Below are 229,004 nucleotides of genomic sequence, written 5' to 3'. Positions count from 1 at the left end.
CTCGGATATCGTCATTCCGTTACACGATACGTTTTATTTAAAAGTGGACGATACGGTCAAACGTTGGCACGAACTCAATGAACGGACGAAGCACAATCGTTACCCGGTCATCGACGACCAGATGAAAGTCGTCGGCGTCATCACCGCCAAAGATCTCATCGATCGGCCACACGATACAGAAATCGAAAAAGTGATGACGAAAAGCCCGATCACGGCCGGCGTTCAGACAAGTGTCACGAATGCGGCCCACCAGATGGTATGGGAAGGGATCGAGATGTTGCCGGTCGTCGACAACTACGGTCGCCTGCTCGGCATCATCAGCCGTCAAGACGTCCTAAAGGCGCTTCAGCTCGCGAACCGGCAACCACAAGTCGGTGAGACGTTTGATAATATGATCACCAATCAGTTGAAAGAGGATCCGACTTCGAACGGGACGGCGTTCACGGTCGAAGTGGCACCTCAAATGACGAGCCACATGGGGACGGCGTCGTCCGGAGTCTTGACGACGCTTCTAGTCGAAGGGGCGACCCGGAGTTTGCGGCATATGAAAAAAGGCGACCTTGTCGTCGAGAATATCACGGTCTACTTCATGAAACCGATTCAAATCGAGAGCCAAATCCGCGTCTCGGCGAACGTGTTCGACCTCGGACGAAAGTTCGGGAAAGTCGACGTCGAGATGACACAAGGGACACAACTCGTCGCCAAAGCGCTCGTCACAGCGCAACTGATCGACCGGTAAAGAAAAACGAGCTGATGATGTCATCAGCTCGTTTTACATATTAAGATTGGTTGATTGGTTCTTCAGACGCCTTCGGGAAAATCTTGCGATAGCGAATGATCCCGACGATTGCGTTGCCAAGCCCGAGGACGAGCATGACGATGCTGACAATCCAGCCGATGGTCGAATTGAGGCCGAGGCCGCCGAGCATCTGGTTGATGGCGAACAGCGCCAAAAACAAGCTGAGCCAGATGAGCGCTTGCGTGTTGAACAACGCTTTTCGGTACGGCGTCTTCGTCAAGAAGGCCCGACGTTTATAGACCAAATACGCACCGAGTGAGAACAAGATGAGTCCGATCATGATTAATTGACTCAAGTGAGAAACCCCTTTCAAACGTATAATCTGTTATCATCATACCATAGAATGGACATCAAGAAAGCGAGGAACGACCATGGCACATTGGCCTGAAGCAACAACGATATTGAAGTTAATCGAGGCGGCGGACACGATTATGATCCATCGACACGTCCGTCCCGATCCGGATGCGCTCGGAAGTCAACTCGGCTTAAAGCGGATCATCGAGCGGGCTTACCCGGATAAACACGTTTACGTCGTCGGCGGGATTGCCCGCGACCTCGAATTTTTAGGGAAGATGCAACACGTGGAGCCGGAGATGTATGACGAGGCGCTCGTCCTCGTGCTTGATACAGCGAACCACGAACGAATCGATGGACCATACGCCTTGAAAGGGAAGACTGTCGTCAAGATCGACCACCATCCTGACGAAGACGAGTATGCGACACATCAGATCGTCGATACGACGGTCAGTTCGACGTCGGAGATTGTGGCCGAGCTCGCTCGGATATGGGGCTTGGCTATCGATGAGCAGTCGGCGTTCTTACTTTTCGCGGGCATCGTCGGTGATACGGGACGCTTCCAGTTCCGGAACGCGACGCCGCACACGTTTGAGATCGCTGCTGACTTGATCAGTTACGGCATCGACACGAACCGCTTGTACCGCCAAATGTATAAGACGAACTTGGCGACACTCCAACTGCAAGGTTACGTCCTGCAAAACGTTCAAGTGACAGAGGCGGGCGTCGGATATGTCAAAATCGACGCCGACGTGCTCCGGACGTTTCATGCGACGCCAGAAGCGGCGTCGTTGCTCGTCAACAGCTTCTCTGGACTGGAGGGGTTGAAATGTTGGGTCATGTTCGTCGAGAACAAAGATGAGATTCGTGTCCGTATCCGCTCGAAAGGCCCGGTCATCAATGAAGTCGCCAAACGTTACCGTGGCGGCGGGCATCCGATGGCAGCCGGTGCGACAATTGACACGTGGGAAGAAATGGACGATGTGATTGCCGCACTAGAAGAAGTGGCCGCACCGTTCGAATTTGAAAATGAAGAGAGCTGACCGCGGTCAGCTCTCTTCATTTTGTATCGTCGTCTTGTGGAATGAACCACGTGCCGCGATCGGTGACGTCTTCGACGACGTCAAGTTGGTACTCGGTAATGTATTTGCGCAGCCGTTCGATAATTTCAGGACTGTCGGCAAATACGGTCTGTCCGTTCTGTAAAAGTTCTAACTTGTCGCGCGCGATTTTACCCCGATTAATAATCATACGCTTTTACCCCCTTTTATCATTCGTTTTGTCTATAATTATTGTATCAGAGAAGCATCGAGATGAGTTTGACAATTAAGAAAAAAGAGAGGGGGGCGCTTGTGCTCCATTTAAATGTAAGATCAGCGTTTAGCTTGATGCATAGCACGATTCGCTTAGAGCAATATGTCGCCTCGATGGCGGAGCGGGGGAGTAAGTCGGTCGCGGTCGCAGATGACGCGTTTTATGGCGTTCCTCAATTTGTGAGACTATGCGAACGCTATGCTGTCAAGCCGGTCATCGGTCTACGGACGAGCCTTCATGTCGATGGGCTCGAGTTGGCCGTGCTCGTGTATGCGATGACCGACCTAGATATTCCAAAGCTGTATCGCATCGTCGAGGCAGGCGGATTGACCGAACCGACGGATTTATCGGTCGTCATCTTACCTGAGAATTGGAAAACGAGTGACCCGGTCCACCGACGTCGTTTGTTTAACCGTATACTCGGCTTTGTGGCAGAAGAACGGTTATGGCTCGGGTTGCCTGCTCCGCAGACGACCGAACAGACGCTCATCGTCAAACAGCTTCGGGGGATGCGCGAAGAACTCGGTGTTCGTTTAGTGCCGACGCCAGAGACATGCTATATGCGACCAGAAGATTTTGAAGCGTATCGTGCCATCGTCGCAATCGGGGAAGGCGAGGTCATCTCCCAAGAGGACGTTCATCAAAAAGGCAAGTATGTGCGGCTTCCGAGCGAGATGAACGACTGGTTCGAACCCTTGGAGCTCGAGGAACTCGCGCGATTCGAACAACTTACGTCGGTAACGCAGATTCCGGCCGCGACTGCCGCGATCCCGGAACTGCCTGATGCCGTCGATCGACTCAAACGTCTCGTCGCGGAGCGATTGAAAGCACTTGATTTGCTCACCGACACGTATATCGAGCGGGCCCGGTACGAGCTTGACGTCATCGCCGGTACGGGGTTCGCCTCATACTTTTTGATTGTCGAGGACATCGTTCGCTTCGCCAGGGAGCAGGGCATCGAAGTCGGTCCAGGTCGTGGTTCAGCGGCCGGGTCGCTCGTCAGTTTCGCGCTTCATATTACAGAAGTCGATCCTGTTCGCTTCGATTTGCTGTTTGAACGTTTCTTGAACCCGGAACGGATCAGTATGCCAGATATTGATTTAGACTTCGAAGACGAACGGAGAGACGAGGTCGTCCAGTACGTGCTTGACAAGTATGGGCTGCATCACGCCGCTCAAATCGGTACGTTAGCGACGTTCGGTGCGAAGGCGGCGCTGCGTGACGTGGCCCGCGCTCTCGGGATGACGCTTGAAGAAGGCCAGGCTGCCAGTAAACAAGTCAAGGACGACGGGATCGCGGGCATTACGAACAATCCGACTAAAATGAAGTGGTTTGCCGGAAGTCAAAAACGGTCGCACCTGTTGACGATCGCGTCTCAATTGGAAGGGTTGCCGAGGCAAGCGTCGATCCATGCGGCCGGGATCGTCTTGAGCCGAGATCCGCTTGACACGGTAACGCCGCTGCAACCGACGGACGGGGGCCAAGTGACACAATATAATATGAAGGATCTCGAGGCGCTAGGACTGCTAAAAATCGATTTGCTCGGTCTCCGGAACTTGACACGATTGCGCGAGATGGAGATGTTGATTCGTGACACCGATTCACTATTCTCGCTGAAATCGATCCCGCTCGATGACAATCGGACGTTACGTGTTCTCGCACGAGGCGATACAGACGGCGTCTTTCAGTTTGAGTCGGACGGGATGAAGCAGGCGCTGCGGCAAGTGAAACCGACCGAGTTTGAAGATATCGTCGTCACGATGTCGCTTTATCGCCCTGGACCGATGCAGTTCATCGAGACGTATGCCAAACGCAAGCACGGGATGCCGTACAAGCCGGTCCATCCGATCGTTGGCGAAGTGATGGAGACGACTAAAGGCGTGCTCGTCTACCAAGAACAAGTCATGAAGTTATTGCGCGAACTCGCCGGATATTCATACGCCGAGGCCGATTTGATTCGTCGAGCCATCGCTAAAAAGGATATGGCCGCCATCGAGGTCGAGAAAACCCGTTTTTTGGAGAAGACGGCGGAGTACGACACGGATTCGATGCGACAAGTGTTCTCATGGATTGAAAAATTCGCGGGCTACGGGTTCAACCGGTCGCACGCCGTCGCCTATAGTTTGATCAGTTATCGATTGGCGTATGTGAAAGCACACTTTGAACGCATTTTTTATCTCGTGACGTACGATAAGACGAATCAACTCGTACGTATGCTAAGGAAAGGGAAAATCCCCGTCTATCCTCCTGACGTCTTGCACGGGAAAGCGGGAGCGTCTCTAGAAGGTCCGGGAGTCCGTCTCGGCCTCAAGGCGATTCAAGGATTGACGAAGCGGGACGTAGAACGATTGGTTGAGCATCACGATCAGTTCACCGATGTGAAACGACTCGGGGAGCTGATGGACTGGGGAACGAAAGATCAGTTGAAATTGCGCCGTCTGCTCGGTTCCGGGGCGTTAGACCGCATGTACCACGGAGAGCGGAGCCGGGCTTTCCGGGCCGTGGAACGCTTGCGGGAAGAGGCGGGGACACATCTGCTCCCGGATGAACTGTCGGCCCTCGGTTTGAAACGGACCGAGACGCCGGAACCGAATTGGTCGGAAGAAGAACGCGAGGCGCTCGGGACGTGGATCGTCCACTCACCTTTGACAACGGTGGCACCCCTTCAAGTGGACACGGCCACGATCGAGGAAGTGTTGCGCGGCGACAGAGGATTCATCGTCGTCTACGTCGATGCGATCCGGACGTTCAAGACGAAGAAAAACGAGGAGATGGGTGTTGCCATGGTCGATGACGGGGTCTCGCAAGATGAGGTCGTCATCTTCCCACGCGTGTTCGCAAACTATGCACGCTCGCTCTATGTCGGGAACGTCCTGTTGCTCGAGGTTCATCCAAACGAGCGGGACGGGCGGAATCAACTCGTCGTGGAGCGGGTGCGGCCATTAAATGGTCAAGCGTTGTTCGTCCGGCTTCGCCGTGAATCGTTCGCCGAGCTCGAAGAACTCCTTCATACAGCAAGTGGGGACGTCCCGGTGATTTGTCGCTTCTCCGACTCAAAAGAGGTGAAGCAATTGGCGTCTGCTTACTCGGTCAATCCAACGGAATCCTTCATGACCGCTTTGAAGAGCCGGTTCGGGGAAGCGGACGTCGTCTTGAAGCGGGTCGATTCAAAAACGTCCGGCGCGGGAACTAGTACCAAGTCATAAAAAGTGGTATAATCTGTTTGATTGGTCTGACCACTTTAAAGAGAATGCCATCCGAAAAGGAGTTGAACGGTCAGATGCATGGAAAATACGCATCCTCATTTCACGAAAACATTTCTAAAATTAGATCGTTGATCGTTCAGGCATCGCTCGCGCCGGGCGACCGTCTTCCATCCGAACGTGAACTGGCCGAGACGCTTTCAATCAGCCGCGCTTCGGTCCGAGAGGCGCTTCGGGCCCTCAGCTTTCTTGGGATCGTGGAGACGCGTCACGGGGGCGGGACGTTTTTGTGCGAGCAAGATCGGCACCGCTACATCGAGATCTTGTCTGAGTTTATCGTCACGAAACAGACGAAAGCGTCCGACATCGTCGACATGTTGCGGTTGCTTGAGCGCCTTGCGTTCTCTGAAGTCGAGCCGACACCGGAGCGGGTCAAGCTGCTCGAAGCGAACTTAGCGAATGATCGCGAGTTCCGTCAACAGCTGATTCTAGGCCTAGACAACGAGCTCTTCATTCGAATTTGGAGTGAAGTGAACCGATTTTATGACGGGACGGACGCAGGTGAACTGTATACGATCGAAGAACGAACACAATTATTGGAGATGTGGCGCAAGGTGAGGATGCCGGAATGAACGAGGGGGAAGCGATGACTGCTTTTTTCAAGAAACCAAAACGATACATGCCGTTGCGTCAACGAGAACCGAAAATTGACGCACCACAAGGATTGATGACGAAATGTCCATCCTGTAAATATATGCATTACACGAAACAATTGAACGAACACCATAAAGTGTGCGATTGTGGCTACCATTTCCCGCTCAGTGCAGATGAGCGGATTCGATTGCTCACTGATGAGAACTCATTCGTGAAATTTGCTGGACCGCGCGTGAAAGAAAATCCGCTCGGTTTTCCAGATTATGAAGAAAAATTAAAAAAAGACAGGGAACGAACTGGGATTGAAGAGGCGATTGTCTGCGGCCGGGGAATGATCTCTGGCCGTCACGCCGTCATCTGTGTCATGGACGCGCGCTTCCGGATGGGGTCAATGGGAGCTTACGTCGGGGAAGCGATCGCTTCAGCCGTCCGGACTGCGACTGCGGAACGATTACCTGTCGTGTTGTTCACCGCTTCAGGCGGTGCGCGCATGCAAGAAGGGATGGTCAGCCTCATGCAGATGGCGAATACGTCCATCGCGCTCAAGCAACATGACGAGGCCGGATTGCTGTATATCGCCTACTTGACCCATCCGACGACAGGTGGCGTCTCGGCTAGTTTTGCCATGCTCGGTGACTTGAACGTCGCCGAACCGGGTGCGTTGATCGGCTTCGCCGGACGGCGGATCATCGAACAGACGATTCGTGAAAAATTACCAGACAACTTCCAAACTGCTGAGTTCTTGCTAGAGGCTGGTCAACTCGATGCCGTCGTTCATCGTGAACAGATGCGTTCGTTCTTAAAGAACATCATCGATTTACATGACGGGGGGGCACATCATGTTTGACTCAACGAAAGAATTGAACGAACAACTCGTGAAGTTGCGCGAGATGGCGGAAACGAAAGGGATCGACCTATCCCGGGAGATCCGCCATCTCGAGACGAAGCTCCACCGATTAGAAAAAGACAATTATGGGAATATGAAACCGTGGGATCGCGTGCAATTGGCACGGAACCCGAAACGGCCGACGACGCTCGACTATATCGATCAGCTGTTCCCAGATTTTATTGAACTGCATGGCGACCGACATGGATATGATGATGCGGCGATCGTCGCGGGGATTGCCACGCTCGACGGTGTCCCGGTGACAATCATCGGCCATCAACGCGGCCGCAATACGAAAGAGAACATGTTGCGAAACTTTGGCATGCCTCATCCGGAAGGGTATCGCAAAGCGTTACGGTTCATGAAGCAGGCCGAGAAGTTCAACCGGCCGGTCATCACGTTCATTGACACGAAAGGTGCTTACCCGGGTAAGGCGGCCGAAGAACGCGGACAAAGCGAGGCAATCGCACGCAACTTGTTTGAGATGGCGACGTTGAAAGTCCCGATCGTTTCTGTCGTCATCGGCGAGGGCGGTTCTGGAGGAGCGCTCGGCATCGGTGTCTGCGACCGGCTGCTCATGCTCGAGAACAGCACGTACTCGGTCATCTCGCCAGAAGGTGCGGCAGCACTGCTTTGGAAAGACGCTAAGCTGGCGGAACGGGCCGCTGAAACGATGAAGATTACAGCACAAGATTTGCTCGATTTAGGGATTGTCGATGAGATTGTGACGGAAGTGTTTGGCGGAGCCCACATCGATGTGTCACTACAGTCTTCGCTCTTGAAGCCTGTATTAACACAGCATGTCAGTGAGTTGGTGAAACGCTCGCGCGATGAGTTGCTGCAAGGGCGCGCTGCCAAATATCATCAAATTGGCACATTTGGCTCGTGAAAACGGTAACAACCGCTTGAGGTTCACGTTAAACCACTCACGAAATGACTGCTTCCGACGGTACCCCATGCATTTTTTTCACATACTTGTGTTGTAAAACAAAGGTCAGACATGGTATTTTTATTTCAGATTTCGTTAAAACACATAAGAGGTGAGTGACGTGAATTTAAGACGAATTGCGGTATTGACAAGTGGGGGAGACGCCCCTGGAATGAACGCTGCAGTCCGTGCAGTGACCCGAAAAGCAATTTTTGAAGGTCTAGAAGTGTACGGTGTGTATAACGGCTATCAAGGTTTGATTGAAGGCGATCTCGTTGAATTGAACCTAGGTTCAGTCGGCGATATCATTCAACGCGGAGGAACGTTCTTACGTTCTGCCCGTTGCCCAGAGTTTAGAACTGAAGAAGGCCGGGCGAAAGCGGTCAAACAGTTGAAGAAATTCAACATCGATGCGCTTGTTGTCGTAGGCGGAGACGGTTCTTACCGTGGAGCTCAGAAGTTGACGGAGCTTGGTTTCCCGACAATCGGGCTGCCTGGTACGATCGACAATGATATTCCGGGAACGGACGCGACGATCGGATTTGACACAGCGCTCAACACAGCGCTCGATGCGATCGACAAGATTCGTGACACGGCTTCTTCACATGAACGTACGTATGTCATTGAAGTGATGGGTCGCGACGCGGGTGACATCGCTCTTTACGCCGGTCTTGCCGGTGGAGCGGAGTCGATTCTCGTCCCAGAACGTCCTGAAGACTTGAGTGCGATTGTGGAGCGGATCAACCATGGTGTTGCCCGCGGCAAGAAACATTCGATTGTCGTCGTTGCTGAAGGAGCTGGCAGTGCCGAAGAGATTGGTAAACTCATTGCTGAGCAGACAAACTCGGAAACACGTGTCACGATCCTTGGACATATCCAACGTGGTGGTTCACCAACTGCCGCCGACCGCGTGCTTGCTAGCCGGATGGGCGCTTACGCCGTTGAAATCCTGTTAGAAGGCAAAGCTGGACGGGTCGTTGGAATCCGTGGCGGTAAAATGATGGACCTCGATATCGACGAGGCGCTCGACCATAACAAGCATACGCTTGACATGAAGTTGATCGACCTGTCGAACCAACTTTCGATTTAACGAGTGACAGTGAACTCCACAGAGACGGGATCAGGTCAATCGACCCCCCGTTTTCTGTGTGTAAATGTAATACATCCCCTAGGAGGTTTTTATTTATGCGTAGAACGAAAATTGTATGTACGATCGGACCAGCTTCAGAGAAGCTTCTCCCAGAAATGATTGAAGCTGGAATGAACGTGGCTCGTCTTAACTTCTCACACGGTGACTACGAAGAGCACGGAGCACGTATCCGCGACATCCGTGAAGCATCACGCGTCGCAGGCAAAATCGTGACTGTCCTTCTCGATACGAAAGGTCCTGAAATTCGGACGCATACGTTCGCAGACGGAAAGGCACTCCTTGAAAAAGGGAAAGAAGTGACAATCGTCTCAACAGAAGAAATCGTCGGAACGAAAGACCGTTTCTCGGTCACGTACGAAGGATTGTTCGATGACGTCGAAGTCGGTTCTAGCATCATGCTCGATGACGGACTCATCGGTCTCCGTGTCGTCGAAAAACTTCCGAACCGCGATCTTCGTTGCATCATCGAAAACGAAGGCGTCATCAAGACGAAGAAAGGTGTAAACTTGCCGAACGTCAAGGTTAACCTTCCTGCCTTAACAGACAAAGATATCGCGGACATCGAGTTCGGTATCTCGCAAGATATCGACGTGATCGCGGCTTCATTCGTACGTCGTGCGTCTGACGTCGTCGCCATTCGTCAACTTCTCGAGAAGCACGATGCGTCGCACATCAAGATTTACCCGAAAATTGAAAACCAAGAAGGTGTCGATAACATCGACGAAATCTTGTCTATCTCTGACGGTTTGATGGTTGCGCGTGGTGACCTCGGTATCGAGATCCCGACTGAAGAAGTCACACCAGTACAAAAAGAATTGATCAAGAAGTGTAACGACCTCGGTAAGCCGGTCATCACAGCGACACAAATGCTTGACTCGATGCAACGCAACCCGCGCCCGACACGTGCGGAAGCGTCTGACGTTGCCAACGCCATCCTCGATGGTACGGATGCGGTCATGCTCTCAGGTGAGACGGCTGCAGGGGACTACCCAATCGAGTCAGTTCAAATGCAAGCAGCGATCGCTGTTCGTACAGAGCGTATGCTCGACTACAAAAACTTGCTCAAAGATCGTCAAAAACGCAGTGAGCATACGGTAACGGATGCGATCTCACAAGCGGTTGCCCATACGGCAATCAACTTGAACGCGAAAGCGATCTTGACACCAACACAATCAGGTTACACGGCTGCCCGTACAGCGAAATATCGTCCGGAAGCAAACATCATCGCGGTGACTGAATCAGAGCGCGTCGCTCGTCAGTTGAACCTCGTTTGGGGCGTATACCCGATCGTTGCTGACACGATGCCGAACAACACGGATGAGATGTTGGTTCAAGCATCTGAAGCAGCTCGTCACGCTGGACTCGTCACAGACGGCGACCTCGTCGTCATCTCAGCAGGTATTCCGGCAGCGACTTCTGGTACGACGAACATGATGAAAATTCACATCGTCGGACACGCTCTTGCAAACGGACGCGGCATCGGTGAGCGCGGCCTCGTCGGAGAAGTCGTCGTTGCGAACAACGCGGACGAAGCGAACGCTAAAGCAAAAGACGGCATGATCCTCGTCGCACCGTTCACTGATAAAGAAATGATGCCAGCGATCGAAAAAGCAGCCGGCATCATCACAGAAGACGGTGGATTGACGAGCCATGCCGGCATCGTCGGACCATCGCTCCGTAAACCGGTCATCGTCGGTGTTGAATCTGCAACGTCTACGTTCCGTGACGGACAGATGATCTCGATCGACCCACTTACTGGAAAAATTTATAACGCGTAATCGAATGACAATCGAACCGACCTTCTCATGAGGTCGGTTCTTTTTCCATTCAGAAAGAGGGATGAATCATGGGTGCTTATTTATTTCTGCTATTACTCGTCTTGATCGGCGTGATTTCCCATAATCAATCGGTCATAATCGCGAGCAGTGTACTCTTAATCATTAAAGCAATCGGCTTCGGTGACCAGCTGTTCCCGACGCTCGCCGCAAAAGGGATCCATTGGGGTGTGACGATCATCACGATCGCCGTCCTCGTCCCGATCGCGACCGGAGACATAGGTTTTAGAGAATTGTGGAATAGTATTAAAGGACCGGTCGGCATCATTGCCTTTTCGTCCGGTATCTTCGTCGCCCTTGCCGCCGCCCAGGGCGTGCAACTGATGCGTGTCGACCCGGTCGTGACGACGGCCTTGCTCGCAGGCACCATTCTTGCGGTCGGATTCATGAAAGGCGTTCCGGTCGGTCCGCTCGTTGGTGCCGGGATTGCCGCGCTCATTTTAGGGGGATATAACCTTATCGAGAAGTGGGTTTGACATTTTTTTACGACTGGATACGCTTACATTTCTTTTTTTCAGTAAATTGTTTATACTAGACGGAGGACAGGGTGGCGCGAACTCGATACGTGCTGGGGAGATTTATCGAACCCCCACCCTTATTCCCTGCAAACAGACTGTATGATGCGGTCGACTACTTTCAAAGACTGAGGGGGAGTTATTAATGTCAACAACTAAAGGGTTAGAAGGAATTGTGGCGGCAGCCTCAAAAGTCAGTTCGATCATTGATGGACAATTGACTTATGGAGGATACACAATCGATGACTTGGCAGACCATGCCACGTTCGAAGAAGTCGTCTTTCTATTATGGAACGACCGCCTTCCGAAGGCAGATGAATTAACGAAACTCTCAGAAGCGCTCGTTCAAGAAGCGAAGTTGCCAGAAGACGTCCTCGCGACACTCGAGCGGGCACCAAAGTCTGCGAACGCGATGGCCACGATTCGTACGGCACTCTCTCAACTCGCGTTGTACGATGAAGAGGCTGAAGACATGAGCGAAGAGGCAAACATGCGTAAAGCGATTCGTCTTCAAGCACAAATCGCGACGATCGTGACTGCTTTCGCGCGGTTACGGAAAGGTAAGCAACCGATTGCGCCGAAGCAAGGCTTGTCGTATGCAGCCAATTTCTTATATATGTTGAACGGGGAAGAGCCGAATGAAGTCGCCGAGACGACGATCGACAAGGCGCTCATTCTTCACGCCGACCATGAGTTGAACGCTTCGACGTTCACAGCCCGTGTCTGCGTAGCGACGCTCTCAGATATGTATTCTGGTGTGACGGCAGCGATGGGCGCACTCAAAGGTCCACTTCACGGTGGCGCCAACGAGGCGGTCATGAAGATGCTTCACGAAATCGGTTCGGTCGACAAAGTCGAAGACTACGTGCGCGGCAAGTTCGAACGCCGTGAGAAGATCATGGGCTTCGGTCACCGTGTTTATAAGGACGGTGATCCGCGTGCGAAACACTTGAAAGAGATGAGTCGCCAACTGACGGCTCAAATCAATGAGCCACATTGGTACGAGATGTCTGAGAAGATCGATCACCTCGTCGAGACTGAAAAAGGGCTCAAACCGAACGTCGACTTCTACTCGGCTTCGACGTACTATGCGCTCGGCCTTGACGAAGAGCTGTTCACGCCGATCTTCGCGGTCTCGCGGATGTCAGGCTGGATCGCACACATCCTCGAGCAATACGCCGACAACCGTCTCATTCGTCCGCGTGCCGAGTACGTAGGCGAAACGAATCGTTCATACGTACCGGTAAACGAGCGTTAATTGACGCATCGTTCGAAGATTACGTCACAATTTAGACATAAACTTTGGTAAACTAACAGATGACGTAGGTCGGCGCTCGCGTCGGCCTACATAAATGTACTTAGGGGGATTCATATGTCAACACAAGGTCAAAAGATTACAGTAGAAAACGGTGCACTCAACGTACCAAACGTACCAACGATTCCATTCATCATCGGAGATGGAACAGGCCCAGACATCTGGAACGCTTCAGTCCGCGTCTTTGATGCAGCTGTCGAGAAAGCATACGGCGGCGAGAAGAAGATCGAATGGAAAGAAGTGTTCGCTGGCGAGAAGGCGTTCAACCAAACGGGTGAGTGGCTTCCTAACGAGACGCTCGACGAGATCCGTGAATATTTGATTGCCATCAAAGGACCGCTCACGACACCGGTCGGCGGCGGAATCCGTTCACTCAACGTTGCGCTCCGTCAAGAACTTGACTTGTACACGTGCTTGCGTCCTGTCCGTTACTTCACTGGCGTCCCGTCACCGGTCAAACGTCCTGAAGACACAGACATGGTCATCTTCCGTGAGAACACAGAAGATATTTATGCAGGGATCGAATACGCTTCAGGCAGCGACGAAGTGAAGAAGTTGATCACGTTCTTGAAAGAAGAGATGAACGTCAACAAGATCCGTTTCCCAGAAACATCGGGTATCGGCATCAAGCCGATCTCGTCAGAAGGAACAAAACGTCTCGTTCGGGCATCTCTCGAATACGCGATCGCGAACAACCGTAAATCGCTCACGCTCGTCCATAAAGGTAACATCATGAAGTTCACAGAAGGCGCCTTCAAAAACTGGGGGTATGAACTCGCAGAAGAAGAGTACGGCGACAAAGTGTTCACATGGGCCCAGTATGACCGCATCAAAGAAGAGTCAGGCGAAGCTGCTGCGAACGAAGCGCAATCGAAAGCGGAAGCGGAAGGCAAAATCATCGTGAAAGATTCAATCGCTGATATCTTCCTCCAACAAATCTTGACTCGTCCGCGTGAGTTCGACGTCGTCGCGACAATGAACTTGAACGGTGACTACATCTCGGACGCGCTCGCTGCTCAAGTCGGCGGAATCGGGATCGCACCAGGTGCGAACATCAACTACGTGACAGGACATGCCATCTTCGAAGCGACACACGGTACGGCACCGAAGTATGCCGGTCTTGACAAAGTCAACCCGTCATCTGTCATCTTGTCAGGTGAGATGATGCTCCGTCACATGAACTGGAACGAAGCGGCTGACCTCATCGTTCGTTCGATGGAGAATACAATCGCATCGAAAGTCGTCACATACGACTTTGCCCGTCTCATGGACGGCGCGACAGAAGTGAAATGTTCAGAGTTTGCGGATGAACTGATCAAAAACATGTAAGTAGCACTCAAGTTTGGACTAAACCAAGGGGGAGAGCACAATGATTCGTCGCAACAAGATTTCTGTTATCGGTAGCGGATTCACGGGGGCCACGACGGCACTATACTTGGCTCAAAAAGAGTTAGGAGACGTCGTCCTTCTCGACATGCCAGAGTTTGAGAACCCGACGAAAGGAAAAGCGCTCGATATGCAAGAAACGGCGCCGATTCAAGGATTTGATTCATTGATCACCGGGACCTCGGATTACGCCGACACGGCTGATTCGGACATCGTCGTCATCACGGCTGGTATCGCCCGCAAGCCGGGCATGAGCCGGGACGACCTCGTCACGACGAACGCTAGCGTCATGCGGTCGGTCACGAAAGAGATTGTCAAGTATTCACCTGACGCGATCTTGATCGTCTTGACGAACCCGGTCGATGCGATGACGTATACGGTGTTCAAAGAGTCGGGCTTCCCGAAAGAGCGCGTCATCGGCCAGTCCGGTGTGCTCGACACGGCGCGGTTCCGGACGTTCGTCGCTTCGGAGTTGAACGTCTCTGTGAAAGACGTGTCCGGGTTCGTCCTCGGCGGTCACGGCGACGACATGGTGCCGCTCATCCGCTATTCGTATGCAGGAGGCATCCCGCTCGAGAAGTTGTTGCCGAGTGAACGCATCGACGCGATCGTCGCGAGAACGCGTAAAGGTGGCGGTGAGATCGTCCAACTCCTTGGCAACGGTTCGGCGTACTACGCGCCGGCCGCGGCCATCGTCGAGATGGTGGAAGCGATTTTAAAAGATCAACGCCGCATTTTACCGGCCATCACGTATCTTGATGGAGAGTATGGCTTCCGTGACCTCTATCTTGGCGTGCCGACGGTTCTCGGTGCGAACGGGATCGAGCGTGTGCTCGAACTTGACCTGACGGACGAAGAACAAGCCGCGCTCAAGCGCTCGGCTGACTCGGTCCGTTCCGTCTTGAACGTCCTAACTTGAAAGCAAGTCTAGTCTGCGTCGCAGGCTAGACTTTTTTTGTTGGATTCGTTTTTCTTCCAAGCGTGCTAAACTGGAGATAGACAGTGGATTTGTTTTGTTTTTGTAAAGAATTGCTTTGAAGTTGGTCGCGAGTGGGATTGATTTGTAAAATAGGTAGTGTAAACGACTGAACAGATAGATTCGAGGAGGAACTAGTGTGGCCGATAAAGTAATTGTTGTTGATGACGAAGTATCGATTGCGACGTTATTAAAATTTAATTTAGAACAAGCCGGATTTGAGGTCGAGACGGCCCATGATGGAAAAGCGGGGCTTGAATTAGCCGAGAAACAAGACGCGGTGTTGATCATCCTCGACTTGATGTTGCCGGAAATGGACGGGCTTGAAGTATGTAAACGGCTGCGCCAACAAAAAGTGAACACGCCGATCTTAATGTTGACGGCGAAAGACGACGAGTTCGATAAAGTGCTCGGTCTCGAACTTGGCGCTGACGACTATTTGACGAAACCGTTCAGCCCGCGCGAAGTCGTGGCCCGGGTCAAAGCGATTTTGCGCCGGTCAGGTCCACAGGAAACGCCGACGGTCGACGCCGACGTCATCGAGATCGGAGACGTCAAAATCATCGCTTCGAACTATGAGGTTTTCAAAAAAGGCGAACGTCTCGAATTGACGCCGAAAGAGTTTGAACTGCTGGCTTATCTCGCCAAAAACAAAGGCCGTGTGTTGACGCGTGATCAACTGCTGTCAGCCATTTGGAACTATGATTTTGTCGGTGATACGCGTATCGTCGACGTTCATATTAGTCATTTGCGTGAAAAAATTGAGCCGGTGACGAAGAAACCGACGTACATCAAGACGATCCGAGGTCTCGGTTATAAGATGGAAGAACCGATGCCCGAATGAAGACGTATCGCTCGCGTTTTTTGACGACACTCATCCTGCTCGTGACGGGCGTGTTGCTGACACTCGGGATCGTGCTCGGTCAACTGTTCAAAGATTTCTATTTGGACTCGGAGCGCGACCGGTTGAAAGAAGACGCCCAACTCGCCGCCTTGTATTTGGACGGGGGTGAGCTTGAGGAGATTCGTGACTACGTTCGACAAATCGATGATGAGAGCAGTTTCGACATCTTGCTGTTGAACCGAAGGATGGAAGTGATTGCCGGCACGCCGTTCCGCGTCGGAGCGTTCGAATACCGGATTGACGCCGACACGATTCCGGTTAACGGTGCGTTTGGCAACGCGACACGCGACGATTTGATCCAGTTCACGAAACCGATTGAACTGTCGACCGGTGAAACGGTCTACCTTAGCTTCATCCGCTATATTTCTGACTTAGAAGGTGTCTACAACCGGATTTGGCTGACGGTCGCGCTCGCATTGTTCTTCTCATTCTTCCTCATTCTATTCGTCCTCCACAATCTGACGAACCAGTTCATCCGGCCAATCGATGAGGCGACGATCGTGTTACGCGAACTCGCCGACGGGAATTACCGGGCCCGTGTGTATGAACTACGCAACGATGAAGAGACGGGAAGTCTGGCCGGGTCGATTAACGTCCTCGCCCGTAACTTAGAGACGATCTCGCTCGGGGAGTCGGTGCAGCGGGCAAGGCTCGAGTCACTGATCGAGTATATGGGAGCCGGTCTGTTGCTCGTCGATGAACGCGGTATCGTCACGCTCGTCAACCGGTCGTACCGGGATATGTTCCAATACGACGATTTGATGATCGGCCAGTTTTACCATGGCATTTTACCGAGTCCGGACGTCGAGACGTTGATCGAGGACGTCTATTTGACAGAAGAGCCGCACCGTCGCCAGCTATCGATTCGAATCGGGTTCAACCAAAAGACGTATATGGTGTCAGCTGCCCCGATCTTTAGCGATACCGGCATGCTGCGCGGGACGACTCTATTGTTTAACGACATCTCCGAACTGAAACGGCTTGAGAAAATGCGGAAAGATTTCGTTGCGAACGTGAGCCATGAATTGAAGACGCCGCTCACTTCGATCAGAGGCTTCAGTGAGACGTTACTCGACGGGGCGAAAGAAGTGCCCGAGTTGCGCGATCAATTTTTGGATATCATCCAAAAAGAAGCGACTCGCATGCAAATGCTCGTCGAGGACTTGCTCGAACTGTCACGGCTCGAGCAGGAGAATTTCCATTTAGAGTTCACGCCTGTCCAACTCAATCAGCTCGTCGAAGAGGTGTGTCTCGTCTTAAGCCAGAAGGCGGAGCAAAAATCAATCCATCTTGAAGCGCATCACGACGGCGACGTCGTCTTGCAAGCGGACTTGAATCGGATCAAGCAAGTCATCTTGAACCTTGTCGCGAACGCGATCAACTATTCGCCAGAAGGCAGCCAGGTCGAGATTACGGTCGAGAAGCGGGAGACGACGGCGCGCTTGATCGTCAAAGACGACGGGATCGGCATCGCTCCAAAAGAAGTGAGCCGTATATTCGAACGGTTTTACCGGGTCGACAAGGCCCGGAGTCGAAATTCTGGAGGGACCGGCCTTGGCCTCGCCATCGTCAAGCACATCGTCGATCTTCATCATGCGACGATCCATGTCGACAGTGATGAAGGCGTTGGGACGACGTTCACAATCGAATTCCCGCTCGCTTAACAAGGAATTTATATCGCGTTCACACGAACTTTACAAACAGATGCTACTCTATTGATGAGACCTCTTCATCATCTCGTATCCCGGCCGGTGCTCATCTCCACTCGGTCGAGAAGGTTGACCCTTTTCTAGTACTTAGAAAAGGGTCTTTTTTTTCGAGCGCATGTGCCCGTATGATATGATGGATACAGAAGAGAATGGAGGTTGGACGATGAATAAATTACTGCTTCTCGATGGAAACTCACTGACGTATCGTGCGTTTTTCGCGTTGCCTCCGATGACGGATGCATCGGGACGAAACACGAACGCGGTATATGGGTTCACGATGATGCTTTTAAAATTGATGGAAGACGAGCAACCGACGCATTTCGCGGTCGCGTTCGATGCGTCGAAGAAGACGTTCCGCCACGATACATATGCGGACTATAAAGGTGGGCGGCAGAAAACACCAGGTGAGCTCCGCGAACAGTTCCCGATCGTTCGTGAACTGTGTGAGGCGTTCGGGATCAAAGTGCTCGAACTCGATCAATATGAGGCTGATGACATAATCGGGACACTTTCGAAAAACGAGGCGTTCGAACAAGTCACGGTCGTCACGGGTGATAAAGATTTACTTCAACTGATCAATCAGCGAGTCACCGTCTACTTAACGAAACGTGGCATAACTGACGTCGAGACGATGGACGAGGCGGCGTTCCACGAACGTTACGAGGGCTTGGTACCTCGCCAAATGATCGATCTCAAAGGGCTGATGGGCGATAAATCCGATAACATACCAGGAATTCCGGGTGTCGGCGAGAAGACGGCGCTCAAGTTGCTGTCAAATTACGGCTCGGTCGAAGGGCTGTATGAACATACACATGAGTTAAAAGGGAAGCAAAAAGAAAAAGTCGAGGCGAACGAGCAGGAAGCTCGAATGTCAAAACAACTCGCGACGATCCATACGGACGTCCCGATCGACGTCAGTGTGGATGACTTACAGTTCCATCCGTATGACGCGGCAAAAGTCAAACCGTTGTTCATGAGCCTTCAGTTCAAATCACTGGTCAGTAAGCTGAACACCGATGCGACGACGGAAGAGGCGGCAGAAGCGCGAGACGTGACGCACGTCGGCATCGAACAGCAAGATTTGTCGGAAGCCGTCCTGTTTATCGAACAGCTGCGGGACGACTATTTCGAAGACGACATCATCGGTGTGGCGATCGCATCGAAAGTCGGTGTGACCGTCGGTGATATGTCGTTGTTAGACGTACCGGACGTGAAGGCTTGGCTAGCGGACGAGACCCGGAAAACAATCTGTTTGGATGCCAAACAGACGATCATTCAATTGAAACGGAACGAATTGACACTTCGCGGCTACGAAGACTTGCTCGTCGCCGGCTATTTGCTCAACTTGTCGGGCGGAACGACGCTCGATTCGATCGCCGCGCACTTCGATTACGCGTTGCCTGAAGACGAGGCCGTCTACGGGAAAGGGGCGAAACTGCACGTGCCGGAACAAGCGGTGCTCGACCAACATCTTGGCGAGAAGGCGATGGCTATCTTCACGTTGTTCGCGAAAGTCATTCCGGAAATCGATGAAAACGAGCAGACGTCACTTTATCAAGATTTAGAACGTCCGCTCGCCTCGGTGCTCGCGGAAATGGAATGGGCCGGAATTCACGTCGACGTGGCGACGCTTCAAGCGATGGAAACCGATCTCAGGGACCGCCTTGATCAGCTCGAGACAGAAATTCACGGATTGGCCGGCGAGTCGTTCAATATCAATTCGCCGAAACAGCTTGGCGTCATCTTGTTTGAGAAGTTGGCACTCCCACCCGTGAAGAAGACGAAAACCGGATACTCGACGGCGGCCGACGTGTTAGAGAAGCTAGCGCCGCTCCATCCGATCGTCGAACATATCATGCATTACCGTGAGCTCGGAAAACTGCAGTCGACGTACGTCGAGGGCTTACAAAAAGTCATCAAAGCGGACGGGAAGATTCATACACGCTACACGCAGACGCTCACACAGACAGGGCGACTGTCATCGGTCAATCCGAACTTGCAAAACATCCCGATTCGGCTCGAGGAAGGACGCCGAATCCGTAAGGCGTTTACGGCAAGTGAGCCGGGCTGGGTGCTGTATGCGGTCGACTACTCGCAGATCGAGCTGCGGATCATGGCGCATATGTCGCAAGACGCGAAGATGCTCGAGGCGTTTTTAAATGACGAAGATATTCATACGTCGACGGCGGCGAACGTGTTCCGCGTCGCCAAAGAAGAAGTGACGTCGCTCATGCGGCGTCAAGCGAAGGCGGTCAACTTCGGGATCATTTATGGCATCAGTGATTATGGGTTGTCGCAAAACCTCGGCATCAGCCGTAAAGAAGCGCAGACGTTCATCGACACGTACTTCGAGCAGTTCCCTGGTGTGAAGCGCTTCATGGATGCCGCTATCGAGCGGGCGCGGGAACATGGGTATGTCGAGACGATGCTCAAACGTCGCCGTAACATCCCGGACATCCATTCACGTAACTTCAACTTGCGGGGCTTTGCCGAACGGACGGCTATCAACACGCCGATTCAAGGAACGGCGGCGGACATCATTAAAAAAGCGATGATCGACGTCGATACGGCGCTTCGAGCATCGGGTCTGCAATCGAAACTATTGCTTCAAGTCCACGATGAACTCATCTTTGAAGGACCGCTTGCTGAGACGTCCGCGCTTGAAAAACTTGTGAAACAAGCGATGGAACATACGATCACACTCGATGTCCCGCTTCGGGCGGACGGCTCGTTCGGTGAGACGTGGTTCGACACGAAATAAAGTAAAGGAAGGAAATCGATATGCCAGAATTACCAGAAGTAGAGACGGTCTGTCGCCGACTGCGACCGTTCGTCTCCGGAAAAACGATTCAAGACGTCAATGTACGCGACGCGAAAATCATTCGCGGACATGAGGCCGACGTGTGGGTACAACAGCTGATCGGCGAGACGATGGTCGACGTCGAGCGGCGCGGCAAGTTCATTTTATTTAAATTGACGAACGGCTACCTCGTCTCTCATTTACGGATGGAAGGGAAATTCTTTCCGCACAGCGAAGCCGTCGATCCGGTCAAGCATACGCACGTCGTCTTCACGTTCACCGACGGTACGAGCCTGCACTATAACGACGTCAGGAAGTTCGGCACGATGGAACTTCGGACGAACGACGAGTTGTTCGTGACGCCGCCGCTGTCGCTGCTCGCGCTCGAGCCGTTCGACCCTGAAGTGACGGCCGAAACGTTGCACGCCCGTCTGAAGCGCATGAACGTGAGAGCGATCAAGACGGCGTTACTCGATCAATCGATTTTTGTCGGTCTCGGCAATATTTATGTCGATGAGACGTTGTTCCGGGCACGGATTCATCCGACCCGGCCAGCAGCCTCGCTTTCACTCACTGAAGTTGAGACCGTCCGTCAAGAAGCGGTCGCTGTGTTATTAGAAGCGATCGAGCGGGGTGGAAGTACGATCCGCAGCTATACGAATCCGGACGGGGCGGCTGGAACGTTTCAAGAGACGCTTTACGTCTACGGGCAGACCGGTGAACCGTGTCACAATTGCGGTCGGCCGATTGAAAAGATGAAACTAGGCGGACGGGGGACGCATTACTGTCCGCACTGCCAACAGTAAGAGGTGGACACAATGTTGAAAATTGGTTTGACAGGCGGCATCGCGACAGGGAAGTCGACGGTGTCCCGCCTATTCCGACAACAAGGGATTCCGATTATCGATGCCGACAAGATTGCCCGTACCGTCGTCGACCCTGAAGGTAAAGCTTACTCTGCTGTCCGAGAAGCGTTTCCGCGCTGTTTTGAAGGTGAGCAGTTGAACCGGCCGGCGCTCGGGCGAGAGATCTTCCATGACGAAGCAAAAAGGAAATTGTTGAATCAGCTCATGCATCCGGCGATCCGGGAAGAAATGCAGGAGCAGATGCATTCCTTTGCGGCAGCAGGGGAATCTGTCGTCATCTTCGACATCCCGCTCTTGTTCGAAGGGACGATGCGTGACCTCGTCGATTATACGGTCGTCGTCTACTGCCGGGAAGAGATGCAGTTGATGCGTCTCATGGAGCGTAACGGCTTGACGAAAGAAGAAGCGCTCGCAAGGATCCACTCGCAAATGCCGATCGAAGAAAAGAAGCATCACGCTGACTTTTTAATCAACAACAACGGGGCACTCGGAGACTTGTTGCCTCAAGTGACGCGTCTCGTCGAACAATTTCAAGACATGAAAAAAGAAGGCGACTGACGCCTTCTTTTTTTGTTCAGTTGAGCGGATCTGCGTCCGGTCGCCCTTTTTTCCATGTGTCGAAAATAGCGCGCCCGTCACTTGGGTGTCCGTTCGAGTAATAGATCGGATAGAGCGAGAAGAACACATAATAAAACGAGAAATAGGCGAACTGATACGTGTAGAGTGTCGGTTCAATCTCCCGTGTCAGGATAAACCAGTTCACAATCAAGATACTCGATAGATTGAAGATCGACCCGCCCGCGTAGACGATACTCCTCGTCAAGCGATTACTGTATTTCAAGTCCGAGAATTGGCACCAGGCATCATAGAAGTAGACGCGGTTAAACTGCATGCGCCCGACCTTGAATAGCTTCTTCCCGGTCCCGATCTCCATATCGAGTGATCCCCCGAATAATTTCGCGAAAAAGAAATGCCCGAATTGATGGATAATTGTCACAATCGGTAAGATGACAAAAAACGAGATGACAAATTTGTCTAAGTCTGTCCAATCAAACATATAACGTAGCTCCTTTCCAAGCTCTACACCAAATTTCCCTCTTTTTCAAAAACGAAACTGTAAAAAAGTGATAAAAATGTGACGATACATAGTGAAAACGCTTCCATTTTTCCGTTATAATGGTGTCGTAACGCAGAAAAAAGGGGGAACTGGAATGGGGACGAAAGTTGCAATCAACGGGTTTGGACGAATCGGGAGAATGGTGTTTCGTAAATTGATGCTTGAAGGGCGTCACGACGTCGTGGCGATCAATGCGAGTTATCCGGCGGAGACGCTTGCTCACTTGATCAAGCACGATACGGTCCATGGGCCGTTTGAGCTCACTGTTCGAGCGCATGGGGATACGCTCGTTGTCGACGGGAAACAGATTCGGTTAATCGCAGAGCGTGACCCGGAACGATTACCATGGAAAGAACTTGATGTCGAGATCGTCGTCGAGGCGACGGGGAAATTCAATTCGGACGTCGGGGCGCGCAAGCATTTGATGGCCGGGGCGCAGAAAGTCATTTTGACGGCGCCGGGCAAAGGCGACTTACGGACGATCGTGATGGGGGTCAATGATCGCGAGTATATGCCGGAGCAAGACCATATCATCTCAAACGCCTCTTGTACGACGAACTGCCTCGCACCTGTCGTCAAAGTGCTCGATTCGACGTTCGGCATCGAGACAGGACTCGTCACGACGGTACACGCCTACACGAACGACCAGAACAATATCGACAATCCGCATAAAGATTTGCGCCGGGCCCGGGCTTGTGGTAGCTCCATTATACCGACTTCGACCGGGGCAGCCAAGGCGATCGGTCTTGTGCTTCCCGAGCTGCAAGGCAAGTTGAACGGGATGGCGCTCCGTGTCCCGACGCCGAACGTCTCGCTCGTCGATCTCGTCGTCGAGCTGCGTCGTGATGTCACGGCCGCCGAAGTGAACGATGCGTTCGAACGGGCCGCTTACGGAGAAATGACCGGGATTCTCGGTGTCTCGAACGAACCGCTCGTCTCAATCGACTTTAATGGAGACGAGCGCTCCTCGATTATCGATGCAGATTCGACGATGGTGCTCGGCGGCAACCACGTCAAAGTGCTCGCTTGGTATGACAACGAATGGGGCTATTCGTGCCGCGTCGTCGATCTTTTGGATATGGTAGCGAGCTACCTGCAAATCGGCCAACAAGAAACGCATGCTTGAGAAAATATATTTCGTCAAAAATATTTTAACGAATTCAAACAAATAGCTTGTATCGACGTCCTAAACAGGATACACTCAATCTCGTGAACTTCAATTGGTCTGACAAACGCAACTTAAAGGGTTAGGACCTCTCTGGACTAACTTGCCCCCGTGGTTGTGGGCGATTCAGGCACAAAGTGAGTGATCATCAACTACTTTGAGACCATTGATGTAAAGGGGGATCCACTTATATGGATACTATGGGACGTCACATTATTACAGAACTTTGGGAGTGCAATCCCGACAAATTGAACGATATCGACTACATCGAGCGCTTGTTCGTCGATGCAGCACTTCGCTCGGGCGCTGAAGTCCGCGAAGTCGCTTTCCACAAATTCGCGCCGCACGGTGTGAGTGGTGTCGTTATCATTTCAGAATCACATTTAACGATTCACAGTTTCCCAGAGCATGGTTACGCATCAGTAGATGTGTTCACATGTGGGGACCGGATCGATCCAGCGACAGCTTCACAATACATTGCTGAAGGCTTAGAAGCGAAAGTTCGCGAAGACGTCAAACTTGATCGCGGTATGGGACCGATTCGTGTTCCAGAAGCACAAGTGGCGATCAGCAAATAATCCGATTGACCTTTTGAGGCTGGCCGATTTTCGGTCAGCCCTTTTAATTGTTTTGTTAAGTCGTTAATTTTGATATGCTTAACGTATATAAATTAGGTGCCGAGGTGGACAATGGGATTACTAGACAAGTTTCAAACACATATCCAAACGGATGATACGCATAAAAATGAGGCGTTGCGCACGCGTTATTTCGCGACGTCGCCGAACGCAGTCCTGACATGGTTAGATGAACGAATTAAAACGGAGGGGCAGACGGTGCGCCGAATCGACGCCGAGCGAGGCGAGCTCGCCTTTTACGGTGACGGTTGGGACGCATTGGCCACAGTCGTTCAAGTGGACGGAGGGCGGACCGCCGTCGATTTCACGATGAATCGTGAACAAATGCTCGGTCCTGACCTGAAACAAGTTGTCGCTGCGTATTATGATGCTTTACAAAATAAGTTCCCACTCCGTGCCATCGGGAATCAATCTGTCGAACGATAAGGAGGGCTGAGCATGCGTTGTCCTAAATGTGATCATAACGGAACGAGGGTGCTCGACTCCCGACCAGTCCAAGATTATTATTCGATTCGACGCCGTCGCGAATGTGAAAAGTGCGGCTATCGCTTCACGACGTTTGAAACGGTTGAACAGACGCCGCTCATCATCGTCAAAAAGGACGGGAACCGCGAAGAGTTCAGTCGAGAGAAAGTTCTGCGCGGGATCATTCGCGCCTGTGAGAAACGACCGGTCACACTCGAGCAACTCGAGGGTGTGGTCACGAAAGTCGAACAACAGTTACGGGCGCTCGGCCAGTCCGAGATCCCGAGTGAACAAGTCGGCGAACTCGTCATGAACGAACTCGCCCGCGTCGATGAAGTGGCGTACGTCCGCTTCGCATCGGTCTATCGACAGTTTAAGGACATCTCTGTGTTCTTTAAAGAGTTAGAGGATTTAATGAAGCAAGAAAAATCGACCAACTAAAGGGGCGGCCTTCTGGTCGTCTTTTTTCAGGGGAGAAACGTTATGGAAAAAGAACGGATTCTTTACGGGACTGATGAGCTATTGATCATGAGCACTGGGCTCATTGATCGCGAGTCTTATCAGTCACTTTATCATTTATATCAACCCGTCATCGGCGTGAAGGCGCTCGCGTTGTATCAAACGCTTTGGAGTGAATTGAAGCCGGGTAAAATGAAGTCGAACTATATATCACATAGCGCCTTGTGTGAAATGCTTGATTATTCGATTAACGAACTGGCGGACAGTCTATTCCGGCTCGAAGCGATCGGCCTCGTCCGGACGTACAAGACGAAAGACGCACGGCTGACGCAATACGTCTATCAACTGAGAGTTCCGCTCGCGCCCCACACGTTCCTAAACGATGGGCTGTTATCGAGTTTTCTCTTCTATAAAGTAGGGGAGGTCCGATTCAAGCAGTTGCAAGGACGATTCACCATCGACCCGCTACCGGCAGGCATCGTCGAAGTGACAAAAGACTTCAATGAAGTGTTCGACGTCAAAGGGGTCAACCAGATGGCGTTCACTCAAAAAAATTATGAGAAGCCGGACCGCGCCAAGATCGAGATCAACTATACGTTCGATATGGATATCGTCAAAAAACTGACAAACTTCCCAATCGGCTTCTTCACGAAGAAGTTAGACGAGACGATCACAAAACTCGCGTACGTGTCGCAAATCGATGAAGAGACGATGGCCGAGATGCTAAAAGAGTATTTCGTTCACGAAGCGTACTTACCGCTCAGCGAACAAGAGAAGCGTGATGGTTGCAGGCAGATGGTATTACAATTGAAGAAAAAACAGACGAGACATCGAAAAGTGAAGTCAGACGAGACGGAGCAGGCGGAGGTCGGCGATTTGCATGACACAACGGTCATGGAGGAAGCACACCCGCATCAGTACGTATCGACGCTTCGGAAGACGCCACAACTTTCGAAAAGTGACGAACAGCTCATCATCGAGATGGTCGATACACTCGGTCTCGCACCAGGTGTGATCAACGCGCTGTTCTATTATTGTATCGAAGTGAAGAAACAGACGCGGCTCAGCGAGAATTACGTGATGCGCATCGCCACGAGTTGGAAGACGGCGGGCTATTTGCACGCAGGTGACGCATTAGAGCGTGAAGCGACGCAAGACGCGTTGATCGAGAAGAAGCAACAAAAACGTGAGAACGTCCAGCGTACGACGGTCGGCTCGCGTCGGAAAGACAAGACCGAGTTGCCGAAATGGCTCGAAGACGATGCGAAAGAGCAACGGTCTTACGATCAGAAGCGCAAAGAGGCGCTCGAATCATCGGTGCCAGATGACGCGGAACTCGTCAAATTGTTGAATGAACTGAAAGAGAAAGGATGAGCGACATGGAACGGATCAATCAGACGCTCGCCCAGATGATGAACCGTAAAGAAGTGCGGGAAGCGTACGAGTCGATTCGCAGACGAACTCTCGAGCACCCTGGTGTCATTACATTTTTAAAGGCGCATCCAGAACTCGACGAGACGGCGATCGAAGTCGGATTTACGAAATTGAGCGAATATGCCGAGCAGATGGACGGGAAGAAGCTTGTCGATGAACAAGCCGTTATCCCCGGGCATCAGCCGGTCCTTTATGTCGATCTCGGTCAAATTGCGATCCGCTATGAAGAGACGGTCGCTCACCGCCAAGCGAGACGTCAAAAAGAGATGGATCGAAAGTTCAAGAGCTTATTTTTACCGGAAGAAGTGCGGGAAGCGAGCTTTCAATCGTTTGATTATTCGGACGATGCCCGAAAGATCGCGCTCCGTGAGGCGATGCGATTCGTCTCGGGGATGAAGACGCGTCAAAAAGTGAACGGCCTTTACTTGTACGGCAGTTTCGGGGTCGGGAAGACGTACTTGCTCGCCGCGATCGCCAATGAACTCAAAGTCGCCGATATCGAGACGATTTTAGTTCACGCCCCGGGATTCGTCTCGGAAGCGAAACGTAAAATTCGTACCGATTCGTTCGATTCATTTTTGACCTCGTTCCAGCACGTGCCGATTTTGTTGATTGATGATATCGGCGCCGAGGCGATCAGCCCGTGGGTACGAGACGAACTGTTCGGGATTATTTTACAGTACCGCATGATGCATCGTCTGCCGACGCTCTACAGCTCAAACTTCAGCAGCGAAGAGCTCGAGACGCACTTCTCGATTGACGGCTCGCCGCAAAACAAGATGAAAGCACAGCGGCTCATGCAACGGATCTCGACGACGACGACACAGATCGAGCTGAAAGGCGAAAATCGTCGTCGGTAAAGGATTGTATTTCTCGAACGAGTTGACTATACTAATAACCATATAACTGATGCATAGAAGAGGATACGAGACATCGTCACGGGTTTCAAAGCGAAGGAAGAATGGTGAGAGCTTCCTAAACACGCCGATCGACTTACTCCCTCGGAGCACCGCTCGGGTCAATCGTGCGGCGATTCACACTCGTTATCGTGTGTTCGAGCCAAGCTTACAGCTTGGGAACGAGGGTGGTACCACGAGAATCAAAGCTCGTCCCTTTCATAGGGATGGGCTTTTTTTATTTTTTTTCAAATAGAGAGGGGAAGTTGACACATGATTCAATTGACATTTCCAGATGGGGCAGTCAAAGCGTTTGAAGCTGGTATCACAGCAGAAGAAGTAGCCGGTTCGATTAGCCCGGGACTTCGTAAGAAAGCCATCGCCGCAAAAATTGATGGTGAACTGATCGATTATCGTCGTCCGATCGAGCGCGACGGTAAAATCGAGCTCGTCATGCCGGACTCGGAGGCAGGCCTCGACTTGATGCGCCATTCATCCGCTCACTTGATGGCTCAAGCGATCAAACGGTTGTACGGCGAAGAAGGGACGATTCATTTCGGTATCGGACCGACGATTGAGAACGGGTTCTATTACGATATCGAGATGGACCGCCGCATCAATGAAGAGGATTTGCCGGAAATCGAGAAGATGATGAAACGGATCGTCGATGAAAACCTCGACATCACACGTGAAGTCGTCACGCGTGACGAAGCGCTCGAGCGTTACAAACAGCTCGGCGACCCGCTCAAAGTCGAGTTGATCGAAGATATCCCGGCAAGTGAGACACTTACAATTTACCATCAAGGTGACTTTTTTGACCTTTGCCGTGGACCGCACGTCCCGTCGACGTCGAAATTGAAAGTCTTTAAATTGATGAGTGTCGCCGGTGCTTACTGGCGCGGAGATTCTGACAACAAGATGTTGCAACGGATCTACGGTACGGCGTGGGCGACGAAAGAACAGCTCGCCGAGCATTTGCGTCTACTTGAAGAAGCAAAAGAACGCGACCATCGTAAACTCGGGAAAGAACTTGATTTGTTCTTCGTCTCGCAAGAAGTCGGCCAAGGATTGCCGATGTGGCTCCCGAAAGGTGCCTCGATTCGTCGTACGGTCGAGCGTTATATCGTCGACAAAGAGCTCGAACTCGGTTATCAGCACGTCTATACACCGGTGCTCGGTTCGGTTGACTTGTATAAGACGTCAGGTCACTGGGATCACTATCAAGACGACATGTTCCCGAAAATGGAGATGGATAACGAAGAGCTCGTCTTGCGCCCGATGAACTGTCCGCACCATATGACGATCTATAAGCATGAGCCACGCTCATACCGTGAGTTGCCGCTCCGTATCGCCGAACTTGGCGGCATGCACCGCTATGAGATGTCAGGTGCTTTGACAGGTCTTCAACGTGTCCGTTACATGGTATTGAACGATGGACACACGTTCGTGACACCAGAGCAGATGAAGCAAGAGTTTAAAGATATCGTTCACTTGATCCAAGAAGTGTATGCCGACTTCGGGATTAAAGATTACCGGTTCCGCCTGTCTTATCGCGACCCGGCCGATAAAGAGAAATACTTCGACAACGATGCGATCTGGGAATCGGCACAGCGTCAATTGAAAGAAACGATGGATGAACTCGGCCTGCCGTACTTCGAAGCGGATGGCGAAGCGGCGTTTTACGGACCGAAACTTGATGTCCAAGTCCGGACAGCGCTCGGGAAAGAAGAGACGTTGTCGACAGTCCAACTCGACTTCTTGCTTCCAGAACGTTTCGATTTGACGTATACAGGTCCTGACGGCAAAGATCATCGTCCAATCGTCCTCCACCGCGGTGTCGTGTCGACGATGGAACGGTTCGTCGCCTACTTGATCGAAGAGTACAAAGGTGCCTTCCCGACATGGCTCGCGCCGGTCCAAGTCAAATTGATCCCGGTGTCTCACGTCCATGATGCTTATGTGGCCGAAGTGAAAGCAGAACTGTTATCACGTGGTGTCCGTGTCGAGACAGACCTTCGGGATGAGAAGTTAGGCTATAAGATCCGTGAAGCACAGATGAAGAAGATCCCGATGACGCTCGTACTCGGTGATAAAGAACGTGATGAGCGTTCGGTCAACATCCGTCGCTACGGTCAACAAGAACAAGTATCGGCAACGCTTGATGAGTTCTTGACGTCCCTCACTGAAGAAATCGCGAATCGTTCACGGTAAAGGTAGGCCATCCTTCAACGGAAGGGTGGTCTTCTTTTCGGTCCAGAGACGGATGCGCAACCTATGAAAGAACACGTATGGTAGAAGAAAGGAGTGATTCAGTTTGAATTATATGAAACCAATTATCGCGCTGACGATCGGGACGATTGTCTCGACTAGCATGATTCCTAAAGTAAATGCCGAAGCGATCGTCGACGATACAATCGTCACCCTCGGGGAGACATTATCAGCAGAGCAGCGAGACTGGGTGCTCGAGCGTGTTGAAGCGCCGGCAGGAATCGAACCGATTATCACGACTGCAGCTGACGAAGAGAAGTATTTAGGTGACGCCGTACCCCAGGCACAACGTGGCGGCGGTATGTACTCATCGGCCCGCATCAAGCTGACTGACGGGACGGGTCTTGATATTCAAACCGAGAACGTCACGTGGGTGACGGAAGATATGTATGCGAACGCGCTCGTCACGGCCGGGGTCACTGACGCCGATATTTACATCACGTCTCCGATCCGTGTGACCGGGACGTCTGCGTTGACAGGTATTATGAAGGCGTACGACCAGACGGCTGACGAGACCGGGATCCAACTGACCGAGGAACGAAAAAATCTCGCGCAAGAAGAACTTGCGGTCACGTCAGAGATCGGGAAGACGGTCGGTCAAGAAGATGTGGCCGGGCTGATGAATGAGATCAAAGCGGAAATCGCGAATCAAATGCCCGAGACGAATATTGAAATTCGTGATATCGTCATTCAAGTATTGAATCAAAACAACGTTCAATTGTCCGATACGCAATTGAACCAGCTGACGACGTTGTTCGAGAACATGCAGCAAGCCAACTTGGATTGGACAGCGATCAGTGATGGATTAAAAGGAGCGGGCCAAGACGTGCAGGCGTTTCTAGAGACGAAAGAAGTACAAGGTTTCTTTGCGCGGCTGTTTGAGTCGCTCAGTAATTTCTTCAAGTCGTTGACGAACTAAACGAAAAAGCAGAGCGAAGGCTCTCAGGCTGTTGACGAACCAGGTCGCTAAAAGCAATCTGGTTCGTCTTTTTTTTATGTTCGAAGACCTCGAGGCGCTCTGACCGACATATAATTTAAGAAATGCTATGTAAACGGCCGCCAGATGGCGACCGTTTGCGTTGCTCGTCCGACGACGCCCCGACTCCCGCAGGAAAGCAATCCGACGGAGACCCAGCAGCGACGCGAGTCGCGATGCGGCTCCGGGATTGCCTGCGGAAAGCGTGGGCGCCGGAAGGACGAGCGATATCAATCAGGTTAGTCAACAAGCTGAGAGAGAAGGCTCTGCTTTTTAATACCAACGTTTATGGATATAGTCCCGAGCGGATTCATGATCATCGACGATCTTCAACGTGATGCGGTTCATCTCTTCAAGCAGATCGGTCAATACAGCTTCAAGTTTAGCGTCGTTCATTTCATGGTGACGCATCGTTTCTTGAACGATATGTTTGATTTGATCATGATAATCGTGATCTTGTTTCACGTCTTTTCTCCAGTTCATCCTCGCCGCCTCCTTTTTTATTTTATTCCCTTTGAAAAGGTATTGCGAAACGATGGAATGACTGTTATTATCATAAAAGTGCGAGCTATCAATTATTCATGCGCGAATTCTTGACATCTTTTTCTGCTAGTGTTAAGATGACTTAGTGAGTAAATACAACAAAGCAGAAGCGCCCGCTTCTCACCTCGTCCGAATCGGTTCGGTCAGGTCCATCATGTACGTAATTCAGTTTCGGTGTCTTGCCGTTCTGAGTACGCAATGATGTGTGGGCGGGAAACTGCCGACGCTTTTTTTGTTACTATTACTATGTTGTCTTATTTTAAAATCTAAAACTCGTGCAATCGCACGATGGAGGTGCTAACCATTAGCAAAGAGCTATTTATCAACGAAAACATTCGTGCCCGTGAACTTCGTCTTATTGGAGCGGACGGTGCACAACTCGGTGTACAATCGCGTAGTGAAGCATTACGCTTAGCCGAAGAAGCTGACCTTGACCTCGTCTTGGTCGCTGACAAAGCAAACCCACCGGTCGCTAAAATTATGGACTACGGTAAATACCGTTTCGAACTCCAGAAAAAGGAGAAAGAAGCGCGTAAAAACCAAAAAGTCATCCAATTGAAAGAAGTACGTCTCAGTCCTACAATCGAGGACAACGATTTCCAAACGAAATTGCGTAACGCTCGCAAGTTTCTTGAAAGTGGAAACAAAGTGAAGGCGTCGATCCGTTTCCGCGGACGTGCCATCACACACTCGGAAATCGGTAGACGTGTTATGGAAAAATTGGCGGCGGAATGTGCCGACTTGGCAACAGTTGAACAAAAGCCGAAGATGGAAGGACGCAGCATGTTCTTAGTGCTGGCTCCGAAGAAAGAAGATTAATCATCGAGTCATAGTGGGGAGGAAATACTCATGCCGAAAATGAAATCGCACCGCGGTGCTTCTAAACGTTTTAAACGTACAGGATCAGGTAAACTCAAACGTTCACACGCTTTCACAAGTCACTTGTTCGGTAACAAATCGACGAAAGCAAAACGTAAGCTCCGTAAGGGTGCTATCGTATCAGCTGGAGACTACAAACGTATTCGCAACATGATTGCGAAGTAATACAGAAGGAATTTAGGAGGGAAACTATATGCCACGCGTAAAAGGCGGTTATACGACTCGTCAACGTCGTAAAAAGCAAATCAAACTTGCCAAAGGTTATTATGGCTCGAAACATATTCTATTTAAAGTAGCAAAACAACAGGTCATGAAGTCACTCATGTACGCATACCGTGACCGTCGTCAAAAGAAACGTGATTTCCGTCGTATTTGGATCACACGTATCAACGCGGCAGCACGTATCAACGGTCTTTCATACAGCCGTATGATGCACGGACTCAAGCTTGCAGGGATCGACATCAACCGTAAGATGCTTGCTGAGCTTGCAGTATCGGATGCACAAGCGTTCGCTTCACTCGCTAACACAGCTAAATCAAAATTGAACGCGTAATCGTTCAATCGAAAGCGCCGAGACTCTATCTCGGCGCTTTCTTTTTTCTCGGAAATTTCTTAAGATGAAGATAAGGAGGACACGCTATGGATCAATCTATCTTGGCCATCGTTGCGTTGGCGCTCATCGCTTTAAACGTCTATACGTATTTCCAGGCGAAGCAGTATACGCACGGCGAAGGGAAGTTCAACGTGTTGTACGCCTATGCCGGAGGAGCCATTGGAGCGTTGTTTGGACTTCATTTGACACGCCAAAAAACGGTTCATGCCCCAAAAAGCATGCAAATACAAGTATTGATTTTAGCAGTGGGCTGGTCTTTAATGATTTTAGTACTGCTTTAAGTGGAGAATAGGAGGAGCAACCGGTGAACTGGACAACATTATTTGATCGGCAACGTGAATTAGATGAGCGGATCAAACAAGAACATCAACTATCCGGCAACCAATTCGATGAACGGTTACTCGCTTTACTCGTCGAACTCGGTGAACTCGCCAATGAGACCCGAAGTTTTAAATTTTGGTCAACGAAAGGCCCGTCGCCTCAAGACGTGATCTTAGAAGAGTACGTTGACGGTATCCATTTCTTACTGTCGCTCGGACTCGCCCTCGGATACGAACGGGAGACGTTCCCGGCAGGCAGCTCGTATCTTGACGCGACTGATGCTTTTTTAGATATCTTTCGAAAAGTGACGAATTTTGGTTTGTCGAAGACAGAAGCGATGTACGAGACGCTGATGGCGGCATATCTCGAACTAGGCTATACGCTAGGTTTCAATGAAGAATTGATTCTGATGGCGTATCTATCGAAGAATGAAGTCAACCATGAGCGACAAAATCAAGGCTACTAATGGAGTCGAAAGGGAGCGATACGAGATGAATGAAACTTTACATATGCTAAAACGACTGACGGATGCGACTGGCGTCCCGGGAAACGAAGGGGAAGTCCGTTCACTCATGCGCGAGTATCTCGAGCCCCACGTCGAATCGTTCGAACAGGATGGTCTTGGTAGTCTGTTCGGCCGTGTGACGGGGAACGGTGAAGGACCGCGTGTCATGATTGCCGGTCATATGGACGAAGTCGGCTTTATGGTCACACGCATCGAAGATAGTGGTTTCCTGCGCTTCCAAGCACTCGGTGGCTGGTGGAACCAAGTATTGCTCGCTCAACGCATGGACGTCGTCACACGCTCTGGAGAGAAAATCCCAGGCGTGATCGGTGCGAAGCCACCGCATGTCCTTCCAGTCGAAGCTCGTAAAAAACCGGTCGAGATCAAAGACATGTTCTTAGATATCGGAGCGACGTCAAAAGAACAAGTCGCCGAGTGGGGAATCCGTCCAGGTGACACGGTCGTGCCGCATTGCGAGTTCACGGTCATGAAAAATGAAGACTTCTTGATGGCGAAGGCATGGGATAACCGAATCGGATGTGCGATCGCGATTGAAGCGGCTAAACGTCTGAAAAATGATGCGCCAGGAACCGTCTTCTCGGGGGCCACGGTTCAAGAGGAAGTCGGATTGCGTGGAGCCGTCACAGCGGCAAACTTGATTAAACCGGACGTCGCGATTGCCGTGGATACGGGTATCCCAGGTGATACGCCAGGTATGACACCGGCAGAAGGCTTGTCAAAACTTGGTGAAGGCGTTCAAGTCATCTTCTTTGATGCGACGACTGTCACGAACCCACGCCTCATCGACTTGATCGTCGAAGTCGCGAAAGCAGAAGACATTAAGTATCAGTTAGATTTGACACCAGGCGGCGGCACCGACGCCGGACGGTTCCATTTATCAGGAGTCGGGATGCCGGCTGTCGCGCTCACGGTTCCAGTCCGTTATTTGCATACGAACGTGTCAATCATTCATAAAGCCGATTATGAAGCGGCCATCGGTCTGGTCGTGGCGCTCACAAAACGGTTAGATAACGAAACGGTTCAATGGTTGAAAGAGGGATAATATGACGAAAATCACGTCTACGAAAAGCGAGACGATTAAGCGTTTGAAGCGCTTGATGACGAAAAAAGGCAGACAAGAGTCTGGGCAATTTTTAGTTGAAGGTGAACACTTGGTCGACGAAGCGATCCGGGCCGGACGACTCGTCCAATTGATTATGGGCGAATCTTATCGTCCGAAAAGTTCATGGCGTCTAGACGAGATGCCGGTGCTCGAACTGTCCGACCATGTCGCCGATCTGTTATCAGAAACAGAGAAGACGCAAGGGGTGTTCGCTGTCGTCAAGATGACGCCAGTCGAACGCAAGATGAAGCATGTGCTCGTCCTTGACCGCATTCAAGATCCGGGTAACCTCGGGACAATGATTCGGACAGCAGACGCGGCCGGCTTTGATACCGTGTTTCTCGGTAAAGGTACGGTCGACCCGTTTAACGCCAAAGTCGTACGGGCGACGCAAGGATCGTTGTTCCATGTGAACATTCAATCGGTCGACTTGCTCGACACGTTGCCGGAACTGAAAAGTTTAGGGTTTCACGTCTATGGGACGGCACTTTCGAAAGCGAAGTCATACGACCAAGTCGCGTTCAACGATCAAGTCGCGCTTGTCATCGGGAATGAAGCGCAAGGCGTCCATGACGACGTGCTCGCCCTTTGTGACACACGTGTCCACATTCCTGTAATCGGAGAAGCCGAATCATTGAACGCGGCAGTCGCCGCCGGTATTCTCATGTATCGCATCGCGCTACAATAATCTTGTCACCGCTTGAGAATCGTGATAGTTTAGAAACATCGAACAATATAGGTAAGACGTTGAAAGAGCATAGTACGCGAACCCCCGAACGAGCACAGGGAGCATCGGCCTAGATTGAGAGCCGATGCCGAGGTCGGCGCTGAATTCACTCTGGAGTCGTGTTGGAGACAACACCGAACTGGCATCCCGATACCGATGCTCTCAAGTGGGCCTGATCGGCCAAGTAGGGTGGTACCGCGTTTATTCGTCCCTTCAGTCATCGACTGAAGGGACTTTTTTTGTAGAGGAGGAAACATTGATGAAAGAACAGTTAGAACAATTACAACGTGAGGCCCTTCAAGAAATTGAAACGGCGTCATCACAAAAAACGTTGAACGACGTCCGGATTAAGTATTTAGGTAAAAAAGGCCCGATGACCGAAGTATTGCGCGGGATGGGCAAGTTGTCCGCCGAAGAGCGCCCGGTCGTCGGTGAACTCGCCAACACGGTGCGAACGACGATTCAAGAGGTGTTAGAGGCACGGATCGAGGACGTGAAGGCGGTCGAGCTCGAAGCGAAACTCGCTGCCGAGACAATCGATGTCACGCTCCCTGGTCGAACGGCACTTCCGGGACATAGCCACTTGCTGCAACAAATCGTCGACGAGATGGAAGACTTGTTCGTCGGTCTCGGGTATACGATTGCCGAAGGCCCAGAAGTCGAAACCGATCTGTACAACTTTGAAATGTTGAACTTGCCGAAAGATCATCCGGCACGTGACATGCAGGACTCGTTCTACATCACGGACGAGACGCTGCTGCGGACGCATACGTCGCCGGTGCAAGCACGGACGATGCTCGAAGCGGACGGGAAACCGATTCGCATCATTTGTCCGGGCAAAGTGTACCGTCGTGACGAAGATGATGCGACCCATTCACACCAGTTCATGCAAATCGAGGGACTCGTCGTCGATGAGCATATCTCGATGGCCGACTTGAAAGGCACGCTTGAAGTGTTCGTCAAGCAACTGTTCGGCGAGACACGAGAAATCCGGCTTCGTCCAAGCTTCTTCCCATTCACAGAGCCGTCCGTTGAAGTCGATATCTCATGCTTCAAGTGTGGCGGCAAAGGCTGTAACGTCTGTAAAGGGACAGGGTGGATTGAAATTCTTGGAGGCGGGATGGTCCATCCGCGCGTCCTCGAGATGGCAGGCTATGACGCGACGAAAATGTCTGGCTTTGCTTTCGGGATCGGTGTCGAACGGATGGCGATGCTCAAACACGGTGTCGATGATATTCGTCACTTCTATACAAACGACTTACGTTTCATCGAGCAATTCTAAGGAGGATCATACATGTTATTATCGAAAAAATGGTTGAACCAATATATCGACGTCTCAGACTTGAGCGGGCAAGCGTTAGGCGATTTGATCACGAAAAACGGGATTGAAGTCGAGAGCGTGACAGACCGCTCTGAAGGATTGAAAGGTCTTGTCGTCGGACACGTCCTTTCATGCGCGAAACATCCAGAGGCTGACAAGTTGAACGTGACAACGGTCGACGTCGGTGACGACAGCCCTGTCCAAATCGTCTGTGGAGCACCGAACGTCGCGGCTGGACAACATGTCATCGTCGCAAAAGTCGGCGCAAGACTACCTGGCCTTAAAATCAAAAAAGCAAAACTTCGTGGCGTCGAGTCGCAAGGCATGATCTGTTCGCTCGAAGAACTCGGTTTCGAGAAAAAACAGATTCGCGAAGACGAACAGGACGGCATCCATACGTTCCGGGAAGAAGTTGAAGTCGGAGCGGATGTCATCAGCTTGCTCGATCTCGATGACGAAGTGATTGAACTCGGATTGACGCCGAACCGTTCGGACTGCCTTAGCCTATACGGCATCATTCATGAAGTCGCGGCGATTTTAGAACGCCCGTATACGTTGCCAGCAGCCGATGTCGAAACGGATACGCCGAACGACGTGTCTGTGCGACTCGAGACAGACAACTGCACGTACTACGCGACGCGTCGCGTCGACGGGGTAACGATTGGCGAGTCGCCACAGTGGTTGAAAAACGTCTTGATCGCGGAAGGTGTGCGCCCGATCAATAACGTGGTCGATGTGACGAACTACGTCATGCTCGAACTCGGTCAACCGCTCCATGCGTTTGACACGTCTAAGCTCGGCCGTACCATTTTGGTTCGCCAAGCCCAGGACGGAGAAGAAATCGTCACACTTGACGATGCGACGCGCACACTCGATTCGTCGATGATGGTCATTACCGATGGACAACATCCGGTCGCAATCGCTGGAGTGATGGGCGGAGCGAATACCGAAGTCGACGCGACGACGACGAGCATCATCCTGGAGTCGGCTTACTTCACGCCGGCCTCGGTCCGCAAGACGAGCCGCACGCTCGGTCTTCGTTCTGATTCAAGCGCCCGTTTCGAAAAAGGAGTCGATCCGGAACGTTTACTCCTCGCGCTTGACCGTGCCGCTGCATTGATCGTCAACGTAAGCGGCGGAACAATCAGTGAGCCGGTCATCGCCGGAAGCAAAGCGTCCGACGCCCGCACGATTGACGTGTCGATCGATTATATTAACCACCGACTCGGGATGGACCTCGACCAAACGACGATCAAACATATTCTAAAGCGGCTCGGGTTAGACGTGACAGGAGACGAAACGTTGACGGTTCACGTCCCGTCGCGGCGACCGGACCTAGAAGTGCCGGCTGATATTACGGAAGAAGTGGCGCGACTATACGGATACGACAGCCTTCCATCGACACTCCCGGCGTCGCAGTCGAAAGGCTACCTGCCAAAAGACAACGTACTCCGTCGTCAAGTGCGCCGCGTCCTTCAAGGAACGGGCTTGTCACAAGCGATCACGTACTCGCTCACGAGCGAGCTTCATGCATCACGGTTCGACGGTGAGGGAGCGACGACAGTCCGACTCGCCATGCCGATGAGCGAGGAGCGTTCGGTGTTACGGACATCACTCGTTCCGGGATTGCTTGAAGCGGCCCGTTATAACACGGCGCGTCAACAAGCGAACGTCCGTCTATTTGAGACAGGACGGGTGTACGTAGAGCACGGAGAAACGTTGCCACGCGAAACGGAACGCGTCGCGGGCGTAGTGACAGGACTTTGGTACGATCACCGTTCGCAAGGAACACGCATCCCGGTCGATTACTTCGTCGCGAAAGGCATCGTCGATACACTGATGCGTTCGCAACGCATCGACGTGACGTACGAAGCGGCCGTCATTTCAGACATGCACCCTGGCCGCACGGCGAACGTTCTCGTCGCGGGGAACGTCATCGGATACGTCGGGCAAGTCCATCCGGCCGTATCGAAAGACGTATACGGCTTGAAAGAAGTTTACGTCTTCGAGCTCGACCTTGGCGCATTGAAGTCTGAAGCGATGCTCGTCTATCAAGACGTACCACGTTACCCATCGATTTCGCGAGATCTTGCGCTCGTATTGAAGCGTGACATTCCGGCCGGTCAAGTCGAGGCGACGATCAGACAAGCGGCGGGTCCGCTCTTGATCGAGCTTGCTCTGTTCGACGTCTACACGGGCGATAACGTCGGTGAAGCGGAGAAGTCGATTGCCTTCTCGCTCAAATATCAAGATCCGACGCGGACACTTCTTGATGAAGAAGTGACAGCGTCGTATGATGCAATCATCGAAGCAGTCAAAACCAAATACGGCGCAGAAGTACGCGCTTAACAGACAACAGCGATTCCCTTTATTGTGGGAATCGCTGTTTTTAGAATTCATTGAACTTCAAGCGCCAAGTCACCGAACTTCGTCCAACCGACGAGGCAAGTCACTTTGTAAAGAAGGAACGTGATGACAGCCGGTAGGATGACGCCGGTGCCGACGAAGACGAGAAACGCTTCCATACCCTGTGCGGCAAGGATATTGAGCGGGGCGATCATTGAGTTCAAGCCGAGCCCGGCAATCTCATACGGCACCTCGAGTGAGAACCAAAGCGTCGCGATCGGAGCGCTGATCATGGCGGCGATGAACGGCGGCATGACGACCCGTGGATTTTTGACGACGTTCGGGAACTGGACTTTCGGTGTGACGAAAAACGATGCGACCAAGCCGCCGGGGTCGGTTTGGCGATAAGCCATGAGCGTGAAGCCGACGAATTGGGCGGTGCAGCCGATCAAGGCAGCAGCACTCGCGACCGGGTCGAGCTGAAGCGCGATCGCAAGCGCGGCTGATGAGGCAGGTGACATGAGCATGACGCTGAAGACGAGGGCGATGACGAGTGACGTTGCGATCGGTGATGTGTTGACCGACGAAGTGATGCTCGCGCTGATCGAGTTGATGAGCGGTGTCGTGACGGCAGCGGCACCGACACCGACGATGCCTCCGCCGAGCACGGCCGTGACCGGGACGACCATCATATCGAACTTCGTCTTACCGAGGACACGTTTGCCTAACCAGACGGCCGCAGCTGCAGCAATCAAGGCACTGATCGGTTGACCGGGGACGAGGACAAGCCCGCTCTCCGTCGCTTGAAGGGCCGCACCCCCGACGGTCGCCGCAATCATCGAACTGAATAAGATGAGGGTGTTGCCGCCGAGCTGATAGGCGACTCCGGCACCGAGCGCCGGGGCGAGCAGTGACTTCGCGACTTGTCCGATCAAGACGAGCGTCTCGATTCCGGCCATCTTACCGATCGTTTCAATCAAGAGTCCGACCCCGAGTGTGACGAGGACGGCGCTAGCCATCCCTGCTGATATTTTGATCATCCGATCCATTGCGTACTGTTTCACTTCCATCATCTCCTCTATATGTGTTACTCCAATAAAAAAACCTATCCTGATTGGATAGGCGCGTCGGTCATACCATGAGCGCCTCGTCCGAAACCATCGAAACAAGGGCCCAAAAATTCGTCTCGGTCAGCGAGTCGATTTTTCAGTCCCTCAGTCGAATAATAATCAGTAGGCCGTTATGTAATGGTGTACGCATCGTCGCCAGCTCCTCTGTTCAAGATTTTTCTAAGAGTAACACGATATTTTTCAATAATCAATATTTTCTGAAAACTTTCTGAAAAATATTTTTTCCACAGACGAAAACAGAGACCCGCTTCCGTTTAAGGAAGTGAGTCTCTGTTTAACGGTATAGACTTAAGACGTACTGGCTGCCAGTAAACCGACTTGTTGATCGATGAAGTCCATTGAAATGGAATTGAACGTATCGGGTTGATCGACGTTGACGACATGCCCCGAATCGTGGACGACTTGGACGTGTGCTGTCGGTTGATGCTTCGCCGTTCGTTCGACGGCCTCAAGGAACATGTAATCCTCGTCGCCCATAATGTAGAGGATGGGGACGGATGTTTGGATTGAAGTGAAGTGACGCAGCAGCGGATTCATGTTTTCCGTCATCTTGAACCAACGGATGAACTCGCGTTGGCACAAATTGGCCGCGTCGCGCACGAACATCATCCGCGATTTTTTATGCCGTTTCTTCGGCAACAAGATCCAAGCGAATAGTTGATACAGCCACATGTAAGGCACGAAACTTTGCATGAGGCTGCCGAGCCGGATGAGTAAGGTCGAGCGGACGTTGAACTTGACGATCGCACCACCTAAGACGACAGAGGCGATGCGGTCGGGGTGATGCTCGAACATCGCTTGGATGACGATCGTCCCGAGCGATAGCCCGACCATATGGCCTTTTTCAATATTTAAATAGTTCATCACTTCGACGACGTCTTCGACGACGACATCGAGCGTGTAGGCGTTGAGTGGTTGATTCAAAGATTGTTCTTCGTTATATGAGCCGCCATGACCGCGGAGGTCGAGCAGCAAGACGTTATATTTCTTTCGAAATGGACGAATTTGACGATACCAGTGAGATAGACTCCCGCCTGCGCCATGTATGAAGATGACCCAAGGATGGTCGTCGCTTAATGTGTACGTTTTATAATGCAACATGAACGCTATCCCCCAAAAGTTTTTAAGTTCATTGAACCATAAAATAAATATAACATATCTTTGAAGTGAGAACTATCGTTTCTGCTCGCATAAACGCATCGCTTTTTTCGTGTTCGCGAAGTGAACTTTAGCGATATCGTTCAAACGTTCTTGACCGTAGCGAAGGATCAAGGTCGCGGCCACTTGATCGACTTTCGCTCCGGCCCCTTTCGGTAACGTGACACCGAGTGTCGCGCTCAATTTGTCCATCTCTTTCAAGAAAAAAGCGCGGGCGAGGATCGAGGCCGCGGCGACGGCGACGTGGAGGCCTTCCGCTTTCGTCGAGAAGTAGACATCGTCTTTGACGATATCGGTCTCAGAACTCAAATGTCTGTAGTAGACGGCTTTTTCAGCGAACTGGTCGATTAGAATCGCTTCTGGCGTCTCGTCTAACTTTTTCAAGAGCGCCGACAACGCCGCGTTGTGGGCGATCGCAGTCATCTTCCCTTGCGTCATCGTCCGTTGCATTTTGTTGTACGTCGGGTTGTGCAGCGTCGCTTTTTGGTAGGGAATCGTGACGTGCAAATCTTTAGCGATGCGTAAAATATCTTTATCGGTAAGCAATTTAGAATCTTTGACGCCGAGTTCTTTGACGAGGGCAATCTTTTCCTTCGGGACGTAGGCGGCGACGACGACGAGCGGACCGAAATAATCGCCTTTCCCGACTTCATCGCTCCCGATGACGGACCAATCGGAAAAACCGGCCGGTAACGTATGTTTTGGAACGGACGTTTCCTTTTTGATGGAATCTCCCCATTTGGCCGCCTCTTCATCCGCAGCCCGACCTTGAAACATGACTTTTCCCGAATTGTACACGGTGATCACACATTGGGGCGTCTTGGCACTGAAGCGAGCGTGTGGTGGCGGATTGACCGCGTGAGCGCGATAGCTCTGGATTAATTGTTCTTGAGCCGCGGTCGATAGTTTGATGACTTGATTGCCCAAAGTGAGCACTTCCTTTCTTAACGTTCGCAAATTTATCTTACATTTTTTTCGCGCATTTTGAAACCAATGATTCAATTGATACGTATGAATGAGTGAGTAGAAAAGAAGTGAGGTGAGACGGAGATGTGGTGGCGCGATGACACGGACCAAGATGAGGCAGAGTTCCTCTATAAACATATTCTCGAGCTCGAGGCCAGGATCGCCAAACTGGTTGCCCATCAAGTCAGGGTGCGTCGCCTGCTGATGCAAGAGTCGTCGGAGGCGGCGACAGAGCAGATTATTACGTTACAGGGCGAAGTCGATCACTATTTAAAACTACTGCGTCAGGAACGGCTCGAAGAGGTTGACCGGTATGATCGGTTAAACCTTGAACGAACGCTTGGTCGCGTGCGGAAGGCGGTACAGTATCCGACCCGGCCGTTATCGGAATGGGATACGATTGAACAGGCGCTCGCACTTGAAGTCGAACATTTGCGACGTGTGCTCGCATATGAACAACAGCGCCGCACCGAGGAGGGATGGTAATGGAATCGTTAGATCAACTGTACTGGTGGGTACTCATCATTGCCGGTCTCGGTACATTTTTATACATGCTGTTCTCGGACGCGTTCGATTTCTTCGAAGGCTGGTTCAATCCGGCCGTCATCCTCTCTTTCCTGGCGCTCGGGGCAGGGATCGGGTTAATCTTGAACGCGCTCGCCCATGTGTCGCCGATGATCGGTCTCGCGGTGGCGCTCGCCGGCTCATTCGCGCTCACGACGTTACTATACTTGTTCGTCCTCCTACCGCTGTCAAATGCGGAAGAGTCGATTGGTATGACTGATGAGTCGCTCGTCGGACTGGTCGGGCGATTGACCGTCCCCGTCCCGGAAGGCGGTTACGGGGAAGTGCTCGTCGAGTCGGTCGTCGGTTCGATTTTGAAGACGGCGCAAAGTATTGACGGGAAAGCGATTCCGAGTGATCGTCGAGTCGTCATCATCGAAGTACAACGAAATATCGCGGTCGTCATGGAATATGACGAACCCACTATTCGAAAGGAGCAATAATGTATGGACACAACCATTTTAGTCAGTATTATCGTCGGGGTGATTTTGCTCGCCTTGATCTTCGTGTTTGTCTTGAAATATCGTACAGTCGGACCGGATGAGGCGCTCATCGTCACCGGGAGCTACTTAGGTAAAAAGAACGTCCACAGTGATGCTTCCGGTAACCGCGTCAAAATCATTCGCGGCGGCGGGGCGTTCGTCTTGCCAGTATTCCAACAAGCGGAACCGCTCAGTTTGCTCTCGAGCAAGCTCGAAGTAACGACGCCTGAAGTGTATACCGAGCAAGGAGTCCCGGTCATGGCTGACGGGACGGCCATCATTAAAATCGGTGGCTCAATCAGTGAGATTGCGACAGCGGCCGAACAATTCCTCGGCAAACCGAAAATCGAGCGTGAGAACGAGGCGAAAGAAGTGCTCGAGGGTCACCTTCGTTCAATCCTCGGTTCGATGACAGTCGAAGAGATTTATAAAAACCGCGACAAGTTCTCGCAAGAAGTGCAACGTGTCGCCTCGCAAGATTTAGCGAAGATGGGCCTCGTCATCGTCTCGTTCACGATTAAAGACGTACGGGATAAGAACGGATACCTCGAGTCGCTCGGGAAGCCACGGATCGCCCAAGTAAAACGTGACGCCGACATCGCCACGGCTGAAGCGGATAAAGAAACGCGCATCAAACAAGCGGAAGCGATGAAGGACGCGAGGAAAGCGGAGCTTGAACGAAACTCTGAAATCGCAGAAGCGGAAAAAGAGAACCAACTCCGCATCGCCGACTACCGCCGCGAGCAAGATGTCGCTAAAGCACGGGCTGACCAATCGTACGAGCTTGAAGAAGCCAAGGCCAAACAAGAAGTCACAGAGCAACAGATGCAAGTTCAAATCATCGAGCGTCAAAAGCAAATCGAGCTCGAAGAGAAAGAAATCATGCGTCGTGAAAAGCAATATGATTCAGAAGTGAAGAAAAAAGCCGACGCCGACCGCTATGCGATTGAACAGGCTGCGGAAGCTGATAAAGCGCGTCAAATCGCCGCAGCAGATGCCGGGAAGTACCGCATCGAGGCCGAGGCGAAAGCCGATGCCGAACGCGTCCGTCTCGCTGGTGTCGCCGAAGCCGATGCTGAACGGGCGAAAGGGGAAGCAGAGGCTGATATTATTCGTCTTACTGGTCTCGCCGAAGCCGAAGCGAAACAAAAGATCGCCGAGGCGTTCGAACAGTACGGTCAAGCCGCCATTCTCGACATGGTCGTCAAGATGCTTCCTGACTACGCGAAGCAAATTGCGGCACCGCTCGGTAACATCGACCAAATCACGGTCGTCGATACGGGTAGTGGTAAAGACGGGGGAGCCGGGAAAGTCACGGGTTACGCGACTGATTTGATGGCTTCACTGCAGCAGACGCTCAAAGCGTCGTCTGGCATCGATATGAAAGACTTGCTTGATAATTTTGCCGGAAAAGGCAATGTGCCGACCTCACCGACTGCTGAACGGAAGTTGACGGAAACGACCGTCGCGGCGTCAGAAGAATAAGTTGAATCAACAAGGCTGCAGGCAATCGTCTGCAGCCTTGTTTGTCGTGACGTCGTTCAAATTATTGCCCTAAGTTTTAAAAGGTTTGACTTCAAACCCGGTGTAAATCAGACGATACATGAGATGTCAGACCATTAGAGAGAGGAAGTACATGTTATGAACAAAACAATTATAATCGGCGCATTGACGACTTGTATCGTTTGGCTATCCGGGTGTCAGTCTGTCATCGATCAGCCCGAACAGACGGTCGAACCTCGCCAATCGATGGGTGTCGTCCTGTCTGACGTTGGTCTCGGGGACCAATCGTTCAGTGACGCTGCGATGCGTGGCATGGGGCAGTTACGAGAGACGGGAGATTGGTTCGTCGATTATCGAGAATTGGACGAGACTGAAACATACAAAGCAGGATTTGAGCAATTGGTCGAAGGTGGACACGATGTGGTCGTCGGTCTCGGTTTCGCGAGTCAAACCGATCTAGAAACGGTGGCTTCAAAGCACCCAGATCAACAATTTGCCTTAGTCGACGCGGTATCGACGTTACCAAACGTCATCTCGGTCACGTTCGAAGAGACAGAAGGCAGCGCGTTGGCCGGTGCGGTCGCGGGACTTGAAACCGAGTCCGATAAAATCGGATTCATCGGAGGAGTCGACAACGAGTTGATCCAGAAATTTGGAACCGGGTTCGAGTTAGGGGCGAAAAGCGTGAACGAGGACGTTGAAATGATCGTCGACTACGCGAATGATTTCGCCTCGCCTGAGATTGGACGGAAATTGGCGGAAAAACAGATTGCCGCAGGGGCCGACGTGCTTTACGCTGCGGCCGGTCTGACCGGTGTCGGTGTACTCGAGACGGCTGAAAGAAACGGGATCAAGGCGATCGGCGTCGACAGCGATCAATCGATGATCGCACCCGATGCGGTCATCACGTCGATGTTAAAGCAAGTCGACTTGGCCATCGTCAAGATCGCGGACAGTCTTCAAACAGAAGCAATCAACGACCATATCGAACTCGGAATCGAAGAGGGCGGTATCGGGCTAGCAGCGCTGCGCCGTGTGCAATGGACCGATGAAGAGACAGAGCAGTTTGAAGCGGTTCAGAAACGGTTGCTGGAGGGGACGTTACAATGACTTTACGCAAACGCTTTATCTTCTCGACCGTATTCACGGTCTTACTCATCGTCTTGATGATGAGTTATGTATTGACGACGTTGAACCGGTTGCAGACGTACAATGAGCAATACGGAACCCAGATGATCGAGTTATCTCAACTCGAGACGTCACTTTTGCAAGAACAATCCCTTTGGACGTCGCTCGGTGAACAGATGAGTCAATCGACACTGACGCAGCTCGAGCGGATTCGTGCCACGAACACGGAGACGTTCCAAGAGATGAATCAAACCTATTTGATCGATGAGTTTTCAACTCACCTTGACCGAGCCACAGCCAAATATGAGCGCATTGGAGCAAATATTGAAACGGCTCAAGCAGGCGGCATTGCTGCCCGGATTCAAGCGGCGAAACTAGAAGGGGTCTTGAACGACGTGAACACGTTGTTGTTAAAAAACGGAACGTTTTACGAGGCGTTGCAAAAAGAAGCGGCCGACGAGACGAAGCGCCTGTTCCTCGTCTCAATTTTGTTGACGGTGTTCGTCGTCACGGTGTTAAGCCTGTACAACTTCTTCTTCGCCCGCTCGATCACACTTCCGCTCGAACGGAACGTGAAAGCAGCCGAGGCGATCGCGGCCGGGCACTTGATCACGTTGCCGGATTCAACGCGACGCGATGAGATCGGCCGACTAGAACGCGCCATGCGAGATATGACGGCGTCGCTTCAAACCGTGATCGGCTCGATCCGGGTCACGTCGGTCAAAGTGAATGAGATGACAGAGACGGCCGCCGCTGAAAATGAAGCAGTCGCGAGTACGACGTCAAACATCACGAACGCGGTCGATGAGATGGCGAACGGGGCCCAATCGATCGCGACTGAACTTCAAGAGACGCTCGAGTCGGTCGGGATCATGGCGACATCGTTCGAGACGAGCTTGAACCAGACGAAACAAACGACCGAAGAGACGACCGAGATGACGCGCGAAGTGGCGGCCGGAATCGAGACGTTGACGGATCAAGAACATATTCTACGGCGCTCGAGCGAGCGGAATCAATCGCTCGTCGAACGGATGGACCAGTTCGCGAGAAAAACAGAAGAAATCGAGAAGATGGCAAAACTTGTCGAAGACGTTGCCGCCCAGACGAATTTACTTGCCTTGAACGCCGCGATTGAAGCCGCACGAGCCGGTGAGGCCGGGCGAGGTTTTGCTGTCGTCGCAAGTGAAGTGAAGAAATTGGCTGAGGAGAGTAATGTGGCGACGCGTTCGATCTTCGGGGTCGTCCAAACGATTCGAGACGAGGTCGGCAATTTGACAGACATGGTCGAAGAGTCGAGCCACGAGCAAACGGCGCAACTTCAAGCATTCGGACTGACGAAGCAAGCGTTCACACGCATCCATGATCGTACCGATCACGTGGCCTCGTTCGTGGGCACGATCGAACAAGAAATGGTCGCTTCGAGCCGTGAAGTCACGAACGTGTTGAAACGCGTCGAAGAAGTGAGCGGTGTGACCGAAGAATTAGCAGCCGGTAACGAAGAAGTCGCCGCCTCGATGAAAGAGCAACAGGCAAGCTTTGATCAAATCTTTGCCTTGATGCAAGAGCTAGAAGGACAAGCCGCCTCACTGGCGAGCCAAGTTCAACATTTTGAAGAGCAATGAGACAAGTTTCGGCTTGTCTCTTTTTTTGCGTTCCGATACGTCATCGATCCGTGGGTGAACGGTCAAGCATTGCGACCGCATCTAGCAACTAGGACTTGAGCGTGCGCCGGCTATTTCTCGCATACTAATGAAGAGACATTCGTTAATGTGGGAGGAACGATATGGAGAAGTGGAAACGGTATGTCGTCGCGTTGCTCGTCATCTTGTTCGTCGGTGTCGGCTTTATGTTCTATTCGAAAGAGCCGGAAACGACGATGGTCGAGGAGTTTACGACGGTGGAGGAAGCAGAGGCGGTCCCGGTGACAGAAGTTGTCGTCTACGTCACGGGAGCGGTCGAAGCGCCCGACACGTATACGATGCCGCAAGGGGCTAGAGTCGGGGACGTCTTGTCTCTCGCCGTGTTGACGGACGAAGCTGACCCTGAACAGCTTAATTTAGCCCAATTGCTCGTAGACGGCACTAAAATCACGGTACCGAAACAAGGAGAGGCCGTTGCAGTCCCGGAAACCGATACGACGAACGGCATTCACGTCAACAGTGCGACGAAAGAAGAGTTGATGACCGTCCCCGGGATCGGTCCGGCCAAAGCGGACGCTATTTTGAACTATTTGAAAGAAAACGGTCCATTTAAATCGTACGACGAGCTCGGGAACGTCAAAGGGTTCGGTGAGAAAACGCTCGAGAGCATGGAAGGCTATTTGTTGGTCCCGTGATATGCCGATCTATCCATTGATCCCGATTGGTCTATTCATTGCTTGGAAGTCCGGGGCTTTTGGTGTCGTGCTCTTGTTCGGGCTAGCCTTGTTCCTGACGTGGCGTCGGCAAACGATCTACACACATGTCGGTGCGATCTCACTCGTTTTCCTAGTCCTGTTACAAAGTTCTGACCCGGCGGTACATGAAGCCGGGGACTCAGTCTTTGCGATCGAGAGCCGACGCGACAACGGTCAATCGGTTCGACTCTATGGTGAATCGAACGGGATGTCTGGGGTCTTGATCGGGCGCGACGTCGAGCTCGGGCGGCCGGGTGAGACGTGTCTCGTCACGTTCGAACCAGTCCCTTTTTCACCGCTTCGAAATACAGGAGGTTTTGACGAGGCGAAATGGGCGCACGGGGCTGGATTGTCTTTTAAAGGGAAGGATGTCCATGTCGAGCGGTGTCGACCGAGTGACGGATTAAATGGGCGCATGCTGCGCTGGAAAGAACGTCAGCTCGAACGGATCGAAGCGTCGCACCGTCCGGACGTGGCGCTTTACATGGAGGCGTTACTGTTTGGCGAGAGCCGTCTGCTCGACGAGGAGACATCGTTCTCCTATCGCGTGACGGGTCTGCTTCATTTGCTCGTCATTTCCGGGTCCCACATCGCCTTGCTCGTGTTTGCGCTCAGATGGGTGTTTCGTCCGTTGCCGCTTCATCGGGAGACGAAACTTGGTCTCGTGATCGTCTGCGTGACCGCATTCGGTTGGCTGACCGGTTTTTCGCCGCCGGTGGCACGAGCCGTGCTTGTCGCTGATGTCGTGCTCGTCTTGTCGCTATTCGGTCAGACGATTCGCGACCCGGTTCGTATGCTCAGTTGGTGTGCGGCAGCCTTGTTAGCCGTTCAACCGTACTTGCTATGGAATCTCGGGTTTCAATTGACAGTCGGTATGACCTTGTTTTTGCTTTTGACACGGTCGATGTGGACAAATCTGTTCAGCGTAGCGCTTTATGCCCAATGGTTCGGTTTAATTTTTTTATGGCAAATCCAGCCGATTATCTCAATCTTTGCTCCGGTGTACAACGTGATTGCCGGATTGTTGATTTCCTGGGCGATCCTTCCGCTTGCACTCGTCACTTATGTGATGCCGCAGTTCGAACCGACGCTCTATCCGATTCTCGACGGGTTGAACGGGATGTTTCAGATGCATCATACGTATCGTCCGTGGGTCCCGTTGCACGACATCACATTTTGGCATGCGGTCTATTTGTTCGTGTTGCTCGGGATTGGATTGATTCTATTAGATAAGAGACGAGCGGTCGGATGGGTCATTGCGGCAGTTTCGCTGCTTGCGCTGCACGTCTGGTTAGAATGGTCGGAGGAGCCGCGGGTGACGTTTTTAGACGTCGGGCAAGGGGACGCCATCGTCGTCGAGCAAGCCGGCATCACCGGTGTCATCGATGTCGGCGGCGTGTTTCAACATCCGGATGAGCAGAAACGGTCGACGTTCGACCCGGGTGCCGATGTCGTCGTCCCTTACATATGGAAACGAGGCGAGACCCGACTTGATTTCATTTTGCTGACGCATGCCGACCATGACCATATCGGTGGGCTGACGGGCGTGCTTGATCTGATTCCGGTCGAGGAAGTATGGATCGCGGCGGAAGTGGCCGATGAAACGAAGCGGCGGGCGTTAGTCGACGAGCTCGAACCGTATGACGTGAACGTGCGGTTGTTAGAAGCAGGAGAGCGGCCTTATCCATGGATGTGGGTCGTCACACCGGTTGATGCGGGTGAGGACGAGAATGCGAATTCAGTGTCGGTTTTTATGAAAGTCGGAGACTTGTCCTATTTATTGACGGGTGACTTACCGGAGGCGAACGAGCGGTTGATCCCGACTGTCGACGTCGATGTGTTCAAACTAGGCCATCACGGGGCCGAAACGTCTTCCGGTGCTGACTTGATCGCTCGCATCGATCCAGAGTTTGTGGTCGTCAGCGTCGGCGCCAACAATCGATACGGTCATCCTCATCCAGACACGCTCGCCCGTATTCAGGGAAGGCGGTTGCTGCGGACGGATGAGGACGGGATGGTCGTCTGTGAGCGGGGACGGTGTCAGGGGAGCGTGAGAAGGGCAGTCAGGCCGTGAAAACTATGATAAACTAAAAAGCGATTGCTCCCCCGGGGCAATCGCTTTACGACTTAAAGACTTAAAAATTTGATAAGAACACCGATTGCGAAAATCGTGAAGAAAAAGCCGAACGGGACGATGAAGCCGATTGCTGAATCGATGGCATCGTTACGTTTGCACTGCACGTCGTTCTCAAACGGGTTTTCGCTTTGCGGGCGAACCGAGTTAATATGCATAGTGAGTCCCTCCTTAAAATGGTTCCGTTCTAAGTATAGCGAATCAAAGAAGGATAATCTATGTTTTAGATAAGAATAAATTGTGAAAGTGGTGTGTGTGTTGAATGAACCGTGGTTGCACAACGGCAAGTTGTCGAACGTATACGTCCTGTACGGGACAGAGAAGTACTTACTCGAGACGTGGGAACGAGAAATCGTCAAGGCGGCCAGTCCGTCTGGCGACAAATTTGACGTCATGCAGCTTGATTTACATGAAACGTCACTCGATACGGCGTTAGACGAAGCTGAAACGGTACCGTTCTTTAGTGACTACCGCACCGTCATCGTCAAACAGGCCCAATTTTTAACCGGCGCCAAAGAAAAACAAAAGCAAAATCTCGAGCGGTTGACCGAGTACGTGTTGCAGCCGGCGCCTTACTCGGTGCTCGTCTTCATCGTTGAAGCGGAAAAACTCGATGAGCGGAAGAAAGTCGTCAAGCGCTTGAAAGAGCGAGCCATCGTCCTCGAGGCGAAGAAGCCGAGCCAAAGCGAGCTCATGCGCTACGTCAATGACGAGCTGAACCGGCGCAGGCAGTCGATGGAGCGTACGACGGTCGAACGCTTGCTATTCCTTTGTCAAGACGACTGGGGCAAGCTCGTCCGGGAACTGGAGAAGCTCCAGCTCTATGCTGGCGACGGAGCCAACATCCCGCTTGAAATCGTCAACGATCTCGTGCCTCGGACGCTAGAAGATAACGTATTCCAACTGTCCGAGTATTTGGTGGGCCGACGGGCCGATTTGGCGTTGCGCCTCGTCCGTGATTTAGAAAAACAAGGCCAAGAACTGATCGGTCTCTTGGCGTTGCTCGCTCGTCAATATCGAAATATGTACCTCGCCAAGCAGTTGACCGAGAAAGGGTACGGCGAGAAGCAAATCGCCTCAAAAATTGGCGCCCACCCTTATACGGTGAAACTGGCGACGCAAGCGAGCCGTAACTTTTCAGAGGCGCAGCTCGCCAAGGCGCTCACGCTCATCGCCGATGCGGACGAAGCGATGAAGACAGGACGGGGCGACAAACAGATCGTGTTTGACACGCTCGTCTGTCAATTAACATTACTGTGAGGTGGTTGTATGTTGCAGCAAGTGTTGCTTGAAGAAGTGGTCCCGCTCCGGCATGAAGTACTGCGTCCAGGTTTAGCCGTTTCGACGTGTTATTTTGACGGGGATGACGCCGAGTCGACCCGTCACTACGCCTGGGCTGAAGACGGGCGCATCTTATCGATTGCGACGGTGATGCGACAAGACCGGGAGCTGTCTGGCGAACGAGTTTCGTTTCAACTGCGCGGCATGGCCACCGATCCGGCCGTCGCCGGGACAGGCGTCGGATCTCGTTTCTTACAGGCGGTCCATCGTGAATTGAACGCTTCTTGGTGGTGTAACGCCCGCGAGGTCGCGGTCCGGTTTTACGAACGCAACGGCCTCGTCATCGTCGGGGATCCGTTCGAAATTGAAGGCATCGGGACACATTACGTCATGCTATACAAAAAAACAGCCGGCTCCTGAACGGAGGCGGCTGTTTCGTTTGTTCTCTAATTAGAGAGCTGCGATACGAGCTGCGAGACGTGATTTGTCACGACCTGCTTTGTTTTGGTGGATGAGACCTTTTGCTGCAGCTTTGTCGATTTTCTTCGTAGCGAGGACGAAAGCTTCTTGAGCTGCTTCTTTGTTTCCTTCGACGACGAGAGTATCGACACGTTTTACTGCTGTACGCATTGCTGCTTTCTCTTGCGAGTTAGCGACGCGACGTTTTTCAGAAGTTTTTGCACGTTTGATTGCTGATTTGATATTTGCCATGTTATTTCACCTCCTGAAACAAGAAAGTGTATGTTCTCATTACTTCAAGTAATCATTCAACAGAACAAGCACAATTGTAGCAAACGGTTATTCGAAAAGCAACCACTTGATGATTATTCTGAAAACTATATGTGGTATTGTTGTAGTAGGTCGTACACATTAACTTAGGATTTTGATATAATGACACGGTATGCATGAGAAGGATAGGTGAACCCATATATGAATAAACAAGAATTAGAGAACCGTCAGAAGAAGATTCGCAACTTTTCCATCATCGCCCACATCGATCATGGCAAGTCGACGCTAGCTGACCGGATTCTCGAGAGAACTGGTGCGCTTACGGCGCGTGAAATGAAAGAACAGACGCTTGACGCGATGGATCTCGAACGGGAACGTGGCATCACGATCAAATTGAACGCTGTTAAATTGAACTATACCGCAAAAGATGGAGTTGAGTACATCCTTCATTTGATCGACACGCCTGGACACGTCGACTTCACGTATGAAGTCTCGCGCTCACTCGCAGCGTGTGAAGGTGCGGTCCTCGTCGTTGATGCCGCCCAAGGGATCGAGGCGCAGACGCTCGCAAACGTCTACCTCGCACTCGACAACGACCTCGAGATCATCCCGGTCATCAACAAGATCGACTTACCGTCGGCTGACGTCGAACGCGTCCGTCAAGAGATTGAGGACGTGATCGGACTGGACGCCAGTGATGCGGTGCCGGCTTCTGCCAAGGCAGGAATCGGGATTGAAGAAATTCTTGAACAAATCGTAGAGCTTGTGCCGCCGCCGACGGGAGATCCGTCAGCACCGCTTCAGGCTTTGATCTTCGACTCGTATTACGATGCGTATCGTGGCGTCGTCGCCTCGATCCGAGTCGTCAACGGTTCGGTCAAAGTCGGGGATAAAGTTCAAATGATGTCGACCGGTAAATCGTTCGAAGTGACGGATCTTGGTGTCTCGACACCTAAACCGTTATCTGTGAAAGAGTTGAATGTCGGAGACGTTGGTACGCTCTCGGCATCGATTAAAACGGTTGGCGACGTTCGTGTCGGTGATACGATCACGCTCGCTAAAAACCCATCGACCGAGCAACTTCCTGGTTACCGTAAGATGAACCCGATGGTATACTGCGGTCTTTATCCGATTGATGCGGCCAAGTATAACGATTTGCGTGAAGCGCTTGAGCGGCTCCAGTTATCTGATGCGGCACTCGAGTTCGAGCCCGAGACGTCACAAGCGCTCGGATTTGGTTTCCGTAGCGGATTCCTCGGCATGCTTCATATGGAAATCATTCAAGAGCGGATCGAGCGCGAGTTTGGAATCGACTTGATCACGACGGCACCGTCGGTTATCTATCACGTTACGACGACGTCAGGAGACGTCATCCACGTCGATAACCCGTCGAAGATGCCTGAGCAACAAAAAGTTGAATTGATCGAAGAGCCATACGTTAAAGCGGCGATCATGACACCGAACGATTACGTCGGCTCGATCATGGAACTTTGTCAGAAGAAACGTGGCAGTTTTATCGATATGGAGTACATCGATACGACCCGTGTTAAAATCACGTACGATATTCCGCTCAGTGAAATCGTCTACGACTTCTTTGATCAATTGAAATCAAGTACGAAAGGCTATGCCTCACTGGACTATGATTTGATCGGGTATCGTCCGTCACGCCTCGTCAAGATGGATATTCTCCTCAACAACGAGCTCGTCGATGCGCTCAGCTTTATCGTTCACCGCGACTTCGCCTACGAACGTGGGAAAGTCATCGTTGAAAAGTTAAAGGCGCTCATCCCACGGATGCAGTTCGAAGTGCCGATCCAAGCAGCGGTCAGCACGAAAATTGTCGCCCGGTCGACGATCAAGGCGTTACGTAAAAACGTCCTTGCCAAATGTTACGGCGGCGACATCTCGCGGAAACGTAAACTTCTCGAGAAACAAAAAGAAGGTAAAAAACGCATGAAGATGGTTGGATCCGTCGAAGTGCCGCAAGAAGCGTTCATGTCCGTCTTGTCGATGGACGAAGAATGAGTGGTCGCCCTTATCCATGGATAAGGGCGATTTTTTTCATTTGGCAGGATTCGTGACGTCCGGTACGGAATAGTACCCACTTACAGAAAAATAGAGGAGGAGTAGCGGTGACCGTCTATAATTTTTCAGCAGGGCCGAGCGTTTTGCCAAAATCGGTACTACAAGAAGTGCAAGACGAGTTTCTGTCTTATCAAAAAACGGGTGTCTCGATCGTCGAGATGAGCCACCGTTCGGAGCGCTTCATTGCGATTACCGAGGCGCTCGAAGCGAGGCTGCGGAGATTGATGGACATCTCAGACGATTACGCCGTCCTTTGGCTGCAAGGCGGGGCGACGCTCCAGTTCTCGATGATTCCGATGAACTTGCGTACGACAGGGCGTTTCGCTTATCTCGACAGCGGCACGTGGTCGAAAAAAGCGATCGCTGATGCCCGCCACTATGGGGACGTCGCCGTCGTCGGCAGTTCGGCGAGTTCGAACTATCGGGAACTGCCTGACTATGAAGGGGATGGCGAGACCGCCGATTATCTCCATTTGACGCTGAACAATACAATCGAAGGGACACGTTATACGATGCTTCCGGATACAGGCATCCCGCTCGTCGCGGACGTGTCCTCCAATATTTTGGCAGAATCGATCGACGTGAGCCGCTACGGTCTGCTGTACGCAGGCGCCCAAAAAAATATCGGACCGGCCGGGTTAAGCGTCGTCATCATTCGTCGCGACTTGATTGTCGACCGCGATTTGCCAAGTTATTTGAACTACGCCCGTCACACCGACACCGTTTTGAACACACCGGCGACGTTTAGCATGTATGTCGCCGAACGGGTTCTCGCCTGGGTCGAACGGACGGGTGGCGTCGCCGAGATGGAACGGCGCAACCGTGAGAAGAGCGCGCGATTGTATGCTTATTTAGACGGCTCAACGTTGTTCCGGTCGCTCGTCACAGGAGATATCCGTTCATTGACGAATATTCCGTTCACGACGGGACGGGACGAGACGGATCGAGCGTTTCAACAGTTCGCCGAGGAACGTGGATTGATCGAACTTGGTGGCCACCGCTCGGTCGGAGGGCTGCGGGCCAGTCTTTACAACGCGATGCCGCTCGAAGGAGTCGTTCGTCTAGTCGAAGTGATGCAAGCATTTGAACAGGAGGGATACGATGTTTCACATCAAAACATATAATCAAATCGCATCAGCCGGGCTAGAGCGTTTTGAGCCGAGAGAATACGCCGTCAACGCAGTGGAGCAGGCCGATGCCTGGGTCATTCGGAGCCATGACGTTCACGACGCCGAGATTCCCCCGTACTTGCTCGCGATCGCCCGGGCCGGGGCTGGGGTGAACAACATCCCGCTTGAGCGCTTGGCGCGTCAAGGCGTCGTCGTGTTCCATACACCAGGGGCGAACGCGAACGCGGTCAAAGAACTCGTACTCGCGAGCATGCTTTTATCGGTCCGGCCGATCCTTGAAGGCGCGCGTTGGGTGAACGAGCAAACGTTCCCAAGCCAAGCGTTACTTGAGCGGGCGATGGAAGACGAGAAGCGTCGCTTTGTCGGCTCTGAATTACGAGGCAAGAAGGTCGGCATCGTCGGCCTCGGCGCGATCGGGGCGTCGCTCGCGAACGACCTGCTTCAGCTCGGTGTCGACGTCGTCGGGTACGACCCGCATTTATCGGTCGATGGAGCGTGGAACGTATCAAAGCAAGTAAAACGAGCCAAGCATTTAGACGATTTGCTCAGAGACGTCGATTTGCTCTCGATCCATATGCCGCTCACGGACGACACACGCAACTTGATCGACGCTAGTTGGTTCAAACGGATGAAGCCTGGGGTGACGTTATTGAACTTCGCCCGTGGCGAGCTCGTGAACGATGCTGATTTGATTGAGGCGTTACAAGATAAAGTGGCGACGTACATTACAGACTTCCCGCAACAGGCGTTACTCGGCCATCCTCAAGTCGTCGCTTTTCCGCATCTTGGGGCTTCGACACGAGAATCCGAAGTGAATTGCGCGATTCAAGCCGTCGATACGCTGAAACTGTATTTAGAGACCGGAAACATCCGGAATTCCGCTAACTTTCCGGACACTGAACTTCCTTACGTCGGCAAGCGACGCTTGGCGGTGCTGCACTTGAACGTCCCGAACATGGTCGGTCAAATTGCGAGCCGGCTCGCCGAGAACGGGATCAACATCGATAACATGGTGAATCGCAGCCGGAACGATGTGGCCTACACGATGATCGACATCGATAACCATAAACAAGAAGAACTGTCCGTGCATGCTTTGTACGACATCGAGGGCGTCATGCGCGTCCGTGAATTTTAAGGAGGGATCAACATGGTCATATTTAAACCGTTTAAACCGTATATGCCGGCCCATCCTGAAGCTGTGGCGGCCGACCCGTACGACATCGTGAACGTCGAACAGGCACGAGGAGACGTCGAGCGACGTCCGAACTCATTTCTCTCGGTCGATAAGCCGGAACTGTTTGCCGCTGACCTGTCACTCGAAGCGTGGGGACGACGTGCGAGGACCGAGTTGGAACGGTTGTACGCGACTGAACTGACGGAACAGGCAAACGGCTTTTACGTCTATCGGCTGACGAATCAAGGGCGGCGTCAAACCGGTCTCGTGGCGACGTTTTCGGTCGCGGATTATGAGGCGGGCCGCATCAAGATCCATGAACATACACGAGAAGTGAAAGAGCGGGAACGGGTCGAACATGTGGCGGCGACGAAAGCGCACACCGGACCGATTTTACTGAGCCATGAGCCGGACGAGGCGTTACGGCGTATCCTTGAAGCCGCCACGAACGAACGACCTCTATTTTCCTTCACGGACAGTCAAGGTGTCTTGCACGAAGGCTATGCGGTGCCGCCGAAAGACCAGGCGCGTGTCATTATGATCGGGGCGACGATCCCGTCCATCTATATCGCCGACGGGCATCATCGGGCCAAAGCGGCGGCTGTCGTCGCGGCGCTAGAACTGCCTGAAGGTGAATCGAAACTAGAGCGCGATCACTTTTTAGGTGTGCTCTTCCCGAGCGACGAGTTGACGATCTTGCCGTACCATCGCCTGTTGACCGATGTTACGCCTGAAGAAGTCGCGGCTTTATTGGACGGGATTTCGTTCTCGTACGAAGTGGTGTCGACTGACGGCCTCGTCGTTCCGCAAGCGCGCGGTTCGTTCGGATTGTCTTACCGCGGCAAACAGTATGAGTTGACGAAACGACAGTCGACCGCGGCTCTCGACGTTGCCACGCTACAACGGGATATTCTCGAACCGTACTTCGGAGTGGACGATGTCCGGACCGATAAACGGATTGACTTCGTCGGCGGCTCAGACGCCGTCGAACAACTGGAACGGTTGGCCGAGCGACCGGATGTCGTCGTGTTGACATGTCACGCTACGGCGATGGGAGAGTTGATGCAGGTCGCCGATGAATCCGGACAGATGCCACCGAAATCGACTTGGTTCGATCCGAAACTGAAGAGCGGATTGTTCATCCATCGTTTCGATTGAATGCAGACAGTGGCGTGAAGACGTAAAAAGCGTTATAAATGGAAGGAGAAGAAAGGGGTGGCCGCCATGGCTAAAGCCGTATATCTTCACATTCCATTTTGTGAACATATTTGTTATTACTGCGATTTCAACAAGGTGTTCTTAAAGAACCAACCGGTTGATGACTATTTAGATGCGTTAGAACGAGAGATCGTCCTATCGCTTGAACAATATCCGACAGATGAGATCGAGACGATCTTTATCGGCGGAGGAACGCCGACCGCGCTCGATGAGGTGCAGATGAAACGTCTCATGGACATGGTCGAGCGGCACTTGCTCCCGCTCGCTACAAAGAATATAGAATACTCGGTCGAGGCGAATCCGAACTTTGTGAGCGCCGAAAAGCTCGATACGATGAAACGAGGCGGTGTCAACCGCGTCAGTTTCGGCGTCCAGACGTTCGACGACGGCGGGCTTGAACGGATCGGGCGGACGCATCGGGCGGATGACGTGTTCGCGACGGTGACGGAGGCGGCGAAACGGTTCGACAACATCTCGATCGACCTCATGTTCGGACTACCGGAGCAGACGCTCGAACAGATCGAACGGGACCTCGACTTGGCGTTCAAACTGCCGATCCAACACGTCTCGTCCTATTCCTTGATCCTCGAACCGCACACCGTCTTCGCGATCCAAGACCGCAAAGGCAAGCTTCGTCTGCCGGGTGAGGACATCGAAGTCGCCATGTACTTGAAAGTCATGGAGACGCTCGAACGCCGTGGGCTCAAGCAGTACGAGATCTCGAACTACAGTGTCGAGGGACGGGAGAGCCGTCACAACCAAGTGTATTGGCGGAACGAGGAGTATTACGGCTTCGGAGCCGGGGCTCACAGTTACTTGAACGGCGAGCGCCGGGCGAACGTCGCGCCGATCCCGCACTATATCAAGGCGGAAGGTTTACCGGTTCGAAGTACGACGACACTCGAGACGTTCGAGCGGATGGAAGAAGAGTTGTTTCTCGGACTCCGGATGCGCAGCGGTGTGTCGTTTGAGACGTTCGAAACGAAGTACGGTGTCTCGATGGAGTCGGTGTTCGGGCACGTCTTGTCCGAACTGAAAGCGAAACAGTTGATTGAAACGACGGACACGCACGTCCGGTTGACCGAGTCGGGACTCCCGCTCGCCAACGAGGCGTTCGCGGCATTCATCGGTGAGGCACGATTAAATGATGTGACAACGTAAAAACAGGCGAATCCGATGTCGGATTCGCCTGTTTTAGTTAGAGAACGAGCTCGCGGTAGATCGGCATGAGCCGTCCGAACGTGTCCTCGACAAGGGCGAGGAACGCCGCTTCGTTTTGGAGGATCGAGGCATCGGCCGAAAGTTGACGACCGATCAAGAAGTCGGCTTTTTTGACGGTCGCGAAGCGCTCGACGATGGCATCGATTGACGCAGAGGACGTCTCTTCGATCAAGAACGCCTCTTTTTTCATATGATCGCCGGCAAGATGGAAGTCGGGAAATTCATGTTTAAAGTCGATTGTCATGAGTCGTTTGCCGATTGCTTCTTTGTTCGGCATCTCATAGATGAAGGCAAGCCAGACGAAGACACGGTCGTCGAACAGACCGACTTGGAAATGCGGATGTTTCTTATAGCCACGTTTATCGTGACAGATCGCCATCCACGTATCTTTCGGCGGATTGACCGTCCGGCGGGCGTGCTTGGCGACGTGGAGATAGAGCGGGATGCCGACGTCGGCTTCAAGCTGCGGACCGACCTCGTCATAGATGCGATGGAACAGCGGTTGAATGTCCGCGCGAATACCTGACATGCGGGCGTCGAGCCCGTCTTGCGTAAACACGTTAAATTGTTTAGTTGTAAACATATGATCACCTCAATTCGTATCATACCGAAAGTGCGCGGAAGATGCATTTCGAATGACTTTCAATCGATGGAAAAAATGATGCATTTGAATTGACAAATAAGGAGAACATGATAATATTTGAAGTGTGATTAGCACTCAGTAAATATGAGTGCTAATAAAAGTGAGGCCAATCCTTCAGAGAGGAGTGATGTTGTGCTGACAGAGAGACAATTGCTCATTTTACGAGCAATCATTGATGATTACATTCAGACAGCCCAGCCCGTCGGTTCACGGACGCTTTCGAAACGGGATGACTTGTCGTTCAGTTCGGCGACGATCCGAAACGACATGGCGGATTTAGAAGACATGGGCTTGATCGAAAAACCGCACACTTCAGCAGGACGAATCCCGTCTGAAGTCGGGTATCGTTATTACGTCGATCACCTTGTCGAGACGAAACTCATCGACGAGCGGGAAACATATCGGCTCGGGGAACGCTTGCGAGCGTCCGCCCAAGAGTCAGAAGTCCTCATTCGTCAAGCCGCTGACCTACTCTCTGATTTGACCAATTATACGACGGTAGCGCTCGGTCCGAGCAGTCAGATGAACCGGCTGGCACGGATCGATTTGATGCCGCTCGATGAACGGCGCGGTGTCGTCTTGATCGTAACGGATCAAGGGCACGTCGAACATCGAACGGTCGTGTTCGAATCGCCGATGGCGCCGGATATGGTCGAACAAACAATCCGATTTTTAAACGATCGTCTAAAAGGAACTCCGCTCGGTCAACTGAAGTTCCGTATCGGAGAAGAAGTGTCAAACCTTCGCCTCGCTCATCAACAACAATATGAGTCGATGATGCAACTCATTCAAGCGACCGTCGGGGTACATCATCCGACCTCGCTGTATCTTGGTGGGAAGAAAAACATCTTCAACCAACCCGAGTTTCAAACGCTCGATACGTTACGTCCGTTCCTAGAGTGGATCGACGAGCAAGAACGGTTGACCGACTGGCTCGAATCGTTGCCAAATCGCGAGATTTATGTGAGCATTGGGAGCGAGAATGGGATCCTTGCGCTTCAAAATTGTAGCGTCATCACCTCGGACTATACGCTCGACGGCAAGACGTTCGGGACGATTGCGATGATTGGTCCGACCCGGATGGATTATCGGCACGGGGTGCGGATGATGGGACAAATCATTGAAGCGTTAAGGCGAACGAAACTAGAAGAGTGAACGAAAGGAGCCTCAATATGACTACTGAAAATCAAAACGGGCCAGACCAAGAAGAAGAAGTGCTCGAAGAGAAAGATTTCGACGCGTTGCAGTCAGAGACTGCGGACGCTGACGAGGTTTCAAATGCTGAAATAGTGGAAGAAAGTTCTGAGGGACCAGATTTGCAACAAGAAATCGAAGCGCTCAAAGCGAGCGAGCTTCGGATTCGTGCTGATTTTGACAACTTCCGCCGCCGAACGAACGAAGAGAACGCGAAACGCGTCAAGTTCGCTTCGCAAGCCGTCATCGAGAAACTGATTCCGCTCATCGATAACTTTGAGCGTGCGCTTCAAGTCGAAGCGTCATCGGATGACGCTAAACAGATTCAAGCGGGTGTCGACATGATCCACCGTCAATTGCTCGACGTGTTAAACGCCGAGAACGTTGAAGTGATCGAAGCAGTCGGTCAGCCGTTCGACCCGAATTATCATCAAGCGGTCATGCAAGAACCGAGTGATGAGTTCGAGTCTGGGATTGTAACGATGGAGCTTCAAAAAGGGTACACGTTGCACGGACGCGTCATTCGTCCAAGCATGGTAAAAGTTTCGGAATAAAATTACTTAACTAGATGGAGGAATAGACAATGGCTAAAATTATCGGAATTGACTTAGGAACAACGAACTCTTGTGTAGCAGTTATGGAAGGTGGCGAAGCGGTCGTCATCTCAAACGCAGAAGGGAACCGTACGACACCGTCTGTCGTCGCATTCAAAGGGGAAGAGCGTCAAGTCGGTGAAGTCGCGAAGCGTCAAGCGATCACGAACCCGAACACGATCCAATCGATCAAGCGTCATATGGGAACGTCACATACGGTCGAAGTCGACGGTAAGAAATTCACGCCACAAGAAATTTCGGCCATCATTTTGCAAAAACTTAAAAAAGATGCAGAAGACTACCTTGGTGAGTCCGTAACTGAAGCGGTCATCACAGTTCCTGCCTACTTTAACGACGCTGAGCGTCAAGCGACGAAAGACGCCGGGAAAATTGCCGGTCTCGATGTCAAACGGATCATCAACGAGCCGACAGCAGCGGCGCTCGCTTACGGCCTCGACAAAGGTGAAGATCACACGATCTTGATCTATGACCTCGGTGGCGGTACGTTCGACGTCTCGATTCTCGAGCTCGGAGACGGCGTGTTTGAAGTTGTCGCGACAGCAGGGGACAACCGACTCGGTGGAGACGACTTTGACCAAAAAGTCATCGATTACCTCGTGTCTGAATTCAAAAAAGAGAACGGTATCGACCTCGCGCAAGACAAGATGGCGCTCCAACGCTTGAAAGATGCGGCCGAGAAAGCGAAGAAAGACCTTTCAGGCGTGACAAGCGCGCACATCAGCCTCCCGTTCATCACAGCAGGAGCAGCTGGCCCGCTTCACCTTGAAACAACACTCACACGTGCGAAATTCGATGAATTGACAGCAGACCTCGTCGAGCGCACGATGGAACCGACTCGCCGCGCGTTGAAAGACTCAGGCCTCACGCCGTCTGATCTCGACAAGATCATTCTCGTCGGTGGTTCGACACGTATCCCTGCGGTCCAAAAAGCGATTCACGATTTCACGAAGAAAGAGCCGTTCAAAGGCGTTAACCCGGACGAAGTCGTTGCCCTCGGTGCAGCGATCCAAGGCGGTGTCCTTGCCGGTGACGTGAAAGACGTCGTCCTTCTCGACGTGACTCCGCTTTCGCTCGGTATCGAGACGATGGGTGGCGTGATGACGAAGTTGATCGATCGCAACACGACGATTCCGACATCGAAATCACAAGTCTTCTCGACAGCAGCAGACAACCAGCCAGCCGTTGACATCCACGTCTTGCAAGGGGAACGCCCGATGGCGCCTGACAACAAGACGCTCGGTCGTTTCCAATTGACGGACATCCCGCCGGCACCACGCGGTGTCCCACAAGTCGAAGTCAAGTTCGACATCGATGCGAACGGAATCGTTCACGTATCGGCGAAAGACCTCGGTACGAACAAAGAGCAGTCGATCACGATCCAGTCGTCTTCAGGTATCGACGAGGCTGAAATCGAGCGCATGGTGAAAGAAGCGGAAGCGAACGCGGAAGCAGACAAACAGCGTAAAGAAGAAGCAGAGCTCCGTAACGAAACGGACCAACTCGTCTTCGCGACGGACAAGGCGATCAAAGACCTTGGAGATAAAGTCGACGCAACAGATAAAGACAAAGCCGAAGCAGCGAAAGAAAAAGCAAAATCAGCACTTGAAGGTACAGACCTCGAAGCAATCCGTACGGCGAAAGATGAGCTATCTGAAGTCGTACAAGAATTGACGCAAAAAGTATATGCGAACATGGCTGAACAGCAAGGTGCTGAAGGCGCTGAGACACAAACAGAAGCGAAAGACGATAACGTCGTCGACGCGGAGTTTGAAGATCTCGACGATCGTAAATAAGGCAACCGATAGATTGGATGGCGCCAAAGCAGGTTTCTGCTTTGGCTCTTTCCATGTTAAGGTAGAATCGGTAAAATCGAACTTGAAACAGTAAAGAGGAGAGAGTAACGTGGCGAAACGAGATTATTATGAAGTGCTTGGCCTAGACAAATCGGCCTCGGCGCAAGACATCAAACGGGCCTATCGCAAATTGGCACGGGAATATCATCCAGACATCAACCAAGAGCCGGATGCGGCCGATAAATTTAAAGAGCTCGGTGAGGCGTATGAAGTGCTGTCAGACGAGCAGAAACGGGCTCAATATGACCGCTTCGGATTTGAAGGAGCGAGCCAGTTCGGAGGCGGCGGTGACTTCCAAGGCGGATTCGGCGACATCTTCGACATGTTCTTCGGCGGCGGCGGACGTCGTCAAGACCCGAACGCACCGCGACGCGGAGAAGATTATCAATACGTCGTCGACCTCGACTTCATGGAGAGCGTGACCGGTAAGACGGAAACGATCGACCTTGAGATCGAAGTCGAATGTGACACGTGTATGGGTAGCGGTGCCAAGCCGGGGACGAAACCAGAGACGTGCGGCCGTTGTGGCGGTAGCGGTGTCGAAACGGTCGAACAGAACACGGTGCTCGGTCGCATGGTCAATCAGCGGACGTGTAGCCAATGTCATGGAACAGGCAAGACGATCAAAGAGAAATGTACGACGTGCCATGGCTCTGGTCACGTCAAGAAGACACAGCAAGTCGAAGTCAAAATTCCTGCCGGTATCGATAACGGCCAACAGATCCGCATGTCCGGCAAAGGTGGTCCTGGCGCTAACGGTGGCCCGGCCGGCGATCTTTACATCGTCGTCCGCGTTCGGGCGCACGAAATCTTCGAGCGTGTCGACCAGCACATCTCGATGGAGATGCCGGTCACGTTCGCGCAAGCAGCACTCGGCGCCGAACTCGAAGTCCCGACCGTGCACGGCAAGGTCAGCTTGAAAGTGCCAGCCGGAACACAGACCGGATCGAAATTCCGTTTGCGTGGAAAAGGGATGCCGAGCGTTCGCGGCGGCGGCAACGGCGACCAGTACGTCAATATCGTCATCATGACACCGACGAACATGACAGATCGTCAAAAAGAATTGCTCCGCGAGTTTGAAGAGATCAGCGGAGAAGCGGGCGTGGAAGAACAGCACGGCCTCTTCCAAAAGATGAAAAAGTTTTTTAGCCAGTAAAAGGAGCGTGTACAAGCGATGAAATGGTCTGAAATTTGTGTCCACACGACACAGCAGGCAGTCGAAGCCGTATCAAATTTACTACATGAAGTGGGGGCACAAGGTGTCGTCATCGAGGACGTCGAAGACTACGACCGGATGATGGCAGAAGATCATTTCGGAGAGATTTGGGACGAATCCGGCCGCGATACGTATCCAACGTCGGGTGTCCACGTGAAAGCGTACGTTCCTGTCTCAGGCGACCTACCGGACACGCTCTCGACACTGAAAAAAGAAATTGAACGGCTGCGCAATATCTTTGAAGTCGGCGCTGGTACCGTGACGGCGCTCGAGATGGATGAGGAGGACTGGGCCCACTCGTGGAAGCAGTACTATAAACCGGTCAAGATCTCGCAACATCTCACGATCGTGCCGCTGTGGGAAGAATACGTGCCACAACCGGAAGAGAACGTGATCTTGCTCGACCCGGGTATGGCGTTCGGGACCGGGACGCACCCGACGACGATGCTGTGCATTCAAGCGATCGAGAACTATATCCAACCGGGTGACCGCTTGATCGATGTCGGGACGGGCTCAGGCGTACTTGCCATCGCGGCGGCGAAGCTTGGCGCGGAACGAGTCGAGGCGCTCGATTTGGATGCGGTCGCGGTCGAATCGGCCCGCCAAAACGTCGAGACGAACGGCGTTCTAGACGTCGTCGACGTCAAGACGGGTGATTTGTTGAAAGGGATGAGCGGTGAGTATGACTTGATCGTCGCCAACATTTTAGCTGACGTCATCATGCTGTTCGTTGACGATGCTTACGTGCGCGTCAAACCAGGCGGCTATTTCATCACGTCGGGCATCATCGGCCAAAAACGAGATGAAGTGACGGCAGCGCTCAAGGCGGCTGGATTCTCGATCGAAGAGACGCGAGTCATGGAAGACTGGGTCGCCATCATCGCGAAGAAGGGATAAGCCATGCAACGCTATTTCTTACAACGTGATGCGTTTAAAACAGACACGGTCGCATTGCCGCAAGACGTCGTCCATCATATCGGGACGGTGTTGCGGGCGGGACCGGGTTATCAGATGGTGTTGTTAGACGGTACAGGTGTCGAGTACGTCTGTGAGGTGATCGCGCTCGAAAAAAAATCGGGGACGGCAAAAGTACTCGAAGCGCGGCAGGCGACGACTGAACTGCCCGTTGATGTGACGCTCGCCTACGCACTGCCGAAAGGTGATAAAGTCGAGCTTGTCGCTCAAAAAGCGACCGAGCTCGGGTTGCATCACTTGAAGTTGTTCGAGTCGAAACGATCGGTCGCGAAATGGGACGCAAAAAAAGCCCCTAAGAAAGTTGAACGGCTACAGAAAATCATGCAAGAAGCGGCCGAACAGTCGTACCGGGCCGTCGTCCCGACGTGCGCGTACGTCTCGTCGCGTGACCTGCTAGACGACTTTTCTAATTACGATGCGGTCGTCATCGCTTATGAAGAGTCGGCGAAGCAAGGGGAACAAGCGGCACTCGCGGCTGTCTTCAAAGCGCTTGAACGCGGACAGCGTCTCCTGCTGATCGTCGGTCCTGAAGGCGGATTTGACGATCAGGAGATTGACGCCTGGACGAATCAAGGCGCGCGCCCGTGTGCGTTCGGCCCCCGGATTTTGCGCACCGAGACGGCGCCGCTCTACGCGTTAGCGGCGTTATCGTATGCGCTTGAATTGAATTGAACACGAAATCAGCTCCCGCAGTTTGCGGGAGCTGATTTTATGTTTAATGACCACATGACAAGAGCCCTCGCCTAGGCGAGGGCTCTTCTTCATGACAGATTATTTTTTGAACAACGTGATCGTCTTCGTCGTCACGTTGCCGGCGAGGTCGACCGCTTCGAACGTGAACGTATTCTCTCCTGACGTCACAGGAAGCGTGACTTTTTCAGTTCTTGAGAAAGCGCGCATCTCATAAGGTGCTTTTAGTGCCTGGCTGAATTTCAAATCACCGTTCACGAGGAGCTTCACTTCATCAAAATTATCTTTGACAGTCACGTTGACGTTGACCGTAGTTTGTTTTTTCCCGATTTGTTTCGGTAGTTTCCCGATCTCGATGACGGCTGGTGTCGCATCGACGAAAATTGTCCGTTGGAAGTTGGCGACGTTTCCAGCCGCATCCTCAGCGACGAAGCGGAGTTTGTGCACGCCGTCTGTAAATGTCCGATTCGTACTGAAGTCATATCGTTTCGTTGTTTCATTCCATGTGAGCGGGACATCAATCCCATCGACTTGGAATGAGTTGATGTTTGATGCGTCTTGAATCGATCCTTTGATGGGGACGATTGACGTCGCGTAAGGTGACAAAGCGAGCGGCGCGTCCAAGAAGACGCCAGGTTTTTCTGAATCCGTCGAATAGGCGACTGTTTTGGTCGTGCTATTTCCGGCATGGTCTGTGACGCGGACGCTGACTTCATCGGTCTCATTAAGTGGCGACGTGAAGGCATGACTGGCCGACCCGTTTGCAAGTTTGGCGACAGACTTACCGTTCAAGAAGTATTCGACAGAATGGATACCAGAGAAGTCGTCGTTCGCTTTTACGGACAAACTGTCATCTTGCCACTTCGCCGAGAACGTCGGATCTGTATAGTCGACTTTAACCGGGAAGCGGAGCGTCTGTGCCTCTTTTTTCATGTAATCGATGCTCGCTTCGATCTCATAGAAGTACTTGCCGGCCGGGGCCGGGTTACCGTTCAATTGTCCGTCCCATTTGTAGTCGGCTGAGTAGTAGTAAGGTGTATTGCGTCCGCCATCGAAGTAGTTTTTACGCAACTCGTCATCTTGCCGGAGCGTGCGGACGACATCGCCTGACTCGTCGACGATGCGATATTTGACGTCTTTGGCGTTACGAAGGAGCGAGAAGACCGGTGTCGCCACATCTTTTACGTTGTCCCCGTCAGGAGAGAACGCGATTGTGTCGGACGTGAACGACTCATCTAGGTTCATGCCCAAATAATTCCCTGTCTGATCGACCATTCCAGCCGTCTGATAGAACGATCCTGATTCATAGATGGAAGCGTCAAAGATCGGTGCTTTGCCCCAGTCGCCTTCGAAACCGACGAACGGTACGACGAGTCCTGGATTGCCTTCTGCCCCGTTCACATCGGTCAAGCGCACGAAACCGTCGACGAAATAGCCGTTTTCAAATACGTCTTTGGCCGAGACGAGACCGTTCAGCGTCTTTGGATTGAGAACCTGCGCTTTCGAGACGTCGAGCGCGATTTTGAGTTCGACTGTTTGCTTCGCTTTCAGTTTGACCGTATTTGCTTTCTTCCCGTTGATCGTCACGCTGGCGTTTTGGAGTGGTTGGGCCTCCATCGCATTTTGAATCGTCCCGGCCGTCCGTTCGATGGCGAGGTCGGTCTGAAGTGAAGACGAAACATCGTATGACACGGCTTTGTCGGATAAGTTCTCGACAACAAGCGTGAACGTCGCCTTGCTTCGGTTGAGTTCTTTTAAGGCAACTTTTGCTTCTTTTGTTGTCTTTTCATAGGCGACGGCTGGCGTTGAGACGGCCGCGTGCAATTGCATCAAACCGGCTCCTCCCCGACGCGGCGTGTATGGGAGGTTCTGATTCAACTGTTGGTTGTATGGACCGATATCAGTCACGGCTTTCGATGTGTTGATCAACAAATTCTTCGCCATCGTTACCCGAGCCGTACCGCTTAAAGCGAACTCGCGATCGACACGTTCGAGCACGAGGGCGGCGCCTCCTGCGACGTGTGGTGCAGCCATCGACGTTCCGCTCATCAATCCGTATTGATCGTCATTCAACGTCGAGAAGATTTGTCCGCCTGGCGCCGAGATTTCAGGTTTGAAATCGAGGTTTGGTGTCACGCCCCACGAAGTGAAGTTAGACAGTGAACCGGCTGCACGGTTAGCGACGCTAATGCGGTCACCTGCGAATTTAATGTTCATTTGTTCACCGGCAACGAGTCGCTGTTGAAGCTCATTTCCGTCTTTAATGCTGAGTGACGCCATCGGGATTTGTGGGTTCGCTAGCGCCATACTGACGTAATCACCATGACCGACGGCACCGCGGACGATGACACCGGCAGCCCCGTTCGCTTCGGCTGTCTTTTGAATGTTCGAGTAGAAATAGGCGCCGTCACGCACCGCGAAGACAATCTTCCCTTTCACGTCTTTCCCGACGTATTGACCAGGCTGTCCGTCACCGACATGGACGAGTTCATAGTCCCCATTCGTGAAAGCTGGGCCATCTTGTTTCTTCCATCCGATTTTATCGGTCTTGTCACCGGATTGAATCGAGAAAGCGTCCAATTGAATTTGGTCGTTCTCGAGTGAGGCGACTGAAGTCGAGGCCGAGCTCACGCTCGGAGCGCCGACGACGCCGGTATCCGGATTGTTCGCATAAGGGAGATCGTATCCGTTTCCGAAGTACGCCGAGTTACCAGCTGAGATCGACATGAAGACACCGTTATCGACAGCACGCTGTACCGCTTGTTGCTCGGGTGAGTCGGCATCGACGAAACCGGCCGTCGATCCGAGACTCATATTGATGACGTCGGCGCCGAGTTTGATGGCATCGTCGATCGCTTTAATATAGATATCGCCGTACGTCGAGGCGTAGTTCGGGTCGTTGCTGAATACTTTGAGACCGAGTACTTGCGATTCTGGAGCGACACCTTTCAAACCGCCAGTCGCCTCATCCCCGTTGGCCGCGACCGTACCCGATACGTGCATCCCGTGCATCGAGGCGCCAGGGGAATCATCGCGAATATCATCGTTCTCGTCGTAATAGTTATAAGCATAAGGAACTTTCTCGTTTATGTAGGCTCCCGGCAAACCGAACTCACTGACTGCCGACTCGACCTCACCTTGCGTGAGCTCTGCTTTTGTATCGTCGGTTAAGCGGAAGTCGCGATGGTCTGCATCGACACCCGTATCGATGACGGCGACGATCGTTCCTTCGCCGGTATACCCATAGTCGCCCCATGTCTGTTGCGATTGGACCATGCCGTTACTCGTTACCATATCCGGTTTGACCTCGGGGCGCTCGTATTCATTGACGACATGGACGTGAGCGACTTCAGGCAACGCTTCAACTTTCTGGACGTCTGTAGCCGAGAGCAACGTACTGAATCCGTTGAAGACGGTCGTGAACTCTTCAATCGTTTCTGCTTTCACACCTTTTTTTGAGATGGCGGCTTTCGCTTTTTTCTGTTCGGCTTTGACGAGTCCGTGAGCATTGTCTTTCTCGACCTTCGTCAATTCATTGAATTTTTTCCCTTTCTTTTTTGCTTGTTCGATGGCAGGTGCACCGACGAGTTCGACGACGACACGCAATTTTTCTTGCTTGTCGGCGATCTCAGCATTCGGCGTAACGGATCGTTTGGCAAGTACCGGATCTGTTCCGAGTCCGAGCAGCCCAGGTGTCAACGCCAGGCATGTAGCGAGGGAGACGTTTACATAAAATTTAAAGTTTGGCAATTTGAAAATCCTCCAATCGTTTAATTGAGAAGTATATGTATTTGTGGAAAATGATAGCTGAATGCAGGGCGATAATCGCTCGTTTTTTTCGAAAACAAGGTAATGAATTTGAACAAATTTAAAAATTCTGACAATTACTTTCGGCCTATCTTTTACTAAAATAGCTAGGTCTAAATTCACGCGTTCAACTCAAGTTTCAAAATTTGGGCGTGATATGCCCTCGAATAAAATGATTCGAACAATTCGCTTGAGATTTTTTTTGAAAATTGGTATGGTCTGAATAGATAAAACATATAAAACTTATCGACATAGTCGGAATAAAGCGATGGGGTGGAGCAATGGGATTACAGTTCATGGACATTTTTAAGGAATGGGCAACGCAATACGACACGACCGTGGCCGGACATGACGAGCAATATAAAGAAGTGTTCGCAGGTTATGAGGAGATGTTGAGCGAGGTCGTGGATCATCTCGAAGGGAAGGTCATGGAGTTCGGAGTCGGGACCGGGAACTTAAGTATGAAGATTTTAGAACGTCACGAGCTGGTTGCGGTCGAACCGTCCCCGGAGATGCGGGCTGTCGCCGCCGAAAAACTTGAGATTGATATTATCGACGGTGACTTTTTAAACTATCCGACGACAGAGCAGATCGATACGATCGTGTCGTCATACGCGTTTCACCATCTGACGGATGAAGAGAAACGGACAGCGATTCAAGGTTACGTCGAGCAGCTCGATTCACCGCGATTCGTCTTACTCGACACGATGTTCGCCTCGCAAAAGGCGAAGCGAGACATTCTCGACTGGGCGAGCGGTAACGGGTACGACGACTTGGTAGAAGATTTGAACCGCGAATTTTATCCGTATACGCAAACGATTCAAGCGATGCTCGAAGCGAACGGTTATACGGTCTCGATGACACAAAAAAATAAATTCGTCTGGCTCGTCGTGGCCACGAAACAATCAGGAGGAACTCAATCATGAAAAGTTATAAAGTCGAAAGTTTTAATTTGGACCATACAAAAGTACAAGCGCCTTACGTCCGTTTAGCAGGAGTGAAAAAAGGGACGGCCGATACGATCTATAAATACGACATTCGCTTCATCCAACCGAACGAGGGTCTCATGCCGATGCGGGCCGTCCATTCGCTCGAGCACTTGATCGCTGAGAACAGCCGCAGTCACTCGGACCAAATCATCGACGTCTCGCCGATGGGTTGCCAGACTGGTTTTTATTGGACGATGTTGAACGACGGCGATTACGAATCGATGCTCGACCTCGTCGAGGCGACACTCCGTGATGCAGCAAATGCGACGGAGTTGCCGGCGCAAAACCCAATCCAATGCGGAAGTGCCAACCACCACGACTTTGAGGGCGCAAAAAAATTAGCGGCCGACATGCTCGCGAAACGTGACGAGTGGCACATCATCTTTAAGGACGAGGCGTAATATGCTCGTCAATAACGTCTATGAACTGATCGGGGACACGCCGCTGCTCGAGTTACGGACGTTGCCTGTTCCGAAAGGCGTTAAAATATACGGCAAGCTCGAGATGATGAATCCAGGCGGGAGTGTGAAAGACCGGCTCGGGCTTCATTTAATCGAACAAGCGCTTGAACGCGGCCAACTCGAACGGGGTGGTACGGTCGTCGAGCCGACGGCAGGGAATACCGGCATCGGGCTCGCCCTCGCCTGTCAGCGGTACGGGGTGAACTTGATCACGGTCACGCCTGAAAAGTTTAGTCAAGAGAAGCAAGCGCTCATGTCATTGCTTGGCGCGACTGTCATTAACACGGAAACCGAGCTCGGGATGAAGGGTGCGATCGAGCGGGCCAAAGCGCTGGCGGTTGAACATAACGCCTATTTACCGGAACAGTTCTCGAATCCGGATAACCCGGATACGTATGTCGATTCACTCGCCCGAGAGTTATTGCAAGATATACCGAATATCGACGTCTTCATCGCCGGCGCGGGCTCGGGTGGCACGTTCACTGGGGTCGCCGCGGTTTTGAAAAACCACGGCACCCGCAACGTTGTCGTTGAGCCCGAAGGATCAATCCTAAACGGTGGGCAACCAGGGCCCCATAAAACAGAAGGAATCGGTGTCGAGAAGTGGCCTGTGTTTTTAGATCGCGAACTCGTCGATGGGATTTATACGATTTCTGATGATGACGCGTTTTATTACGTCGCCCATTTGGCGAAGCAAGAAGGACTGCTCGTCGGAAGTTCTTCCGGTGCGGCCATCGCCGCCTGTGTGCAAGAAGCAAACCGGATGACCGAAGGTGTGATCGTCACGATTTTACCAGACAGTGTCGAACGATATTTAAGTCAAGGAATAGTCAAGGAGGCAGAACATGCGTACAAAAACAGCGCTTATTCACGGCGGTAAGACGACGGACCCGTTGACGGGTGCCGTGACACCAGCCATCTATCAAACGAGTACTTATAAACAAGACGGAATCGGCAATTTGCGGGACGGGTATGAATATTCGCGGACGGCTAACCCGACGCGGACGGCGCTTGAGACGCTGATCGCCGACATCGAAGGCGGGGCGCGTGGTTTTGCGTTCGCTTCAGGGATGGCCGCCATCTCAACGATTCTCATGTTAATGAAATCAGGGGACCACGTCATCGTCGGTTCTGACGTATATGGGGGAACGTACCGTGTATTCAATCGAGTATTTCAATCACTTGGCTTGGAAGCATCTTTTGTCGATACGTCTGACGCGGCGGCAGTCCGCGAAGCCGTCCAACCGAACACGAAAATGATTTATGTCGAGACGCCGACGAATCCGCTCTTGAACGTCACGGACATGCGCAGTGTGCGTGACATTGCGACCGAGGCCGACGTCTTGTTCGTCGTCGACAATACGTTCATGACACCGTATTTCCAAAATCCGATTGAGTTCGGTGCGGACTACGTCTTGCACAGTGCCACGAAATATTTAGGTGGACATAGTGACGTCGTCGCCGGACTCGTCGTCGCCCGGACAGAAGAACTTGGGGAACGTTTGGCGTTCCTACAAAACTCGGTCGGAGCCGTGCTCGGACCGCAAGACAGCTTCCTCGTCGTGCGCGGCATCAAGACGCTCGCGGTCCGGATGGAAGAGATCGAGACGAACGCGCTCGCACTCGTCGAGTTCTTGACGTCTCACGAGGCGATCAGCCGGGTGTTGCACCCGAGCATTGCCAGCGAGACAGCGAAACAAATCCATCTGTCACAAGCCCGAGGCTTTGGCGGCATGATCGCTTTTGACGTCGGATCGGCCGAAGCGGCAGAGACGGTCGTTGCGAAAACGAACTACTTCACGCTCGCTGAAAGTCTCGGTGCGGTCGAGAGCTTGATTAGCGTGCCGGCACGGATGACACATGCCTCGATTCCGGCCGAACGTCGGGCAGAACTCGGCATCACGGACGGGCTCGTCCGTATCTCTGTCGGACTTGAAGATGTGAACGATTTGATTGAAGACTTGGAGCAAGCACTTGCGGCCTTGACGACAATCACGAGCTGAATGAACGTGTGACACGAGGTGCGCTCTCAGAGCGCTCCTCTTTTGTCGTGGGAAGGTTGGAAGAAATCGCTTGAATGTCCGAAACGCATCGACTAAACTGACGATAATTGATTAGGAGAGCGGGTGAACAGATTGAATAAAGGAGTCATGCCCACAATCGGTGCGTACGTCATGTGGGGCATCCTGCCGATCTATTGGAAGTTTCTACAGGAAATACCGAGCAGTCAAATCCTCGCCCACCGTATCGTCTGGTCGTTTCTATTCATTTTACTCGTCTTGAAATGGACGAAACAGTGGACTGAATTCAATTATGCGCTCAGACATCGGGCGACGCGGAACGCCTTTATGTTGAACGGCTTTATCGTCAGTGCGAACTGGTTTGTCTACATATGGGCGGTCAATCACGGCTATATCATCGAGGCATCGCTCGGATATTATATCAATCCGCTCGTCAGCATGGTGTTAGGTGTCCTCGTTTTTCGGGAATCATTAAATCGAGTCCAATGGCTCGCGGTCGGTGTCGCGACGGTCGGGGTGCTCGTCTTGACGTTCGGTTATGGGTCGTTCCCGTGGATCGCTTTCATATTGGCGAGTACGTTCGGGTTTTACGGGATGGTCAAAAAACGGCGGCCGCTTGCGTCGACGGTCAGTCTAGGCATCGAGACTCTCGCGGTCGTTCCGGTCGCGGTCATCTTCCTCGCTTTCGAAACGTCGCGCGGCGGGCTCACGATGACGGGCGAACCGATTGTTTGGGCCGCGCTCTTAGGCACGGGCGTCATGACGGCGTTGCCGCTCCTGTTGTTCGGTTACGGGGCGCAACATATCCCGTTCACGCTCGTCGGTTTTTTACAGTTCATCGCCCCGACGCTCAGTCTGGCGATCGGTGTCATCTTGTACGATGAACCGTTCACGACGTATCATGTTTTCGCGTTCACGTGCATCTGGATCGCCATCTTTTTCTTCAGTTGGAACAGCTGGGTCCAAACGCGAAAACGCCGTCAACTTGCATGAAGTGAAAGCTGTTACATTTCTCAAAAACATGATAATATGTTAGATGTCAGACCTATATGTCAGAGGAGGAATTTATTATGGAATTAGCACGTTATATCGACCACACGGCCTTGAAGGCAGAAACAACGAAAGATCAAGTCACAAAATTATGTGCAGAGGCACTTGAGTACAAATTCGCGAGCGTTTGTGTCAACCCGACATGGGTCGCTTACGCTGCCGAGCAACTTAAATTAGATGAGGACGTCAAAGTTTGTACGGTCATCGGATTCCCGCTCGGTGCGAACACACCTGAAGTGAAAGCGTTCGAAACGAAAGATGCGATTGCTAACGGCGCAGACGAAGTCGACATGGTCATCAACATCAGTGCGATGAAAGACGGCGATTTCGACCTCGTCGAACGCGACATCCGTGCCGTCGTCGAAGCAGCAAACGGTACGCTCGTCAAAGTCATCTTTGAAACGTGCCTGCTTACTAAAGAAGAAATCAAAAAAGCGGCTGAGCTGTCAGTCAAAGCGGGTGCAGACTTCGTGAAAACGTCGACTGGATTCTCAACTGGCGGCGCTACCGTCGAAGACATCCGACTCATGCGTGAGACGGTCGGACCGGATCTTGGCGTCAAAGCATCAGGCGGCGTCCGTGATTTCGCAGGCGCACAAGCGATGATCGATGCTGGTGCAACGCGCATTGGCGCTTCTGCCGGAATTGCCATCGTCACAGGCGGGCGTTCGGACAGCGATTATTAATTGAAGTAGTAGTTGACCACACGACTTAATTTCACTATAATGTGGTATGACGTGTGAAACACGTTTCCTTAGTCGTGTAATTCGGAGGGAGGGAAAACTAGTGGAAACTCGTGTCCGTAAAAACGAATCGCTTGAAGACGCTCTTCGTCGTTTCAAACGCGGTGTTGCGAAAGATGGCACTCTTGCCGAAGTTCGCAAACGTCGTCACTACGAAAAGCCAAGCGTAAAACGTAAATTGAAATCAGAAGCTGCTCGCAAGAACAAGAAATTCTGATTGAAGTTTCTTTTGTAGAGAGGGTGTTGGCTCATGAGTCTGCAAGAACGCTTGACGGACGACATGAAGCAAGCCATGCGCGCTAAACAGAAAGATCGTCTCACGACGATCCGAATGGTCAAAGCGTCGCTCCAGAACGAGGCCATCAAACTTGGTCGACAAGATCTTACTGAGGAAGAGGAGCTCACGGTGCTCAACCGAGAGATGAAACAGCGCAGAGACTCCCTCCGAGAATTCGAAAGCGCTGGTCGTGAAGACCTTGCTTCTAAAGTAGCTGATGAAATTGTCGTACTAGAGGTCTACATGCCTAAGCAACTCTCTGAAGACGAAGTCACAGCAATCGTCAAGGCGGCAATTGCCGAGACGAACGCTGCGGGTCCGTCCGATATGGGTAAGGTGATGGGCGTCGTCATGCCACAAGTTAAAGGCAAGGCTGACGGTGGTCTTGTGAACCGAATTGTCAAACAACAATTGACGAATTAATGATAAAAGGCAGGGAACTTTGGAGAAATCCAAAAGTTTCTGCCTTTTTTTGCGTATTATGAAACCACATTCAATCTTGTTTCGTATACACTAGAGATAAGAGGTAGCTTTGGATTTGGAAGGGGGTAGCAATACGATGACATTTGGTCTCGGAGTGATTCTGACGGTGTTTTTCGTCGGGATTGTCCTTCTTGGAATTGAAGTGTTCGTTGCCGGTTTTGGATTGTTCGGGGTCCTCGGGATAGGCGCCGTCGTGGCGAGTTTGATTATGGCAGGTGCCACGATCGGGCAGCTTTGGCTGTCACTTGGTTTAGCGACGGCGCTTGTTGCGGGACTCGGGTTTTGGGCGTACCGTCGACTGCAGTCGAATCGCTCGCTCATGTATAAAGGCTTGATTTTGACCGATTCGACGTCGACTGATAAGGGGTATTTGTCTCATGATGACCGGAAGCGGTTGCTTGGGAAAGTCGGTGTCACATTGACGCCACTTCGTCCAGCAGGTACTGCTGAGATTGAAGGCGAACGAATCGACGTCGTGGCAGAAGGTAGCTATCTCGATGAACAAACAAAAATTGAGGTGTATAAAGTCGACTCAGGACGCGTTGTCGTCCGACGCTTTGTAGAACCGAAGGAGGATGTAACAGAATGACACCAGAACTATTAAGCACGTTACTCATCACAGGTGGGGGATTGATCGCGCTCGCCGTGTTCTTCACGTTTGTACCGGTCGGCCTGTGGATCAGCTCGTTTGCTTCAGGCGTCCACGTCTCCATCTTCACATTGATCGGGATGCGACTTCGTCGCGTCGTCCCGTCTAAAATCATCAACCCGCTCATCAAAGCCGTCAAAGCGGGCATTGGTTTGAACACGAACCAGCTCGAGAGTCACTTTTTAGCCGGCGGTAACGTCGACCGTGTCGTCAACGCTTTGATCGCGGCGCACCGTGCCGATATCGAGTTATCGTTCGAACGTGCCGCCGCCATCGACCTTGCTGGCCGGAACGTGTTAGAAGCCGTTCAGATGTCGGTTAACCCGAAAGTCATCGAGACACCGTTCATCGCCGGTGTGGCGATGGATGGGATCGAAGTGAAAGCGAAAGCGCGGATCACGGTTCGTGCCAACATCGACCGCCTCGTCGGGGGTGCCGGTGAAGAAACGATCATCGCCCGTGTCGGTGAAGGGGTCGTCTCGACGATCGGTTCGCAACATAACCATAAGCACGTGCTTGAGAACCCGGACATGATTTCACGTACCGTATTGACGAAAGGTCTCGATTCAGGGACGGCGTTTGAAATCTTGTCGATCGACATCGCCGACATTGATATCGGTAAAAACATCGGCGCGGTGCTCCAAACCGACCAAGCCGAGGCAGATAAGAAAATTGCGCAGGCGAAAGCCGAGGAACGTCGTGCAATGGCGATTGCCCGCGAGCAAGAGATGAAGTCGTCGGTCGAAGAAATGCGCGCCAAAGTTGTCGCGGCCGAGGCGGAAGTACCGCTCGCGATGGCAGATGCGCTTCGTAACGGCAAGCTTGGGGTCATGGATTACGTCAACTACTTGAACGTCCAAGCGGATACGCAAATGCGTAATGCGATCGGTCATCCAGTCGAATCTGATAGAGAGTAATCGATATGGATGGATTATGGATCTTACTATTAGCCGCCTTCGGGGTCGCTTCAGCGGTCATGAAGCGACTTGAGAAGTCGTCATCTACAGGAGAAAAGCCACCGAGCACGGATCTGAAACGGTATTTGGATACGGTCGGCGACATGATGAAAGAAGTCGATGGACCACTCAACGATCCGCGAGACGAACGACAGAACAAAGTACCGCAAAAAGTTCGTCGTCGTGTCGCGATTCCGGTCGAAAATTCAGACCGGCACGAGTTTGATCCGAATCGGCACGCACCAAAGTCGCGTGAGTCGCTCCCGAAAGTGAGCGCTGCGTTCGAACAGGCAGTCAAAATCCCTCCGATAACGGAAGCGACCGATTCACGACAGACAGCGCAACCACGCATTTCGATGAAGCAAGCGCGTCAAGCCATCGTCTGGAGTGAGATTCTTCAGCCGCCGGTCTCGAAACGCCGCCGTCGGTAATTTTTTAGCAGTGACTCGATGTCGCTGCTTTTTTTGTGGCTCGAGCTAACGGTCTTTCTTTCACGAACGGCATGATAGTGCTAAAGTAAAGAAGGAACAATCTATAGATGAGGGGGAGAAACATCCATTGATTACGACAGATAAGATACCGTTCGTCATGGAACATGCGAGCGAAGCGCAGGCACTCCTCGGACCGAAAGACGAGGTGTTCCATGCGATCGAGGCCGAGCTTGCCGTCGCGCTTACGCCCCGTGGCGAAGAGCTGATCATCCAAGCCGATAGCGTGGAGACGCTCGAATTGACGAAAAGTGTGATCAAGACGCTGCAACAACTCGTTAAACAAGGTGCACGGTTGAACGAGGGCGATGCGATCAGTGTCATCCAACATATTAAGATCGGCAAAGGGGAAGAACTGCTCGAACATTATGGCCGCGTCGTTTTCACGACGAACAAAGGGAAACCGATCCGGGCGAAGACGGTCGGACAGAGCCGTTACGTCCGGGCCATCGAGAAACGCGACCTCGTATTCGGGATCGGGCCGGCCGGGACCGGGAAGACGTATTTGGCGGTCGTCCTTGCTGCGCGGGCGCTGAAAGAAGGTCAAGTGAAACGGATCATTTTGACGCGTCCTGCCGTCGAGGCGGGTGAGAACCTCGGTTTCTTGCCGGGCGACTTAAAAGAAAAAGTCGACCCTTACTTACGACCGCTCTATGACGCCTTGTTTGACGTCTATGGTGTCGAACACACGAACCGTCTGCTCGAGCGAGGCACAATCGAAGTCGCCCCGCTCGCTTACATGCGCGGACGGACGCTTGAAGATGCGTTCGTCATTTTGGATGAGGCGCAGAATACGACGAAAGAACAGATGAAAATGTTTTTGACACGGCTCGGGTTCGGGTCGAAGATGGTCGTCACCGGTGATTTGACGCAAGTCGACTTACCGAGAGGGAAAGCGTCGGGGCTTCAAGAAGCGCTCCATCTCCTCGAAGGGGTCGACGGGATTCACTTCGAACACTTTAGCGCCTCAGACGTCGTGCGGCATCCACTCGTCAAAAAAATCATCAACGCCTACAGTACAGATATTACATGACGAAAGGGGGGGCACTGATGCAGCAAGCACGTCATTGGACGGTCGCCACAATCTCCGTCCTCTTTTTTCTCATCCTTGGCGCGATCCTCTACTTTACGGTGCGCCCATCAATCATCAGCGTTGAGCCGCTTGGCATCGCCGCACAAGATATCCGCTCCCCGATCACGATCGAGGACAGGGTCGCGTCGGACCGTCTGAGACAAGACGCGACGAACGCCGTCGGGAGTCAGTTCTCATTACGCCGTGAATTCGCCGATCAACAGATTGCCAAAATTGAGCAATTGTTTGCGGCGTTCGAAGACACAGATGAGGACACTGAACTGTCTGATATCAAAAATCGATTGAACTCTACAGAAGTGAACGGGCTCCTTGCAGACGATGAGTTGAACTCACTCCTGGAGGCGACCGTGAACACGCGTCGTACCGTCGAAGACGTCGCCGTGACGGCGCTTCAAGAAGTCATGGCCAATCGGATCGAAACGAGTTCCGAGTCGATTGCCGAGGCGAGAGACCGGGCGTCGACGGTCATCGACCAATCACCGTTGTCGTTAGAATTCCGAGCGGTCGCGACGAGTTTAAGTGACCAACTGATCGTCCCGAACTATGTCTTCGATTCGGAAGCGACTCGTCAGAAAGAACAAGAAGCGATCGACGCCGTTGAACCGGTTATCATTCAAGAAGGGCAGCTCCTCGTCAACCAAGGGGAAGTCGTGACCCGTGAAATCTATCGGAAGCTCGAATTGACCGGTGCGATTGACCCGAACCGTTCGTTCGCGCCTTTGTTCGGTGCCTATTTGCTCAGCGGACTCTTGACGGTCGGATTTTTATTCATGCTGATCCGTTCAAAAATTCAAGAGCTTTTGCTCCGACCTAAAATTTTGATTACTGTCTATGGCCTACTATTGCTGCAACTAGGTATTTTCTTCGGCGTCGGTTATATCGGGATCGAGTTCACGACGTATGCGTACGTCATCGCCCCGACGGCGTTCGTCGTCTTATTGCTCCGTATCTTAGTCGATGAACGGGTCGCGTTGGCTTCGGCGCTCATCACGATGATTGCTGGTTCAATTGTTGCGAGCTTTGGCCAAAATACGAGCTTTATGACGGTCGTTTACTTTGCGACCGGGAGTTTCCTGGCTGTCTTTTTGGTCGAACCGAAGATTCAACGGAAACGCTTGTTCCTTTCAGGCGTCTTGCTCGGAATCATCAACATCATCATGGTGCTCGCGCTCCTGTTCTTGCGGAACACGCAAGTGACGTGGGAGATGGTCGCCTATTTATCCGGTTTCGCAATCACGAGCGCCTTGCTGTCGATCGTTCTCACGTTCGGCTTCCTGCCGTTTCTAGAGCCTTGGTTCGGCGTATTGTCGTCCGGACGCCTAGTCGAATTGATGAGCCCGACGCATCCGCTGCTGCGAAAACTGTTGATGGAGGCGCCGGGAACGTATCACCATAGCATGATGGTCGCCAATCTCGCCGAGTCGGCGTGTGAGGCGATCGGGGCCGATGGTCTGCTCGCCCGGGTCGCGAGTTATTATCACGACCTCGGCAAGACGGAACGGCCGCTCCACTTTATCGAGAATCAACAAAACGGGGTGAACCCGCACGACCGGCTCACACCGGAAGAGTCGGCCGACATCATTATGGCGCATCCTTACGACGGCTCTGATTTGTTGCGGCGCTATAAACTGCCGAAAGAGATTATCGACATCGCCGAGCAACATCACGGGACGTCGCTGCTCAAGTTCTTTTATGTGAAAGCGAAAGAGTCACGAGACGTGTCGGAGTCACGTTTCCGTTACCCGGGACCGAAACCGCAGTCGCGTGAGGCGGCGGTCGTCATGATCGTCGATTCGATCGAAGCAGCGGTTCGGTCGCAAAAACAGCCGACACCGGAGCGTATACGTCAGCTCGTCAGCTCGATCATTCGCGACAAGCTTCAAGACGGTCAGTTCGAAGAGTGTGACTTGACGACGAAAGAAGTGTGGCGTGTCGGCGAGAGTGCATGCGAGACGTTGACCGGCTTGTTCCATGAACGGATCGAATACCCAGAACTAAAGAAAGAAGGCGAATTACATGCAAATCATCTCGAACGATGAACAAGGGTTGTTGACCGAGTCTCAGCTCGAGTTAGTCGAATCGATTTTAGTTCACGCGGCCTTGGCTGAACAAATCGAAGAACCGAGTGAACTGTCAGTCACATTTTTAACGAATGACGAGATTCAAGTGATCAACCAGGAATGGCGCGGCAAAGACGCGCCGACGGACGTCATCAGCTTTGCTTTTGACGAGATGGGAGAAGAAGAGATGGACTTCATGCTTGATGAGGATGAACCCCGTCTATTGGGCGACATCGTCATCTCGGTGGAGCGGTGCCGCGAGCAAGCGGCGGACTACGGTCATTCGTTCGAACGTGAACTCGGTTTCTTGGCGATTCATGGCTTTCTCCATTTGCTCGGCTACGACCATATGACGCCAGAAGAAGAAGCCGAGATGACGGTGCGTCAGGAGCAAGTGCTCGCTCATTTTGAGTTGAAGCGAGGCGAGGTGTGAATCCGTTCTGGTTTGCGGTGCACGGGATCGTGCTCGCGGTGCGAACCGAACGGAACATGCTGATTCACCTCATTGCAAGCCTGCTCGTCGGATTGTTCTGTTGGTGGCTCCCGACGACAACGCTTGAAAACCTCATCTTGTTCGGGTGGGTCGTGCTTGTCATCGCTCTCGAATTGATGAACACGGCCGTCGAACGGACGGTCGATCTCGTGACGAAAGACATCGAGCCGCTCGCCAAACAAGCGAAAGACGTCGCGGCGGGATCGGTTCTCGTCGCTTCGGGCGGAGCAGCCGTAACAGCGCTCGTCATTTTCGGGCCGTATTTATTCGCTTTATAATCAATGTATTGGAAATTTAGAAAGCAGGTGCACTATGTATCAAGAAGGTTTTAAATCAGGTTTTGTTTCAATTATCGGACGTCCGAACGTCGGGAAATCGACGTTCTTGAACCGGGTCATCGGTCAAAAGATCGCCATCATGTCAGACAAGCCCCAGACGACACGTAACAAGGTCCAAGGTGTCTATACGACAGACGACACGCAAATCATCTTCATCGACACGCCAGGGATCCATAAACCGAAGCACCGTCTCGGCGACTTCATGATGAAAGTGGCGACGAACGCGTTGCGTGAAGTCGACGCGATTTTGTTCATGGTCAACGTCACAGAGCCGCGCGGTGCCGGTGACGAGTTCATCATCGAGAAGTTGAAAGGACTCGACACACCGATCATCCTTGTGATGAACAAAATCGATTTGATTCACCCGGACGAGATTCCCGCTGTCATCGAACAGTATACGAATCAACTTGATTTCGCGGCGTACGTTCCGATTTCAGCATTGCAAGGCAATAACGTCGAACCGCTCATCGGTGAGATCAAGAAGCTGCTGCCTGAAGGGCCGATGTACTATCCGGCCGATCAAGTGACGGATCACCCGGAGCGCTTCATCATCTCGGAACTGATTCGCGAGAAAGTGCTCCATAACACGCGCGATGAGATCCCGCATTCGATCGCGGTCAACATCGAATCGATTAAGAAACGAGACAACTCGGACATGGTCGACGTCGAAGCCGTCATCATGGTCGAGCGTGACTCGCAAAAAGGAATCGTCATCGGCAAGAAAGGTGCGATGCTCCGTCAGGTCGGGACGGAAGCGCGTCATGACATCGAGCTCTTGCTTGGTACGAAAGTGTATTTAAACTTATGGGTGAAAGTCCAAAAAGATTGGCGCAATAAGATGGGCCAACTCCGTGACCTCGGTTTCCGCGACGACGAGTATTGAGCCATGTTACAAAAAGTCACGGGCATCGTCATTCGGACCGTCAATTATGGTGAATCCAACAAAGTCGTGACAATCTTCACAGAAGAGCTCGGGAAAGTCGCCGTCATGGCACGTGGTGCGAAAAAGCCAGGGAGTCGGTTGCACGCATCGAGCCAACCGTTCGTCGAAGCCGTCTATATCTTCCCGTCGAGCCGCGGTCTCGGTCAACTCAAGTCGTCTGACGTGATCACGTCATACCCGGAAGTGCGAAAAGATGTCGAGCGGATGGCGTATGCCGTGTACTTGCTCGAACTCGTCGATAAAACTGTCGAAGATCGAGTCCCGAACCGGCCGTTATACCGAATTTTGAATGACGCGCTCCAAGCGCTGAACGCCGGAATGGACCCAGAGATCATCACCCATCATTTCGAGCTCAGAATTATGTATCTGCTCGGTGTCGCCCCGGTCTTGACCGGTTGTGTCCGGTGCAACGATGTGACCGACCCGATGTTCTTTTCCGTGACGTCGGGCGGGTTTCTCTGTTCGCGTCACCAAGAGGCAGGGTCGATTCAGATGAGTGAGCGGCTGGCGAAGTTACTTTACTTGTTGAGCCGGCATGAGCTGTCAGAGTTTAGTAACGTCCCGTTGACGAAGGAGACACGTCTCCTGTTACGGCAACTGTTTGACGCCTATATGGACTCTTACAGCGGATTGAACCTCAAGACGAAACGAGTCCTCGATCAGATGCAGCGACTTTACTTGAACGATGATTGACAATTCATGCAAGGTTCGATACCATAATCTACGATTAGACAAATGAAATAGCGTGCGCTGTGAAGGAAAATGAGTAGTTCTTAAATCATGGGTAAAGCGAGTTCGGGAAGGTGAGAGCCGAACGCCATGAAGAGAGCGAATGGCGATTCCGGAGCGCCCCAATCCAAAGAGTGGCCTCGATACCGAGGCAAGTAGGGTGGAACCGCGGGTAATCCCGTCCCTATGTGCATGGCACATAGGGGCGTTTTTTGTCGTTTCAATACTTTTGGAGGTGTCACATATGAAGCACAAAACGGTGCAAGAAATCATTCTCACGTTGCAAAATTTTTGGGCGTCGAAAAACTGCCTGACGATGCAAGCGTATGACGTAGAAAAAGGGGCCGGAACGATGAACCCGATGACGTTTTTACGGAGTCTCGGACCAGAGCCGTGGAACGTTTGTTATACGGAGCCGTCACGCCGTCCGGCTGACGGTCGATACGGGGAAAACCCGAACCGTCTGTATCAACATCACCAATTCCAAGTCATCATGAAGCCGTCCCCAAACAACATTCAAGAACTCTATTTGGAGAGTTTGGAGCTCATCGGCATCAACCCGCTCGAACACGATATTCGCTTCGTCGAGGACAACTGGGAAAACCCGACGTTCGGTGCGGCCGGACTCGGTTGGGAAGTGTGGTTGAACGGGATGGAAATCACCCAGTTCACATACTTCCAACAAGTCGGCGGGATCGAGTGCGACCCGATCGCCGTCGAGATCACGTACGGCCTCGAACGTCTCGCGTCATATATTCAAGAAGTCGAGAGCGTGTTCGACCTCGTCTGGACAGACGGTTTCAAGTATGGCGATATTTTCTATCAGCCAGAGTTTGAACACTCGAAGTACACGTTCGAGCTGTCAGACGTCGATATGTTGTTCACGTTGTTCGACACGTATGAGAAAGAAGCGAAGCGGGCGCTCGAGGAAAACCTCGTCTTCCCGGCGTACGATTACATCTTAAAATGCTCGCACACGTTCAATCTTCTCGATGCGAAAGGCGCGATCTCGGTGACGGAACGGACCGGTTTCATCCAACGTGTCCGCAACATGTCGCGGGCATGTGCGGCCAAATTTATCGAAGAACGGGAACGCCTCGGCTTCCCACTCCTTAATCAAGAGAAAGCAGGTGCCTTGGATGCGTGACCTTTTACTAGAAATCGGACTTGAAGAACTACCAGCCCAATACGTGCTCCGCTCGGAGAAACAGTTAGGAGAGCGCGTAGCGGCGTTCTTGTCGGACGCCCGCGTCAACTTCGGAGCTGTCACGGTCTATTCGACACCACGTCGTCTCGCTGTACTCGTCCGTGACGTCGAGGAGAGTCAACAAGATTTGACGGAGACGCTCCGGGGACCGGCTAAAAAGATTGCGCAAGATGCAGACGGAAACTGGTCGAAAGCGGCAGCAGGATTTGCGCGTGGACGCGGACTGTCAGTCGACGACCTTTACTTCGCGGAAGAAAAAGGGGTCGAATACGTCTTCGCAAATCGTCACGAGTCAGGTCAGCCGACGGCTTCATTACTTGGCGGCCTTGAAGACGTCGTCCGCGGCATGACGTTCCCGAAAAATATGAAATGGGGTACGAGCAGCCTCCGTTACATGCGTCCGATCCGCTGGTTAGTCGCCATGTTTGGGACAGAACAGATCGATTTCGAGATCGAGGGCGTCAAAACAGGTAATGTGACACGCGGACATCGCTTCTTAAGTAAAGGCGACGTGACGATCTCATCACCTGACCGCTATGCGGCCACGCTCGAACAAGAGTTTGTCGTCGCATCGTACGACGACCGTCGCGAACGCATCGAGCGTCAAATCGAACAATTGGCGAACGAGCAAGGATGGACGGTGACACTTGACGCATCGCTGCTTGAAGAAGTGACGAACCTCGTCGAGTGGCCGACAGCCCTGTTCGGTGAGTTTGATGCGAGCTACCTCGACCTTCCGGAAGAAGTGTTGATCACGACGATGAAAGAGCATCAGCGCTATTTCCCGGTCTATGTCGGTGACACGCTCCAACACTATTTTGTGACGGTTCGTAACGGTAACGCAGACCATCTGCAAAACGTTGCCAAAGGGAACGAGAAAGTCATCCGGGCACGACTCGCCGATGCCGTCTTCTTCTATGAGGAAGATAAAAAGACGAAGATCGACGACCAGCTCGACCGTCTCGACCGCATCGTCTTCCATGAGAAGCTCGGAACGACAGGCGCGAAAGTTCGTCGCGTCCAACAACTCGCGCTCACGCTCGCTCCACTGTTCAGTGCCGATGCTCAAAAAGTCGAACGCGCTGGAAAGATTCATAAATTCGACCTCGTTAGCCAGATGGTTTACGAATTTACCGAGCTTCAAGGCGTGATGGGAGAAAAGTATGCACTCCAGCAAGGTGAGGACAAAGAAGTTGCGGCCGCGATCCGTGAGCACTATATGCCACGCTTCGCCGGAGACGCATCACCGGCCACGCCGACGGGGGCCGCGCTCGCACTCGCGGATAAACTCGATTCGATTGCTGCGTTCTTCGGGGTCGGCATGATTCCAAGCGGTTCACAAGATCCGTTCGCCCTTCGCCGCCAAGCGCAAGGAGTCGTTCAAATTCTTGGAGATTGGCACGTCGATCTACCAGTCGACAAATTACTTTCACAAGTTGTCGAATCTCAGGTGGAAGCAGGACTTTACGATGCCGATAAAGAACAAGTCAAGGCGCAACTTAACGACTTCTTTATGCTCCGCTTGAAGTATCGTCTGCAAGAGAGACAAGTACGATACGATGTGATTGATGCCGTTCTCACGACTGGTCTGACTGTCGAACAGCTCGACGCTCGCGCGGAGGCGGTTCAAAATATGCTGTCAGACGAGGCGAAACAGTTGATCGAGCAGTTGACGCGCGTCGTCAATATCGCTAAAAAAGGCGAACCAGGACTAGTGGATCCGGCCTTGTTTGAGAATGCTGAAGAGAAAGCCCTTCACGCCGCGGTCGAATCAACATTGCCCGAGACACATGAAGCGGTCGAAGTGGGCGACTACACGCGTGCCATCACATCACTTCGAGCGCTTGAACAACCGATAAGTGCTTATTTTGAAAATACGATGGTCATGAGCGACGTAGAAACGATTCGCCATAATCGTCTCAGTGAGATGAAGCGACTCGCTACGACGATCGAGCGTGTTGCTGACTTCAGCGCGCTCGTACTCTGATCAAACTAGAGGGGGTTGGCTATGCAGCTGAATGAACGCCAACAGAAGATTGTTGAGATTGTGAGAGTGAACGGACCGATCACGGGAGAGCAGATTGCTCAAGAGTTATCGCTCACCCGTGCCACGCTCCGCCCTGATCTTGCTATTTTGACGATGACTGGAATATTAGAAGCAAGACCACGCGTCGGCTACACGTTCGTCGGCAAGCGAAATTCATCGCTGCTCCGCGAAAAACTCGATTCGCTGACCGTTGGTGATTTCATGTCGTCCGCGAAAGTCGTCAGCAATGAAATGACCGTGTATGATGCGGTCGTCACGTTGTTCTTAGAAGATGTCGGGTCGTTGTTCGTCGTCGGAAAAGACAATGAGCTTGTCGGGGTGTTGTCCCGCAAAGATTTACTGCGGGCCGCCATCGGCAATCAGGACCTCGACCAATTGCCTGTCAACGTCATTATGACGCGGATGCCGAATATTACCGTTTGTGAAAAAGGTGAGACGCTCATTCGGGCCGGGATGAAGTTGATTGAGAAACAGATTGACGCCATGCCAGTCGTCGAAGAGAAGGATGGTTCGCTCATCGTGCTCGGCCGAATGACAAAGACGAACATGACCAAGGTGTTGATTGCACTTGCCAACGATGAATCGTTCTGAGGAGGAAATTGGTTTGACAAACAAACAACTCGTATTTGTCGTGAGTGACTCTGTCGGAGAAACGTGTGAGCTCGTCGTCCGGGCGGCAAGCATCCAGTTCCATGAGAACGCGATCGAGACACTCCGGATTCCTTTCGTCGAAGACGAACAGACGATTCATGATGTCGTCACGCAGGCTAGAGCCCAAGGAGCGGTGATCGCCTTCACGCTCGTTAATGAAGAACATCGCTCACTGCTCGTGTCGCTCGGTAAAACGTATGACGTCAAAACGATCGACCTGCTCGGCGACCTCCTAGACGTGCTCTCGGGAAAACTCGGGGAGAGCCCGCGTGAGAAACCGGGTCTGATCTATCGTCTAGACGAGGATTACTTCCGTAAAATCGAGGCGATGGAGTTTGCCGTCAAATATGACGACGGACGTGATCCGCGTGGCTTGAAAAAGGCCGATATCGTCCTCGTCGGTGTGTCTCGCACATCGAAGACGCCGTTGTCACAATATTTGGCGCTAAAACGTTATAAAGTCGCTAACGTCCCGCTCGTGCCGGAGTCGCGTCCGCCGGAAGAACTGTTTGAGGTGTCACCGGATAAGTGCGTCGGCTTGATCATTTCTCCGGACAAGTTGATTTCGATTCGAATGGAGCGTTTGAAATCGCTCGGTCTAAAACCGGAAGCGGATTACGCTCAACTCGAGCGAATCAATCGGGAACTCGAGTACGCGCGAGGGATATACGAACGAATCGGTTGCGAGGTCATCGATGTGACGAATAAGGCGGTCGAAGAGACGGCAGGAATCATCTTACGTCAGCTTGAACTGTCAAAAGATGACTGAGCGCTCGCATTAGTAATCGACGCGTGTTAACGGTATAATAGAGTATTGACACGATAGTGAAACGGAACGTGGTGAGCGTTCCGTTTCGTTGCGAGATTGGATAGGGAGTGGTGGAGTTGCCACGTATACCGGATGAAGTCATTGCGGAAGTGAAACAAGCCACGGATATCGTGGACTTGATCAGTGAACGCGTTGAATTGAAAAAACAAGGCCACCGTCTTGTCGGACTTTGTCCGTTCCACTCGGAAAATAGTCCTTCTTTTTCCGTATCGCCTGAAAAAGGCATGTACCATTGTTTCGGTTGCGGTGCTGGCGGGAACGTCTTTACGTTCGTCATGGAAACGGAAGGGTTGTCCTTCCCGGAAACGATTGAGCGCTTAGCGACACGGGCAAACATCGCTGTAGAAGGGGTGGCCGGTGACGAAGAGTTGACACGCGATCAAGTCGTTCGCAAACAAATGCGTGATGCTCATCGGATCATCGCCGACCTGTATCACGAGGTATTGATGAAAACCGAGGCCGGAGAAGTCGGCTTGACGTATTTACGTGAACGCGGTTTGGCTGAGGCGACGATCGGGCAATACAAAATCGGATACGCCCCTGATCAACGCCGCTTCACCGTCGATTCACTCGAGCGAAGAGGGTTCGACCTAGAAGTCATGGTCGAAGCAGGACTTATTTCTAAATCTAGATCCGGTGAATATTTTGACCGGTTCGAAGGAAGAGTCGTCTTTCCGATTGCGGATCGAGACGGCACGATCGTCGGATTTAGCGGCCGTGCGATTGACGACAGACAGCCCAAGTATGTAAATACGGCGGAGACACCACTCTTTAACAAGAGTGAGTTGTTATTTGGATTTTCACAAGCACGTGCATCGATGCGGAAACAAAAACGGGTGCTCCTTGTCGAAGGGAACGTCGATGTCCTCCAAGTCGCCCAAGCCGGGACGGCCGAGGTCGTCGCTTCACTCGGGACGGCATTTTCATCGCAGCATGCCCGGGCGTTGTCACGGATGGTCGATGAAGTCGTGATTTGTTACGACGGAGACCATGCCGGACAAGAGGCGACGCTAAAAGTCGTTCGCATGCTCGAGGCGTATCCGCTCGACGTCCAAGTGCTCATGTTGCCGGAGAAGACGGACCCGGATGATTATATTCGGACGAACGGTCGGGAGCAATGGCAACGTTTTGTCGAATCGGAACGCTTATCCGTCCTCGATTTCATGAACCGGACGCTTCGGCGCGGGAAAAATATGAATCGTGAAGGAGAACGGATCCGGTTTATTGAAGCTATGCTTGGGGAAATCAGCAAGACGGACAACTCGATTCGCCGCGATTTATATTTAAAAAAATTGGCGAATGAGTTTGACATTCCTGTCGAAACGCTAGCGAATCGAATGCCGCGACCGGTGTCGAGCCAAGTGCAGGCATCACCAGCGGTTCGTGAACCAGAACCAATCCGTAAACGATCGAGTAAAGCGAATGAACCACGTTTTGTGAAGGCTGAAAAATTACTGTTACGGGCGATGCTCAGTGGGCCGGAACGGGTTCGCTTCGTTCGCGACCGACTCGGCCTAGCTTATCAAGATGAGATTCATCGCATGTTGGCGACGGCGTTTTATGAGATCGTTTCAGAAGACATGACGCTTGAAGAGTTTGAGCAGGTCATGCCGCCTTTTATGGAGCGTCACTGCGACCAACGTCCTGACTATGCCAACCGCTATGCAGAGATTCGCCTCATGTCAGCGCCTGATGATCTGACTGAAGAGGTTTTAGATGAATACATTAAGGTGATAAACAGTTATGAGGAACAGCGTCAAATCGAGCGAGCAAAAAGGGAAATCGGGCAGGATGCCGAAAGTATAGTAGACCAGGCATCGAAGCTACAAGAATTGATTACCCGGAGTCGCCGCTTACGTGAACGATGAACGCGAAGGAAGTTTGGAAGGAGTTGAACTGCTAGATGGCAGAGAAGAAAAAAGAGGATTTATTTAACGCCATAGACGAACTTGAAAAGTTGGGGAAAAAGAAGGGTGTCGTATCGATGCAAGCGATCCAGGATCGCCTCAGCCATTTTGAGGTCGATTCAGATTTTATCGATAACTTCATTGAAGATTTAGAAGGCAAAGACATCCGCGTCACAGAAGATGCGGCCGATGCCGAAGAGACTCCTACGAAAAAAGAAGACGAAGAGGTCGACTTGAATGATCTGGCTGTCCCGCCAGGAATTAAAATCAACGACCCGGTCCGGATGTACTTGAAAGAGATCGGCCGTGTCGATCTGTTGAGTGCCAAAGACGAGACCGAACTCGCGAAGCGAATCGAGCAAGGTGATGACGAGGCGAAGAAACGTCTCGCTGAAGCCAACCTTCGTCTCGTCGTCTCGATCGCGAAACGCTATGTCGGTCGCGGCATGTTGTTCCTTGACTTGATCCAAGAAGGGAACATGGGTTTGATCAAGGCAGTCGAGAAGTTCGACTACATGAAAGGGTTCAAATTCTCGACGTATGCGACGTGGTGGATTCGTCAAGCGATCACACGTGCCATCGCCGACCAAGCCCGGACGATCCGGATTCCGGTCCATATGGTCGAAACGATCAACAAATTGATCCGTGTTCAACGTCAATTGCTGCAAGACCTCGGGCGCGAGCCTGCTCCTGAAGAGATTGCCAAGGAGATGGAATTGACGCCTGAGAAAGTTCGTGAGATTTTAAAAATCGCTCAAGAACCGGTGTCGCTTGAAACACCAATTGGTGAAGAGGACGATTCGCACCTCGGTGACTTCATTGAAGACCAAGATGCGATGGCTCCTCAGGACGCAGCAGCCTATGAACTGCTCAAAGAACAACTCGAAGACGTGCTCGATACGTTGACAGACCGGGAAGAGAACGTACTCCGTCTCCGCTTCGGGCTTGATGACGGTCGGACGCGCACGCTCGAAGAAGTCGGTAAAGTGTTCGGGGTCACGCGTGAGCGGATCCGTCAAATCGAAGCGAAGGCGTTACGGAAGCTCCGTCATCCGAGCCGGTCGAAACGCTTGAAAGACTTCCTCGATTAATCGTGTTTTTGAATAAAATGTGAAGATTAAGAAGAAAGGAAGGAAAATGAGTGATTTTCCTTCCTTCTTTATTGTTTTTTGAGTAAAATAGTGAGGAATAGACATTTGGAAAGAACATGAGGGGGAAATACAATGCGTAATCCATTGTTACCGTTTGCAGCGATCGCGATCGTCGCAATCATCGCTATGGTCTCATTATCGTATTTTGGCGTAAACCAAGCGCAACAAGCCGCTGAAGGTCCAGCCGTCACCGAGATGAACCCGGAAGACTTGTACGCTGCTAAAGGCTGCACAGGTTGCCACGGCGGAAATCTTGAAGGTGGCGTCGGTCCGGCGTTGACTGGAGTCGGAGAACGTTTGTCTGCTGAAGAGATCGCGAACATCATCGTCAACGGTCAAGGTACAATGCCGGCCGGTCTCGCGTCTGCTGAAGAAGCCGACGTGCTCGCGACATGGTTGATTGAACAATAAGGGTGAGGCGTACTCCTTCTGGGGTACGTTTTTTGTTGTCCGGACAAGAATATTTCGTTACCCTAAAGAAGAAGAAGAAGTAGACAAAAGGAGTTGTCCCCATGCAAGAACAAGTCACGTTAGACCGGCGACTGAAGCGAGTCGTCGATTTTATACCAGCTGGAAGCATTTTAGCCGATATCGGTTCCGACCACGCTTACGTCCCGTGTTATCTCGTACAGCAAGGAATCATCGACCGAGCCATCGCCGGAGAAGTGAATCAAGGTCCGATGGAAGCGGCCAAAGCCCAAGTCGAATTGATCGGCGCATCGAGCAAGATTGACGTCCGGCTCGGTGACGGATTGGCGGTCCTGAATGAAGACGAGGCGACATGTATCTCGATCTGCGGGATGGGCGGAAGCTTGATCCGATCGATCTTAGAGAACGGACGGGATAAGTTAGGCGCGGTCGAACGACTCGTGCTGCAACCGAACGTCGATGGACAGCAAGTTCGGGAATGGTTGCTTGTATCAGGTTTTACGCTCGTCACGGAAACGATTGTCGAGGAGAATGATAAAATATATGAGATTCTTGTCGGGGAGCGGGGCACAGAAACGCGTTACAGTGCGGACGAGGCGGAGCGGACGTGGCAGCTTATGTTCGGGCCGGAGTTGCTGAAGACTCGTCCTGAACCGTTCAAATTGAAGTGGGGCCGGGAAGCGGACAAATTGGATTACGTGCTCGGTCAAATGGCCGAAGGCGCCCAGACCGAGGCGCTCGTCCGGAAGCAGGAGGAGTTCAAAACGTTACGCGACAAAATGAGAGAGGTGAGTCAGTGATGGCAAACGGAAATCATATCATCCAACTGTTTGAAGAGTTCGCACCGAAACATCTCGCGGTCGAAGGCGACAAGATCGGCCTACAGATCGGTACGCTGAATAAACAAGTGAATCGGGTCATGGTCACGCTCGACGTGCTCGAATCGGTCGTCGACGAAGCCATCGAGCAAGAGGTGGACTTGATTATCGCGCATCATCCGCCGATCTTTAGCGCGCTCACCCAAGTGACCGATCGCAACGCCGCCGGTCGAATCGTTACGAAATGTCTGAAAAACGATATCGCCGTCTACGTCGCCCATACGAATTTAGACGTTTGTGAGGGCGGGGTCAACGACTGGATGAGCGAGGCACTCGGATTGCGTGAGACCGAAGTGCTCGTCCCGACGTATGAAGAGCCGGTGTATAAATTGTCGGTCTTCGTCCCGGAGACACATCAGTCCGCCGTGTCTAAAGCGTTAGGCTCGGCCGGAGCCGGAAGGATCGGGAATTATGGCGATTGCCAATTCACGGTCACAGGGAAAGGGCAGTTCACCCCGCTCGACTTGGCCGACCCGTACCTCGGACAAATCGGGAAAACGGAGCAAGTCGATGAAGTGAAGATCGAGACAATCGTTACCGAAAGTAAGAAGAAGCGGGTGTTAAAAGCGATGTTTGACGCTCATCCTTACGAAGAGGTCGCTCATGACTTGATTCGGGATGAGATTACAGGGCCTGTCCTAGGTCTCGGCCGCATCGGTCGACTCGACAAGCCGCTGACGCTCGCTGAATTTTCGGAACATGTCAAAGCAAGCTTTGGTGTCGAAGCGGTGCGGGTCGTCGGCGACTTGGGCCGAACAATCAAAAAAGTGGCCGTGCTCGGTGGTGACGGCAACAAGTATGTCTCAGCCGCGCACTTCAAGGGAGCCGACGCCTACGTGACCGGTGACTTATATTTCCATGTCGCCCACGACGCGATGGCGCTCGGGCTCGCCGTAGTCGACCCGGGTCATCACGTCGAGAGCGTCATGAAACAAGGCGTCGTCGACGTCTTGCAACAGAAGTTCACGGCAGCAAAACTCGAGGTCGAGCTCCTCGTTTCCGCTACGGACACGAATCCTTTTAAGTTCCGCTGAAACTGAACACAACCCCCGCCCTCATGCATGAGGACGGGGGTTGCTTGTCATTTGCGAAGCGCCTTCACTCTCGGCAAAATGTTTCGCAGTTCGAGATAAGGTGTCTTGTCGTGTGTGCTCAAGTCATCACGGTCGTACTGCGTCAAAAAGTCGATGACTTTTTTCGTGATCGGCGTCGGTGTCGACGCGCCCGATGTGACCGCGACCGTTTCGACGTCTTGAAGCCAATTGAGATCGAGCTCACTCAAGTCACCGATGCGATAGGCATTCGTCCCGGCAATCTCTTTAGAGACTTGGGCGAGGCGGTTCGAGTTGTTCGATTTCGGATCACCGACGACGATGAGCAAGTCGCAGTCGCCGGCCTGTTCGGCCACGGCTTCCTGACGAACTTGTGTCGCGTTACAAATCTCGTTATGCACCTCGACGTGAGGATAGCGTTCTTGAATGAGTTCGATCAATGCCGAAACGTCCCATTGGCTCATTGTCGTCTGGTTCGTGACGAGAATGTTTGCGTCTAACAAATGATCTGGCAACGCCTCAAAATCGCTCTCGTACTGGACGAGATGGACTTTTCCAGGGGCGACTCCCATCGCGCCTTCAGGTTCGGGGTGACCGTGCTTGCCGATATAGATGACTTCGTAGCCGGCCGCTGTCTTCTCACGAATTAAATCGTGCGTGACGAGAACGTCAGGACAAGACGCATCGACAATCGTCAGTCCTTTTTCGATGGCACGCTTCCGAACGAGCGGGGAGATGCCGTGGGCCGTAAACACGACGGTCCCTTTGTCGATTGTTTCAACTGCTTGCATCCGATCCTCACCGTCTACGGTCTTGACGCCTAAGTCTTCAAACGCTTGGGTGACGTGACGGTTATGGACGATCATACCGAGTATATGGATAGGCCGTGGTAAATCTGGGTTGGCCACGGCTTCATTCGCTAATTTCATGGCATCGACGACGCCATAGCAGTATCCGCGTGGGCTAATTTTTTTAACTTTCATTTCGTGATGAACGCTCCTTTCGCGATGCTTTCCTACGTATTAGTCTAACATTGTTTCGAAAATACGAAAAGAATTGCGTGTATTCATGCTATAATCTTAAGGTTAGAAAGGAGGGACACCGTGGAACGCTTGAGAACATTGCTTGAAGTTCGAAAATCGTACTTCTTTCAAATCACATTTATTATCTTTATCATTCTTGGACTCGTCATCTCATCACTAGCTTTCTCTGCCGATCGCGTGACGGTGTCCCGCGCGGAAGAATTGGCGAAAGAACAATTTGACTATGCGATTGATGGGAGTATCGAGAACCTCGAGACAAGGCTTGGGAAATTGTATGAAGACCTCGTCTACCTTGGTGCTTATGTTGGAAACGAACCTTTGATTGAAGAGCGGATTCGGACGGGTTACTTGAACCAACGAACGAGTTTCACTTCGATCTTTTACTATGATTTACGAGAAGATGAATTCACTTGGTATTCGCAACGGCAAGTCCCCGCGATGACGTTAAAGGCTGATCCGAAATTTAAAGAAGTCATCACTTCGAACGGCGACGATTTATTCATGAGTGACCCTGTATCGATTTCTGGTGATGCGGGCACGTATCTTTACGTACCCGTCATCGAGGACAACCGACCGATTGGCATGTTTGGTGGAAGCATCAGTGTGCTTAACTCGGACCTCTATCGGCGCATGCTCGAATCCACGAACGATGATATGATTCTCTACCTCTTAAATGAGCGGGGAGAAGTGTTATCGACATCGTTTAACCTCGTCACGGATGCGGAGCGAAGGTTGTCACGCTCAATCGTCGAAACGACGGATGAGTATGACGTTCGGACGATTTTAAGTACCGAAGACGATGTCATCATGTTCGAACCGGACGCTCGAGTGAACGGATGGAGCGTATTGGCCAAGCATAGCACGGATTCGGTTTATGAGGCGGTCTATGATACACGTTGGCAATATTTGATGATTACGCTCGTCACTTTCTTCTTAAGTATTTTAGTCGGTCTCCTTCTCTCGAAGACATTGACGAGCCCGCTGCTCGAACTCGTTCAAAACATCAAGAAACAACAGTCACTCGAACCGATTTTACTCGAACGCACCGGTTCAAAGGAAGTCCAGACGCTCCTCGATACGTATAACGACTACTCGAATCGGATGGAGACGGCTCGACGTGAGCAGTTGAGCCAACAACAGCTCTTGCTCCAACAAGAGAAGCTCGCCTCGCTCGGTCAACTCGCGGCCGGGATCGCTCACGAGATCCGTAACCCGCTCACACCTGTCCAAATCACCTTGCAGATGGCGAAAGAAGGTCATGGTAGTGAAGAAATGCTCGACCTTGCACTGTCCGAGCTCAATCGGGCTAACCATTTGATTACGACGATGCTCACGCTCGCCAAACCAGATCAATCCAAGCTTCAAGAAGAGTGGCTCGACATGACTGAATTTGCGAGTCGGCTCGAGTTCTTACTCGACGCCGAATGTTATAAACGGGTGACGAAGTGGGAACTGATTGTTCCGAATGAGATGCCGCCGTTCTACTGTTCGAGCGACATGCTCGTTCAAACCATCTACAACTTGTTTAAAAACGCCGTCGAAGCCGTCGATTCAAAAGGGGCGGACGGTAGCGTCACGGTCACGGTCCTCTTCACGGAGCGGGATTATCGGTTCTTGATTGAGGATAACGGAATCGGGATGACGAAAGATCAAGTGAACACGGTCGGGTCGGCGTTCTATACGACGAAAGAGAACGGCAACGGGCTAGGGCTGTACATGATTCGAGAATCATTAAAAGCCGTAAACGGTCAAATGGAAATCGAGAGCGTTGAAGGAGAAGGTACGGCGATGATGATTAAAATCCCAAGGCGGACAAACGTATGAAGGGCTTCCGCTATTACTGGCTTTGGATTCCCGTCATCTGGGCCATGACGATTTTATTGATCACGTCGATCCAGTTGCCGGAACGCGCGACGACGAACAATGAGGTCGGCTTCGTGTTCGTCAGTGAAAAACACGAACACGCCAATAAGTTGTTAGCCGCATTTGTACGAACGGCCAATCAAAAAGGGTTCATTCCGATTCCGACGACAAGTGAGGATTCACGTGTCTTAGAAAAAGAGAAATTGGATTCTTTGATCGAGCGCGGTGTCAAAGCCATCTTCGTGACGACGCTTGACGAGACGTTCATTCAATCATCGCTCGAAAAGGCGAGAGACAAAGGGATTCCGATTATCGCGATCGACCGGATGATCGACCACGATAGCGTGCTCACGTCCGTCGTGTCCGATAACGTTGAAATCGGGCGGATGGCCGCCAACCATATTGCCGCCAAACATACCGCACTCGATCGGCCGATCCGTGTCGTCGAAGTGAGGGGAACGGCAAAAGTCCGCTCGACCATCGATCGTAGCCTCGGGTTGACCGAGTACGATAAAGCCCATGACGACCTCGAGGTCGTGGCCTCGCTCACGGGTAACTACGATCCGTTCCAAGCCGAGATCGAGATGTCGCGCTGGCTCGAGGAAGACATCCCGTTCGACGCCGTGTTTTCCCATAACGACGACAATACGTTCGGGGTCGTGAGGGCGCTCGAGAGCAAGAGACTAAATGACAAGACAATCGTGTCGGTAGACGGTGTGACAGAGATTTACCCGTTGATTCATAGCGGGAAAGTCGATGCGACGGTCGTGCAATCCCCGAACGAAATGATTGAAGTCGGGTTCAAAGCGCTCGAACAGCATTTGAGCAGTAAAAAAATCTCGGCGCACTACTATTCATCGAGTTACTTGTATGAAGGACTCGGTAAAGATTAATTGACAAATAACTAGATTCCGCTATGCTAGGAAAAGTGGAAAGAAACAGGAGGTGTATCGATTGAACAGCTTCCAACAGTTCAAATTGTTACCGTTTATCGTCGATGCCTTGACAGAAAAGCGCATCACTAACCCAACGGACATTCAGGCACGGATTATTCCAGCCGCGATGAATGGCCGTGACATCATTGGAAAATCACAAACCGGGACCGGGAAGACACTTGCGTTCCTCTTACCTATTTTAGAATCGATCGACCCGAGCGAACATGAAGTCCAAGCGATCGTTGTCGCACCGACACGCGAGCTTGCCTGGCAAATCCACGAAGAGTTGAAAACACTCCTCGTGAAGCAGCCTGACTATATTAAGACGAGTTTGATCGTCGGCGGAACTGACCGTGAACGTCAAATCGACAAGATGAAAAACCCACCACAGTTGATCATCGGGACGCCAGGCCGTCTGCTCGACTTGATGAAAGTTCAGGCGTTGTTCCCGCATAAAGTCAAACATTTCGTCGTCGATGAAGCCGATCAAATGCTTGATATGGGCTTCTTGCCAGAAGTGGACCGCATCGCGCAGTCGCTTCCGGAAAGACTGCAAACGATGGTCTTCTCAGCGACAATCCCAGAGAAGCTTGAGCCGTTCTTGAAGAAATATCTTCACGATCCGCGCTACGCTGAAGCAAGTGCCGAGCACCGCGTCGCACCGAAGATCAAGCACCACGTCATCCCGGTCCGTCACCGCGACCGCAAAGAATTGACGGTCGAAGTGGCCAAAGCGATCAATCCGTTCGTCTGCCTCGTGTTCACGAACACGAAACAAGACGCGGATGAGCTCGAGAAGTCGTTCCGTGAGGCAGGCCTCAACGTCGGGACGCTTCATGGCGACATGCAAGCCCGTCGACGCAAGCAAGCGATCAAAGACATCAACGATGCAAAATATCAATACGTGATCGCAACCGACTTGGCTGCCCGCGGGATTGATATTAAAGGTGTGTCGCACATCATCAACTTCGGTATTCCGAAAGATCTCGACTTCTACACACACCGTGTCGGCCGGACCGGTCGTGCCGGTGCCACCGGAGAAGCGTATACGCTGTATGAAGATCACGAGAACGGCCCGATCAATCGACTTGAAGAGCGTGGTTTCGCGTTCACACATGTCGATGTCAAAGGCGGGACGCTCCAAGAGATCAAGACTCGTAAACGCCGCGTGACCGACCGTAAGATGAAAGTATCGCACACGGCGCACAGCCGTATGGCCGGTGAGATCAAGAAGGCGAAGAAGAAAGTCAAACCAGGCTACAAGAAGAAGTTCAAGTATAAATTGAAAGAGACGGCTTCGCGCGAGCATATGCAACAACAGCGCACGGAACGTCGTGAGACCCGTAAGAAGAACAGACGGTAATCACTAAACAGAAGAATCGACTTCATGGAGTCGGTTCTTCTTTTTGTGTACACTAAAGGCAGAAGATTGCGAAGGAGAGTTGACTATGTTAAAAATTGGTTCACACGTTTCGGTTTCAGGTAAGAAGATGCTGCTCGCTGGCAGTGAGGAAGCCGTCTCGTACGGTGCGACGACGATGATGGTCTATACGGGCGCGCCTCAAAACACGCGTCGTAAACCGATCGAGGAGTTAAATATCGAAGCGGCGCTCGTCCACATGGCGGCGCATGACATCGAGGAGATAGTCGTCCACGCCCCATACATCATCAACCTGGGCAATACGACGAAACCCGAGACGTTCGAACTCGCGGTCTCGTTTTTGGCGGCTGAAATCAAGCGGGCCGAAGCGCTACAAGTCGCCCGCCATGTCGTCCTTCACCCAGGCGCCCATGTCGGTGCCGGCGAAGACGTCGGTCTCGCTCGCATCATCGAAGGCTTGAATGAAGTGCTGACCGGAGACGAGACGGTGAAGATCGCCCTCGAGACGATGGCAGGAAAAGGAAGCGAACTCGGGAAGACGTTTGAAGAACTCGCGACGATCATCGACGGAGTGACGCATAACGACCGGCTGTCGGTCTGTTTCGACACGTGCCACGTCCATGACGCCGGGTATGACCTCGTGGGGGACTTAGACGGCGTGATTGCCGAGTTTGACCGCATCGTCGGAATCGACCGACTCGGCGTCATCCACGTCAACGATTCGAAAAACGTGCGCGGGGCGAGAAAAGACCGCCACGAAAATATCGGCTACGGGGAAATCGGTTTTGACGCGTTGAACCGAATCATCCATCATGAGGCGTTCGCGCATTTGCCAAAAATTCTTGAAACACCTTACATTCCAATCAGCGAGAAGACGAAAGTCGCGCCGTATAAGCAAGAGATCGACATGTTCCGATTAGGCGCGTTCGACGCCGAATGGCGCGAACGATTCGCGCTCGCGCATCAATAAGCGATGAGCGTGCTAAAGATCGATCCAGAGACGTATGACGTATTTGCGGCGCTCCCGACATACTTTCGCGAGCAGAGCCCGTTTTACATTGAAGGAAGCATTGAGGGACGAGCCTTGATCGAAGTCGTTGGATATGGGATCGTCGCGGAAGTCGAGATTATGCTCGTCGAGACGACGACGCGCCCCGACGACCGGTATTGGCGAACGCGTCCCGACGATGAAGTTCGAGACTATTGTCTCGTCGATTTAGTCGGCCTTGATTTTCATCATCCGCTGCTCAAGAGTGGTATGTACGACGTGTCGACGTCATATGCGACGTTAAAAGATATGTGGGACCGCGGTTATCAAGTCCCGTCCCAACGCTGGACACGGCAAACGTACGAGACGCATCTAGCCCGGGAACGAATGATGATGCACCGTATCGCTTCCGTCACGGCTTGTACGAGCTGTGGAGTCGACTTGATAGACAGGTATGGGGCGATGGCCCATCGTCTGCTAGAGTACCATCTTGAAGGAGACAGCGGGATGTGGGTCTGTCCGACTTGTCATAAGGCGATCCATCATGCAGAGTAACAAAAAGAACGATGCCCGCGGGCATCGTTCTTTTTGTTTAAAATGGCCAGTTCGCAAGCGCGAATTGGTAAACTTTCATCCCGAGAAAGACGCCAAAGATTCCAATGACGCCAGGCAAGACCGGGGGGGCAGGCAACGGCAACTTCAAGGCAGTGAAAATCATGCCACAGATGAGGCCGGCGAGCAACGAGAGTAAGATTTCTTGCATAAATGATTCCTCCATATTCGAAAATGAAAGCGTTTCAACTAACTGAACGAACTAATTATACAATGTTCTTTCTCGTTTGAGAAGTCTAACATCAGTCATCAGTCATTTTCTCATTTTCGGCCCGGAGGCGAAGGACTTCACGTTCGGCCCAGTTTGACGGCTCCCGTTCGAAGACGCTCGGGATGTTGTTCCAACGGCCGCCTGTATATTGATGGATGATGATCTGCGATTGAATTTTCTCTTGGCCAGGTTCTTGCTTGATGTAGACGTAACTGCCATCGGCGCGTTGGATCCGCGCTTTGACGTTATCGACGAGCTGTAGCGCGAGCATGTCTTTAATGTATGACTTATGACCCGCATCTAGGATTGGGAACAAGATCTCGATGCGCTTTTTCATGTTTCGGGTCATCCAGTCCGCAGACGAGCAATACAAGTCTTCTTTCCCGTTTTGGTAGAAATAGAAGATGCGAGAATGTTCTAGATAGCGGTCGATGATCGAGACGACACGAATATTTTCCGAGACGCCTTTAATGCCCGGCCGCAGGCAACAGATGCCGCGAATGATCAAATCGATCTTGACCCCGGCCTGAGACGCGTCATACAGCTTCGTAATGATCGACTTGTCGGTGAGCGAGTTCATCTTGGCGACGATGCGACCGTTCCCATACTTCTCATGCAGTTTGATCTCGTCTTGAATCTTGTGAAGGAAGAAGTCGAGCATGTCGTCAGGCGACGTCTCGAACTCGTGCCAAGACGGTCGTTCACCGTAACCGGAGAGCCAGTTGAAGAAGTTGGTCGCATCTTCGGCCAAGTCCTCGTTCGTCGTCAACAAGCCGATGTCCGTATAAAGCTTCGCCGTCGAGTCGTTGTAGTTACCGGTACCGAGGTGGACGAAGCGTTGGAGGACACCTCCTTCTAGAATCCGTACGACAAGCGTGATCTTCGAGTGCGTTTTTAACTCTTTATAGCCGTAGATGACGTGGGCCCCGGCTTTTTCGAGCTGTTTCGCCCATTGAATGTTCTTCTCTTCATCGAACCGAGCCTTTAGTTCGACGAGGACGGTGACTTGTTTGCCGCTCTCAGCAGCGTCAGTGAGCGCTTTAATGATCGGTGAATCGCCAGACACACGGTAAAGCGTCTGCTTGATGGCCAAGACGTTCGGGTCTTTCGCGGCCTGGGCGATAAAGCGGACGACCGGGTCGAACGAATGGTATGGGTGATGGAGCAAGTAATCCTTTTTCAGGACGGCCTTGAACAAGTCCTTGCCGGGCTCGAGTCCTTCCGGGACGAACGGGATGAGCGTCTCGTTGATCATCTCATCATACTCGATTCCGATCTTATTATAGATGCCAAACAAGAACGTCAAATCGATCGGTCCGTCGACGACGAAAATGTCGCGGTCGTGCAGATCGAGGACGTCTTGCAGCATAAACAACAGTTCTTTACTGAGTGAACGTTGTTGGACCTCGAGGCGGATGCCGACGCCGTAACGGCGTTTCTTCAATTCTTTCTCGATCTGTTTCAACACATCGTGACTGCCTTCTTCATGGAACGGCATGTCAGCGTTACGGGTGATCCGGAACGGCATCGTCGACTCGACTTCAAAGCCTTTGAAGAGCGAATCGATGAATTGGATGATGACGTCTTCGAGCAACATCAAATCGGCATGTTCTTCGTCTTCTGTCGGCAGTTCGAGAAAACGCGGTAGGACGGCCGGTACTTGAACGAGGGCGAGTCGCTTTTTGCCTTCTGAGGTCGACGAGATTTCGACGGCGATATTGAGCGATTTTGACAACAGCATCGGGAACGGGCGATACGCATCGACCGCGATCGGTGTCAAGACCGGGAAGACGTGGGTCCGAAAATACAGTTTAACAAAATCAAGTTGCTCTTTGTTCAAGTGCTTCGGACGTAAAAAGCGGACGTTTTCTGTTCCGAGTTGTTTGACGATTTTTTTATACGTCGCATATTGGACTTCGACGAGTTCTTGGGCCTTGATTGAGATCGCTTTAATTTGCTGCTTCGGTGTCAGCCCGGCCTTGTCCTCCGGTTGGTTGAATCCGGCGAGCACCTCGTCTTTCAGTCCTCCAAAACGGACCATGTAGAACTCATCGAGGTTTGCACTGAAGATGCCGAGAAATTTGAGGCGTTCCATGAGCGGATTGCGGTCATCGATCGCTTCTTGGAGCACGCGCTCGTTAAAGCTGAGCCAGCTCAATTCGCGGTTGTTAAAATGTTCTGGTAAGTAAGTCGTCATAAAGTGATCCTCTCCTCTACGCGTAACTCGATCGTCGTTTCGATCGCGCGTTCTAAATGCTTTTTGTGACGGATGCCGCGCTGCAATTCAAAGCGCGGGGACGTCGATGTATGAAGGGTGAAGGCAAGCCCGTCGTCTGTTGTCTCGACGTCGATGTTCTCGACGACTTGACGCTCGGTCAAATCGAGCGCGTCGACAAGTTTGACGATTGATCCGATCAGCTCTAGACTCTTCAACATTTTCGAGTCGAACCATTCAGGAAAGCCCTCGATATGCTGTTCGAGCAGGCGCCGTGACTTGTAAGACGTGACGAGCGCCAGGGCGAGCCGGTCTTCGTTGTTCATGCCTTTAAAGTCATTGGTCGTGATCAAATGGAACGTGTGGTCGCTCTTGTTGTTATGGTCGATGTATTCACCGACGTAAGCGAGACGGCAAGCTGCTTCTAACAGTCCCGGTTCGAACGGTTTTGGTTTGATCGTCTTCGCCTCGATCAAGCCCATATAAATTTGACGGGCCAGATGGACGAGATGACGATGCCGGACCGGATCGACGTCGTATTGTTTCTCGAAGTGGCGGAAACTTTCTTCTTTGACATCGGCGAAACGGATCTCGTTGTTCTCTTTTAAATAGTATTCATAAAATAGCCCTTCCCGCAGACCGTTATTGCTCATCGTAAACTCAGGCACTTTTAAATAGCGGGCCAGTTCATCGATTGCGGTCACGGCCGGAGCGATGATGTCCATCCGATCTTTTGACAGGCCATCGAGTCGTCCGAGTTGTTTCGTCGACATGTCGATCAGTTCATCGACGACTTCGTGAAGCCGGTCGGCACCGAGCGTATATTGATGGATGCCTTCAAGCGGGAAGTGGGACAACGACTGTTCGACGCGGACGAGGTTTCGGGCGGTCCCGCCGACACCGACGAGCGGAACACCGTGAGGGACGAGCCAATCGATGTCTTTGAACGCCTTCTTCAAGAACGCGGTCAGTTGTTTCCGCTCATCTTTCGAGAGCGTGTCGCCTGACATAAAATCGTTCGTCAACGTGACGGCACCGAACGGGAAACTATGATAAAAGACGAGCTCGCGGTCTTTGAAGTAAGTCACTTCCATTGAGCCGCCGCCGATGTCGACCGAATAGCCGTCTTCGATATAAGTCGAGTTGACGATGGCCGAGTATCCGTAATACGCCTCTTCATAGTCACTTAACAAGCGGATCTCCATCCCGGTCGCGTCAAGGACCTCGTTTAAAATCGCTTCAGAATTGCTGGCGTTGCGGATGGCTGCGGTCGCGACCGGCAACATCTCTTTGACGCCATGATGCTTGTTCAGGCTAATGAAATGGTCGAGTGTCTCGATTAACGATTGGATGCCCATTTCGGACAGTTCGTTCGCATCGGTGATATGACTCGAGAGCCGAGCGACTTCCTTCACGTTCAACCGTTCAAAATATTGGCCGTGTCGATTCACTTCAAAAATGACGTTGCGAATCGAGTTTGACCCGATATCAATGACTGCTAATTTTTTTTCCACGGTAAATCCCCCTCTGCGATACCTCTAGTGTACAACGAACACTAGACAAACTCATCTTGATTTTGTGTGAAGACGTGACGACGAGCGCCTCGATCTTCTCAAACTTGAAGCATTTAATAATATTCTGTATAATACAGACGCTGAGCAAGTAGAAATGATTACGATTTATCAAACGAGAGAAGGGTAGCTCATGACGACATCTGTCGTAAAATTAGATCATGTTTCGTATTATTATGATGGCACGGCCGCACTTCGGGACGTGTCCATCGATATCAAGCAAGGTGATTTCGTCGCCATCGTCGGCGAGAACGGGTCAGGCAAGTCGACGTTGATTCGGACGATCCTTGGTCTATTGAGCCCGCAGGCGGGAACGGTCGAACTGTTCGGTCGCCCGCAAGGCCAATTCAAGGACAAGTCCCGTATCAGTTACGTTTCCCAAAAAGCGGCGTCATTTAACTCGGGGTTTCCGGTGACGGTCGAAGAAGTCGTCGCCATGGGCCGGTACGGACGGCTAGGCCTGTTCAAGCGATTGAACATGGAAGATAAGGCCGCCATTCAAAATGCACTCGAGACGGTCAACATGTGGCAGTATCGGAATCGCAAAATCGGAAGCCTGTCCGGTGGGCAGCAGCAGCGTGTGTTCATCGCCCGGGCCATCGTCAACCAACCCGATTTGCTCATCTTGGATGAGCCGACGGTCGGGGTCGACCAAAAGCATCTGCGGGACTTTTATGAAGTGCTCCACTTGTTGCGCGAGCAGACGTCGTGCACGTTCATCCTCGTCACGCACGACTTAAACGTCGTCACCGACCTCGTCACGAAAGTCGTCCATCTTGACCGGGGACGTATGGCCTGTAACTGTGGGTTGAAAGAGTATAGCGAACTAGGAGAACTTGCCGCCATCAAGCCGTATCCCGTCAAAGTCCTCGTTCATGAAGGTATGTCATGATTGCCGACTTGTTAACCTATAGTTTTTTACGTTATGCGTTCATAGCGGCCGTCGTCATCGGGTTTACGGCCCCGTTGATCGGTTCTTTCGTCGTCGTCAGACGGATGAGTCTGATTGCCGACGCTTTGTCACACGTGACACTCGCCGGCATCTCCTTCAGTTTGTTTCTCGGACAGTATGTCTTGTTCTTCTCTGACTTGAATCCGCTCTACCTCGGGACGCTCGTCTCGGTGCTCGCGGCGCTCGGTCTCGATTGGCTCCGCAATAAGTACGTCCATTTCCAAGAGCTGTCGATCCCGATCATGATGTCGGCGGGGATGGGGCTGAGCGCGATCTTCATTTCGTTGTCGCGAGGCTTCTCGGTCGATTTGTCGACGCTGTTGTTCGGTTCGATTTCAGCGGTCAGTCCGTCTGATATCGGTTTGATTCTAGCTGTCGCGCTCATCACGGTCATCGTCATCGTCGTGTTTTATAAACAGCTTTTGTTCTTGTCGTTCGATGAAGAACAAGCGAAAGTGTCCGGGTTGCCGAGCACGTTGTTACACATGTTGTTCATGTTCGTCGTCGCGCTCGTCATCGCTGTCAGTATGCGGATCGTCGGCACGTTGCTCGTCTCGAGCTTGATCACGTTACCGGTCGCGGCCGCACTCCGGTTCACGAACAGTTTCAAACAGACGATTGTTTGGGCAATCGTGTTCGGTGAGCTTGCGACGATTGGGGGACTTGTCCTCGCCTACGAACTAGACGTCGCCCCGGGCGGTGTCATCGTCTTGCTCGCCGTCTTGATTTTGGCTGCCGTCATGTTGTTTGAGAAGATCGGATCGTTACGGAAGAAGGAGGTACTCCATGAAACAGACTGAACAAATCGAACGGTTGCAATCGTCGTCATTGAAAGTGACGCCGAAACGGATTGAGATGTACGCTTATTTGGCGACCGAAGAACGCTACGTCAGTGCGAAAGACGTCCTGGATTATATGCGTTCGAAACATCCGACGATGAGCTTTGATACGGTCTACCGGAACTTGAAGTCGTTTGCGGAGGAAGGGTTGCTCGAAGCGACCGAGTTGAACGGTGAGAAAGCGTTCCGGGTCACGTGTGGCTCATCGCACCACCACCATCATTTGATCTGCCGCGGGTGCGGCAAGACGAAACTGCTCGAACTTTGCCCGATGCGTTACGTAGAGACGCTTGACCCTGATTTTGAGGTCATCGATCATAAATTTGAGATTTACGGGTATTGTAAACAATGTAAGTAAGGAGGTTGATTACTGCAACTTCCTTTTTTGTGTACATATAAGAAAGGAGTGAGTCGATGATTTATACGGCAAGCGACATCAAGCGAGCGGATGAACAGGCTTTTGCGCACGGGACGACGCCCGAAGCCTTGATGGAGCGGGCGGCGCTGGCCTTGACGAATCGTTTGGTGATTCGAGCAGAGGCGTCCGTCCTCGTCGTCTGTGGACGAGGGAATAACGGGGGCGACGGTTGGGTCATCGCCCGTGAACTGCACCGGCGTGGGTATGACGTCAGCGTCTGGGCACCACTCGGCGAGCCGAGATCGCCAGAAGCCTTGACGCACGCAGCGTTAGCGAAGCAAGTGGTCCCGGTCGTAGATGATCCGAGACGGACGGACTATATTATCGACGCCTTGTTCGGAGTCGGCCTTGACGGACCGGTCACAGGGAAAGCGAGAGACGTGATCACCTGGATGTGCGACCAAGCGGCGACGGTGATCGCGGTCGATGTCCCGTCCGGTGTGCCGAGCGACGAGACGAGCCGGTTCGACGGGCACGCGATCAAAGCCGATCAGACGTTGACGTTACATGGTTACAAGCGAAGTGCGTTCTTGAATCAAACTGCACCGTTTTACGGGAAAGTCGAACGAATCGACATCGGGTTGCCTGAGACGTCGAACTGGCGCGTGTTGACGGAGACCGATTTTGACCGCGGTCTGTTATCCCGTGATCCATATGGCCATAAATCGACTTACGGTCATGGCCAGCTCGTCGGCGGGAGCCGCCACTTGATCGGGGCACCGTTTCTAGCAGCTCAGGCCGCCCTTCGGAGCGGACTCGGACTACTCGATTTGGCGGTGCCGGCTGAGGCGATGGCACTGGCCGCAACGTTACCGGAGGCGATGTTTTACGAGATCGATGCCATACCGGATGCACGATACGCGGCGACGGCGATCGGTCCCGGCATGGTCGAGGATGAACGGTTGACGAACGCTTGGCAAGCGGTCAAGAAACGGACGACGCCAATCATCGTCGATGCCGGTGCGCTGACGCAGGAACACTTACAGGCGTCGGGCCCATTGACGCTCACCCCGCATCCCGGTGAACTTGCCCGGTTGACGGGACAGACGGTCGAGATGATCGAGGCAGACCGGTTCAAGGCCGCATCAGACTTTGCGAGGCAACATGGGGTTCATCTCATTCTAAAAGGGACGTACACGTTGATCGTTTCGCCAGACGGGACTGGTGCCGTCAACACGGTCGCAGCACCGGCACTCTCGAAAGGCGGGAGCGGTGACGTCCTGACCGGCATGCTGCTCGCGCTTTGGGCCCGGAGTGCGCGGATCGAGCCAGAGCAGCCCCCGAACGAACAAGCCGTCCTATGGCACGCGTTAGCCGCTAGGTCGGCGAGTGAACGGATCCATCCGGCAAGCGTTCTCGCGAGCGATGTCATCGAGGCGATCGGACTGGTATAAAAAAGAGGAATCCGGCGGCGGATTCCTCTTTTTTATAGGGTGATGATGGATTTTGTAGTCTCGAAGCTGTCGACGAGATGGAGTGCCTCGTTCCAAGACGTGATGCGTTTCACCCCGTCCGGTAACGGTCGACGATTATACGGGGCGTCGAACAAGAGCACCGGAATCAATGTCTGTTCATGGATCGAGATGGCATTCTCATAGCGATCCTCCATGAACAAGTCGAGCGCGAGATCTTTGACGACGCCGACTTTGTCGTGACTGCCTGTCATGATCAATGAGTCGAGCGGCAGTTCATGCTGTTTGATCCAGTCCTCGGTGACGGAGCGGACGGCCTCGCTGCGCGCCGTCACGTAGTGAAGTTGGTGCGTTTTCCGAATGTGCCAGAGCACTTCGTTCACTTCAGAGTGAGGGAGTGAACGCCGATAGATGGCTTCTTCATGACCGTGTTCGATCATGAACGTCCAAAAATCATGTTGCGTCATATTCGTGTACGTATGGAGCTCGTATTCGGTCGCCTGATGATAATCGATGGCGTAACCGAGCATGTCGTTCATATAGTGAAAGCAACTTTGCGGATCCGTGACGGTTCCGTCTAAATCTATCCCAATGTGCATCTTGATTCCTCCTTGCCATAACACTCATTGTATCAAAAGCCCGCTCGGTTGCAACCGAGCGGGCGAGAGATTAGTTAGATTGGTTGGCAAGTTGTTGTTCTTCAAGCTCACGCGCGGCAAGTTTCTCGGCGACGATGGCATCGATTTCTTTCTTCAACTCTTCGACCATCGTTGCTTCCGGTACTTTACGGATGATTTTCCCGTGACGGAAGAGCAGGCCTTCGTTACGGGCACCGGCGATGCCGATGTCCGCCTCACGTGCTTCACCCGGTCCGTTGACCGCGCAGCCGAGGACGGCGACTTTGATGTTGACGTTAATGTTTTGGATGTACTCTTCAACTTCTTTCGCAATCGAGATCAAATCGATTTCGATGCGGCCGCATGTCGGGCAAGAGATGAGCGTCGCGGCGTTAGCGGCTAGGCCGAACGACTTGAGCACTTCTTTGGCGACTTTGATCTCTTCGACAGGATCGTCAGACAGCGACACACGCACCGTCGAGCCGATCCCGAGTGAGAGGATCGCACCGAGTCCGGCCGCTGATTTGAGTGATCCTGAGAACAGCGGTCCTGATTCAGTGATCCCGACGTGGAGCGGGTAGTCGAACGTCTTCGCGGCGAGCGTGTACGCCTCGAGGGCAAGGTTCACGTCAGACGCTTTGAGCGAGATGATCGTGTTGTAAAAACCGAGGTCCTCTAAAATCTTGACGTGATGCATCGCACTTTCGACCATACCTTGAGCTGTCGGATATCCGTATTTTTCGAGGAACTGCTTCTCGAGCGAACCGGCGTTGACACCGATGCGGATCGGGATGCCTTTCGCTTTAGCGGCGTTAACGACCGCTTCGACTTTCTCACGGCGACCGATGTTACCGGGGTTGATCCGAATCTTATCGACACCGCTTTCGATGGCTTTCAACGCCAATTTGTAGTCGAAGTGAATATCGACGACGAGCGGGATGTTGATGCGACTCTTGATTTCAGCGAGCGCGTCGGCCGCTCGCTCATCTGGACAAGCGACGCGGACGATTTGGCAACCTGCTTCTTCAAGACGTAAAATTTCGGCGACAGTCGCTTCGACGTCGTGCGTTTTCGTCGTCGTCATCGACTGAATGACGACTTCATCAGACCCTCCGATGATGACGTTGCCGACACGAATCGGACGAGTTAATGAACGGTGTAAGATTTCTGACATATACGTAATCTCCTTCTTTTGGAAAGGTTCCAATCGATTTAGATGGTTGGTTTCTTTCTTATCATAACGAAATGCTTGTGAAAAAGCACCCGGCAAGCGCTCCTAAGATGTGCTCTTTACAAAGTCTAACGTTATCTTAACAGATGCTTCATAATTTTCCACCGTCTCAAGACCGATATATCGGACGAATAGCAAGTTGAGAAAGGTGAGGATTAGATGTGTTAACGCGATTGCAACAGCTGTGGAAGCAACGGCGTCCTGAAGGCGTCAAAATTGAACGGCGTCTCCAATGGACGCTGATGCCGCTTGTCGTCATCCTGTTTTTGACGACGTTCGGTTGGTTCGCGCTGAAAGCGGAACACCTGTTGACAGCTGAAGTCGAGAAGCGCTTACTCCGAGAAGCGACAGTCATGCGCGAGACAGTCAAAACGACGTATGGGGCATACCTATCAAATGAAAAAGGGTTGGTACGCTCGTTGAAGTCGACGTATATGCAACAGGCGTCAATTTTATCAGCGGACGGACTCGAGGCCGGTCAGTATTTGATACGAGACGAGCAAGTCGAGCAATTGACAGGAAAAAAAGCGAGCAAGCAGCTTGAAGACAAATTTAATGAAGTGACAGTGAACGAACTCGCAGTCATCGAACGAGGCGACTTCTTCTTAGCAACGGTTCCGATCCCAGAACTACAAGCTCATTACGTATTGGCTGTCACGAGACAATCGGTACTTGGGTCGATGTGGGAACTTCGACAGGCGCTTTTCGCTGTGATTGTCATAGCGATGGGAATCATTATCTATTTATTTTCTCGGATGATCCGTCGCGAAGTCAGACCGTTATCGCAGTTTGCGACGCGACTGCGTGAGGCGGTAGAGACGCGTGCTTTCAAAGAAGTAGACTTAGGAGCCAAGTCGTTCGAGATCCGTAGTTTAGAGCGTGAATACAATACGTTCATCGGGCTGTGGAAAAAGTCGTTGCTGACGATGGACGAGACGTCATCGGCGTTTGAGACGAGCTTGCCGACGTTCATGCGGCAACTTGCATCAAATGAACAACAAGTTGTCGCCTTTAAAGAAGTCGCAAGTACGGTCGAACAGACGAGTCGATCGTATCAGGCGTTCACGAGCGAATCGACGCATCGCTTTACGGACATTGCGGCCCATGTCGCGGCACTCAAACAAGATATTTCGGCTGTTGACTTGAGAGCGGTAGCGCTGCAACAAACGATTTCGAGCGAAATTGCCTCGTTTGCTTCGGTCAGAGGCGTGAGCGAGCAGTTCAAAGAGAAGGCGGGTAGTATCCAAGAACGTTTACGCGACAGCGCGAAAACGTCAGAACGAGCCGACGAAGCGCTTCAGACGATCTTATCGGTCGCGGCAGCCACGAAGATGTTGGCACTGAACGCCTCGATCGAAGCGGCTCGTGCCGGGGAACATGGAAAAGGGTTTGCTGTCGTCGCTCATGAAGTCGGTCAGCTAGCGAAAGTGACGAATGAATCTTCGATACTTGCCGTTGCGGCGATTGGGCAAATCAAATCCGAACGGGAAGAAATTTTTAGCGATATGATTCGCTTCGGCGACGATATCCTTCATCTAGGTGAGGCGTTGGACCGAGTTGAAGCAGGGATTGCGAAAATCAATTACGAAGTGCGTGACCAAATGCTTGAGTTCCAATCGATCACGGATCAGACGGCCGCAACGGGAAGGCAGTTGCTCCACATGGCGGAAGCGAACGAACAACTGAAAGAAATCGGCTTGGCGCTCGAGCGGAAGTTGAACGAATTGTATGAAGGGGTCGAAGTATGGACGGACGTTCAAGAAACGTTACAAGCAGCCGGGACAGACCTGGGTCACCAAAGTCGACGCCTGCAGGAAGTACTTACTGAACTTGCACCGAAGACGTGATAAAACTCGGGACAGCGCGAATTAGCGCCGTCCCGAGTTTTTTTGTTTAAGCGGGATTTGGAATAGTGGGACGGTCAAGTAGACGATCGTGACGACGAAACCGAGCCATAGAAGTGCGGACACGGCGTGATACAAGGCGACGAGCACGAGCGTCGGGACGAGTGTCATCGCGACCGCGTAAGGCCAAGCTTGCCGATACGGCCACGGTTTCTTCATTCGAAGTCTCGTCACGAGTTGAACGAACAAGGCGGCGACGGCGACCCACATCATATAGAAGAAGAAAATGGCGAAGCCGTGTAAAAACAGCCACATCGGTGCGAAAAAATCGGGCCGCAAGACGAGGTAATCTAAGACAGTCGCGACGATTGTAAAGACGAGGCTCGCCAACATATAAGCGTGTAGCGGAGCTAGACGGAGTCGTAGCGTTTGCTTCGTAGGTAGCAGGCTATGGCGGATAAACATTGATGTCGTTTTAAGCATACAGACAAAACCCCATTCTGTTATAGTACAAATTATCTAAAATACATAAAAATAAGACAGCTATTTAATAAAACCTTAACATTAAACGTGTTTACATCGACTCAGGGAAGAAGGCATAATGAGTAGGGCAACAAGAACCAATTAAACACAACCAATTCACAATCAAAAGGAGTACAAAAATCGTGGAATACAATTTGCAAGAAATGTTATTCATGTTTTTTGGAGGATTAGGGATCTTCCTATTCGGTATCAAATCGATGGGAGACGGCCTTCAAAAGTCTGCAGGAGATCGACTCCGCGACATCCTTGATAAGTATACATCGAATCCGTTCCTCGGAGTACTAGCCGGGATCATTGTTACGGTCTTACTTCAAACATCAAGTGGAACAACCGTCATTACGGTCGGTCTTGTCAGCGCCGGTTTCATGACGCTCCGTCAAGCGATCGGGGTCATCATGGGTGCGAACATCGGGACGACGGTAACGGCGTTCATCATCGGGATTGACATTGGTGCTTATGCACTTCCGATTATCGCAGTCGGTGCGATTCTTTTGTTCTTCTTTAAAAGAGAGAAATTCCAACACCTCGGACAAATCTTCTTCGGATTCGGGATGCTGTTCTACGGTCTCGAACTCATGGGAGACGGGATGCGCCCGCTTCGTTCGAGTGAATATTTCATTGATTTGACGCAATCGATGAGTGACAATCCGTTCCTAGGCGTCATCGTCGGTACGGTGTTCACGGTCATCGTTCAATCGTCTTCTGCGACGATCGGGATTTTGCAAGAACTGTACGCAGGTGGCTCGATCCAACTCGATGCAGCACTGCCTGTCTTGTTCGGTGACAACATCGGGACGACGATCACGGCGATTCTCGCTTCAATCGGTGCCTCGGTCGCGGCTCGTCGTGCGGCGGCAGCTCACGTTATCTTTAACTTGATCGGGACAGCCATGTTCTTGATTATTTTGCCGCTCTTCACGCGATATATTTTGTGGATCACAGACTTATTAGCTATCGAAGACAAGATGCAAATCGCCTTCGCGCACGGTACGTTCAACGTCGTCAACACGTTTGTCCAGTTCTGGTTCATCGGGACGATTGCTTGGCTCGTGACGAAACTCGTACCAGGTGAAGATTCAATCGTCGATACGAAAGCGCAACATCTAGACCCTGTCTTCATCCAACAGTCGCCTTCGATCGCGGTCGAGCAAGCAAAATATGAAGTCATCCGCATGGGTGATTTCGCGAAGCTCGGTCTTGACGAAGCGCGCAGCTATATGGCGTCAGGAGACAAGAAACACGCTGAGAAGTCGGCACATATCGAAGAAGCGTTAAACTCATTGAACTCTAAAATCACGGATTATCTCGTCAAATTGGCGGCCGTCGATTTGACGGAGCACGAATCACAACAGCATAAGACACTCATGCATGCCATCAACGACATCGAGCGAATCGGTGACCACGTTGAGAACATCATCGAGTTGATCGACTATAAGACGGCGACACGGATCACCCTCTCACCTGATGCTCAAAAAGAGTTGACGGAAATGTATGATCTGACACGGGCCACACTCGAGAAGTCACTTCAAACGCTTGCGAGCGGTGACATGGTCGAGGCGCGTCAAGTCATCGAGATGGAAGCGAAACTCGACATGCTCGAGCGTCAATTCCGTAAAAATCATGTCGTTCGTTTGAACACAGGTGAATGTGACGGCCAAGCTGGTATGTTCTTCGTCGATATGCTCTCGAACCTTGAGCGGATCGGTGACCATGCGATGAACATCACGGAAATCACACTTGAAGATGCAACGAACGAAATATCGGTCTAACGTTTCAAAAAGTCTTGCTACTTAAGTTATAAGTAGCAAGACTTTTTTGCGTACGTGTGACTTTTCATTGACAGTAGAGGCTTCCTTCAGTATATTATTACTGTATAACAACGTGGCGGTGTAGCTCAGCTGGCTAGAGCGTACGGTTCATACCCGTGAGGTCGTGGGTTCGACTCCCTCCGCCGCTACCAATAAGGACCCTTAGCTCAGCTGGTTAGAGCAGACGGCTCATAACCGTCCGGTCGTAGGTTCAAGTCCTACAGGGTCCATCGAGGGCAGCTTTCTAATGAAAGCTGCTTTTTTGTTTACATTGTTGTTTTCAAAAGTGAAGACGCGGGTAAATATCCGTTAGCATTTTGTTTTTGAAAAATATGAAACGAGGCGAAGCGAGATGGAACGAAATCATACGATGATGCAATTTTTTGAATGGCACGTCCCGGCTGACCAAAAGCATTGGAAGCGATTGAAAGAACGGGCTTCTAAATTAAAAAAAGCAGGAATCACCGCACTTTGGTTGCCACCGGTCACAAAAGGTCAAAGTGATGAGGATACGGGATATGGTGTCTATGACTTGTATGATTTAGGCGAGTTTGATCAAAAAGGAACCGTCGCCACAAAATACGGGACGAAGCAAGAGCTGCTTGAGGCGACGAAACACGCCCAAGAACTCGGGATGCAAGTATATATGGATGTCGTGTTGAACCATAAAGCCGGAGCCGACGCGACCGAGAAGTTCGACGTGTTAGAAGTCGACCCGGAAGACCGGACGAAAGTGTTGTCGGAAGAACCGTTTGAGATTGAAGGTTGGACGAAGTTTGATTATAAAGCGCGAAACGGTAAGTACTCGTCGTTCAAATGGAACTTCCATCATTTCAACGGCACGGACTATGACGCGGCGAGCGAGCATAGCGGTATCTTCTTCATTTTAGGCGATAACAAAAAATGGAATGACAACGTCGATAGTGAGTTCGGCGTTTATGACTATTTGATGTTTGCGAACATTGACTATCATCATCCGGAAGTCCGGGAAGAAGTGTTAAGTTGGGGCAAGTGGTTCATCGAAGAGACGAAATGTGATGGCTTCCGTCTCGATGCGATCAAACATATCAACTATGATTTCGTCAAAGAGTTCAGCCAAACGATGAAAGATGAAAAAGGCGAGAACTTTTACTTGGTCGGTGAGTTTTGGAAGTCGGAGCTCGAAGATTGCCGCGCCTTTTTAGACAACATCGACTACCACGTCGATCTGTTCGACGTGCCGCTCCATTACAATTTGCAGCGTGCCTCGATTGAAGGCGCATCGTTTGATTTGCGGACGATCTTTGACGACACACTCGTCCAGTCCCACCCGCTTCACTCGGTCACGTTCGTCGACAACCATGACTCACAGCCGGCCGAGGCGCTCGAGTCATGGGTCGAAGATTGGTTCAAACAGAGTGCTTACGGTTTGATTTTACTCCGCCAAGACGGTTATCCGTGTGTTTTCTACGGTGATTACTACGGCATCAACGGGCCCCACCCGGTCGAAGGGAAGAAGCTGGCCATCGATCCACTTCTGTACGCCCGTCGTGAAAAAGCGTATGGGCAACAAGACGACTACTTCGATAACGAGCACGTGATCGGCTGGGTCCGACACGGCAGCGAGGATATCGAGCGTTCAGGTTGTGCCGTCATCATCTCGAATAACGAAGAGGCGGAGAAACAGATGTACGTCGGGGAGCATCGTGCCGGTGAGAAATGGGTCGACTTGACGCAGACGATCGATGAAATCATCGAGATTGACGAAGATGGAAAAGGGGTATTTAAAGTAGCGGCAGGATCGATCTCGGTCTGGGCGTTGCCGGACGAAGATGTGGAATAAGCCTTTACAATTGAGTAAGCCGTCACAAATCTGTTACATTTAAAACGAACGTTGTTCAAACCAATTTTAAGGGGGATTTTAGTTATGGCTAAATTTGAATTACCACAACTTGATTACGCATACGATGCACTCGAACCACACATTGACGCACGCACGATGGAAATCCACCATTCGAAACACCACAACGCTTACGTCACGAACGTGAACAATGCACTCGAAGGAAAAGACGTAGAGTACTCTTCACTTGAAGACTTGCTCCAAAAACTCGATTCGCTTCCTGCTGACATTCAGACAGCTGTTCGTAACAACGGCGGCGGTCATTGGAACCACTCGTTCTTCTGGAAGTTGTTGAAGAAAAACGAGAACGGGACGCCAACGGGCGAACTCGCAACGGCGATCGACGAAGCGTTCGGCAGCTTTGACGCGTTCAAAGATGAGTTCACGAAAGCCGCTACAACTCGTTTCGGTTCAGGTTGGGCTTGGCTCGTCGTCAAAGGCGGCAAGCTCGAAGTCACGTCGACACCGAACCAAGATTCACCGATCATGGAAGGCATCACGCCGATCCTTGGACTCGATGTTTGGGAGCATGCGTACTACTTGAACTATCAAAACCGTCGCCCGGACTACATCCAAGCGTTCTTCCACGTCATCGACTGGGATTACGTCGCGAAGCTTTACGCTGACGCCAAATAATGACACGATCCCGAGATTCGGTTGAATCTCGGGATTTTTTCTACATTTCATTAATTTGTAAACAAATTATGATATAGTAAAAATCGAGTCTGAAAATAGAAATACAGAAAAGTATAATATAGAAGCAACTGAAAGTGGAAGGAGATAACTGAATTGGCTAGACACCGTGTGAAAGTGCCGAAAAAACGGCGTAACCACCTTCCGTTACGATTAAATTTATTGTTTTTTATCGTCTTCATTTTGTTTGCGACGTTGATCTTTCGGTTAGGCGTCGTCCAAATCGTCAACGGAGAGTTGATCGCCCGAGAGGTTCAAAAGACCGAGTCGAGCAAAATCAAGTACGAGGTGCCTCGCGGCAAAATCTACGATCGGAACGGTCAAGTGTTGGCCGACACAATCTCGAACTATTCGGTCATGTACCGTCGCTCCCAAGTGACGAAAACGGAGGAGCGTCTCGATGTTGCGGTCAAACTTGCTAAGATCGTCGACATTCCGGAGAAAGATCGCAAAGTGACCGAACGGGACCGCAAGGACTATTGGATCGCCATCGATCCTGAGCGCTCGCAAGAACGAGTCCAATCGCTTCTCGCCGAGCTGCCGGAAGAAGAGCGGGCCGCCTTGTCGAACCAAGCAGTCGATCAGTTGCTGCTTGATTCAATCACGCAAGCAGAGATCACGTTCGATGATGCGACCGAAGAGATCATCGCTATCAAACATAATATGGAGAGCGGGTACGCGTTAGACCCGCAAGTCATCAAAATCGGCGCGTCGCCGAAAGAGATGGCTTTGATCGAAGAAAACTTGGAGCTGTTGCCAGGCGTCAGCGTCGAACCGTATTACCAGCGGGCCTATCCGTTCGGTGAAACGTTCCAAAGCTTCCTCGGAAGCTATCGTCAAATCCCGGCCGAGCAACGGGCCTCGTATCAGGCGAAAGGCTACGGGTTGAACGATCGGGTCGGGACGTCTTATCTCGAGCAACAGTATGAAGATATTTTACGCGGAACCCCGGCTTATGACGTGTTCACGACGTATAAAGGCCAACCGGTCGGTGAGCCTACGCGCGTGAGCGGTAATCCCGGAAAAGATATCATCTTGTCGACGGACATCGAATTCCAAAAAGAAGTCGATGAGATCTTGAAGAAGGCGATCCGTGCCGGGCGTTCGGGGAGTCCGCACTTCGACCGGGCTTTCGTCGTCGTCATGAATCCGAAGACGGGCGAGCTGCTCGCTTTGTCTGGGCAAGAGTTAGATCTTGAGACGAACGAGTTTAAAGACGTCTCGACAGGAACCGTTCTCCGGGCGAGCCAAATCGGCTCGACGATCAAAGGGGCGACCGTCGCGTTCGGACTTGAAGAAGAAGTCATCAAGCCGGGCGAATACATTTACGACGCGCCGATCCGCATCGGGTCTTCGCTCAAATCGTCTTACCGGAACATGGGGAACATCAACGACCTCGATGCGCTTGCCATGTCGTCGAACATCTACATGTTCCAGATCGCGCTCAGGCTCGCCGATTATTATTCGACCGGCCAAATCGTCGGTGACAACGTCACCGAAGCGTTCAATACGATGGAGCACTACTATAAACAGTTCGGACTCGGGATCGAGACGGGCATCGATCTTCCTTACGAATCGATCGGTTTCCGGAGCGTGCCCGACCGCGTCACACTGTTGATGGATATGTCGATCGGTCAGTTCATCTCGTATACGCCGATCCAACTCGCGCAATATACGTCGACGCTTGCCAACGGCGGATATCGCGTGCAGCCGCATCTGTTAAAAGAGATCATTGAACCGGGCTCGCTCGATGAGATGAACAAACAAGTCGTCAGCACGTTCCAGCCGAAAGCGCTGAACAAAGTCGACATCCGCGACGAGTTCATCCAGCGTTCGCGTCAAGGCTTCCGTCAAGGGGTCGAGACCGGAACGTCACGGATTCTCCAACAGACGGGGATGACGGCGGCCGGTAAGACCGGGACTGCGCAAGCGATCGCGGAAGGGCCGGACGGCCAAGCGAAACGAAACGCGAACGGTGAGCCGATCAAGACGCTCAACTCGAACCACGTCGGCTGGGCTCCGTACGACGACCCAGAGATCGCGTGGGCGATCATCATGCCAGGTCTTGAGGCGGAAGGCGTCAACACGCGCGTCGCCCATGACATCATGAAAGTATATTTTGATTTAGAAGACGTCCAAGCACAGCTCCAGTAAAGAAGTCACTTCGGTGGCTTCTTTTTTTATCTTTACAATTCTTTTACGTTCCGTTTATTTATCGTTAATAGTAGTTTATTAGGATGTTAATTGTAGGACGAAACAACAGACCCGCAACACAAATCAAAGCAAACTCAAGGAGGACGTCAGAAATGTCTTGGATGAAAAAATCAGCTTTACTCGCTTCAATCACTTCGGTGGCCATCGTCGGTGCCGCGTGTGGAAACAATGAAGAAGGAAACGGCGGAGCCGAAGGGGACGCACTTTCAGGTAAAGTCGTCATGGACGGTTCGTCTACCGTATTCCCGATCATGGAAGCGGTCGCTGAAGAGTATTCAGCTGAACAGCCAGACGTTGAAGTAACGGTCGGTGTATCTGGAACGGGCGGCGGCTTCAAACGTTTCGTGACCGGTGAGACAGACTTCTCGAACGCATCGCGTGAAATCAAAGAAGAAGAAGCAGCCGAAGCTGAAGCGAACGGTGTCGAATACACAGAAATCGCGGTCGCACTTGACGGATTGGCGGTTGTCGTCAATCCAGAGAACGATTGGGCCGATGATATCACGATGGATGAGCTTAACAAGATGTGGACAGACAGCAACGTGAAGACATGGAAAGACGTCCGCTCGGACTGGCCGGATGAAGAGATCTCATTCTTCTCACCTGGTAAAGACTCAGGTACGTTCGATTACTTCAACGAAGCAGTTCTCGAAGATACAGACGTTCGCCAAGATGCACAGTTGTCAGAAGACGACAACGTCCTCGTGACGGGTGTTGCCGGAACGAAAGGCGCGATCGGCTTCTTCGGATACGCGTACTACATTGAAAACGAAGGAACGTTGAAAGCGTTGAAAGTAGACGGCGTCGAGCCGACAGCTGAGAACGTGACATCGTTCGAATATCCACTGTCACGTCCAATCTACACGTACGTGAACAACGCATCGATGCAAGAAAAGCCGCAAGTTGTAAACTTCGCACGCTTTATGAACGAAAATGCCGCAGCACTTGCTGAAGAAGTCGGCTACGTCGCGATGGAGCAAGCAAGTTACGATGAGAACGCTAAACTGATTGATGAACTCGCTGGTGAATAAATAGAGCAAATGGCAGAAGGTGAGAGACTCTCTCGCCTTCTCGCCATGCTTTCTAGTATGAAGAGGTAGGGAGCGATAAACGAGATGAACGAATCAAAAAATGAGTTCTCGATTCGAGAGATGATTAACGCGAATAAGCAAAAAAAATATAGTACGACGAACGTGTTTGATAAGGTCATGCCGTTCTTATTATTCTTGAGCGCATTTGTCTCGGTCGTCACGACGATCGGGATTGCTTTGACGCTCGGTTTCGAACTGTTCAAGTTCTTTGAAAAAGTCCCGGTACGCGACTTCCTCGGCTCGACCGAATGGTACCCGCTCAGTGCGGATCCGAGTTTCGGTGTTTGGGCGCTCGTCATGGGCACACTCCAAATCACGCTCATCGCGATGATCGTGGCGGTGCCGCTCGGACTCGCATCGGCCATTTATTTGAGCGAGTACGCGTCTGAACGGGCCCGGACGATTCTCAAGCCGATCCTTGAAGTCCTCGCCGGCGTTCCGACAATCGTCTTCGGGTTCTTCGCCTTGTCATTCGTCACACCGATCTTGCAGTCGCTCATTCCGGGGTTGAAGATTTATAACGCCCTCAGTCCAGGGATCGTCGTCGGCATCATGATCATCCCGATGATCGCTTCGATTTCGGAAGACGCGATGAGTGCCGTTCCGAAAAAGATTCGTGACGGGGCACTCGGCCTCGGTGCGACACGTCTAGAAGTCGCCCTCAAAGTCGTCATGCCGGCCGCGCTCTCAGGGATCATCGCTTCGATCGTCCTCGGGATGAGTCGAGCGATCGGTGAGACGATGATCGTCACGATCGCGGGTGGGTCGCAACCGAACTTCGAGTTCAACCCGCTCAACGCGATCCAAACGATGACGGCGTATATCGTCCAGATCGCCAAAGGTGACGCTGGTTACGGGACAATCGAATACTATAGTATCTATGCGGTCGGTGCGCTTCTATTCATCTTTACGCTCGTGATGAACTTGTTCGCGAACTGGGTGACGCGCCGCTTCAGAGAGGAGTACTAATATGGCTTTGCCGAACAGTGAGTTCAAGAATACGAAGAACTATATTGACCATGAGACCGTATCGCGACGGATTAAAAGTCGCCTACGATTGAACGAAGTATTTAAATACATCTTTTTAGCGGGGCTCGTCTTCGCCTTGCTTGTCTTATCGACGCTTATTTATGACGTGATCTCAAAAGGTGGCGGCTGGGTCAATCTCGACTTCCTCCGCAACTTCCCGTCACGCCGTGCCGAACAGGCCGGTCTTTATCCGGCTTTGATCGGGACGCTTTGGCTCATGATGCTAATCGTGCCGATGGTGTTTATCGTCGGTGTCGGTGCCGCGATTTATTTGGAAGAGTACGCACCGAAAAACCGGCTCACATCGTTTATCGAAGTGAACATCTCGAACTTGGCGGGTGTCCCGTCGATCGTGTTCGGTTTGCTCGGATTGACGTTCTTCGTTCGGACGGCCGGACTTGGCAGCTCGGTCATGACTGGGGCGCTGACGCTCGGTCTGATGAGTTTGCCGATCGTCATCGTCGCGTCACAAGAAGCGTTACGGTCCGTTAAGATGGAGTTACGTCACGCGTCGCTCGCTATGGGTGCCTCGAAATGGCAGACGACGTTCAACGTCGTTTTACCGTCAGCTATTCCAGGGATCATCACCGGGATCATCTTGGCCGTATCCCGGGCCATCGGCGAGACGGCACCGCTCATCATGATCGGAGCGGCGACGTTCATCTCGACGACACCGAACAATGTATTTTCAGACTTTACGGCGCTCCCAATCCAAATTTACAACTGGACGAGCCGTCCACAAGCAGAATTCCAAAACCTTGCCGCTGCCGGTATCATCGTCTTGATGACAGTGCTCATCACGATGAACTCGGTCGCAATCTATATCCGCAACAAGTATACAAATCGACATTAAGTCGCAGCAGTAAACGAGGAGGACTCTCGAGATGATGAAACAAACAGAGCTTAAAGGAGATCACAACGTGAATACAACGACGACCCAACCGAACGAGACCGCGATGCAAAAAGACAGCGCCTATGTCGTGAACAACTTGAACTTATGGTACGGCGACGATCAAGCATTGATCGACGTCAATCTCGACATTAAGAAAAACGAAGTGACGGCCATCATCGGTCCGTCTGGTTGTGGGAAGTCGACGTTCATCAAGACGTTGAACCGGATGGTCGAACTCGTCCCGACGGTGCGGACGAACGGGGAGATTCTTTACCACGGTCGCAACATCTTTGATCGTGACTATAGAGTTGAAGATCTCCGCACGTCAGTCGGGATGGTGTTCCAGCAGCCAAACCCGTTCCCGAAATCCGTGTACGACAACGTCGCGTACGGACCGCGCACGCACGGGATCAAAAATAAAAAAGTGCTCGACGAGATCGTCGAACGCTCACTACGCGGCGCCGCAATCTGGGAGGAAGTGAAAGATCGCTTGAACGAGAACGCTTACGGTCTCTCAGGTGGTCAGCAACAGCGCCTTTGTATCGCCCGGACACTTGCGATTGAACCAGACGTTATTCTTATGGACGAGCCGACGTCAGCGCTTGACCCGATCTCGACACTTAAAGTCGAAGAGCTCGTCCAAGAGTTGAAAGAACAATATTCGATCATCATCGTCACGCACAACATGCAACAGGCAGCACGTGTGTCTGACAAGACGGCGTTCTTCTTGAACGGGGAAGTCGTCGAGTTCGACGCAACCGATAAAATCTTCTCGAATCCAACTGACAAGCGGACTGAAGATTACATTTCTGGCCGGTTCGGTTAAGAGGGGGAGATTACTATGGCACAAAATCGCGCATTTTTTGATGTTAAATTAAACGAACTAGAAGAGAAAGTCGTTCGCCTGGCGAACTTGACGATGCGCCAAACGGCGACAGCAATCGAGGTGCTTGAGAAACGAGACCTCACGCTCGCCCAGACGGTAATCGACAATGATAACGAACTAGACGACCTCGAACTTGAAATCAACGACCAGGCGATTCTCTTGATTGCCAAACAACAACCGGTCGCGACCGATCTTCGTCGCTTGATCGTGACGATGAAGTCCGCGACCGACCTTGAACGGATCGCGGATTACGCGACGAACATCGCCAAAGCCGTGACGCGAATCGAGCACGTCCCGTACTTGCTTGACATTAAGCCGCTCAAGCAGATGGCCGAACAGTTGATCGATATGCTTGAACTCGCAACCCGTGCCTATCGTAAAGGTGAAGCCAGCCGGGTCCGTGAGTTGAATGAGATGGATAAAGTCATCGATGATCTCAACTTACAGGTGATCAAGCAATATATCGGAAGTCTACCGACGATGACGGTCGGAACGAACGATGTTTATGAGTTTGCAAACATCGCCCGCTATCTCGAACGGATGGGCGACCATGTGACCAATTTCGGGGAACATTTGATTTTTCTCGAAAAAGGGAAGCATTATGATTTAAATCAGTGATAAAAGTGGTAAAGAACAACAGGTCTGTTGTTCTTTACTTTTTTTTGTGCAGGAGTTCACTGAAAAAGAACGAATACGTAGAGCATATGGATTTTTTTTTGGAAGGGAGCCAGACATAAATGGAAGAAAAAATCGTATCCTTGAAACAACAAGGGCTTACGTTAAAACAGATTGCAGAACAATTAGACATGCCAGTCGGAAAAGTCCAGTACGCATGGCGTAAATGGCGTTCCCAGAACGGTGAGGTCACCAAGCCGACAACCGCTCCTAAAAAATCTTCTAATGAAGGGAAGGATAGAATGAAACGAAACGAGAAAGAAGCTCCAACAGTGGGGCAGGTCGCCTCGACACTCCATCACGAAGAGCCGAAGCAGTCACCGCTCCTTGAAACAGGTCCAGACGGTTTTTGGAAGCTTCCAGACCGCTACGATGTCGACCTCATGCACGCGGTCGTTCAATCCCCGAACGCGGTCTATGTTTTTTGGGAAGTGTCAGACGCTGTGAAAGAGACGCTGACGATGCAGTTCATGCGCCCGTGGGAAGATTTGCCGAAGGCGTTCCGCATCTTAGACATCACCCTGCTCGATTACACATCTGGTCATGCGAACCGGTCTTATACGTTCGAGTTGCCGGAAATGACGAACAGCTGGTTCGTCCGTCCGCTCGACCCGAACACGACGTACGTCTTCGAATTCGGGATTCGGACGATGGAAGGCGAATTTCTTCCGCTCGTCGCCTCGATGCCGATTGATACGCCGCGGAACGAACCGGCAGGAGTCGGACGTTTTGCCGAGCCGGTCAGACGTTGGCAATTCGGTGAAGTCGAGTCACCAGAACTACTCGATACGTTACCAAAATATTCTGCATACCGCTGCGTACGCTGAGGAGGACACACTATGAAACCAGGTTATTTTTCACTCGTCCTACATGCCCATCTTCCGTACGTGAGGCATGAAGAGAAACACCGGCTAGAAGAACGCTGGGTATATGAAGCCATCTCCGAGACATACATCCCGATTCTGTGGCAAGTCGATCGACTTCAACGGCCCCTGCATTGGACGGTCAGTATCTCTCCGCCCGTCATCGAAATGCTCGCCGACCCACTCGTCCAAGATCGCTATCTCGGGCATTTAGATGAGATGCTTGAACTGATCTCAATCGAACTGGCTGAGGGTCGGAGCGAACAAGAAGTCGAGACGCTTCATTTTTACGAACGCCGTTATCAAGACTTGAAGAACACGTTCCTCCATTGGGAGAAAAATTTGAACCATGCGTTCCGTACATATCGTGAGCAAGGCTTCATCGATATGGTCACATGTACGGCGACACACGGTTTCAACCCGCATCTGTTCACCGATCAGGCGGCACGGGCCGAGATTCGGACTGGATTGAACTGCTTCGAGCGGCATTACGGCTTCCGTCCGACCGGCATTTGGTTACCGGAATGTGCGTATACGCCAGGAGTCGACCGCATCCTCTATGAGGAAGGGATTCGCTACACGTTCGTCGATGAGCACGCGTTGCTCGAAGCCGACCCGACGCCGGACAAAGGCATCGGTGCGCCTGTCTATTCGCCGCACGGAGTCGCTTTATTCCCACGTGATCAAATCATCTCCGGGAAGATTTGGAGTTCGATGATCGGTTATCCGGGGCATCCGGACTATCGCGAGTTTTATCGCGATCTCGCCTACGACCGGGACTGGGAATACATTCAAGCGTTCATGCATCCAGAGGGCATCCGCTTCGACACAGGTCTGAAGATGCATCGCATCACGGGCGACAGCGACGAAAAAGACTTTTACGTCCGCGGATGGGCCGAACATCAAATCGATAATCACGCGACCGATTTCGCCGAGACGCTCGCGGCGCATTTAGAAGCGCACGGTGGACAAACGTTCCCGCCGTTCCTCGTCACGGCACCGTTTGACGCCGAACTGTTCGGCCATTGGTGGTTTGAGGGCCCTGAATTTTTAGGGCAAGTCGCAGAGCGACTAGAGGCATACGGGATTGAGACGATCACGCCGGCACTCTTCCTCGAGCGTCATTTCCAAGACCTGCAAACAGTACAAGTTTCGATGAACACGTGGGGCCGGAAAGGTTACGGCGATGTGTGGATCAACGAACGCAACGAATGGATGCTCAGACATTTGCACACGATGGAGACGCAACTCGTCAAAGACGTAGCCGACTATCGGAACACCTCGCCACTCGCCGACCGGGCTTTGAGACAGCTCATTCGTCATTATGTGCTCTCAGTCTCGAGTGATTGGGCGTTTATCTTGGACGGCCAGACGACGGCGCAATACGCCGCCGAACGTTTCCGCGAACATACCCGTCTGTTTGCCGAACTCGAGACGGCGCTCTACGAAGGCAAGCTATCGGATCGCTTGCTAGACGAGCACTACACGGTCTATCCGTTCTTAGACGACGTGGATATTGATATCGATACGTTCCTATCTCCACACGACTATTATGTGACGCAGGAGCGTGGCGAAGAAGGTGAGGTCATTCTCGTCCTCACGCCAGAATATACAGGCAATATAGTGGGCGACCTCGGTCACCGCGTCGTCGCTGAAGTCGAGGCACGAGCGGCTGACGGGGAGACCGTTTACGTCCTCACGCCGCACAGTGAAGGATTGCCTGAATATGAGCGCCACAATCGCGTGCACGTGTACCGGGTCCCACTCACGAGTCCGTTTCTAGAGCATGTCATGAACCAAATCGCTGCTCAGAACGTCGCCTACGTGAAACTCGTCCAACAGTTACAGACGATGGTCAACTTCAAAGCGGTCCATCATTTTGATTGGATGACGATTCCAGCGGCACGTTCACTTGCGAAGTCACTAGATGTTCCGTTATACTCAACTATGTTGTCATTTGAAACGACCCGCAACCCGCACGGGCACGGTGGCCTGTTCGATGCGATCCATCGCATTGAGAACGGCGTCCTCTCGGAAGCTGATACGGTTTATGTCGGTGAACAGCTCTCGATCGAGGAGCTCGCGACGCGGTATGTGATCGGCGATAACGTAAAAACGTGCCTACCGCTCGACGCGTCACCGTACGGGCAGAAACGTTTGAAAAAGAACGTGAAATAACCTTGCTTTTTCAAAAAAAACTTGGTAGGATAATTGAGTATGCTTAGACTGTAAAGCAAAAGCACTTGATACAACATTAGTAAGATGGGAGTGAAAGATATGCGCGTTAAAATCACACTAGCTTGCACAGAAACAGGCGATCGCACGTACATCACGAAGAAAAACAAACGTAACAACCCAGAGCGCCTCGAATTGCGCAAATACAACCCACGTCTCCGTCGTCACACGCTTTACCGCGAAGTGAAATAATTGAGACCGGCCGTCACTCATGTGGCGGCCTTTTTTTTCGATAGGAGGAATAACAAATGACAGCTAAACAAGAGCTCCGAAAAGCGGTTCATGTGAATATTCGCGTGCTCACCGATCGTGACGGGCGTGATGAAGCGATCCTACATACCGTGGCGTCGCTCCCTGAGTGGCAACAAGCGTATACGGTCGCACTCACATTGTCACTCGATCTTGAAGTGAATACGCGTCCGCTCATCGATACAGCTTTAAAAGCAGGAAAATCGGTGTTGGTGCCGAAAGTAACGAAACAGGGGCTCACGTTCCACGAAATCAGGACGTTCAGCGACCTCGAGCCGGGGGTAATGGGTATTCTCGAGCCGACGACCGCGGAAACCGACCTCGACATCGATGTCTGTATCGTCCCAGGCCGTGTCTTTGACCGTTCTGGATATCGGATCGGTTGGGGCGGGGGTTATTACGACCGTTTCTTAGCGACATATCGCGGTGCGACGATCGCGCTCGCCTACGACGTACAAGTGCTCGACGAAATACCGATCGAACCACACGACATACCTGTCGAACTGATCGTGACAGAAAGGGAAATGATTCGATGCTCTCAATCGTCCTCGTAACTTGTCTAGTTGCACTGGCCGGATATCGTCTCCGGTCGTTGACGTTCTCTGGGGCGATCTTGACGATCGTGACAGGGACGGTCATCGGGTTTGGTTTTGGCTGGTTCGGGCTGTACTTGCTCGGTGTGTTCTTTTCGACGTCCTCGCTCGCTTCAAAATATCGCGCCCGCGACAAGGCGTCGGTCGATGACATCGTCGAAAAATCCGGACCGCGTGACTTCGTGCAAGTGCTTGCGAACGGAGGAATCGCTATGCTCACCGCCGTCGGAATGGCGATGACTTCGAACGAGGCGTGGCTATTCGCTTACGTCGTTTCAATCGCGGCGGCGACGAGTGACACGTGGGGGTCCGAGTTCGGCGTCCTCGCATCGCGCCGACCGCGCTCTATTTTGACATTGCGTGAAGTTGAACCGGGGACGAGCGGTGGTGTGTCACCGTTCGGTACGCTCATGTCCGTCGCCGGCGCGACGATCATCGTCTTGTCATCGCTCCCGTTCTTAAACATAACGATGGGCACGCTATTTCTATTGATTGCGCTCGGTCTGAGCGGCAGCGTCGTCGATACGTTGCTCGGTGCGACCGTGCAACGTAAGTATCGCTGTCGGACGTGCCGAAAACTGACGGAGAAAAAGCTGCATCACGGTGAAGCGACCGACTATGTATCTGGATGGCGCTTTCTCGGCAACGACGCCGTTAATTTCTTGGCGATCGCCTCCGCGGCAGCGATTGGTTTTCTTGTTTTCGCCTAAGGGTAGTACAGAGAATGAGGATGTTTCAAACGAATGTGAATTTTGTCACAATATTGCCAAACTGAAAACGGTTTCTCTTGTATTGACTGTTTGTGAATGATGTTACAATCTAGGTGTAACAGACAAAACAAAAACATGAAACAGATTGTTTGAAGGGTGGAAAAACAACATGGAAACATTAAATCATGCAAAAGTAACACGGGTCGCTCTCGTCGGGGCCGGAGCGGTCGGTGCAAGCTTCGCGTATCAATTGACGACAGCGAGCCTATGTGAAGAACTCGTCATCATCGATATCAACAAGGCGAAGGCAGAAGGCGAAGCGATGGACTTGAACCACGGCGTCTCGTTCGCTTCGTCACCGATGCGCGTCTGGGCTGGAGATTACACGGACTGCGGTGCTGCAGATATCGTCGTCATCACGGCTGGCGCTCCTCAAAAACCAGGTGAGACACGTCTCGACCTCGTTGAGAAAAATGCGAAAATCATGAAATCGATGATCACTGAAATCATGGCTTCTGGCTTCGACGGTATCATCATCCTCGCATCAAACCCGGTCGATATCATGACACACTTGGCTTGGAAATACTCGGGTCTTCCGAAACATCGCGTCTTCGGTTCAGGGACTGTACTCGATACGTCACGCCTCCGCTACATGCTAGGTGATTACTTCAACGTCGATCCGCGCAACTGCCACGCTTACATCATGGGTGAGCATGGCGATACCGAGTTCGCGGCGTGGAGCAACGCCCGGATTTACGGCAAATCGGTCGAACAGTTGCTCGAAGAGAACGACGAGTATACGTGGGAAGACCTTGAAGACATCTACGTCAACGTTCGTGACGCTGCGTACCACATCATCGAACGTAAAGGCGCGACGTACTATGCGATCGGTCTCGGCTTGCTTCGTCTCGTCAAAGCGGTGCTCCGTAACGAGAACACGCTACTCACGGTCGGTGCCTACTTGGACGGAGAGTACGGCTTGAACGATATTCATATCGGTGTGCCGGCAATCATCAACCGCCAAGGCGTGCGTCAAGTCGTCGAAATCGAATTATCAGAAGAAGAGAAGCAGAAAATGCTCCATTCGGCAGACGTGTTGTTGAAAACGATGCAACCTGTTTTATAATATATTCGCGATATAGACGTAGTCGGCGTATGCCGGCTACGTTTTTTATGTGTTGGTACGGACGCCGGACAGATTCAGAAAGCGCCAACTTTTGTCGTCATGATCGAATTGGATTACAATTAAGACAGAAGGAAAGGAGGGGATTCAGTTGACGCAACCGGGATGTTTTTGGGAAGACATTTACCATGCGGTCGAGGCGGGCGGTCGGGTCGAAGGTATACTCGAGCCTTCGCGCGCGCTGGTATTGTTCGACACGAAAGCTGGAGACCTCTATCACCTGTACATAAAGACGGATAAGGCGTGGGCAAACCATGTCGCGATCGAGATCGAGGCGGTCATGAGCTCGTTCCGACTCGCACGACTCGGGCGTGCGAAGCTTCACGTTCATATATACGGCGACCCTCTCGTCGATGAGGAGCGACTTGAGACGTTGTCGTTCCAAGTCGCGGCCAAGGTGAGACTCGACAGGCACGCGTGTGGCGATGAACAAGATGAGACCCGGTTTCGGTCGCTCGCGCTCGCACTCGATAAACAGCGAAAAGCCGAACTGAAGAAGCGATTCTCATTCGGTGAACCGCAACTCGTCTATGCGCTCATGATGTTGACGTTTGTCGTCATGTGGCTCGCCGAATCGCTCGGCTCGACGCTCGATCCGAACACGCTCATCCGATTCGGCGCCAAAGTCAATCCGCTCATCGACGATGGCGAATGGTGGCGCCTCGTCACACCGATGTTCCTTCATATCGGCTGGTTTCATTTTGCGATCAACATGTTCGCGCTCTGGTCGCTCGGCCCGCTCGTCGAACGCATGTATGGGTCACCGAGGTTCTTGACGATCTATCTGTTGGCGGGCGTCATCGCGTCGACCGCCTCCTACGCGTTCAGTGAGGCGATTTCGGCCGGGGCGTCCGGCGCATTGTTCGGTCTCGTCGGCGCACTGCTCTATTTCGGACTGCGTGACCGCTCGCTGTTCATGAAGACGCTCGGCCCACCGCTGTTTATTATGTTAGGATTAAACGTAGGGCTCGCCTTCGTCCTCGGTGCCAGCTTGGACCACTCGGCCCATGCGGGGGGCCTCATCGGTGGATTTTTGATGGCGGGCGTGGTCGGATTACCTGATGAAACGACAAAAAAATGGCGCCTGTTGTTCACGGCGCTGGCAGTTTTATTGACCGGGACACTATACTGGCTCGGATATCATCGATGACAAAGGAGTAACAACATGATTGATACGTTAAAACGATTAGTAGAGATCCCGAGTCCTTCTGGAATGACGCACGAAGCAGTCAGTTACGTCGAACGTGAGCTCACGGACCTCGGGGTTGAGACGAGCCGGTTGAGAAAAGGTGCATTGTTGGCCAAGTTTCCTGGACAAAGCGGGCCGGCCCGTCTTTTGACCGCCCACGTCGATACGCTCGGTGCGATGGTGAAGGAAGTGTTGCCGAGCGGACGCTTGCGGCTGACACAAGTCGGCGGTTACGCTTGGACCGCGATCGAAGGTGAGAACTGTCTCGTCCATCGCGAAGCGGGCGAGGCAGTGGACGGGACGATCCTCGTCCATCAATCGAGTGTGCACGTCTATAAAGACACGAACAGTGCCGAGCGGACGGCGGCGAACATTGAAGTACGTCTCGATGCCGACGTTCATACGGCGGACGACGTCCGAGCGTTAGGAATCGAAGTCGGGGACTTCGTCTCGTTCGATCCCCGTTTCAAACAGACGGAGACGGGTTATATTAAATCGCGTCATCTTGACGACAAGGCGTCGGTCGCCATCCTGCTCGATTTGGCGCGTGACTTGGTCAAAGCGGACTTGCCACATACGGTCTACTATTTAATTTCGAACTATGAAGAGGTCGGTTTTGGCGGGAACGCCGGGATCCCGGACGAAGTTGACGAGTACATCGCAGTTGATATGGGGGCGCTCGGGGACGGGCAACACTCGGACGAGTACACTGTATCGATCTGTGCCAAAGATTCTTCAGGACCGTACGATCTCGAGTTGCGTCGTCAGTTCACAAAGCTTTGCCGCGACCACGACATTCCGTTCAAAGTCGACATTTATCCGTTCTACGGTTCGGACGCATCAGCTGCGATCCGGGCCGGCTATGACGTAAGACATGCGCTCATTGGTCCTGGGATCGAGTCGAGCCACAGCTATGAGCGGACGCACCAAACATCGCTCGAGGCGACACGAGCGTTGCTGTATCGCTACGTATTGACCGCGATGGGGGAATAATAATGAGAAACTTTTATGACGTGCAACAGTTTTTAAAATCGTTTGGCACGATTATTTACATCGGAGAGCGTGACGCCGAGATCGGTCTCATGATGATGGAGTTAGACGAATTGAACGCCGGTGGGATGATCGAACAGCGCGAGTATGACACGGCAAAGATTATTCTGACGCATGAACTAAAAAATTCAATAGATTGACAGAAAAACCTCTTGTGCAAATGTTTGCACAAGAGGTTTTATAGTGTAGACTATTGGATGAAAGCGATTTATTTGAGACGAGGAGTGGAATGCATGAAGTGGTTATTAGGAATCGACATCGGTGGGACGACGGTGAAAATGGCCGTCTTGGACATGAACGGGATCATTTCAGATAAGTGGGAGATCAAGACGGACATCCGTGATAATGGGGTACATATCCCGACTGATATCGCCGCCTCGTTTGAAGCGTACCTTCAGCAATCCGGAAAAGCGAAGCAAGATTTTGCGGGTGCGGGAATCGGAGCTCCAGGATTCATCAACTTCTCAGAAGGTGTCGTCGAATACTCGCCGAACATCGGATGGAAGAACTTTGAGCTCGTCGGCGAATTCGAGAAAGCAGTCGGATTGCCGGCCGTGCTCGAGAATGACGCGAACGCGGCCGCGCTCGGTGAGATGTGGAAAGGCGCCGGTGAAGGAGCGTCTGAACTGCTCGCGATCACACTCGGTACGGGTGTCGGCGGCGGTGTCATCACGAACGGGAACATCGTCCATGGGGCGTCCGGCATGGCTGGTGAGATCGGGCATATCACGGTCGAGCGCGACGAGGCGAAAGCGGTCATGTGTGGATGTGGGCGCAAAGGCTGCATCGAGACGATCGCCTCAGCAACCGGTATCGCCCGTCTCGCCTTACAAAAGCGTAAAGGGAGAACGACGTCATTGAACGAGTTAGGTGAAGTGACGGCTCGCGATGTGTTTGAGGCCTATAAAGCGAAAGACGAGGTCGCGACAGAAGTCGTTGAAGAGATGACGGAATATCTTGGGTTGACGATTTCAAACATCGCCAACACGTTGAACCCTAAAATGATCGTGATCGGCGGCGGCGTTTCAAAAGCGAGACAAGCTTTGCTCGAGCCGCTCGATGAACAATTTAAGCGGTTTGCCCTTGAACGGGTATATACGTCGACGACGTTCAAAATTGCCGAACTCGAGAATGACGCCGGGGTCATCGGCTGCGCTTGGCTGGCACGAAAACATTTTTTGCCGACTAGAGTCTAACCTGTAAAGCACACATGCGATCTCGCATGTGTGCTTTTGACGTACAAAGGGAATTGTAAAGGTGTGGTTGATTTTTTGTTAAAAAAGGGGTAAGATTTGGACTTGATACTGGACTGTTACCGTTAGTGAAATAGATAACAAGCCAACTACATGTTATTGAACTTATTCATGGCGCATCCTGCTTGAGGACGTCTTAAAACTGAAAAGAGGAGGAGGCCGTCAGATGAAGTCATCTCAAAGCTTATCGAAGCTGACTATGCGACTGAATGAAACGGTCCGCGCTTCGTTTCAAGAATATCGGTTATTTTGGATATTTAGTTTATTACTTTGGACGAAGACGTACGTAGTATACCAATTTTTCTTTAACATCCCGATTGAAAACACAGCTCAAGCATTCATCTTGTTGATCAGTCCGATCAGCTCGACCTTGTTCTTGTTCGCTTTTAGTTTCTTCTTTAAAGGAAATAAGCAAAAGTGGGTGCTGTACACCCTTTATGCGGTCGCCTCGTTCCTGTTGTTCGCGGACGCTGTCTACTACCGCGAGTTTACGGACTACTTGACGATGCCTGTCATTTTGCAACCGTCGAACATGGAGACGCTGTCGACTTCATTCATATCACTGCTTGAATGGAAAGACTTGATCATTCTTGGGGACGTGCTCGTCTTGCCGTTCGTACTATGGAAGATCAATACGTTGCAAACCACCGCGTCTCACCGCCGGGCGCTCATCACGTTCGTGGCAGCTGTCGCCGTGTTCTTGTTCAACTTGTCGCTTGCTGAGACGGAACGCCCTGAACTGTTGACGCGTTCGTTCGACCGTGAGCTGCTCGTCAAAAACATCGGGACGTTCAATTTCCACGTCTATGACGCGATGCTTCAAACGAAGACGTCCGCGCAGAAAGCGATGGCCGATGGGTCGGAGTTAGCCAAGATTGAAAAGTATACCCGCCAAAACTATGCGGCGCCGAATCCGGATTTGTTCGGAAAATATAAAGGTAAAAACGTGGTCGTCGTCTCGCTCGAGTCGACACAAAACTTCACGCACAATATGAAAGCCGCGAACGGCGAGTATATCACGCCGAACTTGAACAAGCTGATCGAAGAGTCCCATTACTGGCCAAACTATTACCATACGGTCGGGCAAGGGAAAACGTCAGACGCCGAGTTCGCCCTCGACAATTCGCTGTATGGCCTGCCACGTGGAGCCGTTTACTTCACGAACGCCGATAATGAGTACCAAGCTCTTCCTGAACTGATCAAAGAAGAGAACTATTATTCAGCCGTGTTCCATGCGAACAACAAATCGTTTTGGAACCGCGATTTGATGTACAAGAACACCGGCGTCGACATGTTCTATGATGAGAAGAGTTACGACCTTGGGAATCCTGAGGACATGACGGAGTGGGGCTTGTTGGACGATAGTTTCTTTGAACAATCGATTCCGATGCTCGAGGAACTCCCGCAACCGTTCTATGCGAAGTTCATCACGCTCACGAACCATTTCCCGTATACGATGCCGAGCGAGGATTACGAACTCGTGCCGAAATTCGAGACGAACTCGACGACGCTTAACAACTTCCCGCAGGCACTCGCTTACCAAGACTATGCGCTTGGCCTGTTCATCGACGAACTGAAACAGAACGGGATGTGGGAAGATACGATTTTCGTTGTGTACGGTGACCACTATGGCATTTCGACAAACCATAACGACGCGGTGGCCGGCTTGCTCGGTAAAGAAGAGTTGACGCCGTATGATGTGGCGAAACTTCAACAAGTACCGTTCGCCATCCATTTGCCGGGCCAAGAAACAGGCGAAGTCCATGAGACGATCGGAAGTCATATCGACATGAAGCCGACGCTCCTGCACTTGCTCGGCATCGATACGTCGGACTTGGTCGGGTTCGGGAACGACTTGTTCGCTGAAGACCGCAACAGTCGCGCCATCTTCCGAGACGGCACGGTCGTCACGGACGATTACGTGTGGACGCAATCGATGTGTTACGATGCGACGACTGGAGAAGCGGTTGAAGATACGACACTTTGCGGACCGGTCACGGAAGAAGCCGAAAAAATCCTGCAAATGAACGATGACTTGATCTATTCGGATTTGCTTCGCTTTAAAGAACAAACCGATTAATAATCAAGAGCTAGCGCTGACCGTTAAACGTCAGCGCTTTTTTTACGGAATAAAAAAAGACGACCGCAGTCGTCTTCGTGGTAAGTCAACATTAACCTGGGATTCCACCGAAAATCAATGTTGCGACGCCAAAGAATCCAAAGACGAGCGCGGTGATTCCGGCAAACGCAAGTGGAAAGAATTGGCGTTTTTTGAATGAACGGGCCATCCCCCAAAGTGCAACGAGTGCTACGATGAGTGAAATCCATCCAAATGGCTCATACAAATGCATGACGAGTTCCCCCTTTATTATACGTCATGAAATTCATAAAAATTTCACTGAAATATCACTATTATTTTATCCGAAATAACACACGCTGTCGAGCAAAGGTTGCCACCGCTACAATTTTGCCACAATATCGTTTAGAATGGTTGTGGAGGTGTTCTAGATGAATATTGTAAAAATCACATCGGGCCTTGCCCAAGAGAACGGATACGTGCTCGAACAAGACGGAACGGTCGTTATCGTCGACCCGGGCACGGACGACCCGAAATTCTTTGAGGCGGTGGAACGTTTCGGCGGATTGAACGCCATTTTGTTGACGCATGCCCACTTTGACCATATCGGCGGCATCGATGCGCTGCGCGATCGCTATCCGGTACCGGTCTATGTTCATGAAGCCGAGCGGTCATGGCTCGCCGACGGTGAAAAGAACGGGGCGGCAAAGTTCCATCTGCCCCACTCATCGATGCGACCGGCCGAACGAACTTATCAAGGTAAGAAGCTAGAGATTGGTGCGTTTACAATCGAGTTGCATCACACGCCGGGTCATTCACCGGGGAGTGTCACATTGCACATCCCGAGCGAACGTGTTGCCTTTTGCGGGGACTTGATCTTCAAACAATCGGTCGGCCGGACCGATCTATTCGGCGGCGACCAATCGACGCTCCTCGGATCGATCGATCGGATGCGTCAATTATTGCCGGCCGAGACGGTGCTCTATTCAGGTCACGGACCGAAGACGACACTCGAAGCTGAAATTCGTTCAAATCCATTTTTTGAACGGTGAACATAAAAAAAGATTGTCTCAACGAGAGACAATCTTTTTTTACATTTGGAAGTTACTCCAATACGTGAAGACGACGAAGAAAACAGTCAAGTAAGCGCCGAACACGTATACATACGTTTTTTCAGTCAGTTTCAAGTAGCCTAGTGCGACAAAGAAAATTGTTTGAGCTAAAAAGACAAGACCCATTACGACGAAGTCACCAGTATGTTCGCTACTGCTTTGATCTCCACCGAGTGCGCCCACGAAAGCCAGCGCCGCGATCAACCCAGTCCAAAAGCCTAGGACACGGAACATTCTCGCCATGTTAATCCCCCCATACGTACATTATTCCATTCTCATTCACTATTTTACCAACACATTCAGAAAAATGCTATGAAAACGTGTGAATTGAGCAAAATAATCGTGAAAAATATGTGAAATCGATATGTTATATAAAGTTGTACAAAAATTCAAAAAAGGTTGTACAAACTATGTACAAAAAGCGGAATAGGTTGTATAATCAACTTACAAACATTGAACGGAACAGGTTGTCAAATAAAAGGAGGCGCTGAAAGTGGCAAGTGAACTTATGTTTTATACGTATCCAAGCTGTACGTCGTGTCGAAAAACGAAAGCGTTTTTACAAGAGCAACAACTTGATGTGAACGAACGCCATATTTTCCGAGACGCTCCGACGGTAGACGAACTCTTGACGCTACTTGCACTTAGCGAAGACGGAGTCGATTCACTCCTAGCAACGAGAAGTCAAGCGTTCAAACAGCTCAACGTTGACGTCGATGAATTGAAACTGAGCGAATTGCTGAAGTTGATGAGCGAAAATCCGAAGCTGTTGAAACGCCCGATTTTGACAGACGGTAAAGAAGTCATTGTCGGCTACGACAAGGCATCAATCGAGACGTATGCCCGCCGCCATGATTTGACTTCGGTAAACGTTTCATAAGACAAGTCCACTTTCCTAAGAGTGGGCTTTTTTTTATGCTCATTTATGAGGTGGGGACAATGAAACTGGTGATTGATCGATTGATTAAAGCGGCGCGACGGCTCGAGGCGAGCGATGTCCATTTCATGCCAGGCAAAGACGCCGTTATCGCACAGGCGCGTCACGGGACGTCGATCACAAAGCTTGAGACGATACCACGTCCAGACTACGAACGGCTCACATTACATATGAAATATTGGTGTTCGCTCGCTGAAACGGATCATCGGGTTCCGCAATCCGGGATATATGATCGAAACGAAGAAATGATCAGGGTCACGTTTTTGCCGTCATTTACTGATGTGCTCATGTCATGGCGTCTGCCGAACGTCTCGTTCCAACTTCAAGAGTTGTTATCTGAAGTGGATGTGTTGCGTTTTCAAGGCATGGCTGAGCTGCGGCACGGCTTGTTTTTAATCGGTGGCGCGACGGGGGCCGGAAAAACGACAGTCCTCTATGCTTTTCTTGAAAGTTTGAAGAACCACCGGATCGTGACGATCGAAAACCCTCCCGAACAGCAATTGACGGGTGTGATCCAGCTCGAGGTGAATGTATTGGCAGGACTGGATCATAGACGTTTGTTGAAAGAAACGTTGCGAGCCGACCCGGATATCATCGTTGTCGGGGAGGTGCGGACGAGTGAAGAACTGCTTGTCGCGCATGATGCGGCACTGAGCGGACATTTGACGATCGCGACGTTTCATACGGCGAGTATCGAAGACGGTGAACGCCGTCTCGAACAGTTGATCGGCAAAGTAGAGGTGCCGCGCCATTGGTGTGTGTTGCAGCGGAGAGAGGAGGTGACTTGCTCATGGTCGATGTCCGTTCCAGTAGGGAGCTGAACACGATCCGGCGCTTCCTGCGACTGCAAGCACGAGGGGTCGGGTTGAAAAAGACGTTCGAGACGCTCGAGTTGCATGAGCGGGGGAAGCAAAAACAACTGATTCGTGTGATGCGGCAAAAGCTCGAGAGTGGTCTGGCACTCGCCGACGTATTCTCAGAACTCGTCACGGATGCGCGTATGCGAGACATGCTCGTCACGGCGGAACGGGGACATCATTTCATTGAAGGTCTAGAACAAGTACTTGCCTTATCGATGATGCGTCGAGGCCTGCAGCAAGAGTTAAAACAACTGGCGAGGTATCCGCTCGTCATCTTGACGATGCTTTTAGGGCTTGGTGCCATTTATGCGCTGTACATCTTTCCGAAATTGCTCTCGATGGTGCAGGTCGACGATTTAGACGGAATCAGCGCCATCCTCTTGTCACGAAGTTTTTTCCCGGGCTTGTTCGTCGCGCTCGTTTTGACAGGTGGCTGGGGCTATTGGGTCGTGAAGCGAGGCCGGTCCGTCCCGATCCGATTCGTCGAGCGGGGAAGACGACTGTATATCACGTATTTGTTTGTCAGCGAACTGTCCTTACTGAGTGAAGGGCAAATTTCGGTTCGTCACGTCATCGAGCGTCTCTCTCACGGGGACGGGGAAGTGGCGCAAATCGCCCGGCGCATCCATGACCGGATGTCTAGCGGGATCGAGTTGGAGGCGGCGGCCCGAGAGGAACGTCTGCTCGATCATGAAGTCGTCAGCTTGTTCGGGGTCGGGACGGTGAGTGGAGACCTCGGATTGATTATGGCGTTACATCGAGACTTGATCTTTGAAGAGATGGAACTGTATTGGAAGCAACTGATCGCCAAGACGGAGCCGCTTTTGTACGGTTTCTTGACCGTCATGGTGACGATGATGTTCTATACGATTTATTTGCCGGTCAAACTAATTATGGCCCAACTATGAGGAGGAGAATTATCGTGGCAAAACTCAAATCAGACTGTCAGGCAGAGCAAGGATTCACACTCGTTGAAATGGCGGCAGTGTTACTGATCATCTCGGTCTTGTTGCTGCTACTCGTCCCGTCTATGTCGGACGGGAAGTCACGGGCGGATAGCGTCAGCTGTGAAGGGAGCGTACGGATTGTCGAATCTGAAATCAATTTATACTATGCGGAACATAAGGCGTATCCAGAATCACTCGCCGTCATCAAACGTGCTTCGACCGAGAATCCGCTCGAATATAGCTGTCAGTCGATGACGTACACGTACACGCCGAGCACAGGTGCGTTGGCGCTGAAATGAGACAAGACGGCTATACGCTCGTCGAGATGGCTTGGGTACTCGTCGTCCTGTCGCTACTCCTTTTAGTGGCGACGCCTACCGTCCGTTCGATGGACCGGCTCGCGCTCATCGACTTCACGGAGGCGCTCGTCCAAGACATCGCCGAGGTCGGCCAGTATCCGTATGTGGCCGCCGATGAAAAATGTGTCCCGCGCTTGAGATGGTACATGAAAGAACGGCGGTATCACATCACGTGCGGGACGACGTCGATCACTTCAGGCGTCGTTCCCGACGGTGTCGAGATGAGCCTGCCGGCAACGAACGAAATCGTCTTTTCAAAGTCGGCGGCGACGTATGCCGGGCAGTGGAAATTTTACACGGGCCAAGTCGCGGTCACGTTGAAGTTCAGGATGGGCACGTATGAGCCGGAGGTGATCCGTAGTGGGGGAGGATGAGCAAGGCGTCACGTTTTGGGAAGTTTGTTTAAGTCTAGCCCTCCTGCTCGGATGGGTCGGTGTGATTGCGCCGTTCGTTACGGCGGGTACGGAGCGGGTGGAGCGTCTCGAGGCGACGGTTCGGACTTATGAACGGCTTCAAGGGGAGGTGTTGCTCGATGCGGCCGATCCAAGCGGTGAAGTCGAAATTTGTGAACAAGACATATGTCTGCCGACACTCTGAGGGTGGCTTCACGTTGCTCGAGATGACGTTCACATTATTGTTGCTCCCCTTGTTCATCGGGCTGCTCGTCCACTTTTTAGCGCTCGGGGAGGCGTTTTACGAACAACCGCGCGGTCAAGTGAACACGACACCACAACTCATCGTCCGCAAACTGTTCGACAGTCGTGACTGTCAGGTGCGAGAAGGTAGACTCGTCGGTACGTACGTTCGACCCGATGAGACGACGTGGACGTGGACGCTCAAGCAGATCAATCGGAACTTAGTCATGGTAGGCGAAGAAGGAGGGAACTTGTTATTTATAAGAGGAATCGATGGTTATCGCGTCGAACCGTTAGGAAACGGCTACCGGATTCAGTGGACCGACTCGATCGGCCCGCGGGAGAAGTCCGTGATGTGCATGCGCTCGGGTTCTTCGTCATCTCTACGTTAGTCCTCTTGACGTGGCTATTAGCTGCAGCTTTGTTTTGGTATACTGATATCGAACGAAGCACGGAACGTCTGACGCTCGAAATTTTGGCGATTCGCTTCGAATCCCATCTCATGGTCGCCAAACATTCGTGCCAGACAGAAGCAGAGATCATCGTCAAACCGACCGGTACGATTTTCTGCCGACCGCTCGGGCCAGGTACGACGGAGGTCGAGATCCGGTTGAAGACGGGAGAAAAGCATAAAGAGGTGATTTATTTCGATGACTAGACCGTTTTACATCATCGGGTTTATGGGTACAGGTAAATCAAGCTTAAAACGATATCTTGAAAAATCGAATCATGTCATCGATTTGGATGAAGCGCTCGAACGGCATCTTGGGATGGGTTTACCTGCTTATTTCGCCCGACACGGTGAGAGCGCGTTTCGGGCCGAAGAGACGGCGATGCTTCGAAACGTTCATGCGGACTATATCGTGACAGGTGGCGGAATCGTCGAGCGCTCAGAAAATATCGAATGGATGCGGCGTCATGGGCGCATCGTTGCCCTTGAGTTGCCGTTCGAACTGTGTTGGGGGCGCATTAAAGACTCGGACCGCCCGCTCGTGCAACTTGGTAAAAGGAGCGTCGAGGCGCTATACGAGCGCAGGCGTCCGCTTTACGCTTACGCCGATGTGACAATCGACGCCTCATTGAGCTCGGAAGCGATTGCTTGTGAACTAGATCGGTTGAAGGAGGAAGACAGATGATTTGGATTAATCTTGGTATTATCGTGCTCGCACTCGTCGGGCTAGGTGGATACGGATTTTTATTGTATCGGAACAAAATGAAGACCGATCTGCGCCGTGTGAAACGGTTGACAGAACGGTTTACGATTCGAATGAATGTGATTCAAGGCTTGGTCGGTGAGATCAAACAGCACATCGACACGGTCAACGCATCGGTGAAGCAAATGAAGGCTTATTCGGTTAAAGTGAAAGACGAATCGCTCGAAATGAAACAGGCAACGGTCGGCCTTACGAAGGAAATTAAGCGGACCGCTGGAATCGATCGTTCAGGCGTTTCCACTGAGACTGAAATATGAAATAATGAGGATGAAAACGTTTTCGTTTTCAATCCTCTTTATTTTTGCCCATTTTTGCTAGGCAGCGCGTCAAAAAATTGATAGAGTGGAATAGAAAACGAAATATTTCATCAAATGGATTAATTACGTTCGGGATTGGGGGATATTATGGAGAAGTTAACGTTGAAACGTACGCCTTTGTACGACCTGATTTCTACGAAGGCGAAGATGGTGGATTTTGCGGGGTTTGAGATGCCCATCATGTTCTCGTCAATCAAAGAAGAGCATCAAGCGGTTCGGGAGCGGGTTGGCATGTTCGATGTATCGCACATGGGGGAAATTCGGATTGAAGGTCCGGACGCGTTCGAAAACGTCCAACGTCTTGTGACGAATGACGTCTCGAAGCTGAATATCGGGCAAGCGCAATACAACTTGTTTTGTTTACCTGACGGCGGGGTCGTCGACGACCTGCTCGTCTATCGGCTCGATGAAGACGCGTATTGGCTCGTCGTCAACGCCTCGAATATTGAAAAAGACGTGGCCCACGTCCGTCGATACGTATCAGGGGACGTCACTGTGACCGATGAATCGGATGCGTACGGTCAAATCGCGATCCAAGGTCCGATTGCAGAAACAGTACTCGGACAAATCACGGACTTACCGCTACATGAGATCAAGTTCTTCCGGTTTTTGAGCGGCGACGTTGCCGGTGTGCCAGCAATCGTCTCGCGGAGTGGCTATACAGGTGAGGATGGGTTCGAAGTATACGCCCGGGCCGAAGATGTCGCGAAGATTTGGACTGCGCTCGAAGCAGAACAAGTGACGCCGTGCGGGCTCGGTTCACGTGACACGCTCCGTTTTGAAGCTTGTCTGCCGCTGTACGGGCATGAGTTAGACGAGACGGTGACGCCGTTCGAGGCCAACTTGAACTTTGCGGTCAAGCTCGATACCGACTTCGTCGGGAAAGATGCCCTCGTCAAACAAAAAGAAGATATTCCGCGCCGTCTGATCGGCTTGAAGCTGCTCGGCCGCGGGATTGCCCGACAAGGTGCGCCCGTCTTGTTTGACGGCGAGACGATCGGCGTCGTCACGACGGGAACGATGCCGCCGACCGTTAACGAATCGATCGCTTGGGCCCGGATTGATCGCCGGTTTGTCGAACAATCAAACTTCATCGTCGAAGTTCGGGGCAAACAAATAGAAGCCGAACGTGTGCCGACACCGTTCTATAAACGTAAATGATACAGGGGGATTCAGAATGAACAGAATGGAATTTCGTTATTTACCGATGACCGAGCAAGACGAACGCGATATGCTCCAGACGATCGGTGTCGAATCGATCGAAGATTTGCTTGAAGATATCCCGGCCACGCTCCGGGAGACGGCATCGTTATCTGCCATCGGCGCTCCGCTCCCAGAAGTCGATCTCGTCCGCCACATGACGAAGCTTGCCGAGAAGAACCTTCACACGAAATCACATCCGAGTTTTCTAGGAGCCGGCATGTACGATCACTTGTCGCCAAGCGTCATGAACCACATGTTGCTCCGTTCTGAGTTTTACACGGCGTATACGCCGTATCAACCTGAAATTTCACAAGGTGAACTGCAAGCGATGTTCGAGTTCCAGACGATGATTTGTGAACTGACGGGGATGGACGTCGCCAACTCGTCGATGTATGACGGCATTACCGCACTCGCGGAAGCGACTTACCTCGCGAGCGCTCATACGAAGAAGAAACGTGTCATCGTCTCCGGTGCTGTTCACCCGGAAGCGAAAGACGTCATCCGCACATACGCGGACGGACCGGGACTTTCAGTTGAATATACGCATGTTGCGGCCGGCGTGACGGATTTGACGGACGTCGATTTGACGGACGCCTCGTGTCTCGTCGTTCAGTACCCGAACTTCTACGGTCGCGTCGAGGACTTGGCGACGCTCGCGAAAGCGGCCCATGATGCCGGTGCGCTCTTTGTCGTATCGAGCAACCCGCTCGCACTCGGTATTTTAGAGTCTCCTGGTGCGCTCGGGGCCGATATCACGGTCGGCGATGCGCAACCGTTCGGGATCCCGCAAAGTTTCGGTGGTCCATCGTGTGGCTACTTCGCCGTCAAAAAGGCGCTCATGCGTAAACTGCCGGGTCGTCTCGTCGGTCAGACGGTCGACGAGGACGGGAAACGCGGCTTCGTCTTGACGCTACAGGCACGGGAACAGCATATCCGCCGCGATAAAGCGACATCGAACATCTGCTCGAACCAGGCGCTCAATGCGCTCGCCGCCTCGATCACGATGTCCGCGCTCGGGAAATATGGGATTCGTGACATGGCCGTCCGCAACATTCAAACGGCCCACTATATGAAAGAGGCGCTGAAGTCGGCCGGTTACCCGATCATCGACGAAGGACCGATGTTCAACGAGTTCGTCGTCGATTTCGGTACCGATGCCGAAACCGTGTCACGCCGCTTGCTTGACAATGGGATCATCGGTGGATTGCCTCTCGGAACGTATGATGCTGATCGTCAAACACAGATGTTGCTATGTGCGACCGAACTGCGCACGAAAGAAGAGATTGACGGATTTATTGAAGTGGTTGGGGGGACGAACTGATGCAACACGAACAAACGCTCATTTTTGAAGTGTCACGTGCCGGACGGACCGGTTATAACTTGCCGACACCGACCGTGCCAGAAGTTGATATCGAGGCGCTGTTACCGGCGTCGATGATTCGTCAAGAGGCGGCCGAACTGCCGGAAGTGTCGGAACTAGATGTCGTTCGTCACTATACGTCGCTGTCGACGCGGAACCATGGTGTCGATTCCGGCTTCTATCCGCTCGGATCATGTACGATGAAATACAACCCGAAAGTGAACGAAGATATGGCACGTCTGCCTGGGTTCGCCCACATCCACCCGCTCCAACCGATCGAATCGGTCCAAGGGGCGCTCGAGATGATGGTCGACCTTCAAGACCAGCTCGCTGAAATCACAGGGATGGACGAAGTGACGCTCCAACCGGCAGCCGGTGCCCACGGGGAATGGACCGGACTCATGTTGATCAAAGCGTTCCACCAGCATAACGGCGATATGAATCGGACGAAAGTACTCGTCCCGGACTCGGCGCACGGGACAAACCCGGCCTCGGCCGTCGTCGCCGGATTCGAGACGGTCACGGTCAAATCGGATGAGCGGGGACTTGTCGACCTCGCTGACTTAAAGGCGAAAGTTGGGGACGACACGGCAGCGCTCATGCTCACGAACCCGAACACGCTCGGTTTGTTCGAGGCGGACATCCTTGAAATTGCCAAAGTCGTCCATGAGGCAGGCGGTAAACTGTACTACGACGGGGCCAACTCGAACGCGATTCTAGGGATCGCCCGTCCTGGTGATATGGGCTTTGACGTCGTCCACTTGAACTTGCACAAGACGTTCACAGGACCGCACGGCGGCGGCGGCCCGGGCTCGGGACCGGTCGGCGTCAAGCGCGACTTGATCCCGTACTTGCCGACACCGATCGTAAAAAGAGCGGATTCAGGTTTTACGCTCGATTACGATCGCCCACAGTCGATCGGACGCATCAAACCGTTCTATGGAAACTTCGGCATCAACGTACGCGCCTACAGCTACATTAAGACGATGGGCGCCGAAGGACTGACGCGTGTCTCGCGCGAAGCAGTGTTGAACGCCAACTACATGTTCGCCCGTTTGAAGGACGCGTTCGATGTGCCGTACGACACGTACTGCAAGCACGAATTCGTCTTGTCGGGTAAACGTCAAAAAGCACTCGGTGTCCGTACGCTCGACATCGCCAAACGATTGCTCGACTTCGGATACCATCCGCCGACGATCTACTTCCCGCTCAACGTCGAGGAGTGCATCATGATCGAGCCGACCGAGACGGAATCGAAAGAGACGCTCGACGCGTTCTGTGACGCGATGCTCCAAATCGTCAAAGAGGCAGAAGAGAATCCGGAAATCGTTCAGACGGCGCCGCACACGACGGTCGTCAAACGACTCGACGAGACGCTCGCTGCCCGTAAGCCGGTATTGAAGTATGAGCGACGCCAACCATCGTCAATCAACTAAGCCAAAACCCGCTCGCAATTCGCGAGCGGGTTTTTGATTTGTGCCAAGATGAGTGGTTGTGACGATTGTATGAACTAAAAAATGTCTTAAATGTGAATAGTTGAACAAGTGTGTAGACTTGAAACTATATAACTAGCAAACTAGTTATATAAGAGGAGGTGATGAAGATGGAATGGACTTTGAAAACAGACGAAGAACTTCGCGAATCCTTACGTATCTGTCAATTTGATGAGGGAGAGCTCGAGCGACAAGCCGCCTTCCATAAAGGACTGGCAGATCCAACTCGGTTAAAGATCGTCCGCCTGTTAGGCATAGCCCCGATGTGCTTATGTGAACTGTCGAGCGCGCTCGAGGTGCCGAACTCTACGTTGACACATCACCTCCGTTTGCTAGAGCGTGGTGAAGTCATTCGCTCGACACGCTTGGGACGGAACACCGTTTTCCAATTGACAGAGAAAGAAGTGGGTGAACATGTTTGATCGGATTGGAGACTTTATCGCATACGACGTCCTTGATCTAAGTGGCCGTTTCGGTGAAGCTGTACAATTTTTCGTGATGGACGTCGTGAAAATAACCGTGCTGATGAGCATTATGATTTTTGTGATCGGATATATTCGCAGTTATTTCCCTGTAGAAAAAGTTCGCGACTATTTGAGTGGCAAGCGGAAAATTGGCGGATATATTGGTGCCGCTGGTCTAGGCGTCTTGTCACCATACTGTTCCTGCTCGACGATCCCCTTTTTCATCGGGTTCGTGGAAGCGGGTATTCCGCTCGGAATGACGTTCACGTTTCTCATCACGTCACCGATTGTGAATGAAATTTCCATCGTCCTTCTCATCTCGATGTTCGGTTGGAAGATCGCGTTCTTATATGTATTTGCAGGGGTGATGGTCGCATTGTTCGCTGGCCTGCTAATTGAAAAGTTACATCTTGAAAAGTATGTGCAAGACTACGTATATCAAATCAAAAGTCAACAAGTCGCGGTCACGGTTGAGTTATCACAAGCAGATCGTTTAGTGACAGCGTTCAATGGCGTCTATGAGACCGTGAAAAAAGTGGGACCTTATTTATTGATTGGGATTGCGATCGCGGCAGGGTTTCACGGGTTCATCCCGGCCGAGTTCATTATGCGTGTCGCAGGGGGAGATAACTGGTATGGCCCAATCGTTGGAACGTTGATCGGGGTCCCGCTCTATTCCAATGCGATCGGGACGTTGCCAGTCATCGAAGTGCTTGTAGGGAAAGGAATGGCGATCGGAACGGCTCTTGCGTTCATGATGTCGACCGTCGCTTTGTCTGTACCTGAAGGTCTACTGTTGAGCCGAGTGTTGAAGAAAGAGCTCGTCATCATTTTCTTTGTCATTGTGACGTTGGGGATCACGATAATTGGTTACTTATTCAACTTTATACTATGAGGAGGAGTCGAACATGAACATAAAAATTTTAGGGACCGGGTGTCGCAATTGCAAAACGCTGGAGCAAAATGTCGTAGAAGCGCTACGATTAACTGGGAAGACGGCGACGGTTGAAAAAGTGACGGACATCGAGCAAATCATGTCGTATGGAATTATGAGCACGCCTGGCCTCGTCGTCAATGAGGAAATCAAATCGGTAGGGAAAGTTTTAGCACCGAAATCAATCGCTAAATTCTTTTGAACGTTCAATCAAACAAGCGTTGCCCCAACGAATGTTGGAGCAACGCTTGTTTGTGAGGGTCAGTCTTTTTTGACTTTCCCTTTCCAGTTTTTAAATCCGCCTTCAAGCATATAGATGTCGGTGTAGCCATTTTTCATGAGCAGTTTGGCCGCCTGGTTCGTACGTGACTTGCCTTGGCAGTACATGAGGATCGGTTGATCTTTCCGTAGCTCTTTCATTCGAAGTTTCATCTGGCCGACCGGGATATTACGGGCCCCGATGATGTGGCCTCCCTTGTACTCGTTCGGTTCACGGACGTCGATCAATTGTCCTTTGCGGAGCGAAGCGCGAAATTCTTCTTGTTTCATTTTTTTCAAACCACGAGCCGGCATGAAGCGCCAGACGATATATGCGATGAGCGCAGCCCAGAGGATGATGACGAGGATTGTTTCGATTCCCATTGATGTTCTCCCTTTCTCTATTAAGTTTCACCAACATTCATTATAAAGAATTTAAGGTCATGAGACAATGATTGACTAGACGATTTGCCCGTTCTGCTTTCGGTTTTACACGGGTTACGCTAAAATGGAGATTGGAGAACGGAACATAAGGGGAGGCTACGCCCATGCCGACACCGAGTATGGAAGACTACTTAGAACGAATCTACTTACTGATGGTCGAGAAAGGATACGCTCGTGTATCTGATATCGCCGAACATTTAGGGGTGCATCCCTCCTCAGTCACGAAAATGGTGCAAAAGTTAGACCGGGAAGGTTATTTGGTATATGAAAAATACAGAGGCCTGATGTTGACGAATAAAGGGCAGAAAATCGGCAAGCGGCTCGTCGAGCGGCATACGATGCTCGAGTCGTTCCTACGGCTGATCGGGGTCGATGAAGCGCACGTCTATGAGGATGTTGAAGGCATCGAACATCATTTGAGCTCGAACACGCTCGACTGCATGACCCAATTCGTCGAATTCTTCGAAGACAAACCTGAGCTGATGGAGCAGTTTCGACAGTTTCAAGAACTGAATATGACACGGGATGAGTGAAATCGACCGCGATCCGATCGTTGAATCGGATGGTGGTCTTTTTTTAGGCATTCGAAGCGAAAGCCGAACATTAACATCGTTTTATTGAATTAAAGTCTATTTTTAGGGTGATTGTATGATAGAATGGTTGCTGGATAGATAAATGAGGGGGTGACGGCGAACAATCGCCGACAAATGAACATTCAAATCAAAGGGAAGTTATTTGATGAAGCACAGATTAAACAGCGCGTCGCTGAACTCGCGGAACAGATCGAACGTGATGCGGCCGGGACGCCGATCGTCCTCGTCCCCGTGTTAAAAGGTTCACTCGTGTTCGCCGCTGATTTGATGCGACAGATGAAAGGGAGCGTCCAACTGGACACGGTCGCGACTTCGTCTTACGGGAAAAAGTCGGTCTCGAGCGGGAACGTCCAACTTCGGAAAGACCTCGACCTCGACGTCGAAGGGAAATATGTCGTCATTATTGAGGACATCATCGATACCGGCCAGACGCTCAAGTTTTTGTGTCAGCATATGAAGTTGCATCAACCGGGAGAATTGAAAATTTGCACGTTGCTCGACAAACCGGCCCGTCGCCTCGTCCAACTTGACGCGGATTATGTCGGATTCGAGATTCCAGATGAGTTCGTCATCGGGTACGGCATCGACTACGCGGAACAATACCGCAACTTACCGTATATAGGATTTGTCGAGACAGACTAAAAGGAGCGCCTCGAGAGGCGCTCCTTTTACATGTTCGCTTTCTTTTTCTTCTTGCCTTTTTTCCCTTCGATGACGGTCAGGTGAGGGGCGTCGCTGCGATGGACGCTCGTGCGCTTCGACAGTTTGGTGACGTTCGAGCCTGGTTTGGTGTTCTTTTTCTTAGCGGCCGCTGCGGACGGTTTGACTTTGGGGCTATTGCCCGGTCGCGCCATCCGTTTTTTCGACGCTTGCGCGGTCTTCCGGTAACGCACGTCCTCGGCCGAAATTTTAGGAGCCATGAAGACCCGGTAAATCACGTAAAAGATTAACCCGAAAATACCGATGAAGAGTAGCTGTCTGAACAATCGACCAGGATCGGTCGCTAACATATGTCCGACTCCGATGAAGCCTAAGATGAACACGATGGTCGCCGCGGTCGAGCCGATTCTTTGTCTGATCATGGTGTTTTCCTCCTCTTTATCCCTCTCTTTGGACGTCCGGTTGACCGAGTTCGGAACGTTCCCACGTCTCGAACGCTTCGATGGCGACGCGGATCTGTTCGTCGTTCGGTTCTCGCGTCGTTAATAGTTGCAATGAAAGTCCTGGTTTACCGAGCACGGATAAAAACCGATGCTCCCGGAAGCGATTGGTGAATTGAAGCACCTCGAACGAGATGCCGATGACGACCGGCAACAGCGCGATCCGGCTGACGAGCCGGACCCAAAGTGGGTCGATCGGGACGACCATATAGACGCCGATGCCGACAAAAACGGTGAACAGGATGAAGCTTGAACCACACCGATAGTGGAGGCGTGAGCTTGAACGGACGTTATCAACGGTGATCGGTCGTCCGGATTCGTAGCAGTTGATAACTTTATGCTCGGCGCCATGATATTGGAAGACGCGTCTGATGAGCGGGGTCAATGAAATCAAGTATAGGTAGCTGAGCAGTAATACTAGTTTAATTCCCCCTTCGAGCAGGTTTTGAATCACGTGACCGGACAGTGCGGGCACGTTTTGGAACATAGCGGCAAGGAGCGCCGGGGTGACGTTGAAGATCAATTTGCCGAAGATGTAAGAAATGACACCGACGATGGCGATCATGATGACCATGAGGATGTTTTGCTTTTGCTCTGGCTTCTCCGTGACGTCTTCGCTCGGGTCGACGTCATAGCGATCGCTCGCGAAGTTCATGTGGGCTGAGCCGTTCTTTAACGACTCGTATAAAGCGACGATGCCACGAAGGAACGGGACTTTTTTCAACGATTGGACCCACGGGACGAGGAGTCGAGGCTGTTTGAACGTCTCGATCGATCCGTCTTTACGCCGGATGGCCGAGGCGCTCTCGGTGCGTCCTTGGAACATGACGCCTTCGACGAGTGCTTGACCGCCGACGGGGATCAACTTTTTATTTTTCATAGGTTCTCCTCGATTCTGACAAGTATATAGTTGAATTATAACGTGATTTGATCGAAAAACGAAACCTCAGGTGACGCGATTATCGCTCTTCGCATAAATTTGTTACAATAAGAAAGACTTGACGAATGAGGGGGAAGGCTTGTGCATATACTTGTCTTGAACGGACCGAATTTGAACTTGCTAGGTAGACGGGAACCGGATGTGTACGGGGATGTCTCGCTGAAAGGCTTGACGGCAGAACTGTTGCTCGAAGCACCGGGAGATGTTCGTCTCACGTTCATCCAGTCCAATCATGAAGGTGAGCTGATCGATGCGCTGCATGAGGCGTATGATTACGCGGGCGTCATCTTGAACGCCGGGGCGTATACGCATACGTCGATTGCATTGCGGGACGCGATTGCCGCTATTTCAGCCCCGGTCGTCGAAGTACATATCTCGAACGTGCATGCCCGTGAGTCGTTTCGTCACGAATCGAAACTTGCCGGTGTCTGCCTCGGCGTCATCAGCGGCTTCGGATTGACGAGCTATACGCTCGCGTTGCATGCACTCATCGAACATTGGAGGAATCGACATGATTGAACGCGTCAACAAGCTACAAGCTCAGTTAGAAATGAACGGGATCGATGGATTGCTCGTGACGAAACGAGAGAACATTCGTTACTTGTCTGGGTTTACCGGGTCGAGTGGGGTCATCTTGATCACAGCGAAGGCGGCGAGTTTCATCACGGACTTCCGCTATACCGAGCAGGCAGCTAGCCAAGTAACCGGTTATGACATCATCGAGCTCGAAACATCGCTCATCAAGTCGGTGTCTGACATCGCGAGCCGAGAAGGGGTGAAGCGTCTCGGGATCGAACAAGATGACATGACGGTCGGGACGTATCGGACGTATGAGAAAGAGGTAGCGGCTGAACTGGTCGAGACGTCAGGGATCGTGGAAAAGCTGCGCTTGATTAAGGACGAGGCAGAGATTAAGATAATGAAGGAAGCTGCGGCGATTGCTGATGCGGCGTTTGCCCACATCCAGACGTTCATTCGCCCGGGACGCACTGAGAAAGAAGTCGCCAATGAGTTGGAGATGTTCATGCGCGGCCAAGGTGCGGATTCGTCTTCATTCGATATGATCGTCGCCTCTGGTCATCGTTCGGCATTGCCGCACGGTGTGGCCAGTGACAAAGTCATCGAAGCCGGTGAACTCGTGACGCTCGACTTCGGAGCGTACTACAAAGGGTACTGTTCGGATATTACGCGTACGCTCGCAGTCGGCGAGATCTCAGACAAATTGCGCGAGATTTATGACACGGTGTTGCGTGCCCAACTGGCAGGCGTGGAAGGGACTCGGGCCGGTATCACTGGCATCGAGGCTGACGCGTTGACGCGTGACGTCATCAAAGAAGCCGGGTACGGCGAGTACTTCGGCCACTCAACCGGTCACGGACTCGGAATGGAAGTACATGAGGCGCCAGGGTTGTCGTTCCGGTCTGACACGGTGCTCGAACCTGGGATGGTCGTCACAATCGAGCCTGGGATCTACATCGCCGGCATCGGTGGCTGCCGTATCGAGGATGATGTCGTCATCACGAAGGATGGAAATGTCCGTCTCACGCAGTCGCCAAAAGAGTTAATCACGATCGAGGCTTGAGTCTCAGCTCATTTTTAGGAGGAAATCACTATGGTATCAGTAAACGATTTAAAGACAGGGTTAACAGTCAAAACATCAGATGGTTCGATTTGGCAAGTCATCGAGTTCCAACACGTCAAACCAGGTAAAGGCGCAGCGTTCGTTCGTACGAAAATGCGCAACTTACGTTCTGGCGCGATTCAAGAGACGACGTTCCGGGGCGGCGAGCGGGTCGAACGCGCTCACATCGAACGTAAAAAAATGCAGTATTTGTATCCGATGGGCGACACGTACGTCTTCATGGATACGGAGTCGTATGAGCAGCTCGAATTGACGGGCGAGCAAGTGAAAGCGGCGCTTCCGTTCATGCTCGAGAACATGGAAGTGAGCATCGCTGATTATAACGGTGAGATCCTCGGGATCGAACTTCCGACGACGGTCGTCTTGACGATCACAGAAGCTGACCCAGGTGTTAAAGGGGATACGGCGTCGAACGTCAAAAAGAACGCTACGGTCGAAACTGGCCATATCATTCAAGTCCCGCTCTTCATCGAGCCAGGTGAAAAAGTGACGGTCGACACACGTACCGGCGACTTCATGGGACGTTATAACGGGTAATACGAGCAGTGTCCATTCAAACGAATGGGCACTTTTTTTGTCGTTGCATTCACTGGTCTGACCAGTTATAGTAGAGTAGAGATTAGTACCAGGTATAAATAGGGGGTTTATTTCATGCAAATCGATCATATTAAAGAGCTGATTGAACTGCTCGACCAGACGTCTATCCATGAGATGGAGCTCGAGACGTCCGAGTTCAAACTGTCATTAAAAAAAGAAACGGCGCAGCAAATCGTCGCGAGCACACCGCTTGCTCAACCGATTACTGCTCCGTTATCTGCACCAGCCGTAGAAGAGAGCGAAGCGCCTCAAGCGGAAGTGAGCAACTTACGTACCATCACATCACCGATGGTCGGAACGTTTTATTCACGCCCGGCCCCGGATAAAGACTCGTACGTCAAAGTAGGCGACCGTGTCGAGACGGGTCAGGTCGTCTGTATATTAGAAGCGATGAAACTGTTCAACGATGTCGAGGCCGAAATCAGCGGGGAAGTCGTTGAAATCCTCGTCGCCGACGGCGATCTAGTCGAATATGGCCAAGCGCTCTTTAGCGTGAAGTGAGGGTGCTATGAAATTACTCATTGCAAACCGCGGCGAGATCGCGGTACGAATCATTCGGGCAGCCAAAGAAATGAATATCCCGACAGTCGCCGTCTTTTCGGAGGCAGATCGTGAGTCGTTGCACGTTCGTCTCGCGGACGAGGCGTATTGTATCGGGCCGAACCCGTCGAAAGACTCTTATTTGAATATCCCGAACATCTTGTCGGTCGCTTGTGCGGTCGATGCGACGATGATCCATCCTGGGTATGGATTTTTGGCAGAAAATGCCGAGTTCGCCGAGATGAGTGAAGCGTGCGGGATCCAGTTCGTCGGTCCGAGCAGCTATGCGATTCGGAAGATGGGCATTAAAGATGAAGCGAAGCGGACGATGATCGAGTCAGGTGTTCCTGTCGTCCCGGGATCGAGCGGTGTCGTGACGGATGATGAGGCGATTGAACTCGCTCGAGAAATCGGTTATCCGGTCATCATCAAGGCGACGGCCGGAGGCGGCGGACGCGGGATTCGTGTCGCTTTCGACGAAGAAGAGCTCATCAAAGGACTCGTCGCGACCCGTAAAGAAGCGAAACAAGCTTTTGGGAACGGCGACGTCTATTTAGAGAAATATATCGAATCGTTCCGTCACGTCGAGGTGCAAGTGCTCGCTGACCAGTATGGGAACGTCATTCATTTAGGAGAACGGGACTGCACGATCCAACGCCGGATGCAGAAACTGATCGAGGAGGCCCCGTCGCCTGCGATCGACGAGGCGACGCGCCAAGCGATGGGAGAAGCGGCCGTCAAAGCGGCGAAAGCGATCCAATACTCGAGCGCCGGGACGATCGAATTTATTTACGTCCCTGAATCGAACGAGTTTTACTTTATGGAAATGAACACGCGAATCCAAGTCGAGCATCCGGTCACGGAGATGATCACCGGCTTTGATCTCGTCCAAGCGCAACTTGAAGTCGCGCTCGGGCATCCGCTCGCCATCTCACAGGCCGATATCGTCTTTAGCGGCCACTCGATCGAATGCCGCATTAACGCCGAAGACCCGTTCACCGACTTCCGTCCGATGGCCGGCAAGATCGATCAATATATCGTTCCAGGAGGAATGGGTGTGCGGGTCGACAGCGGACTGTTCGCAGGTGCCGTCATCCCGCCGTTCTATGACTCGATGGTGGCGAAGTTGATCGTCCACGCCCCTACGCGCGAGGAAGCGATCGCGAAGATGCTCCGTGCCCTTGACGAGTTCACGGTGTCGGGTATTCATACGACGATTCCGTTCCATCAACAAGTCATGGCGCACGAACATTTCCGTAACGGTGCGTTCGACACGAAATTTGTCGAAAAAGAAATGATACTGACGAAATGAGTCGAACAAGGAAGCCCGAACATTATTTCGGGCTTCCTTGTTTTTTGTACTGAATTTGTGAGTGCTTTATGCTAAACTATCACAGTCAACAACCCGCCACTTAACGCCTTGACGGTCCGTTTGAGGTGGGGGCTTGCGTCCATCGAGGACTCGACGGCGCCTCTACCCTCGTAGAGTACGGTTACGCTCGTTCCTGCCCGGTAGTGCGGACGGCGCTCATGCGCCTCCTACCTTCGCGTGGCGGAACATCGGGACGGTTGACCTCGCCCCTTCCATGGGGGTCATGCTCCCGTGGCACCTGTACCGATGTGTTCGATGCCTTTCCGATGCAGGTTCATCGCGCCGACGCGGTCATCATTCGATCGGTACCGGCAGTTCTTGCATTGGAACGTGTGCAGCTTCTTGTCCCGGTTCGCCTTCTCGGTGTGCCCGCATGTCGGACAGGTCTGGGAGGTGTGTCTCGGGTCGACGACGATCACCTTCTGACCGTTCAGTGCGGCCTTGTACTCGAGCATGCGACGGAACTGGTAGAACGCCCACGACACGGAGACGTAGCGGTTTCTCGCCCGCACCTTCTCTGTGGCGGCATGGATGCCGGTCAGGTCCTCCAACACGAACAGCGTGCCCCTCGGGTATCGGTCGACGAGTGCCTTCGTGACCTGATGGTTCACATCGGTCACATAACGGTTTTCTCTCGAGCCGAGCTGTCTCAGCCGCTTGCAGGCCGATGGGGTCTGCCGTCGTTGGAGCTGTTCGCGGGTGGCTTTAAACGTGCCTCGCTTGTGCTTCACCATTCTTCCGTCGTAGAAGGTGGTCTCGCCCTGGCTGTCGTACGTGACCGCCAGGAAGTTGATGCCGAGGTCCACACCGACGATGTTTGTGACGCAAGCGTCGTCGAGTTCGGGGAACGCCTTCGTCACGGGGATGTGCAGGAACCATTTCTCGTGTTTGTGCACCAGTTTGGCTGTGCCGAACCGCCACGTCCCGTTGAAGTACTGCCTCATGCCCTTACGCGCATAGTCCAGCTTGATCCGTCCGTCCAGCGTGTTCACGCTGAACCGGTCCTGGGTGAGCGAGTAGTCGCGGTTCCAGACGAGGTCGTATTCGGGACGCTTGAACTCCACACGGGACCACGCGTGCCCGTTCGACTTCGCCGACTTGTACCGAGCGATCACCGTCTTCATGACCGACTGGGCCATCTGGCTCTTCAGGCCGAACCGTTGCCGGAGCTCGGCATAGTGCGAGTCGTTGAGGCTCGCCTGGTTCAGGTCCCTCGTCTCGAAGACGTGTCCCGACAGCCAGTCACAAGCCGACCGGTATGCGTCCATCGTTGCCCTCAGGATAGCCGCTTGAGGGGGCGGGACGAAGAGTTGGACCTTCGCAGTGATGGTGGACATTGGGTTCACCGCCTTTCACTAGAGATAATATTTTTTTCCCGTAGAGAACAGTTTACAAACGAACAACCGGAGAGGATGGGCAAGAGATGAGGCCGGTATCGATAGCGACGTTGTCTGCCAAAACGGACATGCGTGATTCAGTCCCGGCGGCAATTTCTCCCCCACTTATCGTCGGGCTGTGCCCGGAGCACGATTGAAGTAGGGGTATCCTTGCCGATTAAAGATGAAAGCAAGCAAAAGGAGAGTATCTGAATGAAACGTCATGAAGCACGGGAAAAAGCGATTCAAACGCTTTTTCAAATCGAAGTATCAAAACTTGAGGTAGACGAGGCTATCGAATTTGCCCTTGATGGCATGGACTCTGATCCATTCTACGAACAACTCGTCGTTGGAACGTTGGAGAAGAAAGATGAGATTGACGAATTGCTCATCGAAAACTTGAAAAACTGGAGACTCGACCGTCTCGGAAATGTCGAGCGGACGATTCTCCGCATGGCGACGTACGAGTTGCTCTACGTCGAGACGATTCCGGACAAAGTCACGATCAACGAGGCGGTCGAACTCGCCAAATCGTTCGCCGATGAAGAAGCGGCCAAGCTCGTCAACGGCGTGCTCGGTAACATCATTAAAGCGTAAGCGAAGACAAGCACACGGTCTGTTAAACAAATAGAGAAGACACCACACCAACTACAGAGAAACCTAAGACAATGGGGGATGAGAGAGATGGCAGTAGTGATCGACGGGAAACAAATCGCAGCATCGTATCGGGAAACGTTGAAAGATCAGGTGACAGCTCTTCGGGCGCGCGGCATCACCCCGAAATTAAAAGTCATTTTAATCGGGGACGACCCAGCGAGCCACAGTTACGTTCGCGGGAAAGAGCGAGCGGCCAAAGAGATTGGCATCGACTCGCAAATACTTCGATTTGATGATGACATGACCGAAGCGGATTTACTGAAGCTGATTGATTTATTGAATGAAGATCAAGCGGTACATGGGATTCTCGTCCAACTCCCGTTACCGAACCATATCGATGAATCTCGCGTCATCATGCGGATTTCGCCGGAGAAAGACGTCGATGGCTTCCATCCGGAGAACGTCGGGAAAATGATGCTCGGTCTTGACACGCTGTTGCCGTGCACGCCGCACGGGATTTTACACCTCGTCAAAACGCAGACCGACCTCGTCGGGAAGCATGTCGTCGTCGTCGGGAGAAGCCAGATCGTCGGCAAACCGGTCGGCATGCTGTTTTTGAACGAGTCGTCGACTGTCACGTATTGCCATTCGAAGACGGCTGACCTCGGAGCGATGACGAGACAGGCCGATATTTTGATCGTCGCGGTCGGACGGGCCGGACTCGTCACGGCCGACATGGTCAAACCAGGTGCGATCGTCATCGACGTCGGTGTCAACCGTGTCGACAATCGTCTCGTCGGGGATGTCGACTATGAAGGTGTCAAAGACGTGGCGAGCGCCATCACGCCTGTACCTGGCGGCGTCGGACCGATGACGATCACGATGCTCATGCATAACACGGTCGAGGTCGCTTCGCGTGGCTAATCCGATTCAAGTGTCCGAAGTCGTCCGTTACGTCAAACGACAGCTTGACGACGATCCGATTTTACAACAAATCGCGGTCGTCGGTGAGATCTCGAACTTTAAACGTTACGCTTCGGGTCATTGCTATTTCACGTTGAAAGATGAGGCGTCTCGTATGAAAGCCGTCATGTTTTCACGTGACGCCAGAACGCTCACGTTCGAACCGACAGACGGGATGAACGTCGTCGTCGTCGCGCGCGTGACGATGTACGAGGCGACGGGTGACGTTCAGCTGTACGTTGAACTGATGCGTCAAGACGGTGTCGGTCTATTGTTTGAACGTTACGAGGCGAGAAAACGCGAACTCGAAGCGAAGGGGTGGTTCGACGCGGAACGGAAGCGTTCGCTCCCGGCCTTCCCTGAACGAATCGGGATCATTACGTCCCCCAAAGGTGCTGCCTTGCACGACATCGCGACGACACTGCGGCGCAGGGCGCCACACGTAGCCATCACATTCGCCCCGGTTGCCGTCCAAGGTGACTTGGCGGCCCCGCAAGTGGCGAGTGCGATTCGCTGGATGAACGAACGGACGGACTGTGACGTCTTGATCGTCGGCCGGGGCGGCGGCTCGATCGAGGAACTGTGGGCGTTCAACGAAGATATCGTCGTTGAAGCGATTTACAACTCGACGATTCCGGTCATCTCGGCCGTCGGTCACGAAACCGACTTCACACTTGCCGATTTCGTCGCCGACTTACGTGCGGCCACACCGACGGCTGCGGCGGAACTCGCGACGGCGACGATCGATGCGCAGCGAAAAGACGTCGAGCGTTTGACGATGCAGTTGCAGCGTTCCGTCACGAATCAAATGACAGCTGTGCGCGACCGGCTCGAACGGGCGGCGAACAGCTACGGGTTGAAGTCGCCGCGGTTCACGCTCTCACAAAAGCGGGACCGGTTCGCTCAGGCTGAGATCCGTCTCGAGCAAGGTGTCACCAAACAACTGACGTTCGCCCGCCATCGTCTCGCTCAATCGCAGCAGCGGCTCGATGTCCGGAATTTGGCTCGGGCACTGCGGACGAACGATGAACGGTACCGTCAATTTGAAGGACGACTGAACCGGATTCGGCCGCTCGAACGGCCGACCGAACGCTTTGCCGCGCAGGTCGGCAGGTTGCATGCGGTCAGCCCGCTCGCGGTCCTATCCCGAGGCTATACGCTTACCGAGCAAGACGGGACGTACGTGAAAGATGTCAAACAACTACATGACGGAGTCGTGACGATCCGTTTCCGTGACGGTCATGCCGTCGCGGAAGTGAAGGAGAGACATTATGGCGAAGAAACAAGAAGAACAGACGTTTGAGACGGCGCTAGCCCGACTCGAAGACATCGTGGCGAAACTTGAGACTGGAGAAGTCGCGCTTGAAGAAGCGATGACGCTCTATGAGGAAGGTGTTCGTCTGTCGGCGCTTTGTCAGTCAAAATTGACGGCTGCCGAAAAGAAAATGGACGAAATTTTAGAACTGGACGGTACGCTCCGTGACAAAGGAGGCGCCGTATGAGTCAGTTGATGCTCGATGAGTGGAAACGTGCGGTCGAACAGGCGATGAGTCGTCTCGTTGACGACGCGGCCATGCCGAAGCGACTGTTCGAAGCGATGACCTATTCATTAGAGGCAGGTGGGAAACGGATTCGTCCGGCCCTCCTGTACGCCGTCCTCGATACATACGGCCGACCGATTGAACTCGGTCACGAAGCCGCCGTCGCACTCGAGATGGTACATACGTATTCACTCATTCATGACGATTTGCCGGCGATGGACGACGACGATGTCCGCAGAGGCCGCCCGACGAACCATCGTCAGTTTGATGAAGCGACCGCGATCCTTGCGGGCGATGCGCTCTTGACGGACGCATTTCAAGTGATCACCCGCACGCACGCCGCGCCTGAAAAACTAGTGAGTTTGATTTCACGGTTCAGCGAGGCGGCCGGTAGTGCCGGGATGGTAGGTGGACAGCTAGACGATATGCTAGCCGAGAAACGACAACACGTATCGTTAGAGACGCTTCAGTCGATTCATGCCCGCAAGACCGGGGCGCTGCTCGTCTATGCGCTCGAAGCAGGAGCGATTTTGGCCGATGCGTCCGCAAGCGACCAAGCGGCATTGAAGCGTTTCGGAGCGCATCTCGGTGTTGCGTTCCAAATCCAAGATGACATTTTAGACGTCGAAGGCGACGAGGCGTTGATTGGGAAGCGTGTCGGTTCGGATGAAGGGAACGATAAATCGACGTATCCGAAGCTGCTCGGTCTTGACGGTGCGAAACAAGCGCTCGCTCAAGAAGTCGCACAAGCTGAAGCTGCGCTCGCCGAACTGTCGGTCGCTTCACCTCGTTTGCATGAGCTACTTTACTTTGTCGTCAAACGCAATCATTGACTTTAGGTGACACGATGAGCACATCGTGTCACCTTTGTTTTTCTGTATGTATAGCATATATGGACACATTCTTGTAAAATGTAAGGTACGAATCAGTAATACGACAGGAGAAAGGATGGTCATCATGGACCTGACATCCATTCAAGACCCGTCATTTTTAAAGAAAATGTCGGTGACCGAGATCGAAGCGCTTGGCGCAGACATCAGACGGTTCTTGATTGAAAAATTGGCAGAAACGGGAGGGCATCTCGGGCCGAACCTCGGCGTTGTCGAGTTGACGCTTGCCTTGCACCGTGTATTTGACAGTCCGAAAGATCAACTCGTATGGGACGTGGGGCATCAAGCCTATGTCCACAAAATTTTAACGGGACGGACGAACCAGTTCGACACGCTTCGCCAGTATAATGGCTTATGTGGGTTTCCGAAGCGCTGTGAGAGCGAGCACGATGTATGGGAGACGGGGCACAGTTCGACCTCGTTGTCGGCGGCAATGGGGATTGCCATCGCCAACGAGCTAAAAGGACGAGCGAATGATCGCGCCATCGCCATCATCGGAGACGGTGCTCTCACGGGCGGAATGGCGCTCGAAGCACTCAATCACATCGGGGCCGAGAAACAAAACGTCATCGTCATTTTAAATGACAATGAAATGTCGATCGCACCAAACGTCGGGGCGATGCATAATATGCTCGGCCGGATGCGGGCGTCACGTAAACTGAAGCATGCCCGCGAGGAAGTCGAAGCGCTCATCAAGCACATCCCGATTGTCGGAAGTTCGCTCGAACGCAGTGGCGAACGAGTCAAGTATATGTTGAAGTCGGCACTCATACCGGGTACGTTCTTCGAAGAACTTGGCTTCACTTACTTCGGACCGACGGACGGTCATGATTTGAAAGATTTGCTTGAGACACTCGAGTATGCGAAAAAAATTGATGGACCGGTACTCGTCCATGTCATCACGAAAAAAGGCAAAGGCTATCGCCCGGCCGAACTAGACGGCATCGGGACGTGGCACGGTCTCGGACCGTACAAGATTGAATCTGGTGAAGTCATTAAAGGGAAAGTCAAAGGACCGAGTTATTCAAAAGTCGTTGCCGAAACGATTACGAAAGTCGCGGAGACGGATGAGCGTGTGACGTTGATCACGCCAGCGATGAGCGTCGGTTCGAAACTGGACTGTTTCAACAAGCAATTCCCGGAACGCATGTTTGACGTCGGCATCGCCGAGCAACATGCGGTCACGCTCGCCGGAGGTCAAGCGACACAAGGTCTCAAACCGGTCGTTTCAATCTATTCGACGTTCTTCCAGCGCGCCTATGATCAGCTCGTGCACGATATTTGCCGCCAAAACTTGAACGTCGTCTTCACGATTGACCGGTCGGGCCTTGTCGGCGCCGACGGGGAGACGCACCAAGGCGTGTTCGATATCGCCTTCATGCGCCATGTGCCAAACATTCGGATTTTGATGGCGAAAGATGAGGAAGAATTGCAACATCTCGTCTACACGGCGTTAAAATACGATGATGGACCGATCGCTGTGCGGTTCCCGCGTGGAGAAGGCATCGGTACCCCGATGAGTGAGACGTTGCGTGAACTTCCGCTCGATGAGTGGGAAGTCGTGGCTGACGGGACGGACGTGGCCATCTTGACGTTCGGGCCGCAAGTGCAAGATGCGCTAGAAGTGAGAACGCTCCTCGAAGGACAACGGAGCGTACGGGTCATCAACTGCCGTACGATCAAACCGCTCGACGATGCGATGCTTACCGCGCTCTATGAGGAAGGCATCCCGCTCGTCACGCTCGAAGAGGCCGTTCTTGCCGGAGGGTTCGGAAGCAGTGTGCTCGAGCATGCGAGTGATGCGAGACAGTTCCCGCGCGTCCTTCGTCTAGGGATTCCGGACCGTTATATTGAACATGGCGCGGTCAATCAACTGCTAGAAGAGATCGGGCTCAGACCGTCTCAAATTGCGGAATCGGTAGAGCAGTTCATTCAAATGACAAATCGACAGAATGTGTGAGGAATTATGGAAAAACGAAATAAAACAAGATTAGATGTATTGCTCGTCGATCGCGGATTAGCGGAGACGAGAGAGAAAGCGAAACGGGCCGTCATGGCCGGAATCGTATACAGCGGGACGGAGCGGCTCGATAAAGCCGGCGATAAAGTGTTTGACGACATCCCGCTCGAAGTCAAAGGGCAGACAATGCCTTACGTCGGCCGTGGCGGGCTAAAGCTTGAAAAAGCACTCCAAGTGTTCCCGCTCGACGTCTCCGGGCGTATCGGGATCGATATCGGCTCGTCGACGGGTGGTTTTACCGACTGTGCCCTTCAAAACGGGGCGACGCAAATGTATGCGGTCGACGTCGGTTACAATCAGTTGGCTTGGAAGCTTCGGAGCGACGAACGTGTTGTCGTCATGGAACGGATGAACTTTCGGCACGCAACGAACGAGCAGTTCCCGATTCAACCCGACTTTGCGACGATTGACGTCTCGTTCATCTCGCTTCGGCTGATGATTCCGCCGTTAAAACAAATTTTAAAACCGGACGGTGTCGTCATGGCGCTCATCAAGCCTCAATTTGAGGCCGGTAAAGCGGATGTCGGAAAAAAAGGCATCGTTCGGGACCGGTCGATTCATGAACGCGTCGTCAATGAGATGGTCCGCTACTTCGCATCTGAAGGGTTCTGGGTCGAAGGGCTCGACTTCTCGCCGATCACTGGCGGTGACGGCAATATCGAATTCTTGCTGTTCGCCCGTTACACGGGGATCGGTGGGGTCGAACCAGCTCTCGACGTGTCAGCGGTCATCGACAAGGCACATACTCAACTGAAGAAAACCGTATGAACAGCTGCAGACGATTTGTCTGCAGCTGTTTTTAAAGGTGGTTGCTCACCATATCTTTCCTTTTCAACCTTGGAATGGTAGACCTTTTTTCGTCAATACTTTAGAATGATACTGTATATGTGAAACGAAAAATGAGGTGTCAGGGCGTATGAACAAAGGACAACGATTGATTAAAATTCGAGAAATCGTTACGAATCGTGAAATTGAGACCCAAGATGAACTCGTGGACGAACTCCATCGGTCTGGTTACCCAGTGACGCAGGCGACAGTGTCGCGTGACATTAAAGAACTTCATCTCGTCAAGGTGCCGCTCAACGACGGCCGCTATAAGTATAGTCTGCCGGCCGACCAGCGCTTCAACCCGTATGGCAAGATGAAACGGATACTCGGAGACAGCTTCGTCTCAGTCGACTCGGCCCAAAACTTGGTCGTCATGAAAGTGTTGCCCGGTAATGCGGACGCGATCGGCGTCTTGATTGACCACTTGTCATGGGATGAATTAATCGGGACAGTGTGCGGGGATGATACGATCTTGATGATTGCGCGGGATGAGGACCAGGCGAAGCAGATCATCGAACGACTACTCGGAATGTTATGAGGTGAATTATCAGATGTTAGCAGAACTATCGATCAAACAATTTGCGATCATCGATGAATTGAACGTCACGTTCAAGCGCGGGATGACCGTATTGACCGGAGAGACCGGGGCGGGAAAATCAATTCTCTTGGATGCGATCGGACTGCTCGTCGGAGGACGAGGTTCGAGTGAATTCGTGCGTTACGGTCAAGATAAAGCGGAAATCGAAGGGCTGTTCGTAGTCGAACCCGATCACTTGATCATCGAGGCGGCGACGCAGTACGGAATCGAGATCGAGGAAGGGACCGTCATTTTGCGCCGTGATTTACATAGTAGCGGTAAGAGTGTGTGTCGTGTCAACGGCAAAATGATGCCGCTGTCGACGTTGCGTGAGTTGGGACGTCTCTTGGTCGATATTCATGGACAACACGAGCACCAACATTTGATGGATGCCGAGCATCATCTCGGCATATTGGACAGTTTCGGCGAAACGGATCTGGCCCCGTTGTTAGCGCGTTATCACGAGACGTACACCGATTGGAAACGTGTCGCTGATGAACTGAAACGACTCAGTCAGAGCGAGCAGGAATTGGCCCAACGAATGGACTTATTATCGTTTCAAACGAATGAAATCGACGCGGCCGAGCTCAAAGTCGGGGAAGAGCAGGCGTTGACTGAAGAACGGAACGAACTTGCAAACTTTGAACGGATTCATCAGCACGTCCGCTTGTCCTACGACGCCGTTGCGGACGAGGGGAAAGGGATTGATCAAATCGGCATCGCGATGCGGGAGATGGAAGAAGGTTCGGCGCTCACGGCATCACTTGCGCCGATGGCCGAGATGATCTCGAACGCATACTTCCTGCTTGAAGACGCCAAGTTCCAATTGCGCGACCAACTCGATTCGCTTGAATTTGATCCGATCCGGCTCGATGAGATTGAAACGCGCCTCGCGTTGTTCCAACAATTGAAACGGAAATACGGGGCGACGATTGACGACGTCATCACGTACGGAGAAAAAATCACAGAAGAGTTAAAAACGATGACAAATCGGGAAGAACATCTTCAAGAAATAACAGATCGTCTCGACAGGCTCGAACATTTGATGCGTTCGGCCGGCCTCGAGTTGTCGGCAGCAAGGAAACGAGCAGCCGGCGAGCTTGAGAAGGCAATTCAGCGTGAGTTGAAAGAGCTCTATATGGAGAAGACGAAGTTTGAGGTCCGATTCAAAGAAGTGTCGTGCAAGGCGGACGGGCTCGATCAAGTCGAATTCTATATGATGACGAACGTCGGAGAGCCGTTCAAGCCGCTAGCGAAAGTCGCCTCAGGCGGAGAGCTGTCACGGGTCATGCTCGCGTTAAAATCGATTTTCTCAAGGACGGTCGGTGTCGCGTCAATTATTTTTGACGAAGTCGATACGGGTGTCTCGGGACGGGTTGCCCAAGCGATGGGGGAGAAGATTTTCCGCTTGTCGGTCGGTTCACAAGTGCTTTGTATCACGCATTTGGCCCAAGTGGCCGCCATGGCGGATCATCACTTGTATATTACGAAGACCGAGACGGACGAACGGACGAAGACAAACGTCGCCGCGCTTAGCCATGAGGACCGCATCGATGAACTCGGAAGAATGATTGCCGGTGCGCAAATGACCGATCTGACGAAACAGCATGTGGAGGAGCTGCTTGATATGTCCCTCCAATTAAAACGGAAGTTTATCGAAGGAGTGTCTTAATTGATTACATTATGCATTGCGGACGACAATCGTGAAATTGTCGACTTGTTGACTCGACAACTTGAGTCCGAGTCCGACTTGAAAGTCGTAGGGACCGCTTTCGACGGCGAAGCATGCTTAGACGTCGTCAAGACACACCAGCCGGATGTGCTACTGCTAGATATCATCATGCCGCATCTTGACGGGATCGGTGTGCTAGAACGGCTTCAAGTAGACTTGCCAAACACGAAGCCGGAAGTCATCATGCTCAGCGCTTTCGGGAAAGATGAAGTCACGAAACAAGCCGTTCAACTGGGTGCTTCTTATTTCTTGGTCAAACCGTTCAACATTCAACAACTGATTTCTAAAATCCGCGAGCTGGCTGCGGGTTCAAGCCGCGAGTTCGAACCGATGTCGCCAGAAGAACTCGACATCTCGCTCTTGTTGCAACAGCTCGGCATCTCGCCGCGGATCAAAGGATTTAAGTATATCCGCCAAGCGGTCGTCTATGTGAGGGAGCGGCAAGAACTTTTAGGGTTGATCACAAAGGAATTGTATCCGATGATCGCCAAAGAACATGAGACGACGTCGTCTCGGGTCGAGCGGGCGATGCGTCACGCGATTAAGACGGCTTGGGAAAACGGGATGCGGGATCACGAGATGTTTGACGGTCGTCCTGAGCGAGAGCGCAGCCCGAAAAACTCAGAATTTATTTCGTATTTCGTAACGTACCAATCGTTCAAACAACAGTGAAGGAGTCAGGGGAATCCCCTGATTTCTTTTCTTTTTTATGGGCTCTGTTAAAGGTTAATGTTGTTTTTACTATATAAAAAAGGACTTCCGATTAATATAGAAGTCCCTTTGGTTGTTTCTATTGTCCTTATCAATTCACCCTTTTGTTGAGATTCTATATACCATCCTTTTTTTTCTTATTGGGAAATAAAAAGGAAACCAAAATCAAAATAATACCTATCGCAAAACCTGTCAAGGATATAGCATTAAGTGTGCTTAAAGATAAGTTCTGAGCTAAACCTGATATCTCCAACACTAGTCTTATAACTTGACCTAGTATTACTATCGCAAATGCAATCCACTGAATAATAGTTCGTTTACTGTTATCTTTACGTTTCATACGTCACAACCTTCCAATAAAGAAATATAATTATTTCGTGAATTTGGATAACCTAAGTGTATCATAGGTTTCCTTATTTGGAATAAAATTCCCTTTTATTATGAAGTCATTCATCGTGACTTCCTTTCGTTGGTGATGAATACTTCCTAGTAATTGAAACCAAGCAAGGTAATTGTTCAAATACTTGGTCGTAACGCCATTAAACCGTTGTATCCACCCTTTTAGCCTACGGTGGTAATTATTGACGTTTTGTATGTGATAAAGCCCCTTCGTACGAACCTTTCCATCAGATTTGAATTGGTAAATAGCCATCCCTTTTTTAGCAGCATATGTTTTAAAAGCACGCCAAGAATCCGTGCATAATACGTTCTTAAAAGAAAGCGCTTGCATTTTTGATGATTCTTGTTATAATAAAGGTGTACCAAGTTACTTGGACGAGCGTCAGATGAACGCTTTCTAACATGTTCCGGAACAGGTTAGAGCAAGAAATCATCTCGGCTCGCTATCCGTTAATAGCTCAGAGGTGCGAACGACATCTCAAATCGTTATTGTTCCGACGAGAGGTCGCGACATTCGCTCATTTGCGAGACGATTCCGACATCGGTTCGAAGCTAGGGACCCATGTCAGGGTAAAACGAATCGTTCAGTTGACCAAAAGGAGTGTTGTCAATCGTTGAACATCTCATGGCAAGCGTTCGACTTCACAATGGATGGTTGGACATGACCCGATGAATATTTGTTAGTAACTCGAATGAGTACGTTTCCGTTCACGCAAGACGGCAGTTACTAATTTCTTTCAAACTTCTTCATTAAGAAGACCATTGGATCTCATGTCAAAGCAGTATAGCAAGTCTGAAAGGAGATCATCCGTAGTGATCACAATTCAATATGAATAAAAAGGTTCCGCACTTGAAATGAAGTCAAGTTAGGGAACCTTTTTTTTGTGTGTTCAAGAATCTATTCGTGGGACTTTTCCTGTCTTCTTGTCGCGATTAAAGATATACCCTGCAACGAAACCGATACCGCCCATTGCCAGTAACAGACCGAACGTTCCTTGCAACATCGATGCTGCAGCAACCGACTCGATCCATGTGAATGGGGCACTCGTTTTTAAAAAGAAGCTGTCACGTAAAAGCTTGATGCCGTAAACGCCGAATAGGCCTGGGATGATTAGGATCAGAAGCGCGATCACACGCATAGTATCTCCTCCTTTTCCACTCATTATTTTAACAGAAAACGAGAGCGGAGACACTGCCTTTTTCGAAGAGTTGCGAAAAGGAAGGCGGTTGAGTAGCATGAATATAGATTAGGAAAATGGGGGATTTTAAAAATGAATAAACGATTGTTGATTGTCGGAGCGGGGAAAGGCGGGACCGAGGTGCTCAAGATGCTCCTTGATTCCCCACTCGTCACCGTCGCTGCCGTCATCGACTCGGACATAGCGGCAGAGGGATTGAAGCTAGCACGGAGTTGGGGCATCCAGACTTCGAGCGATTGGCGCGCGTGTGCCGACAAAAAAGTCGACTTTGTGATCGAGACGACCGGACAGAGCGAGACGTTCGTTGAACTGAAGGACCATTTTTCGGAGGCGGTCGTGCTGCCAGGCGAGTTTATCCGGATCGTCGTCGAGCGGCTGAAGCAGAACCAACAGATGCTCGAAGCGATCATCGACTGTACGAGCGAGGCGATCTCGGTCGCCGACCATAACGGGAATACGATTTTAATCAATCCGTCCTATACCCGCTTGACCGGATTTAAAAAAGAAGATGTCGTTGATAAACCGGCGACGGCCGACATTGGAATGCAGGAGAGCGTGCACTTGAAAGTTTTATCGACCGGTCAAGGCGTACGTGATATTCGGATGCAGATCGGGGCGACGCGCCGAGACATCCTCGTCAACGCCGAACCGATTGTGGTCGAAGGGAAGCTGCGCGGTTCCGTCGGCGTCATTCGCGACGTGTCCCAAATTCGGGCGTTGCGTGATGAGTTGAAGGAAGCGAAGACGCGGATTCGCAACTTGGAGGCGAAATATCAATTTACAGATATCATTGCGACGAGCGAAGCGATGCGCTTTGTCATCGAACAAGCCCGCCTAGCGGCACTCACGCCGGTCACCGTGCTCATACGCGGCGAGTCCGGCACCGGCAAAGAACTGTTCGCCCACGCCATCCACGGCGAATCGCCGCGGAAGTTTAAAAAGTTTGTCCGAGTCAACTGTGCAGCCATCTCGCCGACGCTGTTAGAGAGCGAACTGTTCGGGTATGAGGACGGTGCGTTCAGCGGGGCAAGGCGCGGCGGGAAAGTCGGCTATTTCGAGGAGGCGGACGGCGGATCTTTGTTTTTAGACGAGATTGGCGAACTCCCGGTCGACGTTCAAGTCAAGCTGCTCCGTGTCCTCCAAGAACATGAAATCGTTCGAGTCGGGGGCACGAACGCGATCCCGGTCGATGTCCGGATCATCGCGGCGACGAACGCGAACTTAGAACAGAAAGTGGCGGACGGGACGTTTCGTGAGGATTTATATTATCGGATCAACCGGATGCCAATCCACATCCCGCCGCTCCGTGACCGACTTGAAGAGATCGAGCCGCTTTGCGAGCGGATCATCCGTAAACTGAATCAAGAGTACGGTCGACTCGTCCACGGGGTCGATCAAGCTGCGATTGAACTATTAAAGAGTCAATACTGGAAAGGGAACGTCCGTGAGCTTGAGAATGTGATTGGCCGGGCGATGATTTATATGGCAAGTTCTGAGCAATGGATCGCTCCCCATCACCTTCAACTATCGACACGGACCGTCACGGCGCGATCAGTCGAAGCCGTATCGCTTCAAGACGCCGTCGCTCGCTATGAACGAGATTTGATCGACCGGGCGATCGCTGAAGCGGACGGGAACAAATCAGAAGCAGCGCGGCGGTTACACATCTCGATCCGGACGCTGTATAATAAACTTGAACGTCTGCAGTAATATGCATGCATAATTTTGCTTACTATGTAATATATTGCAGGGTGGCCCTTTGTTTAAAGCGCTTTCAAAAATGGAAACAAACTTGCATAATATAAAGTGTAGACAGGTTAGGGGGGACAACGATGAACTTTGACAGGATGCTCGAACGGGCAAAACGGTTAGATGGATGCACCGTGTCGATTGCCGGGGCGGCCGACGTGGAAGTGATCCGCGCCGTCAAGCTTGCGACCGACCATGGATTGTCACGATTTATCCTATTCGGTGACGCCCGGGAGATTAAACGCTTGTGTGATGAACATGACATTGCCGAGTCGACGATCGATATTTTGCACGTCAAGGGAGAAGTCGATATCGCCAAACGAGCGACACTTGCGGTTCGCAACGGCGAGGCTGATGTTCTCATGAAAGGAATGGTGTCGACCTCGGTCTTCATGAAGGCGGTGCTCAGCCGGGAGTCGGGACTCAGGACGAGCCGGACGCTAAGCCACGTCGCCTTGTTCCAAATTCCAAATCGGGAGCGGTTGATCGGTGTGACCGACGCGGCGATCCATATCGCTCCGACGCTCGAAGAAAAAGTCGATATCATTCATAACGCGGTCGGCGCGATGCGAGACATCGGTTACGAGTTGCCGCGTGTCGCTGCAATCGCGGCAGTTGAAGTGGTCAATCCGCAAATGACCGCGACGATGGACGCCGCACTCCTTGCCCAGATGAACCGGCGTGGTCAAATCAAGGGTTGCGTCGTCGACGGACCGCTCGCACTCGACAACGCCGTCGACATGATTGCCGCCAAACAAAAAGGAATCGCTAGTGAAGTGGCCGGACAAGCCGACTTATTGCTCGTTCCATACATAGAGGTCGGCAACGTCCTTTATAAATCGATCATGTACTTCGCCGGGGCCAGCGTCGCGGCGATCGTCGTCGGGGCCAGTGCCCCCGTCGTCTTGACAAGCCGGGCCGATACGGCCGAGGCGAAACTTTATTCGCTCGCGTTCGCCCTATTGCACGCTAAAAAATAACTGATGACTCAGGAGGAATAAAAAATGATGGAAACAAACATGGAACCACGCTTTCGAATTTTTGACGTATTGCAGGCTGAAGACTATGAGCAGATCGTATTTTGCCAAGATCAAGCATCAGGCTTGAAAGCGATCATCGCGATTCATGATACGACGCTCGGACCAGCCCTCGGCGGACTGCGGATGTGGAATTATACATCAGAAGAAGAGGCGCTTACAGACGTGCTACGTCTCGCCAAAGGGATGACGTACAAGAATGCGGCGGCGGGACTCAACCTCGGCGGCGGGAAAGCCGTCATCATCGGGAACGCGAAGACGGACAAATCGGAAGCATTGTTCCGTGCCTTTGGCCGCTACGTCCAGTCGCTCAGCGGCCGCTACATCACGGCTGAAGACGTCAACACGACCGTCGCCGATATGGACTTCATCCATATGGAGACCGACTACGTGACGGGCGTCAGCCCAGCGTTCGGCTCGAGCGGCAACCCGTCTCCTGTTACTGCGTACGGTGTCTATCGCGGCATGAAGGCGGCCGCGAAGTGGAAGTTCGGTTCCGACTCGCTCGCCGGCAAGACGGTCGCCGTCCAAGGTGTCGGGAACGTCGCCTATAATTTGTGCCGCCACTTGCATGAGGAAGGCGCGCATCTGATCGTCACGGACATTAACGAAGACGCGCTCAAACGTGCCGAGACGGACTTTGGGGCGACAGTCGTCAAACCGGATGAGATTTATGCGGTCGAGTGTGACATCTTCGCGCCATGTGCGCTCGGTGCGGTCATCAACGATGCGACGATCCCGCAACTGAAAGCTCAAATCGTGGCCGGTGCGGCCAACAACCAACTCGCTGAAGACCGTCACGGCGACGTGTTAGAGGAGCGAGGCATCTTGTACGCACCAGACTTCGTCATCAATGCCGGCGGTGTCATCAACGTGGCCGATGAGCTCGAAGGGTACAACCGCGAGCGGGCCATGAAGAAAGTCGACTTGATTTATGACAACATGCAGCGTGTGTTCGAAATCGCTGAACGGGACGGGGTACCGACTCACGTCGCGGCAGAGAAGATGGCCGAAGAGCGCATCGAGATGATGTCGCGTTCGCGCAGCCAGTTCTTGAAAGTCGAAAAGAGCCTGTTAGGTGGGCGCTAACATGACGAGACAACTCGTTCTAGCGATCAACCCGGGATCGACGTCAACGAAAGTCGGTTTATTTGAGGGCTCAGACGAAATTTTGTCGAAAACGGTCCGCCACGGAGAAGATGTCACAGGATTGTCACTCCCGGAACAATTGCCTCACCGGGAGCGAGAAGTACGGGACTTGTTAATTGAATCAGGCATCGCCGGCGAATCGTTGTCGGCGATCGTCGGTCGCGGCGGACTGCTCGCCCCAATGACTTCGGGGACATATGTTGTCAATGAACTCATGCGCGAAGATCTCACGAGCGGGCGCTACGGCGTGCACGCATCCAACTTGGGCGGCTTGATCGCCCATAAGCTCGGTGAATTATTTCAAGTACCGAATTTTATCGTCGACCCGGTAGTCGTTGACGAGATGCATGACCTCGCTCGAGCGACGGGCATGCCAGAAATCAATCGACGGAGCATCTTCCACGCCTTGAATCAAAAAGCCGTGGGCAAGCGCTTTGCCGCAGAAAATGGAAGCGATTACAATGAGCTCAACTTGATTATCGCGCATCTCGGGGGCGGCATCACGGTCGGGGCGCACGCGTCCGGGAACGTCATCGATGTGAACAATGGACTCGACGGGGACGGTCCGCTCGCACCGGAACGAGCCGGCTCGATTCCTGTTGGACAGGTAGTAGAACTATGTTATAGTACCAGGTATAATAAAAACGATATGAAACAGAAAATCGTCGGTCGTGGTGGACTGTATGCGCACCTCGGAACGGTCGACGCCATCGAAATCGAAGACCGGATGACGGCAGGTGACGATAAGGCCGCACTTCTCTATGAGACGATGGCGTACCGAGTCGCCCAAGAGATCTCCAAGCACGGGGCCACGCTGTCCGGGAACGTCGATGCCATCATCTTGACGGGCGGGATCGCCTACTCGGATTGGCTGACCGGGAAGATCAAAGACCGGGTCGGCTACTTGGCACCCGTCCACGTCTATCCGGGTGAGGATGAATTGAAGGCGCTCACGGAAGGGGCCCTTCGGATCATCCGGCAGGAAGAAGCTGTAAAAGCATATGAGGGGGATACACATGGCACGAGAATTTGATGTCATCGTCATCGGCGGCGGACCTGGTGGTTACGTCGCCGCGATCAAAGCGGCGCAGGCCGGTAAGCACGTCGCGATCGTCGAGGCGGAAAAACTAGGCGGGACATGTCTACATAAAGGCTGCATCCCGACAAAAGCGCTCTTGAAGGCAGCGCACGTCTATCAAACGGCGAAACATGGCGAAACGTATGGCGTAGAAGTCGGGACGGTCACGTTCAACATGGGACGGGCACAAACGTTCAAACGAGAGCTCGTCTCCGGCCTTGAGAAAGGCATCGAGCACTTGATGAAGCAAGGGAAAATCGAAGTATTCCGCGGCAAAGCCTCGATCTTGGGACCGAGCATCTTCTCGCCCCAACCGGGAACGGTCGCGGTCGAGGATGAAACCGGCGAGTCGGAGCTGTTGTTGCCGAACCAGTTGATCATCGCGACGGGATCGATCCCCCGGGAGCTCCCAGGGTTGCCGTTCGATCATGAGCGCATCCTCAATTCAGACGACTTGCTCCGGTTCGAGCAGTTGCCGACGTCCATCGCCATCATCGGAGGCGGCGTCATCGGCGTCGAATGGGCGTCGATGCTGATCGACCTCGATGTCGACGTGACGCTGATCGAGGTCGGCGAACGTCTGTTACCGCTCGAAGACAAGGCCGTCTCGCGAGAAGTCGAGCGACTGCTCAAGAAGCGCGGCGTGCGTGTGAAGAAAAATGTGACGGTCGACCCGGAACGGACGACCGTGTCAGCGGACGATGTCGCGCTCGCGGTCGGTGACGAACAACTTACGGTCGACTGTGTGCTCGTCTCGATCGGTCGGATCGCGAATACGGAAGACCTCGGGCTGCAGAACACGTCGATCATCGTCGAGAACGGCGTCATCCAAGTCGACTCGCAATATCGGACGAAAGAACGTCACATCTTTGCGATCGGTGACTGCATCGGTAAACTCCAGCTCGCCCACGTCGCGTCAGCTGAAGGTGTCAAAGCGGTCGAAGCGATTCTCGGTCAAGAACCGACACCGCTCGACTACAACGTCATCCCGCGCTGTGTGTACGGTGTACCCGAAGTCGCATCGGTCGGATTGACCGAAGAGGCGGCAAAAGTAGCGGGACACGTTGTCAAGACGGGGACGTACCGTTTCAACGGTCTCGGAAAAGCCCGGATCGAAGGACAAGCCGACGGATTCGTCAAGCTGATCTCAGATTCGGACACTGACGACCTGCTCGGAGTCCACATCGTCGGACCGAAAGCGACAGAACTGATCACGGAAGGCGGGCTCGCCCTCGTCTTGAACGCGACGGCTTGGGAGATGGGTCAGCTCGTCCACCCGCACCCGGCACTGAGCGAAGCATTCCAAGAAGCGGCGCTCGCCGTGGACGGGTTACCGATTCACGCCTAAGGAGGAAACAGGAAATGGAACAAATGACTGTGAATTCATATGAAGAGCTCGGCTTGTCGAAACAAGACCTCACCGCGATGTTTGAGACGATGGTCCGGGCCCGTAAAATCGATGAACGGATGTGGAAATTGAACCGAGCCGGAAAAATCCCGTTCGTCGTCTCGTGTCAAGGACAAGAAGCGGCCCAAGTCGGGGCGGCGTTCGCCCTCGAGAAAGGGACCGACTACATCCTCCCATACTACCGGGACGTCGCCGTCGTCTTGCATTTCGGTCAGACGGCGCGTGACTTGATGTTGTCGGCGTTCGCCAAAGCGGAAGACCCGAACTCGGGCGGCCGGCAAATGCCAGGTCACTTCGGCTCGAAACAACTTCGCATCGTGACGGGGTCGTCTCCGGTGACGACGCAAGTGCCGCACGCGGTCGGTGTCGCACTCGCGGCCAAACTGAAAAAAGAAGAGCTCGTCACGTTCGTATCGTTCGGTGAAGGCTCGTCGAACCAAGGGGACTTCCACGAAGGGGCAAACTTTGCCGGCGTGCATAAACTTCCGGTCATTTTGTTCTGTGAGAACAACAAGTACGCGATCTCGGTACCGCTGTCGAAGCAACTCGCCTGCGAGCGCGTCTCGGACCGGGCGAAAGGATACGGGATGCCAGGAGTGACGGTCGACGGGATAGACCCGATCGCCGTCTACGTCGCCGTGAAAGAGGCCCGCGCCCGCGCACTCCGCGGAGAAGGGCCGACGTTGATCGAGGCGGAAGTCGAACGGCTCGTGCCGCACTCGTCGGATGACGATGACAAGGCGTACCGCTCGTCAGAAGAACTCGCCGAACTGAAAAACCGCGACGGGATTCAGTTGTTCCGGAAGCGATTGCTCGAAGATGGCGTCGCAACCGAGGCCGAACTCACAGACATCGAGACGAAAGTCGACGTCGAAGTGAACGAAGCGACGACGTACGCCGACAAGGCGCCTTACGCGTCACCGGAATCGACGATGGACCACGTGTACGAGGGGGATAACTGATGAAAACGTTTATTGAAGCGATCAACGAAGCAATCCATGAAGAGATGGAACGCGATGAGAACGTGTTCGTGCTCGGTGAGGACGTCGGCGTCCGCGGTGGTGTCTTCCGGGCGACGCAAGGCTTGATTGAAAAGTATGGTGAGGACCGTGTCATCGATGCTCCGCTCGCTGAAAGTGCGATCGCAGGCGTTGGGATCGGTGCGGCCATGTATGGGATGCGGCCGATCGCCGAGATGCAGTTCGCCGACTTCATCATGCCGGCCGTCAACCAAATCGTGTCCGAGGCGGCGAAAATCCGTTATCGCTCGAACAATGACTGGACGTGTCCGATGGTCATCCGGGCGCCGTTCGGGGGCGGGATCCATGGCGCGCTCTATCATTCACAGTCGGTCGAGGGCATGTTCAACTCGACGCCTGGTTTGAAAGTCGTCATCCCGTCCGACCCGGTCGACGCCAAAGGACTGCTCAAGGCGGCGATCCGTTCGAACGATCCTGTCCTCTTCTTTGAGCATAAACGGGCGTACCGCTTGTTAAAGGCGGACTTACCGACTGACGACTATACGGTCGAGATCGGCAAGGCCGCCGTAAAACGCGAAGGCGACGACGTGACGATCATCACGTACGGCCTCTGTGTCCATATGGCCCAAGAAGCCGCGAAGACGCTCGAGGCGGAAGGGATCAGCACGCATATTTTGGATTTACGCACGGTCTATCCGCTCGATCAAGACGCGATCGTCGAAGCCGTCAAGAAGACGGGTAAAGTCCTGCTCGTGACCGAAGACAATAAAGAAGGCAGCATCATCGGGGAAGTTGCAGCCATCATCGCCGAGAAAGCGCTGTTTGAACTCGATGCGCCGATCGAACGCTTGGCAGGACCGGACGTGCCGGCGATGCCGTACGCGCCACCGATGGAGAAGTATTTCATCGTATCCCCTGAAAAAATTGCGGAGCGGGCCCGTCAGCTCGCTGCGTTTTAAGGAGGGGTCTTATGGAACAGACGATCAAGATGCCACAACTCGGGGAAAGTGTGACCGAAGGGACGATCACGACATTCCTCGTCAAGCCGGGCGACCGGGTCGAAGAGTATGAACCACTCGCTGAGGTCATGACCGATAAAGTGACGGCCGAGATCCCGGCGACGAGTGCTGGGATCATTAAAGAGCTGTTGATTGGTGAAGGCGATACCGTTAGCGTCGGCACGCCGGTCTTGACGATGGAAGTCGCAAGCGCTACCGATGAGCCCGCCGAATTGACAACTGAAGACACGAAGCAGCCGGAACAGGCTGCGGTCGTCGCGACCGTTCCTGTTTCCGCGCCGCCGCGTAATAGAAGCGCGAACGGGCGTTTCTCACCGGCCGTCATCCGTCTCGCGAGTGAGAATGATATCGATTTGGATCAACTCGACGGCTCAGGACTCGGTGGCCGGATCACGCGCAAAGACGTCCTTCGTTACTTATCGGAAGGTCGTCCGCGTCAACCGGAACCGGCGACGCAAGTACCGGTTCAAGAGACGATGACGCAAGTGAAGCTCGATGTGCCAGAAACCGTCACGAAGCCTGTCGTCGCGCCAATGACCGCTTCGACACCGAGTGAATCGTCAGACCGTATTGAGATGATCCCGACGGCGGGTGTCCGTCAAGCGATCGCGAGCAACATGGTCCGCTCGAAGCACGAGGCACCGCACGCGTGGCTCATGATCGAAGTCGACGTGACGAACCTCGTCGAGGCGCGCGCCAAATTGAAAGATGAGTTCTTCGAACGGGAAGGCGTCAAGTTGACGTTTATGCCGTTCTTCATGAAGGCGGCGGTCGAGGGTCTGAAGAAACATCCGATGATGAATTCGGAGTGGGCCGGGGACCATATCAAAGTCCATAAAGATATCCATCTATCGGTCGCCGTCGCGGCGAACGATGCGCTCTACGTCCCGGTCATCAAGCATGCGGACGAGAAGAACATCAAAGGGCTCGCCGTCGCGCTTCAAGACGTCGCCGGCCGTGCCCGCGCAAACCGCTTGAAAGCCGACGAGATGCGTGGCGGCACGTTCACGATCAACAATACGGGCGCTTTCGGATCGATCCAATCGGCCCCGATCTTGAACTACCCGCAAGCGGCGATTCTCTCGGTCGAATCGATCGTGAAACGTCCCGTCTGGGTGAACGGTATGTTCGCGGCACGCGACATGGTCAACTTGTGCATGTCGGTCGATCACCGCGTCCTCGACGGTCTCGTCGCCGGACAGTTTTTACAGGCGATTAAACAGTCGCTCGAATCAATCGACCCGAACACGTACACACTTTATTGATCCAAAAAGGAGCCATGGACGCATGTCCGTGGCTCCTTTCGTTAAATTGACCGTTCAATCAATGACTCGATGTCGCGGCGAATACGTTCGGGCGAAGATAAGTCGGCCTGTGAGTAACTGAGCCGATGTGTCGACTCATCGGTCCCGGTTAAGTCGGCGAATAGACTGCCTAAACTATGGACGCTCTTGTCGACTTGGATCAACAAGTCGAGGCTCGTCTCGTCTTGCAGTAAGATGACCTCGAGTTCGTCGAGCCGACGTCCGAAACTTGTGCCGTTCGGCGAATACTCGAGCTCTTGAGCGATTGGGAGTCGTCCCGAGCGATGTCTGGCCGGCAGCATCTCGGTGTCGGCTTTTTTTAGCCGGAAACCGATATCGTCGAGCACGTCGAGGATGACTTGCTGCTCGCGGTTCGGTTTGACGAGAATCGAGTCCTCGTCTTTCGGGTCGACCGCTTGGGCGATATCGAGGCCGGTCTCGATCCATGTCTTCGACTGGCTGACGGAGATCGGTGTGTTGAACGGCACTTCGATCGTGAACGGGATCTCTTTCACTTCGTCCGGTCCGATCATGAATGGTGCCTCGTTCAACAGGATTTTTTCGATCGTGAACGTCGAATAGGTCGTCTTGTCATTGACCTCGTGCTTGTAGAGCGTATTGAAGAAAATGTAGATACGGTCGACCGATTGTTCGACGTTGCCGCCTTTGATGTGGACGACCCCGTCGAGCGTACCGCCGGGAACACAACTGTTCTCCGCCAGGCGCGTATCGACAGTCGCAGCCCCGATTCCAATCGATGAAAGTAACTTTTTAAACATATGGTGATCCTCCTTTGACGTTTGCACGTGTTCGTGTAATAGTATGTACGGATGCACGTTTAAAAAGTTTCGCAACTACTTAAAAAAAGGATGAATCAAGTGGAATATACAGATTTGATGGAACGGCTCAACGGTCTGATCGAAGATGGGGAGCTTGTGACGGCGACAATCAGTCAACCACGTCAAAAATCGAGCGATTTACGCCGGGTGAAACTGAAGCCGGTATTGTTGAAAGATGAGTACCACATACAGTTTGAATACCAATTTGAGCGCGTCATGAAACATAAAAATTTACGTACGGAAGAAGCGATCGCAGAGCTTGGACAGCTGCTCGAAAACTTCCGGCAAGGACAGTTTCAGCTGAAAGCGACCGAGCTCCATTTCCAACTCTCGAAAAAGTTTAAAGTAACGTATAAAGAGCGGCCAACGGACGTGAAGCAAGTGAAACTGACGCACAACCGCGAAAAGCAGTACGTGTTGCCGGTCGATGAGCCGGTCCCGTTCCTGATTCGCCTCGGCGTCCAGTCGGTAGATGGGAAAGTGAAGCGTCAGAAGTACGATAAGTTTAAACAAATCAACCGGTTCCTCGAGTTCATCGAGGATTCGATCAAATACCTCCCGACCGACCGGACTGTCCGGATTCTCGATTTCGGTTCGGGCAAATCGTATCTGACGTTCGCCTTGTACCATTTCTTGCATGAGATGAAAGGGTATGACGTACACATCACCGGGCTCGATTTGAAGAAGGAAGTCATCGAGGAGTGCGCCGGGATCGCCCGCGACCTCGGCTACGAGCGGCTCGAGTTTCTCGTTGGGGACATCAATGAATTTGAAGGCGAGTCGGCGGTCGATATGGTCGTCACGCTCCATGCCTGCGACGTCGCGACCGACATGGCGCTCGCGCGAGCGGTCCGCTGGGGGGCGAAAGTCATCTTGAGCGTGCCGTGTTGCCAGAAAGAACTGAACCGGCAACTCGAGGCGCCGAGCCTCGACGTCATGCTTCAACACGGCCTCGTCAAGGAACGGTTCGCGGCGCTCGCCACCGATTCGATCCGGGCCGAACTGCTCGGTCTCGTCGGCTATGAAGCGCAGTTGCTCGAATTTATCGACATGGAACATACACCAAAAAATATTTTGATTCGCGCCTATTTGACGAACCGCGAAGCGACCGAAGAGCAGCGCGTCCGCTACAAAGCGTTCAAGTCGTTACTCGGTGCGGACCCGTTCCTTGAAGGTCAGTTGAGCGATAGACTTGTCCTAACCGATCCACAAGACGTAAAATAAGAAAGATAAGACGAAAGTCGAAAGGGGAAACAATATGGATTTTCAATTATACTTTCAAGATGTAGTCGAACAGGCACGCAATGAGGTACGGGCAGCAGGATACACCGAACTGACGACACCGGAAGAAGTCGATGCGGCACTGAAGAAAGAAGGCAAGACGCTCGTGCTCGTCAACTCGGTATGTGGTTGCGCCGGTGGGATCGCTCGTCCGGCCGCGGCCTATGTGAACAAGATGGAAGGCACGAAACCGGATCAGTTCGTCACCGTCTTCGCCGGACAAGACCGGGAAGCGACGGACCGGGCTCGTGAGTATTTCGAAGGGTACGCCCCGTCGTCACCATCGATCGCGCTACTCGAAGATGGAAACATCGTCACGATGGTCGAACGGAGCACGATTGAGTCGTCGACGGCTGAAGAGCTCGTCGAACAGTTACAGACGTTGTTCGATATTTATTACGCGTAATCAATGTGTGGGCGCAAAGGCTTTGCCTTTGCGCTTTTCCTTAAGAAGGGATCGATCGAATGGAACCAGTCGTTAAAATCATGAGTGAGGCGGAATATGCGATCGCCTTGTCGCGAGGTGAGATCAACGAAGAATCGCTCCAAACAGAAGGGTACGTTCGTTGCTGCACCCCGCAACAGATCAGTAAAGTCGCGAGGCGTCACTATCACGGGGAGCGGGTCGTGCTCGTCTCGTTCCATATTAAGCGCCTTGGTAGCTTGCTCCACTACGAGCTAGATGAGGACGGAGATCGCTATCCGCACGTATATAGCGCCATCCCGATCACGTCGGTGAAACGGGTGCAACCTTATGGGTCGACAGATAACGGTACGGTCACGTATTTCGCTTACGAGCGGATGTGACCGTAATTTTTTTGATTTTTATGCATGAATATACTTTACAATTAATAATTATGTGTATATAGTGGTTGAAGACAAGTCAGACATATGAAGAGCGAAAGAACTATTGAGACAGAAAAACAAATATGTCATAATTTTGTTAAAGTTCTGACAATTCCATCTTGTTGAAAAGGGGAAAATGAACATGAAAAAAAGTTTTCTAGCATTATGTATCGCAGCACTGGCTGCATTTTCGGTCGCCTGTGGCGCCGACGTCAATGAAGGCGGGTCATCGTCGACGAATGAGGAAGACGACAAAGTCCTCGTCATGGGGACGAGCGCGGATTACTTCCCTTATGAGTTCGTCGATACGGCGAGCGGTGACGAGATCGTCGGATTCGATATCGACATCGCCAAACAAGTGGCCGACAACATGGGCTATGAATTGAAAATAGAAGATATGGACTTCGGTAGCTTGCTCGGGGCCTTGAACGCCGGACGCGTCGATTTCGTCATGGCGGGCATGACGCCGACTGAAGAGCGGAAAGAGAACGCCGACTTCACAGATATTTACTTCACGGCGAAAAACTTGATTCTATCAAAAGGCGACGCGATTCAAACGCTTGAAGACCTAGACGGGAAACAAGTCGGCGTCCAGCTCGGTTCGATCCAAGAAGGGATTGCCAAAGACCAGATCCCCGGCGCGGAAATCGTCGCCTTGAACAAGATCCCTGAGATCATTCAAGAGATCAAGACAGGCCGCATCGACGCAATGGTCATCGAAGACACGGTCGCGAAGAAGTACCTCGACCAAGACAGCGAGCTAGCGACGTTTGAAATCGTTGACGAAGAAGAAGCCGGCTCGGCCGCGGCTTTCCGTAAAGACGATGAGCTCCGCGATCAGTTCAACGAAGAGTTGAACAAATTGATCGAATCAGGAGAAATCGAGAAGTTAGCTCAAAAATGGTTCGAAGAAGAGGCAGCACCAGCTGAATAATTATGGATTAAGGCTGACTGAAAACATCAGTCAGCCTTTTTTAGGAGGAACTTATAATGGATTTTAGTCGGATTTATGATTCTATGCCGTACATTCTTGAAGGGATCCCGGTCATGTTCCAAGTCGTGCTCGTCTCGGCGCTGTTCGGGATCACGTTCGGTGTCGTCGTGGCCACGTTCAAGATTGTGCCGAACCGTCTCGTCAACTTCATCGGACACGCCTACACGGCCGTGTTCCGGGGAACACCGCTCATCTTGCAACTCGCCATCATCCACTTCGGCTTGCCGCAGTTGACGGGCTTTATCACGACACCTTATCAATCGGCCGTCATCGCCTTCTCGCTCAACTCGGCGGCGTACATCTCGGAGATCATTCGGGCCGGGATTCAAGCGGTCGACAAAGGCCAGTGGGAAGCGTCTGACGCACTCGGTGTCCCTTATGTCAAACAGCTGCGCTCGATCATCTTGCCGCAGGCGTTTAAAAACATCTTGCCTGCACTCGTCAACGAGATGATCACGCTCACGAAAGAGTCGGCACTCGTCTCGACGGTCGGCGTCCTCGATATTATGCGCCGGGCCCAAATCGTCGGAGGACAGAAGGCGATCTACTTCGAACCGCTCCTGTTCGCCGGTGTGATATACTTTACGATAGTAATGGTGTTGACATACTTTGGTCAACGTCTTGAAAAACGGTTAAGAAAGAGTGATGGCAGATGATACAAGTAAAGGATTTATACAAACAGTTCGGTGACCTTGAAGTGTTGAAAGGGATTACGACTTCGATTGAAAAAGGAGAAGTCGTCGCTGTCATCGGTCCGTCGGGTTCCGGTAAGTCGACGTTCTTACGTTGCTTGAACATGCTCGAAGTGCCGACAAGCGGAACGGTCAGCGTCGCCGGATACGAGTTGACGAAAAAAGGGGCCAACGTCTCGAAGGCACGGCAAAATATCGGGATGGTGTTCCAACAGTTCAACTTGTTTCCGCATATGAACGTGCTCGACAACTTGACGTACGCACCGATCAACGTGTTGAAAGTCAGCAAGGCTGAAGCGATCGAACGAGCGAAGACGTTGCTCGAGCGTGTCGGATTATCGGAGAAGATCGATGCTTATCCGAGTCAGTTGTCAGGCGGACAAAAACAACGTGTCGCGATCGCCCGGGCGCTTGCCATGGAGCCGAACGTCATGCTGTTTGACGAGCCGACGTCGGCGCTCGACCCGGAGATGGTCAATGAAGTGCTCGACGTCATGAAAGGACTCGCCGATTCAGGGATGACGATGGTCGTCGTCACGCACGAGATGGGCTTTGCCCGTGAAGTGGCTGACCGTGTCCTGTTCCTTGATGAAGGCATCTTGATGGAGGAAGGCAAACCGGCCGACCTGCTCCTCAACCCGCAGACGGACCGAGCCAAACGGTTCTTAGAAAAAGTCTTGTGATGACACGTTCCATCTGACACCAGAAAGGGAGGATTCGAATGAAGATCACTTACTATGGCCATGCGACAGTCCAGCTCGATATCGACGGAATGAGCGTCTTGATCGATCCGTTTTTGACGAGTAACCCGCATACAGACGTCGACCCGGCGACATTGACAGCCGACTACATCTTGTTGACGCATGCGCATTTTGATCATATCGAGGACGTCGAACTGATCGCGAAAGAAACGGGCGCGACGATCGTCGCGACACATGAACTCGCGACCTATTACGAGAAAAAAGGCTATTCGGTCCACGGCATGAACATCGGGGGCGGGTATTCCTTCCCGTTCGGCCGTGTGACGATGACGCAGGCGTTCCACAGCTCGAGCCTTGACATGGGCGACGTCCCGGTCTATATGGGGATGCCGGGGGGCTTCATCATCGAGACGAACTCGCTGACGCTTTACCATGCGGGTGATACGGCATTGTTCTCGGACATGAAACTGTACGGTGAACGGTTCGAGATCGACGTCGCCTTCCTGCCGATTGGGGACAACTTCACGATGGGGCCGGTTGACGCGCTCGATGCCGCCCATTGGCTGCAGGCGAAACGAATCGTCCCGATTCATTTCGATACGTTCCCACCGATCAAACAAGATGCACGTGCCTTCTGTGACCAGTTACATCAGCGCGGTCTGTTGATCGAACCGAACACGACGATCGAGATTTGATGGCGCGTCAAGCGATTCAAGCGACCGAACGCTTCGTGACGAAGCTTCATACCGGGGATCATACCGGGCATGACATGAGTCATCTCGAACGGGTGCGTCGGCTCGCCGAACATCTCGCTGAAGGGATGGCGGTCGACCCGCTCGTCGTCACACTCGCGGCGCTGCTTCATGACGTCGAGGACGCGAAACTCGGTCGAGCCAAAGGGCTCGTCCGGCATCATCTCGAGACGATCGCCCTCAGTACAAGCCAGACGGATCACATACTCGCCGTCATCGCGGAGACGTCGTTCTCGCAAGGCAGACTGCCGACGACGCTCGAGAGTGCGATCATTCAAGACGCAGACCGGCTCGATGCGGTCGGTGCGATCGGCATCGCCAGGACGTTCCAGTATGCCGGATCACGTGGCACACCGCTCTATGATCCGGCCGACCCGTCGAGCGCCATCGCGCATTTTAGTGACAAACTGCTCTTGCTCGCAGACGGGATGCATACGGACCGGGCGAAAGCGATCGCCCGCGACCGTCACGCGTTCATGACGTCTTTCTTGAAGCAGTTCGAGGCGGAATGGGTTGGCGAAGATATGTAAAACGGCCGAGGAGGGATCCTCGGCCGTTTGGCGTTAAAATGGATGTTTATTGAGCCAATGCCCGCCGTCGAGCGAGATGCATTCACCGTTCAAGTAACGCATCTCATCCGACGTCATCCAGAAAGCGAGGTCAGCGATCTCTTCCGGTGTCCCGAAGCGGCCGAGCGGGACGTTGCGGCGGATGCGCTCGACTTCTTTGACGTGGACGGCGAGTTTGTCGGCCCCGCCAGTCCGTTCGATCGGTCCCGGGCTGATCGCATTCACGCGGGCCCCGAACTGATAGCCCCATTCGACGGCGAGCGTCCGGGTCAAATTCAGTACGCCTGCTTTAGCGGCGGCGCTTGGTGCGACACCAGCACCTGCCTGCCACGCGTACGACGCGACCATGTTGATGATCGAACCGTCACGGAGTTGTTCGCGCTCCCAGTGCTTTCCGAGGACGTGCGTACAGTTGAACGTGCCGTTCAAAACGATGTCGATGACACTCGTCCAACCGTTCGGTGTCAAATCGAGCATCGGGCAGACGAAATTGCCGGCGGCGTTATTGACGAGCGCATGCACCGGACCGAATCGTTCGACAATCTGATCGAGCGCTTGGGCGCACGCCTCGTAATCGCGGACGTCGTGTTGGACGGGTAACGCTTGACCCGCACCGATCGCCTCGAGTTCACCCATCGTTTCTTGCAGGCGCTCTTCGTTACGGCCGCTGATGGCAACGTTCCAGCCTTCGCTTTTAAATTTTAGCGCCATCGCTTTCCCCATGCCGGACGAACCGCCGGTAATCCAAATCGTTTTCAAATGAATCTCCCCCTTTGAATGAATGGTCGTTCATTTTTAGTATTCGGGTTTGACTCTAGGGATTCCTGCAAAAAAAAAGCGACGGCCGTTTGGCCGTCACTGGAGCTGTTCCAAATAGTTTAATCCGAGCTTGCGGTCGATGCGATACATCGTCCCGGCGACTTTCTCGCCCCAATACGGGTCCGAGGCGTAGAAGACGTTGACACCTTCTTGCTTGTTGCCGGGGAACGGGCCGCGGTCGTACGATCCGGTCACATACTTCTCGGCGAACAAGCGGGCCGCAGCATCGACACTCGCCTCGATTGAAGCGAACGTCGAGGCGTTGCCGCTCGGGTCGTCATCTGTCGCTTTGAACCCGAAGAGATTATTTTTATCGCGGGCGATCGCGGACGTCCCGTATCCCGACTCGTGACCGGCGACGGCGAGTAAGAACAGGGCGTTAATACCGAACTCGGCTTCGGCGTCCTTGAAGGCATCACCTTTTCCGGTGAGCGGACTGTCACCGAGCGTGGCGAGAAATTGATCGAGTTCGCGGGCCGAGTACGGCGATTTGGACTGAATCGAGGCGAATTGGTACGGTGAATCGAAGACGTCCCGGACGTTTTCGGTATAAAACCGGTCCGACGTTTCCTGCGGGGCGGGTCCGACCAAAAACGTCCCAGCCAAGTTCCCGTTCGCTTCAACGGTATGGAGCACTTGTCCGTCCCGCATCTCGTAATAGCCGCGTTTCTCGACGACGGCGTCCGGGTATAGCGTCATGTCGGCCAGCGGTACGTACACGTCGGCACCGGAGATGGTGACTCGCAAATGGTCAGAACCCTTTCCGACGAGCCTAAGCCGGGTGCCGCCGGCGACGTACGACTGCCGCTCCTTGAACGCGGCATCTTTATACAGGTTCGTGACCCGGTCAGTCGGCGTGACGGCGATGCCGGTGCCGGTAAAGTCGATGACTTCGCCGGACGGGCCAAGCAAGGCGCGATTGCCGCCGCGTTCCATATAGGTGCGGGCTTCAGCGAGCGACTCGAAGTGACGGGACGAGACGTCACCATCTGCGAACGTCTCGACGGTGTACGTCCCGTTGCCTCGCTCTTGTAACCAAAGAAAGCCGAAGATGGCAAGTGCTAAGCTGAGCAGGGCGGGCAAGAGCCGGCGTCGTTGTTTTTTCTTCAATAGGATCACTTCCAAACTTGAGGATTGCCAAACAGAGAAAACTAGTAAACAATTTTGTATGAGAGGAGGGAATGATATGAAAATTGGTACACGTACGTTAAAGACGGCGGTCGCGGCTGGGATCGCGATGCTCATCGCTGAGACGATCCATCTCGATTATTACGTCTTCGCGGCCATCATCGCCATCCTCAGTATCCAAGAGACGCGCAAGAAGTCATTTCGGGCCTCATATGAACGTGTCATGGCAAGCTTGCTCGCCATCGGGATGGGCGCGTTGATGTTCACGCTGCTCGGCTATTCGCCGGCGACGCTTACACTTTATTTTGTCATGTTCATCCCGCTCGTTCAACAGCTCAAACTGCAGGACGGCATGATCACGAGTGTCGTCATCTTGACCCATCTGTACACCGAAGGACGGTTCTCACTCGACTTGTTCTTGAACGAACTCCTGTTGATCGCGATCGGGGTTGGCGTCGGACTCGTCGTCAACATGTATATGCCGACGCTCGATAAAGACATCGAGCGCATTAAAGAGAGTATCAATCGGGCGCTCGCGGTCCACTTCTATGACGTCGCAGCCTGTGTCGAGACCGGTGTGTACAATAACCATTCGATGATGCTGTTGAAGACGCGTGACTATTTAAAGAACGGGAAAGACTTGGCCCTCCGCCGGATGGGAAACTCGATCGGGAAGCGCAACGAAGACATGGACTATCTATACTTCCGGATGCGCGAGCGCCAGTACGACATTTTGAAGCGGATTGCTGATAATGCGCGGGAGATCACGATGGTCGTCAATGAGGCGAAACCCGTCGCCACATTTTTACGCCGCGTCGGCGACAACGTCAACGAGCAGGCTGACGCCTCGGCGTTTCTTCGCGAGCTCGAGGAAATCATCGACCATTATCGAAAAAACGTACCTCTCCCCACATCGCGTGAGGAATTTGAGGTACGCTCGTCGCTGCTCAATATTTTGTCAGATGTGAAGAGTTACTTGATCTTGAAAGAACGGTACATTCTCCTGTTACAGGAACATGGCCATCCCCGACAAAAACGTGCTAAGCAAGAAGATTGATACGATGACGACGACGCCGATTTGAATGATGCGTTGTCGTTTTTGTTGTTTTTTTCTCATGAGGATCCTCCAAAACGTGTTTGACCTCATTGTACAGAATGGAAAAGGTTCGTGCAAACGACATGAGTTTGTTATAATAACCAAGAAATGTTTGGATGGAGGGATGTTTTTATGGTAAACGAGACACGTGTGCTGGACACATTTTTACAGTTGGTCAGCATCGATTCAGAGACAAAAGAAGAAGCGGTCATCTGTGAGCATTTAAAGTCGGTCTTCACAGAACTCGGATGTGACGTCTACGAAGACGACGCATCGACAAAAACTGCGCATTCAGGAAACAATCTTATCGTCACGTTGGCTGCGACGAAACAGGGCGTTGACCCGATTTACTTCACGGCCCACATGGATACGGTCACACCAGGTAAAGGCATCAAAACGAGTATTAAAGACGGTTATATCGTCACAGACGGGACGACGATTCTCGGTGCCGACGACAAGACGGGGCTTACAGCGATGATCGAACTCGTTCGGGTCTTGAAAGAGGAGGCAATTCCACACGGTCAGATCCAGTTCGTCATCACGGTCGGTGAAGAATCGGGTCTCGTCGGTGCGAAAGTGCTCGACCTCTCGAAAATCGATGCGAAATTCGGTTTCGCCCTCGACTCGGACGGACCGGTCGGCGATATTATCGTGGCAGCTCCAACCCAAGCAAAAGTGAACGCGAAAATTTACGGGAAGACGGCCCACGCCGGTGTCGCCCCAGAAAAAGGCGTCTCGGCGATTCAAATCGCAGCAAAAGCGATCGCAAAAATGAAGCTCGGCCGGATCGATGAAGAGACGACGGCTAACATCGGACGCTTCGAAGGCGGACGCGCGACGAATATCGTCTGTGATTACGTCGAAGTGCTCGCCGAGGCCCGTTCGCTTATCCACGATAAGATGGAAGCGCAAGCTGAAGCGATGAAGCAAGCGTATATCGAAGTTGCTGAGACGCACGGTGGTCGTGCTGAAGTCGAGATTGACATCATGTACCCGGGCTTCAAGTTCGAAGAAGGCGACGAGGTCGTCGAAGTGGCGAAGTCAGCGGCGACAGCGATTGGACGTCCGATTCGTATCCTTCATTCGGGCGGGGGCTCAGATGCGAACGTGATCGCCGGTGGAGGCATTCCGACGGTTAACCTTGCTGTCGGGTATGAAGAAATCCATACGACGAACGAACGCATGCCACTCGTCGAACTGTATAAGTTAATTGAACTCGTTGTTGAAATTGTCGAGCAAGTCGCAACACGGGAAACAAACTAAAAAAAGAGCCGACGCTAAGTCGGCTCTTCCTATGTGTTCGTGTGTTTATGCGGCGAACTCCAACGATTCTAAGACGAGTTCGTCTGAGCAGTGAAGTTCGGTCGCTATGTCGTGAATTCGGATCGAGGTGCCTGCATCTTGTTGGTGTTTGCGATTCATTGAAGTCGCTCGTTCCCGAATCACTTCATACAAAGCATCGGAATGTTCAACTTTATTCATCACGGATCACATCCTTTTCAACGAGTGACTCAAGTATAGCATGGATTAGGCTAGCAGAAAGGACAAATATATTTATGAAGTTACATTTTTTAGGAACTGGTTCAGGCATGCCTTCGAAACAACGGAACGTTTCCGGGCTCGCACTTACATTGCCTAAACAGACGTGGCTGATCGATTGCGGGGAGGCGACCCAGCACCAGATTCTCCATACCACGATCAAACCGCGAAAAGTATCGGCTGTTTGGATCACGCATCTACACGGGGACCATGTCTTCGGGTTGCCAGGTTTCTTATCGACGCGTTCCGCCCTCGACGGAAAGGATCCGCTCACGCTGTACGGGCCGCGTGGCATCAAGCAATGGCTCGAGCTGACGTTGAAACTGACCGGTTCATATTTAGGCTATGACCTGACGATTGTCGAATATGAGGACGGGGACACGTTCGAGCAAGACGGTCACCTCGTCACGGTGCGGAAGCTCGCGCATCGCTTTCCATCTTACGGGTTTCGCATCGAGGCACCGGCGCGTCCGGGGACGCTCCTCGTCGACAAAGTGAGAGCACTCGGTATTCCGAGCGGTCCAGTCTATCGGACAATCAAACAAGCAGACACGTTTGAATTTGCAGGGAAAACATACGCGTCTAAAGAATATGTCACAGAATCGGTCCGTGGAGCGATCGTCGCCATCTTAGGGGATACGACTCCGTGCGAGAATGCATTCGTGCTCGCACAAGCTGCCGACGTTCTTGTCCACGAGGCGACGTTTATGCAAGGGGAGTCAAAACTTGCGAGACAGTATGGTCACTCGACGACGGTCGAAGCCGCAAGGCTCGCGAACGAGGCGGGAGCGGGCCGGTTGATCGTCACCCATATCTCGGCCCGCTACCAAGGCCGGGAAGCAGAATTTGAGGCCGAGGTCGTGTCTGGGTTTGCGGATAGCCATGTGGCAACCGACTTTTCCGAGTTTATAGTGGGGGATTGATGTGACAATACAACTATACGTTTGGCTAGGTTTCATCGTCATCAGCCTGTTGCTAGGTGTAAGATTGAATCAGTTGAAAGAGCCAGAACCGAACTTTTTCGCCAAGTTCTTATTCTACTCGTTGCTCGGAATCGTTTCGTTTCCGATCGGCGGGTTTCATATCCCAATCGGATTTTTGATGTCATTCTTGTTCTTTCCAAAACGAAACAGCCGGTATAAATGGTACGGGGCACTCGTCGGCTTCTTCTTCTTCATCGTTTTACTGTTCGTACCTTTGTTCGACCAATCCGAATTCCGGGCCGAATCTCAACAAATCGGGCCGGTGTCGGTGCAAGACGAGTCGTTCGACCGGATGACAGATACGATTTTACGCCGGATCAACGGCGAGGTGATCAAGCTCGATCGTAGCAAGATAGTCGTCGACCGGGACGGTGAACTGCAGTCACTCGAGTATTTGCTCATGGTCGAACGCAGCAGCTCGTTCCAGCAAATCCGCATCAACTATGACGACTCAGGGGAACTTGAATATCGTCAAGTCGATGAGATGAACAAAAGTTCCGGTCGAGCCTTTTTCGAGAAGCTCGTTGACTTCGAACACGTGATCGAAGCCGTACGGGGGACAGCGTGGGAAGACTTTGCCAAACAAGTCGAGGCACCGCTCTTGCAGCTCTCATTTGACGGACTGTACGACATGTACACGTTCGAGAACGAAGCGATGCTCATGATCAACCGGGACGGACGAATCGTCAAATTCTGGCTCCAGCGCGAACCCGTGCTCGCCAACAGTATTCAATTGACCGGTTTGACCCGTGAAGGCAGAACGACAGGCGAAAAATATACGATTCTTTACAACTACTCCATCCACCAACGAGAGGATTTGACGGATCAATGAAAAAATTGCTCATCATGGGTATGATGATACCTTTATTGGCAGCTTGTGCTGGAGAAGAGACATCGAACGGACAAAGTGAGTCTTGTGACGTCGAACCGACAATTTCCGTTTACGACGCGTCGACAGAAGAGACGTTGTACCATGAGAAAAGTGTCTGCCTAGAGGATGGGTCGACGGTGCTCGATGCCCTCAAGGCGACAGAATTGCCGATTGATTCGGTCGGAAGCGGGGAGATGACCTACGTCACGGCAATCGACGGGATTCAAGAAAAATCGGCCGGTCAGTCATCTGGTTGGGTGTACGCCTTTAACGGCAGCCCTGGCGATGAAGGGGCGGCTGCAAAAGAAGTCGAGTCCACCGATATTATCCAATGGCGGTTTGAAGAAGATGCGATTTCTTTCTTCGAATGAGGCGGATTGGGAGCGTAGACATGCTGTCACGCTCCTTTTCTTTCTACTCGTCCATCTGTACGTCTTGATCCATGTGAACGGTTCGTTAAGTCTGCTCGCCGGGCTGGTCTTGTTGTTACTGTTGGAGCGGCGCTTTCCCGTCGCGATGCTCGGTCTGCTTGTCGCGTTCGCGCTGATCTCGCTCGCACCGATTTTGCTCCAGTGGGACGTCTCCATCCGTGCGCTCAGCGACCAAATTGTCCGCTTGGCGACGTTTTTATTCGGAATGGTTTGGGCGAGCCGTTTCATGCGATTAGAACGGCTATTGCCGCTCTTGCGACGCTTTCCGCAATCGACCCGGTTGCTGTACGGTGCTTGGGCGCTCGTCCCGTCGATGGAACGGGCCATCCGTTTGTCGCTCCGCAGTCACCAGCGACAAGATTGGCGAGAAGCGATCGTCGTCGGGATTGACAGCCAGCGCCGTGAACCCGTATACGCGTTGCCGCGCCTACGTTCATTCCAAGGCGATGATCTCGTTCATCTGTTCATCCTGTTTATTTGCTTTGTGGCGGCGCTTAAGTGGTCACCACTCATCTGGTTGCTTTACCCGTATTTGACGAAAGGAGGGGTGCGAGATGCATTGGTTATCCTCAGAGCACGGACGTCAGCAAATTGAGGAGTGGGTCGCTTCAGAGCGGGCCCATATCGTCAATCTCGATGACCCGCTCGCCGGTTCGGTCGCCTCACTGCTCGCCGGTGATGATGCGATGCGCGGCGCCGAACTGGCAGCTCTCTTGCAAATCGATCATCTGTCCAAAAAACGATTTGATGAATGCTCGAGCGGAGAACAACAACTCGTTCGAATCGCTCACGTGCTCGGCGAAAATCCCGATGCGCTCGTTCTCATCGAGCCGTTCCGTTATCTCGATCGATTCCGCAGCGAACACCTGTCGATGCTGCTTCGGCGGCTAGGACAGCTCGGGATTAGCGTCGCTTATACGGACCGGTCGCGTGAAGGCGGTGCAACACATGCGTTTACGATCGTAAAGTCGTCTAGTGAAGCATCGATTAACGTCAAAGACGTTTCCTATCGTCATCCGTTGCAACCCACCTACGCGGTCGAACACGTGTCGTACCGGTCTGACGGACCAGGGTTAACGGTGTGCATCGGGACGAACGGCAGTGGCAAGTCGACACTCCTAGAACTGATGGCGAAGAGTCTGCGTCCGCTATACGGGAAAGTGAAGTTATCAGAGCGGCCGCTCTATCTTCCGGCAGACCCCGAGTACGGGCCGTTCCCAAAAGCGTTGAATCGACGGGTCGAACAGTTGCAGGCGGTACTCGCGTCCACGTCGTCACTCATCGTCCTCGACGAGCCGACGGTCGGACTGTCGGAGAACGAACGCGACGCCTTCGTTGCGGCAATCGTACAAAAAGCCGAGACGGCGCGTGTTTTATGTGCGACCCACGATGAACGCTTGATTGCGGCGGCAGGTCATGTCTTATGTATGGCGAGCGGAGCGGTCGTGTTTGACGGCACGCGCGAACAGTACGTGGATCGGAGTACGTTATGGTCACTTACGTCCTCGCCCTCGTAACCGCGTTCGCACTTTTGTCGAAGTTTGAGCGGACGAAGTCACCTATTTCTGTATTGACGCAGCTTCTTGCGCTCGCCGTCATCGGACGGTGGCTTTTCATGGCCATACCGAACGTGCAACCGACGACCGCATTATTGATGCTGACCGCGCTCTATTTTGGATGGACGAGTGCAGGCATGCTCGCTTTATTCGTCCCGATTTTATCTGGACTTTTACTCGGGCTCGGTCCGTTCGTTTTGTATCAGTTTCTCGGTTGGCTGCTCGTGATCACGCTCGTTTACTTGTTACGACCGATCTTGTTACGGTCGCGCATGTTACTTTGGTCAATCGGGCTCGGCTCTGGTTTTTTATTCGGCTGGACGGCGAACTTGTCGTTCGCGGAAGTGATTGGAGCCGACTTTATCAAATTGCTCATCCTTAGCTTGCCGTTCGATTTGGCGCATGGAATCGCAAACGTCTTCTTTTTGATCGTCCTACATGATTTATTCGTTCGCATATTTGTCCGAGAAGACGGGTAAACATGAGTACTACTCGAGTGAGGTGGTTGAGCATGGGCGGATACGTCAATATGTATGAGATCGGTTTGTTCCTCTTCATCGGACTATTGTTTATGGCCGTCAATATCTTCTTGATGTCGCGTCGGCTCATTCGGACACGATACGCGATGTTGAGCATCCTCGCTTCTAGCGTCTGGCCGGCACTGATGACCGTCTTGTCCGTTCAAAACGTCAATCTTCTCGAGGAGCTACGAGCCCGAACGGTCACACTTGAAGCCGTGTTCGCCTGGTCTCTCGTCGTCACGACGGCGCTCATGACGGTGATACCAGCTTTTATCTTTATTCGACGTCTGATTCAGCTGTCACGCCATGGCGACTGATTCCTCAACCTAAAAAAGCAGAGCGACTCAAACGTTTGAGTCGCTCTGCTTTTTTAGGTTCAAGATGTCGGGAGCTGTTCGACCGAGGCATCTGTCGGTTTTTGGAATCGACGTAAAATTTCGAGACTGACCGCTCGCGGCATAATTTTCGCGAGTCCGACGAGCGCTTGGTTCGACAAACCTGGGATGATGACCCGTTTATTTTTCATGACGCCCTTATAACCGAAGAAAGCGACGAGATGAGACGGCATTTTCGATACCATCATTTCACTGCCGGCCCGGTTAAAGAAACCGGTGTCGGTCGGACCCGGGCAAAGGACGCTGACGTTTACGCCTGTGCCTTTCGTCTCGGCATGGAGCGCTTCTGTAAGTGATAAGACGTACGCTTTCGTCGCGTAATAGACGGCCATATACGGTCCCGGCTGGAATGCGGCGACAGAGGCGACGTTTAAGACATAGCCGTGATTGCGGGCGACCATGTCAGGCAAGTACGCTTTCGTCAATTCGGTCAAGGCGTTGACGTTCAACCGGACCTCTTCGGCCTCGGTTTCCGCATCGAGCTCGATAAACTCGCCGGCCGTACCGAAACCAGCGTTATTGATTAAAAAATCGACCGTGAGCCCGGCGTCGTCAATCGCGTTCGTCAACCGTTTCACGGCATTGTGTTCAGATAGGTCGAGTGCGAATACGTGCACGTTAATCGTGTATCGTTTTTCAAGCACTTTTTTGAGTTCATGTAACCGTGGCTCGCTACGAGCTACGAGAATACAGTCAAATCCATCTCGGGCCGCTAAGACGGCGAGATCTAGGCCGATGCCAGTCGAGGCACCGGTAATCAAGGCTGTTTTTGTCAAAATCGTCCACTCCTTCAATTAAAAAGTCATACATTGTTACTGATTTCTTCACCAGTTGTTAAATTCCTGCTTCGTCGACACGCTTGAACGTGTGCTAAAGTATATCAAGAATATGTGATTAGACTCACAAAGTCAGGAGAAAAAACAGATGATGATTCAGCTAGTTACTACAGCACAAAGCGTCGAACAAGCAGAGGCGCTGATCATGGCGGGGACAGACCGTCTATATATCGGAGAGTCGACGTTTGGTTTACGCCATAAAGGTGACTGGTCGCTTCCTGCTGTGAGAGAAGTCACAGCGCTCGCCCATCGTTACGGCAAAGAAGTGACGGTTGCCGTCAACAATTTGATGCATAACGATCAAATCGAGGCGTTGCCGGATTATTTAAACGCGCTCAAGCAAATCGGGATCGACAGTGTGACGGCGGGCGATCCAGGTGCCGTCCGCTTGATCCGTAATGCCAATATCCCCTATTGGTACGATGCTCAAACGCTCGTCACGTCGGCGCGACACATTCAATTTTGGGGTAAGCGCGACGCCATCGGGGCGGTCGCGGCCCGTGAAGTGACACTGACCGAACTTGGGATGATTCAACAGCAGATCGGGCTCCCCGTCGAGGTTCAAGTGTACGGACCAACATGTATCCATCACTCGAAACGACCGCTATTGACGAACTATTTCAATGAGATCGGTCGGTCGAGAGGAGACGCGGAAGCGCGCGAGTACTATATGAGCGAACCGTCTGATGCGGACAGTCGCTATCCCGTCTACCAAGACGACAATGGGACGCACGTCTTCTCCGAAGATTTGACGCTCATGGGTCAATTGCCGGTGCTCTTAAAAGGCGGACTGCATACGTGGAAACTCGAAGGATGGCATGCCGGGGACGCGTTCGTCGACATCGTCCGTCTGTTCGACAAAGCCCGGTCCGATTTGTTGAATGGCCAGTTCGACCGCACGCTCATGGAACGGCGTCTCGCCGAACTCCAACCTGAACAATTCCGGCTTGGGACCGGACTGCTGTTACGAAATCCAGAAGAGATCAAGTGAGGGAATCAAGATGAAAAAACGTCCAGAACTACTAGCTCCGGCAGGAAACTTAGAAAAATTAAAGATGGCGATTCTTTACGGGGCCGATGCGGTCTTTATCGGTGGTCAACAGTTCGGGCTCCGCTCGCGGGCCGGCAACTTCGGATACGAGGAGATGACTGAAGGCGTCGCATTCGCGCACGAGCGCGGGGCGAAAGTGTATGTCGCCGCGAACATGGTGACCCATGAAGGGGATATCGATGGCGCGGGCGATTTCTTCTGTCGACTCCGTGACATCGGCATCGACGCCGTCATCGTCTCGGACCCGGCCATGATCGAGGTCTGTCTAACGGACGCGCCCGGTCTTCCAGTCCATTTGTCGACCCAGGCGTCGGCGACGAACTACGAGACGCTCCGTTTTTGGCAAGAGGAAGGGCTAGAGCGAATCGTCCTCGCCCGTGAAGTATCGATGGAAGAGATCAAAGAGATGAAGCGTCAAGTCGACGTCGAGATCGAGGCGTTCGTCCATGGCGCGATGTGTATCTCCTACTCGGGACGTTGCACGCTGTCGAACCATATGGCGCTCCGCGATGCGAACCGCGGCGGCTGTGCCCAGTCGTGCCGCTGGAAATACGGCTTCTTCGAGGCGGATGAGTTGTTGACAGACGACATGGCAGCGCGCGATGAGGAACCGTTCTCGATGAGTTCGGTCGATCTTGCGATGGTCCGGCACATACCCGATTTGGTCGATGCCGGCGTCGATAGCTTGAAAGTCGAGGGACGGATGAAGTCGATCCATTACGTGGCGACCGTCTGTAACGTCTATCGTCAAGTCATCGATGCCTACTGCGCGGATCCTGAAGGATTCGTCTTCGACCCAGCATGGGAAGAAGAGATTTGGAAAGCGGCGCAACGGGAGCTCGCGAGCGGGTTCTATTACGGCATCCCGACCGAGAAAGAGCAACTGTTCGGCAAACCGCGTTCCATCCCGCAATATGCGTTCGCAGCGCGCGTCATCTCGTATGAAGCGTCGACAGGCATGGCGACGCTCGAGCAGCGTAACCATTTCCGCCGCGGAGAAGAAGTCGAATTCTTTGGCCCCGGGTTCGTCCGCTTCACGCAACGGATCGACGAGTTATTCGATGAGACCGGGATGCCGCTCGAGACGGCGAACCAGGCGATGATGACGGTACGCGTCAAAGTCGACCAACCTGTCGCGACCGACTTCATCATGCGAAAACGAAAAGTGGCAGCAGTGAAAGTTCCCGCTTCGAGTGCCCGTTGACACATCCGTCAAGGCAACATAGTCGACCGTTCCATCCAATCTTGCTACCCTATTAACATATACGAAAAAGGGGATGGAAGGATGAATCAGAACACGGAGCAACTCCGGACCGATCCGATCGGACGCCTGCTGTTCAAGCTGTCGCTGCCGGCGATGATCGGTATGCTGGTGACGGCGCTCTATAATATAATTGACACGATTTTCGTCTCGCGTGGCATCGGCCCTGCTGCCGTGGCCGCGATCGGGATCGCGTTCCCGATTCAAATGATTCTAATGGCCGTCTCGAGTGCGGTCGGTCTCGGTGGGGCCTCGATCAGTTCGCGGAAACTCGGCAAAGGAGATGACGCCGGTGCCGCCGTCACGTTCATGAACGTGCTCGTGCTCGTAGGCGTGTTCGCCGCGTTCGCGGTCAGTTCGGCCATCTTCATGCTCGACTCGATCTTGACCGTGTTCGGAGCGACGTCGGAGATCATGGAATTGAGTCGTCAATACTTATCGGTCACGCTGATCAGTTCGCCGTTCTTCATGTTCACGCTCGCGGCGAGCGCGATGGTGCGGGCCGAAGGACAGGCACCTTATCAGATGAAAGTGATGCTCACGACCGTCGTCGTCAACTTGGTGACGACGCCGCTGTTCATCTTCACGTTCGGATGGGGTATTTACGGGGCGGCCTGGTCGACGGCGCTCGCTCAAGTCGTCGGGTCGGTGCTCATGTTACGCTTCTTCTTCGCAAAAAATCGCCGGACCGAGCTCGACTTCCAATGGCGGAAGTTTCGGCTGCGGTTCGGCGAGTTGAAGGAGATTATGGCAATCGGGTCATCCTCGTTCGTCATGATGGTGTCGCAATCGATCTTGTTCGTCTTCGTCAACATCATGCTCGGGACATATGGGGGGACCCAAGAATTGGCCACGTTCGCCATTTTGAATAAGTTCATGGCGCTCGTCGGGATGCCGATCATGGGCATCGTCCAAGGCATGCAACCGATAGTCGGCTATAACTTCGGGGCGCGACAGTTCGAGCGGATGCGCGAGACGATTTGGACGGCGCTACGGGCCGGAATCGCGATTGCGGTCTTCATCTGGCTGACGCTCCAGCTGTTCCCGGAACCGCTCATGCGCATGTTCACGTCCGACGCGAACTTGATTGCTGGCGGGGTGACGGCGATTCATGTCCTGTTCGCTGTCTCGTTTTTAACGAGCGTCCAAATGCTTGTCAACGGCATCTATCAATCACTCGGGAAAGCCCGGGTCGCGATGTTCTTGTCGTTGTCTCGACAGACGCTCTTTACGATTCCGCTCGTGTTTATCTTACCGAACTTCTTCGGTGTGTTCGGTGTTTGGCTCGCCTTCCCGATCGCCGACGGCTTGACCTTCCTGACAGCGGTCGGCATGGCGATTTGGGACCGGAAACTGCTGTTCCGTCCGTCAGAAGATGAGGTAGAAGCGAAAGCGACCAATTTATGAAACGACGTCCGTTCTTGTTGAACGGGCGTCTTCTTTTAGGAATAAGTAAATCCCACCAAGCAAGACGGCCGCGCCGATCCATTGCATCACGCCGAGCCGTTCCTCGAAGAAGACGAACCCGAACAGCATTCCCCAGAGCGCCTCGCCGAGGATGGTGATGCTGACGACGGTCGCACTGACGCGGGCGAGGGCGTAGTTGAACAAGTTATGGCCGAGGAGCGTCGGGAAGAAGGCGAGAGCGATGAAATACCACCAATTCACCGCTTCGAAGCCGACGAATGTCGTGTCCCGAACGAGCAACATGAAACCGAGAACGAACGTGGCGACGAGATAGACGCTGAACGAGTAGTCGTTCGTCTTCATCTCGGTCCGAATGTGTTGACCGACGAGCCAGTAGCCGGCGATCAGCAAGGCGGCGAGAAGCGCGAGCAAATCCCCGTAGAGCGCGTCGCGACCGATTTGGATATCACCGGCTGCGACGAGCATGCCGCCGAGGACGGCGACGAGCGCAAACGCCAAACCTTTTCGGGTCGGATGTTTTTTAAAGAACAGGGCGTTCCCGATGAGGACGAAAATCGGGCTCGACGTCACGAACAACGTCGAACTCGCGACGGTCGTGTAGTCGAGCGATAAAAACCAGAGCCAGAAATGGAAGGCGAGGAGCGTCCCGCTGAGCAAGATCGCGTAGCGGGTGTTCGAGCGTAACGAGAAGAGCGAGCGGTAATCGAGAAACGGTAACAACATGAGGCTCGAGAACAGCATACGGTAGAATGCGGCCGTCTCCGCCGGAGCGGACGTCCATTTGACGAACAAGACGCTCGTCGACAGGAAAAAGACGGCGGCAAATAAAATTAAATAAGACAACAGGCATCCTCCTTTGGTTTTGTACATATTCCTCTAATGATATAATGAAACATACGAGAAAAAACATTCTTTTTCGAAAGTGTCGTTCCGACGAGATTGTTCGAACGACAACGAAAGTAGGGATCACATGAGATTAATCATTGCGGAGAAACCGTCGCAGGCACAAAAGCTGGCGGCACCGTATCCATCAAAAAAGAGAAAAGACGAGATTGAAATCGCGGCATGCCCTCGTTTCCCGGAAGGTGCCATCGTCGTCTGGGCAGTCGGGCACTTATGTGAACTCCAAGAGCCGTCCCACTACCGCCCGGAGTGGAAGTCTTGGAAGTATGAATCACTTCCGATTGTCCCAGATCGGTTCGACTATCGCATCTCGAAGGGCAAGTCGAAGCCGTTCCAGACAATCAAAAAATGGCTCCACGACCGCTCGATCACGGACGTCATCATCGCTTCTGACGCCGAGCGGGAAGGAGAGGCGATCGTTCGTCTCATCTTGCGCCTTGCCGGCAACAAAAAACCGCTCGAGCGCTTATGGATCTCGAGTTTGACCGAGCAGGCGGTCGACCGCGGCTTCGCCCAGCTGTTGCCTGGTGACCAGACGATTCCGTATTACCATGAGGCGATGAGCCGCGCCTGTGCCGACTGGCTCGTCGGCATGAACGCATCGCGCGCGTATACGACGCTGTTAAAGACGATCGGGATTGAAGACGTATTCTCGCTCGGACGCGTCCAGACGCCGACGCTCGCCTTGATCGTCAATCGGGAGCGTGAAATCAAACAGTTCGTCCCGGAGCTTTATTTCGAGGTCGAAGCGACGCTCCAAAAAGGACGGGGCACGTTCAAAGCGAAATATACGCTCGGCAAGACGACGAAGTTGAAGACGCGTGAACAAGCCGAAGCGGTCGTCAACCGAGCGACCGGGACGGCGATCGTAAAATCAATCGATAAAGAAGAGAAAGTGGAACACCCTCCGTTCTGGTTCAGTCTGTCGGGTCTCCAAGCTGAGGCCGGCAAACGCTTTGGTTTCGGGGCGAAGAAGACGCTCGATATCGCCCAGAAGCTGTACACGAAAGGGTGGATCAGTTATCCACGGACCGATTCCAGTTTCGTGACGCCGGACGAGGCAACGCTGTTCCCCCAAACGAAAGCACGGCTGTTGAAGTCTGCGGCATATGCCGGACTCGCTGACGTGTTGACCGAGAACCCGTCCCGGAACAGCCGCTACGTCAACGCGAAAAAAGTGAGCGATCACTATGCGATCATTCCGACCGAAGCGTGCGGCGATGTGGGTCGACTTAGCGGGGATGAGGCGAACCTGTATGACTTGATCAACCGCCGCTTTCTCGCAGCGTTCGCCCCCCCGGCCAAACTCGAGAAGACGACCGTCGACTTGATGGACGGGGAAGACTTATACCGGGCAAAAGGGACGGTCGTTGTCAGCCCCGGGTACCGTCAAGTCGTCGAGATGAAGTCAAAAGACGTCGAGCTACCGGCGCTAACGCTCGGTGAGCCGTTGACTGAAAAGAAAGTCGAAGTGTTATCGAAACAGACCGAGCCGCCAAAACGGTATACAGAAGGGGCGCTCATCATGGCGATGAAAGTCGCCGGGAAACAGCTCGATGATGAAGAACTGATCCATATCATGAAAGAAGTCGAGGGGCTCGGCACCGAGGCGACCCGGGCGAACATCATCGATGGCTTGAAGAAGCGGGGTTATGTTGAACTTCAAAAGAAAGAGCTCGTTCCGACCGATAAAGGCCGTCTGTTAATCGATGTGCTCGGCGACAGCATTCTCGCCTCGCCGGCCATGACCGCGAAATGGGAGAAGCGGCTCCATGAGATCGGACAGGCGTCTGCGTCTGCGGCCGAATTCATCGACCAGGCGAAAAAGATGTCGATCCATCTTGTGGAGGAAGCCAAAGCGAGAGTCGCGGCGGCGAATCCGGAAGGCTATACGATTGAACCGAGACGATTCGGGAAGAAATCTGCCTCGCGGCCAAAAGCGTCGTTTGGCGTCTGTCCGAGCTGTGGAAAAGGACTCGTCGAGCATCCGAAGTTCATCGGGTGCAGCGGGTATCGTGAGGGCTGCAAGTTTACGATGTCGAAACAAGTGCTCGGCGTCGGACTCGCGAAAGATGAACTGAAACAGATGATCAACGGCGGGCAGTCAAATGTTCATGCGTTCAAAAAAGGCGACAAGACGTTTGATGCCACGCTCTATCTTGAAAAAGGGGCGCTCCGTTTCGAATTCAAATAAAAATAGAGCCATCCGTCGTGGATGGCTCTATTTGTCCTGCTGATCTTGTTCGGTGATGCGGCGATTAATCTCATCGTAATCGAGGACGATGTCGTCTTTGTTGTCTTTGTAGGCGTATCCTTTTTGGATGACGACGACAGAGGCGACCAAGACGAGTAAAATAATCAATCCGCTCACGGCAAATATCCATCCCATAGCGCATTCCTCGCTTTCTTTCTCTTAGTATGACAAAAAGCTGAGACGTTCTCCATGTTTGAGTCTCTCACAACTGTTACAGGTTTGAAATGGTTGGTCTCTTGATTAGATATGATACAATAACATATAGAAGAACACTGACAGAGAAGGTAGGGATGACTATGGCGATTTTGATTGTCGACGACGAACCGGTCAATACGATGGTTCTCGAACAATTATTGCATCAACACGATTATGAGACGGTCTCGGTCTCAAGTGGTGAAGATGCTCTCGCGCTCCTCATGGACCCGCAAGCCCCGTCGCTGTATGACCTCGTCCTGCTCGATGTCGAGATGCCGGGCATCTCAGGGATTGAAACGTGCAAACGGATTCGACAAATGACAGGATATGAAGAACTGCCGGTAATCATGGTGTCGGGCCGGACCGAAGAGAAGCAAATTGCCGAAGGGCTAGATGCTGAAGCGTCCGACTATACGACGAAGCCGATCAAAATCACCGAACTCCTCGCTCGGATTCGCTCGGCGCTCCGTTACAAAGCGGCCGTCGACGAGCGCAAAAAATATGAGGCGCGTCTCCAATATGACCTGGATTTGGCCCAAAAGATTCAGCAGAGCGCGCTGACCCCACCAATCAGTAGCGCGGAAATCGATATGCGGGCGCTGTACCTGCCATCTAAAAAATTGGCGGGTGACATGTACGCCTGGTTCCAAGTCGCGCCTGATCGTTACGGCGTCATCATCTTCGACGTGATGGGTCACGGCGTGTCTTCAGCCTTGATCACGATGGGAATCCGCTCGATCTTGCCAGGCCTTGTCGCCAACGTCCAGTACCCGGTCGACGTCATGACCGAACTGAACCGACAGATGACGTTCCTGTTTTCGGGTGACGATATGCAAAGTTATTTCACGGCCGTCTATTGTTACATCGATACGACGAATCAACGCATCGAGTACGTCAATGCCGGCCATCCGCCTGTGATCGTGACGTCTCCGGAAGGGATGACTCGTCTCGAGACGACTGGTGTTCCGGTCGGCATGTTCGAGGAACCGAATTATGAATCGAAAGAAATCAAGATCACGCCAGGTATGGTCCTGCATATGTACACGGACGGACTGATGGAATGTTACAGCAAAGACATCGATGACGGCATCCGTTGGCTTGAAAAAGACATCGCCACGTACGGCTTAGATTATGCCCGTCACGTTGCCGAACGGCTCGTCCCGAAAATCGAGATTGACGACGACTTGTGTCTCGTCACGGTAAAGCTTATTTAAATGACAAAAGGATGAGACCGTCGCTCGTGACGATTTCATCCTTTTGTCTAGAAATAACGTTTCCGCCATAAAATATAAAAGGCGAGACTCGAAAAACCGACCATCAATGTGATGGCAAAGATGAAGCCGATTGATTGACCTTCGAACGGGACTTGGACGTTCATCCCAAAGATCCCGGAAATCATCGTCGGAATGCTGAGCACGATCGTGATCGACGCCAAGAACTTCATGACGAAGTTGACGTTGTTCGAGATGATCGACCCGAACGCATCCATCTTAATGCTGATGATGTCGTTATAAATCGAGGCCATCTCCATCGCCTGACGATGCTCGACGAATACGTCTTCTAACAAGTCTTCATCTTCTTCATGCTTCTCAAGACTCGGCGTCTTGACGATGCGGTCGAGAACGCTGTCATTCGCTTTGAGCGATGTCATGAAGTAGACGAGCGACTTCTGTAAGTTCATCAACTGGAAAATTTCCTGATTTCGCATCGAACGTTGAAGTTCTTGCTCTAGCTCTTCCATTCGCCGGTCGATCTGGCGAAGGAACCGCAAGTACGTCATGCTGACTCGGTGCAAAATCTGGAAGACGAACCGGCTGCGATAGTTTGTCCGGAACAAGCGGGCTTTGCCGTTAGCGAACAAGTTGAGTACATCGAGGTCACGCGAACAGACGGTGATGAAATGTCGTCCCGTGACGATGATACCGAGTGGGATCGTATTATAGGCACGTCCCGTATCGTCTTCTTCGACGTATGGAACGTCAATGATCATGAGCAGGCCTTCGTCATCTTTCTCAAAGCGCGGCTTTTCTTCAATATCAAGTGGGTCGTACACGAAGTCTTCAGGAATGCCGGAGGCGGCAATGACTTGATCGGCCTCGTCTTTCGTCGGATTGACGAGTTGGATCCAACTTCCTTTGTCAAAGTCTTCGATCTCGTGCACACGACCAGATGCGTCGGTACGGTAAATCGTTAGCATAATCTTCCTCCTACCTTAGCTCAACTTTATTATAGGTAGGCGAGTAGGAGAGTGCAATCGCAAAGAAGGAGATTTTTTGTTTTCTCTCGAAAACATACTACAGTGAGTTAGAATGTCAGAAGGAATGAGTAGAAGGAGGGATGGAGATGACTCAAACACCCCAAAACGCTCTGTTTAACGAAGAAAAATTAGCAGAGCTCCATCAAATCGCTAGTGGAAATAAAGATTTTCTGAAAAAGATTGCAGAGACGTACGTCGCCCAGTTCGAGGCGAAGTTTCCTGAATTAAAGCGCGTGGTCGAGACGAAAGATCATGAACAAATCGAACAACTCGCCCACTTGTTAAAGGGCGCCTCTTATTCGGTCGGACTCGACGAGACGGCGTCGCATTTCCAACAACTTGAACTCGCCGGTGAGACGAACGAGGTCGAGAACCTTGAACCGGTGCTTGAAGACATCGAGCGTCAAATGAAACGGTTCGCTGTCGAGTGGGACGCCTATTTCAATCGATTGGTGTAATGAAAGAGGGGCCGCAATTTTGCGGCCCCTCCGTTTGTCATTAGGCTAAAAACTCATCGAGCGTCGCGATCAACATGCCGATCTCAGGCTTCGTGATTTGTGCGTTCGCGCCGACGGCGTCGCCTTTATGTTTCAAGTCGTTTGAGATGAGTGACGAGAAAATTACGATCGGTAATGTCGCGTAGCGGTCCATTTCGCGTAGCCGTCTCGTCAAATGTAACCCGTCCATTTGTGGCATCTCGATGTCGGTGATGAGCAGATCGCACTCGACACCATCTTGCTCGAACGCATCAAGCGCTTCTTTCCCGTTGTTGAAGATTGTCGTGTTGAAGTAGCCTGCCTCATCGAGCGTGTCGATGATCAAGGTCCGAAGCATCTCCGAATCTTCTGCGATCCACACTTGTTTGTTCGAGCGTTCCCTTGCACCGAGTCGTTTGACGGATTCACGAGCCATGATGTCTTTTCGTGACAACTCGAGAGCGATGCGCTCATAGTCGAGAAGAATGATCATTTGGTCTCCTGTTTTGACGACGCCGTTCGTGATGCCTTGGACACCGCGGGCGAGATCTGACGGTGTATCGATCTGTTCCCATGAGATGCGCTTGATCTCTGTCACTTGGTCGACTCGGAGCACCGATTTCTCACCGTTAAACTCACAGACGATCAAGCGATCCCCGTCTCCGGCTTCACGAGGATGGCCGATGACCATCGGGAGATCGATGACCGTCATGACTTCACCGCGTAGTTCGATCAACCCCATGATCGCCTCAGGCGTTCCAGGTAACGGGGTGAGTGGAAGCATCGTGATGATCTCGCGAACCTTCATGACGTTAATCCCGAAAATAAACGGGCCTGACTGGAAAATGACGATTTCTAACTCGTTCGTACCTGCTTCAAGTAAAATATTATGATCCATGCTCAATGGTGGTCCCTCCTATATCGCGTTCTCTCTTCCTCTCTATCGGTCAAATCGATCAAAGTCTTCAGTTGAAAAGTGTCAAAGTCAGGTCAAAAATCACGAAAAGTCATGGAGTAACCGTTTACATTACATAAACTGAATCTTTATAGTTGTTCAACGGAATTGATTTTGCATACAATGAGGGTGGCAACGAGATATCACAGCTTACTCAGGAGGCAGATAGAGATTATGAGTATGAACACATATCCATATTTAATTAACGGGCAATGGCAAGAATCAACAACAAATGAGACGATCGAACTCGTTTCACCTTATACAGAAGAAATCGTCGGACACGTCCAAGCGATGTCGCGCGACGAAGTCGACGAGGCGATTCACGGTGCTAAACGTGCACAACAAGAGTGGGCGGCGCTTCCGGTCAACAAGCGCGCCGAGCTGTTGTACGCATGGGCGGACAAACTCGAAGAACGCGTCGATGAGATCGGTCAAATCATCATGCGCGAAGTCGGGAAGAACTTGAGCGACGCGAAGAAAGAAGTCGTCCGCACAGCTGAGATTATTCGTTATACGGCTGAGGAAGGACTTCGTTTCACAGGTGGATTCATGCAAGGCGATTCGTTCCCGGGCGGATCAAAGAACAAAATGGCGATCATCAAAAAAGAGGCACTCGGTGTCGTTCTCGCGATCTCACCATTCAACTATCCGGTCAACTTAGCCGCTGCTAAAATCGCTCCAGCCCTTATTACAGGGAACGCGGTCGTCTTCAAACCGGCGACGCAAGGTGCGATCAGTGGCGTCAAAATGGTCGAGGCACTGCAAGACGCCGGTCTTCCGAGCGGATTGTTGAACCTCGTGACGGGTCGCGGTTCGGTCATCGGCGACTACTTGACGTCGCACCCAGGTGTCGACATGATCACATTCACAGGCGGTACAGGAACCGGTCAACATTTGTCACAACAGGCATCGATGGTCCCGGTCGTCTTAGAGCTCGGCGGCAAAGACCCGGCGCTCGTCTTAGAAGACGCGGACATGACGCTTGCGGCGGATCAAATCGTCAGCGGTGCGTTCTCTTACTCGGGTCAGCGTTGCACGGCGATCAAACGCGTCTTCGTGCTCGAAGATCAAGCGGACGAACTCGTCGCCATGTTGAAACAGCGTGTCGAGAAGCTCACGGTTGGTTCGCCAGTCGACAACAGCTTCATCGTCCCGCTCATCGACAAAAAGTCGGCTGACTACGTTCAAGGCTTGATTGACGACGCCGTCAACAAGCGTGCGACGGTCGTCCACGGTAACGAACGTGACGGCAACCTGCTCCACCCGACGCTGCTCGATCACGTCACGCGTGAGATGCGTGTCGCTTGGGAAGAGCCGTTCGGACCTGTTCTTCCGATCATCCGTGTCAGCTCGCTCGACGAGATGATCGAACTGACGAACGAGTCAGAGTTCGGTCTTCAAGCGAGCGTGTTCACGCAAAATGTGAACAGTGCGTTCACGGTCGCCGACAAGCTTGAAGTCGGTACGGTCCAAGTCAACGGTCGAACGGAACGCGGTCCTGACCACTTCCCGTTCATCGGTGTGAAACAATCAGGTCTCGGTGTCCAAGGGATCGGACGCAGTCTTGAAACGATGACACGCGATAAAGTGACCGTCATCAACTTATAAACGATTGGAGGGGAGAAATCCCCTCCTTTTTTTGTGCCATTGAAATCCCTTCTTTCTGACAGGTATAATGAATGAAGATAGGTGGAAGGGGTTGTGTGGACGTGGCGAACTGGATTTCAAGCCAACTGGCAAGACTCGATATTCCGACACCGTTTGAGGTCGGTAACGTGAACGTATACATCGTAGAGCATGGGGGCCGGTTTTTCATGGTCGACTGTGGCCCGGATACGGAAGAGGCATGGGCATCCTTGAACGGCGAATTGGCTGAACTCGAACTGACGCTAGCGGATATCGATTTTCTGTTTTTAACGCACCATCATGCCGACCATGCCGGTCAAGCTTGGCGGCTGCGGGACGCCTCGATTCCAGTCTACGGTCACGAGAAGCTCGTTCGTTATTTGGAACAGACACCGAACTTTATTAAAAAAGGCAATCACTTTTTATATGAACTGGCTCATTGGTTCGGGGCACCGGAGTCGATCATCAACAAGTTGCCCGACTACCGGGAGGCGCTACGTTGGATCGGTCCGACGACCGTCACGATGACGTTCGAAGAAGGACAAGACGTGACGAGCGACGGGGCATGGAAGACGATTCATCTGCCGGGACACGCGAGCGATCAACTCGGACTGCTCGGACCGGGCGGCGTCTTGATCGCCGGTGATCATTTGATCGATGCGGTCGAACCGAACCCGTTGATCGAACAACCGTATGAGGACGAAGGGTTTGCGTCACCGGTCTTACTGTATCTCGACTCGCTTAGAAAGTTACAGGAGCTTGATATTAAGCTCGTCGTGAGCGGACACGGCAATCCGATTCAGCATCCGCGGGTACTCATCGAATCAAGGATCAGTCAACGCTATGAACGGAGCGAACAGCTGCTGAACGACTGGGCCGACGGCTTGAGTGTGTTCGATTGGTCGATGCGGCTGTACGGGCGGAAGATGCGCCGGGCGATGCCGCTTGTCTTCAGCGAAGTGTTCGCGCGGCTGACATTGCTCGAGGAACGCGGTCATGTCGTCAAGCAGTTAGCCGATGGCAAATGGATTTATGTGAGAGTGGAGGAAGCAATGGAATGAGACATATTGTGATCACGGGTGCGTCGAGCGGCTTTGGTGCCGCTTTGGCGCATTCTTTTTCGGCAGCGGGCTATAAGCTGACGTTAATTGCCAGAAACGAGACGCGCCTTCGAGAGCTCGGGACGAAACTATCTGCAGACTGGATGGTCACGGATGTTTTGACAAGTTATGAGACGCTCGTCGACGATGTCGTACGGAAATATGGACCAATTGACGGTTGGGTCAACAACGCCGGCGTCGGTGAGTTTGACCGGGTCGTTGATCAAACGACGGACGTCATCGAAGAGACGATGCGCTTGAACGCGATCGCGCCGATGGTGATGTCGCGTGACTGTGGGCGCCGGATGAAGCGAGGCGGGACGATCATAAACGTTTGCTCGCAAGCTGCCAAAGTGCCGACCCCGAAGTCGGCCGTGTACGCCGGATCGAAAGCGGCGTTGCTCCAGTTTTCAAACGCGCTCCGGCTCGAGCTGAAGCCGGCAGGTGTCCATGTACTGACGGTCAATCCTGGTCCGATCAACACGCCGTTCTTTGATCGTGCTGATAAGACGGGGCGCTATGAACAGAGTGTGCGTCGTATCATGCTCGACCCAGATCAGTTGGCACAGCGGGTCGTCTCAGCGTTTGAACAGTCGAAACGTGAAGTCAACGCCCCGTGGTGGATGGACTTAGGCGGAAAACTGTACGCAATGTGCCCGATTTGGTTCGAACGGTTGGCAAAACGGGGATTTGACAAAAAGTAGTAGAGAGAGGGGAAGTACGATGCGACGAATACGACAATTTGGGCTGCTGTTTGCGCTTGTTTTCCTCAGCGCCTGCGGGACGATGGGAGCAGACTTGGCCCCGACGTTTGACGAGGCGGTTCAAGAGGCTGAGCAAACGACGGTCAACTTTTACTTGTGGGGTGGGGACGACGGCATCAACCGTTACATCGATGACTACGTCGCACCGCGCCTGAAAGAAACATACGATATCGAGTTGAATCGCGTCCCGATGGACACGGCCGAATTCATTCGCCAACTGTCACTCGATAAACGTTCGAACCGAGAGGCGGGCACGATCGACCTCATGTGGATCAATGGTGATAATTTTAGAAACGCGGCCGAGGCGGAGCTTCTACAAGGCGACCTGCTCGATAAAATCCCGAACGCAGCACTTTTGAACGAGACCGCGCAAGCGACCGACGCCGGGACGCCGACCGACGGACTCGAGGTGGCGTGGGGCAACGTTCAGTTCGTGCTGCACTATGATGCCGACAAAGTGACGAATCCTCCGGCGACGTTCGAAGAATTACATCGTTGGACCGAAGCAAATCCGGGTCGTTTCACGTATCCTGAAGTGACAGACTTCACCGGTAACGCGTTCGTCCGCCATCTGCTCTATGCCGAGTACGGGGAAACGATCCGAAGCGATCAAACGATCCCGGATGCATTTTGGGATGAACTCGCGACGTGGTCACCGAATCTGTGGAAACAAGGAGCGACGTATCCGAAGTCACTCGCCCAACTCGACCAACTTTATGCGAAAGGTGACGTGTGGATGACGATGGGATTCAATGAGCGTCGTGCTGAGGCCGAGCGAAACGACGGCGTGTTTCCAGACGGGACGCGTGCACTCGTCCTCGACCATTCAATCGCCTCGACGCATTTTCTCGCGGTCCCGTTCAACGCAAGCAATCCGAACGGTGCCATCGTCGTGATCAATGAATTGTTGTCACCGGAAGCCCAACTCGCCAAACAAGATGCGACGTATTGGGGGGACGGGACATCGCTCGATTTGACGAAGCTTGAACGAGCGGACCGGGAAGCCTTCCTCAAACTGGACACGGGCGTCACGTATCCAGACCCTGAACAACTTGCCGAACGTTCGATTGCCGACTTCGGGCCGAGCGTGATCGATCAAGTTCGTGAAGGATGGTCCCGTGTCGCGAGGTAGCGTCGGCTTGAGCGTCATCGTCTTATTGCTACCGCTCGCCGGTCTGGCGTTTCTAGCCGGTGAGACCGCTTCATTCGAATGGACGTCACTTTGGCGCGATGCGGCGTGGCGGGCGAGTTTAGCCGTCACGCTTTACGTGACGCTCGTCTCGACGACGATTTCGCTACTCATCGGGACGTGGTTGGCACGAACGGTCCGGATTCGAGAGGCCGTTTGGCTTTCAGCGCTGCTCAAATTGCCGATGTTCGTGCCGCATGTCGCAGGTGCGTATTTATTTTTGTTGTTGTTCTCGGGCGGTTTTCCGTTTTACGGGCTTGTGGAAGCGAACGAGCGCCATCACTTTGTCATCATATTTACGTATGTGTGGAAAGAAGTGCCGTTCGTCTTTTTGATGATGCTCGGCACATACGGGCAACTGAATCGCGGCTATCTCGATATGGCGAAGACGCTCCAACTCACACGGTTCGAGCAGTTCAAAGTCGCGGAGTGGCCGTTTTTACTGAAGCCGCTCTTGGACTCGTTTTGGATTTTAGTGGCGTTCATCTCGTTCGCTTACGAGGTACCGGCCCTGCTCGGGGTCACATTCCCGGAGCTGCTCGGGGTGCTCGCATACGAACGGCTGACGACAGGGTTGTTTTTAAACGCGAATGAATCCTACGCGGTCGCACTCGTTTGGACACTATTGATCTCAGTCGGGGCTTTTGTATCGTATCTCGTTACGGCCAAACGAAGACGCCGGATTGAAAAAGGGGTGAGGCGATGAGTCGGGTCCTTATCATCAGTTTCATCTTGTTCCCGTTTCTCGGCTTACTCTTCGGTTTGCCTTCTCCGATCCGATTGGATGAAGTGCTCATGAACACGGTGTTCTACGTCATCAGTTTGGCCGTCATCAATGTCTGGCTCGGTCTCGGGACAGCGTGGTGGATGATTTTTACAGAGTCGAGGTGGCGGACACTCGTCGAATGGCTCGTCTTTATCCCGTTGTTCATTCCGGTCATGGCGAGTATGTTCGGTATGTACATCGTGCTCGCGAACGTCGGGCTCGTCGGGACTTATGCCGGTGTCTTGCTCGTCTTGCTCGTCTCGACGCTCCCGTACTCGATCCGGCTCGCCTACAATGCGATGTATGTGATCGGACGTCCACTCCTTGAGCAGACGATGACACTGCCGCCGCTGCCTCGATTTAGCATGGTGCTGTTTCCTTTGTTGGCGGCGACGATGCGGACAATCGTCTTGTTCTCGACGGTCATCGTTCTCGGTCAGTTCGTGCTCGTGCAATTGATCGGTGCAGGGCTCATCCCGACCGTCACGACACAACTGTATCAATCGTATGCAGGAAATGACGTTTCATTGGCACTACAAAACACGTGGGTCCTCATCTTGTTGCCGGTCTTGTTGTATATCGGTCTCGGAGGATTGTTCCGCGCGGCGGTAAGAATTATGAAGGAGCGGTTAAGATGAGTTTAGTCGTTACGGGAATACAAAAAAACTTTAAACAACGCGACGTGTTGAACGGGGTCGACCTGATCGTTGACAAGAAAGAGATCCATGCGCTTGTCGGGGTGAGCGGGTCCGGGAAGTCGACGTTGCTACGGATTATCGCCGGACTTGAGACGGCAGACACGGGGACGGTGACGTGGGACGGAGAGCCGCTCCTCGGGACGCCTCCTCACAAGCGGCGCATCACGATGCTGTCACAATCACCGCTTCTGTTCCCGCATCTGTCGGTCGGGGAGAACGTGACGCTCGCGACTCAAAATCGGTCACGGGAGCAGGCAGAGGCGTGGCTTGCCCGTGTCCGCCTTCCGGGCCGATATGACGATGACATCCACGAACTTTCCGGAGGCGAGCAACAGCGTGTCAGTTTTGCCCGTGCCCTTGCGGCCGAGCCGCGGCTCATTTTATTAGATGAGCCGTTCACGAATCTCGATCCGGATTTGAAGTACGAGTTGCAGCGGCTGATCCGGGACCTCGTCCAACAACTCGAGTTGACGGCGTTGCTCGTGACCCACGACCGGGAAGAAGCGATGCTCGTCGCCGATCGGGTGACGTTGCTCGAGGACGGAGAAGTCCTAGCGACGGGGACGCCAGGCGAACTTTACGAGACTGAGCCGGCGTTTGGAGACTTTATCGAGCTTTCAGGTTCGTCTTATCCGGCGACGATGATGGAAGTGACGAAACAAGCAGGCGAACCGGTCGTACTCGTCCGACAGTTGAATCGCTTCGGCAATCGCCTAGGCGAGTATCGCCTCGCGACCGGTACGTACGTCATTCTCCCCCGGGATGAATCGTTTCAGGTCGGGGAGACCTACTATTTGCGGAAGAAAAAAGGAGTGGTTTGATGCTAGACACGTACGGAAGCCGCTGGGTTCGTCCCATCGTTGAACGAGGGGCCGATCGGCTTTTAAAATGGAATTTCACACCGAACGAAGTGACAATCCTTGGAGGGATCATCGGGATCTCGGTCGGGTTCTTTATTTATAATGACATGCTTTGGACAGCGGTCGCCCTGCTTTGGTTGTCGGGTCTTCTCGATGTCATTGACGGGACGATGGCGCGCCGCTCTCGGAAGACGGGGTTTGGCACAGTGCTCGACCTCGTCTTCGATCGCATCGTCGAGATCTCGGTCGTCGTCGCGCTGGCGCTTCGTTACCCTGAGCACATGCCGGTCTTTCTCTTCTTGCTCGGATCCTTCGTCGTTGCGATGACGCTGTTTCTCGCCGTCGGAGCCAGTAGTTCAAAACGTTCTGAGAAATCATTTTATTATCAACCGGGCCTCCTTGAACGGACGGAGTGCTTCATCTTGTTCACGCTCATGATTTTGTTCCCGTCGTGGATCGGGGTCGTCGCGACGCTGTTCCTCATCCTTGAAGTGTTCACAATCAGCCAGCGCCTGTTGGAAGCACGGCGGATTTTACGATGAAGCCGCGGCTCGTCCTAGTCGGGCTCGGTCACGGGCAACTCGAAATTTTAGCGCGGATCGAACAGTTGCGTGAACGGTACGAGGTCAGTTATGTCGGACTTGAGGAAACGATTTATACCGGGGCGTTCCCCCAAGTGATCGCAAATGAGATGGCTTCGGCAGTCGTCAACTTGCGACCGGACGTCACACCGGTCGCGAGCAGACTCATCTCGCTCGACCCGGTCAAACGAATCATCGAGACCGATCAAGGTATGATCGCTTACGATCATCTCGTGCTCGCGACAGGTGCGAAGAGCCGAGGGATCGGAACGGGCTTGAAACCGATGACAGACGTAGCAATCGAACACATTCAAGCGAGCCGTGCGGTCACAATCGTCGGAGGGGGCAAAGCTGGCGTCGAGCTCGCTTTCGCTTGCGTGAGGTCGAAGCAACACGTCACGCTCTATGCGAAGCAGATTTTGCCCGACTTGCCGAACCGGGTCGGCCGTCATATTGCCCGTCGTCTCGTTGGAAGCGGGGTGACGCTGATCGCGCAACAGTATGAGGGTGGGGACGCGCCAGACGGTCTTGTCCTTGACGCGACTGGAGTCGTGCCGGTCGAGTGGTGGCACCGCTCAGGCCTTGCCGAGGAGGGGTCGTTTATTCCGACCGACGCTTATTTGCGTCACGCGACGTATCAAGATATTTACATCACCGGGGATATGGCAATGGGCTTGAACGGAGGCGTCGACGCGGTCCGATCGGGCCGTCACGTCGCGTCGGCGCTCCTCGGTGACCAAAAGCCATACAAACAGCGGACGTCGCTCAATATTTTATTGACGACCCCGGGACACGCCTTACTCACGTTTGGGCGCTTGACGTGGCACGGCCGGTGTTCGTATTGGATCAAGCGTCAAATCGACAGGCGCTACATGCAGAAATTCACGCACTAAAAAAGACGACCGCGGTCGTCTTTTGATTAGGCGTTCAACGTGTCGAGGAACGACCGAATTTGCATTTCCGTCTTCGCATGCGCCGAATGAAGGTGTTCTTGTTTGACGCCTTCTTTATAGAAGAGCAGTGACGGGATGCCACGGACTTCCTGCGTGTCAGATAGTTCAGGCAGTTCGTCGCGATCGACGACGTACCAGTTGAATTGCGGGTAGTCTTTGACGAGTTCGTCGACGTACATGTCGAGGCGGCGGCAGTCCGGGCACCAAGACGTCGTGAAGATGACCATTCCTTTATCTTGAATGGCAGTTTGGAATTGTTGTTCAGATTGTATTGGTTTCATGATTGATCACTCCTTTCTCTCATTGTCTGTGTCTTCGGTGCGCCCGTCAACCGATTGACATTCTCGGACTTACAAGAGATTGTGCTACACTTAAAAAAACTGAACTGCAAGGGAATGGTGATGGTTATGGCGTTACGTCATGCACTACTCGGGTTGTTGACCCATCAGCCTGCGACCGGCTACGCTTTGAACGCGACGTTCAAAGCGCAAATGATCCACTTTTGGCACGCCCATCATACACAGATTTATCGGGAACTGTTAAAGATGGAAGACGAGCACCTCGTTTCGTCAGAGCATGTGACCCAACATGATCTTCCCGATAAGAAGATCTATTCGATCACAGCGACGGGACGTCAAGAGTTGATTGACTGGCTCAGACAACCGACGTCGTTTCAGCCGAAGATGAAAGATGAGAACCTGCTGCGCGTCAGCCTGCTGCAACTGCTTCCGCTCGACGAGGCGATCCGTTACGTCGAGGAGACGAAAACGCATCATGAACAAGTCGCACATCAAATTCGTGCGTTCCAAGCAGCCCATCAATCGGAAGCGGACACGCTCGGGTACTTATTGACGAGTGAATATGCGATCCGCATGATGGAAAACTATGCCGATTGGGCCGATTGGGCGATCGAACAAATGAAACAGCGCGATAAACATACGACCTGACGTTCAGGTCGTATGTTTTGTATACGGATGAATCGGTAGACGAGCCAGTAGTTTATCGAGTGCACGCTCATTGATGTCGTCATGATACGCGTCAATCGTCTGCTGCAACTGCTCAACAGAAGAAGCGCCAGGCAAGACGACGGCACACGTCCGTTTCGCGGCAGCGAGCGCATACGCTTGAATCGGGTGTGGTAACGTCGACAGGAGGTTGCGTAACTCGGGTTCGCTCCACGACTCGAAGCCCTTAGCGCTCAAGCGCTCGGACCATTCATCGGTCAACAGCCCTTTAGCGAGCGGTCCTCGACCGACGAGCGGAACGTCTTGCCCGAGCGATTCGATGCGGCGGTCGAGCAGTGAGTACGGTGTCATCAAGACATCGAGCTCCCCGTGCTCAAGCCAGTAGCGGATCACGTTCGGACGAATCGAGGAGAGCCCGATTTGACGGATGACCCCGGCCTGCTTTTGTCGGCGCATGAAATCGATCGTCGCGTCAAGGTCGTCTTCCATCGTTCCACCATGTACGTAATATAAGTCTAAGTAATCCGTCTGTAGTCGTTCGAGAGAACCGTGAAGCGCCTGTTCTAAATAAGAAGGGGTTGGGTTCCAGCGCATTCCGTCCTCGGTCCATTCATTTCCGCCTTTGCTCGTCAAAAACAAATCGTCGCGCCGACCGGCAAACGTCTCACCGACGAGCCGTTCGACGTCGTGACGGTCATAGACGTCAGCCGTGTCAAAATGACGGATCCCTGACGCGTAAGCCGCCTCGAGAATCCGTCGGCCCTCATCGTCACCTTGTTTTAAAATCGACATCGTTCCTAGTCCAAGTTCTGCCATCGATAATTCCTCCTTGTTCCGTCCATTGATTTGACTCATAATTACAGTATATAAGAAAACGTGAGGAGTACATAACAATGGAAGAGAAAACGATTGAACGGGAAGTCATCTATCAAGGGAAGATTTTCGATGTCGAGAAGCATGTCGTCGCGCTCCCGAACGGAGGAACGTCGGTCCGAGAGCTTGTGTATCATAATGGGGCCGTCGCGATATTGTTGATCGATGAGGACGACAAGATCGTTCTCGTCGAGCAATACCGGAAAGCGTTCGAATCGATGTCACTCGAGATTCCGGCCGGGAAACTTGAAATCGGAGAAGAGCCGCTCGCGAGTGCGAAGCGTGAACTCGAGGAAGAGACCGGTTATAAAGCCGAGTCGCTTGAAAAGATGTTCTCGTTTTACGGGGCACCTGGATTTTGTAGTGAGCGCGTTGACGTGTTCGTCGCCAAAGGTTTGACGGCGGGAGCGATGAACCTAGACGAGGACGAATTTTTACAAGTCGAACGTTATACGTTCGAAGAAGCGGGCGAACTTTTAGCGAGTGGCCGGATCACCGATGCCAAGACGATTATGGCGATTCAATGGTGGCAATTATCTAAATTGAAATAATTCTAATCTGTAGTAGGTTGTGATAGACTTACATAGTAATGATTTTAATTTGAAAAATCGACGGAACTTCGGTATGCTTTGAATAGTGAATTATGTAAAGAGGGGGCGCCTTATGGAAACGCGAATTGAACGGATTAAACAGCAATTGAGCGCCAAAGGATATAAATTGACACCGCAACGAGAATCAACGGTCCGTATCTTGCTTGAGAATGAGACAGACCATCTAAGTGCAGAGAACGTGTTCATGCTCGTCAAGAGTATCGCACCCGAAATCGGTCTCGCGACCGTGTACCGGACACTCGAACTGTTGACCGAGCTCGGCGTCGTCGACAAAGTCAACTTCGGTGACGGTGTCGCCCGGTTCGATCTCAGACCAGAAGGGGCGAACCATTCGCACCATCACCTCGTCTGTGTCGAGTGCGGATCAGTCGAAGAGATCATGGAAGACCTGCTCGTCGACGTCGAGAAGAAAGTCGAGAGCAAGTATGAATTTTTAATCAAAGACCATCGTTTGACGTTCCATGGCATCTGTAAAGTGTGCCAAGCGAAAGGCGTCACGCTCGAAGGGCATAAAGCCGTCATTAACGGTTGACGAAACAAGGGAGGACAAGCCGAGCGGCTTGTCCTCCTTTATGTTGATCATCAGATCAAATCGTCAGTTCAATTTTGTTTCGTTCTGGATCGTGGACGACGCTCTCATAATAGCCGTCCCCGGTCAGACGCGGTCCATCGACGAGTTCATAGCCATCAGCCTGCAAGCGCGCCGTTAATTCGTCGACGGCCTCGGCGCTGCCTAGCGCGAACGCCACATGCGCCCAGCCGAGTGTCGGCATCGCTTCGCCTTGGATGTCCGACCGCGACATCAGCTCGAGTCGGCACGCTGATTCCGGAAACGTTAAAAAATACGATGTGAACTGTTTGTGCCGGTTCGTATATTTGTCGTTGGCGCTGGCACCAAAGTATGTCTCGTAAAAGCGGCGCATCCGTTCGAGGTCGTGGACCCATACGGCAACGTGTTCGATGTTCATCGTCATCCCTCCTTTTCAACTACGTTCATCTTACCAGTGATGCAGCGGGATTGTCAGTCGATTTCCTGGAGAAAACGGGCGTGAAATCGATGACAAAAAACTGTCAAAAAAACTTACAAAAAAATGAGGTCAGACGTCTTCACAACGGTTTACATAAGTGATATGATGTAAGCGTATTCAGGTGTAGCGAGGAAGGAGGGGGATGTCATGCGTTCGCAAGTCGAGTCGTTTTTACAATATATGACGGTTGAGAAAAGAATGTCCACCAACACGAGACAAGCCTATGCGAGCGATTTGACCCAGTACTTATCGACACTAACCCAACTTGGGGTGACCGAGTGGAATGAAGTCACGCGCTCACATATCGTCAAGCATTTAGAGGAACTGTCGCAAGCGGGTCGGGCCGCCTCGTCACTGCGGCGAGCCGTCAGTTCGATTCGCACGTTTCATCACCATCTGAAGATGAGCGGCGGCGCCTCGACTGATCCGGCACTTTACTTAGAGACGCCGAAAGCGGAACGACATCTGCCGGACACGTGGTCGCAAGACGAAGTCGAGCGCTTGCTCGATAGCGTCCCGACGAACGATCCGCTCGCGCTTCGGGATCGTGCCATGCTCGAACTGCTCTACGGGACAGGCATGCGCGTCAGCGAACTTCTCGGTCTTGATTTGGATGATTTACAGTTTGAACTGGGGTATTTACAGTGTGAAGGCAAAGGCGAGAGCGCCCGGATCATTCCGGTGTCGTCGGTCGCCCAAAATTTTGTCGAACGTTACATCCAGCAAGCGCGAAACGGCCTCGGTGGTCGGGAGACCGAGGCGTTGTTCTTGAACGGACGTGGCGGTCGGCTTAGCCGCCAAGGGTTTTGGAAGATCATCAAGCGACGGGCGAAAGACGCCGGTATCCCGAAAGAGATCACACCGCACGTGTTGCGTCACTCGTTCGCGACGCACTTGCTCGAGAATGGTGCCGATCTGCGCGCCATCCAGCAAATGCTCGGCCATGCCGATCTCTCCACCACTCAAATCTACACACATGTCAACAAGGCGCGGCTCCACGATGTGTACCGTAAGCATCACCCGCGGGCCTAGACACTTAAAGGAGGAACTTTTGTGAAGAAATTTAAACGTATATTCTTAGTCGTCATGGACTCAGTCGGGATCGGGGAAGCTCCAGATGCCGACCAGTTCGGAGACGTCGGTTCAGACACGTTAGGTCACATCGCTCGTGAGCATGGCGGCCTGAACATGCCGAACATGGGCAAGCTCGGATTGGCGAACATTAAACCGATCGAAGGCATCGAACCGTCAAGCGCGCCGAGCGCGTTCGGTCGGATGGAAGAAATTTCGGCCGGGAAAGATACGATGACTGGTCATTGGGAAATCATGGGTCTCCACATCGATACGCCGTTCCGTGTGTTCGAGGAATTCCCGGACGATTTGATCAACCGGCTTAAAGAGTTCAGTGGACGCGACATCATCGGCAACAAGCCGGCATCAGGAACGGAAATTTTAGACGAGCTCGGTGAAGAGCATGTCGCGACAGGTGCGTTGATCGTCTATACGTCGGCCGACTCGGTGCTTCAAATCGCGGCCCACGAAGAAGTCGTCCCGCTCGAAGAACTGTACCGCATCTGCGAATACGCGCGCGACATCACGCGCGAAGATCCGTACATGCTCGGACGGATCATCGCCCGGCCGTTCCTCGGAACGCCTGGTGCTTGGGTCCGGACGTCAAACCGTCACGACTATGCGCTCAAACCGTTCGGCAAGACGGTCATGAACACGCTCGAAACAGCTGGCAAAGACGTGATTGCCCTCGGGAAGATCAGTGATATCTATGACGGAGAAGGCGTGACGAAAGCGGTCCGTACGAAGTCGAACATGGACGGGATGGACAAACTCGTCGCTTCGCTTGATGAGGAGTTCGAAGGGCTCTGCTTCTTGAACCTCGTCGACTTTGACGCATTGTTCGGCCATCGCCGGGATCCGGAAGGATATGCGGTCGCGCTCGAAGAGTATGACGCCCGTCTTCCTGAAGTGTTTGCTCGCTTGCGTGAAGACGACTTGCTGATCATCACGGCCGACCACGGTAACGATCCGACGGCACCAGGGACGGACCATACGCGGGAATATGTCCCGCTCATCGTCCATCACCACGGTTCGACTGCGGTCGACCTCGGCGTTCGCGCTACGTTCGCAGATATCGGCGCCACGGTGGCGGATAACTTTGACGTCGACGCACCAGCAATCGGAAACAGTTTCTTAAACGAAATTTGAGGAGGCACTACACATGGTAAATTGGAACGAAACAAAAGCATTTTTACAGGAACGCATGAACGGAACGCCAGAAATCGGACTCATTCTCGGATCGGGTCTTGGCGTGCTCGCCGACGAGATTGAGAATCCGGTCGCGATTCCTTACGAAGATATTCCGCACTTCCCGGTCTCGACAGTCGAAGGTCATGCCGGACAGCTCGTCTTTGGTGACCTTGAAGGGAAACGTGTCGTTGCGATGCAAGGACGGTTCCATTTCTATGAAGGATATTCGATGGAACAAGTCACGTTCCCAGTCCGTGTCCTCAAATTGATCGGTGTCGAGACGCTCATCGTCACGAACGCCGCTGGTGCTTGCAACGAGGCGTTCAACCCGGGCGACTTGATGGTCATCACGGACCATATCAATTTCTTCGGCACGAGCCCGCTCATCGGCAAGAACGCGAGCGACTTCGGGACACGCTTCCCGGATATGTCAGAGGCGTACGACAAACAACTCGTCGCGTTGACAGAGCGGGTCGCGTCAGACCTCGGTCTCAAGATTCAAAAAGGCGTCTACTTCGGGAACACCGGTCCGACATACGAGACACCGGCCGAAGTCAAGATGGCCCGTCTGCTCGGCGGCGACGTCGTCGGCATGTCGACCGTACCAGAAGTCATCGTGGCTCGTCACTCAGACATGCGTGTCCTCGGAATTTCGTGCGTCTCGAACATGGCCGCAGGTATCCTTGACCAACCGCTCAACCACGAAGAAGTCATCGAGACGACAGAGCGCGTCCGTCAAGACTTCCTTTCACTCGTACGTGGCACGATTAAAAGCATGTGACTAAAACAATTCTAGGAGGACGAAACTTATGCGTATGGTCGATTTGATTTTGAAAAAACGTAACGGTGGAGAATTAAACGAACAGGAGATCCGCTACGTCGTGGAAGGCTTCACGAATGAGACGATTCCAGACTATCAAATGTCTGCTTTGTCGATGGCGATTTATTTCAATGGCATGACCGAGAAAGAGACGGCGGCGTTGACGATGGAAATGGTCAAGTCAGGTGACGTCATCGACCTTTCTAAAATTAAAGGGAAAAAAGTCGATAAGCACTCAACGGGTGGCGTCGGCGACAAGATCAGTTTGATCGTCGCCCCACTCGTCGCCTCGATCGGTATCCCGGTCGCTAAAATGAGCGGGCGCGGGCTCGGTCATACAGGTGGGACGATCGACAAGCTCGAATCATTCCCAGGGTTCAACGTCGAGTTGACAGAAGCGCAGTTCACGAAGCAAGTGAACGACATCAAGATGTCGATCATCGGGCAGACGGGCAACTTGACGCCGGCCGACAAACGTCTTTACGCGCTCCGCGACGTGACGGCGACGGTTGAGTCGATCCCGCTCATCGCGAGCTCGATCATGTCGAAGAAGATCGCGGCCGGTGCCGACAGCATCGTCCTTGACGTCAAGACAGGGTCTGGTGCGTTCATGAAGTCGTTCGACGACGCGAAAGCACTCGCTGAAGAGATGGTCGCCATCGGGAAGAACGTCGGTCGCAAGACGATCGCCGTCATCACCGATATGGACCAACCGCTCGGCTTTGAGATCGGGAACGCGAACGAAGTGAAAGAGGCGATTGAAGTATTGTCTGGGAAAGACGTCAAAGACTTGAAAACGATCGCGCTCACGATTGCCGGTCATATGGCCGTCCTCGGTGAATTTTATAAGACGTTTGACGAAGCATACGCCGATCTTGAACGCCGGATGGCCGACGGTCACGCGCTTGAAGTATTCCGTCAGTTCGTCGCGGCACAAGGTGGGGACGCCTCACTCGTCGATGATGTGACTAAATTCCCGCAAGCGAAATTTGAGACGACGTTCGTCGCGAAGACAGCCGGTTACGTCGAATCGATTATCGCGGACGAGGTCGGTGTCGCAGCGATGCTCCTCGGAGCGGGACGGGCAACGAAGGACGACTTGATCGACTTCGCGGCCGGTATCACGCTCGAGAAGAAAGTCGGCGACAAAGTCGAGGCGGGTGACGTCATCGCGGTCCTTCGTTCAAACATCGAAGACATGTCTTCGGCACTTGAACGCATGGATCATGCTTACACGATTGGCGCCACTCAACCAGAGGCACGTCCGCTCGTCCACGCGGTCATCCAGTAAGTCAGAACGTCTGTTTCCACAAAACAGTGGAGGCAGACGTCTTTTTTTGATAAGATGGGTAATGTGAGTGATTATTGACTATATGAACATAAAGGGGTATTTCCATATGAAAAAAGGATCAATGAAATTAGAGAACGGTGAAATGATTGAATTTGATTTATTCCATGACGCAGCACCGATCACGGTCGACAACTTCGAAGAGCTCGCGAACCGCGGCTTCTACGACGGATTGACGTTCCACCGTGTCATCCCAGGCTTCGTCAGTCAAGGCGGATGCCCAGACGGAACAGGTATGGGCGGTTCAGGTAAAACGATTCCTTGCGAGACATCGACTTCGTTCCCGTACAAACATGAAGCCGGCTCGCTTTCGATGGCACACGCTGGGCGCAACACGGGCTCATCACAGTTCTTCATCGTCCATGCGCCACAACCGCACCTTGATGGGGTTCATACTGTGTTCGGTAAAGTGACGTCAGGTCTTGAGCACGCAGTCAAACTTCGCCAAGGCACGAAGATGGCTGAAGTCAAAGTTTGGGATGAGAATTGATTTCTGCCTAAACGTTATGGCACAATGAGCCATGTCTCTCACGTGTTCACTTCGTGAAACATGTCTGACTAAAGGTGGTGAGACCAGCCATGCTGGTGAAGTATAAACAATCGCACGAGAAGACGGCGATGGGGCTGCTCGCATTTTCATGTAGCGACAAGTCTCCGCTCGCCCTTCTCGAACTCGTACGATCTTACGAGGAAGATGCTTCGAAGTTCCTCTACTTGTGGAAAGTCGAAGAAGACTTCGTCGGGATCATCGGGATGGAACAGCTTGAGACGACGATGTGCATCCATCATATCGCCTTGTCGCCTTCGTTCCGTGGCGAAAAACGTTCATATGAACTGCTCGATGAGACGCGGAACTTGTTACCGCTCGATTTGACGCTTGTCGGTCACGGGAAGACGAGTGACTTGCTCGATAAATGGAATCAAGTCTCGATATAAAAAGCTAGGCTCAGCGCCTAGCTTTTTGTCGTTGTTCTAGCGCGAGCAGACGCTCTTCAACGACGGGCGTCCGGTCACGGTGGATATGTTTATGGACGAGCTCGTCGAAAGTCAGGGAGGTCGGTTCGAACGTGGATTTCAACCGGTCGATTTGTCGGCGTGTCGCCTCGTCTAGCGGGAGTGTGTCCGAGAGCGGCCAACGTTCCAAGTCGCGTGTGAACGCCTCCATGTCGATGCCGAGCGGTTCAAGAGCGCTTTTGGCCAAAGGAAGCTTTTGCTTCAATGCAGCGACGCTCTTGACGGCCCCGGCCGTATTGCCCCGGCGGAAGTGGTAGTGGGCGACGGCGTACTGGATCAAGACGGCATAGCCGAGATGTTCACGGTTCCCATCCTGCCACGCCTCTTCGAGCACCTCGTGGCACTCGAAATAATCGGCATGACATTCAAACAGCAATGTATACTGATAAAAAGGGGTAAGCATCAATTTTCTCCTTTCGTGGTCACTGTACTACAAAACATGTTATACTAAAGCGCAAAAATGTTAAATGGCAGGTGTCTCTATGGAAGCGTATAACGTCAAAATCGATACGTTCGAAGGCCCGCTCGACTTGTTGCTCCACTTGATCGGCAAGATGGAGCTCGATATCGCCGACATCTCTGTTTCGGAAGTCACGGACCAGTATGTCGCCTTTATCCGGACGATGCAAAAGTTTGAGCTCGATGTGGCCAGTGAATATTTGGTCATGGCGGCGACGTTGCTCCAATTAAAGAGCAAACAACTGTTGCCACCGGTCCCGATCGAGGACGATGAGATTCCGGATTTCGGCGAAGAGCCGACTCGGGAAGGGTTGATTCGACAGTTGATTGAATACAAAGCTTATAAAGAAGCGGTCGTCTTCATGCGCGAGCAAGAAGAGCAACGGCTCGAACTATATAGCCGTCCCGGCGAAGATTTGACACGGTACATGTCTGAACTGGTCCAACCTTACGATGGACCGCTCAACTTTTCAGATTTGTTGCATGCCTATTCAAAGATGGTCGAGCGGAAGCGTTGGAAAGAACGGCGTAAAAAGACGATCAAGCGGGAAGAGCGGACGCTCGAACAGCAGATGACCCGTTTGCATGAGCATGTGTCGGCGAACCGGAACACGTCGTTCTTTGCATTCTTCGAAGAACGGCCGGACGTGTCCGACCTCGTCGTCACGTTCATGGCGCTGCTTGAGTTGATTAAGTTACGAGTCGTCACGACAAAGCAAGTCGACCGAGATATTCACATTTCGTTTGTCGAAGCGTCAAAGGAAAGGGATGAAGCCGTTGTTGTCTTATGAAACGATCATTGAAAGCCTATTGTTTGTCGTCGGAGAAGAGGGCATGGAAGTCCGGGCGCTAGCAGATACGCTCGATATTTCTGAGGCCGCTGCCCGCGAACAATTGAATAAGCTAGGGGCGTCGTTCACGGATTCGGGGCGTCCGTTTCAATTGATCGAATCGGGCGGCGTGTACAAGCTCGTGACGATCCCGGACGTGTCCGAGTACATTCAACGGTATGTCGGGACGATGGCCGAACAGGCGCTGTCTCGTGCGGCCATGGAGACGCTCGTCATCATCGCCTACAAGCAGCCGGTCACACGGGCCGATATCGAGGAAGTCCGCGGTGTCAAAGTCGAACGCGTCATTCATACGTTGTTGTCAAAAGGGCTGATTGAATCAGCCGGCCGGGCGAAGACGATCGGGCGCGCGAAACTGTACCGGACGACCGAGCATTTCCTTGACCATTTCGGATTCAATTCACTCGAGGAGTTGCCACCATTAACGTTTGTTGACGAGTTGGCAGACGAAGGCGATCTGTTCTTCGGCCAGCCAACTTCGATTACGGAAGATAGATTGGAGAATGATTAAATGGAACGTTTACAAAAAGTGATTGCCCAAGCGGGTATCGCCTCACGGCGTAAAGCCGAAGAAATGATTTTAGACGGACGGGTTCGCATTAACGGCAAAGTCGTTCGTGAACTCGGGACGAAAGTCGGACCGAAGTCGGAGATTGAAGTCGACGGCGTCAAAATCGAACAGGAAGAACACGTCTACTACGTGCTCTACAAACCGAGCGGCTACGTGTCGACGGTCGACGATGATAAAGGACGCAAAGTCGTTACCGATCTCGTCCCACCAGGGTCACGTGTCTTCCCGGTCGGTCGTCTCGATTACAATACGACGGGACTCATCATCTTGACGAACGACGGAGAATTCTCGAACATGATGACTCATCCGAAGTTCAAAATCCCGAAACGTTACGTCGCGAAAGTGAAAAACATCCCTTCGTATATCGCTATCAAGCAGCTCGAGTCAGGCTTAGAGCTCGATGACGGTTATAAGACGGGCAGCGCGAAAGTCAGAATGAAGACAGTCGACCATAAGAAGAACTCGGCGATTCTCGAAATCGTCATTTCGGAAGGGCACAACCGTCAGATTCGACGCATGCTCGAAGCAGTCGGTTCGGAAGTCATCAAACTGAAGCGCGAACAGTTCGGTTTCTTGACGCTCGACGGACTCACGACAGGCGACTGGCGCGAGTTGTCACGCAAGGAAGTGAGCAAGCTCCGTGAGCTCGCGAACCCGGTCGTGCCAAATGAACCACGAGGCAAGAAAAAGAAAAAATAACAAGTTAAAAATCGTCCTTACACAGGATGATTTTTTCTTTTGTGGAGATTCTGTGACAAAAAGATGAAAAAAGTCTGTTAATGTGCGTTATCGTTGTTTTTTCAGTACAATAGCAACTGAAGGATGGTGTGAAATCATGACGAAAGAGACGAAACAAGGCGATCGGATGAATCAAGCGATGGCCCATAAGAAAAAGCGGTCATTTTGGCGCCTCATGATTATGACGATGGTGCTGTTTGCCGGTGCGGTCGTCATCATGCAATTGATCGAGCAGGCCGGGAACGATGGCCGGGTCGAGGCCGGAGACGACGCGCCGAACTTTAAACTCGTCAGTCTTGACGGTGCGACGATGGTCGAGCGCGAAACGTATGATGGGAAAGGGATGCTGTTAAATTTCTGGGGTACGTTCTGTGAACCGTGCGAGAAAGAGATGCCGGTCGTACAAGACAACTATGCCACGCTTCAAAATATGGGCGTGGATTTTTGGGCCGTGAACGTCGGTGAGACGCCGCTGCGGGTCGACAACTTTATCAATGATCTCGGCGTCGAACTCGACTATCCGATCTTGATGGATACACGTAGCGAAGTCGAGAAGGCGTACGGCATTTATAACTTACCGGTGACGTTCGTCATCGATGCCGACGGAAAAGTCATTGAAAAGTATGAAGGCGAACTCACGAAAGAGAAACTGTTAGAGTTAGCCGAGAAGTCATTGTAAGCGAACGGGGGGCGCACACATGCTAGATATGAAATACGACGGCGCCGATTTACGGTCGAAGCGTCGTCCGAGATCTTGGATTGACCGTGTCTGGAGTTTCTTTGCATCGGTCAAAGTCGGTCTTTGGTTGATTGGACTCATTATCGTCGGCTCTGCGGTCGGGACGACATTTCCGCAAGAGATGTATATTCCGCAACAATTGCCGGCTAGTCAATACTATACCGAAGAATATGGCACGCCAGGAACGATTTATTACACGTTAGGATTCCATAACTTATATACGTCGTGGTGGTACATCACGTTGATCGTGATGCTGACGTTGTCACTGATCGTCGTCTCGATCGATCGATTCTTTCCGTTGTATAAAGCGTTGAAATATCAACCGGTCCGACGCACCGACCGCTTCATGCGCGGGCAACGCCTGATCGGTGAAGGTAAAGGGACGGACGAACAGATCGACGCGCTCGGTGAGGCATTAAAGTCTAAGCGTTATCATGTAAAACGCGACGGCGATGCGCTACTCGCCGAGAAGTATCGGTTTGGTCGTTGGGGTCCATACATCAACCACATCGGGCTTGTCATCTTCTTTATGGGGGCGATGCTCCGCGTCTTCCCGGCATTTCACACCGATACGCTCGAATGGGTGAGAGAAGGGGACACGGTCGCGCTCGAGGCGACCGATGACACGTATTACATTCGTAACGATCAGTTCATCCTCGAGATGTATGATCCAGAAAATAATGCGGAGGACGCCAAGTTCGCCGAAGCGATTGAAAAAGCCGGTGCTGTCCCGAAAAACTATGAGACGGAACTGACACTGTTCAAGAAGACCGGAACGAACGAGGACGGATCGCCGCAACTCGAGGAAGTCGAAACCGGTTCGACGAAAGTGAACCATCCGTTCAAATTTGATAAGTACGAAGTGTATCAGGAACAGTATTCAAGCCGACCGGAGTTTTTGTCGATGTCGTTTAACGTCGGTGACAAACAGACAGGTGACATATACGGACCGTTCACGGTTGACTTGACGGACCCTGAGACGACATACGATCTCGGCGAGGTCACGGTGACGCTCAACGACTTGTATCCGGACTTTGAAGTTCGAAACGGACAGCCGGATACGAAGTCACCACGGGCGTTGAACCCTGCTTTCTTCTTAGCGGTCGAGAACCCGGATGGGACGACCGAATCGAACTTGATCGGGATTCGATTGAACGTTGCCGATGAAGACAATCGTTACGCGATCCAGTTCGCAGGAACGGAAATGGCGAGTACGAGCGGACTTCGGGTCAAGAGCGACTCGACGTATCCGATTTTAATTGTCGGTGGGACGATCTTCATGATCGGGATCGTCATGGGGATGTATTGGCCGCACCGCCGGGTCTGGATCCGACGTCATAACGAGACGGACGTGCTCGTGGCTGGATTCACGAACAAGAACCCGTCGTCGCTTCACCGCGAGATCACACCGCTCCTAGAAAAAAATGGGCTGCCGATTTGGGAAGACCAGGCTCGGTTCGAAAAAAAGGCAGACATCGACTCAACTAAAGAAAGAGGGGAATCATAATGGAGTGGATTCAGTGGAGCAGCCGCCTGCTCTTGATCGCGTTCATTCTTTACGCCGTGGCGACCGTGTTGTTCACAATCGCGGTCAGCGGCATGCGCAAAGACCGAAACGTCAACCGGATCGCTTACGGTAAGTATGCGTTCACACTAGCCGTCATCGGCTTTGTCGCCCAAATGGGATATTTTATCATGCGTTGGATCGGGGTCGGCTACGCGCCGGTCTCTAACCTTTACGAGTATACGACATTCTTCGGAATGATGATGGTGCTCGGTTTTCTCGTCGTCTACGGGATCTATAAAAACGATGTGCTCGGCTTGTTCGCCATGCCGGTGGCGCTTCTTGTCATCGCGTTCGCATCGATGTTCTCAAGCGAAGTGGCACCGCTCATTCCGGCACTGAACAGTGTCTGGTTGAAAATTCACGTCACGACGGCCGCGCTCGGTCAAGGGATTCTCGCCATCAGTTTCGCCTCGGGCTTGATCTTCTTGCTGAACGAGACGTCGATGCGCGAACAATCGAAATCGCGCACATGGCTAGAAGTGACGATGTTCGTCCTCATGTGCACGCTCGGCTTCATCCTCGTATCGATGCTGTTTAAAGCAATCGGTGCCGGCGGAGTCGTCGAATTTACGAATGACCGCGGTACGCAAGAGTCGTACGAATACTTCATGCCGATCTTGTTCGTACCGGAAGGCGCACAACTGTTATCAGGTGCGAGTGGACTATCGCTCGAATTGCCGACGTTCATCAATACGTTGAAGTTGAACACGTTGCTCTGGTCGGTTATCGCTGGCGCCGTCATTTACCTCGTGCTCCGGTTCGTCGTCTTACGCAAACGTATTGCGGAAGCGTTGCAACCGCTCGCGAAGAAAGTCGATCTTGACCTCGCGGACGAGATCAGCTACCGTTCGATCGCGATCGGGTTGCCGGTCTTCATCCTTGGGGGGCTCATCTTCGCCATGATTTGGGCGCAGATTGCCTGGAACCGTTTCTGGGGCTGGGACCCGAAAGAAGTATGGGCGCTCATCACGATGCTCATCTATATTTATTACTTGCATATGCGCATCCAGCGGGGCTGGACGGGGACGAAAGCAGCATGGCTCTGTGTCGGCGGATTCGCCGTCATCATGTTCAACTTAGTGTTCGTCAACCTCGTCATCGCCGGATTACATTCATACGCTTGATGAAAAAGAAGTCACTTCTGAACTGAACCAAAAAAGTTAGACACTAAATAATTTGTCAGGCGACTTCGAGAACCTGGGTCCGGTATTCCACCGGGCTCAGGTTTTTTAGTCGTTTCTTGATGCGACGATGATTGTAGTACTCGAT

The 229,004-nt window shown here is 52.4% G+C and carries 239 protein-coding genes, 2 tRNA genes and 1 pseudogene (1 of these 242 running past the window's edge); 201 read left to right on the top strand and 41 right to left on the bottom strand.

Going from position 1 to position 229,004, the window contains the following annotated elements:
* Positions 1–739: the 3' portion of a DRTGG domain-containing protein gene (locus tag EVJ21_RS09825; RefSeq protein WP_070329497.1), read on the top strand. 572 nt of this gene lie to the left of the window's left edge; 739 of the gene's 1,311 nt are visible here — the last part of the coding sequence; the start codon falls outside the window, past its left edge; its stop codon occupies positions 737–739.
* A gap of 40 nt (positions 740–779) precedes the next feature.
* Here EVJ21_RS09825 and EVJ21_RS09820 read toward each other — a convergent pair whose 3' ends face one another.
* Positions 780–1,094: a YtpI family protein gene (locus EVJ21_RS09820; protein ID WP_236633359.1), complete on the bottom strand. Its 315-nt coding sequence runs from the start codon at positions 1,092–1,094 to the stop codon at positions 780–782.
* A 76-nt stretch (positions 1,095–1,170) separates the two neighbouring features.
* Between EVJ21_RS09820 and EVJ21_RS09815 the strand changes: the two genes are divergently transcribed.
* On the top strand, positions 1,171–2,136 hold the full coding sequence (locus EVJ21_RS09815) for a DHH family phosphoesterase (RefSeq protein ID WP_070326931.1): 966 nt from the start codon (positions 1,171–1,173) through the stop codon (positions 2,134–2,136).
* A gap of 16 nt (positions 2,137–2,152) precedes the next feature.
* Here the strand turns inward: EVJ21_RS09815 and EVJ21_RS09810 are convergent, their stop codons facing one another.
* Positions 2,153–2,344: a YtzJ family protein gene (locus EVJ21_RS09810; RefSeq protein ID WP_016508471.1), complete on the bottom strand. Its 192-nt coding sequence runs from the start codon at positions 2,342–2,344 to the stop codon at positions 2,153–2,155.
* Between the two features lie 101 nt (positions 2,345–2,445).
* On the opposite strand from EVJ21_RS09810, the gene dnaE reads away from it, so the two are divergent.
* The 15 genes from dnaE to coaE all read left to right on the top strand — a co-directional run bounded on the left by dnaE (position 2,446) and on the right by coaE (position 22,092).
* Positions 2,446–5,613, top strand: coding sequence for a DNA polymerase III subunit alpha (gene dnaE, locus EVJ21_RS09805; RefSeq protein WP_236633360.1), 3,168 nt, complete (start codon positions 2,446–2,448; stop codon positions 5,611–5,613).
* A gap of 74 nt (positions 5,614–5,687) precedes the next feature.
* Complete coding sequence (locus EVJ21_RS09800) at positions 5,688–6,242, top strand: FadR/GntR family transcriptional regulator (protein WP_070326933.1); 555 nt, start codon at positions 5,688–5,690, stop codon at positions 6,240–6,242.
* Between the two features lie 14 nt (positions 6,243–6,256).
* On the top strand, positions 6,257–7,111 hold the full coding sequence (gene accD, locus EVJ21_RS09795; RefSeq protein ID WP_070327893.1) for an acetyl-CoA carboxylase, carboxyltransferase subunit beta: 855 nt from the start codon (positions 6,257–6,259) through the stop codon (positions 7,109–7,111).
* The gene (gene accA, locus EVJ21_RS09790; protein ID WP_131443027.1) at positions 7,104–8,039 is read left to right on the top strand and encodes an acetyl-CoA carboxylase carboxyl transferase subunit alpha; all 936 of its coding nucleotides are present in this window, start codon (positions 7,104–7,106) and stop codon (positions 8,037–8,039) included. Before accD ends, accA begins: the two co-directional genes overlap by 8 nt.
* Before the next feature lie 160 nt (positions 8,040–8,199).
* Entirely contained in the window at positions 8,200–9,168 is a 969-nt protein-coding gene (gene pfkA, locus EVJ21_RS09785) for a 6-phosphofructokinase (RefSeq protein ID WP_083273929.1), read from the top strand.
* Positions 9,169–9,263: 95 nt separating this feature from the next.
* On the top strand, positions 9,264–11,006 hold the full coding sequence (pyk, locus tag EVJ21_RS09780) for a pyruvate kinase (RefSeq protein ID WP_070326936.1): 1,743 nt from the start codon (positions 9,264–9,266) through the stop codon (positions 11,004–11,006).
* A gap of 68 nt (positions 11,007–11,074) precedes the next feature.
* Positions 11,075–11,539, top strand: coding sequence for a DUF441 domain-containing protein (locus EVJ21_RS09775; RefSeq protein WP_016508479.1), 465 nt, complete (start codon positions 11,075–11,077; stop codon positions 11,537–11,539).
* A 184-nt stretch (positions 11,540–11,723) separates the two neighbouring features.
* Positions 11,724–12,836 (top strand): citrate synthase, encoded by a 1,113-nt coding sequence (gene citZ, locus EVJ21_RS09770; RefSeq protein ID WP_131490404.1) that lies wholly within the window; start codon positions 11,724–11,726, stop codon positions 12,834–12,836.
* A gap of 114 nt (positions 12,837–12,950) precedes the next feature.
* Complete coding sequence (gene icd, locus EVJ21_RS09765) at positions 12,951–14,222, top strand: NADP-dependent isocitrate dehydrogenase (RefSeq protein ID WP_131490403.1); 1,272 nt, start codon at positions 12,951–12,953, stop codon at positions 14,220–14,222.
* 40 nt (positions 14,223–14,262) lie between these two features.
* The gene (gene mdh / locus EVJ21_RS09760) at positions 14,263–15,198 is read left to right on the top strand and encodes a malate dehydrogenase (protein WP_070326939.1); all 936 of its coding nucleotides are present in this window, start codon (positions 14,263–14,265) and stop codon (positions 15,196–15,198) included.
* A gap of 196 nt (positions 15,199–15,394) precedes the next feature.
* Entirely contained in the window at positions 15,395–16,099 is a 705-nt protein-coding gene (locus tag EVJ21_RS09755; protein WP_071397818.1) for a response regulator transcription factor, read from the top strand.
* On the top strand, positions 16,096–17,823 hold the full coding sequence (gene pnpS, locus EVJ21_RS09750) for a two-component system histidine kinase PnpS (RefSeq protein ID WP_131490402.1): 1,728 nt from the start codon (positions 16,096–16,098) through the stop codon (positions 17,821–17,823). Before EVJ21_RS09755 ends, pnpS begins: the two co-directional genes overlap by 4 nt.
* Positions 17,824–18,031: 208 nt before the next feature.
* A complete protein-coding gene (gene polA, locus EVJ21_RS09745; RefSeq protein WP_131490401.1) occupies positions 18,032–20,629 on the top strand; it encodes a DNA polymerase I in 2,598 nt (865 codons plus the stop codon).
* 20 nt (positions 20,630–20,649) lie between these two features.
* On the top strand, positions 20,650–21,474 hold the full coding sequence (mutM, locus tag EVJ21_RS09740; protein ID WP_070326943.1) for a DNA-formamidopyrimidine glycosylase: 825 nt from the start codon (positions 20,650–20,652) through the stop codon (positions 21,472–21,474).
* A 12-nt stretch (positions 21,475–21,486) separates the two neighbouring features.
* Positions 21,487–22,092: a dephospho-CoA kinase gene (gene coaE / locus EVJ21_RS09735; protein ID WP_070326944.1), complete on the top strand. Its 606-nt coding sequence runs from the start codon at positions 21,487–21,489 to the stop codon at positions 22,090–22,092.
* 16 nt (positions 22,093–22,108) lie between these two features.
* Here coaE and EVJ21_RS09730 read toward each other — a convergent pair whose 3' ends face one another.
* A complete protein-coding gene (locus EVJ21_RS09730) occupies positions 22,109–22,591 on the bottom strand; it encodes a site-2 protease family protein (protein ID WP_131490400.1) in 483 nt (160 codons plus the stop codon).
* A 154-nt stretch (positions 22,592–22,745) separates the two neighbouring features.
* Between EVJ21_RS09730 and EVJ21_RS09725 the strand changes: the two genes are divergently transcribed.
* The 8 genes from EVJ21_RS09725 to EVJ21_RS09690 all read left to right on the top strand — a co-directional run bounded on the left by EVJ21_RS09725 (position 22,746) and on the right by EVJ21_RS09690 (position 30,892).
* Positions 22,746–23,777, top strand: coding sequence for a glyceraldehyde-3-phosphate dehydrogenase (locus tag EVJ21_RS09725; protein ID WP_131463835.1), 1,032 nt, complete (start codon positions 22,746–22,748; stop codon positions 23,775–23,777).
* A gap of 230 nt (positions 23,778–24,007) precedes the next feature.
* Complete coding sequence (gene speD / locus EVJ21_RS09720; protein WP_029595188.1) at positions 24,008–24,394, top strand: adenosylmethionine decarboxylase; 387 nt, start codon at positions 24,008–24,010, stop codon at positions 24,392–24,394.
* Positions 24,395–24,505: 111 nt separating this feature from the next.
* A complete protein-coding gene (locus EVJ21_RS09715) occupies positions 24,506–24,877 on the top strand; it encodes a hypothetical protein (protein ID WP_070326947.1) in 372 nt (123 codons plus the stop codon).
* A 12-nt stretch (positions 24,878–24,889) separates the two neighbouring features.
* Positions 24,890–25,357, top strand: a complete 468-nt coding sequence (gene nrdR, locus EVJ21_RS09710; protein WP_035385865.1) for a transcriptional regulator NrdR — start codon at positions 24,890–24,892, stop codon at positions 25,355–25,357.
* A 42-nt stretch (positions 25,358–25,399) separates the two neighbouring features.
* Positions 25,400–26,749 carry a DnaD domain protein gene (locus EVJ21_RS09705; RefSeq protein WP_131463833.1) on the top strand — a complete coding sequence of 450 codons (1,350 nt, stop codon included), beginning with the start codon at positions 25,400–25,402 and terminating at the stop codon, positions 26,747–26,749.
* A 5-nt stretch (positions 26,750–26,754) separates the two neighbouring features.
* Positions 26,755–27,669, top strand: a complete 915-nt coding sequence (dnaI, locus tag EVJ21_RS09700; protein WP_070326949.1) for a primosomal protein DnaI — start codon at positions 26,755–26,757, stop codon at positions 27,667–27,669.
* Positions 27,670–27,978: 309 nt separating this feature from the next.
* Entirely contained in the window at positions 27,979–29,916 is a 1,938-nt protein-coding gene (gene thrS / locus EVJ21_RS09695) for a threonine--tRNA ligase (RefSeq protein ID WP_070326950.1), read from the top strand.
* Positions 29,917–30,028: 112 nt separating this feature from the next.
* Complete coding sequence (locus tag EVJ21_RS09690; protein ID WP_070327894.1) at positions 30,029–30,892, top strand: DUF1002 domain-containing protein; 864 nt, start codon at positions 30,029–30,031, stop codon at positions 30,890–30,892.
* 330 nt (positions 30,893–31,222) lie between these two features.
* Here the strand turns inward: EVJ21_RS09690 and EVJ21_RS09680 are convergent, their stop codons facing one another.
* A complete protein-coding gene (locus tag EVJ21_RS09680) occupies positions 31,223–31,432 on the bottom strand; it encodes a hypothetical protein (protein ID WP_070326951.1) in 210 nt (69 codons plus the stop codon).
* A gap of 348 nt (positions 31,433–31,780) precedes the next feature.
* Here EVJ21_RS09680 and infC point away from each other — a divergent pair, with 348 nt between their 5' ends.
* The 9 genes from infC (at position 31,781) to pheT (ending at position 39,330) form a co-directional block, all read left to right on the top strand.
* Entirely contained in the window at positions 31,781–32,311 is a 531-nt protein-coding gene (gene infC / locus EVJ21_RS09675; RefSeq protein WP_070326952.1) for a translation initiation factor IF-3, read from the top strand.
* A 30-nt stretch (positions 32,312–32,341) separates the two neighbouring features.
* Positions 32,342–32,536 (top strand): 50S ribosomal protein L35, encoded by a 195-nt coding sequence (rpmI, locus tag EVJ21_RS09670; protein ID WP_016508031.1) that lies wholly within the window; start codon positions 32,342–32,344, stop codon positions 32,534–32,536.
* A 28-nt stretch (positions 32,537–32,564) separates the two neighbouring features.
* Complete coding sequence (gene rplT / locus EVJ21_RS09665; RefSeq protein ID WP_016508086.1) at positions 32,565–32,924, top strand: 50S ribosomal protein L20; 360 nt, start codon at positions 32,565–32,567, stop codon at positions 32,922–32,924.
* 86 nt (positions 32,925–33,010) lie between these two features.
* On the top strand, positions 33,011–33,265 hold the full coding sequence (locus EVJ21_RS09660) for a hypothetical protein (protein ID WP_070326953.1): 255 nt from the start codon (positions 33,011–33,013) through the stop codon (positions 33,263–33,265).
* 23 nt (positions 33,266–33,288) lie between these two features.
* Positions 33,289–33,771 carry a dUTP diphosphatase gene (locus tag EVJ21_RS09655; RefSeq protein ID WP_070326954.1) on the top strand — a complete coding sequence of 161 codons (483 nt, stop codon included), beginning with the start codon at positions 33,289–33,291 and terminating at the stop codon, positions 33,769–33,771.
* A gap of 25 nt (positions 33,772–33,796) precedes the next feature.
* Positions 33,797–34,873: a M42 family metallopeptidase gene (locus EVJ21_RS09650; protein WP_131490399.1), complete on the top strand. Its 1,077-nt coding sequence runs from the start codon at positions 33,797–33,799 to the stop codon at positions 34,871–34,873.
* A gap of 1 nt (position 34,874) precedes the next feature.
* Entirely contained in the window at positions 34,875–35,621 is a 747-nt protein-coding gene (locus EVJ21_RS09645) for a TrmH family RNA methyltransferase (protein WP_070326956.1), read from the top strand.
* 298 nt (positions 35,622–35,919) lie between these two features.
* Positions 35,920–36,942, top strand: a complete 1,023-nt coding sequence (gene pheS / locus EVJ21_RS09640) for a phenylalanine--tRNA ligase subunit alpha (protein ID WP_070326957.1) — start codon at positions 35,920–35,922, stop codon at positions 36,940–36,942.
* A gap of 12 nt (positions 36,943–36,954) precedes the next feature.
* Positions 36,955–39,330, top strand: coding sequence for a phenylalanine--tRNA ligase subunit beta (gene pheT / locus EVJ21_RS09635; RefSeq protein ID WP_131463829.1), 2,376 nt, complete (start codon positions 36,955–36,957; stop codon positions 39,328–39,330).
* 47 nt (positions 39,331–39,377) lie between these two features.
* Here pheT and EVJ21_RS09630 read toward each other — a convergent pair whose 3' ends face one another.
* From EVJ21_RS09630 to rnhC, 3 genes are all read right to left on the bottom strand, one after another.
* Entirely contained in the window at positions 39,378–40,400 is a 1,023-nt protein-coding gene (locus EVJ21_RS09630) for a PTS sugar transporter subunit IIC (protein WP_070326959.1), read from the bottom strand.
* 345 nt (positions 40,401–40,745) lie between these two features.
* Positions 40,746–41,558 (bottom strand): alpha/beta fold hydrolase, encoded by an 813-nt coding sequence (locus EVJ21_RS09625; RefSeq protein ID WP_070326960.1) that lies wholly within the window; start codon positions 41,556–41,558, stop codon positions 40,746–40,748.
* Between the two features lie 72 nt (positions 41,559–41,630).
* A complete protein-coding gene (gene rnhC, locus EVJ21_RS09620) occupies positions 41,631–42,542 on the bottom strand; it encodes a ribonuclease HIII (RefSeq protein WP_131490398.1) in 912 nt (303 codons plus the stop codon).
* A 123-nt stretch (positions 42,543–42,665) separates the two neighbouring features.
* On the opposite strand from rnhC, the gene EVJ21_RS09615 reads away from it, so the two are divergent.
* The 7 genes from EVJ21_RS09615 to EVJ21_RS09585 all read left to right on the top strand — a co-directional run bounded on the left by EVJ21_RS09615 (position 42,666) and on the right by EVJ21_RS09585 (position 50,727).
* Positions 42,666–43,067, top strand: coding sequence for a hypothetical protein (locus tag EVJ21_RS09615; RefSeq protein WP_070326962.1), 402 nt, complete (start codon positions 42,666–42,668; stop codon positions 43,065–43,067).
* Complete coding sequence (locus EVJ21_RS09610) at positions 43,067–43,588, top strand: NfeD family membrane protein (protein ID WP_083273931.1); 522 nt, start codon at positions 43,067–43,069, stop codon at positions 43,586–43,588. Before EVJ21_RS09615 ends, EVJ21_RS09610 begins: the two co-directional genes overlap by 1 nt.
* A 3-nt stretch (positions 43,589–43,591) precedes the next feature.
* The gene (locus tag EVJ21_RS09605; RefSeq protein ID WP_070326964.1) at positions 43,592–45,112 is read left to right on the top strand and encodes a flotillin lipid rafts scaffold protein FloT; all 1,521 of its coding nucleotides are present in this window, start codon (positions 43,592–43,594) and stop codon (positions 45,110–45,112) included.
* A gap of 156 nt (positions 45,113–45,268) precedes the next feature.
* Positions 45,269–46,240 (top strand): BMP family lipoprotein, encoded by a 972-nt coding sequence (locus tag EVJ21_RS09600; protein WP_131490397.1) that lies wholly within the window; start codon positions 45,269–45,271, stop codon positions 46,238–46,240.
* On the top strand, positions 46,237–47,880 hold the full coding sequence (locus tag EVJ21_RS09595; protein ID WP_070326966.1) for a methyl-accepting chemotaxis protein: 1,644 nt from the start codon (positions 46,237–46,239) through the stop codon (positions 47,878–47,880). Before EVJ21_RS09600 ends, EVJ21_RS09595 begins: the two co-directional genes overlap by 4 nt.
* A 161-nt stretch (positions 47,881–48,041) precedes the next feature.
* Entirely contained in the window at positions 48,042–48,593 is a 552-nt protein-coding gene (locus EVJ21_RS09590; RefSeq protein ID WP_131490396.1) for a helix-hairpin-helix domain-containing protein, read from the top strand.
* 1 nt (position 48,594) lies between these two features.
* A complete protein-coding gene (locus EVJ21_RS09585; RefSeq protein ID WP_131490395.1) occupies positions 48,595–50,727 on the top strand; it encodes a DNA internalization-related competence protein ComEC/Rec2 in 2,133 nt (710 codons plus the stop codon).
* 53 nt (positions 50,728–50,780) lie between these two features.
* Here the strand turns inward: EVJ21_RS09585 and EVJ21_RS09580 are convergent, their stop codons facing one another.
* Entirely contained in the window at positions 50,781–50,945 is a 165-nt protein-coding gene (locus EVJ21_RS09580) for a YqzM family protein (protein WP_016508105.1), read from the bottom strand.
* A gap of 97 nt (positions 50,946–51,042) precedes the next feature.
* On the opposite strand from EVJ21_RS09580, the gene holA reads away from it, so the two are divergent.
* On the top strand, positions 51,043–52,047 hold the full coding sequence (holA, locus tag EVJ21_RS09575; RefSeq protein ID WP_083273932.1) for a DNA polymerase III subunit delta: 1,005 nt from the start codon (positions 51,043–51,045) through the stop codon (positions 52,045–52,047).
* A gap of 9 nt (positions 52,048–52,056) precedes the next feature.
* Positions 52,057–52,488, top strand: a complete 432-nt coding sequence (locus tag EVJ21_RS09570; RefSeq protein WP_131490394.1) for a GNAT family N-acetyltransferase — start codon at positions 52,057–52,059, stop codon at positions 52,486–52,488.
* A 30-nt stretch (positions 52,489–52,518) separates the two neighbouring features.
* Here EVJ21_RS09570 and rpsT read toward each other — a convergent pair whose 3' ends face one another.
* Positions 52,519–52,779, bottom strand: coding sequence for a 30S ribosomal protein S20 (rpsT, locus tag EVJ21_RS09565; protein WP_034778152.1), 261 nt, complete (start codon positions 52,777–52,779; stop codon positions 52,519–52,521).
* Positions 52,780–52,998: 219 nt separating this feature from the next.
* On the opposite strand from rpsT, the gene lepA reads away from it, so the two are divergent.
* The 5 genes from lepA (at position 52,999) to hemW (ending at position 59,565) form a co-directional block, all read left to right on the top strand.
* Complete coding sequence (gene lepA, locus EVJ21_RS09560) at positions 52,999–54,822, top strand: translation elongation factor 4 (RefSeq protein ID WP_070326972.1); 1,824 nt, start codon at positions 52,999–53,001, stop codon at positions 54,820–54,822.
* Positions 54,823–54,929: 107 nt separating this feature from the next.
* A complete protein-coding gene (serC, locus tag EVJ21_RS09555; protein ID WP_131463815.1) occupies positions 54,930–56,006 on the top strand; it encodes a 3-phosphoserine/phosphohydroxythreonine transaminase in 1,077 nt (358 codons plus the stop codon).
* Positions 55,984–57,147, top strand: coding sequence for a phosphoglycerate dehydrogenase (locus EVJ21_RS09550; protein WP_070326974.1), 1,164 nt, complete (start codon positions 55,984–55,986; stop codon positions 57,145–57,147). Before serC ends, EVJ21_RS09550 begins: the two co-directional genes overlap by 23 nt.
* A 12-nt stretch (positions 57,148–57,159) precedes the next feature.
* Positions 57,160–58,344, top strand: coding sequence for a DUF1015 domain-containing protein (locus EVJ21_RS09545; RefSeq protein WP_131490393.1), 1,185 nt, complete (start codon positions 57,160–57,162; stop codon positions 58,342–58,344).
* Positions 58,345–58,410: 66 nt separating this feature from the next.
* Positions 58,411–59,565, top strand: coding sequence for a radical SAM family heme chaperone HemW (gene hemW, locus EVJ21_RS09540; RefSeq protein ID WP_070326976.1), 1,155 nt, complete (start codon positions 58,411–58,413; stop codon positions 59,563–59,565).
* 37 nt (positions 59,566–59,602) lie between these two features.
* Here the strand turns inward: hemW and EVJ21_RS09535 are convergent, their stop codons facing one another.
* Positions 59,603–60,208 (bottom strand): DUF1054 domain-containing protein, encoded by a 606-nt coding sequence (locus tag EVJ21_RS09535; RefSeq protein WP_070326977.1) that lies wholly within the window; start codon positions 60,206–60,208, stop codon positions 59,603–59,605.
* A 192-nt stretch (positions 60,209–60,400) separates the two neighbouring features.
* Between EVJ21_RS09535 and hrcA the strand changes: the two genes are divergently transcribed.
* The 6 genes from hrcA to EVJ21_RS09505 all read left to right on the top strand — a co-directional run bounded on the left by hrcA (position 60,401) and on the right by EVJ21_RS09505 (position 66,792).
* A complete protein-coding gene (gene hrcA, locus EVJ21_RS09530) occupies positions 60,401–61,423 on the top strand; it encodes a heat-inducible transcriptional repressor HrcA (RefSeq protein ID WP_070326978.1) in 1,023 nt (340 codons plus the stop codon).
* Between the two features lie 17 nt (positions 61,424–61,440).
* Complete coding sequence (grpE, locus tag EVJ21_RS09525) at positions 61,441–62,016, top strand: nucleotide exchange factor GrpE (RefSeq protein WP_131463808.1); 576 nt, start codon at positions 61,441–61,443, stop codon at positions 62,014–62,016.
* 29 nt (positions 62,017–62,045) lie between these two features.
* On the top strand, positions 62,046–63,869 hold the full coding sequence (dnaK, locus tag EVJ21_RS09520; protein ID WP_071397788.1) for a molecular chaperone DnaK: 1,824 nt from the start codon (positions 62,046–62,048) through the stop codon (positions 63,867–63,869).
* 109 nt (positions 63,870–63,978) lie between these two features.
* Entirely contained in the window at positions 63,979–65,085 is a 1,107-nt protein-coding gene (gene dnaJ / locus EVJ21_RS09515; RefSeq protein ID WP_131439963.1) for a molecular chaperone DnaJ, read from the top strand.
* An 18-nt stretch (positions 65,086–65,103) separates the two neighbouring features.
* Positions 65,104–66,042 carry a 50S ribosomal protein L11 methyltransferase gene (gene prmA, locus EVJ21_RS09510; protein ID WP_070326982.1) on the top strand — a complete coding sequence of 313 codons (939 nt, stop codon included), beginning with the start codon at positions 65,104–65,106 and terminating at the stop codon, positions 66,040–66,042.
* Positions 66,043–66,045: 3 nt separating this feature from the next.
* Positions 66,046–66,792 carry a 16S rRNA (uracil(1498)-N(3))-methyltransferase gene (locus EVJ21_RS09505; protein ID WP_131463806.1) on the top strand — a complete coding sequence of 249 codons (747 nt, stop codon included), beginning with the start codon at positions 66,046–66,048 and terminating at the stop codon, positions 66,790–66,792.
* Between the two features lie 99 nt (positions 66,793–66,891).
* Here EVJ21_RS09505 and EVJ21_RS09500 read toward each other — a convergent pair whose 3' ends face one another.
* Complete coding sequence (locus EVJ21_RS09500) at positions 66,892–70,560, bottom strand: S8 family serine peptidase (RefSeq protein WP_131463804.1); 3,669 nt, start codon at positions 70,558–70,560, stop codon at positions 66,892–66,894.
* 338 nt (positions 70,561–70,898) lie between these two features.
* Between EVJ21_RS09500 and EVJ21_RS09495 the strand changes: the two genes are divergently transcribed.
* From EVJ21_RS09495 to EVJ21_RS09370, 26 genes are all read left to right on the top strand, one after another.
* Positions 70,899–71,543, top strand: a complete 645-nt coding sequence (locus EVJ21_RS09495) for a class I SAM-dependent methyltransferase (protein ID WP_131463802.1) — start codon at positions 70,899–70,901, stop codon at positions 71,541–71,543.
* Entirely contained in the window at positions 71,540–72,007 is a 468-nt protein-coding gene (locus EVJ21_RS09490) for an S-ribosylhomocysteine lyase (RefSeq protein ID WP_131439956.1), read from the top strand. The genes EVJ21_RS09495 and EVJ21_RS09490 overlap by 4 nt, the downstream gene beginning before the upstream one ends.
* 1 nt (position 72,008) lies before the next feature.
* Positions 72,009–72,947, top strand: coding sequence for a PLP-dependent cysteine synthase family protein (locus EVJ21_RS09485; protein ID WP_131490392.1), 939 nt, complete (start codon positions 72,009–72,011; stop codon positions 72,945–72,947).
* Positions 72,913–74,070, top strand: coding sequence for a bifunctional cystathionine gamma-lyase/homocysteine desulfhydrase (locus EVJ21_RS09480; protein WP_131463798.1), 1,158 nt, complete (start codon positions 72,913–72,915; stop codon positions 74,068–74,070). Before EVJ21_RS09485 ends, EVJ21_RS09480 begins: the two co-directional genes overlap by 35 nt.
* 147 nt (positions 74,071–74,217) lie before the next feature.
* Complete coding sequence (gene rarD, locus EVJ21_RS09475) at positions 74,218–75,081, top strand: EamA family transporter RarD (RefSeq protein WP_236633361.1); 864 nt, start codon at positions 74,218–74,220, stop codon at positions 75,079–75,081.
* A 77-nt stretch (positions 75,082–75,158) separates the two neighbouring features.
* Positions 75,159–75,824, top strand: coding sequence for a deoxyribose-phosphate aldolase (gene deoC, locus EVJ21_RS09470; RefSeq protein ID WP_070326989.1), 666 nt, complete (start codon positions 75,159–75,161; stop codon positions 75,822–75,824).
* 79 nt (positions 75,825–75,903) lie between these two features.
* Entirely contained in the window at positions 75,904–76,098 is a 195-nt protein-coding gene (gene rpsU, locus EVJ21_RS09465; protein WP_286203271.1) for a 30S ribosomal protein S21, read from the top strand.
* 33 nt (positions 76,099–76,131) lie between these two features.
* Entirely contained in the window at positions 76,132–76,581 is a 450-nt protein-coding gene (locus EVJ21_RS09460) for a GatB/YqeY domain-containing protein (RefSeq protein ID WP_070326991.1), read from the top strand.
* A gap of 136 nt (positions 76,582–76,717) precedes the next feature.
* Positions 76,718–77,230 (top strand): NfeD family protein, encoded by a 513-nt coding sequence (locus tag EVJ21_RS09455; RefSeq protein ID WP_070326992.1) that lies wholly within the window; start codon positions 76,718–76,720, stop codon positions 77,228–77,230.
* A complete protein-coding gene (gene floA / locus EVJ21_RS09450) occupies positions 77,227–78,207 on the top strand; it encodes a flotillin-like protein FloA (protein ID WP_016508066.1) in 981 nt (326 codons plus the stop codon). Before EVJ21_RS09455 ends, floA begins: the two co-directional genes overlap by 4 nt.
* A gap of 5 nt (positions 78,208–78,212) precedes the next feature.
* Positions 78,213–78,677 (top strand): hypothetical protein, encoded by a 465-nt coding sequence (locus tag EVJ21_RS09445; protein WP_131490391.1) that lies wholly within the window; start codon positions 78,213–78,215, stop codon positions 78,675–78,677.
* 127 nt (positions 78,678–78,804) lie between these two features.
* Entirely contained in the window at positions 78,805–79,767 is a 963-nt protein-coding gene (locus tag EVJ21_RS09440) for a PhoH family protein (protein ID WP_370251801.1), read from the top strand.
* A gap of 17 nt (positions 79,768–79,784) precedes the next feature.
* Complete coding sequence (locus EVJ21_RS09435) at positions 79,785–81,866, top strand: HD family phosphohydrolase (RefSeq protein WP_236633362.1); 2,082 nt, start codon at positions 79,785–79,787, stop codon at positions 81,864–81,866.
* Positions 81,844–82,320, top strand: a complete 477-nt coding sequence (ybeY, locus tag EVJ21_RS09430) for an rRNA maturation RNase YbeY (RefSeq protein WP_131490390.1) — start codon at positions 81,844–81,846, stop codon at positions 82,318–82,320. Before EVJ21_RS09435 ends, ybeY begins: the two co-directional genes overlap by 23 nt.
* Positions 82,317–82,658, top strand: a complete 342-nt coding sequence (locus tag EVJ21_RS09425) for a diacylglycerol kinase family protein (protein WP_131490389.1) — start codon at positions 82,317–82,319, stop codon at positions 82,656–82,658. Before ybeY ends, EVJ21_RS09425 begins: the two co-directional genes overlap by 4 nt.
* Positions 82,659–82,692: 34 nt before the next feature.
* Positions 82,693–83,601 (top strand): GTPase Era, encoded by a 909-nt coding sequence (gene era / locus EVJ21_RS09420; RefSeq protein ID WP_070326997.1) that lies wholly within the window; start codon positions 82,693–82,695, stop codon positions 83,599–83,601.
* A 3-nt stretch (positions 83,602–83,604) separates the two neighbouring features.
* Positions 83,605–84,354 (top strand): DNA repair protein RecO, encoded by a 750-nt coding sequence (gene recO, locus EVJ21_RS09415; RefSeq protein ID WP_071397773.1) that lies wholly within the window; start codon positions 83,605–83,607, stop codon positions 84,352–84,354.
* A gap of 280 nt (positions 84,355–84,634) precedes the next feature.
* Positions 84,635–85,537 carry a glycine--tRNA ligase subunit alpha gene (gene glyQ, locus EVJ21_RS09410; protein WP_016508054.1) on the top strand — a complete coding sequence of 301 codons (903 nt, stop codon included), beginning with the start codon at positions 84,635–84,637 and terminating at the stop codon, positions 85,535–85,537.
* The gene (glyS, locus tag EVJ21_RS09405; RefSeq protein ID WP_131490388.1) at positions 85,530–87,584 is read left to right on the top strand and encodes a glycine--tRNA ligase subunit beta; all 2,055 of its coding nucleotides are present in this window, start codon (positions 85,530–85,532) and stop codon (positions 87,582–87,584) included. The genes glyQ and glyS overlap by 8 nt, the downstream gene beginning before the upstream one ends.
* 21 nt (positions 87,585–87,605) lie before the next feature.
* Entirely contained in the window at positions 87,606–88,235 is a 630-nt protein-coding gene (gene ccpN / locus EVJ21_RS09400; RefSeq protein WP_070327000.1) for a transcriptional regulator CcpN, read from the top strand.
* Entirely contained in the window at positions 88,222–89,064 is an 843-nt protein-coding gene (locus EVJ21_RS09395; protein ID WP_070327897.1) for a pyruvate, water dikinase regulatory protein, read from the top strand. Before ccpN ends, EVJ21_RS09395 begins: the two co-directional genes overlap by 14 nt.
* 110 nt (positions 89,065–89,174) lie before the next feature.
* Complete coding sequence (dnaG, locus tag EVJ21_RS09390; RefSeq protein WP_233589561.1) at positions 89,175–90,992, top strand: DNA primase; 1,818 nt, start codon at positions 89,175–89,177, stop codon at positions 90,990–90,992.
* Between the two features lie 35 nt (positions 90,993–91,027).
* A complete protein-coding gene (gene rpoD, locus EVJ21_RS09385; protein ID WP_016508087.1) occupies positions 91,028–92,122 on the top strand; it encodes an RNA polymerase sigma factor RpoD in 1,095 nt (364 codons plus the stop codon).
* Positions 92,123–92,254: 132 nt separating this feature from the next.
* Positions 92,255–92,593 carry a cytochrome c550 gene (gene cccA, locus EVJ21_RS09380; RefSeq protein WP_070327002.1) on the top strand — a complete coding sequence of 113 codons (339 nt, stop codon included), beginning with the start codon at positions 92,255–92,257 and terminating at the stop codon, positions 92,591–92,593.
* A 101-nt stretch (positions 92,594–92,694) separates the two neighbouring features.
* On the top strand, positions 92,695–93,411 hold the full coding sequence (locus EVJ21_RS09375) for a tRNA (adenine(22)-N(1))-methyltransferase (RefSeq protein WP_131490387.1): 717 nt from the start codon (positions 92,695–92,697) through the stop codon (positions 93,409–93,411).
* The gene (locus tag EVJ21_RS09370; protein WP_131490386.1) at positions 93,411–94,523 is read left to right on the top strand and encodes a Nif3-like dinuclear metal center hexameric protein; all 1,113 of its coding nucleotides are present in this window, start codon (positions 93,411–93,413) and stop codon (positions 94,521–94,523) included. The genes EVJ21_RS09375 and EVJ21_RS09370 overlap by 1 nt, the downstream gene beginning before the upstream one ends.
* Before the next feature lie 47 nt (positions 94,524–94,570).
* On the opposite strand, the gene EVJ21_RS09365 is transcribed toward EVJ21_RS09370, so the two are convergent.
* Entirely contained in the window at positions 94,571–95,524 is a 954-nt protein-coding gene (locus EVJ21_RS09365; protein WP_131463783.1) for a 4-hydroxy-3-methylbut-2-enyl diphosphate reductase, read from the bottom strand.
* A 120-nt stretch (positions 95,525–95,644) separates the two neighbouring features.
* On the opposite strand from EVJ21_RS09365, the gene EVJ21_RS09360 reads away from it, so the two are divergent.
* The 5 genes from EVJ21_RS09360 to EVJ21_RS09340 all read left to right on the top strand — a co-directional run bounded on the left by EVJ21_RS09360 (position 95,645) and on the right by EVJ21_RS09340 (position 101,306).
* Complete coding sequence (locus EVJ21_RS09360) at positions 95,645–97,408, top strand: sensor histidine kinase (protein WP_071397766.1); 1,764 nt, start codon at positions 95,645–95,647, stop codon at positions 97,406–97,408.
* Entirely contained in the window at positions 97,405–98,340 is a 936-nt protein-coding gene (locus tag EVJ21_RS09355; RefSeq protein WP_071397765.1) for a sugar ABC transporter substrate-binding protein, read from the top strand. Before EVJ21_RS09360 ends, EVJ21_RS09355 begins: the two co-directional genes overlap by 4 nt.
* A gap of 61 nt (positions 98,341–98,401) precedes the next feature.
* Positions 98,402–99,745 (top strand): DEAD/DEAH box helicase, encoded by a 1,344-nt coding sequence (locus EVJ21_RS09350; RefSeq protein WP_071397764.1) that lies wholly within the window; start codon positions 98,402–98,404, stop codon positions 99,743–99,745.
* 85 nt (positions 99,746–99,830) lie between these two features.
* Positions 99,831–100,733 (top strand): deoxyribonuclease IV, encoded by a 903-nt coding sequence (locus EVJ21_RS09345; RefSeq protein WP_131442975.1) that lies wholly within the window; start codon positions 99,831–99,833, stop codon positions 100,731–100,733.
* Between the two features lie 3 nt (positions 100,734–100,736).
* Positions 100,737–101,306 (top strand): hypothetical protein, encoded by a 570-nt coding sequence (locus tag EVJ21_RS09340; RefSeq protein ID WP_131490385.1) that lies wholly within the window; start codon positions 100,737–100,739, stop codon positions 101,304–101,306.
* A gap of 37 nt (positions 101,307–101,343) precedes the next feature.
* Here EVJ21_RS09340 and EVJ21_RS09335 read toward each other — a convergent pair whose 3' ends face one another.
* The 3 genes from EVJ21_RS09335 to EVJ21_RS09325 all read right to left on the bottom strand — a co-directional run bounded on the left by EVJ21_RS09335 (position 101,344) and on the right by EVJ21_RS09325 (position 105,303).
* On the bottom strand, positions 101,344–101,514 hold the full coding sequence (locus tag EVJ21_RS09335; RefSeq protein ID WP_021065708.1) for a DUF1427 family protein: 171 nt from the start codon (positions 101,512–101,514) through the stop codon (positions 101,344–101,346).
* Positions 101,515–101,605: 91 nt separating this feature from the next.
* On the bottom strand, positions 101,606–103,771 hold the full coding sequence (locus EVJ21_RS09330; protein WP_070327011.1) for an RNA degradosome polyphosphate kinase: 2,166 nt from the start codon (positions 103,769–103,771) through the stop codon (positions 101,606–101,608).
* Positions 103,768–105,303: a Ppx/GppA family phosphatase gene (locus EVJ21_RS09325; RefSeq protein ID WP_131463779.1), complete on the bottom strand. Its 1,536-nt coding sequence runs from the start codon at positions 105,301–105,303 to the stop codon at positions 103,768–103,770. Before EVJ21_RS09325 ends, EVJ21_RS09330 begins: the two co-directional genes overlap by 4 nt.
* A 190-nt stretch (positions 105,304–105,493) precedes the next feature.
* On the opposite strand from EVJ21_RS09325, the gene EVJ21_RS09320 reads away from it, so the two are divergent.
* From EVJ21_RS09320 to EVJ21_RS09305, 4 genes are read left to right on the top strand one after another with little or no spacing between them, the layout of a single operon-like run.
* A complete protein-coding gene (locus tag EVJ21_RS09320) occupies positions 105,494–106,252 on the top strand; it encodes a metal ABC transporter ATP-binding protein (RefSeq protein ID WP_070327013.1) in 759 nt (252 codons plus the stop codon).
* Positions 106,249–107,112, top strand: coding sequence for a metal ABC transporter permease (locus EVJ21_RS09315; RefSeq protein ID WP_131442970.1), 864 nt, complete (start codon positions 106,249–106,251; stop codon positions 107,110–107,112). Before EVJ21_RS09320 ends, EVJ21_RS09315 begins: the two co-directional genes overlap by 4 nt.
* Entirely contained in the window at positions 107,099–107,509 is a 411-nt protein-coding gene (locus EVJ21_RS09310; RefSeq protein ID WP_131463777.1) for a Fur family transcriptional regulator, read from the top strand. The genes EVJ21_RS09315 and EVJ21_RS09310 overlap by 14 nt, the downstream gene beginning before the upstream one ends.
* A gap of 56 nt (positions 107,510–107,565) precedes the next feature.
* Entirely contained in the window at positions 107,566–108,963 is a 1,398-nt protein-coding gene (locus EVJ21_RS09305; protein WP_131490384.1) for an NAD(P)H-hydrate dehydratase, read from the top strand.
* A gap of 32 nt (positions 108,964–108,995) precedes the next feature.
* Here EVJ21_RS09305 and EVJ21_RS09300 read toward each other — a convergent pair whose 3' ends face one another.
* Both EVJ21_RS09300 and ispG read right to left on the bottom strand, forming a co-directional pair.
* Entirely contained in the window at positions 108,996–109,580 is a 585-nt protein-coding gene (locus EVJ21_RS09300) for a hypothetical protein (RefSeq protein WP_236633363.1), read from the bottom strand.
* 70 nt (positions 109,581–109,650) lie between these two features.
* Complete coding sequence (ispG, locus tag EVJ21_RS09295; protein ID WP_016508052.1) at positions 109,651–110,772, bottom strand: flavodoxin-dependent (E)-4-hydroxy-3-methylbut-2-enyl-diphosphate synthase; 1,122 nt, start codon at positions 110,770–110,772, stop codon at positions 109,651–109,653.
* Between the two features lie 218 nt (positions 110,773–110,990).
* Between ispG and EVJ21_RS09290 the strand changes: the two genes are divergently transcribed.
* Positions 110,991–112,676: a methyl-accepting chemotaxis protein gene (locus EVJ21_RS09290; protein WP_131490383.1), complete on the top strand. Its 1,686-nt coding sequence runs from the start codon at positions 110,991–110,993 to the stop codon at positions 112,674–112,676.
* 21 nt (positions 112,677–112,697) lie between these two features.
* Here EVJ21_RS09290 and EVJ21_RS09285 read toward each other — a convergent pair whose 3' ends face one another.
* The gene (locus EVJ21_RS09285; RefSeq protein ID WP_236636580.1) at positions 112,698–113,156 is read right to left on the bottom strand and encodes a hypothetical protein; all 459 of its coding nucleotides are present in this window, start codon (positions 113,154–113,156) and stop codon (positions 112,698–112,700) included.
* A 182-nt stretch (positions 113,157–113,338) separates the two neighbouring features.
* On the opposite strand from EVJ21_RS09285, the gene EVJ21_RS09280 reads away from it, so the two are divergent.
* From EVJ21_RS09280 to EVJ21_RS09175, 22 genes are all read left to right on the top strand, one after another.
* Positions 113,339–114,985, top strand: coding sequence for a Na/Pi cotransporter family protein (locus EVJ21_RS09280; protein ID WP_131490382.1), 1,647 nt, complete (start codon positions 113,339–113,341; stop codon positions 114,983–114,985).
* Between the two features lie 114 nt (positions 114,986–115,099).
* Positions 115,100–115,176 (top strand) — tRNA-Met (locus EVJ21_RS09275).
* Between the two features lie 4 nt (positions 115,177–115,180).
* Positions 115,181–115,254: transfer RNA gene (locus EVJ21_RS09270), tRNA-Ile, on the top strand.
* Between the two features lie 122 nt (positions 115,255–115,376).
* Complete coding sequence (locus EVJ21_RS09265; RefSeq protein WP_131490381.1) at positions 115,377–116,846, top strand: alpha-amylase; 1,470 nt, start codon at positions 115,377–115,379, stop codon at positions 116,844–116,846.
* Positions 116,847–116,930: 84 nt separating this feature from the next.
* Positions 116,931–117,539, top strand: coding sequence for a superoxide dismutase (locus EVJ21_RS09260; protein WP_071397750.1), 609 nt, complete (start codon positions 116,931–116,933; stop codon positions 117,537–117,539).
* 153 nt (positions 117,540–117,692) lie between these two features.
* Positions 117,693–119,750 carry a peptidoglycan D,D-transpeptidase FtsI family protein gene (locus tag EVJ21_RS09255; RefSeq protein WP_199749299.1) on the top strand — a complete coding sequence of 686 codons (2,058 nt, stop codon included), beginning with the start codon at positions 117,693–117,695 and terminating at the stop codon, positions 119,748–119,750.
* Positions 119,751–119,902: 152 nt separating this feature from the next.
* Positions 119,903–120,841: a PstS family phosphate ABC transporter substrate-binding protein gene (locus tag EVJ21_RS09250; RefSeq protein ID WP_131463765.1), complete on the top strand. Its 939-nt coding sequence runs from the start codon at positions 119,903–119,905 to the stop codon at positions 120,839–120,841.
* Between the two features lie 84 nt (positions 120,842–120,925).
* Positions 120,926–121,870, top strand: coding sequence for a phosphate ABC transporter permease subunit PstC (gene pstC, locus EVJ21_RS09245; protein WP_131463763.1), 945 nt, complete (start codon positions 120,926–120,928; stop codon positions 121,868–121,870).
* Between the two features lies 1 nt (position 121,871).
* On the top strand, positions 121,872–122,783 hold the full coding sequence (gene pstA / locus EVJ21_RS09240) for a phosphate ABC transporter permease PstA (RefSeq protein ID WP_131463761.1): 912 nt from the start codon (positions 121,872–121,874) through the stop codon (positions 122,781–122,783).
* A gap of 103 nt (positions 122,784–122,886) precedes the next feature.
* Positions 122,887–123,648 (top strand): phosphate ABC transporter ATP-binding protein PstB, encoded by a 762-nt coding sequence (pstB, locus tag EVJ21_RS09235; protein ID WP_233589588.1) that lies wholly within the window; start codon positions 122,887–122,889, stop codon positions 123,646–123,648.
* A 15-nt stretch (positions 123,649–123,663) separates the two neighbouring features.
* Positions 123,664–124,326 carry a phosphate signaling complex protein PhoU gene (gene phoU, locus EVJ21_RS09230; protein WP_131463758.1) on the top strand — a complete coding sequence of 221 codons (663 nt, stop codon included), beginning with the start codon at positions 123,664–123,666 and terminating at the stop codon, positions 124,324–124,326.
* 119 nt (positions 124,327–124,445) lie between these two features.
* Positions 124,446–125,210, top strand: coding sequence for a DUF4912 domain-containing protein (locus tag EVJ21_RS09225; RefSeq protein ID WP_131440104.1), 765 nt, complete (start codon positions 124,446–124,448; stop codon positions 125,208–125,210).
* Positions 125,211–125,222: 12 nt separating this feature from the next.
* Positions 125,223–127,424 (top strand): 1,4-alpha-glucan branching protein domain-containing protein, encoded by a 2,202-nt coding sequence (locus EVJ21_RS09220; protein ID WP_131463756.1) that lies wholly within the window; start codon positions 125,223–125,225, stop codon positions 127,422–127,424.
* Positions 127,425–127,508: 84 nt separating this feature from the next.
* The gene (gene rpmG, locus EVJ21_RS09215; RefSeq protein ID WP_016510885.1) at positions 127,509–127,673 is read left to right on the top strand and encodes a 50S ribosomal protein L33; all 165 of its coding nucleotides are present in this window, start codon (positions 127,509–127,511) and stop codon (positions 127,671–127,673) included.
* A gap of 56 nt (positions 127,674–127,729) precedes the next feature.
* Entirely contained in the window at positions 127,730–128,284 is a 555-nt protein-coding gene (locus tag EVJ21_RS09210) for a 5-formyltetrahydrofolate cyclo-ligase (protein ID WP_071397741.1), read from the top strand.
* Entirely contained in the window at positions 128,263–129,033 is a 771-nt protein-coding gene (locus EVJ21_RS09205; RefSeq protein ID WP_131490380.1) for a DUF92 domain-containing protein, read from the top strand. The genes EVJ21_RS09210 and EVJ21_RS09205 overlap by 22 nt, the downstream gene beginning before the upstream one ends.
* 169 nt (positions 129,034–129,202) lie before the next feature.
* Positions 129,203–130,159, top strand: a complete 957-nt coding sequence (locus EVJ21_RS09200; RefSeq protein WP_070327029.1) for an L-lactate dehydrogenase — start codon at positions 129,203–129,205, stop codon at positions 130,157–130,159.
* A gap of 148 nt (positions 130,160–130,307) precedes the next feature.
* Complete coding sequence (locus tag EVJ21_RS09195) at positions 130,308–131,366, top strand: rhomboid family intramembrane serine protease (protein WP_131490379.1); 1,059 nt, start codon at positions 130,308–130,310, stop codon at positions 131,364–131,366.
* Positions 131,367–131,381: 15 nt separating this feature from the next.
* Positions 131,382–132,398, top strand: a complete 1,017-nt coding sequence (locus tag EVJ21_RS09190) for a M42 family metallopeptidase (RefSeq protein ID WP_131490378.1) — start codon at positions 131,382–131,384, stop codon at positions 132,396–132,398.
* Positions 132,399–132,400: 2 nt separating this feature from the next.
* On the top strand, positions 132,401–132,595 hold the full coding sequence (locus tag EVJ21_RS09185; protein WP_070327032.1) for a YqgQ family protein: 195 nt from the start codon (positions 132,401–132,403) through the stop codon (positions 132,593–132,595).
* A gap of 93 nt (positions 132,596–132,688) precedes the next feature.
* On the top strand, positions 132,689–133,651 hold the full coding sequence (locus EVJ21_RS09180) for an ROK family glucokinase (RefSeq protein ID WP_304984974.1): 963 nt from the start codon (positions 132,689–132,691) through the stop codon (positions 133,649–133,651).
* 223 nt (positions 133,652–133,874) lie between these two features.
* Complete coding sequence (locus EVJ21_RS09175; protein ID WP_131490377.1) at positions 133,875–135,788, top strand: LTA synthase family protein; 1,914 nt, start codon at positions 133,875–133,877, stop codon at positions 135,786–135,788.
* Positions 135,789–135,879: 91 nt separating this feature from the next.
* Here EVJ21_RS09175 and EVJ21_RS09170 read toward each other — a convergent pair whose 3' ends face one another.
* Positions 135,880–136,059 carry a DUF2759 domain-containing protein gene (locus tag EVJ21_RS09170; protein ID WP_070327033.1) on the bottom strand — a complete coding sequence of 60 codons (180 nt, stop codon included), beginning with the start codon at positions 136,057–136,059 and terminating at the stop codon, positions 135,880–135,882.
* A gap of 157 nt (positions 136,060–136,216) precedes the next feature.
* Here EVJ21_RS09170 and EVJ21_RS09165 point away from each other — a divergent pair, with 157 nt between their 5' ends.
* Entirely contained in the window at positions 136,217–136,837 is a 621-nt protein-coding gene (locus EVJ21_RS09165; RefSeq protein WP_070327034.1) for an MBL fold metallo-hydrolase, read from the top strand.
* 39 nt (positions 136,838–136,876) lie between these two features.
* On the opposite strand, the gene EVJ21_RS09160 is transcribed toward EVJ21_RS09165, so the two are convergent.
* The gene (locus EVJ21_RS09160) at positions 136,877–137,140 is read right to left on the bottom strand and encodes a DUF2626 domain-containing protein (protein WP_070327035.1); all 264 of its coding nucleotides are present in this window, start codon (positions 137,138–137,140) and stop codon (positions 136,877–136,879) included.
* Between the two features lie 265 nt (positions 137,141–137,405).
* Here EVJ21_RS09160 and EVJ21_RS09155 point away from each other — a divergent pair, with 265 nt between their 5' ends.
* From EVJ21_RS09155 to EVJ21_RS09080, 16 genes are all read left to right on the top strand, one after another.
* Positions 137,406–137,777, top strand: a complete 372-nt coding sequence (locus EVJ21_RS09155; RefSeq protein WP_016510368.1) for a Spx/MgsR family RNA polymerase-binding regulatory protein — start codon at positions 137,406–137,408, stop codon at positions 137,775–137,777.
* Positions 137,778–137,836: 59 nt separating this feature from the next.
* The gene (locus EVJ21_RS09150) at positions 137,837–138,655 is read left to right on the top strand and encodes an ATPase, T2SS/T4P/T4SS family (RefSeq protein ID WP_236633685.1); all 819 of its coding nucleotides are present in this window, start codon (positions 137,837–137,839) and stop codon (positions 138,653–138,655) included.
* On the top strand, positions 138,625–139,602 hold the full coding sequence (locus EVJ21_RS09145; protein ID WP_131490376.1) for a type II secretion system F family protein: 978 nt from the start codon (positions 138,625–138,627) through the stop codon (positions 139,600–139,602). Before EVJ21_RS09150 ends, EVJ21_RS09145 begins: the two co-directional genes overlap by 31 nt.
* Before the next feature lie 14 nt (positions 139,603–139,616).
* Complete coding sequence (locus EVJ21_RS09140) at positions 139,617–139,940, top strand: prepilin-type N-terminal cleavage/methylation domain-containing protein (RefSeq protein WP_083273936.1); 324 nt, start codon at positions 139,617–139,619, stop codon at positions 139,938–139,940.
* On the top strand, positions 139,937–140,374 hold the full coding sequence (locus EVJ21_RS09135; RefSeq protein ID WP_131490375.1) for a prepilin-type N-terminal cleavage/methylation domain-containing protein: 438 nt from the start codon (positions 139,937–139,939) through the stop codon (positions 140,372–140,374). Before EVJ21_RS09140 ends, EVJ21_RS09135 begins: the two co-directional genes overlap by 4 nt.
* Complete coding sequence (locus EVJ21_RS09130; RefSeq protein WP_070327040.1) at positions 140,361–140,597, top strand: hypothetical protein; 237 nt, start codon at positions 140,361–140,363, stop codon at positions 140,595–140,597. The genes EVJ21_RS09135 and EVJ21_RS09130 overlap by 14 nt, the downstream gene beginning before the upstream one ends.
* Positions 140,533–141,027, top strand: a complete 495-nt coding sequence (locus EVJ21_RS09125) for a hypothetical protein (RefSeq protein ID WP_161568088.1) — start codon at positions 140,533–140,535, stop codon at positions 141,025–141,027. Before EVJ21_RS09130 ends, EVJ21_RS09125 begins: the two co-directional genes overlap by 65 nt.
* Positions 140,991–141,293 carry a hypothetical protein gene (locus EVJ21_RS09120; RefSeq protein ID WP_070327042.1) on the top strand — a complete coding sequence of 101 codons (303 nt, stop codon included), beginning with the start codon at positions 140,991–140,993 and terminating at the stop codon, positions 141,291–141,293. The genes EVJ21_RS09125 and EVJ21_RS09120 overlap by 37 nt, the downstream gene beginning before the upstream one ends.
* Entirely contained in the window at positions 141,286–141,771 is a 486-nt protein-coding gene (locus EVJ21_RS09115; RefSeq protein WP_236633366.1) for a shikimate kinase, read from the top strand. The genes EVJ21_RS09120 and EVJ21_RS09115 overlap by 8 nt, the downstream gene beginning before the upstream one ends.
* Positions 141,768–142,106: a hypothetical protein gene (locus EVJ21_RS09110; RefSeq protein WP_131490373.1), complete on the top strand. Its 339-nt coding sequence runs from the start codon at positions 141,768–141,770 to the stop codon at positions 142,104–142,106. The genes EVJ21_RS09115 and EVJ21_RS09110 overlap by 4 nt, the downstream gene beginning before the upstream one ends.
* A 147-nt stretch (positions 142,107–142,253) precedes the next feature.
* Positions 142,254–143,327 carry a glycine cleavage system aminomethyltransferase GcvT gene (gene gcvT / locus EVJ21_RS09105; RefSeq protein WP_131490372.1) on the top strand — a complete coding sequence of 358 codons (1,074 nt, stop codon included), beginning with the start codon at positions 142,254–142,256 and terminating at the stop codon, positions 143,325–143,327.
* A 25-nt stretch (positions 143,328–143,352) separates the two neighbouring features.
* Entirely contained in the window at positions 143,353–144,690 is a 1,338-nt protein-coding gene (gcvPA, locus tag EVJ21_RS09100) for an aminomethyl-transferring glycine dehydrogenase subunit GcvPA (RefSeq protein ID WP_131464900.1), read from the top strand.
* Positions 144,690–146,165 carry an aminomethyl-transferring glycine dehydrogenase subunit GcvPB gene (gene gcvPB, locus EVJ21_RS09095; RefSeq protein WP_070327045.1) on the top strand — a complete coding sequence of 492 codons (1,476 nt, stop codon included), beginning with the start codon at positions 144,690–144,692 and terminating at the stop codon, positions 146,163–146,165. The genes gcvPA and gcvPB overlap by 1 nt, the downstream gene beginning before the upstream one ends.
* Before the next feature lie 167 nt (positions 146,166–146,332).
* The gene (locus tag EVJ21_RS09090; protein WP_236633684.1) at positions 146,333–146,644 is read left to right on the top strand and encodes an ArsR/SmtB family transcription factor; all 312 of its coding nucleotides are present in this window, start codon (positions 146,333–146,335) and stop codon (positions 146,642–146,644) included.
* Positions 146,637–147,581 (top strand): permease, encoded by a 945-nt coding sequence (locus EVJ21_RS09085; protein ID WP_131490371.1) that lies wholly within the window; start codon positions 146,637–146,639, stop codon positions 147,579–147,581. The genes EVJ21_RS09090 and EVJ21_RS09085 overlap by 8 nt, the downstream gene beginning before the upstream one ends.
* 13 nt (positions 147,582–147,594) lie before the next feature.
* Positions 147,595–147,822 carry a thioredoxin family protein gene (locus EVJ21_RS09080; protein WP_070327048.1) on the top strand — a complete coding sequence of 76 codons (228 nt, stop codon included), beginning with the start codon at positions 147,595–147,597 and terminating at the stop codon, positions 147,820–147,822.
* Between the two features lie 59 nt (positions 147,823–147,881).
* Here EVJ21_RS09080 and EVJ21_RS09075 read toward each other — a convergent pair whose 3' ends face one another.
* Entirely contained in the window at positions 147,882–148,262 is a 381-nt protein-coding gene (locus EVJ21_RS09075; RefSeq protein WP_016510373.1) for a rhodanese-like domain-containing protein, read from the bottom strand.
* A 164-nt stretch (positions 148,263–148,426) separates the two neighbouring features.
* On the opposite strand from EVJ21_RS09075, the gene mntR reads away from it, so the two are divergent.
* The gene (mntR, locus tag EVJ21_RS09070) at positions 148,427–148,855 is read left to right on the top strand and encodes a transcriptional regulator MntR (RefSeq protein ID WP_070327049.1); all 429 of its coding nucleotides are present in this window, start codon (positions 148,427–148,429) and stop codon (positions 148,853–148,855) included.
* A gap of 174 nt (positions 148,856–149,029) precedes the next feature.
* Entirely contained in the window at positions 149,030–149,557 is a 528-nt protein-coding gene (hpt, locus tag EVJ21_RS09065) for a hypoxanthine phosphoribosyltransferase (RefSeq protein ID WP_070327050.1), read from the top strand.
* A 26-nt stretch (positions 149,558–149,583) separates the two neighbouring features.
* On the opposite strand, the gene EVJ21_RS09060 is transcribed toward hpt, so the two are convergent.
* Together EVJ21_RS09060 and EVJ21_RS09055 are read right to left on the bottom strand one after the other, a co-directional pair.
* Positions 149,584–149,997, bottom strand: a complete 414-nt coding sequence (locus EVJ21_RS09060; protein WP_016510385.1) for an SA1362 family protein — start codon at positions 149,995–149,997, stop codon at positions 149,584–149,586.
* A 16-nt stretch (positions 149,998–150,013) separates the two neighbouring features.
* On the bottom strand, positions 150,014–150,955 hold the full coding sequence (locus EVJ21_RS09055; protein ID WP_071397716.1) for a DUF1385 domain-containing protein: 942 nt from the start codon (positions 150,953–150,955) through the stop codon (positions 150,014–150,016).
* Positions 150,956–151,096: 141 nt separating this feature from the next.
* Here EVJ21_RS09055 and aroQ point away from each other — a divergent pair, with 141 nt between their 5' ends.
* From aroQ to accC, 5 genes are all read left to right on the top strand, one after another.
* Positions 151,097–151,534 (top strand): type II 3-dehydroquinate dehydratase, encoded by a 438-nt coding sequence (gene aroQ / locus EVJ21_RS09050; protein WP_070327052.1) that lies wholly within the window; start codon positions 151,097–151,099, stop codon positions 151,532–151,534.
* A complete protein-coding gene (locus EVJ21_RS09045; protein ID WP_070327905.1) occupies positions 151,530–152,597 on the top strand; it encodes a M24 family metallopeptidase in 1,068 nt (355 codons plus the stop codon). The genes aroQ and EVJ21_RS09045 overlap by 5 nt, the downstream gene beginning before the upstream one ends.
* Positions 152,598–152,627: 30 nt before the next feature.
* Positions 152,628–153,194, top strand: coding sequence for an elongation factor P (gene efp, locus EVJ21_RS09040; protein ID WP_070327053.1), 567 nt, complete (start codon positions 152,628–152,630; stop codon positions 153,192–153,194).
* 114 nt (positions 153,195–153,308) lie between these two features.
* Complete coding sequence (gene accB, locus EVJ21_RS09035) at positions 153,309–153,755, top strand: acetyl-CoA carboxylase biotin carboxyl carrier protein (RefSeq protein WP_070327054.1); 447 nt, start codon at positions 153,309–153,311, stop codon at positions 153,753–153,755.
* A gap of 7 nt (positions 153,756–153,762) precedes the next feature.
* Entirely contained in the window at positions 153,763–155,106 is a 1,344-nt protein-coding gene (accC, locus tag EVJ21_RS09030; protein WP_131463732.1) for an acetyl-CoA carboxylase biotin carboxylase subunit, read from the top strand.
* 281 nt (positions 155,107–155,387) lie between these two features.
* Here accC and EVJ21_RS09025 read toward each other — a convergent pair whose 3' ends face one another.
* Positions 155,388–156,503 (bottom strand): RNA-guided endonuclease InsQ/TnpB family protein, encoded by a 1,116-nt coding sequence (locus EVJ21_RS09025; protein WP_131463730.1) that lies wholly within the window; start codon positions 156,501–156,503, stop codon positions 155,388–155,390.
* Positions 156,504–156,755: 252 nt separating this feature from the next.
* Between EVJ21_RS09025 and nusB the strand changes: the two genes are divergently transcribed.
* The 10 genes from nusB to spo0A all read left to right on the top strand — a co-directional run bounded on the left by nusB (position 156,756) and on the right by spo0A (position 166,362).
* Positions 156,756–157,139, top strand: coding sequence for a transcription antitermination factor NusB (nusB, locus tag EVJ21_RS09020; protein WP_131458862.1), 384 nt, complete (start codon positions 156,756–156,758; stop codon positions 157,137–157,139).
* A gap of 87 nt (positions 157,140–157,226) precedes the next feature.
* Positions 157,227–158,063 carry a bifunctional methylenetetrahydrofolate dehydrogenase/methenyltetrahydrofolate cyclohydrolase gene (locus tag EVJ21_RS09015; protein ID WP_131439853.1) on the top strand — a complete coding sequence of 279 codons (837 nt, stop codon included), beginning with the start codon at positions 157,227–157,229 and terminating at the stop codon, positions 158,061–158,063.
* Positions 158,056–159,405, top strand: a complete 1,350-nt coding sequence (gene xseA, locus EVJ21_RS09010) for an exodeoxyribonuclease VII large subunit (RefSeq protein WP_070327059.1) — start codon at positions 158,056–158,058, stop codon at positions 159,403–159,405. Before EVJ21_RS09015 ends, xseA begins: the two co-directional genes overlap by 8 nt.
* Complete coding sequence (xseB, locus tag EVJ21_RS09005) at positions 159,374–159,604, top strand: exodeoxyribonuclease VII small subunit (RefSeq protein ID WP_016510387.1); 231 nt, start codon at positions 159,374–159,376, stop codon at positions 159,602–159,604. Before xseA ends, xseB begins: the two co-directional genes overlap by 32 nt.
* The gene (locus tag EVJ21_RS09000) at positions 159,601–160,476 is read left to right on the top strand and encodes a polyprenyl synthetase family protein (RefSeq protein ID WP_070327060.1); all 876 of its coding nucleotides are present in this window, start codon (positions 159,601–159,603) and stop codon (positions 160,474–160,476) included. The genes xseB and EVJ21_RS09000 overlap by 4 nt, the downstream gene beginning before the upstream one ends.
* A gap of 124 nt (positions 160,477–160,600) precedes the next feature.
* A complete protein-coding gene (gene dxs, locus EVJ21_RS08995) occupies positions 160,601–162,493 on the top strand; it encodes a 1-deoxy-D-xylulose-5-phosphate synthase (protein ID WP_070327906.1) in 1,893 nt (630 codons plus the stop codon).
* A gap of 6 nt (positions 162,494–162,499) precedes the next feature.
* Positions 162,500–163,321 (top strand): TlyA family RNA methyltransferase, encoded by an 822-nt coding sequence (locus tag EVJ21_RS08990; RefSeq protein ID WP_070327061.1) that lies wholly within the window; start codon positions 162,500–162,502, stop codon positions 163,319–163,321.
* 148 nt (positions 163,322–163,469) lie between these two features.
* Complete coding sequence (gene ahrC, locus EVJ21_RS08985; RefSeq protein WP_016510386.1) at positions 163,470–163,919, top strand: transcriptional regulator AhrC/ArgR; 450 nt, start codon at positions 163,470–163,472, stop codon at positions 163,917–163,919.
* Positions 163,920–163,932: 13 nt separating this feature from the next.
* Positions 163,933–165,630: a DNA repair protein RecN gene (recN, locus tag EVJ21_RS08980; protein ID WP_070327062.1), complete on the top strand. Its 1,698-nt coding sequence runs from the start codon at positions 163,933–163,935 to the stop codon at positions 165,628–165,630.
* Positions 165,631–166,362, top strand: a complete 732-nt coding sequence (gene spo0A / locus EVJ21_RS08975; RefSeq protein ID WP_131439845.1) for a sporulation transcription factor Spo0A — start codon at positions 165,631–165,633, stop codon at positions 166,360–166,362. It abuts the gene before it with no gap.
* A gap of 154 nt (positions 166,363–166,516) precedes the next feature.
* On the opposite strand, the gene EVJ21_RS08970 is transcribed toward spo0A, so the two are convergent.
* The 3 genes and pseudogenes from EVJ21_RS08970 to EVJ21_RS08960 all read right to left on the bottom strand — a co-directional run bounded on the left by EVJ21_RS08970 (position 166,517) and on the right by EVJ21_RS08960 (position 167,939).
* On the bottom strand, positions 166,517–166,741 hold the full coding sequence (locus EVJ21_RS08970) for a hypothetical protein (protein ID WP_131463726.1): 225 nt from the start codon (positions 166,739–166,741) through the stop codon (positions 166,517–166,519).
* Positions 166,742–166,771: 30 nt separating this feature from the next.
* Positions 166,772–167,122, bottom strand: a pseudogene (locus tag EVJ21_RS08965) (IS1595 family transposase); the annotation flags it as partial.
* Between the two features lie 568 nt (positions 167,123–167,690).
* Positions 167,691–167,939 carry a DUF2627 domain-containing protein gene (locus EVJ21_RS08960; RefSeq protein WP_016510497.1) on the bottom strand — a complete coding sequence of 83 codons (249 nt, stop codon included), beginning with the start codon at positions 167,937–167,939 and terminating at the stop codon, positions 167,691–167,693.
* Between the two features lie 132 nt (positions 167,940–168,071).
* On the opposite strand from EVJ21_RS08960, the gene EVJ21_RS08955 reads away from it, so the two are divergent.
* The 8 genes from EVJ21_RS08955 to EVJ21_RS08920 all read left to right on the top strand — a co-directional run bounded on the left by EVJ21_RS08955 (position 168,072) and on the right by EVJ21_RS08920 (position 177,684).
* Positions 168,072–169,709 (top strand): sigma 54-interacting transcriptional regulator, encoded by a 1,638-nt coding sequence (locus EVJ21_RS08955; RefSeq protein ID WP_131463724.1) that lies wholly within the window; start codon positions 168,072–168,074, stop codon positions 169,707–169,709.
* A gap of 122 nt (positions 169,710–169,831) precedes the next feature.
* Positions 169,832–170,728, top strand: a complete 897-nt coding sequence (gene yqiS, locus EVJ21_RS08950) for a phosphate butyryltransferase (RefSeq protein WP_131463722.1) — start codon at positions 169,832–169,834, stop codon at positions 170,726–170,728.
* 24 nt (positions 170,729–170,752) lie between these two features.
* Positions 170,753–171,874 (top strand): Glu/Leu/Phe/Val family dehydrogenase, encoded by a 1,122-nt coding sequence (locus EVJ21_RS08945; protein ID WP_131463720.1) that lies wholly within the window; start codon positions 170,753–170,755, stop codon positions 171,872–171,874.
* 1 nt (position 171,875) lies between these two features.
* The gene (buk, locus tag EVJ21_RS08940) at positions 171,876–172,967 is read left to right on the top strand and encodes a butyrate kinase (RefSeq protein ID WP_131490370.1); all 1,092 of its coding nucleotides are present in this window, start codon (positions 171,876–171,878) and stop codon (positions 172,965–172,967) included.
* Positions 172,951–174,360 (top strand): dihydrolipoyl dehydrogenase, encoded by a 1,410-nt coding sequence (lpdA, locus tag EVJ21_RS08935; RefSeq protein WP_131490369.1) that lies wholly within the window; start codon positions 172,951–172,953, stop codon positions 174,358–174,360. Before buk ends, lpdA begins: the two co-directional genes overlap by 17 nt.
* 23 nt (positions 174,361–174,383) lie before the next feature.
* Positions 174,384–175,382 carry a thiamine pyrophosphate-dependent dehydrogenase E1 component subunit alpha gene (locus EVJ21_RS08930; protein ID WP_070327907.1) on the top strand — a complete coding sequence of 333 codons (999 nt, stop codon included), beginning with the start codon at positions 174,384–174,386 and terminating at the stop codon, positions 175,380–175,382.
* Entirely contained in the window at positions 175,382–176,359 is a 978-nt protein-coding gene (locus tag EVJ21_RS08925; RefSeq protein WP_070327068.1) for an alpha-ketoacid dehydrogenase subunit beta, read from the top strand. The genes EVJ21_RS08930 and EVJ21_RS08925 overlap by 1 nt, the downstream gene beginning before the upstream one ends.
* A gap of 11 nt (positions 176,360–176,370) precedes the next feature.
* On the top strand, positions 176,371–177,684 hold the full coding sequence (locus EVJ21_RS08920) for a dihydrolipoamide acetyltransferase family protein (protein ID WP_131463714.1): 1,314 nt from the start codon (positions 176,371–176,373) through the stop codon (positions 177,682–177,684).
* Between the two features lie 41 nt (positions 177,685–177,725).
* Here the strand turns inward: EVJ21_RS08920 and EVJ21_RS08915 are convergent, their stop codons facing one another.
* Positions 177,726–178,502, bottom strand: coding sequence for a sporulation protein (locus EVJ21_RS08915; protein WP_070327070.1), 777 nt, complete (start codon positions 178,500–178,502; stop codon positions 177,726–177,728).
* 99 nt (positions 178,503–178,601) lie between these two features.
* On the opposite strand from EVJ21_RS08915, the gene EVJ21_RS08910 reads away from it, so the two are divergent.
* From EVJ21_RS08910 to EVJ21_RS08875, 8 genes are all read left to right on the top strand, one after another.
* Positions 178,602–179,786: a class I SAM-dependent methyltransferase gene (locus tag EVJ21_RS08910; protein ID WP_131490453.1), complete on the top strand. Its 1,185-nt coding sequence runs from the start codon at positions 178,602–178,604 to the stop codon at positions 179,784–179,786.
* 34 nt (positions 179,787–179,820) lie between these two features.
* The gene (locus EVJ21_RS08905) at positions 179,821–180,249 is read left to right on the top strand and encodes a BrxA/BrxB family bacilliredoxin (protein WP_070327072.1); all 429 of its coding nucleotides are present in this window, start codon (positions 179,821–179,823) and stop codon (positions 180,247–180,249) included.
* 59 nt (positions 180,250–180,308) lie between these two features.
* Positions 180,309–180,650: a DUF952 domain-containing protein gene (locus tag EVJ21_RS08900; protein ID WP_131490368.1), complete on the top strand. Its 342-nt coding sequence runs from the start codon at positions 180,309–180,311 to the stop codon at positions 180,648–180,650.
* Positions 180,651–180,831: 181 nt separating this feature from the next.
* Positions 180,832–181,623, top strand: coding sequence for a transporter substrate-binding domain-containing protein (locus tag EVJ21_RS08895; protein ID WP_131463712.1), 792 nt, complete (start codon positions 180,832–180,834; stop codon positions 181,621–181,623).
* Between the two features lie 56 nt (positions 181,624–181,679).
* Positions 181,680–182,339 (top strand): amino acid ABC transporter permease, encoded by a 660-nt coding sequence (locus EVJ21_RS08890; RefSeq protein WP_201738347.1) that lies wholly within the window; start codon positions 181,680–181,682, stop codon positions 182,337–182,339.
* Positions 182,336–183,058, top strand: coding sequence for an amino acid ABC transporter ATP-binding protein (locus EVJ21_RS08885; RefSeq protein ID WP_070327076.1), 723 nt, complete (start codon positions 182,336–182,338; stop codon positions 183,056–183,058). The genes EVJ21_RS08890 and EVJ21_RS08885 overlap by 4 nt, the downstream gene beginning before the upstream one ends.
* A 38-nt stretch (positions 183,059–183,096) precedes the next feature.
* Positions 183,097–183,771: a metal-dependent hydrolase gene (locus tag EVJ21_RS08880; protein WP_131463710.1), complete on the top strand. Its 675-nt coding sequence runs from the start codon at positions 183,097–183,099 to the stop codon at positions 183,769–183,771.
* Positions 183,771–184,358, top strand: coding sequence for an HD domain-containing protein (locus EVJ21_RS08875; protein WP_131463708.1), 588 nt, complete (start codon positions 183,771–183,773; stop codon positions 184,356–184,358). The genes EVJ21_RS08880 and EVJ21_RS08875 overlap by 1 nt, the downstream gene beginning before the upstream one ends.
* 33 nt (positions 184,359–184,391) lie before the next feature.
* Here the strand turns inward: EVJ21_RS08875 and fadH are convergent, their stop codons facing one another.
* Positions 184,392–185,162, bottom strand: a complete 771-nt coding sequence (gene fadH / locus EVJ21_RS08870) for a 2,4-dienoyl-CoA reductase (RefSeq protein ID WP_201738976.1) — start codon at positions 185,160–185,162, stop codon at positions 184,392–184,394.
* Between the two features lie 90 nt (positions 185,163–185,252).
* Complete coding sequence (locus EVJ21_RS08865; protein ID WP_236633383.1) at positions 185,253–186,335, bottom strand: N-acetylglucosaminidase; 1,083 nt, start codon at positions 186,333–186,335, stop codon at positions 185,253–185,255.
* A 67-nt stretch (positions 186,336–186,402) separates the two neighbouring features.
* Here EVJ21_RS08865 and EVJ21_RS08860 point away from each other — a divergent pair, with 67 nt between their 5' ends.
* The gene (locus EVJ21_RS08860; protein ID WP_131490366.1) at positions 186,403–187,401 is read left to right on the top strand and encodes an aromatic acid exporter family protein; all 999 of its coding nucleotides are present in this window, start codon (positions 186,403–186,405) and stop codon (positions 187,399–187,401) included.
* A 171-nt stretch (positions 187,402–187,572) separates the two neighbouring features.
* Positions 187,573–188,703, top strand: coding sequence for a M20/M25/M40 family metallo-hydrolase (locus tag EVJ21_RS08855; RefSeq protein WP_131463704.1), 1,131 nt, complete (start codon positions 187,573–187,575; stop codon positions 188,701–188,703).
* Positions 188,704–188,748: 45 nt separating this feature from the next.
* Here the strand turns inward: EVJ21_RS08855 and EVJ21_RS15450 are convergent, their stop codons facing one another.
* Positions 188,749–188,922, bottom strand: coding sequence for a hypothetical protein (locus EVJ21_RS15450; protein WP_167615642.1), 174 nt, complete (start codon positions 188,920–188,922; stop codon positions 188,749–188,751).
* Between the two features lie 74 nt (positions 188,923–188,996).
* Between EVJ21_RS15450 and rnz the strand changes: the two genes are divergently transcribed.
* The 7 genes from rnz to EVJ21_RS08820 are packed head-to-tail and all read left to right on the top strand — an operon-like array spanning position 188,997 to position 193,658.
* Positions 188,997–189,902, top strand: coding sequence for a ribonuclease Z (gene rnz, locus EVJ21_RS08850; RefSeq protein ID WP_131458475.1), 906 nt, complete (start codon positions 188,997–188,999; stop codon positions 189,900–189,902).
* A 1-nt stretch (position 189,903) separates the two neighbouring features.
* Positions 189,904–190,794 carry a hypothetical protein gene (locus EVJ21_RS08845; protein WP_131490365.1) on the top strand — a complete coding sequence of 297 codons (891 nt, stop codon included), beginning with the start codon at positions 189,904–189,906 and terminating at the stop codon, positions 190,792–190,794.
* A complete protein-coding gene (locus EVJ21_RS08840; protein ID WP_071397690.1) occupies positions 190,791–191,204 on the top strand; it encodes a DUF4430 domain-containing protein in 414 nt (137 codons plus the stop codon). Before EVJ21_RS08845 ends, EVJ21_RS08840 begins: the two co-directional genes overlap by 4 nt.
* Positions 191,182–191,859, top strand: a complete 678-nt coding sequence (locus EVJ21_RS08835) for a hypothetical protein (protein WP_131490364.1) — start codon at positions 191,182–191,184, stop codon at positions 191,857–191,859. The genes EVJ21_RS08840 and EVJ21_RS08835 overlap by 23 nt, the downstream gene beginning before the upstream one ends.
* Positions 191,819–192,781, top strand: a complete 963-nt coding sequence (locus EVJ21_RS08830; RefSeq protein WP_131490363.1) for an ATP-binding cassette domain-containing protein — start codon at positions 191,819–191,821, stop codon at positions 192,779–192,781. Before EVJ21_RS08835 ends, EVJ21_RS08830 begins: the two co-directional genes overlap by 41 nt.
* Entirely contained in the window at positions 192,754–193,299 is a 546-nt protein-coding gene (locus tag EVJ21_RS08825; protein ID WP_131490362.1) for a hypothetical protein, read from the top strand. Before EVJ21_RS08830 ends, EVJ21_RS08825 begins: the two co-directional genes overlap by 28 nt.
* A 2-nt stretch (positions 193,300–193,301) precedes the next feature.
* Positions 193,302–193,658: a hypothetical protein gene (locus EVJ21_RS08820; RefSeq protein ID WP_236636579.1), complete on the top strand. Its 357-nt coding sequence runs from the start codon at positions 193,302–193,304 to the stop codon at positions 193,656–193,658.
* A gap of 59 nt (positions 193,659–193,717) precedes the next feature.
* Here the strand turns inward: EVJ21_RS08820 and EVJ21_RS08815 are convergent, their stop codons facing one another.
* Complete coding sequence (locus EVJ21_RS08815; RefSeq protein ID WP_070327908.1) at positions 193,718–194,515, bottom strand: SDR family NAD(P)-dependent oxidoreductase; 798 nt, start codon at positions 194,513–194,515, stop codon at positions 193,718–193,720.
* A 145-nt stretch (positions 194,516–194,660) separates the two neighbouring features.
* Here EVJ21_RS08815 and EVJ21_RS08810 point away from each other — a divergent pair, with 145 nt between their 5' ends.
* From EVJ21_RS08810 to EVJ21_RS08800, 3 genes are all read left to right on the top strand, one after another.
* Positions 194,661–195,563 (top strand): peptidase U32 family protein, encoded by a 903-nt coding sequence (locus EVJ21_RS08810; RefSeq protein WP_131490361.1) that lies wholly within the window; start codon positions 194,661–194,663, stop codon positions 195,561–195,563.
* Between the two features lie 10 nt (positions 195,564–195,573).
* Positions 195,574–196,827, top strand: a complete 1,254-nt coding sequence (locus EVJ21_RS08805; protein ID WP_070327090.1) for a peptidase U32 family protein — start codon at positions 195,574–195,576, stop codon at positions 196,825–196,827.
* Positions 196,828–196,908: 81 nt separating this feature from the next.
* A complete protein-coding gene (locus tag EVJ21_RS08800; RefSeq protein ID WP_131463688.1) occupies positions 196,909–198,291 on the top strand; it encodes an MATE family efflux transporter in 1,383 nt (460 codons plus the stop codon).
* On the opposite strand, the gene EVJ21_RS08795 is transcribed toward EVJ21_RS08800, so the two are convergent.
* Positions 198,286–199,155: a DMT family transporter gene (locus tag EVJ21_RS08795; RefSeq protein ID WP_236633681.1), complete on the bottom strand. Its 870-nt coding sequence runs from the start codon at positions 199,153–199,155 to the stop codon at positions 198,286–198,288. The genes EVJ21_RS08800 and EVJ21_RS08795 overlap by 6 nt on opposite strands.
* 127 nt (positions 199,156–199,282) lie before the next feature.
* Between EVJ21_RS08795 and EVJ21_RS08790 the strand changes: the two genes are divergently transcribed.
* A complete protein-coding gene (locus EVJ21_RS08790) occupies positions 199,283–201,409 on the top strand; it encodes a DNA topoisomerase III (protein WP_131490360.1) in 2,127 nt (708 codons plus the stop codon).
* A 27-nt stretch (positions 201,410–201,436) separates the two neighbouring features.
* Here the strand turns inward: EVJ21_RS08790 and ytzI are convergent, their stop codons facing one another.
* The gene (gene ytzI, locus EVJ21_RS08785; RefSeq protein WP_131439801.1) at positions 201,437–201,604 is read right to left on the bottom strand and encodes a YtzI protein; all 168 of its coding nucleotides are present in this window, start codon (positions 201,602–201,604) and stop codon (positions 201,437–201,439) included.
* Positions 201,605–201,759: 155 nt separating this feature from the next.
* Between ytzI and EVJ21_RS08780 the strand changes: the two genes are divergently transcribed.
* Positions 201,760–202,878: a PP2C family protein-serine/threonine phosphatase gene (locus EVJ21_RS08780; RefSeq protein WP_236636162.1), complete on the top strand. Its 1,119-nt coding sequence runs from the start codon at positions 201,760–201,762 to the stop codon at positions 202,876–202,878.
* A gap of 47 nt (positions 202,879–202,925) precedes the next feature.
* Here EVJ21_RS08780 and EVJ21_RS08775 read toward each other — a convergent pair whose 3' ends face one another.
* Positions 202,926–203,861 carry a magnesium transporter CorA family protein gene (locus tag EVJ21_RS08775; RefSeq protein ID WP_131490359.1) on the bottom strand — a complete coding sequence of 312 codons (936 nt, stop codon included), beginning with the start codon at positions 203,859–203,861 and terminating at the stop codon, positions 202,926–202,928.
* A gap of 146 nt (positions 203,862–204,007) precedes the next feature.
* Between EVJ21_RS08775 and EVJ21_RS08770 the strand changes: the two genes are divergently transcribed.
* Positions 204,008–204,379: an Hpt domain-containing protein gene (locus EVJ21_RS08770; protein ID WP_236633372.1), complete on the top strand. Its 372-nt coding sequence runs from the start codon at positions 204,008–204,010 to the stop codon at positions 204,377–204,379.
* 40 nt (positions 204,380–204,419) lie between these two features.
* On the opposite strand, the gene EVJ21_RS08765 is transcribed toward EVJ21_RS08770, so the two are convergent.
* Positions 204,420–205,295: a chemotaxis protein CheV gene (locus EVJ21_RS08765; protein WP_084812901.1), complete on the bottom strand. Its 876-nt coding sequence runs from the start codon at positions 205,293–205,295 to the stop codon at positions 204,420–204,422.
* Between the two features lie 228 nt (positions 205,296–205,523).
* Here EVJ21_RS08765 and EVJ21_RS08760 point away from each other — a divergent pair, with 228 nt between their 5' ends.
* The 9 genes from EVJ21_RS08760 (at position 205,524) to EVJ21_RS08720 (ending at position 213,829) form a co-directional block, all read left to right on the top strand.
* Entirely contained in the window at positions 205,524–206,960 is a 1,437-nt protein-coding gene (locus EVJ21_RS08760) for an NADP-dependent glyceraldehyde-3-phosphate dehydrogenase (RefSeq protein WP_070327910.1), read from the top strand.
* 101 nt (positions 206,961–207,061) lie between these two features.
* Positions 207,062–208,039 carry an MBL fold metallo-hydrolase gene (locus tag EVJ21_RS08755; RefSeq protein ID WP_236633373.1) on the top strand — a complete coding sequence of 326 codons (978 nt, stop codon included), beginning with the start codon at positions 207,062–207,064 and terminating at the stop codon, positions 208,037–208,039.
* Positions 208,036–208,782: an SDR family NAD(P)-dependent oxidoreductase gene (locus EVJ21_RS08750; RefSeq protein ID WP_236636578.1), complete on the top strand. Its 747-nt coding sequence runs from the start codon at positions 208,036–208,038 to the stop codon at positions 208,780–208,782. Before EVJ21_RS08755 ends, EVJ21_RS08750 begins: the two co-directional genes overlap by 4 nt.
* Before the next feature lie 19 nt (positions 208,783–208,801).
* Positions 208,802–209,974: an ABC transporter substrate-binding protein gene (locus tag EVJ21_RS08745; RefSeq protein WP_131490358.1), complete on the top strand. Its 1,173-nt coding sequence runs from the start codon at positions 208,802–208,804 to the stop codon at positions 209,972–209,974.
* Positions 209,961–210,737 carry an ABC transporter permease subunit gene (locus EVJ21_RS08740; RefSeq protein WP_131490357.1) on the top strand — a complete coding sequence of 259 codons (777 nt, stop codon included), beginning with the start codon at positions 209,961–209,963 and terminating at the stop codon, positions 210,735–210,737. The genes EVJ21_RS08745 and EVJ21_RS08740 overlap by 14 nt, the downstream gene beginning before the upstream one ends.
* A complete protein-coding gene (locus EVJ21_RS08735; RefSeq protein WP_131490356.1) occupies positions 210,734–211,435 on the top strand; it encodes an ABC transporter permease family protein in 702 nt (233 codons plus the stop codon). Before EVJ21_RS08740 ends, EVJ21_RS08735 begins: the two co-directional genes overlap by 4 nt.
* Entirely contained in the window at positions 211,432–212,316 is an 885-nt protein-coding gene (locus EVJ21_RS08730; RefSeq protein ID WP_131490355.1) for an ABC transporter ATP-binding protein, read from the top strand. Before EVJ21_RS08735 ends, EVJ21_RS08730 begins: the two co-directional genes overlap by 4 nt.
* Positions 212,316–212,897: a CDP-alcohol phosphatidyltransferase family protein gene (locus EVJ21_RS08725; RefSeq protein ID WP_070327104.1), complete on the top strand. Its 582-nt coding sequence runs from the start codon at positions 212,316–212,318 to the stop codon at positions 212,895–212,897. The genes EVJ21_RS08730 and EVJ21_RS08725 overlap by 1 nt, the downstream gene beginning before the upstream one ends.
* Positions 212,894–213,829 carry an NAD(P)/FAD-dependent oxidoreductase gene (locus tag EVJ21_RS08720; RefSeq protein ID WP_131490354.1) on the top strand — a complete coding sequence of 312 codons (936 nt, stop codon included), beginning with the start codon at positions 212,894–212,896 and terminating at the stop codon, positions 213,827–213,829. Before EVJ21_RS08725 ends, EVJ21_RS08720 begins: the two co-directional genes overlap by 4 nt.
* Before the next feature lie 26 nt (positions 213,830–213,855).
* Here the strand turns inward: EVJ21_RS08720 and EVJ21_RS08715 are convergent, their stop codons facing one another.
* Positions 213,856–214,170, bottom strand: coding sequence for a thioredoxin family protein (locus tag EVJ21_RS08715; protein ID WP_071397668.1), 315 nt, complete (start codon positions 214,168–214,170; stop codon positions 213,856–213,858).
* A gap of 120 nt (positions 214,171–214,290) precedes the next feature.
* On the opposite strand from EVJ21_RS08715, the gene EVJ21_RS08710 reads away from it, so the two are divergent.
* Positions 214,291–214,836, top strand: a complete 546-nt coding sequence (locus EVJ21_RS08710; protein ID WP_236636161.1) for a PadR family transcriptional regulator — start codon at positions 214,291–214,293, stop codon at positions 214,834–214,836.
* Positions 214,837–214,839: 3 nt separating this feature from the next.
* On the opposite strand, the gene EVJ21_RS08705 is transcribed toward EVJ21_RS08710, so the two are convergent.
* On the bottom strand, positions 214,840–215,670 hold the full coding sequence (locus EVJ21_RS08705; RefSeq protein WP_236633375.1) for an aldo/keto reductase: 831 nt from the start codon (positions 215,668–215,670) through the stop codon (positions 214,840–214,842).
* Between the two features lie 77 nt (positions 215,671–215,747).
* Here EVJ21_RS08705 and EVJ21_RS08700 point away from each other — a divergent pair, with 77 nt between their 5' ends.
* Positions 215,748–216,278, top strand: coding sequence for an NUDIX domain-containing protein (locus EVJ21_RS08700; protein WP_071397666.1), 531 nt, complete (start codon positions 215,748–215,750; stop codon positions 216,276–216,278).
* Positions 216,279–216,390: 112 nt separating this feature from the next.
* A complete protein-coding gene (gene fur, locus EVJ21_RS08695; protein WP_016509373.1) occupies positions 216,391–216,870 on the top strand; it encodes a ferric iron uptake transcriptional regulator in 480 nt (159 codons plus the stop codon).
* Between the two features lie 55 nt (positions 216,871–216,925).
* Here the strand turns inward: fur and EVJ21_RS08690 are convergent, their stop codons facing one another.
* A complete protein-coding gene (locus EVJ21_RS08690; protein ID WP_131463668.1) occupies positions 216,926–217,306 on the bottom strand; it encodes a VOC family protein in 381 nt (126 codons plus the stop codon).
* A 207-nt stretch (positions 217,307–217,513) separates the two neighbouring features.
* On the opposite strand from EVJ21_RS08690, the gene xerD reads away from it, so the two are divergent.
* The 6 genes from xerD to EVJ21_RS08660 all read left to right on the top strand — a co-directional run bounded on the left by xerD (position 217,514) and on the right by EVJ21_RS08660 (position 222,732).
* On the top strand, positions 217,514–218,398 hold the full coding sequence (gene xerD, locus EVJ21_RS08685; RefSeq protein ID WP_016509359.1) for a site-specific tyrosine recombinase XerD: 885 nt from the start codon (positions 217,514–217,516) through the stop codon (positions 218,396–218,398).
* Positions 218,399–218,419: 21 nt separating this feature from the next.
* Complete coding sequence (deoB, locus tag EVJ21_RS08680) at positions 218,420–219,586, top strand: phosphopentomutase (RefSeq protein ID WP_131439776.1); 1,167 nt, start codon at positions 218,420–218,422, stop codon at positions 219,584–219,586.
* A 13-nt stretch (positions 219,587–219,599) separates the two neighbouring features.
* Positions 219,600–220,409 carry a purine-nucleoside phosphorylase gene (locus EVJ21_RS08675; RefSeq protein WP_016509380.1) on the top strand — a complete coding sequence of 270 codons (810 nt, stop codon included), beginning with the start codon at positions 219,600–219,602 and terminating at the stop codon, positions 220,407–220,409.
* A gap of 28 nt (positions 220,410–220,437) precedes the next feature.
* The gene (locus tag EVJ21_RS08670) at positions 220,438–221,739 is read left to right on the top strand and encodes a pyrimidine-nucleoside phosphorylase (protein ID WP_131439774.1); all 1,302 of its coding nucleotides are present in this window, start codon (positions 220,438–220,440) and stop codon (positions 221,737–221,739) included.
* A gap of 106 nt (positions 221,740–221,845) precedes the next feature.
* The gene (locus tag EVJ21_RS08665; protein WP_035386247.1) at positions 221,846–222,286 is read left to right on the top strand and encodes a peptidylprolyl isomerase; all 441 of its coding nucleotides are present in this window, start codon (positions 221,846–221,848) and stop codon (positions 222,284–222,286) included.
* Positions 222,287–222,375: 89 nt separating this feature from the next.
* Positions 222,376–222,732, top strand: coding sequence for a GCN5 family acetyltransferase (locus EVJ21_RS08660; protein WP_070327113.1), 357 nt, complete (start codon positions 222,376–222,378; stop codon positions 222,730–222,732).
* Positions 222,733–222,742: 10 nt separating this feature from the next.
* Here EVJ21_RS08660 and EVJ21_RS08655 read toward each other — a convergent pair whose 3' ends face one another.
* Entirely contained in the window at positions 222,743–223,213 is a 471-nt protein-coding gene (locus EVJ21_RS08655) for a DUF309 domain-containing protein (protein ID WP_131490353.1), read from the bottom strand.
* Positions 223,214–223,292: 79 nt separating this feature from the next.
* Here EVJ21_RS08655 and EVJ21_RS08650 point away from each other — a divergent pair, with 79 nt between their 5' ends.
* The 6 genes from EVJ21_RS08650 to ccsB all read left to right on the top strand — a co-directional run bounded on the left by EVJ21_RS08650 (position 223,293) and on the right by ccsB (position 228,859).
* Entirely contained in the window at positions 223,293–224,060 is a 768-nt protein-coding gene (locus EVJ21_RS08650) for a segregation and condensation protein A (RefSeq protein ID WP_070327115.1), read from the top strand.
* On the top strand, positions 224,038–224,631 hold the full coding sequence (gene scpB / locus EVJ21_RS08645; RefSeq protein ID WP_173647368.1) for an SMC-Scp complex subunit ScpB: 594 nt from the start codon (positions 224,038–224,040) through the stop codon (positions 224,629–224,631). Before EVJ21_RS08650 ends, scpB begins: the two co-directional genes overlap by 23 nt.
* Entirely contained in the window at positions 224,632–225,390 is a 759-nt protein-coding gene (locus tag EVJ21_RS08640) for a pseudouridine synthase (RefSeq protein ID WP_071397662.1), read from the top strand.
* Between the two features lie 136 nt (positions 225,391–225,526).
* On the top strand, positions 225,527–226,108 hold the full coding sequence (locus EVJ21_RS08635; protein WP_071397661.1) for a redoxin domain-containing protein: 582 nt from the start codon (positions 225,527–225,529) through the stop codon (positions 226,106–226,108).
* Between the two features lie 19 nt (positions 226,109–226,127).
* Positions 226,128–227,675: a cytochrome c biogenesis protein ResB gene (resB, locus tag EVJ21_RS08630; RefSeq protein ID WP_236633376.1), complete on the top strand. Its 1,548-nt coding sequence runs from the start codon at positions 226,128–226,130 to the stop codon at positions 227,673–227,675.
* A complete protein-coding gene (ccsB, locus tag EVJ21_RS08625; protein WP_071397659.1) occupies positions 227,675–228,859 on the top strand; it encodes a c-type cytochrome biogenesis protein CcsB in 1,185 nt (394 codons plus the stop codon). Before resB ends, ccsB begins: the two co-directional genes overlap by 1 nt.
* 55 nt (positions 228,860–228,914) lie before the next feature.
* Here the strand turns inward: ccsB and EVJ21_RS08620 are convergent.
* A partial coding sequence (locus EVJ21_RS08620) for an IS3 family transposase (RefSeq protein ID WP_131441643.1) occupies positions 228,915–229,004 on the bottom strand: 90 nt, incomplete at its 5' end.

The organism is Exiguobacterium sp. SH0S2, from assembly GCF_004337185.1.
GTDB classification, from domain to species: domain Bacteria; phylum Bacillota; class Bacilli; order Exiguobacteriales; family Exiguobacteriaceae; genus Exiguobacterium; species Exiguobacterium aurantiacum_A.
The sequence above is the reverse complement of the archived record's forward strand: the minus strand, read 5'-3'. Positions and strand labels throughout refer to the sequence as shown.

Excerpts from the sequence above, each read along its gene's own strand:
- EVJ21_RS09815 (WP_070326931.1), top strand. The coding sequence starts at position 1,171 with ATGGCACATTGGCCTGAAGCAACAACGATATTGAAGTTAATCGAGGCG.
- EVJ21_RS09810 (WP_016508471.1), bottom strand. The coding sequence starts at position 2,344 with ATGATTATTAATCGGGGTAAAATCGCGCGCGACAAGTTAGAACTTTTA.
- EVJ21_RS09800 (WP_070326933.1), top strand. The coding sequence starts at position 5,688 with ATGCATGGAAAATACGCATCCTCATTTCACGAAAACATTTCTAAAATT.
- accD (WP_070327893.1), top strand. The coding sequence starts at position 6,257 with ATGACTGCTTTTTTCAAGAAACCAAAACGATACATGCCGTTGCGTCAA.
- accA (WP_131443027.1), top strand. The coding sequence starts at position 7,104 with ATGTTTGACTCAACGAAAGAATTGAACGAACAACTCGTGAAGTTGCGC.
- pyk (WP_070326936.1), top strand. The coding sequence starts at position 9,264 with ATGCGTAGAACGAAAATTGTATGTACGATCGGACCAGCTTCAGAGAAG.
- EVJ21_RS09775 (WP_016508479.1), top strand. The coding sequence starts at position 11,075 with ATGGGTGCTTATTTATTTCTGCTATTACTCGTCTTGATCGGCGTGATT.
- citZ (WP_131490404.1), top strand. The coding sequence starts at position 11,724 with ATGTCAACAACTAAAGGGTTAGAAGGAATTGTGGCGGCAGCCTCAAAA.
- icd (WP_131490403.1), top strand. The coding sequence starts at position 12,951 with ATGTCAACACAAGGTCAAAAGATTACAGTAGAAAACGGTGCACTCAAC.
- mdh (WP_070326939.1), top strand. The coding sequence starts at position 14,263 with ATGATTCGTCGCAACAAGATTTCTGTTATCGGTAGCGGATTCACGGGG.
- pnpS (WP_131490402.1), top strand. The coding sequence starts at position 16,096 with ATGAAGACGTATCGCTCGCGTTTTTTGACGACACTCATCCTGCTCGTG.
- polA (WP_131490401.1), top strand. The coding sequence starts at position 18,032 with ATGAATAAATTACTGCTTCTCGATGGAAACTCACTGACGTATCGTGCG.
- mutM (WP_070326943.1), top strand. The coding sequence starts at position 20,650 with ATGCCAGAATTACCAGAAGTAGAGACGGTCTGTCGCCGACTGCGACCG.
- coaE (WP_070326944.1), top strand. The coding sequence starts at position 21,487 with ATGTTGAAAATTGGTTTGACAGGCGGCATCGCGACAGGGAAGTCGACG.
- EVJ21_RS09730 (WP_131490400.1), bottom strand. The coding sequence starts at position 22,591 with ATGTTTGATTGGACAGACTTAGACAAATTTGTCATCTCGTTTTTTGTC.
- EVJ21_RS09725 (WP_131463835.1), top strand. The coding sequence starts at position 22,746 with ATGGGGACGAAAGTTGCAATCAACGGGTTTGGACGAATCGGGAGAATG.
- speD (WP_029595188.1), top strand. The coding sequence starts at position 24,008 with ATGGATACTATGGGACGTCACATTATTACAGAACTTTGGGAGTGCAAT.
- EVJ21_RS09715 (WP_070326947.1), top strand. The coding sequence starts at position 24,506 with ATGGGATTACTAGACAAGTTTCAAACACATATCCAAACGGATGATACG.
- nrdR (WP_035385865.1), top strand. The coding sequence starts at position 24,890 with ATGCGTTGTCCTAAATGTGATCATAACGGAACGAGGGTGCTCGACTCC.
- EVJ21_RS09705 (WP_131463833.1), top strand. The coding sequence starts at position 25,400 with ATGGAAAAAGAACGGATTCTTTACGGGACTGATGAGCTATTGATCATG.
- dnaI (WP_070326949.1), top strand. The coding sequence starts at position 26,755 with ATGGAACGGATCAATCAGACGCTCGCCCAGATGATGAACCGTAAAGAA.
- thrS (WP_070326950.1), top strand. The coding sequence starts at position 27,979 with ATGATTCAATTGACATTTCCAGATGGGGCAGTCAAAGCGTTTGAAGCT.
- EVJ21_RS09690 (WP_070327894.1), top strand. The coding sequence starts at position 30,029 with ATGAAACCAATTATCGCGCTGACGATCGGGACGATTGTCTCGACTAGC.
- EVJ21_RS09680 (WP_070326951.1), bottom strand. The coding sequence starts at position 31,432 with ATGAACTGGAGAAAAGACGTGAAACAAGATCACGATTATCATGATCAA.
- infC (WP_070326952.1), top strand. The coding sequence starts at position 31,781 with ATGGAGGTGCTAACCATTAGCAAAGAGCTATTTATCAACGAAAACATT.
- rpmI (WP_016508031.1), top strand. The coding sequence starts at position 32,342 with ATGCCGAAAATGAAATCGCACCGCGGTGCTTCTAAACGTTTTAAACGT.
- rplT (WP_016508086.1), top strand. The coding sequence starts at position 32,565 with ATGCCACGCGTAAAAGGCGGTTATACGACTCGTCAACGTCGTAAAAAG.
- EVJ21_RS09660 (WP_070326953.1), top strand. The coding sequence starts at position 33,011 with ATGGATCAATCTATCTTGGCCATCGTTGCGTTGGCGCTCATCGCTTTA.
- EVJ21_RS09650 (WP_131490399.1), top strand. The coding sequence starts at position 33,797 with ATGAATGAAACTTTACATATGCTAAAACGACTGACGGATGCGACTGGC.
- EVJ21_RS09645 (WP_070326956.1), top strand. The coding sequence starts at position 34,875 with ATGACGAAAATCACGTCTACGAAAAGCGAGACGATTAAGCGTTTGAAG.
- pheS (WP_070326957.1), top strand. The coding sequence starts at position 35,920 with ATGAAAGAACAGTTAGAACAATTACAACGTGAGGCCCTTCAAGAAATT.
- pheT (WP_131463829.1), top strand. The coding sequence starts at position 36,955 with ATGTTATTATCGAAAAAATGGTTGAACCAATATATCGACGTCTCAGAC.
- EVJ21_RS09630 (WP_070326959.1), bottom strand. The coding sequence starts at position 40,400 with ATGATGGAAGTGAAACAGTACGCAATGGATCGGATGATCAAAATATCA.
- EVJ21_RS09625 (WP_070326960.1), bottom strand. The coding sequence starts at position 41,558 with ATGTTGCATTATAAAACGTACACATTAAGCGACGACCATCCTTGGGTC.
- EVJ21_RS09615 (WP_070326962.1), top strand. The coding sequence starts at position 42,666 with ATGTGGTGGCGCGATGACACGGACCAAGATGAGGCAGAGTTCCTCTAT.
- EVJ21_RS09610 (WP_083273931.1), top strand. The coding sequence starts at position 43,067 with ATGGAATCGTTAGATCAACTGTACTGGTGGGTACTCATCATTGCCGGT.
- EVJ21_RS09605 (WP_070326964.1), top strand. The coding sequence starts at position 43,592 with ATGGACACAACCATTTTAGTCAGTATTATCGTCGGGGTGATTTTGCTC.
- EVJ21_RS09600 (WP_131490397.1), top strand. The coding sequence starts at position 45,269 with ATGAACAAAACAATTATAATCGGCGCATTGACGACTTGTATCGTTTGG.
- EVJ21_RS09595 (WP_070326966.1), top strand. The coding sequence starts at position 46,237 with ATGACTTTACGCAAACGCTTTATCTTCTCGACCGTATTCACGGTCTTA.
- EVJ21_RS09590 (WP_131490396.1), top strand. The coding sequence starts at position 48,042 with ATGGAGAAGTGGAAACGGTATGTCGTCGCGTTGCTCGTCATCTTGTTC.
- EVJ21_RS09585 (WP_131490395.1), top strand. The coding sequence starts at position 48,595 with ATGCCGATCTATCCATTGATCCCGATTGGTCTATTCATTGCTTGGAAG.
- EVJ21_RS09580 (WP_016508105.1), bottom strand. The coding sequence starts at position 50,945 with ATGCATATTAACTCGGTTCGCCCGCAAAGCGAAAACCCGTTTGAGAAC.
- EVJ21_RS09570 (WP_131490394.1), top strand. The coding sequence starts at position 52,057 with ATGTTGCAGCAAGTGTTGCTTGAAGAAGTGGTCCCGCTCCGGCATGAA.
- rpsT (WP_034778152.1), bottom strand. The coding sequence starts at position 52,779 with ATGGCAAATATCAAATCAGCAATCAAACGTGCAAAAACTTCTGAAAAA.
- lepA (WP_070326972.1), top strand. The coding sequence starts at position 52,999 with ATGAATAAACAAGAATTAGAGAACCGTCAGAAGAAGATTCGCAACTTT.
- EVJ21_RS09550 (WP_070326974.1), top strand. The coding sequence starts at position 55,984 with ATGTTTCACATCAAAACATATAATCAAATCGCATCAGCCGGGCTAGAG.
- EVJ21_RS09545 (WP_131490393.1), top strand. The coding sequence starts at position 57,160 with ATGGTCATATTTAAACCGTTTAAACCGTATATGCCGGCCCATCCTGAA.
- hemW (WP_070326976.1), top strand. The coding sequence starts at position 58,411 with ATGGCTAAAGCCGTATATCTTCACATTCCATTTTGTGAACATATTTGT.
- EVJ21_RS09535 (WP_070326977.1), bottom strand. The coding sequence starts at position 60,208 with ATGTTTACAACTAAACAATTTAACGTGTTTACGCAAGACGGGCTCGAC.
- grpE (WP_131463808.1), top strand. The coding sequence starts at position 61,441 with ATGACTACTGAAAATCAAAACGGGCCAGACCAAGAAGAAGAAGTGCTC.
- dnaK (WP_071397788.1), top strand. The coding sequence starts at position 62,046 with ATGGCTAAAATTATCGGAATTGACTTAGGAACAACGAACTCTTGTGTA.
- prmA (WP_070326982.1), top strand. The coding sequence starts at position 65,104 with ATGAAATGGTCTGAAATTTGTGTCCACACGACACAGCAGGCAGTCGAA.
- EVJ21_RS09505 (WP_131463806.1), top strand. The coding sequence starts at position 66,046 with ATGCAACGCTATTTCTTACAACGTGATGCGTTTAAAACAGACACGGTC.
- EVJ21_RS09495 (WP_131463802.1), top strand. The coding sequence starts at position 70,899 with ATGGGATTACAGTTCATGGACATTTTTAAGGAATGGGCAACGCAATAC.
- EVJ21_RS09490 (WP_131439956.1), top strand. The coding sequence starts at position 71,540 with ATGAAAAGTTATAAAGTCGAAAGTTTTAATTTGGACCATACAAAAGTA.
- EVJ21_RS09485 (WP_131490392.1), top strand. The coding sequence starts at position 72,009 with ATGCTCGTCAATAACGTCTATGAACTGATCGGGGACACGCCGCTGCTC.
- EVJ21_RS09480 (WP_131463798.1), top strand. The coding sequence starts at position 72,913 with ATGCGTACAAAAACAGCGCTTATTCACGGCGGTAAGACGACGGACCCG.
- rarD (WP_236633361.1), top strand. The coding sequence starts at position 74,218 with ATGCCCACAATCGGTGCGTACGTCATGTGGGGCATCCTGCCGATCTAT.
- deoC (WP_070326989.1), top strand. The coding sequence starts at position 75,159 with ATGGAATTAGCACGTTATATCGACCACACGGCCTTGAAGGCAGAAACA.
- EVJ21_RS09460 (WP_070326991.1), top strand. The coding sequence starts at position 76,132 with ATGAGTCTGCAAGAACGCTTGACGGACGACATGAAGCAAGCCATGCGC.
- EVJ21_RS09455 (WP_070326992.1), top strand. The coding sequence starts at position 76,718 with ATGACATTTGGTCTCGGAGTGATTCTGACGGTGTTTTTCGTCGGGATT.
- floA (WP_016508066.1), top strand. The coding sequence starts at position 77,227 with ATGACACCAGAACTATTAAGCACGTTACTCATCACAGGTGGGGGATTG.
- EVJ21_RS09445 (WP_131490391.1), top strand. The coding sequence starts at position 78,213 with ATGGATGGATTATGGATCTTACTATTAGCCGCCTTCGGGGTCGCTTCA.
- EVJ21_RS09435 (WP_236633362.1), top strand. The coding sequence starts at position 79,785 with ATGCAGCAAGCACGTCATTGGACGGTCGCCACAATCTCCGTCCTCTTT.
- ybeY (WP_131490390.1), top strand. The coding sequence starts at position 81,844 with ATGCAAATCATCTCGAACGATGAACAAGGGTTGTTGACCGAGTCTCAG.
- era (WP_070326997.1), top strand. The coding sequence starts at position 82,693 with ATGTATCAAGAAGGTTTTAAATCAGGTTTTGTTTCAATTATCGGACGT.
- recO (WP_071397773.1), top strand. The coding sequence starts at position 83,605 with ATGTTACAAAAAGTCACGGGCATCGTCATTCGGACCGTCAATTATGGT.
- glyQ (WP_016508054.1), top strand. The coding sequence starts at position 84,635 with ATGAAGCACAAAACGGTGCAAGAAATCATTCTCACGTTGCAAAATTTT.
- glyS (WP_131490388.1), top strand. The coding sequence starts at position 85,530 with ATGCGTGACCTTTTACTAGAAATCGGACTTGAAGAACTACCAGCCCAA.
- ccpN (WP_070327000.1), top strand. The coding sequence starts at position 87,606 with ATGCAGCTGAATGAACGCCAACAGAAGATTGTTGAGATTGTGAGAGTG.
- EVJ21_RS09395 (WP_070327897.1), top strand. The coding sequence starts at position 88,222 with ATGAATCGTTCTGAGGAGGAAATTGGTTTGACAAACAAACAACTCGTA.
- rpoD (WP_016508087.1), top strand. The coding sequence starts at position 91,028 with ATGGCAGAGAAGAAAAAAGAGGATTTATTTAACGCCATAGACGAACTT.
- cccA (WP_070327002.1), top strand. The coding sequence starts at position 92,255 with ATGCGTAATCCATTGTTACCGTTTGCAGCGATCGCGATCGTCGCAATC.
- EVJ21_RS09375 (WP_131490387.1), top strand. The coding sequence starts at position 92,695 with ATGCAAGAACAAGTCACGTTAGACCGGCGACTGAAGCGAGTCGTCGAT.
- EVJ21_RS09370 (WP_131490386.1), top strand. The coding sequence starts at position 93,411 with ATGGCAAACGGAAATCATATCATCCAACTGTTTGAAGAGTTCGCACCG.
- EVJ21_RS09365 (WP_131463783.1), bottom strand. The coding sequence starts at position 95,524 with ATGAAAGTTAAAAAAATTAGCCCACGCGGATACTGCTATGGCGTCGTC.
- EVJ21_RS09355 (WP_071397765.1), top strand. The coding sequence starts at position 97,405 with ATGAAGGGCTTCCGCTATTACTGGCTTTGGATTCCCGTCATCTGGGCC.
- EVJ21_RS09345 (WP_131442975.1), top strand. The coding sequence starts at position 99,831 with ATGTTAAAAATTGGTTCACACGTTTCGGTTTCAGGTAAGAAGATGCTG.
- EVJ21_RS09340 (WP_131490385.1), top strand. The coding sequence starts at position 100,737 with ATGAGCGTGCTAAAGATCGATCCAGAGACGTATGACGTATTTGCGGCG.
- EVJ21_RS09335 (WP_021065708.1), bottom strand. The coding sequence starts at position 101,514 with ATGCAAGAAATCTTACTCTCGTTGCTCGCCGGCCTCATCTGTGGCATG.
- EVJ21_RS09330 (WP_070327011.1), bottom strand. The coding sequence starts at position 103,771 with ATGACGACTTACTTACCAGAACATTTTAACAACCGCGAATTGAGCTGG.
- EVJ21_RS09320 (WP_070327013.1), top strand. The coding sequence starts at position 105,494 with ATGACGACATCTGTCGTAAAATTAGATCATGTTTCGTATTATTATGAT.
- EVJ21_RS09315 (WP_131442970.1), top strand. The coding sequence starts at position 106,249 with ATGATTGCCGACTTGTTAACCTATAGTTTTTTACGTTATGCGTTCATA.
- EVJ21_RS09310 (WP_131463777.1), top strand. The coding sequence starts at position 107,099 with ATGAAACAGACTGAACAAATCGAACGGTTGCAATCGTCGTCATTGAAA.
- EVJ21_RS09305 (WP_131490384.1), top strand. The coding sequence starts at position 107,566 with ATGATTTATACGGCAAGCGACATCAAGCGAGCGGATGAACAGGCTTTT.
- EVJ21_RS09300 (WP_236633363.1), bottom strand. The coding sequence starts at position 109,580 with ATGCACATTGGGATAGATTTAGACGGAACCGTCACGGATCCGCAAAGT.
- ispG (WP_016508052.1), bottom strand. The coding sequence starts at position 110,772 with ATGTCAGAAATCTTACACCGTTCATTAACTCGTCCGATTCGTGTCGGC.
- EVJ21_RS09285 (WP_236636580.1), bottom strand. The coding sequence starts at position 113,156 with ATGCTTAAAACGACATCAATGTTTATCCGCCATAGCCTGCTACCTACG.
- EVJ21_RS09265 (WP_131490381.1), top strand. The coding sequence starts at position 115,377 with ATGGAACGAAATCATACGATGATGCAATTTTTTGAATGGCACGTCCCG.
- EVJ21_RS09260 (WP_071397750.1), top strand. The coding sequence starts at position 116,931 with ATGGCTAAATTTGAATTACCACAACTTGATTACGCATACGATGCACTC.
- EVJ21_RS09250 (WP_131463765.1), top strand. The coding sequence starts at position 119,903 with ATGTCTTGGATGAAAAAATCAGCTTTACTCGCTTCAATCACTTCGGTG.
- pstC (WP_131463763.1), top strand. The coding sequence starts at position 120,926 with ATGAACGAATCAAAAAATGAGTTCTCGATTCGAGAGATGATTAACGCG.
- pstA (WP_131463761.1), top strand. The coding sequence starts at position 121,872 with ATGGCTTTGCCGAACAGTGAGTTCAAGAATACGAAGAACTATATTGAC.
- pstB (WP_233589588.1), top strand. The coding sequence starts at position 122,887 with ATGCAAAAAGACAGCGCCTATGTCGTGAACAACTTGAACTTATGGTAC.
- phoU (WP_131463758.1), top strand. The coding sequence starts at position 123,664 with ATGGCACAAAATCGCGCATTTTTTGATGTTAAATTAAACGAACTAGAA.
- EVJ21_RS09225 (WP_131440104.1), top strand. The coding sequence starts at position 124,446 with ATGGAAGAAAAAATCGTATCCTTGAAACAACAAGGGCTTACGTTAAAA.
- EVJ21_RS09220 (WP_131463756.1), top strand. The coding sequence starts at position 125,223 with ATGAAACCAGGTTATTTTTCACTCGTCCTACATGCCCATCTTCCGTAC.
- rpmG (WP_016510885.1), top strand. The coding sequence starts at position 127,509 with ATGGGAGTGAAAGATATGCGCGTTAAAATCACACTAGCTTGCACAGAA.
- EVJ21_RS09210 (WP_071397741.1), top strand. The coding sequence starts at position 127,730 with ATGACAGCTAAACAAGAGCTCCGAAAAGCGGTTCATGTGAATATTCGC.
- EVJ21_RS09205 (WP_131490380.1), top strand. The coding sequence starts at position 128,263 with ATGCTCTCAATCGTCCTCGTAACTTGTCTAGTTGCACTGGCCGGATAT.
- EVJ21_RS09200 (WP_070327029.1), top strand. The coding sequence starts at position 129,203 with ATGGAAACATTAAATCATGCAAAAGTAACACGGGTCGCTCTCGTCGGG.
- EVJ21_RS09190 (WP_131490378.1), top strand. The coding sequence starts at position 131,382 with ATGATTGATACGTTAAAACGATTAGTAGAGATCCCGAGTCCTTCTGGA.
- EVJ21_RS09185 (WP_070327032.1), top strand. The coding sequence starts at position 132,401 with ATGAGAAACTTTTATGACGTGCAACAGTTTTTAAAATCGTTTGGCACG.
- EVJ21_RS09180 (WP_304984974.1), top strand. The coding sequence starts at position 132,689 with ATGAAGTGGTTATTAGGAATCGACATCGGTGGGACGACGGTGAAAATG.
- EVJ21_RS09175 (WP_131490377.1), top strand. The coding sequence starts at position 133,875 with ATGAAGTCATCTCAAAGCTTATCGAAGCTGACTATGCGACTGAATGAA.
- EVJ21_RS09170 (WP_070327033.1), bottom strand. The coding sequence starts at position 136,059 with ATGCATTTGTATGAGCCATTTGGATGGATTTCACTCATCGTAGCACTC.
- EVJ21_RS09165 (WP_070327034.1), top strand. The coding sequence starts at position 136,217 with ATGAATATTGTAAAAATCACATCGGGCCTTGCCCAAGAGAACGGATAC.
- EVJ21_RS09160 (WP_070327035.1), bottom strand. The coding sequence starts at position 137,140 with ATGGCGAGAATGTTCCGTGTCCTAGGCTTTTGGACTGGGTTGATCGCG.
- EVJ21_RS09155 (WP_016510368.1), top strand. The coding sequence starts at position 137,406 with ATGTTTTATACGTATCCAAGCTGTACGTCGTGTCGAAAAACGAAAGCG.
- EVJ21_RS09150 (WP_236633685.1), top strand. The coding sequence starts at position 137,837 with ATGAAACTGGTGATTGATCGATTGATTAAAGCGGCGCGACGGCTCGAG.
- EVJ21_RS09145 (WP_131490376.1), top strand. The coding sequence starts at position 138,625 with ATGGTCGATGTCCGTTCCAGTAGGGAGCTGAACACGATCCGGCGCTTC.
- EVJ21_RS09135 (WP_131490375.1), top strand. The coding sequence starts at position 139,937 with ATGAGACAAGACGGCTATACGCTCGTCGAGATGGCTTGGGTACTCGTC.
- EVJ21_RS09125 (WP_161568088.1), top strand. The coding sequence starts at position 140,533 with ATGCGGCCGATCCAAGCGGTGAAGTCGAAATTTGTGAACAAGACATAT.
- EVJ21_RS09115 (WP_236633366.1), top strand. The coding sequence starts at position 141,286 with ATGACTAGACCGTTTTACATCATCGGGTTTATGGGTACAGGTAAATCA.
- EVJ21_RS09110 (WP_131490373.1), top strand. The coding sequence starts at position 141,768 with ATGATTTGGATTAATCTTGGTATTATCGTGCTCGCACTCGTCGGGCTA.
- gcvT (WP_131490372.1), top strand. The coding sequence starts at position 142,254 with ATGGAGAAGTTAACGTTGAAACGTACGCCTTTGTACGACCTGATTTCT.
- gcvPA (WP_131464900.1), top strand. The coding sequence starts at position 143,353 with ATGGAATTTCGTTATTTACCGATGACCGAGCAAGACGAACGCGATATG.
- gcvPB (WP_070327045.1), top strand. The coding sequence starts at position 144,690 with ATGCAACACGAACAAACGCTCATTTTTGAAGTGTCACGTGCCGGACGG.
- EVJ21_RS09090 (WP_236633684.1), top strand. The coding sequence starts at position 146,333 with ATGGAATGGACTTTGAAAACAGACGAAGAACTTCGCGAATCCTTACGT.
- EVJ21_RS09085 (WP_131490371.1), top strand. The coding sequence starts at position 146,637 with ATGTTTGATCGGATTGGAGACTTTATCGCATACGACGTCCTTGATCTA.
- EVJ21_RS09080 (WP_070327048.1), top strand. The coding sequence starts at position 147,595 with ATGAACATAAAAATTTTAGGGACCGGGTGTCGCAATTGCAAAACGCTG.
- EVJ21_RS09075 (WP_016510373.1), bottom strand. The coding sequence starts at position 148,262 with ATGGGAATCGAAACAATCCTCGTCATCATCCTCTGGGCTGCGCTCATC.
- mntR (WP_070327049.1), top strand. The coding sequence starts at position 148,427 with ATGCCGACACCGAGTATGGAAGACTACTTAGAACGAATCTACTTACTG.
- hpt (WP_070327050.1), top strand. The coding sequence starts at position 149,030 with ATGAACATTCAAATCAAAGGGAAGTTATTTGATGAAGCACAGATTAAA.
- EVJ21_RS09060 (WP_016510385.1), bottom strand. The coding sequence starts at position 149,997 with ATGATCAGACAAAGAATCGGCTCGACCGCGGCGACCATCGTGTTCATC.
- EVJ21_RS09055 (WP_071397716.1), bottom strand. The coding sequence starts at position 150,955 with ATGAAAAATAAAAAGTTGATCCCCGTCGGCGGTCAAGCACTCGTCGAA.
- efp (WP_070327053.1), top strand. The coding sequence starts at position 152,628 with ATGGTATCAGTAAACGATTTAAAGACAGGGTTAACAGTCAAAACATCA.
- accB (WP_070327054.1), top strand. The coding sequence starts at position 153,309 with ATGCAAATCGATCATATTAAAGAGCTGATTGAACTGCTCGACCAGACG.
- accC (WP_131463732.1), top strand. The coding sequence starts at position 153,763 with ATGAAATTACTCATTGCAAACCGCGGCGAGATCGCGGTACGAATCATT.
- EVJ21_RS09025 (WP_131463730.1), bottom strand. The coding sequence starts at position 156,503 with ATGTCCACCATCACTGCGAAGGTCCAACTCTTCGTCCCGCCCCCTCAA.
- nusB (WP_131458862.1), top strand. The coding sequence starts at position 156,756 with ATGAAACGTCATGAAGCACGGGAAAAAGCGATTCAAACGCTTTTTCAA.
- EVJ21_RS09015 (WP_131439853.1), top strand. The coding sequence starts at position 157,227 with ATGGCAGTAGTGATCGACGGGAAACAAATCGCAGCATCGTATCGGGAA.
- xseB (WP_016510387.1), top strand. The coding sequence starts at position 159,374 with ATGGCGAAGAAACAAGAAGAACAGACGTTTGAGACGGCGCTAGCCCGA.
- EVJ21_RS09000 (WP_070327060.1), top strand. The coding sequence starts at position 159,601 with ATGAGTCAGTTGATGCTCGATGAGTGGAAACGTGCGGTCGAACAGGCG.
- dxs (WP_070327906.1), top strand. The coding sequence starts at position 160,601 with ATGGACCTGACATCCATTCAAGACCCGTCATTTTTAAAGAAAATGTCG.
- EVJ21_RS08990 (WP_070327061.1), top strand. The coding sequence starts at position 162,500 with ATGGAAAAACGAAATAAAACAAGATTAGATGTATTGCTCGTCGATCGC.
- ahrC (WP_016510386.1), top strand. The coding sequence starts at position 163,470 with ATGAACAAAGGACAACGATTGATTAAAATTCGAGAAATCGTTACGAAT.
- recN (WP_070327062.1), top strand. The coding sequence starts at position 163,933 with ATGTTAGCAGAACTATCGATCAAACAATTTGCGATCATCGATGAATTG.
- EVJ21_RS08970 (WP_131463726.1), bottom strand. The coding sequence starts at position 166,741 with ATGAAACGTAAAGATAACAGTAAACGAACTATTATTCAGTGGATTGCA.
- EVJ21_RS08960 (WP_016510497.1), bottom strand. The coding sequence starts at position 167,939 with ATGCGTGTGATCGCGCTTCTGATCCTAATCATCCCAGGCCTATTCGGC.
- EVJ21_RS08955 (WP_131463724.1), top strand. The coding sequence starts at position 168,072 with ATGAATAAACGATTGTTGATTGTCGGAGCGGGGAAAGGCGGGACCGAG.
- yqiS (WP_131463722.1), top strand. The coding sequence starts at position 169,832 with ATGAACTTTGACAGGATGCTCGAACGGGCAAAACGGTTAGATGGATGC.
- EVJ21_RS08945 (WP_131463720.1), top strand. The coding sequence starts at position 170,753 with ATGATGGAAACAAACATGGAACCACGCTTTCGAATTTTTGACGTATTG.
- buk (WP_131490370.1), top strand. The coding sequence starts at position 171,876 with ATGACGAGACAACTCGTTCTAGCGATCAACCCGGGATCGACGTCAACG.
- lpdA (WP_131490369.1), top strand. The coding sequence starts at position 172,951 with ATGGCACGAGAATTTGATGTCATCGTCATCGGCGGCGGACCTGGTGGT.
- EVJ21_RS08930 (WP_070327907.1), top strand. The coding sequence starts at position 174,384 with ATGACTGTGAATTCATATGAAGAGCTCGGCTTGTCGAAACAAGACCTC.
- EVJ21_RS08925 (WP_070327068.1), top strand. The coding sequence starts at position 175,382 with ATGAAAACGTTTATTGAAGCGATCAACGAAGCAATCCATGAAGAGATG.
- EVJ21_RS08920 (WP_131463714.1), top strand. The coding sequence starts at position 176,371 with ATGGAACAGACGATCAAGATGCCACAACTCGGGGAAAGTGTGACCGAA.
- EVJ21_RS08915 (WP_070327070.1), bottom strand. The coding sequence starts at position 178,502 with ATGTTTAAAAAGTTACTTTCATCGATTGGAATCGGGGCTGCGACTGTC.
- EVJ21_RS08905 (WP_070327072.1), top strand. The coding sequence starts at position 179,821 with ATGGATTTTCAATTATACTTTCAAGATGTAGTCGAACAGGCACGCAAT.
- EVJ21_RS08900 (WP_131490368.1), top strand. The coding sequence starts at position 180,309 with ATGGAACCAGTCGTTAAAATCATGAGTGAGGCGGAATATGCGATCGCC.
- EVJ21_RS08895 (WP_131463712.1), top strand. The coding sequence starts at position 180,832 with ATGAAAAAAAGTTTTCTAGCATTATGTATCGCAGCACTGGCTGCATTT.
- EVJ21_RS08890 (WP_201738347.1), top strand. The coding sequence starts at position 181,680 with ATGGATTTTAGTCGGATTTATGATTCTATGCCGTACATTCTTGAAGGG.
- EVJ21_RS08885 (WP_070327076.1), top strand. The coding sequence starts at position 182,336 with ATGATACAAGTAAAGGATTTATACAAACAGTTCGGTGACCTTGAAGTG.
- EVJ21_RS08880 (WP_131463710.1), top strand. The coding sequence starts at position 183,097 with ATGAAGATCACTTACTATGGCCATGCGACAGTCCAGCTCGATATCGAC.
- EVJ21_RS08875 (WP_131463708.1), top strand. The coding sequence starts at position 183,771 with ATGGCGCGTCAAGCGATTCAAGCGACCGAACGCTTCGTGACGAAGCTT.
- EVJ21_RS08860 (WP_131490366.1), top strand. The coding sequence starts at position 186,403 with ATGAAAATTGGTACACGTACGTTAAAGACGGCGGTCGCGGCTGGGATC.
- EVJ21_RS08855 (WP_131463704.1), top strand. The coding sequence starts at position 187,573 with ATGGTAAACGAGACACGTGTGCTGGACACATTTTTACAGTTGGTCAGC.
- EVJ21_RS15450 (WP_167615642.1), bottom strand. The coding sequence starts at position 188,922 with ATGAATAAAGTTGAACATTCCGATGCTTTGTATGAAGTGATTCGGGAA.
- rnz (WP_131458475.1), top strand. The coding sequence starts at position 188,997 with ATGAAGTTACATTTTTTAGGAACTGGTTCAGGCATGCCTTCGAAACAA.
- EVJ21_RS08840 (WP_071397690.1), top strand. The coding sequence starts at position 190,791 with ATGAAAAAATTGCTCATCATGGGTATGATGATACCTTTATTGGCAGCT.
- EVJ21_RS08835 (WP_131490364.1), top strand. The coding sequence starts at position 191,182 with ATGCGATTTCTTTCTTCGAATGAGGCGGATTGGGAGCGTAGACATGCT.
- EVJ21_RS08830 (WP_131490363.1), top strand. The coding sequence starts at position 191,819 with ATGCATTGGTTATCCTCAGAGCACGGACGTCAGCAAATTGAGGAGTGG.
- EVJ21_RS08825 (WP_131490362.1), top strand. The coding sequence starts at position 192,754 with ATGGTCACTTACGTCCTCGCCCTCGTAACCGCGTTCGCACTTTTGTCG.
- EVJ21_RS08820 (WP_236636579.1), top strand. The coding sequence starts at position 193,302 with ATGAGTACTACTCGAGTGAGGTGGTTGAGCATGGGCGGATACGTCAAT.
- EVJ21_RS08810 (WP_131490361.1), top strand. The coding sequence starts at position 194,661 with ATGATGATTCAGCTAGTTACTACAGCACAAAGCGTCGAACAAGCAGAG.
- EVJ21_RS08805 (WP_070327090.1), top strand. The coding sequence starts at position 195,574 with ATGAAAAAACGTCCAGAACTACTAGCTCCGGCAGGAAACTTAGAAAAA.
- EVJ21_RS08800 (WP_131463688.1), top strand. The coding sequence starts at position 196,909 with ATGAATCAGAACACGGAGCAACTCCGGACCGATCCGATCGGACGCCTG.
- EVJ21_RS08790 (WP_131490360.1), top strand. The coding sequence starts at position 199,283 with ATGAGATTAATCATTGCGGAGAAACCGTCGCAGGCACAAAAGCTGGCG.
- ytzI (WP_131439801.1), bottom strand. The coding sequence starts at position 201,604 with ATGGGATGGATATTTGCCGTGAGCGGATTGATTATTTTACTCGTCTTG.
- EVJ21_RS08780 (WP_236636162.1), top strand. The coding sequence starts at position 201,760 with ATGACTATGGCGATTTTGATTGTCGACGACGAACCGGTCAATACGATG.
- EVJ21_RS08775 (WP_131490359.1), bottom strand. The coding sequence starts at position 203,861 with ATGCTAACGATTTACCGTACCGACGCATCTGGTCGTGTGCACGAGATC.
- EVJ21_RS08770 (WP_236633372.1), top strand. The coding sequence starts at position 204,008 with ATGACTCAAACACCCCAAAACGCTCTGTTTAACGAAGAAAAATTAGCA.
- EVJ21_RS08765 (WP_084812901.1), bottom strand. The coding sequence starts at position 205,295 with ATGGATCATAATATTTTACTTGAAGCAGGTACGAACGAGTTAGAAATC.
- EVJ21_RS08750 (WP_236636578.1), top strand. The coding sequence starts at position 208,036 with ATGAGACATATTGTGATCACGGGTGCGTCGAGCGGCTTTGGTGCCGCT.
- EVJ21_RS08745 (WP_131490358.1), top strand. The coding sequence starts at position 208,802 with ATGCGACGAATACGACAATTTGGGCTGCTGTTTGCGCTTGTTTTCCTC.
- EVJ21_RS08735 (WP_131490356.1), top strand. The coding sequence starts at position 210,734 with ATGAGTCGGGTCCTTATCATCAGTTTCATCTTGTTCCCGTTTCTCGGC.
- EVJ21_RS08730 (WP_131490355.1), top strand. The coding sequence starts at position 211,432 with ATGAGTTTAGTCGTTACGGGAATACAAAAAAACTTTAAACAACGCGAC.
- EVJ21_RS08725 (WP_070327104.1), top strand. The coding sequence starts at position 212,316 with ATGCTAGACACGTACGGAAGCCGCTGGGTTCGTCCCATCGTTGAACGA.
- EVJ21_RS08720 (WP_131490354.1), top strand. The coding sequence starts at position 212,894 with ATGAAGCCGCGGCTCGTCCTAGTCGGGCTCGGTCACGGGCAACTCGAA.
- EVJ21_RS08715 (WP_071397668.1), bottom strand. The coding sequence starts at position 214,170 with ATGAAACCAATACAATCTGAACAACAATTCCAAACTGCCATTCAAGAT.
- EVJ21_RS08710 (WP_236636161.1), top strand. The coding sequence starts at position 214,291 with ATGGTTATGGCGTTACGTCATGCACTACTCGGGTTGTTGACCCATCAG.
- EVJ21_RS08705 (WP_236633375.1), bottom strand. The coding sequence starts at position 215,670 with ATGGCAGAACTTGGACTAGGAACGATGTCGATTTTAAAACAAGGTGAC.
- EVJ21_RS08700 (WP_071397666.1), top strand. The coding sequence starts at position 215,748 with ATGGAAGAGAAAACGATTGAACGGGAAGTCATCTATCAAGGGAAGATT.
- fur (WP_016509373.1), top strand. The coding sequence starts at position 216,391 with ATGGAAACGCGAATTGAACGGATTAAACAGCAATTGAGCGCCAAAGGA.
- EVJ21_RS08690 (WP_131463668.1), bottom strand. The coding sequence starts at position 217,306 with ATGAACATCGAACACGTTGCCGTATGGGTCCACGACCTCGAACGGATG.
- xerD (WP_016509359.1), top strand. The coding sequence starts at position 217,514 with ATGCGTTCGCAAGTCGAGTCGTTTTTACAATATATGACGGTTGAGAAA.
- EVJ21_RS08675 (WP_016509380.1), top strand. The coding sequence starts at position 219,600 with ATGGTAAATTGGAACGAAACAAAAGCATTTTTACAGGAACGCATGAAC.
- EVJ21_RS08670 (WP_131439774.1), top strand. The coding sequence starts at position 220,438 with ATGCGTATGGTCGATTTGATTTTGAAAAAACGTAACGGTGGAGAATTA.
- EVJ21_RS08665 (WP_035386247.1), top strand. The coding sequence starts at position 221,846 with ATGAAAAAAGGATCAATGAAATTAGAGAACGGTGAAATGATTGAATTT.
- EVJ21_RS08660 (WP_070327113.1), top strand. The coding sequence starts at position 222,376 with ATGCTGGTGAAGTATAAACAATCGCACGAGAAGACGGCGATGGGGCTG.
- EVJ21_RS08655 (WP_131490353.1), bottom strand. The coding sequence starts at position 223,213 with ATGCTTACCCCTTTTTATCAGTATACATTGCTGTTTGAATGTCATGCC.
- EVJ21_RS08650 (WP_070327115.1), top strand. The coding sequence starts at position 223,293 with ATGGAAGCGTATAACGTCAAAATCGATACGTTCGAAGGCCCGCTCGAC.
- scpB (WP_173647368.1), top strand. The coding sequence starts at position 224,038 with ATGAAGCCGTTGTTGTCTTATGAAACGATCATTGAAAGCCTATTGTTT.
- EVJ21_RS08640 (WP_071397662.1), top strand. The coding sequence starts at position 224,632 with ATGGAACGTTTACAAAAAGTGATTGCCCAAGCGGGTATCGCCTCACGG.
- EVJ21_RS08635 (WP_071397661.1), top strand. The coding sequence starts at position 225,527 with ATGACGAAAGAGACGAAACAAGGCGATCGGATGAATCAAGCGATGGCC.
- resB (WP_236633376.1), top strand. The coding sequence starts at position 226,128 with ATGCTAGATATGAAATACGACGGCGCCGATTTACGGTCGAAGCGTCGT.
- ccsB (WP_071397659.1), top strand. The coding sequence starts at position 227,675 with ATGGAGTGGATTCAGTGGAGCAGCCGCCTGCTCTTGATCGCGTTCATT.